We start from the raw sequence: 230,686 nt of genomic DNA on the forward strand, positions 1-230,686 counted from the left end.
GTCTAAGTACCAAAAATAAAAATCCTGAATCTAATTTGGCACTTAACCCCCGTCTAAGTACCAAAAATAAAAATCCTGAGTCTAATTTGGCCCTTAACCCCCGTCTAAGTACCAAAAATAAAAATCCTGAATCTAATTTGGCACTTAAAGCGTTAGACTTGTCCAATATATTGATATATAGGACAGCATTAAGAGAATTAACACTAAATCTGTCCAATATATTAAAAAGCCAAGAAAGAGATAGCTTTTCCCCAGCCTAGACCGAAAGAGAAAAGCATTATCATCATAAATATTTTCACAAAGCTTACCCGCAATACCCTAAACTCACTCGCCAGAACAATAGTTGTTTCCGTACTTTCAATGAATAACAGTGGATTGTAAAGATAATATTAACCAATGTAAATTAAATTTTACATATTTTTTGACTTTTTGTGGACTTTATCTATTCACTTTAAATGTACGTCCATGTATGATAGGAGTATATAGATAGTAGATGGGGTGCTGGAATGGAAGAGAAAGTTTTAATCGTTGATGATGAACAATCTATTGTGACTCTTTTACAATATAACATTGAAAAGTCAGGATTTCAGACAGAAGTAGCCTATGATGGTACAGAGGGGCTACAGAAGGCGTCAACTGGGGAATTTGATTTAATAGTGCTTGACCTTATGTTACCTGGATTAGAAGGAACAGAAGTGTGCAAGGCGTTAAGACAAAAACAAATAGACACACCAATCCTGATGTTAACTGCTAAAGATGATGAATTTGATAAAGTACTTGGATTAGAACTAGGAGCAGATGATTATTTAACCAAGCCTTTTAGTCCTAAAGAAGTAGTAGCGCGTATCAAAGCAATTCTTCGCAGAACAAAACAACGAGAAACAGCGACAGATCAACCATACATAAAAATTGCAGAGTTATTAATTTACCCTCAACAATACGAGGCGACGATTGATGGAAAGACATTGAGTTTTACACGTAAAGAGTTTGAATTATTACATTATTTAGCGAAGCACAAAGGAAAAGTCTTATCAAGAGATCAACTATTAAGTGCTGTATGGAATTATGATTTTGTAGGAGATACGAGGATAGTGGATGTGCATGTGAGCCATTTACGGGAGAAAATTGAACCTGATACAAAGCATCCAGTATATATTAAAACAATTAGAGGTCTTGGATACAAAATGGAGGAGCCCACTTAATGGATAAGGAGCAAAAAACCAATAGCTTTTATCGATATATGGTGATGATCACCTCCGTATTTTTTTTAATCGGATTAGTTGTGGTTCCTTTTACTACTGGTGATGACCAACTATTTGTTCTCTTTTCATTGCTAATTGGCTATATAGTTGTCTTAATACTAATGTATCATATGTATGAAAACTACGTGAAGCCAATACGAGCAGCCATCAATGTGACAGATGAACTTGTAAAGGGTAATTACAATGTTCGCACATATGTAAAGCCGAGTGGGGAAGCTCAACAGCTGAGTAATCAGCTAAATATGCTCGCTAGGAACTTACAAGAGATGGCAATCCAAGAAAAAATGCAAGGAAGTCAGTGGAAAACTGTCATTAACAATATGGAAAGTGGACTTATGCTTATTGACGAGAGAGGCTATGTTCATTTAGTAAATCGTAAATTTTTACATATGTTCGGTAAACAATCCACAAATTATATAGGCTATTTATATTATGACGTATTGGATGATAAGAGCATTCACAAAGTAGTCCAAGAAACATTCTTGTATGAAGATAAGATGATTGGTGCGATTACGCTATCGATTAAGGAAGATAAGCATCATATTGAAGTGGTAGGAGCCCCAGTTATCAATGATGTTCGAGAATTAAAGGGCACGGTACTCGTTTTCCATGACATAACGGATTTGAAACGTGTGGAACAAATGCGAAAAGATTTTGTTGCCAATGTATCTCATGAGCTAAAAACACCGATTACTTCGATTAGAGGGTTTACTGAGACTTTACTTGATGGGGCGATGGATGAGGAGAAACTAAGAAAACAATTTCTTGATATTATTTTAAAAGAGAGCACTAGAATTCAAGCACTTGTACAAGATTTGTTGGAGCTATCAAGACTGGAAAAAGAAGAGATGCAATTATCGCAGAAAATTATTAAGGTCGATGATTGGATTCCTAATATCTTAACATTAATGGAACAACAGGCTAATAAAAAAAGCATCGCATTTCATGCTGATATTGAAAAAGGCCTATCTATATATGGAGACCCAGACCGGTTACAACAGGTAGTATTAAATTTATTGTATAATGCTTTCAATTATACGGCCGAAGGCGGAGAGGTCTCGTTACACATTCAAAACCAACAGAATAATATAGCTTTATTGGTTCAAGATAATGGGATTGGTATTCCAGCTGAAGCTAAACAAAGGATATTTGAGCGATTTTACCGGGTTGATCGAGCGAGAAGTCGAAATACTGGAGGGACAGGATTAGGATTAGCTATTGTGAAACACATAGTAGAAGCACATCATGGAACGATAGAAGTGGAAAGCCAGCTTAACAAGGGATCAACTTTTATAGTAAAGCTACCTAAAAAGTGGTAAGAAAATGTATTAATTTTCTTACCACTTTTGTCATTTTAATGAAACCTTTTTCCTACATATTCGTAGTTGTAGTAAGGGAAGATGGAAGAACATACATAAAAGGGGGAAATCAAATGACGCTTAAACAAATCTATAGCTGGGTTGGCATTGTTGTTGCTGTAATTTTACTCGGTGTCATAGGTTTAACAAGCTGGTACACAGTGGATGAATCCGAACAAGCGGTTGTGGTTACATTTGGAGAGGCCGATGAAGGGACGACAGAACCAGGACTACATTTTAAATTACCTTGGCCCATTCAAACGGTGGAAACATTATCAAAGGAGACATTTAGTCTAAATTTTGGTTATGATGAGGAAAAAGCGGAAAATGCGGATATCGTAAGGATGATTACAGGAGATGAGAATATTCTCCAAGCAGATCTAGTTGTGCAATGGAAAATTGTAGAGCCGAATAAGTATTTATTTCATTCGAACGATCCAGAACAAATTTTGTATAATGCTACCTCTGCTTCATTAAGAAGTATTATCGGGTCATCCACTATTGATGAAGCATTGACAGACGGAAAAGCAAAAATCGAGAATGAGGTTTTGGACTTATTAGTATCCTTAATGGAGGATTATGATGTTGGGATTGCAATACAAGACGTCAAGCTTCAAGAGGTGGATTTACCTAATGAGGATGTCCGTCAAGCATTCATGAAAGTTACGGATGCAAGAGAAACGATGAATACAAAGAAGAATGAAGCAGACAAATATCGTAATGAGAAATATGAAGAAGCTTTAGGGGAAAAAGATGCCGTTATTACGAGGGCAGAGGGTGACAAGATTCAAAGAATTGAAACAGCACGAGGGAATGTAGCTGCTTTTGATGCATTATATCAAGCCTATGAAAGCAACCCACAAGTAACAAGACAACGACTTGTGTTAGAGACTTTAGAGGAAGTCTTGCCAGATGCTAATATTTATATTATGAATGATGATGGGAATACGATTAAATACTTACCTTTAGGCCAAAACGGTAACACTGCCACCATTCCACCTGCTACTGATGAGTCTCCTAATGATTCTGAACAAAACAGTGAGGAGGAGTCTACAAATGACGAACAATAATGTATATGAGATGAAGAAAATGTCACCAAAAGAGATTAAGCGGTATATTAAAATAGGTATCACGCTTTTACTTATCGTCATTCTCCTAATCATTTTAATCAGCAGTATGTTTGTAGTGAAGGAAGGAGAATATAAGGTGGTTCGCCAATTTGGTGAAGTAGTGAGGATTGAGAGTGAACCTGGATTAAATTTTCGGATTCCTTTACTTCAATCTATTACGACACTTCCAAATAAAAAGCTTGTTTATGATGTCATAGAAAGAGAAATTAATACTTTAGATAAAAAGCGGATGATTATTGACAATTATGCCATTTGGGAAATAACGGATCCTGAGGCAATGATTGCCAATGCTCGTACTGAGATAGGAGCAGAAGCGAGAATGTCAGAGTTCATTTTTTCTATCATTCGTTCGGAGCTAGGTACGCTAAATTATGATCAGATTATTAATGAAGAAGGTAGTACAAGAGGGGATTTAAACCAACGGGTGACAGATCGTGTAAATGAGCTCTTAGAAAGAGATAATTATGGTATTCAGGTGGATGACGTCCGCATTAAGCGTTCTGATTTACCTGAAGAAAACGAGCAATCTGTCTACAATCGTATGATTTCCGAGCGTGAGTCCCAAGCACAACAATATTTGTCACAGGGTGAGGCCGAAAAGAACAGAATCATGGCAGAGGCTGATCGAGATGTAACGGAGATGCTGTCCAAAGCAAATGCCCAAGCAGAGCAAATTCGTGCAGAAGGGGAAGAAGAGGCAGCGAAAATATATAATCAATCCTTTTCAAAGGATGAAGAATTCTATCAATTATACCGTACACTTGAATCCTATAAGAAAACAATAGATGGTGAAACGACCATTATCATTCCACAGGGCTCTCCTTATGCTGATTTACTGATGGGTTATATGGAATAGTAATGCTTGAATAGAGATACAAAGAAAATTTTTTGTATCTCTATTCTGCTTTTATGGAGCAAAACACTATAATATAAAAGTGGTGAGAAAAATTGAAGACAACACTAATTATGGTTAGGCATGCCGAGTCTCCATACATATTCGGTAAAGAAAGATCAAGAGAATTATCTGCTAAAGGGAAAGAAGCGGCGAATAAAGTGAAAGAAATTTTAGCAGAACACAAAAATATTTCTATTGTTTCAAGTCCTTATACGAGATCAGTACAAACGGTTCAGCCCTTAGCAGAATGGAAAGGGCTTTCGATCACCGAGTACGAGGAATTAAGAGAAAGACCAATTAAAGGGCTAAATTATAAACTGGAGGAGAGAGAGTTAGTCAAAGCTATTCAGCAATCATTTGTAGATAAGAACTTCTGCCTAGAAGGTGGGGAATCCACAGCGGAGGCGCAGAGTAGAGCAATCCCTGTTATTCACCAGTTACTGAAGGATCATCAAGGCAAAACAGTGGTAATAGGTACCCATGGAAATATTATGACAATTATGATGAATTATTTTGACGAAAAATTCGGCTTCGATTTTTGGCATCGTACTTCTAAGCCAGACATTTATGAATTAAGTTTTTTCCAAAATAATTTGGTAAGAATCCAAAGGCTATGGCAGCACGGATGACTGTGAACAAAGATTTGGAGGCTTTGCTTCACTATTGTTTAAAGGAAATGAAAGAGGCTGGTTATGAGTATGCGATCATCGGTCAGGCTGGGCCAATTGAGTTTTATGAAAAGGCTTGTCAAGCAAGGGTCATTCCTATAAAATCCTCATTCTAATAAAGAAGAATAAAAATGATATTGTGTTCAAATAGTGGTAAAATAGTGGATAAGATTATACGTATATGCCATTCGGGCATAGATAAAGGAGTTTTTGTGCAAATGTCGAATAAATTAATTCTGATTGATGGAAACAGTATTGCTTACAGAGCTTTTTTTGCTTTACCTTTATTGAACAATGATAAGGGAGTGTATACGAATGCTGTCTATGGTTTTACTACAATGCTACTTAGAATATTAGAAGAGGAAAAGCCAAGTCATGTATTGGTTGCCTTTGATGCTGGTAAAACAACTTTTCGTCATGAAACCTATAAGGAATATAAAGGTGGACGGCAAAAGACACCACCAGAATTAAGTGAACAATTCCCGTTATTAAGAGAACTTTTAGATGCCTTTCAAATTAAGCACTACCAGCTTGAGAACTTTGAAGCAGATGATATCATTGGAACTATTTCAAAGCAAGCAAAGCAAGACGGCTGGAACGTTAAAGTAATTTCTGGTGATAAAGATTTACTTCAACTAGTCTCCGAAAAGATCGATGTAAGTGTAACGAAAAAAGGAATTAGTGATGTGATGAATTATACTCCAGATACATTAAAGGAAGATATGGAAATTAGCCCAGATCAGGTCATTGATTTGAAGGCTTTGATGGGAGATAAATCTGATAATATACCAGGGGTCCCTGGAGTGGGGCAGAAAACGGCCGTCAAGCTGTTAAAGGAATACCAGACTCTCGAAAACTTATATGATCATCTTGATGAGGTATCTGGGAAGAAGTTAAAGGAAAATTTAACAAATCATAAAGATGATGCCTTTATGAGCAAGGACCTAGCAACGATCAATCAGTCTTCTCCAATCGAAATTTCCGTAAAGGATACGTTATATGATGGTTATGATGCAACAAATCTACGGAATTTATTTGGTGAATTAGGCTTTTCTTCCTTAATGGGGAGAATCTCTGGTGATGAGGAAGCGGATGTCGAAAGTACAACGCTTGAAGCAATAGATTTTGAAAAAATCGAAAGTATTTCTGAGGATCTTTTTACAGGTGTTGCTGCATTTGATATAGAGATCCTGGAAGAAAATTATCATCGGGAGCAGATGATTGGTGCATCACTTGTTAATGAAAAAGGTAAATTCTTTATTCCCATCGATGTATTCAAAGAATCTACAGCGTTTAAGAGATGGGCAGAGGATAGCTCGAAGAAAAAATATGTATTTGATGCCAAAAAAATTACGGTACTCCTGAACCGATTCGAAATTGGTATAGAAGGAATTTCCTTTGATTTACTACTAGCTTCTTATCTGATTAATCCATCTGAGAATAATCATGACATTCCTGCTATTAGTCATCGCTTTGGCAAAACCGCTATCCAATTCGATGATGAGGTTTATGGAAAAGGTGCAAAAAAGGGACTTCCTGATGAGGAAGATAAATGGATAGAGCACATTGTTAGAAAAACAACGATGATCTATGAATTAAAGAAACAAATGGAAGATGAGCTAGAGGGGAATAAACAGCTAGATTTACTCTATGAATTAGAGCTCCCCTTAGCACTCGTTTTAGGGGAAATGGAAGCAAGAGGAGTAAAGGTTGATAGTAGTCGACTAGTTGAGATGGGAAAAGAGTTGACCGAAAGACTGAAAGTATTAGAAGAAGAGGTTTATGAATTAGCTGGTGAAAAGTTTAATCTTAATTCACCAAAGCAGCTCGGTCCCATTCTGTTTGAAAAATTAGAGCTTCCGGCTATCAAGAAAACGAAAACGGGTTATTCTACTTCTGCGGACGTTCTCGAGCAGCTACAAGGAAAGCATCCGATAATTGAGAAGATTCTATTATATCGTCAACTGAAGAAATTAGACTCCACGTACATTGCAGGATTACTACGGGAAGTATTTAAACAGGATGAAAAAATCCATACTCGATTTAATCAAGCATTAACTCAGACAGGACGCTTAAGCTCTATTGATCCCAATTTACAGAATATCCCGATTCGAATCGAAGAAGGTAGAAAAATTAGACAAGCCTTTATTCCGTCAAAAGCAGGCTGGAAAATGCTTGCAGCGGATTATTCTCAAATCGAACTGCGTGTCCTCGCGCATATTGCAGAAGATGAGAAATTACAAGCAGCCTTCCAACAGGATAAGGATATTCATACTCAAACAGCAATGGATGTTTTTCATGTTTCGGAAAAAGATGTTACATCCAATATGAGGCGTCAAGCAAAGGCGGTTAACTTTGGTATTGTATATGGAATTAGTGATTACGGTTTATCCCAGAGTCTTGGTATTACTAGAAAAGAAGCTAAGAAATTTATTGAACGCTACTTGGAAAGCTATCCATCTGTTAGAGATTATATGAAGGATATCGTTGCCAAAGCAAAGCAGGATGGGTTCGTTACAACGATTATGAACCGAAGGCGTTATCTTCCAGACATTACTAGTCGTAACTTTAATGTTAGGAGCTTTGCTGAGCGAACGGCGATGAATACACCGATTCAAGGAAGTGCTGCTGATATTATCAAATTAGCAATGATTGAACTTGACCGTAGATTAAAAGAAGCAGAGGTAAAAGCACGACTTCTATTACAAGTTCACGATGAATTGATTTTAGAAGTGCCAGAAGAAGAAGTGGATAAGATATCAGACCTTGTAGCAGAAGTAATGGAAAATGCGATCGAATTAAGTGTACCATTAAAAGTAGATGTATCCCATGGTGATACATGGTATGATGCAAAATAAGTTAGGAGAAGTTCAGAAATGCCAGAGCTACCAGAAGTGGAAACAATAAGACAAACATTAAGACAATTGGTCATTGGCAAGGAAATGGAGTCTGTCGATATAAAATGGCCAAAAATTATTCAAAAACCAGATGATATGGAAGAATTCAAGCAGCTATTAGTGGGACAAACAATAGAGGAAATACGAAGAAAAGGGAAGTTCCTTTTGTTCGATTTAACAGATCTTGTGTTAGTTTCCCATTTAAGAATGGAAGGGAAATATGGCGTGTTTCAAAAGGGAGAAGAGATTGCCGAACATACTCATATCACCTTCCATTTTGTGGATGGAACAGAGCTTAGATATCGGGATGTTCGAAAATTTGGCACGATGCATTTATTTGAAAAAGGTGCAGAACTTGATGAAAAGCCTCTAATTCAATTGGCAATGGATCCATTAGAAGAACATTTTTCTTTTACACTTTTTGCCCAAAAAATTCAAAAAAGCGAACGTGTCATTAAAAACATCTTATTAGATCAAACAGTAATCGCAGGACTTGGTAATATTTACGTGGATGAGACACTTTTTCTCGCAGGTATTCATCCATTACGTAAAGGTAATAGCCTAACCTTAAGCGAAATAGAAACCATTTATCAATCAGCAGTGCTTACCTTACAGGAAGCAATTAAGCAAGGTGGAACAACGATTCGTTCCTATGTGAACAGTCAGGGGCAAATCGGCATGTTCCAACAGCAATTACATGTATATGGTCAAACAGACAAAGCCTGTCGGAAATGTCATGACAAGATTGTAAAAATGAAGGTGAATGGTAGAGGCACGCACTTTTGTCCAACCTGTCAACAGCTATAAATGGTGGTGGAGATGAATGATTATTGGCTTAACAGGTAATATTGCTAGTGGGAAGTCAACGGTAAGCAACATGTTAAAAGAATCGTATCAGATTCCAATTATTGATGCAGATATTATTGCAAGACAAGTGGTAGAGCCAGGAGAGACTTCTTATGATCAAATTGTCGAGACATTTGGTCGGGATATTTTACTGGATGATCAGACCATTAATCGAAAAAAACTCGGACAGCTTATTTTTCATGATTCCTCTTTGCGGGAAAAATTAAATAATATCGTTCACCCCGCAGTCAGAAGAAGAATGGAAGAAGAAAAACAGGCACATCTTTCCAGAGGGGAAAAGGTTATCGTTTTAGATATTCCGCTTCTGTTCGAAAATAATCTAACACATTTAGTTGATCGAACCATCGTCGTCTTTACCGAAGAAAAGCAACAATTAAAAAGGTTGATGAATCGTAATCATTTAACAGAAGCAGAAGCAAAGGAGCGAATGAATGCTCAAATGGATCCAGTAAAGAAAAAAAGACTTGCAGATGCGGTTATCGACAATAGCGGTTCTCTAGAACAGACCGAACAACAGTTAGAGAAACTCATGCAAAAATGGAGAATTTTTAATTAGAGATAGGGCATAAATAACCGTTCTGACAGATGGAAAAATTCGTCCTAAAAATAGCTTGTAAAATAGGCGGAAAGCATATATAATCTTTTTGGCATATCTTTTTACTTAGAAATCTCTAACGAAGATGAAGTGAACTTTTGAGGAGAGGAAATGTAAAAAGATCTTTTGGCTAAATCCTTATTGATGAATGCTTAAAGGGTTAGGACCTCTTTGGACTAACTTTCCCCCGTGGTTATTCATGCATGGATTTCAAAAGAATTAGCAAAGGGGGAGTAAGACATTGGATACAATGGGAAGACATGTTATTGCAGAGTTATGGAATTGTAACCTTGACATTTTAAATGATTTAGACCGTTTAGAGAAGACTTTTGTTAATGCGGCATTAAAGGCAGGAGCAGAAATAAGGGAAGTCGCTTTTCACAAATTCGCTCCATTTGGGGTGAGTGGTGTAGTAATTATTTCAGAATCCCATTTAACGATTCATAGTTTTCCTGAGCATGGATATGCAAGTATTGATGTCTATACGTGTGGAGATATTATTGATCCACATATCGCAGTAAAGTTCATTGAGGAAAAGCTTGAAGCGAAAACAGTAGAAAAATTAGAAGTCCCACGTGGTATGGGAACTGTGAAACTTAAACAAATGAAAGCATAATATGGAGAAACCCTTACATTTCGTAAGGGTTTTATCGTTCATTGCTTATATTCTCCGACATACTTTTCTAATTTATTCGATTTAATCGTTTTCTTCATGAAAACGTGTTAAAATAAAATAAATATAAATACATAGTAAGGTGTGAGGAGAATATGGCATTTCGTGACGTAATAAACAAGAATTTTAACAACCACTCTGAAACAAGAGATAAGCATTGGGACCCAGCGCTTCAAACTCATTATTTTAAAACAACAAAGGATAAAGCTTTTGATAAACTAGTTCCATTGTTTAAAAGTAGAAAAGAATTTGAAGTAGTAGCTGTTTCAAAAGATCATGGCGAAATTAGTTTTAATTATAGAAAAGGAAGAAAAGTCTTTATCATTATGACTATTATTATGGTTAAGCCATATCGAACTGCAATTGATATCTCTGCAACAACAGAGTCTGCGATTCCATTTGATTTTGGCTATAGTCATAAGCTAATTCCAAAGCTTTATGATATAATAAAAAAAGAACTTGACTATATCGGAACAAAGGAATAATGTGTTACGATGAAGAATCGAAAAAACAAGGGATGATTCAAATTGCGATGTCCACATTGTCAATATAAAAGCACAAAAGTATTAGACTCACGGCCAATTGAAGATGGACGATCGATACGTAGAAGAAGAGAATGCGAATCTTGTAGCTTTCGCTTTACCACCTTTGAACGAATTGAGGAAGTTCCACTCATTGTCGTTAAAAAGGAAGGAACGAGAGAAGAGTACAGTCGAGATAAGCTAATGCGAGGCTTGATTCGCGCTTGTGAGAAGAGACCAGTTGCTCTTGAGAAAATCGAGAATATTGCTGTGGAGATTGAGAAGGAATTAAGAAATCGAGGAACTTCCGAAGTGGAAAGTAATGAAATTGGCGAAATGGTTATGGATCGATTAGTAGATGTAGATGAGGTTGCCTATGTTCGTTTTGCATCTGTTTATCGACAATTTAAGGATATCAGTGTGTTCTTAGAAGAATTAAAAGATTTAATAAGAACAGATAACAATCATTAAGAAGAGATTTGGATCATGATGATCTAATAGAATTATTTTATCAGCAATAAAGGGGCTATGTATATGAGTCTAGGCGACTTAGGAAAAATATTACCATCAGAATTATATATAGTCGATTTATCTCGTGATGTACAGCTTTCTTTTACAAGCTCCCTAACACACTTGTATCAACCATTAATTGGGATTGATGCCCTTTCTCTATATCAAACACTATATTCGGAGTCTACTTTGCAAATCGATCGATCCGATTATCAGACACATCATGTGCTGATGAATTATCTCGGTTTACCTCTGGATAGAATTTACCGTGCGAGAAGAAAGCTTGAAGCGATCGGTTTATTGCAGACATTTGAAAGCAATCAAGATGAACAAAAAACTTACCGATATTTGTTACATCCTCCTTTATCCAGTACAGCTTTTTTTCAAAATGATTTTTTAAGCCACTTATTATATCATCAACTAGGTAGTGAAAAGTTTAAGCTTGTGAAATCAGCTTTCTTAAAAAAAGAAGCAAAACAATCTCCATCCTCACTCGAAACGACGGCAAAATTTGAGGATGTTTTTCAATTGAGGGATAAGGACATGGATGCGGAGCTCATACACAAATATGATGATGAAGTGTCAGAAATTCCTATCAACACGGTCGTTGATTTTGAATGGATAACACAAATATTAGAACAGAGAATGCTACCAGTGAATAAAATTTTGACGGCAGAGAATAAAAAATTGATCAACCAAATGGTAGCAATGTATGATTTGACCAATCATGAGATAGAAAAAGCTTTATTATGGGCAATGAATGATCAGAATCGATTAAATAGAGCAGAATTCCAAGCAGCATGTCTTGACTTAGTTAATGCGAATGGAAGCAAAATATCCTTAAAGGTAACAGAATATAAACAGAAGATTAGTCCCATACCTGAAACATCCGCTCAACCGAAATCAAAAGAAGAGCTTCTAGTGGAACGGTTGGAGCATATTTCACCAAAGCAATTGCTGGAGGACCTATCGGATGGTGCCGCTGCATCTACCCAGGATCTAAAGCTTATAAGTGAAATTATGACACAGCAAGGTTTAACGGCAGGCGTTATGAACGTACTAGTCCATTATGTTATGCTGAAAACAGATATGAAGCTATCAAGGAATTATTTGGAGAGAATTGCAAGTCATTGGGCGCGTAAAAATGTAAAAACCGTTAGACAAGCCATGACATTAGCAAAATCAGAAAATAAAAAATATCAGCAATGGACGACCAATACTTCGAACAAAAGATATCATTATACATCGAACAAGAAGGACATTGTGCCAGATTGGTATAAAAAGCAGAAGGAATCTGCAAAAAAGGAAAAAAGCAAGCAACCAAAAGAATCAGAGCTTGATAGAGAACGGAAAGCACAGGAGGCAGATGCACTCCTAGCAGAATATTTACAACAACATGCAAATGAAGATTAGGGATGATATGATGGAACCAATTCAATCCTCATTAAAAAAATGGATGAAGTCAAATAAGGAATTCCAAACTACCTTCCGGGATATTAAAGCACAGGTGCTACAGGACGAGGGGATTCAAGCACTGTTAAGCGACCATTTGGAATTGGAAGAATCAGATATTGACCGTCATTTAATAAAGCTGTATGAATATAAGGAAGCCTCAAAAGATTGTAAAGATTGCCCCAACTTAGCAGGCTGTAAGAATATTATCAAAGGCTATACACCACATTTAGAATTAAATGATCAAGATATTTCTATTCGTTATGAGAAATGTTCGTATAAAATACAGGATGAACTTCAAAAAGAAAAGGAATCCTTAGTGCAAAGCCTTTATATGCCAAAGCAGATAAAGGAAGCGACATTAGCGCAACTTGATACAACCAGTTATGAAAGAAAAGATATAGGAAAGGAAATCATAGAATTCGTCAAGCATTATTCCCAAGACTCCTTTAGAAAGGGTTTATATATATACGGGCCATTTGGTACAGGGAAATCTTTCATTCTAGGGGTTTTGTCGAATGAATTAAAGAAAAAAAGAATCAATACGGCGATGATCTATATGCCAGAATTTGTACGAGAAATGAAAGCATCGATCCAAAATGATTCCTTACAATCTAAAATCGAGCATTTTAAAAAGGTGGATGTTTTAATGTTTGATGATATTGGTGCAGAATCGATTTCACCTTGGTTTAGGGATGAAGTGTTAGGTGCCATTTTACAATATCGGATGATGGAGGAATTGCCAGTATTTTTCACTTCGAACTATGATTTAGATCAATTAGAAGCACATTTAGCTACATCAAATCGTGGAGATGTAGAGACAATAAAAGCAGGAAGAATTATCGAAAGAATTAAACAGCTTAGTAAACCAATAGAACTTCATCAACGGTTTCGTGATAATGGATAACTTTTAGGCGCATTCGCTTGTACAGCGGATGCGTTAGCTTTTTTCTCCTTTGGACTTCAAAATTTACACTTCTTCGTTTACTCCTTGCATCCATTTTATACTCCTAACGTACAAAGTTAAAAAGACTTGAGGTTATTTTTTTTGTTTTTCACCCATATAATATATCAGTTTGATGGTGATGAGGGTGATGAGAATTGTTAGAAGTATATTTTGAACAAGAGCAAGAAGCGGATGTATTTTATCAGCTTGCTAGAGAAGAAACAGAAACACAATTAAAAGCCATTCGACGTAGGGGAAATAGAAATAGTATATTCATTTTACAGGTCGAATCAGTTGATATGGACATCAAGAAGAAAACATTAGCTAAGCTGTTAAGCAATGTGTATATTACGTGTCGTGAAATTCCTCAAATACGTACCATTTTAGAAAAAAAATATCATTTTTCCAACAAGGAGGAAATAGAACGAATTACGAGTATTGCCCATTCATTGCTTGAGAAGGATGAAGATATTTATGAGGACAAGATTCACCAGCATGAATTACGAGATATATTAATGGCTATTTTTTTGTTGCATTTGGAACCAGACGTTATCCGATTTGATTCGATTGTTCATTTTCGCTTACATCATTATCTAGAACAGCTTACCGAAATTGTAGGACTAGCCATTGATGAATTTAAGCGGGAAGAAGAATACCAATCCTTTATTAACTCTATTCGAGAGTTCGTACATCGTAAACAAGCAGAAGAGGATGTTATTTTTGTATTGGCCGGAGAACAATATCAATTTTATCGAGAGGATGGTACGTGTCTAACTAAAGAAATGCTGGAGGAACTGATGAATCATTTCCCGCTATTTATTTTTGGAATGCAGGAGAATGAATGGAATATTTCCCCATTACTCATGCTTGCGCCAAAGCATCTTTTTCTTTACACGGAGGACCCAAATGACGCCCAAATCAATACTATTCTAAACATATTTCAAGAAAAATGTTCACTATTTCCTTCTGATGCATTTCCATTTTTTGATGCAGAAGAAAAAGAATCTTGATTTTTTTCGCAACAGTCGTTATAATAAACCGCATATAGTAAAAATGTAATTGTTTTGATGAGGACATGATAGTAGGTATGGCTTACTGTTAGAGAGGAGAGTCTTGGCTGAAAGCTTTCTGTAGGACCACTTATTATTACCACCTCTGAACTCTACTTATGAACATACGGGAATGTTTAGTAATAAGTAGCGATTCATCATCGTTAACCGATGCAAGGAAGCTTACATGATTTGGATGTAAGGAAATTGGGTGGAACCACGGGTACAACGCTCGTCCCTTTACTAATAAGTAGAGGGATGGGCGTTTTTATTTTACCTTATTAAAGGATAAGAAATACTAACACATCTGCTAAAGGTCGAACGAATGCGAGTTTATCTAATACGTTAGGAAGGTATAAAATCTCTACACAGCAAAAGTTCGACGCAGCTGAGATTTTAAGGTGCCAAGTATAAGCAAAACTTGACATTCGCTAAAAGACCAGCGAATGCGAGTTTATCTAATGTAAAGAAGGAGTGTACAAGTATGAGTCATATTCAGATTACTTTTCCAGATGGAAATAGCAAGGAGTTTCCTAAAGGAACAACAGGAGAAGAGATTGCTGCATCGATCTCACCAGGATTAAAAAAACAAGCGATAGCAATTAAGCTTGATAATACGTTTTATGATTTGCGAACACCACTTGAAACAGATGGTGTGATAGAAATTATTACATTAAAAAATCAAGAAGGATTGGAGATTCTTCGTCACTCTACAGCTCACCTGATGGCACAAGCAATTAAGCGAATTTTCCCAAATGTCAAATTGGGCGTAGGGCCAACCATTGAAAATGGGTTCTATTATGATATAGATATGGAAGAAAGCCTAACACCAGAAGATTTACCACGTATTGAAAAAGAAATGAAGCGTATAGTGGACGAGAATTTAGAGGTAGTACGTAAAGAAGTATCACGTGACGAGGCAAAAGCGATATTCGAAGAAATTGGTGATGACCTCAAGTTAGAATTACTTGATGCGATTCCAGAGAATGAAACAGTTACGATCTATGAACAAGGGGAATTTTTTGATCTTTGTCGTGGGGTACACGTCCCGCAAACTAGCAAAATTAAAGTGTTCCAATTATTGAGTATATCTGGCGCATATTGGCGAGGAGATAGCAATAATCAAATGCTTCAACGCATTTACGGAACTGCCTTTGAAAAGCAAAGTCAGCTAGATGAATATTTACGACTTAGAGAAGAAGCAAAAGAACGTGATCATCGCAAGCTAGGTAAAGAGCTAGGTATCTTTACAATCTCTCAAAAGGTTGGGCAAGGGTTACCATTATGGCTTCCAAAGGGAGCAACTATCCGTCGTACGATTGAACGATATATTGTCGATTTGGAAGAAAGATTAGGATATAATCATGTGTATACACCCGTTTTAGGGAGTGTGGAGCTATACAAAACAAGTGGACACTGGGATCACTATCAGGATGATATTTTCCCACCAATGGAAATGGATAATGAAGACTTAATCTTGCGTCCAATGAACTGTCCACATCATATGATGGTATACAAAAATGAACTGCATAGCTATCGAAATTTACCTGTACGTATAGCAGAGCTTGGAACAATGCACCGCCATGAAATGTCGGGAGCACTTGCAGGATTACAACGTGTACGTGGTATGACTTTAAATGATGCTCACATCTTTGCAAGACCAGATCAATTAAAGGATGAATTCAGTCGAGTGGTAGAGCTTGTACAAAACGTGTATCAAGATTTCGGTATTGAGGATTATTACTTCCGTCTATCTTATCGTGATCCAGAGGATACGGAAAAATATATCGATAATGATGAAATGTGGGAAAAAGCACAAAGTATGCTCAAAGAGACGATGGAAGACTTGAAGCTAGATTATGTGGAAGCAGAAGGAGAGGCAGCCTTCTATGGTCCAAAACTGGATGTACAAGTGAAAACAGCACTTGGAAAAGATGAAACGTTATCAACCGTTCAGCTTGATTTTCTATTGCCTGAACGATTTGATTTAACATACATCGGAGAGGATGGGAAAGAACATCGTCCTGTCGTTATCCATCGCGGGGTAGTTTCTACTATGGAACGATTTGTAGCTTTCTTATTAGAGGAATACAAAGGTGCCTTTCCAACATGGCTCGCACCAATTCAAGCACGAATTATTCCAGTTTCCAATGAAGTACATCTCGACTATGCGAAGAAGGTTGAGGATGAACTTCGTTTTGCAGGTGTTCGAGTGGAATTGGATGAGCGTGAAGAGAAAATCGGCTATAAAATCCGTGAAGCACAAACACAAAAAGTACCTTTTGCTATAGTCGTTGGGGATAAAGAAGTAGAAACCAATGCTGTAAACATACGCCGATATGGAGAGAAAAACTCAGAAACGATTGATTTCGAAGAATTTAAGCAATTGATTCAGAAAGAAATAGAAGAGCGTCAATTAAGAAAATAGCTTAAATAAAGGAAAACTCCCCACCTGTTATAAGTGGGGAGTTGTTTTCTATCTGAAAAAATTTTTGATTGCTGCCAGTCGTATCTTATGGCCACAGTCATCGCAACAAAATATAGCTTTCCTATTTTCTTTGAATTTTTTGTATCTTTCACTGCCTTCATAAACTTTAAACACATTTTTGCAGTTATAGCATTTCACTTCATAATGAAACATTTCATCCCCCCATTTTGCCCTTCCCTTCTAGTTGGTTTGTAAAAAATTGTAATATTCTTAAGCTTTTACATTTACATAAACCAGGTAAAATTACAGATAATGCTTAGCTAACAATTGATTATTTTCTTCCTCTTTCTTCTTTTGCAATTTTCATAAATTTGTTCGTTTCTGCTACAACGACACCCGACAATAGCAACAATCCTATTAGGTTTGGAAATGCCATTAGTCCGTTCATAATATCGGCAAAATTGAATACAACATCTAATGATACAATAGCGCCAATGAAGACAAAGAAGATAAAAATATAACGATAGATTTTTACCCCTTTTTCCCCAAAGAGGTAATCGATCGATTTTTCTCCATAATAAGACCAGCCTAAAATAGTAGAAAAGGTAAAGAACAGGATTCCAAATGTTACAATAATTGAACCAGCATCACCTAGGAATAGTGCAAATGCCGAACTAGTAAGTGCGGACCCATCAAGGCCACTTGTCCATTGATCTGCCATGACAATGGTAATTCCGGTTATGGAACAAATAACAATCGTATCAATAAATACCTGTGTCATGGATACGAGCGCTTGCCGTGCGGGGTAATCGGTTTTTGCAGCTGCAGCGGCAATTGGAGCAGAACCAAGACCTGCTTCATTAGAAAATGCACCACGTGCTACCCCATAACGGATGACAGTACCTAATATCCCACCACCAATTGCTTTTCCAGTAAAAGCATCCTGAAAGATATAACTTATGGCTGTTGGCACAAGGTCAAAATTAAGCACAATGACGACTAATCCACCCAATACATAAAAGACAGCCATAACCGGAACAAAAAATGCGGTTACGCGACCAATACTTTTAATTCCACCAATAATAACTAATCCGGCAAGTACTGTGAAAGCAATTCCTGTTACAAATGGATTGATCGAGAAGGACTCCTCTAACGATGCAGCCGCTGTATTGGATTGAACCATATTCCCAATTCCAAAAGCAGCAATAGAAGCAAATATGGCGAATAAAATCCCTAAGAAACGACCAATGCGTTTATTTTTTAATCCATGTTCTAGATAATACATTGGTCCACCAGACATTTCACCACGCTGATTTTTTTTACGATATTTGACAGCTAAGAGGGCCTCTGCATATTTTGTCGCCATTCCAAAAAGTGCGGTGATCCACATCCAAAAGACAGCACCTGGTCCACCAGCAACCACAGCTGTAGCAACCCCTGCGATATTACCAGTTCCAACGGTTGCAGCTAAGGCAGTCGTTAATGCCTGATAATGGGTTATGTCTCCTTCTGAATTTTTATCTTGATTTTTGCTAAAGGAAAGCTTTAATGCATAGGGAAGAGCACGAAATTGTAAGAAAAGTAGTCGACAAGACAAAAGAATCCCTGTACCAACTAATAAAATTAATAAGGGAGGACCCCATACCCAGCCGCCAATTTCTCCTAATATTTCTGCCCCTTTTTCATTAAAGCTTTGTAACCAATCTAACATAATATCCCTCCCTTTTAAGATTGCGCTTTCATATAACCATATTCATTGAAAAAAAGGATGATGTCAACTGAATAGACAATCTTTTTACTAAAGAGTATAATGTTTAACGGAAGAATCCTATTGTGGTTAAATAGATTGTCTATTATTTATCTATTTTCGAAAAACGATTATTGACTTGTTAAGGTGTACATGTTAAGATAGTTAAAGTGAATTAAATATGATCAGAGACAAGTAGAAGCACCCGCTTCTCACCTGATTGACACAAGTGTTGTAGTTGACAGGTATTTATCCGACTTATTTGTAATGAAATCGAGGATGTGTGGGTGCAGTATGTGTACCGACACTTTTTTGTTATTGAACAAAAAGGGATAAAGTCAATCAGTATTTAAAGGATGATCGACTTGTCTTATTGTTAATATATGATCATGTTTCATTACGCTTTTTATTAAATTTCGGAGGTGGCTGATTATTAGCAAAGATATGAATGTCAATGAGAATATTCGAGCACGTGAGGTTCGACTCATTGATTCTAATGGGGATCAATTAGGCGTAAAATCTCGTCAGGAAGCATTAGATATTGCTCAAACTAGAAATCTGGATTTAGTATTGGTTGCGCCAAAAGCAAAACCACCCGTTTGCCGAATCATGGATTATGGGAAATATCGCTTTGAGCAACAGAAAAAAGAGAAGGAAGCGCGCAAAAAGCAAAAAGTTATTAATGTGAAAGAGGTTCGACTTAGCCCTGGTATTGAAGAGCATGATTTCAATACAAAATTACGTAATGCACGTAAGTTTTTATCTAAGGGAGATAAAGTAAAGGTCTCTATTCGCTTCCGTGGACGTGCGATTACCCATAAGGAACTAGGTCAAAAAGTATTGGAACGAATGGCCGAAGCATGTAAAGATATCTCTTCTATTGAGCAAAGAGCGAAAATGGAAGGTCGTAGTATGTTCATGATGCTTGCACCTGTTTCTGATAAAAAATAACGAATATTTACGTCAAATATAGTTTAGTTTTACAAGGAGGAAGCTATTATGCCAAAAATGAAGACTCATAGCGGTACTGCAAAAAGATTCAAAAAAACAGGATCTGGAAAGGTAAAACGTTCGCACGCATTTACTAGTCATATGTTTGCAAACAAAACGCAAAAACAAAAACGTAAACTACGTAAATCTGCTATCGTTTCCGCAGGAGATTATAAACGCATTAAACAAATGTTACCGAAATAATAGGAATTCGTTGATATATATAGGAGGGATTTATTATGCCACGTGTTAAAGGTGGAACAGTTACACGTAAACGTCGTAAACGTATATTAAAGCTAGCAAAAGGTTATTATGGTGCAAAACATTCACTATTTAAAACAGCTAAACAACAAGTATTAAAATCAGGTCAATATGCTTATCGTGACCGCCGTCAGAAAAAACGTGATTTCCGTAAGCTTTGGATTGCGCGTATTAATGCGGCAGCTCGCTTAAATGACCTTTCATATAGCCGTTTCATGCACGGATTAAAATTAGCAGGCATTGAAGTTAACCGTAAAATGCTAGCTGATCTTGCTGTGAATGATGAAAAAGCATTTGCACAATTAGCAGACCAAGCAAAATCTGCTTTAAAATAATTTTTATTTAAAGGATTGTTTCATCAGGTGATGGGACAATCCTTTTCTTACATATAAAATAATATAGGAAATGGAGACCTCAAATGATTTTGGTGGCTTATTATATTGTCATGAATCTTATTGGATTTTGGACAATGCAAATAGACAAAAATAGGGCGAAGAAAAATAAGTGGCGTGTTCCCGAGCGTAGAATTTGGTTTATTGCTTTTATTGGTGGAGGGATTGGTGCAACGGTGGGAATGAACGTATTTCGACATAAAACGAAGCATCTTGCGTTTAAGCTATTCCTTCCTTTGCTAGGTATTTTACAGGTGCTTTTAATAGTCTATCTATCTTTTACTCGTGTTCCAATCCCTTAGAAAAAAACTGTCATAACAGCTCGTCTATTGTCATATTAGTTAAGATAGAGGAGTTGATGAAGCATGCAACTAGAATGGTTATTGCAGATGAAATTATGGGATAGTTATGTACTTGTCGCTCCAATGGCGTTCATTTTTGTTCATATATTAAGACCTATTCTTTTTTTACCTGTCCTGTTATTGTGTATCACGGGGGGATTGGTGTTCGGAATCATTGCTGGGACGATTTATTCTGTGATTGGCTTACTATTTTCCAGTATTATTTTCTATTGTCTTTTATCATGGCTACCAGTCCTATCCAAGAAGTGTGAACAAATTGAAAAAAGATGGCTGAAGCAACGAGAACTCACCATTGTTCAAATTTGTTTGTTAAGGTTATTACCATTTATGCACTTTCATTTGCTTTCCTTCTGTATTTATCAAAATACAAAGAGCTTCATTGAATATTTACGAACAACTCTTTTGTCAGTCCTTCCACTTGCCATTGTTTATACAGCCTTAGGGGATACGCTACAACAAATGCCAATATGGTATGCAGTTCCTGTCACCCTATTTATTCTCATACTTGTCTATTTCTTTAGAAGAAAACAAACCATCATTAAATGGCAAACCTTCTTCTCGCCTACGTCTCATCTTTGAAGATGTAGGCGATCAATAGGATGCTTCCAGTCAATTTCGGCGTGCGGATAGCGTATTAGAATTTCCTCTTCAAGAAAATATAGATCTTTTCGCTCAAAGCCTTGTAGTTTCTCTGGATTTCTGGCATGCATCATAATATGAATAACCTCAAAAGAATCCTCTGTTGTTCCTAAATATTTCTCTCCTTCGAATAAGTAACCATTATAGGTAATAAAAAAATTTTTCTTAATATTCTCATTGTTATCTAAAAAGTAAAATTCTTTCTTCTCTTGGGCAACCTCTAGCTTTCTTTTTGGATTAACGATATATTTAAATGCAGTATATATCAAGATAACTAAGGCAATTAACACTAATAATCGAAATAAAATGACAATCATGAAAGTCCCACTCCTTACATGCTATAAAAATTTCCGTACCCCATTTTCTTTATAGATACGAATGAACAAGTGATAAGGTTTCAAAAATATGAAAAAAACATGATATAATGACGACAGGTATTAGGAGGTGTACAATGAACTGGGAAACATTATTTAAAATGCAACGTGATCTAGACCATTATATACTAAAACAGCATCAATTAAAAAATGAACAAATTGTGGAGAAAAAAGTTTTGGCCCTTTTGGTAGAGATTGGTGAACTTGCTAATGAAACAAGATGCTTTAAATATTGGAGCGTAAAAGCACCAAGTCCAAAAGATGTCATGGCAGAAGAATATGTCGACGGTATCCATTTTATTTTATCTTTGGGATTAGTAATAGGAATAGAAGATTATCATGGTGAGATTGAGGAACCAAGTGAAGAGACGACAGAATTATTTCTCCGTGTATTTGAAGCAATTCATCAGCTGAACAAAGAAAGATCCAAGCAAGCGTTTAACCAGTTATTCTATGTCTATTTACAGTTAGGAAAGAATTTAGGCTTTACACAAGGAGACATTAAATCAGCCTATATCGAAAAAAATAAAGTTAATTTTGAAAGACAAAATCAAGGTTATTGAACTCGGATGTATGACTTTCATAGAATGGCAAAAAATAGACAAAAGTATCTTCAAACAAAAAATTAGGAGGAAATACATATGGCAAATCAGGAACAGATGCTTAACATGTTGAAGGAATTAACAGATGCTAGGGCTATACCTGGTGATGAAAGAGAAGCACGCCAGGTAATGGAAAAATGGATTACCCCATATGCAGACAAGGTATATACGGATCATTTAGGTAGCCTCATTGCTGAAAAAAAAGGAATGGAAAACGGTCCGAAGATTATGGTGGCAGGTCATTTAGATGAAGTCGGTTTCATGGTAACAAGAATTGACGATAAAGGGTTTGTCTATTTTCAGACCGTTGGAGGCTGGTGGAGTCAGGTTATGCTAGCTCAGCGTGTAACCATTCTTACTAGAAAAGGGGATGTTACTGGTATTATTGGCTCAAAACCACCGCATATTTTATCTCCAGAAGCACGCAAGAAGCCTGTAGAAATTAAAGACATGTTCATCGATATAGGTGCATCTAGCAAGGAAGAGGCTGAGAAATTCGGTGTGCTCCCAGGTGATTCGATTGTTCCCTACTTTGAATTTACCCCATTGAAAAATGAAAAGCTATTACTTGCAAAGGCTTGGGATAACCGAATCGGATGTGCCATTGCAATAGAAGTACTAAAACGATTGAAAGATGAATTGCACCCGAACATCGTTTATGGTGTAGCAACTGCGCAAGAGGAGGTTGGCTTGCGTGGGGCAAAAACAGCAGCACATACCATTAAGCCAGATATTGGGTTTGCGGTTGATGTTGGTATCGCAGGTGATACGCCTGGTATTTCTGCTAAGGAAGCGGACAGTAAAATTGGAGAAGGACCACAAATTATTTTATATGATGCGTCCATGGTATCTCATAAAGGGTTACGTGACTTTGTTGTGGAAACAGCAGATGCGCAGCACATTCCGTATCAGTATTCTTCCATGGCAGGTGGAGGAACAGATTCTGGTTCGATTCATTTAACTGCTAACGGAGTGCCTGCCTTATCTATTACGATTGCAACAAGATATATTCATACACATGCAGCCATTTTACACCAGGATGATTTTGATAATGCTGTTCAATTAATAGTTGAAGTTATCAAACGATTAGACAGTGATACCGTTGAAAAAATTACTTTTAGCTAATAGAAATGCAACGAGGATAGGGCAAAACTAAATAAGGAAAGGAAAATCCGAACAATTTTCTGACTAAGCGAAGTATTTTGACGGAGCGGTTCCAGTTCAGAAATATTACTGTTCGGATTTTTTCTTCTTTACTACTCATTTGTCTCTGTCTGTTATTTTTCTTGACGGACTATCAAGAAAAAATACTTTCCCGTGCTTCATAATGAATCGGCAGCGAAGTATGTTCATGAACGATGTACCAAGAGGAATCCTTCTCCTTCCTAAAACCTAATGTCAACCTTAATGTCATACTTTCTCCAGTATCTTCTATGTATGTAACGATTCCATGAGTAAATGCGATATGGTCACTTTCCTCCATGATTAAATCCTTCCACTCCACATCAAGACTAAGGTCACTTTTGGTTAATCCTTCGAACCATTCCGTCACTACTTTTCTCCATTGGGAAATACCTTCGATTTTCCAGTTATTCCAGCAGTCATAAATAAGAATGTCAGAAGAATAGGAGGAAAGGAAGCCTTCCACATCTATTTCCGAAATAGTAGCTTTATAATTTTCCAATACTTCCTGAGGATTATTCCAGTTAGATTTCATACATACTCACACCTCCATTTTGGCTCTATTTCTGTAAATTTTACCACAGAAGCAAAGGCCAAGTTTCTTTTAAATTGCTGAAATTATGAAAGCGTTATTGTAATGTTTGATAAGATGTAGTAAAGTGTAAATAACTTATACGTATATCTTATAGGGTTAATTTATATATAAGATAATTTAATAATATACTAAGTCTAATATCTTATAATATAATTAATAAAAACATTAATGTAAATAAGTAGTTTGGCGCCTAGTATTGTAAACGCTTTATAAATATACGTATAAGAATAAATAATTTGGAGGTATAGCATATTGAAAAAAGTATTGATGTTCAGCCTGATTTTTTCTTGTATTCTTATATTTATTGCCCCTAGCATGCTGGCAGTTGAGGAGCCTACTTTTACAGATGCTTCTGTCCATGATCCATCCGTCCTTTATATGAATCATACATACTATGTTTTTGGATCACATCTAGCAGCAGCTAAAACCAATAATTTAATGAATTGGGAACAAATAGAAGGTGACGGCGTCCATCCTGGTAATTCTTTATTTGAAGATGTAACAAAAGAATTGGAGGAGGCCCTTACTTGGGCGAAAACCGATACGCTATGGGCACCGGATATGATTCAATTAAAATCAGATGGTAAGTATTATATGTATTACAATGCATGTGAGGGAAGTTCCCCACGTTCAGCAATGGGAATAGCAGTGGCTAATCATCCGGAAGGGCCTTATCAGGATTTAGGACTCATTTTGCGTTCAGGAATGACAGCAGGGGAATCGGCAACGATCGATGGTACCCCTTACGATGATGCACATTTTCCAGAAATCTATGATGCTACCATTCATCCAAATGTGGTAGATCCAGACGTGTTTTATGATGAGGAAGGTAAACTTTGGATGGTATATGGATCTTATTCAGGCGGAATCTTCATTTTAGAACTTGATCCAGACACAGGTTTTCCAATACCAAATCAAGGCTATGGCAAAAAACTCCTTGGTGGGAATCATAGTAGAATTGAAGCGCCATATATTGTCTATAATAAAACAACCGACTATTATTATCTCTATCTTTCCTATGGAGGCTTAGCATCAGATGGTGGATATAACGTTCGTGTGGCAAGGTCAGAGAATCCGGATGGCCCATATACAGATATCCAAGGGAACAATATGATTCAAGCAAAAGGGGAAGATGGGACATTTTTTGATGATGAGTCCATTGCACCGACCGGGACGAAGCTTATTGGTAATTACGAGTTCGAAAAGCTATTCGGGGAGACTGGAGAAGCAACTGGTTATGTCTCACCAGGACATAACTCTGTTTATTATGATGAAAAGACTGGACAGCAGTTTTTGATTTTTCATACACGCTTCCCAAATAGAGGAGAGGCACATGAGATACGAGTTCATCAAATCTTGATGAATGAAAAAGGCTGGCCAGTTGTGGCACCATTCCGATATGTAACTGATGAAAATGTGAATGTTACTAAAGATGAAATTGCTGGAGACTATAAATATATTGCTTTCCAGCAAGCGATTAATGCAGACATAACAAAGTCTACCCATATAAAGCTAACAGAAGATGGAGCGATCACTGGAGATGTTTCGGGAACTTGGGAATTCAAAGAGGAATCAAATTTGACACTATCCATCAATGGAGAAACATTTAACGGGATAGTAATGAAGCAATGGGATCCAGTCTCGCAATCCGAGACAGTTACCTTTACAGCGTTGGCTAATAATGGATTATCGGTATGGGGAAGCCGATATGAAATGACCCAATATACGGATAGTGAAATAACAGAGATGATAGCAGAAAAATTAGAAATAGGTGACCCCAGTCAAGTGATGGAAGATTTACATTTACCAACAAAAGGAGAACAAGATACTATCATTACTTGGAAATCCTCTAATACGAATGTACTCTCCCATGATGGTAAAATAAATCGACCAGCCTATAAGAAAAAGCCTGTTTCAGTAGAATTGACCGCAACCATTGAAAAAGGAAGTGCATCAACCACAAAACAGTTTAACATCACGATAATACCTGAAACTTTTAAAGGTTTAGCGGCACATTATTCCTTTGAAGGTAATCTCCATGATCGTACGAACCGTTTAGATGCTGGCACGGTAACAGGGGATCGTATTAATAATACAGGTGGTAATATCACCTTTGTTGATGGGAAAATAGGTAATGCTGCAAAGTTTGATGGAAAATCAGGTATTAAATTACCAAATGGGATCATTGATAGCAACACCTACACTGTTTCAATTTGGCTAAAGCCTGTAGCCTATTCAGCACATACCACATCTTTTTTCGGTGCTGCTAGTCCTGAACAATGGATTAGCTTGTTACCAGGTGGAACGGCTGCTCATGAACAGACGATGCTCTGGTCTGGTAGCAAGGAATGGTATGAAGGACTAACAGAACAGCTCATTCCTCTCGATGAGTGGAGTCATATAGCTTTTACTGTTACCAAAGGGAACTTAAACCTTTTCATTAATGGAGAGCATATCATGAGTTTAACCAATTTTCCTCACATTTTTACAACAACAGATGCAGTCTTTGCACTAGGAATAAACTATTGGGATCTCCCGTATGAGGGATTAATGGATGAAGTCTTAATATACAACAATAAAGCATTATCTGCCGAAGATATAGAACATTATTACCGTACTCAACAATTGCCGATTAATACGACAGAACTCGAAGAAAAGATTAAGGAAGCAAAAGATTTACTTGATGGAGAGCGTTATACAGAAGCCTCTCTTAAAAAATTAACAACGACGATCGAGCAAGCAGAAGCAAGCCTAACTGAAATGAAATCAGAAGCACAGCTCACCCAGATGCTATCCCTATTACAAAGCGCCATTGATGGATTAAAGGTAAGAAACGACCAGAGTACGGATGATTATATAACGATTTCATCTAAAGACCAATTATCTATGGATGAAAATGGAAACTATATTGTCCATCAAGAAGGTAAGAGCTATTTATTTAAAGCGGGTGTGTTCGATAAAGGAGATATAGATAAAAAAATAGCGATAACCTATGATTCAATCACCGTGTTTTTACCTGTAGAAAATGTCATGAATGAAAAGGGTAGTTTATTTACATTTGGAGATGTGTCAAAAGCAATTCAATTGAAAAATAAGCGAGTAATATCTGACCTAGTAGACTTTACTCTAGAAGAAGATGGTACAGCTATTGAGTTAAAAGGGCCAATTGAGATTTCCTTCTCCATCGAAAGAGAAAAAGTAAAGAATTGGGAAAGTGTCAGAGGAATTTATATCGATGAAAATGGAGAGCAGATGGAAGTAATTATACCTAAATCTTATGATGAAAAGAATGGCATAGTTACCATATTGGTAAATCACTTAAGTATTTATGGTATATTGGAGTTGACAGAAGAACAACATCCAAGCATGGATCATGACGAATCAGCAACAAGTTCTAATGATAAGACAGAAACAAAAGAAAGCAGCTCAACAGAAAATAGGCTTCCAGATACGGCAACCAATCAATTTAGCTGGCTTTTTGCTGGGGCTTTACTACTGTTTAGTGGCTTTCTGTTAATAACAGTAAAACAAATAAGGAAAGACAAATTTTAGATAGGGGATAAGAAGATAAATGACGAACCACTGACAATCCAGAGGTTCGTCATTTCATGTAGATTTTAAATAATATTATCATCAGCTAAGGTATGTACCCATTACTTTTTGTACATAGCTTTGGGTTTCTTGAAAAGGCGGAATCCCATCATACTTATCAACATTACCAGGGCCGGCATTATATGCCGCTAAGGCAAGAAGCTTATTTCCATTGTAACGCTCAAGCATTTGGCTAAGATATTTCGTCCCACCAAAAATATTTTCCTTCGGATCGAAAGGATTTTGAACACCTAATCCAGAAGCAGTTGCCGGCATAAGTTGCATTAGTCCTTGGGCTCCAGCGTGACTGATTGCATTTGCATTATAATTGGATTCATTTCGGATAACAGCATCAATTAATTTTTCATCAACATGATAGCTTGCAGCAGCCTCTTTAATAATCGATGCATAATCCGATGATTCAGACAATGAAGTTGTAGCCTCGTTAGCCTGCTTTATATTTAATAATGGTCTTGTCGTATAGTCTATCGGCTGATAGGAATGATTAGAGGCCAAGCTTGATTGCTGAATCATTGATTGAAGTAATTCTTGAAAAATCGAATCAAAGTTAGCGGCCGTATTTGTTGTAGAATTATTGGTATTGGTTAGATTAGATAATGCCTGCATTTGCATGGCGTATTGGATGTGTGGAATATTCACGTCATAAACTCCCTTTAGGAAAAATTATCTATCTCTAATATACCTTTTTATTCGTATTCGTGCAATATTATTTTAGTGAATATATGACTAAAAGACTACAAATGAAAAGATGGAGCTATTTAAAAAATAAGGCATACCTATTGGAATTGGGCACCATATTTTTAATAGAGAGCTCCATCTTTACTACACAAATTACTTTACCGCTTGCTCTAATGCATTTAATACCTCATCTTTATCTGCTTCACTTGCATTTTGCCAGTATAATTCAAATAATACACCTAAGCCTGGAAGCATTTTTTCTTCACCACTTTGAATCGCATCTACAATCGTTGCTTCCAATTGATCGGCAGAATTACCAGAAACATTTGATTTTATTGCTTTTCGCAAATTTAGATCCATTCTTTACACTCCTTCCAACTCATCATTTTTCATTATAGTTTGACCATCATTAGAGAAAATATGTATGATAGGTACAGGACAGTATTCAAATAAAATGGTGCAAGGATGGGAACAATGATTACATCAGTGAAAAATGAAATGGTCAAAGAATGGCGTAAGCTTAAACAGAAGAAGGAACGAGATCGACAAGAGAAATTTATGATAGAAGGCTTTCATCTAATCGAAGAAGCACACAAAAGTGAGTGGGAAATTGTTGCTTTGATTCATGAAGAACATATAGAAATAGAAAAAAGCTTGTTACAATACCCGTTATATACTGTGTCAGATAATGTAATGGCTGCTATTACAGAGACGAAAACACCTCAAGGAATTGCAGCTGTTGTTAAAAAAAGAAACGTCCAGGATTCCTTGAGCAATAAAGCTTTACTAATTGACGAAGTACAGGATCCCGGCAATGTTGGAACGATGATTCGAACAGCGGATGCAGCAGGTTTTGATACCGTCATTTTAGGAAAAGGTACCGTTGATTTATATAATGACAAAGTAATTCGTGCCACTCAAGGCTCTATCTTTCATTTAAATATCATGCAAGCGGATCTAATAAAAGAAATGGAGAAGCTTCAGGCAAACGGTATTCCTATTTGGTCGACTGGACTTGCACAAGCCAAGCCATATCAACAAGTTGAAAAACCAGATAGAATAGCAATTGTAGTTGGAAATGAAGGAGCTGGGGTCTCCAAAGAAATAATGGATAAAGCTAGTGAAAATGTAGTAATACCGATCCATGGTAAGGCAGAATCGTTAAACGTCAGTGTGGCAGCAGCTATTCTGATGTACTATGTAGTAGGTTAACACCATTTATTTTAGGACTTGCATCATTTCGTTCATTTCATTATACTATATGAAGTAAAACCTATAAAAGCATTGAAGGAGCAAGTAAATAGGTACACATCGTTTACAAGGGAAGAAGCACCATAGACTGGAAGTGCTTCTAACGACCATCTATTGAATTTCACTCTGGAGCTGACACTTGGACCTCTGTGTGAGAGTAAAGGTGTACCGGAAATTTTCCGTTATCAAAAACACGAGTGGATATAGTGATTGCTATATCAACAAGGGTGGTACCGCGATACGTATAGTCTCGTCCCTTTTTTGGGGATGAGGCTTTTTTGTTTTTCTTATAAAATAAAAGGAGGTTTAACAGATGAAAGAACAACTACAAGCACTTGAACAAGAAGCTCTTTCCAAAGTAGAGGAAGCATCAACGATAAAAGAATTACAGGACGTTCGAGTAGCATACTTAGGAAAAAAAGGCCCGATTACTGAGGTTTTGCGAGGGATGGGAAAATTATCACCAGAAGAACGCCCAATAATCGGGGAATTAGCCAATACGGTTAGAGCAAATATTGCTAATGCGATGGAAGAAAAGAAAGATGCAATGGAAAGAGCTGAATTAGAGAAGCAATTAGCGGAAGAGCAAATTGATGTAACCCTACCTGGGCGTCCAGTTGCTGTAGGTGGGCCCCACTTATTAACAAGCATTGTCGAAGAAATTGAGGATTTATTCATTGGTTTAGGATTTGAGGTTCGAGAAGGTCCTGAGGTAGAGACAGACTACTACAATTTCGAAGCATTGAATTTACCAAAAGGACACCCTGCTCGAGATATGCAGGATTCTTTTTATATAACAGAAGACTTGTTAATGCGTACCCATACTTCACCAGTACAAGCACGGACAATGAATGCTATTCAAGGTGCTCGTCCTGTTAAAATGATTTGTCCTGGTAAAGTATATCGTCGTGACACCGATGATGCTACACACTCTCATCAATTTACGCAAATTGAAGGACTTTACGTTGATAAAAATGTTCGAATGAGTGACCTAAAAGGGGTACTTGATCGTTTTGCCAAGCATATGTTTGGAGAAGACCGCGAAATCCGTCTCCGACCAAGCTTTTTCCCATTTACGGAACCTTCTGTCGAGATGGATATCTCTTGTAAGGTTTGTAATGGGGAAGGCTGCAGTGTATGTAAGAAAACGGGCTGGATTGAGATTCTTGGTGCTGGAATGGTACACCCACGTGTATTAGAAATGGCCGGCTATGATCCAAATGAATATAGTGGATTTGCTTTCGGAATGGGACCTGAAAGAATTGCAATGTTGAAGTATGGTGTGGATGATATTCGTCATTTCTATACTAATGATGTTAGGTTCTTAAAGCAATATCACCAAGCATAAAGAGGAGGTTACGACATGTTAGTATCATTAAATTGGTTAAAAAATTATGTAGATATTGATCAACTATCTCCAGAGGAGCTAGCGGAACGCATTACAAAATCTGGAATAGAAGTAGAGGGAATAGAGCGGTTCGGAAGCACTGCAACGAATGTTGTAGTTGGCTATGTGGAAAGCTGTGAAAGACATCCAAATGCGGATAAATTAAACCTTTGCCTTGTAAATGTAGGAGATGAAACCCTACAAATTATTTGTGGCGCACCAAATATTGCCCAAGGGCAGAAGGTAGCAGCTGCGAAGCCTGGTGCTGTCTTACCAGGGAATGTGAAAATTAAGAAAGCGAAATTGCGTGGTGTCGAATCCTTTGGTATGATTTGTTCATTGCAAGAGCTAGGAGTGGAAGAGAAATTCATACCAAAAGAATTTACTAGTGGAATATTTGTTTTCCCAGAAGATGTGGAAATCGGATCAGATGTAACTAAATTACTGAATTTAGATGATATTATTATAGAACTAGGATTAACACCAAATCGTTCTGATGCATTAAGTATGCTTGGTGTCGCTTATGAAGTAGCAGCGATTTTGGATGTACCGATCCGCTTACCACAATCATCCGTACGTATAGTGGAAGAAAAAGCGGAAGAACATATTCGTGTAAATGTAGAAGCCCCCGATGTGAACCCGTATTATGGCGCGTTTATCATTAAGAATATAGTAGTAGGGCCATCTCCTTTATGGATGAGAAATTATTTAATGGCTGCTGGTATCCGTCCGATTAACAATGTTGTCGATATTACGAACTATGTATTGTTAGAATATGGTCAACCACTCCATGCTTTTGATTTTGATAAATTTGGTTCAAACGAGGTCGTCGTTCGAAAAGCAAGTAATGATGAGAGAATGGTGACATTAGATGATCAGGACCGAACGCTTACAGAGGATCATCTCGTTATTACAAATGGTAAGGAGCCAGTGGCACTTGCTGGTGTGATGGGTGGGGCAAATTCAGAGGTATCTGATTCCACCACTACTGTTTTATTGGAGGCTGCTTATTTTGATGGTCAATCGGTAAGAAGAGCTTCCAAGGATTTCGATCTTCGTAGTGAATCAAGTAATCGTTTTGAAAAAGGGGTAGACCCTAATCGAGTCCGTAAGGCAGGAGAGCGTGCTTGTCAATTATTTGCAGAGTATGCGAGTGGTTCTGTACTAGACGGAGTAGTAGAATTTGATCAGCTTGATTATGACGAGAAGACGGTAACGATTTGGACTTCAAAAATTAATGAACGACTCGGTACCAATATATCGAATGAGGAAATTGCCGATATTTTACGAAAGTTACATTTTAACTATGATCAGGATGGGGAAACCTTTACCGTTTATGCTCCAACAAGACGACAGGATATCACTATTTTTGAAGACATGGTAGAAGAGGTTGCACGTATTTATGGTTATGACAATCTCCCATTCACCTTGCCTCAAGGAGGATCTCAAGCTGGAGGGTTAACCAAAAATCAAGCCTTGAAACGTCAGGTAAAGCAATTTCTAGAAGGTGTAGGATTATCTGAAACAGTTACCTATTCCTTAACAACGACATCACGGGCTGAGGAGTTAGTAAGTCCAGAGGTGAAGGATGGATTAGTCTCAACCGTTTCCTTAGCAATGCCTATGAGTGAAGAGCATAGTACATTACGTGTAAGTATTTTACCTGAAATGCTGGCATCAGCCTCTTATAATCTTGCACGAAAGCAAGCTAATATCGCCTATTATGAATTAGGAAGTGTGTTTGTTTCCAAAGAGAAGAAAATAACCGAACAACCTGAGGAGAAATTACGCTTAGCAGGTGTTTTAACTGGTGAGTGGGTAACACATCCTTGGCAGCAAGAGAAAAAGCCGGTTGATTTCTTTGTAACAAAAGGGATTCTTGAAGGATTGTTTGATTTATTGAATGTTGCAGTCACTTATAAACAAGCAAAAATAGAAGGCATGCACCCAGGACGTACAGCTCAAATATTCATGGGAGATCGTGCGATTGGCTTTGTTGGTCAGTTACACCCACTGATGCAAAAAGCCTATGATTTAAAAGAAACGTATGTCTTTGATATTGATTTTGATTATGTATTGGAAATTCATGAAAATGAGCCAAGCTTTGCTGTAATTCCACGCTTCCCAAGTGTGACAAGAGATATTGCATTAGTTGTCGACGAAAAAATTGCAGCAGGTGACATACAAGAAGCCATCGCTCATGCCGGAGGTGCACTCGTTAAGGACATTCAAGTGTTTGATGTTTATCAAGGAGAGCATTTAGAAGCAGGAAAGAAATCCATCGCCTTTAGCTTGTTCTATCAAGATCCCGAAAGAACACTGACAGACGATGAGGTCGAAGCATCATATCAAGCGATTTTGGATGAAGTAACCAAAAAATTCGGAGCGGAATTAAGAGGTCAATAACAAGAAATAGGGCTGCATCCGATCAGGATAGCAGCCCTATTTCGCAAAAAAATTAGAGAACTCGCAAAAAAATTAGAGAACTCGCAAAAAAATTAGAGAACTCGCAAAAAAATTAGAGAACTCGCAAAAAAATTAGAGAACTCGCAAAAAAATTAGAGAACTCGCAAAAAAATTAGAGAACTCGCAAAAAAATTAGAGAACTCGCAAAAAAATTAGAGAACTCGCAAAAAAATTACCTTACATAATTCATCGCCTTGTCCGTATTTGCGAAATGGATTTTTGCATTATCATATAGTACGTCTAGCCCATGTTTTTTAATCAGATAGGCAGCCGTTTCATCAACCTTGGAAGAAGCACCCTTTGGTATCGTCACACCTAATCGTTCAGACAACAAATCCATTTCCTTAACAAATTTAGCACGTGCGATAATAGATGCAGCAGCGACAGAAGTTGAGTAACTTTCGGCTTTTGTCATGAAAAAAACATTTTCTTGAAGCTTCGCCCCCTCACTACTTATATGCTTTCGATAGGAAAGTGGCTGGCAAAATTGATCAATTAAGATCCCGTGTAAAGGGGCAGCACCAATTTTAACTAATAGCTTTTCTATCGCATGGTGATGAAGCATTGCTTTCATTTTTCCCTGATTCCAACCTTTTTTTTGGAGTTTATTATATTTTGTATTATCTAGTGTGAGCAATGTATAAGGAATTTTTTCCTTTACTAACTCCTTTGCCAATATAGCGATTTTATCATCTGTTAAAGTTTTGGAATCGGTTATACCCATTTGCTTAAGTATCGTTATTTTTTCGTCTGGTACATAAACGGCACTGACTGTTATCGGGCCAAAATAATCACCTGTTCCAGCTTCATCTGAACCGATATGAGCATTTTTAAATAAAGAGGTGGGTGGCTTGTAGCCATGATCATTCACCGAGCTTTTATTAGCAGATCCAGAAGTTACCGCACCACTTTCCGACCATTTATTTGCTTCTCTTGCCGCATTTTGCCCTTGAAACATAACTTTTCCTGATCGATAGGCATTAATGGTCGTACCATTCACTTTGGCTAAAAACAGTGTATTGGCAGGTTTTTTAATGATCGAATTTTGATAGTAAGCAGTTATTTCTTCAAGCTTATCTTTTGTTACTTGTATGACAACATTAGCCAAAACTATATCGTCCCTTCTATTATACTAAGGATCATTATAACAAAGATTCAATTTAGCGGAATAGTTTTCTAATTGCTTGCTTCATGTTAATATTATTTTTAAGGTTATCTGTGGTAAAGTAGTATAATCAGGTGAAATGACTTGAAACGTATTGTCAATGAGGGGGTATTATGGGTGACCCAGCCGGATAAATCTCGAACTACCGTTAAGATATATGGAAGATCATATAAAATTGTTGGAAAAGAGAATTCTGAGCATGTGCGTCGCGTCGCAGGCTTAGTCGATGAAAAAATGCAAGAAATACACGATGTGAATAAATCTTTAGATACGACAAGCTTAGCAGTTTTAACTGCTGTCAATACAATGAATGATTACATTAAATTAAAAGAAGATTATGAAGTTTTACAAAATCTTCTCGAGGAGAAAGAGGAATAAATTTGTCATGGTAACTTTTGTTATTCTTATTTTACTTTTATTAGGATTTTTAGTGGGGCTAAAAAGAGGCTTCATTTTACAATTGCTACACTTAACAAGCTTCATACTTGCCTTCATTGTCGCAGTGATGTATTACAAGGACCTAGCAGGTATACTGGAACTATGGATACCATACCCAGAGCTTTCTGATGATGGAACATGGGCAGTGTTCTTGGATACATTACCACTTGAAGCAGCATTTTATAATGCTATTGCATTTGGTTTATTATTTTTCGCGACGAAAATTGTCCTGCAAATTATTGCGACAATGCTTGATTTTGTTGCAGATTTACCGATCTTATCGATCTTCAATTCATGGTTAGGAGCCATTCTAGGTTTTATTGAGGTCTATTTAGTTATTTTTGTTGTGCTTTATATTATTGCACTAGCACCTGTAACCGAAATCCAAGCTTGGATTGATCAATCATCCCTTGCAACATATATGATTGAAGATACTCCAGTATTATCTGAAAAGCTTAAGGATATTTGGTTCTCGAATGATCCAACTTCATAGACTAAGTGTAATGCCCTTGCTTCTACAATCTAGCAAGGGTTTTGCACTTCTACCTGAAAGGAGAATTAAAGTGTCCGTTAATAAAAAAGATGTCATTAAACATTTAGAAACGATTGCAACATTTCTTGAATTAAAAGGAGAAAATCCGTTCAAGATTTCTGCTTACCGTAAGGCAGCACAAGCTATCGAAAAGGACGAAAGAACGATTTCAGCAATTGGGGATTTTACAAAGCTACAAGGTGTTGGAAAAGGAACGGCTGCCGTAATTGGGGAATTTATCGAAAAGGAAGCCTCCGAAACACTAGCACAATTAGAAAAGGAAGTGCCATCCGGACTAGTCCCCCTACTACATCTCCAAGGGTTAGGAGGGAAAAAATTAGCAAAGCTTTACCAAGAATTGAATATTACAGATGCGGAATCTTTAAGGGAAGCGTGTGAACAAGGAAAAATTCAAAATCTCAAGGGGTTTGGCAAAAAAACGGAAGAAAAAATATTAGAGGCCTTAGATAAAGGGAATGAACGACCCGAAAGGCTACCAGTAGCTGTTGTACAACCTATTGTCGAAAAGCTCCAAGCCTATTTGAGTACGATAGAGGAGATCGACCGTTTTTCAATTGCTGGAAGTATGCGTCGTCAGCGCGAAACGGTTAAAGATCTGGATTATATCATTTCAACGGATAACCCTGAAGTAGTAAAAGAAAAACTGCTTGCATTCGATGAACGAATTGATACGATAGCTGCAGGTGATACGAAGGTATCGATTGTCGTAGAAAACCTCTATGAAATAAGCATTGATTTTCGATTAATTAGTGATAAGGAATTCCCGACAACACTACATCATTTTACAGGGTCTAAGGATCATAATGTTCTTATGCGCCAGCTAGCAAAATCACAAGGGAAAAAAATTAGCGAATATGGTGTTGAGAATATTGAGACGGGTGAAGTGGAAACCTTTGATTCTGAGAAAGATTTTTTCCGGAGCTTCGGGCTTCATTATGTACCACCAGAGATGCGTGAAGGTTCGGATGAACTAGAGCTTGCAAAAGCACCAATATCCATTATGAAAGCTACCGATATTCGTGGCGATTTACACATGCACACTACTTGGAGTGATGGTGCTCAATCCATTGATGAAATGGTTGAAAGAGCAATAGATAAAGGCTATGATTATATCGCGATCACGGATCATTCTAAATTCCTGCGTGTGGCAAACGGTCTTGATGAAACAAGATTAAGATTACAGCGTAAAGAAATAGAAAATGCAAGGGAAAAATATCCAAATATCCATATATTTGCTGGTACAGAAATGGATATTCTACCAAATGGAAAGCTCGATTTTGATGATAACGTACTTGCCGAGCTTGATTTCGTGATTGCATCGATCCATTCAAGCTTTCAACAGTCACAAGATCAAATCCATGCAAGGCTATTACAGGCGTTAGAGAATCCTCATGTGGATATGATTGCACATCCAACTGGAAGACTGATCGGAAGAAGAGATGGATACGAGCTAGACGTGGAATGGCTCATCGATCAAGCTCAAAAGACGAATACGATTCTCGAGTTGAACGCCAATCCCAATCGATTAGATCTTGCTGCGAAATGGGTCCAGCTAGCCCAAGAAAAAGGTGTGAAGATCGCGATTAATACAGATGCCCATAGCTTTGGAATGCTCGATCATATGATTATCGGTTGCGGAACTGCTAGAAGAGGAAGACTGACAAAAGAAACAGTTATTAATTGTTGGTCAAAGGAAGAAATTGTAAATTATATCTCAAATAAATAGTAAGAGGAGTTTTGATCATGAATGAACGCATCTTTCATGTGTTGGAATTTAGCAAAATCAAGCAACAGCTCATTGATCAAGCTGCGTCCTCGCTTGGTAAAGAAAAAGCCCGTTCCCTTGCTCCGTCCACCGATTTAGAAGAAGTGGTTAAATGGCAGGATGAAACGGATGAAGCATTTCATGTCATCCGATTAAATGGAAACGTTCCTTTAGGAGGAATATTTGATATAAAGCCAAGTGTCAAAAGAGCGGTTATTGGAGGTGTGCTAACAACACATGAATGTTTAGATATTGCTAGCACAATTTACGGTGGGAAACAATTAAAACAGTTTCTAGAACAAATAGAAGATTTAGAAATACCTATTATCCATCGATTTACTGATCAAATCGTTCCACTAAATGAATTGGAACGAGAAATCAAAAGCTGTATTGATGATCATGGGCATATGATGGATGGAGCTTCTGATAAATTACGTAGTCTACGTTCCAAGATCCGTACAAATGAAAATAAAATTAGAGACAGATTGGAAAATGTCACACGAACGAAATCCAAAATGCTATCTGATTCGATCATTACTATCCGTAATGACCGTTACGTATTACCAGTTAAAGCAGAATATCGTTCTGCGATTGGTGGAATCGTACATGATCAATCATCTTCAGGTGCCACCTTGTTTATGGAGCCTCAATCTGTTGTGGAATTAAACAACGATTTATCATCAACAAAAGTCGAAGAAAAGCGAGAAATTGAACGTCTTTTAAAGGAGTTATCTATTCGAATTGCAGCAGATGAGAGCTTTTTACTACAAAATGCTGAAGTATTAGCTATATTAGACTTTATTTTTGCGAGAGCGAAGCTTAGTCATCAAATGAAAGCAAGTAGACCAAAAATGAACGATCTTGGTCGAATTAAGATGAAGCAAGCACGACATCCACTTATTCCAAGTGAGGAAGTTGTTGCCAATGACATTGAACTAGGTACGGATTATACAGCCATTGTCATTACAGGACCTAACACTGGGGGAAAGACCGTTACGCTAAAAATGGTAGGGCTATGCACCCTTATGGCACAATCTGGTTTGCAGATTCCAGCACTGGATGGCTGTGAACTCGCTGTTTTTTCCAATGTTTTTGCCGATATTGGAGATGAGCAATCTATTGAACAAAGCTTAAGTACTTTCTCTTCTCACATGACCAATATTGTTGATATACTACAAGGCTTTGATGAACAATCCTTGTTATTGTTCGATGAGCTTGGTGCAGGTACAGATCCTCAAGAAGGGGCTGCACTTGCTATGTCGATATTAGATCATGTCATTCAGGTAGGAGCAAGAGTAATAGCAACGACCCATTATCCTGAATTAAAGGCATATGGATATAATCGCAAAGGGGTAACGAATGCATCGGTTGAATTTGATATTCAGACATTAAAGCCTACCTACCGTTTATTGATTGGTGTGCCTGGTCGTAGTAATGCATTTGAAATATCTAAACGACTTGGATTAGATCCACTTATTATTGAAAATGCAAAAAGTCAGGTCGGTACGGATTCTAGAAGTGTCGAGAATATGATTGCTTCATTAGAAACGACTAGACGAAAAGCAGAAACAGATTATAAAGAAGCAGAGGATCTATTAATAGAAGCGGAACAGTTAAAACGAGATTTGGAGCAACAATGGCAGAAGTTTGAACAACAACGCCAAAGCCTCTACAAGAAGGCAGAAGAAAAAGCAGAGAAAGCCTTGGAGAAAGCACGTGAGGAAGCGGAATTGATTGTGGCCGATTTGCGGAATATGCGAACAGAGTCAGAGTGGAAGGAACATGAATGGATTGAAGCGAAAAAGCTGTTAGATGAAGCGCAACCCGACTTATCAAAAAAAGAAACAAAACAAACGAGTAATAATTTTGACGAAAACAAGGCAAAGGAATTAAAGCCAGGAGATGAAGTGAAACTATTGACTCTTGATCAAAAAGGAACGATCATCGAACAATCTGGTAAGAATGAATTTCAAGTGCAAGTTGGTATCATGAAATTAAAAGCAAAACGAAAGGATCTACTTTTTATTAGGAGAGAGGAACCAAAGGTTGAAAAACCTTTAGCAACAGTTAGAGGGGCACACTATCATGTCAAACCAGAATTGGATTTGCGTGGGGAGCGATATGAGGATGCCCTCCAACAGTTGGAAAAGTATATAGACGATTCTTTACTTGCAGGCTATAATAAGGTGTCGATTATTCATGGAAAAGGAACAGGAGCTTTGCGAAAAGGTGTTCGTGATTTTGCTCGAAAACACTCACGAATAAGGAGTGCACGAGACGGAGAAATGAATGAAGGAGGACTGGGAGTTACTGTTTTAGAGCTTAAGTAGATGTGAAATTCATAAAAGTTAGGAGGAAGGTGCCATTGACGGGTTTTTGGGGAAATATATTTGTGGAAACGGCAGCAAGATATAGTGTTGCCATACTATGTCTGATCGTATTTCTAGTCATTTTTGAACTGGTTACATCCTATAAAAATTGGGACGAAATTAAAAATGGAAATTTGAGTGTAGCAATGGCAACAGGTGGGAAAATTTTCGGTATTGCCAACATATTCCGTTATTCTATTGAGCACAATGATACACTCATTGAAAGTATGACATGGGGATTCTTTGGGTTTGTCTTATTATTATTTGGTTATTTCATTTTTGAATTTTTAACACCTACCTATAAAATCGATCATGAAATCGCCAACGACAACCGTGCTGTCGGCTTTATCTCGATGGTTATTTCTGTCGGTCTCTCCTTTGTCATCGGTTCAAGTATTGGATAAAAAGGAGTGGCCATATTGAAAACATTAGCATATGTGTTGATGGTGATTGCAGCAATTTTTTTAATTGTCGGGGTATACTATGTCCTGCAAATTTGAAGAATAAGCAAAGTATTAGTAAGTTATTCCTCAATGGTGTTATACTATAGGAGAAATTTTCAAATGCAAAGGAGGAAACAGCATGGCAATTGTAAAAGCGACCGATACTACGTTTAATACTGAAACGAGTGAAGGCTTAGTATTAGCTGATTTTTGGGCAACTTGGTGTGGACCTTGTAAAATGATTGCACCTGTGCTTGAGGAAATAGATAGCGAAATGAGCGATTCCGTGAAAATCGTAAAATTAGATGTGGATGAAAACCAAGAAACAGCTGGCAAATTTGGGGTTATGAGTATTCCAACTTTATTGCTTTTCAAGGATGGAGAAGTAGTAGATCAAGTTGTTGGATATCAACCGAAAGAAGCACTTGTTGAGCTAATTAACAAACACGGATAATTTTAAATCTGAACGTATGATACCCCTTGTGATAGCTTTTATGCTATAATAAGGGGTATTTATATTGTACGTAAGAAGGTGATGATAGATGAATGAATGGATAAAGGAGAAACTAGCAGTATTACCGGCTCAACCTGGTTGTTACCTTATGAAGGATAAGCATGGAACGGTGATCTATGTAGGTAAATCAAAAATGCTTCGCAATCGAGTAAAATCATACTTTATTGGTGCAAATGATCAAAAAACACAACGTCTTGTCCGAGAAATTCATGACTTTGAGTATATTGTCACAAGCTCGGAAATCGAAGCATTGATATTAGAGATGAACTTAATCAAAAAATATGATCCAAAGTATAATGTTCTATTAAAAGATGATAAATCGTATCCTTTTCTTAAAATTACCAATGAACGGCATCCTAGATTAATTGTAACCCGCAAGGTGAAGAAGGATAAAGGTAAATATTTTGGTCCATATCCGAACGTCTTAGCGGCTCGAGAAACGAAGAAATTATTAGATCGTTTATATCCTTTACGAAAATGCAATAATCCAAAAGGAAGACATTGTTTGTATTATCATATGAATCAATGCTTAGCATGCTCTGAAAATCCTCCTACGAAAGAGGAATATCAGAAGATTGTTCAAGAAGTAGCTAGTTTTTTAAATGGTGGTCATCGTGAAATCAAGAAAGAATTAAAAACGAAAATGCTCCAAGCCTCTGATGATATGAACTTTGAAAGGGCAAAAGAACTCCGAGATCTCATTCAACATATTGAATCAGTAATGGAACAACAGAAAATGACCATGAATGATCAGCTAAATCGTGATGTGTTTGGCTTTAGTTATGACAAAGGCTGGATGTGTGTTCAAGTCTTTTTTATCAGACAAGGAAAACTAATTGAACGAGATGTTTCATTATTTCCTTTCTTTGACGATGCCGAGGAGACATTTCTCAGTTTCGTTGGTAGTTTTTATTTACATCACCATCACCCTAAGCCAAAGCAAGTGCTCGTACCCCTCCCAACAGATGCGAATTTGCTGAAGGAATTATTAGAAGTAGATGTTCACATACCTATGCGTGGTCGAAAGAAGGAATTAGTCGAACTCGCAACAAAGAACGCAGAAATAGCTTTAAAAGAGAAATTCAGCATAATAGAGCAAAATGAAGAAAGAACAATTAAGGCTGTAGAGAGGTTAGGAGAAGCTTTAAATATTGAGACACCTTATCGAATTGAAGCCTTCGATAATTCGAATATACAAGGTACTGATCCAGTTTCTGCTATGGTCGTATTTATGGATGGAAAGCCCGCAAAAAAAGAGTATCGAAAATATAAAATTAAAGCAGTAGAGGGTCCTGATGATTATGATACGATGCGGGAAGTGATGCGCAGAAGGTATACCAGACTATTAAAGGAAGGAAATCCTCTACCAGATTTAATTTTAGTAGATGGGGCAAAAGGACAAATGTCAGCTGCTTTAGATGTGTTAGAAAATGAACTCGGCTTGGATATACCACTATGTGGCCTAGCTAAAGATGATAAGCATCGAACGAGTGAGCTATTATATGGGCATCCTGTCCAAGTAGTAGATTTAGATCGACGTTCTCATGAATTTTATCTTATTCAGCGCATTCAAGACGAGGTTCATCGATTCGCGATTACCTTTCATCGACAGCTCAGAGGGAAAAGTGCATTTCGTTCTCAGTTAGATGATATACCAGGCGTTGGTGCTCAGCGGAAGAAGCTTCTATTAACTCATTACAAATCTTTAAATGAAATAAAAGCAGCAACGATTGAAGACATTGTAAGGCTAGGTATTCCAGAAGCTATCGCCAATAATATTATCACGAAATTAAATGAAGAAAAAGGAAGTTAGCACATTACTTAGTAAAACGATAGTTCATAACAAGCCTCCGGACCATTTGGTCCGGAGGTTCTTGTTCGAAAAGGTCACTTTTTTATTTTTTTTCCATGTACATAACATGGAAAAATACTTGTCCTTTTTTAATTTCAGGTAAGCATTCACAATCTTTTTTCGTAATTTGCTCCATTGCATCCGCTAGAAAGCCGGCTTCAATTTGAAATTCAATTTGTTGAATTGTTTCTAATCTAGATCGAACAATTTCACCAGCTAATTCAAAAATATAGCCTCTGCGCTTTTCTTTTACGAGGAAAAGCTCGCCCCATCCGACATGAAGAAAGAATTCTTGAAGCTCTTCGGTTGAAATCCATTCACTTTTCCTTGCTAAATTTTTCCCTAAAATATATAAGATAAAATCAGTTTCCTTACCAAACATATCAGGTAAGCCTATGTATCTTAATAAATCATAACCACTACTTGTTGTTTGAAGGTTTGCTAGAATGGTTGCGATGTTGGTTTCTTTTTCTGTCAAAATAGTTCCCCTCTCTTTACTGCCTCTGTTAGACAATTCCCTATCAGTTAGATTCGAATTATATTCTTCTCGTGAAATAGGTACTAACATGCTGAAAAGATATTCATTATTTCCGATAATTCCATTATCACCTTTTTCCCTTTTTTCTGCAATAAACTTTTCATAATAGTTGATGAATTTTCTTTCATTCTAAGTAAAATCCTTAATAATTCGACAATTAATCATTCGAAATACCGCTCGTTTTCTTGACGCTTTTTCCTGATAGAAGTACAATAGTTGTGGTGACAATATACGAATTTCTTTGGATGGGTTTGTCTCGTAATAAGTAGGAAAAGAAACGAAAGAGAATAACGGTTAAAAAAGCTTGTACAGAATGATTAACAGGCTGTGCCATTCCTAACGAGATGTAAAGCGCTTCATTTTAAGCGTTTTAGAAATCGTATGTTGGAGAGTAATTATCTATATTAGAGGGGGGTACAAACGAGTGGAGAATAGGGAATTCTTTTATCGCAGATTGCATTCACTACTAGGGGTAATACCAATAGGGATCTTCTTAATACAGCATTTAGTTGTGAACCATTTTGCCGTTTACGGTCCAGAAAGCTTCAATAAGGCAGCACATTTTATGGAATCATTACCATTCCGTTATGCATTAGAGCTTCTCATCATCTTTTTGCCGATTCTCTTTCATGCAGTATTAGGAGTGTATATCGTATTCGTTGCTAAAAACAATGTTAGTCGCTACGGATTCTTTCGAAACTGGATGTTCTTTTTACAACGTATTACAGGAATTATCACCCTAATATTTATTGTATGGCATGTTTGGCAGACACGAATTCAGATAGGGCTAGGAAATGTAGAACTTGACTATAGCTTGATGGAAGATATCTTATCAAATCCTGCTATGTTTGGATTTTATATTCTTGGTGTTGTTTCCACAACTTTTCACTTTGCGAATGGATTGTGGAGCTTCCTAGTAAGTTGGGGAATTACAGTAACACCTCGTTCACAAAAAATCGCTACATATGCAACGATTTTAGTTTTCCTAGCAGTAACATATATTGGTGTTCGAGCATTATTCGCATTTGTATAAGAGATTGTTATTTATGGAAGTAAAAAGGAGTGAGTATGGGAATGAGTGATCGCAATATTGTTATTGTTGGTGGTGGTCTAGCAGGGTTAATGGCCACTATTAAAGCAGCAGAAGAAGGGGTACATGTTGACCTATTATCCATTGTACCAGTAAAACGCTCTCACTCTGTTTGTGCACAAGGTGGTATTAATGGTGCAGTGAATACAAAAGGGGAAGGAGATTCCCCATGGGTACACTTTGATGATACAGTTTATGGAGGAGACTTCTTAGCAAATCAACCTCCGGTAAAAGCAATGTGTGAAGCTGCTCCTGGAATTATACATATGCTGGATCGTATGGGCGTTATGTTTAACCGTACTTCGGAAGGTTTACTAGATTTCCGACGTTTCGGTGGAACCCAACATCATCGGACAGCATATGCAGGTGCAACAACAGGGCAACAATTATTATATGCATTAGATGAGCAAGTACGTCGTTATGAGGTACAAGGATTAGTTACAAAATACGAAGGCTGGGAATTTATTTCAGCAGTAATAGATGATGAAGGAATTGGTCGTGGAATAGTCGGCCAGAATATTAAGTCACACGAATTGAAAGTATTTAAAGCAGATGCAACGATTTTTGCGAGTGGTGGACCTGGTATCATCTTTGGTAAGTCTACGAATTCTGTTATTAATACCGGTTCTGCTGCAGCATCACTTTATTTACAAGGTGCTATATATGCGAATGGTGAATTTATTCAAATTCACCCAACCGCGATTCCTGGGGACGATAAACTGCGTCTAATGAGTGAATCTGCCCGTGGTGAAGGTGGTCGCCTTTGGACATACAAGGACGGAGAACCATGGTATTTCCTTGAAGAGAAATACCCTGCATATGGAAACCTTGTACCACGTGATATCGCAACACGTGAAATATTCGATGTTTGTGTGAATCAGAAGTTAGGTATTAACGGGGAGAATATGGTGTACTTAGACCTTTCTCACAAGGATCCGAAGGAACTAGATATCAAGCTAGGTGGTATTATCGAAATCTATGAAAAATTCGTAGGGGAAGACCCGCGCAAGGTTCCAATGAAAATCTTCCCAGCCGTTCACTATTCAATGGGGGGACTATGGGTAGATTATGATCAAATGACAAATATACCAGGAATCTTTGCTGCAGGGGAATGTGATTACACACAGCATGGCGCAAACCGCCTTGGAGCGAACTCTTTATTGTCCTCTATATATGGTGGAATGGTTGCAGGTCCAAATGCCATTAAGTATCTTGACGGACTCGAAAAAACCGTTGATGACATCCCTTCCTCCTTATTTGACAGCAGATTAAAAGAAGAAGAAGCAACTTTTGATCAACTGTTGAATATGAAAGGGGAAGAAAATGCTTATCAAATCCACAAAGAGCTTGGAGAATGGATGACAGATAACGTAACCGTTGTACGCGATAATGCAAAGCTATTAAAAACGGATGAAAAAATCCAAGAGTTATTAGAACGCTGGGAGAATATTAACATCAATGATAGCTCACGATGGAATAACCAAGGTGTTATGTTTACTCGTCAATTGAAAAATATGCTCCATTTAGCTCGCGTGATTACACAAGGTGCTTATAATCGTAACGAAAGTCGAGGGGCACATTACAAGCCAGAATTTCCTGATCGTAATGATGAAGAATGGTTAAAAACAACCAAGGCAACCTTTGATCGTACAACAAATGCTCCAAAGTTTGAGTATGAGGATGTGGATGTTTCATTAATCCCACCTAGAAAACGTGACTACACGAAGAAGAAATAAAAAGGGGGTAGCGAGAGATGGCAGAAGAAAAAATTACGCTAATAGTAACACGTCAAGACAGCCCTGATTCTTCTCCTTATGAGGAGACCTTTAAGATCAATTATCGTAAGAATATGAATATCATCTCAGCATTAATGGAAACCCAAAAGAATCCAGTCAATGCTTCCGGCGAGCCAGTTGCCCCAGTACAATGGGAGTCCAACTGTCTTGAAGAGGTTTGTGGCGCATGTTCCATGGTCATTAATGGGGAACCTAGACAAGCATGTTCTACACTTGTAGATAAACTTGAGCAACCAATTCGAGTTGCACCTATGACTACCTTTCCAGTTGTCCGTGACTTAGTGGTAGACCGTAGTCGAATGTTCGAATCCTTAAAGAAAGTAAAAGCATGGATTCCAATCGATGGTACTTACGATTTAGGGCCAGGCCCAAGAATGCCTGAGAAAAAACGTCAATGGGCGTATGAATTATCCAAATGTATGACTTGTGGTGTTTGTCTCGAAGCATGTCCTAACGTCAACAGCAAATCAGACTTTATCGGACCAGCTCCTTTATCACAAGTACGTCTGTTTAATGCACACCCAACAGGCGATATGAATAAATCAGAGCGATTAGAAGCACTAATGGAAGACGGAGGCATTTCAGGCTGTGGAAACTCACAAAACTGTGTGCAGGTTTGTCCTAAAGGAATTCCATTAACTACTTCAATCGCTGCATTAAATCGTGATACAAATATCCAATCATTTAAAAACTTTTTCGGAAGCGATCATGCTTATTAAGATTAAAGAAGCCTTCTCCAGTTAATGGGGAAGGCTTTTCTTATTGAATTAGAGAGTTGTAAAAAAAGAGAGGCAACTTGCAAAAATAAGTGGAAAGTTGCAAAAAAAGAGAGGCAACTTGCAAGAATAAGCGGAGAGTTGCAAAAAAAAAAATAGCACTCCCAAAAATCTTCAGAAAATATACTAATTATTTTTGTATTAAATGTTGACAATCCAAAATATTCAATATTACAATTAAAGTGAGTAATCACTCATTATATGATAAGAAGGTGAAAATATGAGTATTATACAAATTGATAATGTCTCCCATCAATTTGGTAAGGAAAAAGTATTGAAGGATGTTGATTTGAAAATAGAGAAAGGGAAAATTTATGGTTTATTAGGACCCTCGGGTGCTGGTAAAACGACTCTTATTAATATGATTGTGGGCATGCTCAGGCCAACGAAAGGTACGATTATTGTTGACAATACAAAAGTTCCATCATTCAAGGTTCTTCACAAAATTGGTTTTATGGCACAATCTGATGCTCTATACCAAGAACTAACTGCATGGGAGAACATGGAGTTTATTGGCTCAATCTATCAGGTAAAGAAAAAGATTTTACAAAAAAAAATGAAAGAAGCTGCTAGAGCTGTTAATTTGGAAAATCACCTTAAAAAGCCCATTTCTCAATTTTCAGGAGGGATGAAAAGACGTTTATCGCTAGCTATATCCCTGTTGCATGAGCCAAGAATATTATTATTAGATGAACCCACTGTTGGAATTGATCCACTTTTACGTAAATCGATTTGGGATGAATTTCGCAAACTTCAACAAAATGGTGTTACGATCGTTGTGACGACACATGTGATGGATGAAGCAGATAAATGTGATCAGCTTGCGCTATTGCGTGATGGCAGGATTGTAGCGAGTGGCACTCCTCTTGAATTAAAAAAACAATATCAAGTAGAAACAATTGAAGATGTCTTTCTAAAAGACGGGGGTGTACTCTAATGGCAGTAGAGCGATAGTAAAGCGAATTGTTAGTCAGTTTAAAAGAGATAAGCGTTCTTTAGCACTGATGCTATTAGCGCCAATGTTGTTACTTTTTCTTGTTTGGTTAGTTTTTAATGGTTCAGACTATAAACCATTAATAGGGTATGATAATTTACCTAATCCAATCATTGAATCTATTAGTGATAATAGTGAGGAATTGTTAAAATTAGACCGAGAAGAAGCAATATCCTTAATGAAAAGCGAAGAGCTAGATGCATATATTAGCATGGAAAATGAGCAACCAGCTATTTTATTAGAAGGCAGTGACTCGAATAAAAATAGTACAGTGATGCAAGTGGTCGAGGAAGCACTCCAATCAATGGATAATAACCAGAAAGGTACTGAGCCTAAGGTTGAATTCTTATATGGCTCAAGTGATTTAGGTTTATTTGACCGAGTTGGTCCAGTGTTAATTGGATTCTTTGTTTTTTTCTTTGTGTTTATTCTCGGTGGGATTTCGTTCTTAAGGGAGCGAACACAAGGAACATTAGTGAAGCTGTTATCGACACCTATTAAGCGATGGCAACTGGTTGTAGGTTATGTTGTAGGATTTGGTACTTTCACCATCCTGCAATCGATCTTGATTGTCCTTTTCTCCGTATATATATTAGATATGCATATGGTGGGATATGTATGGGAGCTTTTAATTGTTACCATTTTACTTGCTATTACTGCTCTAACCCTAGCAATATTACTCTCTACTTTTGCAAACAATGAATTTCAAATCATGCAATTTATTCCAATTGTAATTATTCCTCAGGTATTCTTCTCTGGCATCTTCAATTTGGACACATTGGATAAATGGATTCAAATATTAAGTAATTTCATGCCATTAACTTACGGGGCAGATGCTTTGAGTGATATGATGATAAAGGGTTACCATTTACAGGATGTTTGGTTTAACATAGTTGTATTATGTGGATTTGCATTAGTCTTCTTTTTACTCAATATTGTTGTATTAAAAAAACATCGAACTTTATAGGGGTGCATATATGAATCAAGAACATTTATTTGAACAGATCTTGAAAATGGGTGATCAAGAGAAAAGGGTTACTGATAAACAAGCTAAAATTCTTCAAGCAGCAATCGAAATTTTTGCTAAAAAAGGCTTTGCATCTACGACAACAAGTGAAATTGCTAAAAAAGCAGGTGTTGCAGAGGGAACCATTTTCCGGCATTACAAAACAAAAAAGGAACTACTTTATTCCATTATATCTCCCTTTGCAACAGAGCTTATTCTACCATTTTTCGCAGATCGATTTGTAAAGGAGGTTTTCGAAGCACCAACCAATCAAAGCTATGAAGAATTGTTAAAGCAATTAATCAGAAATCGCTTCAAATTTGTACAAAGTAATGTTGATTTAGTAAAAATAATTATTCAGGAAATGGCATTCCAGGAGGAAATCCAGCACTTTTTTCAGCAAACCTTTGTAGAAAAGGTATATCCAAAGTTTTCTAATTTCATTAAGGAATTTCAGAGAAGAGGAGAGATTTCAGCAGACTTTCCAATTAATACTGTATTACGTCTAACGATAGCCTCTGTTGTTGGTTTCCTTTTTACTCGTTTTGTTGTTTTACCGGATGCTAATTGGAAGGATGAGGAGGAAATCGAGCATACGATTGCATTTATTCGAAAAGGACTAGCTTAATCGAAGGATTTTTGTTGATAAAATCTCAATGATAAGTAATGGAAGAATACATTCGCGAAATATTGCCCTATTTAGACGTTTGTAGAGCACACCTTCTCTCTCGTGAACATATGATACAGTGACTAAGTAATACCCTCTTATTACAATGCCCTAAAGTTAGCAAGGAGGGGTTCACATTTGAAAGACAATGACTACAAGCCGAAGCAATTACTAACAAAAAGGGAAAGAGAAGTATTCGAATTACTAGTACAAGACAAAACAACAAAGGAAATCGCCCAAGAACTGTTTATCTCCCAAAAAACAGTTAGGAATCATATCTCAAACGCAATGCAGAAGCTGGGTGTAAAGGGGCGCTCACAAGCTGTGGTGGAATTGTTGCGCATGGGCGAGCTAGAGCTTTAATGGAATGATCGAAAACCAGTTATTCACTTGAAAAAGGAATAACTGGTTTTTCTGTTAGGTTAAAAGCGGAAATAATAAAAAGTGATTTATTGCTATGAACATCAAAAAGGCATCTGTTACTGGTTGGATTAAGTAATGAATACCCGTAATCAGTTAATTCCTAAACCATGAGAATGACAGGTTTGTCTAACGATTTTTCAATAACTGTACAATCTCAACCGTATCCATAAGATTTACTCCAATATTTCTCATTTCATCTATACCTCGTTCATATGTCTGAGAAATTGCATCCTTTGCCATCACAATTCGAAAGTCCCTTTCGCTTGCTTGGTAAATGGTAGTTCTAGGACAGTTTGGGAAATTACATCCACTAATAATAATGGTATCAATATTTTGAGTGCGTAAAAATTTCTCTAGATTCGTTCTATAAAAAGCACCCCAACGAGATTTATACATAATCCATTCCACATTAGCAATCTCTTGAAAATTCCCTCTTAGCAATTGATCAGGGCATAATCTAGTTTCATTGTTTGGTTTAATTTCATCAACTAATTCTGCCCCCTGTGTATGAGGAACCGCTATACGGAAACCTTTTTCTACCGCTTCTCTGCGACAAATGTCAACATTGGAGCCATCCGCTTTATAAAGGCGAATTATATGAAGAATTGGTAAGTTGTTTTGTCTGAACACTTGTAATAATTCCCTAATTTTAGATGTAACTTCCCATGTGCCATCAATTCGGGCAGGGGCATCAGGTAACACAAAATCATTTTGAGTATCAATCGTCATTAATATCGCATTGCTCCAATTTGGACTTGTGTAATTCATTCATAGCACCTCTTTATCATCATTTAACAATTCGCTTATAAATAAATATAAATATGATCGCAACAATAGAACAGCCAAAGATCGCTCCAGCTAACATTCCGATGCCTATACCGTACCAAGGATTTATCGTTACAGCTACCGCAATACTCGACATAAAGATAATCACAGCAATAGAAAAGCTAATGATTGAAGGAAGATAAACTTTGCTCGTATGGTAATGTTGAAAGAATATACTTAGTAAAATCACCAATAAAATATAGAGACATGCAATCGTAAAGCCGTTTATTGTTTGATCAATTAAATGGATCAAACGAATGCTATGTGCTGTCTTAGGAGCATCGAGCTGAATCGTTTCCAACTTCTGTGTCACTAAATCGATTGTCTTTAACGTAAACTTATCCGGTTCTTTTGGCCAGTTCGTACTTTCTAGAAAAGCAACTTTTTTACCTTTATGAAAAAATTCGATAGAAGTAACTGCTTTTCTGAAATTAGTCAATTTTTCTATTTTGTTTGAAGCCAAATCTAGAATATATAATTCATATTCAAAAAATGATTGAGATTCTTGTGAGACGTCTGTAAACGCCAAATGTTTTTCTTCTAAGGACAATTCCGCTTCATAAAAAGAGTAGGTATTAGCGAATTCCTTAGGAAGAAAAGATGGTTCCGTAGTTCGTGTTTTGTCTTCAATGGAATAGGCATAAATTCGTTCCTTCTCCCCATCAACTTCGTTATAATAAATTGTCTTTCCATCTGGAGATAGGAAAAGGTGATTCATCGAAAAGTGATCAGCATCCGTCAATTTTGTTATTTGTCCTCCAGCTGTTTCAATAGAGAAAAGATCAAATCCCTCTTTAGAGTTCTCACCTTTTTTAAACTCTTCCGCCTCGACGGCAACAAAATAGATATTATCCCCATCACGTGAAAAAATCGCATCTTTGACGTGTAGCTCTTCATCTGTTAATTCCCTATCTTTGCTTTTATTTAGTGTAATCGTTCGAAGTGATTGAATGCCTTCTTGATCCTCACTTAAATAGACAATTTTGTCACCACTGGGTGAGAACTTAGGCGAACGATGCTGTAGATTAGTGGGGTTAGTTATTTTTTGAACATTGGTACCATCAGGATTCGCCATATAAATCGATTCTTTGCCGTTTTCATAGTAGGAAAATGTTAGTTTTGAATCGTCAAAAGAAAGACTAATACTTTCTCCCAGTCCAGTATAATAACGATGAGGGTCATCGCCTAACAAGAAAGAATAGAGGATCATTCCAGATAATAATAAGATGGTCACACCAATTGTTACAAAGAGCATGCGTTTTCGTTTCATACAGAAATCCCTCATTCTACAATTTGAATATTATAGATATTACACCTAATTATACCAAATAGAACAATTGTTATCAGAAATTTTATGAAGGTTATCCATTACTATCATTTGATAATGTTACATAACCTTGTTAAAATTAATATTAAGTAACAATTAAAGAGGCGATTAAATGGAATTTGTTCATCCGATCAAGGACATCCATCAAATTAACAGAATGAAGAAGCTCTTAATTCAGCAATCGAAAAGGGATTATGCTTTTTTTGTTGTTGGAATTAACACTGGGCTTAGATTGAATGACCTTCTACATCTCAAAGTAAAACATGTTTGGAATGGACAAACGTTTTATGATTTTCTCCATGTTGATAATATTGATCCACCATATTTTTTAAACGATAATGCTAAAAAGGCACTCAAGGACTATATTTTTAGCAATCATGATATGGAACCAGATCACTACCTGTTCAAATCACAAAAAGGCAATCTCCCCATTACCCGTCAACAAGCCTATCGAATTATAAACAAAAAGGCACAAGAAATTGGTTTAACTGGTAAGGTTGGCACACATACTCTAAGAAAAACCTTCGGCTATCATGCTTATAAAAAAGGTGTTGCCATATCTTTATTGCAAAAAATATTTCATCATTCTACAGCAAGTGAAACGTTGCACTATTTAGATATTCAAAACGATAACGATACAGTTATCATGATTGATGTAAACTTGTAGGAAAGGAAAGTGAATCTATGGATCATTTGATACTATCATCTGAACACTTTATTTTTGTTGTAGCATTATTATTAATCATTGGTGTGTTGGCCACAAAAATTTCAACAAAATTAGGCGTTCCAGCTCTCATATTGTTTATCATTGTTGGTATGTTAAGCGGAAGTGAAGGCTTAGGGTTTATTTATTTTGACAACGCCAAAGTAGCTCAATTAATCGGTGTTATTGCCCTTGTTATTATTCTATTCGAAGGAGGACTTCAGACCAAATTCTCCACTGTTAAATCTGTCGCAAAGCCCGCACTATCTCTTGCAACAATAGGAGTACTACTCACTACCTCCATCGTTGCCGTTGCAGCAAAACTAATCATGGATATTAGCTGGTTTGAAGCATTTCTATTTGGTTCCATTGTCGGATCTACAGATGCAGCAGCGGTATTTTCTGTATTAAAAGGTCAAAATATTAAGGAAAGATTAGGGGCCACTCTCGAAGTGGAGTCTGGTTCAAATGATCCAATGGCCGTGTTTTTGACGGTATCGTTCATTGAAATCTTAACTATCGATGATCCATCCTATATTATGATGATCGGATCATTCTTTTGGCAGATGGGAATGGGTTTATTAATTGGTTGGATCTTAGGGAAACTTGCAGTAAATGCTATTAATCGCGTAAATCTGGACTCTAGTGGGTTATATCCTGTTTTTGCTGTTTCATTTGCCTTATTGGCTTATAGTATTACCGACTTTATCGGAGCAAGTGGCTTATTGGCTGTCTACCTATCTGCAATGATTATCGGAAATACAGATTTAACTTATCGCTATTCTATTTTAAAGTTCAATGAAGGTTTTGCTTGGATAATGCAAATCCTAATGTTTGTCATTTTAGGTCTTTTAGTATTTCCTTCTCAGTTATTTACCTTAGATGTGATCTGGAAAGGTCTTATTCTTGCGGGAACTTTGATTTTGGTTGCACGACCTATTGCAGTGCTATTATCCATTACTAAAATGGGTTTTAAATGGCGAGAAAAGCTATTCCTGTCTTGGGCAGGACTACGAGGTGCTGTTCCAATCGTACTGGCCACCTTCCCGATGATTGCAGAAGTTGAAAATAGTCAAATGATCTTCAATGTCGTATTCTTCGTTGTGATGACTTCGACTTTATTGCAAGGTTCTACGATTTCTACCTTTGCTGAGAAATTAAAGCTAACTGGTCCAACTAAAGTAGAACCAAGTCACACCTTAGAGCTTGTCTCTATAGGAAAAGCAAATGCCGAAATAATTGAATATGTAGTAAATGAAGAATCTTTTGTAAAGGGAAGTAGAATAAAAGAAATAGATTTTCCAGATGATGTATTAATTAATGCAATTATCCGAGAGGAAGATTTGATAACACCTTCAGGAGATTCACAAATCGAGGTCGGCGATATATTATATATTTTAACTTCCAAAAGAAGTAAAAAAGCACTGAACAAGTTACTAAAAGTATAGCGGTATGGAGTGATTTGATGGAGGAAAATTCTTTTTATAATAAAGTTGGTAAGATAAACGGCTGGAATTTTGATCATCTTCAAGTAACAACTGAAGGGATAGCTAAGGAGATTAGTCAAGAGGTTTATCAGTTATGTTCCCCAACAGATATTGTGCTGGATATCGGAACAGGGGGTGGGGAGAGGCTGCTAAACCTAGCTGATTCTGTTCTATTAGCAGTAGGGATAGATCTATCACAAGAAATGATCAAAAAAGCCCAAAATAATTGTACTATTCAAAATGTACGTTTTGCTGAAATGCCGGCAGACAATTTATTATTTCCAGATCAGTTTTTTGATGTCATCACTTGTCGCCATGCACCATTTTTTGCGAAAGAGGTAGAGAGAGTATTAAAGCAAGGTGGGACATTTTTAACGCAACAAGTTAGTGAAGGAGATAAAATAAATTTAAAACAAGCATTCGGACGTGGTCAAGCCTTCGAAATTGCCGATGGTACGTTAAAAGAGAGGTATAGGTCCGCAGTAGAGGATGCCGGTTTTGATCAAATTCAAGTCCATGATATAGAAGAAGTAGAATATTATCAACGTCCAGAGGATTTAATTTTTTTATTAAAGCATACCCCTATCATCCCGAATTTCGGTGAACAAGAGGATGACTGGATAATATTGGAAAAATTTATAACTGAACACCAAACAGAACAAGGAATTAAGACGAATACAAAAAAATTCCTAATAGTGGCTAGAAAATAATGTCCGTCAAGACCATATATCTTGGTAAAAGTCCAATGTAAAAGCATTATTGCCAAGATAAAAGGATATATCTAGGTAAAAGCCCAAGGTGATATCAAGATAAAATAAAGCATGGAGGTAATCACACAAGCCAGTAACTATTTTTTTATCATCAATCAGCTTTAATCTATATATATGGCTTAGCAATTACCTGTACTAAGGAGCTTATGTTTTTTTCCACAAGGATTTAGCGAGAAGCCATGTCTTTTTAAGACCGGTTGGTTCTTCTACGGCTTTTTCTAGCACCTCATGGTTTGGCTCTAATTCATTTGACGCTATTGTGCTGTCATTTTTAGGATCTTCGCTTTTATGGTCTATTATTGTGGGCGAGTTAGTAGCTTCTTGATCCGAGAATGTACTCTCTTGATTAGAAGCTTCTACTGCTATCTCCTCTTGTTTTAAAATTGGTTCGTTTTCTCCTTTTACATCAACGTTTGGTTGTTGAGCTTTCTTTATTTGCTCCTCCATTAATTCCTCTTTAACTGGAGTATTTTCCGCCTTTTGCATCTCTTCTTTTTCTTTTGATTTGGCAGTCTTTGTATTTGTTATAATAACTTTGTTTAATTCAAATTCTCTTGTTCGGAATGTCTTTTTTCCTTTACTAATAGTAATTGTTCCTCGTTTATTGTTGTTCTCTACAGAGGAGGAGTTAGATTGACTTGCTGAATTTGTGGTTGTATGGTGGTTTTTCGGTAGTTGAGTGGAAGAGGGAGTTGGTTGATGGATCGTCTTCAGCATTTGTTGTAACCTACGATATTCTGATTTTTGATTTGTCGCTTTTGACTGGATTCCGCTGTTTTTTTGTCGCTGTTCGATTGCCTTTTGGTAAGCTTCTCTTTGCTCTGCTAGTTGTTTTTTGACTTTAGCTAATTCCTCATCTGTTTTGTGAAGGACAAGATCCATTTTTTGTACAAGATCAGATGTACGTAATTCATTTACACGACCTTTGATTAATGAGATGTCTTTCTTTAATTGATTGATAGAATGATTGATTGTACGAATTTCTCCTGATATTTTCTGTTCTTGCTTTTCATAGTTATCGATTTGCCGCTGATATGAATTTTCCATTGCTATCATTTCTCCTTTTAGCTTAGAAAATTTCCTTTTTAATAAGATTAACTCTCTTTGTGACTTTAGAAACGTTTTACTGTCTTCCGAATTTATAACATCAAATGTGTGCTTATAAACCTCTAAATCACGCTTTATTTTATCAATATCTTCCGTTTTGTACAGCCTATATTGATACATGACGATTCACCCTTTTTATAGCACATTAATATAATATTGATGAAACATCAAATCGTGACAAATGTGCTAGTTTTTGTAGTAATGAGATTAGTTAAAGTGGTTGCACAAAGAAAAGAATGTTCCTTAACAAATCTGGATAATGAGCAATCGATAATTCCTCATATCTAAAAATGGATAAACTATCGAAAAACTACACTCCTAATTGGATTATTCTATTCTTGGAAGCTAATTTTCTTCAGAATTACGAAAGTCATGGTTGTTGTTACATCTGTGCGGAGTACTATTAGTATGATATTCACCTAACTTCCTAAATATCATGATATTTCCGCTAATTCACTAAAACGTTTTGCTGCACATTGTCATAGGCTATATGGACATTAATCTTATTTGGAGGTGTTTGCACGATGCAAGCAGAGAATTTAGTAGGAGGGCAGGAGCTTCTGTGTATAAATACAGAGAAGGTATATGATTGGATTTTAAATGAAGCTTCCTTTGATCTCAGTCTAAATGATTTAGACTTACCGGTAAATCCTGTTACAGGTACTCAATTAGAGTGTGATGATATTGATCTTGATACGGTTTCTTGTACAGTTGCTCCAGCCGAAATTGATCCAATTGTCGTATTAGACAGAGAAAATCAAGTTTTTATGCTTGATGGAGAAGAAGTAACACTACAACTCGTAAATATTCGAAAAAACTTTGAAGTGACGATTTTTGTTAACCTAGTGGCTGAGCTTGGAGGAGCACAGGTAGAAGTTGGTTCGGCAGATTTTACCCGCTGTGAGCAAGTAATTCTTTGTGCTCCAACAGGAACAGACATAAATGTAACTTTTACGGACTTAGATTGCTTTGTATGTACTGCAACTTGTGATCCTGGTACGACAACAGAAGTAGATGAGTTGGATGTAACCGTAACTGTTCGTCTTTGCCAAAGCATTCAATCTACTTTCCCAGTAACACTTGAGCTTGAAGCAGCTTTCTGTGAACCAAGAGACATTTTACCATTCCCACCATGCCCAGCTCCAACAATGCCAGCGCAATGTCCGGTTGTTTTCCCGAACAGCAATGGTAATAACAGATAAGCTAAGATCATAAAGATAAAGAGAGGAGAGTCCTCTCTTTATTTTTTTCGAGTAATTTTAAGATCCTGACTCATGTATAGAAAAAAACTGTTAGCATGGAGGTGCAAGCATGAACTCAATTCATTCACTACAGCGTAAAATGAAAGAATGGAAGAGTGTTCAATCTTCCCAATGGAATGAAGTCAGAGATTTAATTGCTGCTTTAGATACGAGTCAATCATTAAATATTGTTAGTTTTTTTACTTATTCTCTTAATATTACACATGCACAAGGATATGATAATTATTGCCTCGGAAGTTATCATATTAAGAATATCGGAACAAAGCCTCTTATCAATCCCTATATTTGTATAAAGTTATCCGATGAATCTATATTGGAGTTCTCTGGGAAATACCTTTATAAAAATTTTCAGAAGTCAATTCGAGTTGCTAATGCATGGGAACGCTTGAATGAATCGACAGATAAACAGGAATTTTGGTTAAGGCCAACCCATACTCAAATATTGAATCCATTTGAAACGTTAACCTTTCCGAATTTTCAAATTAAATGGAATCCTGAGGATACTTATTCTGAAAGTATACAGGGCTTTACATATGGTGACGAGCTATCAAATGGGCAAAATTCCCTTAATACCATTCATATAAATGGCTCCATCCAATTGAGGGAGGGTGAAGAGGATGAATAATGGAAACCAAGAATGGATGAAGCAATTTTTTGATCAGTATGTAAAGGATTTTACACATCATGAAGGCAATCGTAGTTTTGTTTTTCTTGAAAATCATACGTTACAAATGGTCATGACTTATTTATTCATGCACTTAGAGAATCAACCAATAACTCAAAAGAAAGAAGATATTTCAACAGAAGATTTCGAGCAATTAGAAAGGCTTTTAGATGAAATGATAGAGGAGAGTAACATGGCACACAAAGAAATGATCACGATACTTCAAGAAAAGCTGAACACGTCTTCTTAAATATCCCAATGGAAAGAAACCCCAACGCATTTTTCAAATAATAAAACCTACAGATGATTACCAGTTTTCATTAACTGGTACGTGAAGGGTTGTTAGAATGTGAAAAGTATAGAAAAGTGGTTATACTTACCAATCGAAGTAAAGGTAAGAGAGCAAGATGCTAAGCTAATATTAGCCTATCATGCGCTTAAGGAAGGATACCATGTCATGATAGGAGATCATATTCAAGTCGAAATGGCTTTAGAGAGCTTTCCAAAAGGTATCTTTTTTTCTAAAGGTGGCCCCCATGGTTTTAGAAAAAGAGTAATTACACACGCTAAGGACCATGGACATTTAGTGGTGGAGTTAGATGAAGAAGGCTTATTAATTCAAAAAAAATCATATTTAATGGATCGTATGAGAAGGGATACTCTTTTACATGTTTCCAAGGAATTTTGTTGGGGAAGCCATCAAAAAAGGTCCATTACAAGTGCAAATCCAGATCTTACGAATCGCTGTCATGAGGTAGGTAACCCAAGATTTGATTTATTACAGCCCAAATATCGGACGATCTATGAGGAAGAGGCTCAATCGATAAAGGATCAATACGGGAACTTTATTCTTGTTAATACAAGATTTTCTCAATATAATACAGCAAAGGGAAAGAAGGAAAATACGTATTATCAATTTATTAAGCAATTATATAATAGATTCCTAGATTTAGTCGAAGAGTTATGTAAAAAATTCCCACAGTACACCATAGTTATACGACCACATCCTGGCGAAGACTTTAACTCCTATCGAAAATACTTCTCTGGCTATAAAAATGTCCATGTTGTCCATGAGGGAAGTATTATAAAATGGTTAATGGCTGCTCAAGTAATTATTCATAATGGATGTACCTCTGGTATAGAAGCATTCCTTTTAAATAAACCGCTTATTTCTTTTATCCCATTTGCCACAAAAGAATTAGACCTCCCCAATCAATTAGGGAGGAAAGCAAAAAGTTATAAAGAAGTTATTTCTATACTAGAAAACATTTTTTCCTCTCAGTCGATACTAACTTCAGAAGAGAAAGAGCAGCAGCGTAGGTTGTTGTCCAACTTTTATAAATGGGATGATAATAGCTATTCTTATACCTCAATTTTACAATATTGTAGAGATCTTCAACTACCATCACATGTTACACCGAAAAATCCGAAACGGCTCTCGTTGAATAGAAAACATAGAAAACGAAAATTCACTCTTACAGGAGAAGAGATTTCAGATTTTTTTTCGAGGCTAGATCAAATTGAAGGCAATTCTACATCCTATCAAATAGTACCAATAGCTGCTAATTTATATAAACTTAGTCTTAAGTAGTTCAGTGAGGGATGAACAATCCCCCACTGATAAATACCTCTATTTTAAACAACATCCTCCACGACGTCTAATAATTGCTTTTTTCTTAACAGAGGATGAAATAACAATTGGTTCATTGGAATTGGAATTCTCGGAGTTATTTTGTCTATTTTTACCTGACTTATCCTTTGCCTTCATGAAAACAGCTCCTTCATACTTTATATTTCATTATAGTAAATTGAGTTAAATTTGGAATGGGCAAATTCACAATAACTAGAAAAAAAGGCAATGGACATCTAGTGAGATTAGCCCATGTAGTTATTACGTAAGCAAATATTGCTAGAATAATTTAATGCTATTACTGGGTGGAATGTAATTTTGTTTTACTGGTTGGATGTGAGAAGGCTTCCATTCATGATGATTTTTCTCAGATGGATTTGTTCTGTGTAAGGAATGAAGTATCGTTTGAATTTGGCGATACTCAGATTGATTATTCTTAGGAGCTATTAGATCCGGCTCGTCTATTGATCTTAGGTTCTGTATTCGTTCATTATGCTGATCCAAATCCTTTTTTAGTTCGGTAATTTGGTTATCCGTTTTGTTCATGCTGGAGTTTACTTTGTTTAATAGCTCCTCCACCCGTAGATCTTCTATGTCCTTCTTAATTAATTCAACCTCTTGTTTTAATTGCGTGATCGATTGCTGAAGAGTGCTGATAGGATCGGTTATTCTTTCATCACTTACATTCTCTTCATTCATTTCGAATCTCCTTTCAATGATTATCCTTCCATGTTACTTATTCTATCGTATGGTTGATTGCCCAAATCGTGATTAGTCTTAACCTAATGAGTAAAATCTAGCGAGTGTATGAACCAATTAATCCATTACATCATAGGCTATAAGTGAAAATTCTCTAATCTCTTTCTCTTCCAATGAAAAGAAGAGCGATCAATCTTTTTAGGAGGTGTATATTTTGAATTGTTATCAAGTCGACGGAGAGCAAGAAATTCTTTGTATTAATACGAAAAAAGTTTACGACTGGATTTTAAATGAAGCAGAATTTGATTTAACTTTAAACAATCTAGATTTACCTGTAAATCCAGTTACAGGTATACAATTAGAATGTGATGATATAGACCTTAATAGCGTTAGTTGTACGGTTACACCAACAGAAACAGATCCCATTACAATATTAGGCAGAGAGAACCAACTCGTTTTTATAGATGGTGAGGAAGTAGTTCTCCAAATCGTCAATATTCGCAAAAATTTTGAGGTAACGGTATTTGTGAACTTAATCGCTGCATTAGGTGGTGCTACAGTAGAAGTCGGTTCCGTTGAATTTTCTCGCTGTGAACAAGTAATTATGTGTGCTCCCGATGGAACGGATATTGACGTAATCAATGTAGACTTAGACTGTTTTGTTTGTACTACTAGTTGTGAACCTGGCACAACGACAGAGGTGGATGAGCTAGATGTGACTGTCAATGTTCGTTTATGCCAGAGCATTCAATCAACATTTGATGTAACACTGGAAATTGAAGCGGCTTTCTGTCAACCAAGAGACATTTTACCATTCCCGCCATGTCCAGCTCCAACCATTCCATTACAATGCCCTGTTGTGTTCCCCAATAATAATGTTATAGAAAAAAAGCATGAGATGAAGGAGGATTTTCATCCACCTGAACTAAATGACTTTCAGGAGCTAATGGAAAATCATCACACAGCAATTCATGATGCAAGCATGGATACAAATGAAATGAAAGATAATGAATAAAGGGAGGATAATACCCTCTCTTTATTTTTTTTTGGAAGCTTAAGATTAGCTTATGAAAAACAAAAAAAGTGGAATAGGTCGATATAAGAGAACCTGTTAAAATACATAAATTGCTCAAAAGCTTAAGGATTAAAAAATGGGTTGAAAATATAGGCCATGCTCTTTAACTAATAAGCTCCCCTTTAATATATATATTAGAGTACACAAGATAAGGAAGGCTCAAGAAATGGAAGGAGCATGGGTGAAGATAACTAAATCAGAGTTAACCGTCCGCAAGACCACCACTTCAGGATGTGAAAGTAACGCGGTCCGACCGGATATTAGTCACTAAACATTCTGTTAAGTTTCGTTAATGAATAATCCTCCATGATGGTAGTCTCGCTTTATCACAAACGGATATTAACTTGGTAAATTGAAAATGGCTTCAACAGAAAGACAAGAGGCCTTATGGATGAAAGGTACGGGGAATAATTTGCAATGAAAGAGGGAGATGTTGTGTATTTTGAAAATAAAAGAATTTTAATCATTGGAGGTACTGGGACTATAGGTACAAGCCTTGTAGGATACCTATTAAAAGAAAATCCACAAATTATAAAAATATTGAGTCGTGATGAATATAAGCAACACATGATGAAGGAAGCTTTTGATTATCATGAGAAATTACATTTTATTATCGGAGATGCACGTGAGTATGACAGTTTAATCGAAGCAATGGATAGGATAGATTATGTCATACATGTTGCGGCAATGAAGAGAGTAGAAGTCTGTGAAAGTAATCCATTTGAGGCAGTAAGAACGAATGTGATGGGAACGTATAACGTAATGAAAGCAGCAACTCAACAACATGTCAAAAAGGTTGTGTTTACAAGCTCAGACAAAGCGATATCACCAACCAATGCTTATGGAGCAACAAAGCTTCTAGCGGAAAGAATGATAGCAGCTACTGAAAAAAATAAAGAATCGTCTACTATTTTTGCTAGTGTTCGTTTCGGCAATGTTATGGGCTCAAGAGGATCAGTCATTCCATTATTCATTGAACAGATTAAAAACAACCAAAGAATCAATGTGACAAATAAGAACATGACGAGGTTTATGATGACACTGGAGCAAGCTACAGAATTAACCTTAAAAGCTTTAAGAGAAGCGCAAGGTGGAGAAGTATTTGTCTTGAAAATGCCTGTCATTCAATTAGGGCTGCTAGCGGAGGTTTTAATCGAAGAGATAGCAAAACAAAATAGATTAAGAGAAGATGGTATAGAAGTAAAGGTTACAGGACTTCGAACTGGTGAGAAGATGTATGAAGAATTAATGACAATGGATGAATCCAAAACAGCATTAGAGTTACAAGATATGTACATCATTCCAAGTCTATCGAATAACAACAAGGCGTACGAAGGGGCAAAGAAAGCTGATATACGAACCTACAGCTCGTCCAGTCAAAAAGCCTTAGATCGAGAAGGATTACGGGCATTATTAAAGAAAGCTGGATTCATTTAATTAAGAGGAAGAGGAGAAGGTTCCAATGGATAGTTTTTTGCAAAATTATTGGTCTGTTTATCTTGATTATCTTCAAGACTTTGAAAGTTTAGAATATTTAGGATTTTCTTTACCATTTTTGTGTCATTTACCAAGCTACCTTCTACCAAAACCATCTTTATTAACACAAATCGAAAAAATGGATCGCAAACATTTAAGAAATCATGTCCAAAACCAAAAAGAAATACAAACCGTTTTTAATCAATTTGTTGCTACACATACCAAACCAAAAAGAAGAGTAGAAAATGGAAAGGTTGTCTTACATGTAGATAAATTACTACGCTTTCCACCATCAACAATGCAAAGTCATTTCGATCGTAAGAAAACGATTCTATTAATTAATAGCAATGGGCCAAAACAAAAACAAGTAAAGCCAAGTCTAAAAACACAATCACCACGAACATACCGCGCAAAAACGGAAGGGAAGGCTATTCCGCTAACGAACACGGTCAGGGTTAGCAAATCAAAACTAAAGGGAAAATCCAGATCGAATTATCGTGTAACTCAAAATATGCTCACCTATTATCTGCAAAACTACACAGGAGAAGTCGAGAGTGCTATTAAAGAAGCTCAACAAAAAGCGAGACAAATATTAGCAGGATTTAAAAATCATCCTATTTATAGCGATCCAGCCTTCCAAAAATGGTTATTAAACAATATTTTAGTAGTTATTAGACAAATATCTGCTGCCGTTGGTTTTCTAAAGAGAGTACCTGTCTCATGCTTAGTTGTGTCTACGACCCATAGTTATGTAAGTCGAATTCTTTCTATTGTAGCTGCTGAAAAAGGAATACCATCCATTTGTATGCAGCATGGAATCATTTCAAGTGAACTTGGTTATATACCAAAAATAGCGACAGTCGATGCTGTTTATGGCAATTATGAGAAAGAATTCTATCTGAATTTAGGAGCACCCAAAGGCTCTGTAGAGGTTATTGGTCACCCGAGATTTGATGAAAGATTTAATACAAAAGTCGTAAGGAGAGCAACTTTTGATAAAAAGTTAGGATTAAATCCTCGTAGAAAAAACGTCATGATTGCATTACGAGGAGAAGACGATATTAATAGATGGCGTATTTTGATCAAGAAAATAGATAGAAAACTAAAGGTGAACATTTTGATTAAGAACTATCCAAGCAAACAGCCACATATCCTTACGAAGGAATTTCGACATGTTTATTCAACAGGAAGCTATGGACTTTATGATATTTTTCCTAATGTGGATGCTGTTGTTACTTATTCTTCAACTGTAGGATTAGAGGCAATGCTCCATGGCAAACCAGTATTTGTTTTAAATAAAAGTTTTAGAGGCTTTACAGGCTACTACCATCTTCTTGATCAATTAGAACAAACCAGTCCAGGAGTTTTGGCAAATATCATTATCAAGTATTTTTCCGATGCAAAGTTTCGTCATTATACGGATAAAATCCGTAAATCTTTCTTAAGCAAAGCGTATTCAATTCAAAGTAGCTCTGGTGAAAGATTAAAAACTTTAATTAAAAGATTAACCAAATAATCATTCATGTCGGGAAGGAGAAATTTGGATGAGTAAAAGCCTAGGAGAAATTCATGACTATTGGAAGCATGTGAGTAAATCCGATTATTATATTGATAAAGTGGGAAGAAGTGAATTATTACTAGAATATATTCAGAAGTATAGTGAGAATAGACACAGAATCTTAGAACTTGGGTGTAATGTTGGAAGAAATCTGAATCATTTAATGAAAAATCACTACAGGAATTTGACAGGTATTGAAATAAGTGAAGAGGCTGTGAATTCTCTTAAAAAGAATTTTCCCACCTTATACGAAGATGCTACGATTATTCATTCACCAATCGAAAATATTATTAAAGAAATACCTAATAATCAATATCACGTCGTCTTTACCATGGCTGTATTAGAGCATATTCATCCAGAAAGTGAATGGATATTTAAAGAGATGGCACGAGTAACGAAATCCTATCTTATTACCATTGAAGCGGAGACAGCAAAAAATTGGCGCTTATTTCCAAGGAATTATAAAGTGATTTTTGAAAACTTAGGGATGAAGCAAATCGAAGCAAATACTGGGGAAAAAGAACTCGGTTTAGGCGCATATACGATTCGTGTTTTTAAAAAGCAAAAGGGTTTAACAAAATTCTTCAGTAAGATGTTTCAAAGAAACTAGGTGATCTTGTGGAGACAAAAATGCGCAATTACTGGTCGTTGTATTATCATTTTTTACAGGAGTTTAAAGAACTTACGTATAAAGGTTTTTCACTTCCGTACATTTTACACTTTCCTAACCTAGTTAGAAACAATAAAGAAGTGGCTAATGCTTTAGGGCAGGAAAATTTTGCGGATACCTTAACCTACCAAATAAATCATCAAAGAGAATTTCAAGCAGCATTCACCAAATATGTAAATTCACATCATAAAAGGTTTAAAAAGAAAAAAATCAATAATGGTAAGATTGCTATTCACGTTGATCCGATTCTCCGAATACCAGATAAATCTTATGAGAAATCCTTTAAAAAATCTAAATCGTTAATCGTTGTAGCGGATCCCACTACCTCTTCCACTTCAAAAAATAAGACTATTAAGTTTGGCTTACCAGTTAAGAACCTCTGTCATTATCGTACCTCCGCCTATAAAAAAGAGATTCTTGCTGTTCAAAATAAAGCAAGGGCTTTATTTCAATCAACTAAACATAGTCCTTTTTATCAAAATCAATTGTTCCAAGCAAAAGTGATAAAAAAAATTCCACAAGCAATTAAAATGATCGAACAAGTAAATCAATTCTTTGATGAGGTTCCGATTTCATGTGTACTTGTGTCAAGCACGCATAGTTATATCAGTCGGATTCTATCATTAGTGGCAGCTGAAAGAGGGATACCAAGTATTTGTCTTCAGCATGGAATAATGAATAGTGAGCAAGGCTTTATTCCAAAGATAGCAACAATTGATGCAGTCTATGGCCAATTCGAAGTAGATTGGTATAAGCAATTAGGAGTGAATCAACATGGATTAAAAATTATCGGACATCCACGATTTGATCAAGCGAAGCAGTTACCACAACAAACAAGGAAAGCATTCCATCAAAATTTGGGTTTGGATCCAAGAAAGAAAACAATTATGCTTGTTGTCCGTGAAAATCAAAAAATTGAGAAGTGGAGGCTATTCTTAAAAACTATCTATGCCAAAAAGTTGGATGTCAATATTCTTATTAAAGATATACCTGGAAAGGATGCCCATCCATTAACAAAGGAATTTCCAGTCGTCTCTTCCTCTAAAATCAGTAGTCTATACGATATATTGCCACATGTAGATTGTGTTGTTTCCTATACTTCAACCGTTGCACTAGAATCCATGTTAGCAGATAAACCTGTTTTTATTCTCGATAATTCATTCCCAAATTATACCGGTTATTATAACCCATTAAATGAAATGGTTCAAAAGGATCCCCGTAAGCTTGCCAAATTAGTTACTTTATTTTTTACAACACCGCACTGGAAAAGCTATGCAAAGAATAAGCGAGAGCAATTTTTGCGCTATGCATACCCATACAAGGGTATTTCAGAGAAAAGGTTGAAAGCATTGATATATGAATTAATGAATGGTAAATTTACACCTTTTTAACATGTATATTCTTAAATTGAACGAATATGATGGATGTAATCCTAAAGAAAAGAAGGAATGTTCACTCTTTTTCGTTCACTCAGGAAAGGGGTGGTTTTATGATTAGCCGTTTATCTGACCTAATCATAGGTACTGCGCAATTCGGCTTAGACTACGGAATCACTAATTTAAATGGCCGGACCTCTAAAGAGGAAGTGAAAAAAATACTACAATATTGCCGAAATAATAATATTCATATTCTCGATGCAGCAGCCGATTACGGAAAGAGTGAACAAGTTTTAGGAGAAATCATCACAGATAACTATTTTACTATTTATTCTAAAACCCCTCATATATTTGTAGAATCTATAAAAAATGTGGACCTACAAAAGATTAATGAAAGCTTTTATCAATCCTTGAAGAAATTAAAGGTAAATCAAATCGAAGGAATTTTTGTTCATAATGTCCAAAATCTAATAGTAGCAAATGGTAATAAATTGTTTCGGCTACTTCAAGGATGGAAAGAGGAGGGGCTAATCAAGAAAATAGGTGTATCGATCTATGACGAAGACATGGTTTCCACTTTACTAGAAAATTATGATTTGGATGTCTTTCAAATTCCGATCAATCTCTATGATCAACGCTTACTTCACTCTGGAGCATTGCGAAAAATAAAAGATAAAGATATAGAAATTCATGCTAGATCGATCTTTCTCCAAGGTATCTTACTTGCAGATGAACATATGCTACCCAAAAAATTCCATCGTTATATACCTTATAACCAAAAACTAAAGGCCTTTCTAGATAAGTACCAAATGACAAAACTGGATGGAGCCTTAAAGTTTGTCTCACAAATCGATGAAATTGATCATATATTAGTTGGTATTAACCACCTGCAGCAACTAGAAGAAATCGTGGCGTCATTTGAAGCATTAGATGACAGGAAGATTCTTTTCGATTCCTTTCAACTCTCAGATATAGATTTGATTGATCCAAGGAGATGGTAAAAATGCTAAAGCTCGGAATAATTGGTATGAATGAGGGAAATGGTCATCCCTATTCTTGGTCAGCGATCTGTAATGGCTATGATCCAGAATATATGCAAGATTGCCCTTTCCCTACCATACCTCAATATTTGAGTGAAAAAAAATTCCCAGATGATGCGATCAAATGTGCGAAAGTAACCCATATTTGGACACAGGATAGAACAATTTCTCAACACATTGCTAGATCAGCTAACATTGCGCATATTGTAGATAAAAAGGAAGAAATGATTGGAAAGGTGGACGCTATTCTGTTAGCGAGAGATGATTATGAGAATCATCTTATCAATAGTGAGATTTTTATCGAAGCAGGCCTTCCTATTTATATCGATAAGCCGTTAGCGATTCATCGGAAAAAGGCAGAAGAAATTTTACTAAAGGAAAAGGAAAAAGGCCAAATCTTTTCTTGCTCTGCCCTTAAATATGCCACTGAATATAATCTAGCAAAAGATAGATTAAAAAGGGTTGGAAAGATCAAATCAATTCATGCTGTTGTGATGAAGTCGTGGGAGAAATATGCAATTCATGTGATAGATCCAATTTTGCGCTTGATCGGCTATCACCATCTCATTCAATCATCCACTGTAACGAAATCTGATGGCGCTGTTCATGTAAATTACCTAACACAAGACGATGTATTAATTAATATAACAGTAGTAGAGGAAGCAATATATTTACCATTTCGAATTACACTGATTGGTACAGATGACTATATGGAGCTGGAAATGAAAGACACTTTTCTTGCATTTAAGTCTTCATTAGAGAAATTTATCGGTATTGTAACAAGAAAGGAAGCTCCACTTTCTCATGAAGAAATGTTAAAAACAGTCGAATTTATTGAGGCAGGGATTTAATCTATGAAAGAAACGATTTTCATTACTGGAGGTACTGGTAAAGTAGGATTTCAGCTTGTTCAACACTTTTTAAATAATGGATACAAGGTGCTAACCACCTCGAGATATGAAGCAAAGCTTACAGACATGAGAGAAAAATTGAAAAATACCAATCATTTTTACTCATTAGCTGTCGATATAGAAGCCGACCACGCACTGCGAACCATTGACCTGTTTTGTGAACAAAATAATCTAGTGATCAATATACTAATAAATAATGCTCGTAATCGAGATTATCTACAAATCGTTGATGGTAAAACACCACGTGATCAATGGCTAAATGAATTTAACCTAAATGTAGTGGTTCCATATGAATGGTCCATGCATTTTGCCCAAAAGGACCCATTAGTTTTACGATCTGTTATTAATATTTCATCTATCTACGGGATTGTTGCACCAAATGTCCATCTATATGAAGATTTTGAATCTGAATCTCCAATTAATTACGGTGTGTCCAAAGCAGCACAAATTCACTTAACCAAGGAATTAGCAGTACGAATGGCATCAAAGGGGATAGCCGTTAATTGCATATCATTTGGAGGAATTAAAGGCCGTGTTGATCAAGCATTTGCTGAAAGGTACGCAAAACTCACTCCATCAGGTGATATGCTAGCAGAGGAAGATGTAATTGGAGCAGTAGATTTTTTTGTTTCTAATAAGTCTAAGCAAATTACAGGGCACAATTTGGTGATTGATGGTGGGTGGACAATTTGGTAAAGGAATCCATTTGCATTATTCCTGCTCGAGGCAATTCTAAACGAATTCCAAATAAAAACAGAATGGAATTTCATGGTAAGCCAATGCTTGCATGGACTATTTTGGCTGCAAAGGAATCTCAACTTTTTGATCATATAATCGTGAGTACAGATAATGAAAAAATCGCAGAAATATCCCAAAAGTATGGTGCAGAGGTTCCTTTTCTACGGAAGAAGCACGCTGATGACCAATCTCCAGTTAGCTTAGCTTCCTTCAGTGCATTAATCGAAGCTGAGAAGTTTTTTGAGAAGGAATTTTCCACTATTGTTCAATTAATGCCCAATTGTCCACTGAGGACTAGTGAGGATATTCGCAACTCTATTAATTATTTTGAGAAGTCAAACACCGCCTTCCAGATCAGTGTAACAAGATATCAATGGCTGAATCCATGGTGGGCATTGCATATAGATACAAACAATCAACCGAAGCCAATTTTTGAAGAAGAATTACGCTCTAGATCTCAGGATCTTCCAGAGCTATATTGTCCAACTGGTGCTATTTGGATTGCTCAAGCAGAAGCTTTTAAAAAGGAAAAAACCTTCTATGGAAAGAACTATCAAATTTGTGAGCTCGACTGGGAAAGTGCTATCGATATTGACACAAAAGAAGATTTAGCGATGGCTGAATTATTAATGAAAGAGCGATTAAGAATAAATGAGGTGAATTGATTGAATATTTTAGTAACTGGTGGTGCTGGCTTTATTGGAAGATGGGTAGTAGCTCGACTATTAAAGGACGGCCACCAAGTTTGGGTATTAGATGATTTATCTAATGGTAGAAAGGAAAACCTTAAAGAATTTGAATCCAACCATCATTTTAATGGATTAACCTATGGAGATATTAAGGACATTCCTCTTCTAGAGAAGTTGTTCGAGAATTCCTTTGATATTTGCTATCATCTAGCGGCAAGCATTAATGTACAGGACAGTATTGATGAACCGAGCACGACGTTCGCTAATGATGTGGTTGGAACCTTTAATATTCTAGAACAATGTAAAAAAAATCAAACAAAGGTTATCTTTATGAGCACTTGTATGGTTTACGATAAAGCCATGGATGATAGTGGAATCAAGGAGACAAATCAGGTGAAACCAGCATCCCCGTATGCGGGTGCGAAATTAGCGGCAGAAAATATGGTGTTGTCTTACTATTATGCATATGGATTACCTGTTACTGTTATTCGACCTTTTAACACATATGGCCCCTTTCAAAAAACGGGGGGAGAAGGCGGAGTTGTTGCTATTTTTCTAAAGAACAAACTTGCGGGTAAAACCTTACAAATTTATGGTGATGGAAAACAAACAAGGGATCTATTATATGTAGAGGATTGCGCACGGTTTGTCGTCGAAACAGGATATGCCTCCAATGTAGATGGGGAAATCATTAATGCTGGATTAGGCAAGGATATTTCGATTAATGAATTAGCGAAATTAATAGTAAAGGACGAAGCACGTATTACGCATGTACCACATATTCATCCACAAAGTGAAATTGCTCGATTATTATGTGATTATACGAAAGCAAAGCAATTATTAGGCTGGGAGCCTATGCATAGCCTAGAGGAAGGGATCATGAAAACGGAAGAATGGATTACATCAACGAATTTAATATAAGGAAGGAAGCACCATGAGAAAAAAAGAACAGCTTGCCATTTATGGAGGGAAGCCAGTAAGAGACGCTTATTTACCCTACGGGAGTCAATGGATCGAAGACGAAGATATTCAGGCAGTTAGTAATGTTTTAAGAAGTGATTATTTGACAACAGGCCCTATTATTCAGGCTTTTGAGGAAAGCGTAGCGGATTATGTTGGAGCAAAATATGCTGTTGCCTTCTCAAGCGGTACAGCAGCATTGCATGCGGCTTGCTATGCAGCAAATATCGACGAGGGGGATGAAGTGATCACAACCCCTATGACTTTTGCTGCCACTTCGAATGCAATATTATATTTGGATGGTAAACCAGTGTTTGCTGATATTGATCCTCTCACCTATACTATTTCTCCAGAAAGAATAGAACCCCTCATTACGGGAAAAACGAAAGCGATTATCACCGTGGATTATACCGGTCAGCCTGCAAATTATGATCAAATTCAACAGCTAGCCAAAAAACACAAGCTGTTGGTTATAGATGACGCCGCTCATGCATTAGGTGCGACATACAAAGGAAAACGAATAGGGTCCATCGCTGATATGACAATGTTTAGCTTTCATCCGGTAAAACATATTACAACCGGTGAGGGGGGAATGATTACTACAAATCAAAAGTCCTTATATGATAAATTAAAAAGCTTTCGCACACATGGGATTACAAGAGATCCAAACAGATGGTTGTATCATGATCATCCATGGTATTACGAGATGCAAGATCTTGGCTTTAATTATCGAATGACCGACTTTCAAGCAGCATTAGGGCTAAGTCAGCTTAAGAAATCGGACAAATTTCTTCGTACGAGAAGAACATATGCGAAACAATATACGGAACAGTTCAAAGATTTAAATGCTATTATTACACCGTTTCAACACGAAGATGGTCATTCTAGCTGGCATTTATATATGATTCGCTTAAAGTCAAACAAAATAAAAGCTGATCGCTTACTATTTTTCCAAGCATTACAGAAAGAAAACATTGGGGTGAATGTTCATTATATTCCAGTATATTGGCATCCCTATTATCAGCAATTGGGATATAAGAAAGGAATATGTCCAGTTGCAGAAAATCTATATGAAGAAATCATTACTCTTCCTCTATATCCGAAAATGTCAGAACAGGATATTCAAGATGTCATAGCTGCTGTGAAAAAGGTTCATGCCTATTTTTCTACTGATTGAGGTGAGGACATGAAGGTAGTGGCAATCATACAAGCTCGCATGGGATCTACTAGACTACCAGGAAAAGTATTAAAAAAAGTTCTTGGTAAGCCATTGTTAGCATATCAATTAGAACGGGTAGGTAGGTCAACAAAAATTGATGAAATCGTGGTGGCTACAACTTGTCATTCAGGCGATAATCCAATTATATCATTATGTCAAGAATTAGATATTGCATGGTATCGCGGATCTGAAGAGGATGTGCTTGATCGTTATTTTCGCACTGCTATGATTGCAAGAGCGGACATCGTTGTACGATTGACAGCGGATTGTCCTTTAATCGATCCTTTTCAAATAGATAAGGTAATTGAAACCTATCTTCAGCATGATCATCCTTATCGATTTGTGTCCAACACACTGAAAAGAACCTTTCCGAGGGGATTAGATACAGAAGTTTTTAGTTTTGGAGCCTTAAAAAAGACACATCAAGAAGCAATAAATCCAATAGACCGTGAACATGTTACCAGATACATGCTTCACCATCCAGACTTATTTCCATTTGTTAATGTCTCATCCTCTACTAATTATAGTCACCATCGCTGGACGGTGGATACGATAGAGGATTATCGATTAATCAAAAGAATCTTAGAGGAAATATATCCAAGAAACCCGAAATTCACCTTTTCAGATACGTTAAAGGTTTTAGAAGAAAACCCAGAATGGCAATTAATCAACACAAGTATACAACAGAAAGAAGATTAGTAGGTGGATGCTTTGAATATTTTTATTAGAACAGATGCCTCAAGAGAAATTGGAACTGGCCATGTCATGAGATGTCTTGTCTTAGCGGATATGTTGCAAGAAAACCAAGCAAATGTTATTTTTATTTGTCATGATTTTCCTGGTCATCTGATAAAGGAAATTAAAAGACACGGTTTCGAGGTGATGGTATTATCAGGATCTGTCGATAACAACCACTTTGAATGGATGCTTTCCGAATGGAAGAAGGATGTAAAGAAAACGAAGGAGATTCTATCAGTCTATCCCTCCGTCGATTGGTTAATTATCGACCATTATGCTATCGATCAGAAGTGGGAAAAAGCGATAAGACCTAAAGTAAAAAAGATAATGGTAATAGATGATTTAGCCGATAGAAAACATGATTGCGATCTTTTATTAGATCAAAATGAATTGCCAAATAAAGAATCTCGATATGATCGGTTAATACCAGAGAATGCGACCACTCTACTTGGAATTAATTTTGTATTACTGAGAAAAGAATTTCAACAGATTCATCGTAGGCGAGTGAAAAGCTCAAATTTAAAGAGAATTCTCGTCTCATTTGGTGGAAGTGATCCTACTAATGAAACGATGAAGGTGCTAAAGGCAATTGATCAACTACCGAAGACCAAATTATTTGTAGATGTGGTAATCGGTAGTTCTAATCCATTTCAACAACAGTTAAGAGACTACTGTGTTGCTCGTTCCGATCGTGAGCTTCATATTCAAATAGATTATCTAGTAGATTTAATGGTTAAAGCAGATTTAGCGATTGGAGCAGGTGGAACAACGACATGGGAGAGATGCTATCTCCATCTTCCAACTATTACAATTGAGACGGCCACCAATCAAACCGAAATTCTCGAGCATGTAGCAAATTTAGGAGCAATTTATCACTTAGGGAAAAGTGAAGAGGTGACAGAAGAAATGATTGGATCAACCTTGGAGCAAATAATGTACCACCCCATTCTATTAAAAAGGATGTCAGACGCCTGTCAGAAATTAATCAAGGATTATGATCAAGAATCTCTAATTAAGCATATCATGGAGGTTTAGATATATGGATGAATTCACATTAAAAGCTTTATCAGAGAAAGAACTAAGCCTTATTTTGCAATGGCGTAACTCAAAAAGGGTTCGAGCATTTATGTATGATGATCATCTTATCACATGGAAGGAGCACCTTGAGTGGTTTCAGCATCTAATGAATAATCCTCAAAAAAAGGTAATGATCTTTTATCATGGCAATCAGCCACTTGGACTTGTTCAGTTTTTTGACATGGATCAGACCCATGCGAGATGTTATTGGGGTTTTTATATTGGAGAAGAAGCAGCACCAAAAGGCACAGGTACCATGATGGGCATTTTGGCATTAGATAAAATGTTTCAGGAAGAAGGAATGCATAAAATTTGTGCAGAAGTGATTCAGACAAATGAGGTAAGCTTGCACTTTCACAAGAAGCTAGGATTTGAAGCAGAAGGTAAATTTGTGGAGCATGTTCGAAAGGAAGGTTTGTTTATAGATGTTATCCCGATGGCTTTACTACACGAACAATGGAAGATAGTCCGTGAAGGTCTCCTAGAAAATAAAGGAGGGAAAAGATGAGAGACATCGTTATAGGAGAACGTTTTATTGGCAAGAATCATTCGCCCTTTATCATTGCAGAAATGTCAGGAAATCATAATCAGTCATTAGAACGGGCTTTGCAAATAGTCGAAGCAGCAGCAGCAGCTGGGGTTGATGCTTTAAAGATTCAGACATATACAGCAGACACCATGACTTTGAATGAAACAAAAATGGACGATTTTGTCATTCGTGATCAAGAGAGCTTATGGAAGAATAAGTCCTTATATCAATTGTATCAAGAAGCCTATACACCATGGGAATGGCATGAAGCTATATTTGATAAATGTAGAGAACTGGGTATTATTGGATTCAGTTCACCGTTTGATGAAACAGCGGTCGATTTTTTAGAAAGTTTACAAGTTCCTATGTATAAAATCGCATCGTTTGAGTGTACCGATTTACCTTTAATTAAAAAAGTTGCCCAGACTAAAAAACCTATGATTATTTCAACAGGTATGTGTAGTGCTGCCGAGATTGAGGAGACAGTAAAAACAGCAAGAGAGGCTGGCTGCACTGAAATGGTATTACTCAAGTGTACGAGTACATACCCTGCAACACCAGAAAATAGTAATGTACGAACGATCCCTCATATGGAGGATTTGTTTCAGTGTCAAATTGGCCTTTCAGATCATACGCTAGGTTCGGGAGTAGCATTAGCAAGTATTGCATTAGGGGCAACAGTCATTGAAAAACACCTAACCTTATCCAGAGCAGAAGGTGGCGTGGACTCCCAGTTTTCCTTAGAGCCTGACGAATGGAAGGTCCTTGTAGCGGAAGCCAAACGAGCATGGCAGGGATTAGGCCACATACATTATGGAACAACTAAAGCAGAAACCCCATCCAAAAAATATCGACGATCCTTATATATTGTAGATAATATGAAGAAGGGTGAAAAAATTACAAAAGAGAATATGCGAGTTATCCGACCTGGATATGGCTTACCACCAAAATATTATGACATTTTATTAGGCAAAACGGTTAAGAAGAATATTCCAAAGGGTACTCCAGTTGATTGGGATTTAATTTAAAGGAACGTGTCTCACTGTTGTATAATCGAGTTCACTTAAAAATATAGTGAATTCGATTTTTATTATCCTCATTCTCGTTATTAGAAAAAAATGTTAATATAGATTTAAGCATTATAGAAATTATAACAATATTTTTTTATTTAACGAGTAAGAGGAGGGGGATATTTTGAAATTTATCCTTATATTTGGACCTCAGGCAGTGGGGAAAATGACTGTTGGTAAAGAACTATCGAATTTAACAGGCTTAAAATTATTTCACAACCATATGACCATAGAGTTACTTCATCCATTTTTTGACTTCACTTCAGAGATGTTTCATTTGTCCTCTCACTTTCGCGAGAAAATTTTCCAATCATTTGTGCAAACAGATCAGCTTGGGATGATTTTCACTTATGTATGGGCATTTAACCTAGAACAAGATTGGAAAGAGGTGGAACGTTTTTGTCATATATTCCGTTCGAACGGAGCAGAAGTTTACTTTGTAGAATTAGAAGCAAATATAGATACGAGATTAGAGCGAAATCGAACACCTAACCGATTGGAGGAAAAACCTTCCAAACGAAATATTAATAGATCTGAACAAGAGCTAAAAAATTCGATTGAGAAATATCGTCTGAATTCTACTAATGGTGAAATAGAAGAAGAGTATTATATTAGGATCAATAATACATTTCTTAGCCCAAAACAAGTTGCACAAAAAATAATAACAGCATTCCAATTATAAAGGAGAGAAAGTCATGTTCACTTATTACATAAATCAAAATATCTCATTGAAATTCCCAGAACTAAAGGATGCAGATCGAATTTTTCAGTTAACAGATCGATCTCGAGAGTATTTACGTGAATGGCTTCCATGGGTTGACTTTACCAAAACGGTTGAAAATTCGAGAAAGTTTATACAAATAAGTCGGCAAGATTACATAGATCAGAAAAGTATGGTCACCTTTATTGTATGGAAAGGAAAAGTGGTCGGAGTCGCAGGATTTAACCAAATTGATTGGTCAAATAAGAGTGTACAAATTGGCTATTGGCTGGATAAAAATTATGAAGGAAAAGGAATAATGACTAAATCAGTGGAAGCACTGACTGATTATGCATTTAATCAACTATCCATTAACCGTGTGGAAATAAAGGCAGCAGTAAATAATAAGAAAAGTCGGGCAATCCCTGAAAGGCTTGGATTTGTAAAAGAAGGCATTATGCAACAAGCTGAATGGATAAATGATCGCTTCGAAGATATTGTCGTATATGGCAAAATAGCAGGATTAGCATAAGAAAAAAGAGTAAAACATGTATTCTAAATTTGAGGAAAAACTAACAGAATAAGAAAAATCTGATGAAAATAAGGGGTAGGTCTCTATGGCTTCAAGAATTATTGGCACTATAGCAGGATTATCTAGTTTATTACTTTGGTTTTCTTTTCATTTTATGAATCCGTATAATGATCTAATAGGTATTGAACCTTTTTTTAGAACGACTTTATTGCTTGCCCTTCCGGCTTGTCTTGCTATCTATGCAGCATGGAGACGTAAAAAGGTTCCTATGCTTATCGCATTTATATGGTCCTTTCCATTAAGTCTATATACTGGACTAACTCAAAGTATGTATTCTTTCTTTGGCATAACCTGCCTATTCTACTTGACCAGTTATTTTCTAATGCTGTTAAGTGAGAGAACGAATAAATAATCACAGATGGATAGGGGTGCTCTTGTAAAGCAGTTGGAGGTACGAAATATGAAATTTGTTTTGAAGCTTTTATGGTTTATGAGTACGTTATGTATGGTGATTAGTTGTAGTACTGAAGAAACTCATAAAGAAAAAGAAGAAAATGTTATTGTCCAAGCAAATTTAACTGCAAAAGAGAATGGAATTCTTACTACGACTACAGATCAATTTTTAATTACTGACTTTAATTTAATAGGGGAGGATAACAAAGTATCCATAAGGTTCGAAAAATATAAATCTGGTAAGTTGATAAAAAAATGGGATTCGATTTCAACAGAAAAAATTGGTGATGGAACTATAGTCCTTACGTTTTCAACAAATAGTGAGGATGGTAATCAACTTGAGATTAGATCTGGGATTATAAGTAAAGGTAGTACTAGTTCTAATATCATGTATGATCACCTTAAATATAGTGAATCAGAGTATTTGCTTGGTTTATCAGATTCTCCCTTATTGATGGAACAAAAAGTAAAGGAAGAAATGCTAATTGGAAGTTTTTTATTTCAGATCGAAGGAGATAGTATCGAATCCCCGCGTCCTGAGTTCTATCAAAGCTTAAAAGAGAATTTGGATGAATATGATGTCGTTTACTTAATTTGGGCTGAATTTTAAAAAAAAAAGCGAATGGAGGTGACTCTAAACAATGAATAGAGCATATTTGCATTTAGAAGGACTGGCGGTATTGATTTTGTGTCTTTATTTTTATTATATCAATGAATTTAGCTGGTTGCTATTCTTTGTTCTTCTATTGGTGCCAGATATATCAATGCTTGGTTATGCTATTAATCAAAGCATCGGTGCTAAGTTGTACAACATATTTCATACTTATATTTTTCCAATAATTTTATTAATTTCAGGCGTGATATTCCATTGGTCAATCATTATCCCTATCGCAATTATTTGGACCATCCACATTGCGATCGATCGACTTTGTGGATTTGGCTTGAAATATACGACAAATTTTAAGGATACTCATTTACAAAAGGTTTAACAAAGATAAAAAATTACATTTTAATTGTTTAACATTTTAAGAATTTCGGGTATAATGTAATTAGAAAATCATAACATATAAAAACCGTAAGCGGTGCAACGCTTACGGTTACAATAGACCGAACCCCGTTAAGAGGGGCGGCACTTCAGGAGATAATCCCTCAGAGCCTACGCAAAAGCATATGAGGGGTTATTTTTTATTTTTATCGGACATGATAAACGCAACTAACATCCCAAAAGAGATCATTAGTGTTAATACGTTTTCGATATCCATAAGCATCACCTCCCTTCTATTGGACAAATCCAAAGAAGGTACAACAAGGTGTGCCACCCCTCATATGAAGCCGATCTATTGATGAATCTATTATAACATTTATCGAATACTAGTAGAGCTTTTCGACATGATTTTTCAAAATTATAAATATATATTGATTTCAGCGAATATATGTTCTGCTATAAGTGATAAATTGAAAAAGATGGGTGATCGATCGTATGTTCTTAAAAAGAATTACACTATTACATGAGCAAATTCCGTTTTATCGAGATTATCCTTTCTCGATTCCGATAATAAAAAATTTCGAGGAATTGAACTTAAAAAGTAATGTAACGTTTTTTGTTGGAGAAAATGGATCAGGTAAATCTACGCTATTAGAAGCAATTGCAGATAAATGCGGCTTTCATACAGCCGGTGGAAGTAGAAATAACCAATATGAGGTACATGCCTCAGAGTCTCCGCTAACAAAGTATATTCGCCTTGCATGGTTGCCTAAGGTTACGAATGGCTTTTTTCTGCGTGCTGAAACCTTTTATCATTTTGCTTCCCATATTGATTCGGTTGAAGCATCATATGCCTATGGTGGACGTTCATTACATGAGCAATCTCATGGAGAGTCTTTTCTATCCCTTTTTCTCCATCGATTTCATGGGAAAGCTATTTATTTGTTGGATGAACCTGAAGCAGCACTTTCTCCAAGTAGACAATTGACCTTCCTCAAAATACTTCACGACCTTACAAAAAACGACGAATGTCAATTTATTATCGCCACACATTCTCCAATTTTACTAGGATGTCCTGACGCAACAATTCTAAGCTTTGATAATGAAAACATCGAAGAAATAAAATATGAAATGACAAATCATTACCAGCTAACGAAGAACTTCTTACAGAATAGAGAGCGATATCTGTCTGAATTATTGCGAGAGGAATGATTATTTTTCACTCTAAAATATATGGAAAAGGTGATACAAAGTGAAACTATATCGAATGACAAATATAAGAGCAAATAATTTTAGGAGAATTAACGTTACTGACATTCCAAAGTAGCTGAAAAACGGCGCGATTATAATGACTGGGATTTAATTGGTTTACTGAACGATATCAAAAAGTTGTACCTACAATCCTTTCGCTTATAAAAATGAAACAATTAAGCAAAGCAGTGACATCATCGATAGGACAATATCTTTTTCAACTGTTGTCACACATTAACGATTATTTGATTGAAAAAAATTGCTGAGCATATGTGCTTAGCAGTTTTTTTATCTAATCTTAAAAGATGCTAAATTGTAAATATTTCGATATCATAATAATAGTGCTTTTTTGTGCTGAATCAAATTTTACATCATTCACTACGACACACAAAAATCAAAAAACGATATACTATATATACTTGTGTATAAAAACTTCGTAAGACTTAATCGAAAAAGGGGGAGGATTTTAACTTGTCAAAACATGCTTCAGACGATACAATTGCGGATATTGAAAAAGAATTGCGTTATATCGCAGGAATTATCAAACAAAAGGGCAGGGAGATCTTACATAATTATCCGATAACTGCGCCACAATTTGTTGCACTTCAATTCCTGTTAGAATACGGTGATATGACGTTGGGAGAACTTTCCAATAAAATTCATCTCGCATTTAGTACGACAACTGATTTAGTGGATCGAATGGAGAAAATAAATGTTGTCGAGAGAGTAAAAGACAAGAAAGACCGAAGAGTGGTACGGATTCACTTACTCGATGAAGGAAAAAAAATCATAAAAGAAGTAATTGAAAAACGAAGAGACTATTTAGGTGAAGTATTAGCAAATGTAAAAGAAGATGACATCCAACAACTTTCCCACTTATTGCATGTTTTACATGCGGAAATGAGGGAAAAAAAGAACGAATGAACAAACAAAGAGGCGATGAAATGAAGCAACCAATTGGCGTGATTGATTCAGGAGTAGGTGGATTAACAGTAGCAATCGAATTAATGCGACAGTTACCAAAAGAATCGATCATTTATTTGGGAGATACGGAAAGATGCCCATATGGGCCTAGGCCGAAGGAAGAGGTAATTCAATATACATGGGAAATGGTCCGTTTTTTACAAACAAAACAAATCAAAATGCTTGTTGTAGCGTGTAATACAGCGACTGCATTTACATTAGATTTATTGCGAGAGGAATTAGATATACCGGTGATAGGGGTTATTCAACCAGGTGCAAGAGCAGCAATTACACATTCAAGAAGCTATGAAATTGGTGTTATTGGAACTGAAGGTACGATAGGCAGTAAAGCTTATCCCTCTACCTTAAAACATATCAATGAAGGAATTAACGTATATGATTTAGCTTGCCCTAGATTTGTACCAATGGTAGAAAAAGGACTTATTTCTGGAGATCTAGCTTATGAAATTGTGCATAAATCGTTATTACCTTTAAAAAAACATAAAGAGATGGATACATTAATCCTTGGTTGTACACATTATCCAATGATTCGTGAGTTAATACAGGAGGTAATGGGGCCTAGAGTTATTGTAATTTCTTCAGGGGAAGAAACCGCACGTGAGGTCAGTACAATTTTAGGTTACAATAGTAAGCTATATACAGGCGATCGCAAGCCAAAGCATTCTTTTTATACAACAGGAGACCCTGAAATTTTTAAAAAAATTGCTTCGAAATGGCTCAAGCAAAATATTGATATCGTTGAGAAAATTGAATTAGCAGAAGTACAAAGCATGGGATATTGATCTCATGTTTCTTTTTTTGGTCTATTTTACCTGATAGCTCGTATATATAATAGTACAAACCATCGTAGGAGGTATCGGTTATGAAAATCGATTTAACAAAAAAAGTGGTAGGCTTACTATTATTGAGTTTGTTGTTTTTAAGTGGATGTGGGGTGTTTAAAGGAGAGCAGACTTTAGAACAAATTGATTCTCCTCCTGAAGATGCACAATTTACAGATGATTTAGAAAATGCACCAGAGGAATCTGAAGATACAGGTGATGGGACAGAAGAGGGTGGAGAAGAAGGAATTGTAGAGGATGATAATGAAGGACAAACGGAAGACGAAGAATCCTCCACTACAGGAGAATCTGTCTCAAGAATGCTTTATTTAATTGATCAAAACGGATTAGTCGTACCACATGAAGTAGAATTGCCAACACCTGCATCTAAAGAAGTAGCAAAACAAGTATTAGAGTATTTAGTAAAAGACGGTCCTGTAAGTTCCATGCTCCCAACAGGATTCCAAGCTGTACTTCCTGCTGGAACAGAAATATTATCACTGAATTTGGAGGAAGGAACCTTAATTGTGGATGTCTCCGAGGAATTTAAGAATTATGAAGCGGAAAATGAAGCCAAAATCTTAGAAGCAATGACATATACTTTAACACAATTTGAAAATGTGGAAAATGTACAGCTTCGTATTGACGGTCAAGCATTATCAGAAATGCCGGTAAATGGAACCCCTATAGAAAATGGATATTCAAGAGCAAATGGAATTAATGTTCATCAAGCAGCTGGAGTAGATTTCATGGAAAGTAAAGCAACTACGCTTTACTTTCCAATGCAAGGTGAGGAATCTGTTTATTTTGTTCCGATTACACAGCATGTAGAAACTACTGGCGATAATGCTTATCAAAATATTGTACAAGCATTACTTGATGGGCCAGGATTTGATCTTCCACTGACACCTTATATGAATACAGGTTCTGCTCTTACAGCAGAACCTGTTATGAAGGATGGCGTACTGTCCTTAACTTTTAATGAAAATATTCTATCTAATAGTGAAAAAAGTGTGATTGCAGATGAGGTAATGAAGTCGATTGTCTTAACATTAACGGAGCAGGAAGGAATCAATGCCGTCGAGGTAATGGTTGAAAACCATGAGCAAGTTTTCAATGAAAAAGAACAGCCATACAATGAGCCTGTCTCTAAAGACATGGTCGTGCCAACAGAAAGCATTTAGATAGATGAAGCCTCATACTTTAATGTGTGAGGCTTTCTTATTTTATTAATAATTTTAGATCAATTGGTGTATGAAACCTCAACTGTTATCCAAAAATATGTTAAGATAAAAAAGAATGTTAGGAGGAAGTTAGATGCGAGAGTCAGGGAGAGAAGTAAATCAATTAAGGAATATTGATATTATTACTAATTTTACGAAACATGCAGAAGGATCTGTATTAATAACAGTCGGAGATACGAAAGTTATTTGTAATGCGAGTGTTGAGGATAGAGTTCCACCATTTATGAGAGGTTCTGGGAAAGGCTGGATAACAGCAGAATATGCAATGCTTCCGAGGGCAACAGAAACCCGTAATATTCGTGAATCATCGAAGGGAAAAGTATCTGGACGAACAATGGAGATTCAACGTTTGATTGGACGGTCTTTACGTGCAGTAGTCGATTTGGATGCCATTGGAGAGAGGACGATTTGGATTGACTGTGATGTCATTCAAGCGGATGGAGGGACTAGAACTGCATCTATTACTGGGGCTTTTGTTGCAATGGTATTGGCGTTAGGAAAACTCGTCGAAAAAGATGTTCTGAAAGAATTACCTATCAAGGATTATTTAGCAGCTATTTCCGTAGGTGTTTTGCCTGATGGAACAGAAATCCTGGATTTAGAATATGTAGAGGATAGTATAGCACATGTCGATATGAATGTTGTCATGACTGGTAAAGGCGAATTTGTCGAATTACAAGGTACAGGTGAAGAAGCTACCTTTACTCGAAATCAACTAATGACGATGTTAGATTTAGCAGATAAAGGATTGAATGAGATATTTAAAATACAAGAAGATGCTATTCAATCATATAAAGACATGTTAGATATAAGTTGAGGAGTTATATCATGAAAGAATTAATTATTGCGACAAAGAATAAAGGGAAAATTAGGGATTTCGAACAATTATTCTCCCCTTTTTCTATCCAAGTGAAGTCATTATTAGATATAGAAGGAATAGAGGATATTGAAGAGACAGGATCAACCTTTGAGGAAAACGCAGCGATTAAGGCAGAAGCTATCTCGAATAAGTTCGGTGTTACTGTCATTGCAGATGATTCTGGATTAGTTGTGGATGCATTAAATGGTGCACCAGGAGTATATTCTGCTAGGTATGCAGGTGAGGATAAAGATGATCAAGCAAATATAGAGAAAGTACTGTCCGAATTACAAGGTACTTCAGAAGAAAACCGAACCGCACGATTTGTTTGTGTTTTAGCCGTGTCACAGCCAGCCAAAGAGACCTTTTTTACACGTGGAGAATGTGAGGGGACCATCGGTTATCAAGTAAAGGGTGAGCACGGTTTTGGATATGATCCTATTTTTTATCCCCTAAATAGTAGGAGAACGATGGCTGAGATGAGACCAGAAGAAAAAAATCAAATAAGTCACCGAAAAAAAGCGTTAGACCAGTTAAAGAAGTGGGTAGAACAATTATAGATACTGATATGTGTTGCAAGGGGATGAAATTATGTTAAAGGTACTAATAATAAGTGATAGTCATGGCTGGGAAGAGGAAGTAATGGAAATAAAACAGCGTCACCAGCACGAGGTTGATGCCATGATTCATTGTGGTGATTCAGAACTATCACATGATAGTAGGGAACTGGAAGGGATACATACAGTGCAAGGAAACATGGACTTTGATAGTAAGCTACCTGAAGAGCTCTCTTTTGAGGTTGGTAAATTTCATTTTTTCGTAGCACATGGCCATTTACACCAAATAAAGACAACATTAATGCCCATTTCCTATCGTGCCGATGAGGAAGGTGCCAATATTGTTTGTTTTGGTCATTCTCACATTCCTGGAGTAGAGAAGGTCGAGAATAAGCTTTTTATAAATCCTGGTAGCATTAGATTACCACGAACTTCACACCCAGGTTCCTATGTGCTTTTATCTGCAGATGAGGCTCTAAAGGAGATATCAGTGAATTTTTATACAAAAGATGGAGATGAAATTTCAGCTTTAGCTTATCAGACATCCTTGGCATAGTCAGATCAACAGGGTAACTCCCTGTTGATCAAAAAATAAGAAAGAATCCAAAGAAAGTGTTGACTTTTATCGGCAATGTTTATATAATATTACTTGTCCGCTAAAAAGTCGGATACTTACATAACTTTTCAAATGAATCAGATCTTACTTAAAACAGAAGAATAAATGCGGGTGTAGTTTAGTGGTAAAACCTCAGCCACGAGCAATGCATCCACCGAGTAACCGGCGAGTTGCTCCGAAGCATCCATCATCATTGGTTAAGCTAGAAGATGCAGGAGCATGATGGGCGTCATATACAATTTTATAATACTATTAATAATAATGCGCGGGTGTAGTTTAGTGGTAAAACCTCAGCCTTCCAAGCTGATGTCGAGGGTTCGATTCCCTTCACCCGCTCCATGTCCCAGTAGCTCAGCAGGATAGAGCAACAGCCTTCTAAGCTGTGGGTCGGGAGTTCGAATCTCTCCTGGGACGTTACCACGTAAGAATAAGTAAGAAAATAAAAATGCGAAAACCGCTGTAAATGTTGTTATATCAATGTTTATAGCGGTTTTTTCTTAAAATAAAAAGTACCAAAAGAACATAATAATTTGGGGCTCTATACTGAATGTGGTGCTGAAAAAAGGTTATTAACGGGCAATGGGCTTATAGATATTGGGAGAGGAGAACTCCATTTATGGAAATTAGAAAACCTAATGATTCGGAGTATAAAAAGATTTTATCACTTGCACCACAAGCATTATTCGATGGTACATTAGGCGAGGCAAATCCGTCAGATGAAAAAGTCAAACAACTTGTTGAACCATTATTGAAGAAAGGAAGCTATTATTTGATAGCAACTGAAGGCAATAATCTAATGGGTTGGATTCTTATAGGAACAAGTAAAGACCAATTTACTGAAAAAATATGTGGATTTATTTATGAATTATATGTGTTAGATGAATTTAGGGGAAATGGAATTTCAAAACAATTGATGGAAACTGGTATCGACCATTTTAAACAAGATGGATATTCAGAGGTTCGTTTAAGTGTATATGCAGGAAATCAAGCAAATAAACTTTATGAAAAATTAGGATTCAAAAATAGAACCATTACAATGAGTATGACCATTTAAAACAAACAACTTTATGAATAACTAATTGAGTGGTTTATTGAGGATTGGAGAACTCAAGATGGTTTTCGACCATTTTATCGAAAAAATCAATATTAAAAAAAGTCACAGCGATAAATACTGAATTAGGATTATAAAATAACTATATTATGAATTGTAGTAAATAGCTTGTTAATCTAAAAAAGGAGGCACTGTATGGGTGCTCCAGAAGAAAATAATGAGACAGATTATAAGTTTCGTATTTAGTAAAAAAGAATATTACCGTGCAAGACTTCTAACAGTTAGTTAGAATAATCAATATATTTTCTGAAATTGTCTACAATTGCTTGCCATCCTTTTTTGGCATTGCGATTTCATTAGTGTCCTCTGCTTCAAAAGCTTCCGTAATCCTAGTCTCGTTTTCATGGTCAATAAAAGTTACAGTATCTTTTCGTCCATCATCAAGAGTAAATCCGATAATTTCATTTTTTCTCAATTCAGCTTAAACCCCACTAATATCAAAACCCAAACTCCCGTCTTTTGCTTCCATTCTGGTAACGCATTTTCCTCCAACCCTTAAATCATTTTCGGCGTTTGGTGCATGCTAATCATCAGTAGCAAAATACCACTTTGTTATGTGCTCTGGCTTCGTTCAATACTCCCACACTTTCCAATAGGAGCATGAACTGTCGTTTCAACTGTCATCGTTACTGGTTTATTTGTTCCCATTCCAAGACCTCCTATTATTAATTCAAACTTACTGTTTATCGTAGCAAATAATTGGTTGTAGATTTCTTCTAGATTGCTTTGATTTTAGATTTAATTTTTTGCACATATGGCTGAAAAGAAAGCTTCAAGATATGCTATTAAACAACATTATCCTTCATTATTTGGTAAAAAGTTTACGTTCTTATTATAGTGAATAGCTGCATCCGTATTAATATAGTTGAAACAAGGTTAAGTAGATGTTTTCTTTATGCTATAGTAGAATAATCTAATGCTTTAAATAATTATAAAATTTCTTCAAAGTGATTTGACGGGAGCTCGAATCTTTTCTAGGTTTATTAAAAAGATTTACTTACAACATTACTGCTAGGAGGAGACTCTTTGGATGCTTTGTTTATTTTTATGGTAATTATTTTGGTAGCATCGATTCTACAAACGAGCACTGGTTTTGGTTTTTCCATTATGGCAACCCCTTTTTTATTGTACTTATTTCGGCCACAAGAAGCGATCCAAATCAATATTATTTTATCTTTAATTATCTCTTTAGCTTTAATGTGGAAAATTAGAAGTGAAGTCGATTTCCAACTTTTTAAAAGATTTACACTAGGAAGTTTGTTTGGTATACCACTTGGTATCGTGATTTTTTTAATCATGAACCTGAGCATTTTTAAATTAAGTGTAAGTTGCCTACTTTTGTTCTTAACCTTATTATTAATAGTGAAATTTAAAATCAAAGCAACCCCATTTAGAGATTATATTATTGGGGGGTTATCAGGAGTTTTAACCACAAGTATTGGAATGCCAGGACCACCATTATTACTTTATTTTACAGGGACAGCTACAAAAAAAGAAAAATTAAGAGCTACAACACTTGCTTTTTACTTATTCATATATTTCGTTAGTCTTCTAACTCAAATTACCTTTGCTGGGACTAGCAAACTAATATGGGAATCAAGCTTATTTGTGATACCTGTCGTTATACTTGGACTGCTTTTAGGTAATTATTTATTCACTCTATTTACAGAGAAGATATTTCGAATAACTACATATATTCTACTTTGTAGTTCAGGGCTATACCTTCTTTTGGATAGTATAATTGACTTGTTTTGAAATAATTTTTATTGGGAATATATAGCTAAACATTTATATGAGAGCTTTTATTATGGCAAACTGTTAGCCATCAAATTTTTTCTATACCGATAGTGTAAAAAATGTGAGCTTGTTCAAACTAATATCAAAGCTAACAAAACTTGTTACTTAACCCGATACACCATATAATAGAAGTAACCGAAAGGTAGGTGAAAGGATGAAAGAGGAAAATCTTATAATATTTCCAAAGTGGAAGGACGATCTTGAAGGCAAAGCAAAATCAGCCATGCAAGAAAATGATTACAAAAAAGCTTATGATTACTTTCACCAGTTAACAGAAAACGGCGTTCACTCACATGAAGTACTCACAGGAAAACTGATTTGTATGATGGAATTGAATATGGATGAAGAAGTTGAGTCGTTGTGTGAACAATTAATTGCTGAGAAGGACGACTATTACGCATCTTATGTACATATTTACGCAACCTTATTATTTCAAGCAAGTAAATATAAAGAAGTAATGTACTTAATTGAAAATGCCCTCCATGAAGGGATCATAACCGAAGCAATGGAAGAACAATTAAAGCAAATGTATCAATTAAGTAAAGAACTACAGCAACAAGAGGACAAGAAATCCTATCAAGAAGTGCTAAAAGTATTAAATGAGGCAATTGACGCAAAAAACGATAGGCAACAATGGTATATGATTAAAAGGCTAGTGTCATTGAATATTCGTGAAGATATTCCACTTCTTAGGGAAATGTTAGTAACAAGTGATATCCATCCCGTAGTCAAAACAGCAATTTTAGAATTTTATCGAAAAGCTGATATAACCGATCATATCGAAATAGAAAAATTTCAGGTCAAAGATACCATTCCAATAAATAACGCAACCATTTTTAATTTACAAAAATTCTATGATGGAGTGTACCAGTACTTAGAAGAGATCGAACAGAATGAACCAACAAATTTTCAAATGATCCAATTTATTCTTGAACGTTTTACTTATGTATATGTCCCTTTTTTACCACAAGAAGAAAATTATCAGTTGCTTGCGGAAGCATTAGAATACTATGTGGATAGAAGCTTAGAAGTTTTTGATGCTCAGTCTGTGCTACAGGGGGAACGAATGAAGGAAGAATACATAAAAATGATTGATTTATCTGAAGCGCTATATGGTTCCATCTTAGATGTATAAAAATGATTGATGCTTGTCAAAACAGTTCGACAAGCATCAATCGTTATATAGTTAATCCTTTCTTTTTTGCGTCCTCATCCAACAGACTTCCAATCGCTAGTCCTAGTCCTACACCAATTGGAATACCTAAAGCAAGATTATCGAATAAAAGTAACCCAAATACTACACCTAAACTTGTTCCAAGAGGCATATAAAGAGACAAATAATATCCTTTTTTCACTATTTTATGCTTTTTTGTTAAATGAGAAGTAATTTTCTTAACGAGGGAATGATAAGCGTTTATTGCTTCAGTTTGTTTTTCGCCTTCCTCGTCGCTTATTTTATCCAATGTTTTCTCGAATGCTATTAAATAATTTTGACAATGGTCACAAGTTTCAGAAAGTTGGTCCATTTTCTCCAGAATTTTTATATCTTTATCTGTCTGAAAGGTTTTTGCTTGCGTTAATTCTTCTAGTTGTTTAAGTGATGCTTTAGCAAAGGGATTTTTCATGAAATCTACCTCCAAATGTCTATATATAGTATACGATTTATAAATGGGTTAGGTTTCAAAAAAATGAAGAGGAGGAAGTGTATGACTAGTGAGCATGAATTAGGTAAGATAGTAATCCTTAATGGTCCGCCTCGATCTGGTAAGTCTACGATGGCTACTAAAATCCAGGAGCAATTGGGCGGTATTTGGATGAATTTCGGAGTCGACCAAATGATGAATATGACTCCAAAGCAATATCAGCCGGGAATTGGATTAAGGCCTGGTGGAGAGAGACCTGATTTAGAGCCAATTGTAGAAAAAATGTATCTATCTTTGTACCATTCTATTGCTAGCTTTAGTCGAACTGGCTTGAATGTTGTGGTTGATGTAGGTCATCATAATTTTTATCGGAAGCCACTAAACCTACTTCCTAGATGTATGAAAATCCTAGAAAATCATCCTGTTGCTTTCGTAGGAGTTTTTTGTCAAATGGATGAGCTTATGAATAGAAGAATCAAAACATGGGGTAAGGGATATGATGAAAACGGCGAAGTACCTGAGCCAGTAGAGAGGTGGCAAAAGTTTGTTCACGAGCCTGGGATATATGATTTAGAAATTAATACATCTATTTTGAATCCAGATGAAAGTGTTGCCAAAATTCAAAATATGCTAAGTCGTCAAACATTCGGTGTAGCAAAACAAGAAATTATTAACGGAGGGAGTAAGCTTGGACAATATTAAGGTTATCCGTGAACAGGAGAGGAAATATCATGATGAATGTTATGAAAGCTATCAATTATTTGAACAAGGGTCCTGGTTACATAAGCCTGTAAAATCTTTAATGGATCTAATACCGCTTTTGGAAGACAAGGAGAACTTGAAAATTTTAGATTTAGGTGCAGGTGTAGGGAGAAACAGTATACCAATCGCAAAAGCTCTAAAGAAAAATGGAGTGAAAGTGGTTTGTGTCGATTTACTAGATTCTGCTATCAATCACTTGAGAAATAATAGTAAACAACATGATGTTGAACAGGAAATTATTCCGGTAAAAGCCGACATCGATAATTATAAAATCTTTCAAGATACTTATGATCTTATCCTAGCTGTTTCTAGTTTAGAGCACATAAGTAATGAACCCATGCTAGACCAAGTTCTTGATCATGTGGCGGAGGGAACGAAAATCGGTGGAATAAATGGGATCATTATAAATTCAGAAGTAAAAGAAATTGATCGTGAGACTGGCAAAAAGCTTGAAGCATTTATTGAACTGAATCTTTCTACCAAAGAAATAATCGAAAAGCTTAAAAAGCATTTTCATGATTGGAAATGGCTCAAACAAATAGTGAGACCACAGGAATATCTCATCAAAAGAGAAGAAAGAGAGGTTATATTAAAAACAAAGGCAATTACATTTATCGCAAGGAAAGAAAGGGGTAATTGAGATGACTTCCGTTTGTTTAGTAAGACATGGGGAAACAGATTGGAATGCACAGGGGAAATTACAGGGAAAAACAGATATACCACTAAATCAGAATGGAATCAAGCAAGCAGAAGAATGCCGAAGTTATTTACAAGAATTTGATTGGGATCTTATTATTTCAAGTCCATTAAAACGGGCTAAGTCAACAGCGGAGATTATTAATCAAGGTTTGAATATCGAACATATTGTGATGGCAGAGTTCTCGGAACGATCGTTTGGAGACGCAGAAGGAATGACGTTCGAAGAGAGGAATAATCGTTATCCTGACAGTAAGTATCCAAACATAGAATCCCGTAATGCTTTAAATAAACGAGTTATGGTAGGAATTGATCATATAATTGAACGATATGCTGGAAAAAAGATATTGTTAGTGGCACACGGTGGAGTGATTAATACTATTTTATCCATGTTCTCAGAAGGTGAGATCGGAGCAGGTAAAACAAGGCTTCTAAATGCTTGCATAAGTAATATTGAATACATTCAAGAAAAATGGCAAATCCATGATTATAATCAAGTGAATCATTTGACGCCAAATAATAATTAAAGAAACATTAATATAGTCGAACTGGGTAGTCGAAAAAGCGGATTACTTCTTCAACTACACGTGAAACTCCTAATTACTTGTCTATAGTCATCACTTTCGGAACGGTAACTGTATGTTCTAATAATATGGAAATTGTCCCCCTAGGGACAGGGAGAATAGCAGTGGCCATTTCATTGCAAAAATCATGCGGATACATTATTATTATTGAAAGAAAATGCAATTATGTTATAATAAGATGGTTGCGATTTGCGTTCGGTCTATTATATGATGGTATATTGAATGAACGTCAAATATACAGATTTATTTGTTGGAGGGAAATTTACATGACAGCTAAATGGGAGAAACAAGAAGGTAATGTCGGTGTATTAACTGTCGAAGTTGATGCAGATAAATTTGATAGTGCCTTAGATCAAGCTTTTAAAAAGGTTGTAAAACAAGTACAAGTCCCTGGTTTCCGTAAAGGGAAAATGCCTAGAGGTTTATTTGAGAAACGCTTTGGTGTCGAATCTCTTTATCAAGATGCAGTAGATATTATCTTACCTGGTGAATATACAAATGCGATCGAAGAAACTGGAATCGAGCCTGTGGATCAACCAGAAGTAGATATCGAGCAGATTGAAAAAGGGAAAAACCTTATTTTTACAGCTAAAGTAACAGTAAAGCCAGAAGTTGAACTAGGAGATTATAAAGGCCTAGAAGTAGAGGAAGAAAGTACAGAAATTACAGATGAAGATGTCGAAAATGATTTAAAACAGCAACAAGAACAGCAAGCAGAACTAGTTGTTAAAGAAGAAGGTACAGTCGAAGACGGTGACACAGCTGTTATTGACTTTGAAGGTTTTGTTGATGGTGAAGCATTTGAGGGTGGTAAAGGCGAAAATCATTCTCTTGAAATCGGATCTGGTTCTTTCATACCAGGTTTTGAAGAACAACTAGTTGGTAAAAAAGTAGGTGAGGATGTAGAAGTACAGGTTACTTTCCCAGAAGAATATCATGCAGAAGACCTTGCTGGAAAAGAAGCAACTTTCAAAGTGAAAATTCATGAAATTAAGGCTAAAGAATTACCTGAGCTTGATGATGAATTTGCTAAAGATGTAGATGACGAAGTGGAATCTCTTGATGAGTTAAAAGAGAAGACTAAGAAACGTCTACAGGAGCAAAAAGAAAATGAAGTGGAAAACAATAAAAGGGAAGCATTAATTCAACAAGCTTCTGATAATGCAGAAGTTGAAATTCCAGAAGCTATGGTCAACTCTGAATTAGATCGTATGCTTCAAGAATTTGAACAAAGATTACAAATGCAAGGCATGACACTAGATATGTACTTCCAATTCTCTGGTCAAGACGAAGATGCGTTAAAAGAGCAAATGAAAGAAGATGCTGAAAAACGTGTGAAAACGAACTTAACCCTTGAAGCTATAGCGAATGCAGAGAATGTAGAAGTAACGGAAGAAGATATTGAAAAAGAGTTAGAATCTATGGCTTCTACGTACAATATGGAATTAGACCAAATCAAACAAGCACTTGGTGGAAATACACAAGGACTAAAAGACGATTTGAAATTCAAAAAAGCGATTGATGTACTTGTGGAAAATAGTAAGACAAAATAATATAACATAGAAAAACTCGGCATTCGCCTCGTTTAATAGCGAGTTCCAAGTTTTTCTTATACTATTCACAAATAAAAATCTTATAATTTCTGATAGTATAGATAAAAACAGAAAACAAGGTGCGAAGTCGCGCCTTGTTTTCTCTCCATTATAAGGAATTTACTTTTTGTGATATACATAACGACTTTTTTACATATACTATAGACAATACTTCATCACCATACATAAGAACATACGGTTTGTAATCAGTAAGAATAACTGGTACGATTGAACGGCATATAAATATGGTATGTATAGTAGAAGGTCTCCGCTCCCATATTAATGGGCAAGGGATCAGCTAGAAAGTGTTTTACTTTTTAATTTGCTTACAATTTGATATGATTGGCTAAAGTAATTAAAAACTTTGCATTTCAGGAAAGAAATGATATTTTTTGGATAAGGGGTGAAGGGCATGTATAAGTTTAATGAAGAAAAAGGTCAATTAAAGTGCTCATTCTGTGGGAAAAGTCAAGACCAGGTTCGTAAGCTTGTCGCAGGACCAGGTGTTTATATATGTGATGAATGTATCGAATTATGTACGGAAATTGTAGAAGAAGAATTAGGGGTAGATGAAGAAGTTGAATATAAGGACATTCCGAAGCCTCAAGAGATTTGTGATATTTTAGATGATTATGTAATCGGGCAGGAGAAAGCAAAAAAGAATTTATCCGTAGCTGTCTATAATCATTATAAACGTATTAATTCTCCGAAATCGAAAGATGATGTGGAATTAGCTAAAAGTAATATTGCGATGATTGGACCAACAGGTAGTGGTAAAACATTACTTGCTCAAACATTGGCCCGTATTTTAAATGTTCCGTTTGCTATTGCTGACGCTACTTCTCTTACGGAGGCAGGCTATGTTGGGGAAGATGTAGAGAATATTTTACTAAAACTGATTCAAGCTGCAGATTACGATGTGGAAAAGGCAGAAAAAGGCATTATTTACATTGATGAGATTGATAAAGTGGCGCGTAAGTCAGAAAATCCATCCATTACTCGAGATGTGTCTGGAGAAGGTGTACAGCAGGCATTACTTAAGATTTTGGAAGGTACGGTGGCAAGTGTCCCACCTCAAGGTGGTAGAAAGCATCCACATCAAGAATTTATTCAGATTGATACGACCAATATTTTATTCATATGTGGTGGCGCATTTGATGGGATTGAACAAATTATCAAACGTCGTCTAGGCAAGAAAGTTATCGGCTTCGGAGCAGATGCTGATAATCAAGAATTAGATAAAGCTACACTTCTATCGAAGGTTCTTCCAGAGGATTTATTACGTTTTGGATTAATTCCAGAATTTATAGGACGTCTTCCGGTTATTGGAAGCTTAGAACCATTAGATGAAGCTGCATTAGTAGAAATCCTGACCAAACCAAAAAATGCATTAGTAAAACAATATAATAAGCTGTTTGAAATCGACGGTGTAGAATTAGAGTTTGAAGAAGGTGCCTTAGAAGAAGTAGCGAAGAAAGCTATTGAACGTAAGACGGGGGCACGTGGATTACGCTCTATATTAGAAGGGATCATGCTAGAAGTGATGTTTGATCTCCCTTCACGTGATGATATTAAGAAATGCGTCATCACAAAGGAGACAGTAGCTAATGAAGGTAATCCGAAGCTCATTCACGAAGACGGTTCTGTAATTGATCAAGATAAGCAATCACCAAAGGAAAGTGCATAGTAGGAATCAAAAATCCCTTGTCTCAGTGAACAAGGGATTTTTGTTTGAGCATAAGTTCCTGGAAGATAGGAAAAACTATCTCAGACAAGGTAATTTTATTTTATAAGTTAGAGAAAATTTCTACACAGCAGAAGTTCGACGTAGCTGAAATTTTAAGCTACCAAGTATAAGCAAAACTAGGCATTCTCTAAAGGTGAGTGAATGCAAGTTTTTCTAATAGAAAATAAGAACGATTATTTTTTAGGAGGATATACATAAAGATTTACAAAAACCCTTATTTTCTTTAAACTAAGTACAATAGAGAGGTTGAACTAGGGAAAGATAACGATAGAGGGACAAGCTATTGCTAACAATATTGGCATACAAGCTAACATTACTCTTAATCGACATCTAGTAATTTTGACGGAGGTGCCAAATGACAGAGAAGAACTTTTTACATATACCTTTATTACCACTAAGGGGATTAATTGTATTTCCTAGCATGGTTATTCATTTGGATGTTGGCCGAGAGAAATCGATTCAATCATTAGAAAAGGCAATGATGAATGATCAGAAAATTCTTTTAGCCGCCCAAAAGGAAAGTGCCATAGACGAACCTAAGAAAGATGATATATATACTATTGGTACAGTAGCAAAAGTAAATCAAATGTTAAAGTTACCTAATGGAACCATGCGTGTCCTAGTAGAAGGACTTTATCGTGCTAAAATTGAATCTTTTATTCAAGAGGAAAAACAATTCTTTGTTGAAATTGTAAAACTTGAGGACGTCCATGTTGATCCAGTAGAAGAGGATGCATTCATGCGTACACTACTCGAACAATTTGAACATTACACACGAATTTCGAAAAAAATTAGTAAAGAAACGTTGGCAACAGTACTCGATATTGAAGAGCCAGCGCAATTTTCAGATATGGTTGCATCCCATATAACCCTAAAAATGTCTGATAAACAGCTCCTTTTAGAAACTGTTGGTGTAAAAGAACGTTTAAAAAAATTATTAGATATTATCTCTAATGAGAAGGAAGTATTGGAATTAGAGCGAAAAATCGGGCAACGTGTCAAAAAATCTATGGAAGATACGCAAAAGGAATATTATTTACGAGAACAAATGAAAGCTATTCAGAAGGAGCTCGGCGACAAGGATGGGAAAACTGGTGAAATTGCTAATTTAAAAAAGCAGCTCGAGGAAAAGGAGTTACCAGATAGAGTGGAAAAGGTAGCACTTAAAGAGTTAGATCGTTATGAACGAATTCCTCAAAGCTCAGCAGAAAGTTCGGTTATCCGTACGTATATTGAATGGATTCTCGCACTTCCCTGGAACGAAGAAACGGAAGACAATTTAGAAATTAATAATGCTGAAAAAATATTAGATGAGGATCATTATGGTTTAGAAAAGGTAAAGGAAAGAGTGCTCGAGTATTTAGCTGTTCAACAGCTGACGAATTCATTAAAAGGTCCCATTTTATGTCTTGTAGGCCCACCAGGAGTAGGAAAAACCTCTTTAGCTCGTTCCATTGCGCGAGCGATTGATCGTCATTTTGTTCGAATTTCTTTAGGTGGTGTGCGTGACGAGGCTGAAATTCGTGGGCATAGAAGAACATATGTCGGTGCAATGCCAGGTAGAATTATTCAAGGAATGAAAAAAGCCAATACGATTAATCCGGTCTTTTTATTAGACGAAATTGATAAAATGTCTAATGATTTTCGAGGCGACCCTTCTGCTGCGATGCTAGAAGTATTAGATCCAGAACAAAATCATACGTTTAGTGATCATTACCTAGAAGAAACCTACGATCTGTCTAAGGTTATGTTTATTGCAACAGCAAATAACCTATCGACAATACCACGACCATTATTAGATCGAATGGAGATTATCTCCATAGCTGGATATACGGAGCTAGAGAAAATGTATATAGCAAAAGAACATTTATTGCCAAAACAAATCAAAGAGAATGGTCTGAAAAAAGGCAATATCCAACTAAGAGATGATGCTTTGCTTAAGTTGATTCGCTTATATACGAGAGAAGCAGGAGTCCGTGGATTAGAACGGCAATTGGCATCAGTTTGCCGCAAAGCTGCTAAGATTATTGTGTCAAAGAAAAAACAGCGGGTTATTGTGACAGGAAAGCAGCTTGAGGGTATTTTGGGAAAACCGAAATTCCGATATGGATTAATGGAAGTAGAGGATCAAGTAGGTGCTGCAACAGGTCTTGCCTATACTTCTGCTGGTGGCGATATTTTGTCAATAGAGGTTAGCCTTTCAGAAGGAAAAGGAAAGCTAACGTTAACTGGTAAGCTTGGTGACGTTATGAAGGAATCTGCACAAGCGGCATTTAGCTATATTCGTTCAAAGGCAGATGAGTTAAATATTGATCCGAAATTCCATGAGAAAAAAGATATTCATATCCATGTTCCAGAGGGGGCAACTCCAAAGGATGGACCTTCAGCAGGTATTACGATGGCGACTGCGTTAGTTTCTGCATTGACTGGAAGAGCGGTGCGTAAAGAGGTAGGAATGACAGGAGAAATCACGTTAAGAGGTAGAGTATTACCAATTGGTGGTCTCAAGGAAAAATCTTTAAGTGCTCATCGTGCAGGTATCAAAACGATTATTATTCCGAAGGATAATGAGAAGGATTTAGAGGACATACCAGAAAGTGTTCGTCAGGAACTTACTTTTATTCCAGTAGACCATCTTGATACAGTGCTTGAATATGCACTACTGGAGGGGAACAATGAAGGTAAATAAAGCAGAAATAGTCATCAGTGCCGTTTCACCAAAACAATATCCACAGGATCGACTGTCTGAAATTGCATTGGCAGGGAGGTCAAATGTTGGAAAATCATCCTTTATTAATCGCTTAATTCATCGTAAAAATTTAGCTAGAACTTCTTCCAAGCCAGGGAAAACTCAAACATTAAACTTTTATCGGATTAACGAGAAGTTTTATTTCGTAGATGTACCAGGCTATGGTTATGCAAAGGTTTCGAAAAAAGAACGTGAAAAATGGGGCAAAATGATGGAGGAATATTTTGCCCTTAGAGATACATTGAAGTTAGCTACTTTAATTATAGATATCAGACATAAGCCTACAGATGATGATGTAATGATGTATGAATTTTTAAAACATTACCAGCTTCCAGTTCTAGTGGTTGCTACAAAGTTAGATAAGATTCCAAAAAACAAAAAAAGTGCTCACCTCGAGCAGGTGATTCAAACACTAGACTTAGATCCAGAAGACACGGTGATCCCTTTTTCTTCAGAAACGGGTGAAGGTAAAGAAGATGTCTGGCATTACCTTGAACAATATCTATAACTATAGATAGATAAGGAGTTTCTTCATTGATAAAGTTTCAAATAACGCTAAATAATGCGTGTGGAACATAATTATAATAGCGTACATAAAAAAGACGAACGTTATCAAATCGTTCGTCTTTTTCTTTTGATTATACGGCGATTTATTTTTTTCTCCATAGCATATAAATACCGATAGTAATTAATAATAATGGCCAAAATCTTTCGATAAACACCATACCTTCATGAATCCAGCTAAACCAACTCGGCTTATTGTCCACATACACGGCAAATACCGCAATGGCTAATAGAATTAAACCAGGTAAAAGCCCCGTTTTTGTTTTAAAATATCGGATAAGAAACGCGATCGAAATAATAAAAGGGTAAACGCCCCAGTGGTCAATCCAAAACGGATAGTGATTCAAACCATGGAAGTGAATTCCAAGGCCTAATAATATGACACCAGGTACCACACTACTAAAATCCTTTGCTCGAAAGGAATAAATTAGGAAAGCAGCTCCAAGTAATATGAGTAAGGTTGGCCAAGAATAAAAATCAGTAAGGATAGGTAATTTTAGTTCTCTTAATAAAAAGAAAATACCTATTCCAATAAACAAATATGCAACTAAGCCATTCTTTTTCAACTAAATCGCTCCTAGATTAAAATAATTATTAATTTAGATTAATTTCTTGCTTATATGTCTTGGTTATGTTAAAGTACTATTGACAAAAGAGATGAATGGAACAAACAAAGTATATTTTAACATACTTTATTCTAACACTGTTCATAATTTCATCACGATTTAATAAAAAATTCATGTTATACTAACAATATGTGTATAGGTGTTTGTTTTTCTTTTTTTTGGGGGTAGATGAATGTGCATATTTTAACAGCAGGGATAAATTATAAAACAGCTCCTGTTGAAGTGCGCGAAATGCTAGCTTTTCGTGAAGAGCAACTTGTAGAAGCAATGACAGAATTAAAGGGACGTAAAAGCATTTTGGAAAATGTAATTATTTCTACATGTAATCGGACGGAAATCTATGCAGTCGTTGATCAACTTCATACAGGGCGACATTTCATTAAACAATTTCTAGCAGATTGGTTCGATTTGGATAAGGAGTCTTTTACTCCACACTTGGTTTTTTATGAAAATGAAGCAGCAGTGGAACATTTATTTCGACTTAGCTGTGGCTTAGAATCGATGATTATGGGAGAGACACAGATTCTTGGCCAAGTGAAACAGATGTTTCTAAAAGCTCAAGAAGTTGAAATGACTGGTACCATTCTAAACGAAGTATTTAAACAAGCTATTACCATTGGAAAGCGAAGTCAAAGGGAAACCAATATTAATGATAATGCTGTTTCTGTTAGCTATGCTGCGGTAGAGTTGGCGAAGAAAATATTCTCCGATCTTACAGATAAACGTGTGGTTATCATAGGTGCAGGTAAAATGGGAGAGCTAGCAGCCAAAAATATTTATGGATCAGGTGTTAAGCAAGTAACGGTTGTGAACCGGACGATTGAAAAGGCAACTCAGCTTGCAGAGCAGTTTGATGGCGTTGCAAAGCCGACTAGTCAATTAAATGACATTCTATTAGATGCTGATATTGTGATTAGTTCAACAGGATCCAATGATTTTATCATTTCAAAAGAGGCGTACCAACAAATTGAAAAGAGAAGAAAGGGACGTCCGTTATTCTTAGTGGATATTGCCGTTCCCCGTGATTTAGATCCAGATCTTGCTCAATTAGATAATGTCTTTTTATATGATATCGATGATTTACAAAATGTTGTAGATGCTAATCTCGAAGCGAGAAAAGAAGCTGCTGAGGAGATTGAAATATGGATTGAAGAAGAGATAATCGCTTTCCGTACATGGCTACAAACGCTTGGAGTTGTTCCTATTATTACAGCATTGCGAGAGCAAGCACTTACTATTCAGAAGGATACAATGCAAAGCATTGAGCGAAAAATGCCAAATTTAACTGATAGAGAGAGAAAAGTGTTAAATAAACATACAAAAAGTATTGTGAATCAAATGTTAAAACAGCCAATACTTCAAGCGAAAGAATTAGCAGGACAGAAAAACTCAGAAGAAGCACTTGCCTTATTTACGAAAATATTTAATCTAGAAGAGAAAGTGATTCCTAAGACAGAACAAGAAGAAAAGGTAATTTCATTTGATAAAAATAATGAAAAGTCATACCAAAAATTACAAAATGTTTCTACACATTAAAAGGATGGTATTCCTTTATGTTTCCAGAAAGATTTATTCAAGAGGGCATGTTGCTCGCTTATGGAATTAGTGTCATTTTTTATTTTATAGATTTTTTGTATCACAACCAGAAAGCGAATCGGATTGCTTTCTGGTTCCTTGCGATGGTTTGGGTTATTCAAACCATCTTTTTGTTACAGGAAGTGATTCGCACATCATCGCTCCCTATTGGGACATTCAATGATGGATTATATACCTATGTGTGGATTATTGTTACTTTCTCATTAGTTGTACACCGATATTTTCATCTTGATTTATTTATGTTTTTTATAAGTGTCTTCGGCTTTTTGGTTATGGTTATTCATACAATAAGATCATTGCAAATCGTCGATTCATCTCAAATTCCAAGCATGTTAAACGAATTGCTTTATGCCCATATCGTTTTAGCGTTAATAGCCTATGGACTATTTACGGTATCGTTTATCATTGCCCTACTCTATTTTACTCAATACCGTTTACTAAAATGGAAAAAAGGTTATAAATGGTTAAAGAGATTAAGTGACCTAGAAGGACTTGAAAAAAAGTCGTTTCAATTAATTGTACTTTCTGAACCATTACTATTGTTGTCGATCATTTTAGGGGTCGTTTGGGCTTACAAGACCGGAACGGAATTCTATTGGGGGGATAGCAAGACCATTGGTTCCATTTTAGTTTTTTTGATCTATGCGCTATATTTATATATGCGTACAAAAGGAAACTATCGAGGGAAAAATATATTATTCGTCAACATAGTTTCTTTTTTACTACTATTAGTAAACTTTTTCTTGTTTACTACTTTATCTAACTTTCATATTTAATGACAGAAAAGAGGTTGTAATAAAATGCGAAAAATAGTCGTAGGATCTAGACGTAGTAATCTTGCTTTGACTCAATCTGAATGGGTCATTGATCAATTGAAAAAATATACTGGGGATCAATTTTCATTTGAAATAAAGAAAATTGTAACAAAAGGGGACCAAATTTTAAACGTGACTTTATCCAAGGTCGGTGGAAAAGGCCTTTTCGTAAAAGAGATTGAAAAAGCAATGTATGATCATGAAATTGATTTCGCTGTTCATAGTATGAAGGATATGCCAGCAGTTATGCCAGAGGGGCTTATTATAGGATCCATTCCTATGCGAGAAGATCATCGAGATGCGTTTATATCAAATGACCATATCCGATTAGAAGATCTCCCAGCTGGTTCTATAGTGGGAACAAGTAGTCTTCGAAGAGGATCACAAATATTAGCGGAACGTCCTGATCTAGAAATTAAATGGATAAGAGGAAATATTGAGACAAGATTGAGAAAATTAAAGGAAGAGAATTTTGATGCTATCATCCTAGCAGCGGCAGGCTTAAAGAGAATGGGGTGGGGAGAAGAGATGGTTACCCAATTCTTGGAGCCAGAAGTATGTGTGCCCGCAGTAGGACAAGGTGCTCTTGCCATTGAATGTCGGGAGGATGATCAGGAACTTATTGAATTATTGAAAAAAATAAATCATTCCTATACAGAAAAAACGGTAACAGCAGAAAGAACTTTTCTTCATTTACTGAATGGTGGATGTCAAGTCCCTATTGGTGGATATGCTTATCTAGACAACGATGAGGTTAATCTAACCGCTTTAGTAGCAAGTAGTGATGGCAAAACAGTTCTAAAAGAAGTGGTAACAGGAATTGATCCAGTTGAAGTAGGTAAAGAAGCTGCAGAGAGATTAAAGGCAAAGGGTGCTCAACAACTAGTAGATGAAGCGATAGAAAAGAATGAAAAGGAATGAGCAAACCACTTAAAGGTAAAAAGCTTTTAATTACAAGAGAGGAGAAACAAGCTCAGCCATTAGTTGAGCTTGTTCAACACGCTGGTGCAGAACCATTTCTAGCACCTTTACTTCAGTTTCAGCCGATATACTCTAAAAACAATGAACAAGCTCTTAAAAAGATACAAGAACAGGTTGACTGGCTGTTTTTTACAAGTGCTAATACCGTTTATTTTTTTGAAGCTTACCGAAAACAATTAGGTTTAACCTTTAGTCAGAAAATAGCTGCAGTCGGGGTGAAAACTAGTCACGCTCTTATGGAATATGGATATACTGTTCATTTTCAACCATCCATTTATAGTGGTGCGGTGATGGTTCCAGAATTTATTAATAAATTCGGAAAAGAACAAAAGATAGCATTGATCGGTGGAGAAAGTGCGAGAGATGAAATCCCGGATTTACTACAAAAAAATCACGTTTCCTTTCAACAGGTGGCTATTTATCGTACAATGAAAAATGATGCGGGAAGAAAAAAGTTAAGGTATGCTTTAAAGCAGGAAATGGATGCATGTTTATTTACGAGTCCCTCAACTGTAAAGACTTTTACCGAATTTGCTGATGCATATTACTTAGAAAAGACGAAAAAGGAAACACTTGCTGTTGCCATTGGACTTACAACAGCAACAGAGCTAAAGAAACAAGGATTCCAACATGTTATTTATCCACAGAAATATACGATTGAGGCGATGGTAGAGCAATTAGTTGCTTACCTCCAAAACGAAAGGACGAAAAAAGAATGACTATGAACGAATTTGACCGCCATAGAAGATTGCGTAAATCTGCTACGTTAAGATCATTAGTAAGAGAAACGAAGTTAAATACATCTGATCTAGTATATCCCTTGTTTATCGTAGAAGGTGAAACAATAAAGAGTGAAGTAAGCTCGATGCCTGGTGTATTTCAAATTTCGTTAGATTATTTAGATGAAGAAATAGATGAACTTCTTACGCTTGGCATACCAGCTGTTCTCTTATTTGGAATTCCAAAGGAGAAGGATGAAGTTGGCTCTGGAGCTTATGATCCACATGGTATCGTGCAGAAAGCCATTCGCCAAATTAAACAAAAAACAGATAAATTATTAGTGATAGCAGACACCTGTTTATGTGAATATACTTCTCACGGTCATTGTGGTGTCATTCATGATCATGATGTAGATAACGATAAGTCATTGCCGTTACATGTAAAAACAGCCGTAACTCAGGCAGAAGCAGGAGCGGACATTATTGCACCATCTAACATGATGGACGGTTTTGTAACAGAGATACGAAAAGGCTTAGATGAGGCAGGTTTCTGTGAGATACCTATTATGTCGTATGCTGTGAAATATGCCTCCGCATTCTATGGCCCATTTCGTGATGCAGCAGATAGTACTCCACAATTTGGCGACCGAAAAACCTATCAGATGGATCCTGCCAATCGTCTTGAGGCGATGCGTGAAGCACAATCAGATATAGAAGAAGGAGCGGATTTTATTATCGTAAAACCGGCTTTGTCCTATATGGATATTATTCGGGAAATGAGAAATGCCCATCCCGTTCCTGTCGTGGCTTATAATGTTAGTGGAGAGTATTCTATGATTAAGGCTGCTAGTTTAAATGGCTGGATAGATGAAAAAGCGGTTGTCATAGAAAAATTAACAAGTATGAAAAGAGCAGGGGCAGATATTATCATTACGTATTTTGCAAAAGATGTTGCAGCATGGTTACAAGAAAAATCCTAATAGAGATGAAAGGGGATCCTCATTATGCTACAAAATCAAAAATCAGTAGATGCTTACAAAGAAGCAGTAGATTTAATGCCTGGTGGTGTAAATTCTCCTGTTAGAGCTTTTAAATCAGTGGGAATGAATCCGATTTTTATGGATCACGGTAAAGGTTCCAAAATTTATGACATTGATGGAAATGAATATATTGATTATGTTCTAAGCTGGGGTCCATTAATACTAGGACATGCTCATGAAGGTGTTGTTCAAAAATTAAAGGAGGTAGCAGAGAAAGGAACTAGCTTCGGTGCTCCAACACTGTTAGAAAATGAATTAGCTCAGTTAGTAATTGATCGCGTTCCATCTATCGAGATGGTTCGAATGGTTAATTCTGGAACAGAAGCTACCATGAGTGCATTACGATTAGCACGAGGCTATACAGGGCGTAATATTATTTTGAAATTTGAAGGTAATTACCATGGCCATGGAGATTCTTTATTAATAAAAGCAGGTTCTGGTGTGGCAACCTTAGGCTTACCAGATAGTCCAGGAGTGCCTGAAAGTGTTGCCAAACATACCATTACAGTCCCTTATAATGATATAGAAAGTCTGAAATATGCCTTCAATGAATTTGGAAAGGACATAGCGGCAGTGATTGTAGAGCCAGTGTCGGGTAATATGGGAGTCGTTCCACCGAAAGGCGATTTCCTTCAAGAATTGAGAAAAATAACAACAGAAAATGGCAGTCTATTAATTTTTGATGAGGTCATGACAGGATTTCGTGTCGGATTTCATTGTGCACAGGGATACTTTGGTGTGACACCTGATTTAACCTGTTTAGGAAAGGTTATTGGTGGAGGGCTACCGGTAGGTGCATATGGTGGAAAGCGTGACATAATGGAGTCCGTTGCACCTGTTGGAGATATTTATCAGGCAGGTACTCTTTCAGGGAACCCACTTGCTATGACAGCTGGCCTCGAAACATTAAAGGCATTGGATAAGGATGCCTATAAAGCAATTAATCAGAAGGTCGACCGGCTTGTGACAGGTTACAAGGAAGCTGCGGAGAAATATAAGCTTAATCTTCAAATTAATCGAGCTGGATCTATGGTAGGCGTGTTTTTTGCTGATCAACAAGTTGTTGATTATGCTACTTCTTCTCGTTCAGATCTCGATCAATTTGCAAGCTATTATCGTACAATGGCAGAAGAGGGAATCTTCCTACCACCTTCCCAATTCGAAGGTTTGTTCCTTTCCACTGCACATACCGATGAAGACATAGAAAAAACTATTCAAGCTGCTGAAAAAGCATTTTCTAAATTATAACGATTATATGAAGAGTTGTTTTAAAAAAGGTGCCTTATCGAGGGAGGGCCACTTACTTTAGAACAACTCTTTTTCATGGTTATCTTTACTTGGATGGACGTTTAGGGAAATTCAAGATATAAAAGATCAATCAACTTCTTCATAATCTCGATTCCTTCTTCATATATTTTAAGAGAGATAGCTAGTTCGCTAATCGTATATGGAAGGGGGAACCGAGTTGGGTGAGGTATTTACATTCAATATTAATGAGAAAATCTCATTTCAAGATCAACCTTTAATGAAGGAAATGTTAGGTATTGGGCTAGAGCCTGTTATCTCTATTCAGGAATTAGGGGAAAGCTTGTCTGTTCGTGGAGTGATGGAACTAAAAGGTGAATACATTCAGACAGATCAACAAGAGGTTAGAGCGGAGGAACTAGAATATCAAGGTAACAAGGTAGAACGGGTGGAGCCAATTTCAGATGAGACTTGCGAATTTTTTCACAAATTTATAATGGATATAACGATTCCAATGGAAAGAATTGCTTCCATGGAGGATGTTGCAGTGGAGGTAGACCATTTTGATTATGTGTTGAATTCACCAGGATCGATAAATGTGGAAGCTGTTCTGGCGATTCATGGTTTAACAGAAGAAGCTGTGATTGTTGAAAGGGACCCAGAGGAAGAGTTAGTTAGATATGACGCTGAAGCGGAGTCGGACCATTCATTACGTGAAGAGGAGCAATTTCAGTTCACCGTTAATCAAGAAGCAAACCTTCAACAGGAAGAAGACAATGTCATTCCATTGACAGAGAGCAGTGAAACAACTTCTGAGAGTGAGGAACCTGTGATGGAACGTGAAGAAGTTCATGAGGAAAATGTTTGGGAAGAAAGTCATCGTGAAGAAGTGGAGCAAGAAGAGGTAGTTGATGAATATGAAGTGGAAGATGAACAATCATTAGAGGACGACGAAAGAGAAGAAGAGAAGATACATGTTCAAGGTAGATCAGAAGGCGTGGATGATACTTCTTATCTGTTAAATATTTTCTCGGAAGAAGAGGAAGCTACTAGCTATTCAAAATTGAAATTATATATTGTACAGCCAGAGGACCAAATGCATACTATTGCCGAGCGATATGATGTCTCTCCACGACAGATCATGCGAACGAATCATTTAGAAGATGAAGATGTTACCTCCGGACAACTCATTTATATTCCAATTACTTCAGATGAATAACGATAAAAATCCCTTGGTCATTTTGAAGCAAGGGATTTTTTTACTATAAGAATAATATTTTATTAAAGATATTTGTAAAACTTCGGCTCCCACTATGGGACGAGGCAGATACTTTCGTTTTCCTAACATTTATTAATGATGAGGAGTGTATGTAAGTGATAGATCTTCAACCCGTTCTTGATGCATATCAAATAATACCAACTAAAGTGGAAAAAGTGACAGATCGTGTTTTTAAAATTCATACAAATTATCGGATTTACGCATTAAAACATACTTCTTTATCTGATCAACAGCTTGGTCACTGGCAGGCGGTACATCATTTTCTCGATCAACGAAAGGTGCTTGGGTTTCTTCCTGTTTTTTTCACTGTAGCAGGAGATCCTTTTGTTACAAATCAACAATCCATTTTTTATCTGATGCCTTGGGTAGAATCATTTCCACATGAGCGACCAACAGATGAGTGGACATCCTTTTTTCATGCATTGGGAAAATTACATGCTAGTACATTGCAGTTGATTGAATTAGATCAGCAAAAACAAAATCAAGCAGAGTACCAAGCATATTTCCATAGTGAAATGAAACGAAATAGTGATGAGCTACTACAATATATTCGTTTATTTGAAGCAAAACGTTTTATGTCACCAGTTGAATTACAAGCTTGCATGTATTATCGGGATATGGAATGGGTATTAGAAGAAACGGAGAAATGGCAGCAAGTATATCTTGATGCTCTAGAAAAATCGGATAAGACCAGTATTGTGTTATGTCATGGGAACCTAGACCCTACCCACTATATCATGACAAACAATCAAACATATTTCTTGAACTGGGAGCATGCTCAGATGGCTTCACCTGTACATGATCTTATCAGTTTTTTATTATTTAACTTTCAATACCATGATTGTCAGATAAACAAATTAAAGGAAGGACTTCGCATTTATTTTCAATATATTCCATTTGGCGATCTGGAAAAAAGTCAACTAGCATTACAATTATTATCTATGGAAAAATATATGCATTGCTTAAAAGCTCACAACACCCCGAATAAACAAACAGTTATATATGAATCGATTCGATTTGAGAAGGAATATCGTAAGCTCTTGTTCTCGATTCAGCTTTCAGAAGACCTATTTTCGACGATCCAGCAGGTGGAGATGGATTAGATCCATTCCAAATGGAAGGCAATTAAAATACAAAGTAAAATACCTAGAAGGAGTACATCGAATGTCGTGGGGATAAATATTGTACGAATACCTTGGAAAATTACAATCGGAACAATGCAACGCTGACAAACAATGATACATTCTCGTGCCCATGGAGGTAACTTATATCGATAATATCGTCCCATATTCTCACCTCACTAGATTAGTCTTATCATTATATGCACGGATTCCAATAAAAGTGAGGGAATTAGCAACTTTTATCACGATTCTTTGTGCTATTCTAATTAGTCGAAGCTGATTTGGCTAGCAACGAACGTAAAATAGCAAATAAATTCTTTCAAAAAACAGTTTTTTTTGCAGGATTTTGCCAATTTTTATAGAATATATATAAGATAGTTCCTCTACTTAGGCAAAAGAGATTGTTGAATAGCTAGGGGTGTACAATTTTAATATTGGTAATGAATATAAATAGAAAACCAATATTGGAGACATCATCGTGTCCGTTATCATGATTATGTTACACATGAGAAGCAAATAGTATATAGGTCAATAAAGTGAGAGTTCCATTCGTGTTTTTTCAACCTTCACTGATGGGTTAGTGCTGGTATAAAGAGAGTGGAGAACAAAGTATCCAATTGTTCCGAATGTCCTTAGTCTACTTTAGATACTATTATCTTTAAGCTGAGACATAAAGAAAATCGAGGAGAGACTTTTGGTTAAATCAGGCCTACTCGATAGTTTGGATGCTAGTGAATTCTCACTTTATTAGAAATTATCATTTTGTAGTAGAAGTACTATTTACTATTAATTATCTCAGAAAAAGGCAAACCTATCGTAAGGTAGGGACGCAAAGTTACAGATCCTAAAGCACAACTGCAAACGGATGGCTGTGCTGCCTGGAATACAGATTTGTATTTTAGGAGGAATTAGAATTGAATAGCAAGGGATTAAACATGGATTACGAGTGGGTTTACTTATTGTTAAAAGCAAAAGAGCAAGGATATACGATAACCGAAATAAAGGCATTTATTGATAGAGAAAAAAAGAAAAATGTGCATGATTCATGATGGTGATATGATTTAATTGATCAGAAATACGGACACTTTACTCATAGACTATTCTGGGCTACGGCTCAAATAGTCTCTTTTTTACATTTGGAAATTATAAAATTTTTGCAGGAAGAAATGCGACAAAGCGAGAATTTTGAAGACTAAAGTATAAGAAAAGTTTAACGCATCCGCTAAAGGGACATGCGAATGCGAGTTTTTCTAATATCGATCAAGTAATGAAACCTTGGACATAATTAGACGTTATTTTTTCCATTTGTTATACTAAGTTTAGATAATTGGTAAATGATACATATAAATTGAATTAGTAACACAATCTATATTTGTTATCATTTAATTTATTGGAGAAGGGATGAATTTTATGTCGACAACGACACCACATATTGTGGTATTAGGTGCAGGCTATGCAGGTATGATGACAACGAAAAGATTGATCCAACAACTAGCTCCACATGAGGCACAGATCACTCTTGTAAACAAGCACAACTATCATTATCAAACAACCTGGTTACATGAAGTGGCAGCAGGAACAATAGATGTCAATCGTTCACGTATTATGATTTCTGATGTGATTAACACGAAACGAGTTCATCTTGTCCAAGATACGGTTGAACGGATAAAAGCGGATGAAAAAAAGGTTCTATTGCAAAATGGCGAACTTGATTATGATTACTTAGTGATTGGATTAGGATTTGAAAAAGCGACATTTGGCATTCCTGGAATGGATGAGCATGCTTTTTCTATACAGTCTGTGGATACAAGCCGTATGATCCGTGATCATATTGAATATCAATTTTCTAGATATAAAACAGAAGATAACCCTAGTGATGATATATTAACCATCATCGTTGGCGGAGCCGGCTTTACTGGAATAGAATTTGTCGGGGAATTAGCCGAACGTATTCCGGTACTATGCAAGAAATATGATATTCCCCGTAAAAAAGTGAAAATCATTAATATTGAAGCAACTCCTACTATATTGCCAAATTTTGATGAAGAATTGTTAGAATATGCACAACGCTCCCTTAAAGCTAGAGGAGTCCAATTTAGGCTAGGAACCATGATTAAGGAAGTAAAAAAAGATGCGGTCATTGTTGGAGACGATATGGAAGAAATCAAAGCCGGAACCTTTGTATGGACTGGTGGAGTACAGGCAAATCGCATTGTCGGGGAATCAGGCTTTGAGTTAACAAAAGGAAAAGTCAATGTGGATACGATGTTAAGAGCACCGGGACATGATGATGTCTTTATTCTTGGAGATTGCGCATGGGTGATGAACAAGGATACCGGTCGTCCGTATCCACCAACTGCTCAAATTGCGATTCAAGAAGCAGATGTTTGTGCTCATAATATTAAAACAATGATTCAAGGTGGTACATTACGAGAATTCACCTTTGATGATAAGGGAACGGTTGCTTCACTTGGTGGATCAGAAGCGATGGGTACAGTATTCGATGGTCATAAACTTTATGGATTACAAGCGAAAGTAATGAAGCATGTGATAGATGACCGCTATTTATTTTTACTTGGAGGTCCTGGATTAGTATTGAAAAAAGGAAAGTTCCGACCATTTTAGTAAGGAGGTAGAAGTGATGAAAAACACTTTATTCTATACATTGCTAACTATTATTGCAACGATTTTTTATGTTCTTGTTTCCAGAAAATTAGAGGATAAAAGAGATTTTCGTTAGTATAAATTTGCGGGAGTAGGTGTTTAACGTAGACATCTACTCCCTTACATTTTTTTGCACCATTGCAGCATACTAAATGTTTAAAGGAGGTGTGTCCATTGTTTATGCTTAATAACGTAGTATTCCGAGATATTTTACATATTGATAAGCTAGAAATTCCTGATCGTAAAGTAATCTGTCTATTTGGGGAGAGTGGTAGTGGAAAGTCTACTTTATTAAAAATGTTAAATGGATTATTGACCCATGATCATGGGGAGATCTTGTTTCAGAACCAATCGATACTAGAATATAACCCAATAGAGCTTAGAAGAAAAGTGGTGATGTTGGGACAAGATCCTATTATGTTTGAGGGGACGGTTCGAGATAATTTATTGATTGGACTGGATTTTTCTGAGCGTGAAAGGGTAGAGGATGCGAAGCTGCTCAATTTGTTAAAAGAGCTGGAATTAAGTAAATCATTGGATGATGAAGCAGATAAATTATCAGGTGGTGAGAAGCAAAGAGTTGCGTTTGCGAGAATCTTATTAATGGATGCTGTCATCTACCTTTTGGATGAGCCAACCTCAGCACTCGATGAAGGGACCGAACACAAAGTAATGGATTTTATGATACATCGTGTACAACAAGATCAATTAACCGCTATATTCGTTACCCATTCAAAAGAGGTAGCAGAACAATATGCAGATCAAATCATCTACATGGAGGATATAAATAAGAAGGAGGTGATTTCATCATGAATAAGATGATGGATATCACTCTTTGGCAATTGATTTCTGCTTATATTTTCATGGTTCTATTACTTGTTATTGTTCGTTGGCGTAGGATTCCTCGAGAAAAGGAAATTGTTATTGCGACATTTAGAATGACAATCCAGCTCGTGCTTGTGGGCTATGTTCTCGTTTTTATATTCGAAAATGAGAACTGGATCTATTCTATTCTGGTTCTAATGTTAATGGAGATTTTTGCAGTTTATAATATTTATAGGCGTACTAAAATGCCTCTTACAAAAAATCTGAAGAAGATTATTGCGATTGCTATGATTGTTGGTACACTCTTCTCGTTTTTATATTTTGATTTTATTGTTGTACAATTTTCACCATGGTATGATCCTCGTTATTTCATTCCAATTGCTGGAATGTTAATAGGTAATTCAATGACGGGTATTACATTAGGCGTAAGTGCTCTTTTAGAAGGCTTTCGTTCACGAAAAAAAGAAATTGAGGCAGCTTTAATGCTTGGAGCAACACCAAGTAAAGCTTCCAAAAGAATGGTGAACAATGCCTTTGATTCAGCAATCTTGCCGACAATAAACAATATGGTTGGGATGGGTATTGTTTTTTTACCTGGAATGATGACAGGGGTCATTTTATCTGGGGCAAGCCCGTTAGATGCGATCAAATACCAGATTGCGATAATGCTCGGTATTACAGGTAGCGTTTCTTTGTCCGTAATTATCTTCCTATATTTCGGATTTAAAACCTTTTTTAACAAAAGGGCACAGCTTGAATTATAAAATATTTTTACTCCCTCACCTATGTACTGTGATAATTATCCTTGACGAAATGACGCTTTTTTGGATAAAATAACATATAATATATGACACCATTATTTGATGGAGTTAAATGTGATGATGAGGAAGAGTATTTCATGCTTATCGTATAAGAGAAGAAAGTCCATTGGCTGAAAGATTTTCTCGATAAAAGGTGAAAGAAGGTAGCCTCTGATGCAGCTCTACTGAACGAGTAGTAGGTAAAGCCGGGTGAACCGTTATCTCTTTAAGAAGTTGTATAGGCTTATTGCTTATAAACAAAGGTGGTACCGCGGAAATCAAACCTTTTCGTCCTTTTTACTAGGATGAAAAGGTTTTTTTGATTCCTATATCATAGAAACTGGAAATAACAAGGAGGAAATTATATGGCTGATCAACAGGAAGTGAATTTACCACCAAAGTATGATCCCACTACAGTAGAAAAAGGTCGTTATCAATATTGGGTGGATGGTAAATTCTTTGAGGCTGAAAGAAATCCAAAGAAAGACCCATTTACGATTGTCATCCCACCACCAAACGTTACAGGAAAACTACACATTGGTCATGCTTGGGATACCACATTACAGGATATTATTACAAGGATAAAGCGTATGCAAGGATATGATGTTCTATATTTACCTGGAATGGACCATGCTGGAATTGCTACACAAGCAAAGGTAGAGGAGAAGCTTCGTGAAGAAGGAGTTAGTCGCTATGATCTAGGGCGTGAGAAGTTCTTAGAAAAGGCATGGGATTGGAAGGAAGAATATGCAAGCTTTATCCGAGAGCAGTGGTCGAAACTGGGATTAGGACTTGATTATTCCCGTGAACGATTTACTCTTGATCAAGGCTTATCAGATGCAGTAAAAGAAGTGTTTGTTAAGTTGTATGAGAAGGATTTAATTTATCGTGGAGAGTATATCATTAACTGGGACCCACAGACAAAGACCGCTCTTTCAGATATTGAAGTTATCTATAAAGATGTCCAAGGCTATTTCTATCATATGAGATATCCACTAGCCGATGGTTCAGGACATATTGAAATTGCCACAACTCGTCCTGAGACAATGCTTGGAGATACAGCTGTAGCCGTTCATCCAGAAGATGAGCGATACAAGCATTTAATTGGTAAAAAAGTTAAGCTTCCGATCGTTGGACGCGAAATAGAAATCGTTGCAGATGATTATGTGGATAGGGAATTTGGTTCCGGTGCTGTAAAAATCACGCCCGCCCATGATCCGAATGATTTTGAGATCGGAAATCGTCATAATCTTGCACGTATTTTGGTTATGAATGAAAATGGGACGATGAACGAAAATGCTGGTAAATATCAAGGAATGGATCGCTTTGAATGCCGGAAGCAGATTGTTAATGACCTTCAGGAGCAGGGGGTATTATTTGAAATAGAAGAACATATGCATTCAGTTGGGCATTCTGAACGAAGTGGTGCCGTTGTGGAACCTTACCTTTCAACACAATGGTTTGTGAATATGCAGCCATTAGCAGATGCAGCACTAGAATTACAAAAGAACAGTGATGAAAAAGTCCACTTTGTCCCAGCTCGTTTTGAAAAAACCTATTTAAGATGGATGGAAAATATTCGTGATTGGTGTATTTCTCGACAATTATGGTGGGGCCACCGGATTCCTGCTTGGTATCATAAGGAGACTGGAGAGGTCTACGTAGGGAAAAAAGCACCTGAAGATATCGAGAATTGGGAACAAGACACAGATGTGTTAGATACTTGGTTCTCATCTGCATTATGGCCTTTCTCTACATTAAATTGGCCAGATACAGAGGATGAGGATTTCAAGCATTTCTTTCCAACTAATGCTCTAGTAACAGGGTATGATATCATATTTTTCTGGGTAGCTCGTATGATTTTTCAATCGAAGGAATTTACCAATGAACGTCCTTTTAAGGATGTACTCATTCACGGTCTTGTAAGGGATGCGGAAGGAAGAAAAATGAGTAAGTCATTAGGAAATGGAGTCGATCCAATGGAAGTGATCGAGAAGTATGGTGCTGATTCACTCCGATATTTCCTTTCCACTGGTTCAAGTCCTGGGCAGGATTTGCGCTTCCAATGGGAAAAGGTAGAATCTACTTGGAACTTTGTCAATAAAATTTGGAACGCATCACGGTTTGCTTTAATGAATATGAATGGATTAAAATTTGAGGAAATTGACTTAACAGGGAAAAAGTCTGTTGCGGATCAATGGATTCTCACACGCCTAAATGAAACGATAGAGCAAGTTACTCGTCATGTTGACAAATATGACTTTGGAGAAGCAGGTCGTTACTTATATAATTTCATTTGGGATGACTTCTGTGATTGGTATATTGAAATGGCTAAACTACCATTATACGGGGATGATGAAGCGGCAAAATTAACGACGCGATCTATTTTGGCCCATGTTTTAGACCAAACCATGAGAATGCTTCATCCATTTATGCCATTTGTCACAGAAGAAATTTGGCAACAATTACCTCACGAAGGAGAGTCTATTGTTCGTGCATCATGGCCAGTAGCTCAACAGGAGCTTTCTAACCATGAGGCATCTGACATCATGCAACAGCTTGTAGCGATAATTCGATCTGTACGTAATATTCGTGCAGAGGTTGATACACCTTTATCCAAAGAGATTCCGATTTATATTCAAGCAAATGATCCAGAAGGAAAAGCAAATATGGAAGAGAATCGTGTGTATCTTGATCGTTTCTGTAACCCTAGTGAGCTTGTGATTGACACTACGGTGGAAGTGCCTGAAAAAGGAATGTCTGCTGTCGTAACAGGTGCGGAGATTTTCTTACCATTAGAAGGGCTGATCGATATTGATAAGGAATTAGCTCGCTTGCAAGCAGAGTTGGAAAAGCTTGATAAGGAAGTAGAGCGTGTCGATAAGAAGCTTTCCAACGAAGGATTTGTCAAAAAGGCACCAGAACATGTTGTAGAAGCAGAAAAGGCAAAGCAACAAGATTATATGGAGAAAAGAGAAAAAGTCAAATCACGAATGAATGAATTAAAAGGCTAAGGTATTAGAGAAGCATGGAGTTTGGAACTCCATGCTTTTTGTCTCTAACAATGAAATTCGTCACATTAAAAGTAGTCTTCTTTGATTTAAAGCAAGTTTTCTGACTTTATAGTGCTGGTAAAATAACCTTTTGTAAAATTTTTTCTGCGACATTGATACCTGTATAGGTTAAAATATTAGCAACATGTGCATTCGTATTGACCTCACAGACAATTGGACGATCCCCTTTACCAAATAATAAATCAACACCCGCAAAATCGGCCCCAACAGCGTGAACGGCATTGATGGCTAACTGGATTTCTTCTTCTGATGGGCTATATGCCTCGATTCGGCTTCCCTGGTATACATTTGCACGGAAATCCTCCTGAGAGGTTCGCTTTAATGCAGCAACAAACCTTCCGCCAACGATAAATACCCGGATATCCTTCCCGTAACTTGATTCGATATATTCCTGCATTACAAAAGGCTTGTCATATATTTTTTTTACAATATCCATATACTCTTTTTCATGGTGAACAAGATAGACTTGCTCACCAAAAGAACCAAACCCTTCTTTTACAACAAAGGGATAGTTCAGCGATGAAGCAATTTGTAAATAATGCTCGAAGTGGAGTAGCTTTGCACCAGTGAATACTTTTGGGGCGATTAACGTTTTTGGTATCGTAACATGATGTTCTGCGAGCTTTTGGTACATAATAACTTTGTTATCACATATTTCGATACAGTTGGCGTTATTATATACAGGTATTCCAGCATACTCTAATTGACGTGCTAGCGCAATATCTTTATCATGGAAAATAACAAAGCTTGGCTTTGATAAACCATTCAATGCGTGAATGTCATGCCCATTTGCATCGACAGAATTAACCACTGCATCATTTGCTACTAGTTCAATTGATATATCGTATTGGGCTGCAGCTTGTTGAATGGCCTTTGGAAATTGTAAAAAAGCATGACTCGCCATGTGCCCATTATAAATGACCCATCCTTCCATCTTTCATCACTCCCCGCTATATCTTCTAATAGTTATAATACAAGGTATACTAAAAAAATGAAACAAGGAAAGTGTGAATACAATGTTATTATCTTTTCATGAAGTGAACGAATACTTAGAATCTCGTAGGACACTTGGTATTAAACCAGGGCTGGAAAGACTGGATTATTTATTAGCAAAAACCGATCATCCTGAGAGAAAAATAAAGACTATACATCTAGCAGGTACAAATGGAAAAGGTTCTACCTTAACCTTTATTCAAGAAGTATTAATAGCGAATGGTTATCGTGTGGGCTCATTCGTATCACCAGGTTTTCCAACCGTAAGAGATCATATATTGTGGAACCACAAGCCAATAAGTGAGAAAGTTTTTCTTGAGCTTCTTAATCAATTAGTCCCTACGATAGAAGAAATGGATCAAAAAGATATGGCTCCAACAGAATACGAGATTTTAATGGTAATCTGCTTATTGTTTTTCATTAATAGGGTGGACATCGCCCTAATAGAGACAGGTATGGGTGGGAAAGAGGATATTACAAATCGGGTTATTCCCATCCTTACAATCATTACTTCGATCTCTTTTGATCATACCGCTTTTTTGGGGAATACTCTAGCTTCCATTGCTTCTCACAAGGCTGGCATCATTAAGAAGAATACACCAGTTATCTTAGGCAGATTACCAGAAGAGGCACATCAGGTTGTGATAGATAAAGCAAAACAAGAGAGAGCGCCAATGTATATTCTTGGGGCAGATTTTAATATCCATGATAGTCACTCAGATTGGGAACATCAGTCTTTTTTGTTTCAATATAAACAAATAAAATGGTTGATAGAAATCACTATGCAGGGCATTCATCAGATGGAGAATGCAGCAAATGCCATGATGGCAATAGAGTGTTTAAAAGAGCAAGGCTGGACTATCAATGAAGAGTCCGTTCGAAACGGGATGAAGCATGCCAGGATTTCAAATCGAATGGAAGTTGTTGCGAAAAACCCAATAACTATTGTAGATGGAGCACATAATATGGCTAGTATAAAGGCATTAAGAAGAACAATAGAAGTGCTTTATCCCAATAAAAAGGTTTATCTCTTATTTAGTGCTTTCAGGGATAAGGAGGTAAATGAAATGCTTAAATATTTAGACGAAATGGCGACAAGGCTTGTTGTTACTTCCTTTGAGCATTCACGTGCCTTAAAAAGCAAGGATCTATACGCGGAATGGGATTACATACCTAATGCAAAGAAAGCGTATGAAGTGGTCAAAAACACTATACAAAAAGGGGACCTGCTATTGATAACAGGCTCATTGCATTTTGTGGAACAGATGAAACGAATTATTAAACAATAATGTTCCCTTTTCGGCAACGTTTGACAAGTAATGATTATTTAGTAAAATAAGATTATAAAACCGGACTTTTTATCATATTTTATTAGGTATTTAATACTAACGGCAACTCGGAAAAGGGAGCGATTTTAGCTAATGAAATTATTACCAAAGCAACTCAGATTTGGGCTGATGGAATGGTTAGCCATTCTAACAATCATCAGTATGCTTACCTTCCTTTCCTTTCCTATTCTGAGTAATGTAATGCATCAAGAGCAAGAAAAGGATGCTAATGTAAAATTAATGGAAAATGCAGCAAGGCTTGCTTATATTTATGCAAAAGCTAACCCAGAAGAGTCAAAAGAGGCTGTTTGGGTGTTTGACGGTGAAAAGAATGCTACCGAGGTTACCCCAAAGGAATTAATCCATTATCACTATTTGTCTTTAGACAAAGTCCCTCCAGGAAGTCTAATCTTCGATAATGGGAGATTCTATTATGATCCGAACGGAACACCTGGTGTAGAAACGATAATTGAAGAAGGGGGGTCTTCCTAGTTGGAGCACAATGTCGTATTTTTCTTTTTTATCACTGGTTTAGTATTTGGTTCTTTTTATAATGTTGTTGGCTTGCGAGTCCCTCATGGAAAAATGTTTTCCTCTTCAAGATCTGCATGCCCTTCCTGTCATAATATTCTTTCCTGGAAGGAACTCGTGCCTCTGTTATCTTTTTTCTATCAAAAGGGAAAATGTAAGCATTGTGGCAAAGCTATTTCTCCTTTATATCCCATCATAGAATTATTTACCGCTGTAGGATTTGCCTTCTGTTGTCTTTTTATTAACTCTCCATTAGAAATAGGTATAGGTCTTTTGCTTGTTAGTATGCTAGCAATTGTTTTCGTTTCTGATCATACCTATATGATTATTCCAAACCAAGTTCTTCTCTTTTTTCTCCCACTATTTATCATTTACCGAATCATTGTTCCAACTAATCCATGGTGGCTCTCTGTATTAGGAGGAATTGCTGGATTTGGATTGATTGCTATCATTATTCTGCTTAGTAAAGGTGGAATGGGGGCAGGAGATATGAAATTATTTTCCGTAATAGGATACTTAGTTGGTTTCCCTCACGTGTTTTTAACACTTTTTGTGGCCACCATATATGGGCTTGTCTTTTTTTTACTTCAGAAGTTGCTACACAAAGGGGAATCACCCCTAATCCCATTTGGTCCTTCGATTATTCTAGCAGGAGGGACAGTCTTTTTTTATGGAAGTACTTTATTGGATTGGTATTTCTCTCTATACTATTAAAAATCTACTTCCATATTATGAACTGTTTCAGCATCTGCTGACATCGTAATTTGTTGGTTGGACGCGATAGCATGGATTGGATCGAAGGAAGGGCGAAGAAATTCTGTCATTCTGTCTTTTTTTCGGGAAAGTTTTATTTTTCTTCTGACAAAACTCGTCTTACATCTTACTAATATTATGGTAGGGTGATAGAAAAGCACGGAAACGAGGGATTTGAATGAGAGAAAATAAAGGCATATCTATTCAAATAAACCAGCCTAAGAAAAAAATAGAACGTAAGCTGGAGGCGGAGAGTAAGCTCTTAGACGAAGACAAGCCATACTATAATGAACATGTAAGTAGTCCTCCACATTATTCAAGCATGAAGAAAAGACAAAACGGATTCTGGAAAAAATATCGTTCATTTATATATTCTTCGTTAACAGCTGTTCTAATTGGTACATTTCTTGGCTTTATCATGCTCAAAATATTTGTAGATATTGATCCAGAAGAAATGGCTTTTGATCAAACAGAGCAAGCCGTAAGTACGACAAAGGAGCAAACGAAAAATGCCACTGAAGCCAATACGACTACTAGTACATTCGAAGGTGTTCCAATTACTGGCTATGTTGTTCAAGCAGGAGTATTCAGCTCTGAAACTACGGCAAAGGAATTATTGGATCAATTGAACAACGCTAGCATCCCCTCCATGATTTGGCAGAGAGATGATAACTACCATGTATTTGTCGGGGTTCATGCAACAACAGATGGTTCTAAGCAATTTGCTGAAGAGGATCATTTAGAGAATTGGGAAGTTTATGCTGGTAAGGAGTGGACAACAGAGCCTGTTCAATTATCAGTGGATACAGCTGAAGCGGAATGGATGAAAGAATTTGACACCATTTTAAAAGAGTTAATAACTAATCCTACTAATGTAACACAATTAGAGCAATGGTTAGCGAAAAGCCCAGAGGAATTATCCCAAGCATTAGCTCCATTAATTGATAAAGTAAAGGCATACACAGCGAAGGCGGAAATGGTTGATTTATTAAAAATTTGGTATCAGTATGTGAACCTATCCAAATAATATGAAATGTAAGGGGAAATAATCATTTGTTGTTGGTATTCCTTTTTAGAAAAGTAGATTTGAGCAGTTTGTATTAGCCTCCATAGATCGGTAAAATACAAAGACAAACAGCAATTATTGGCTGTTTGAGGGGAGGGCTATGATGGAAAGTGGAATTGTTAAAATGAAAGAAGTGCCAAAGCAAGATCGTCCAAGAGAACGGTTAATCGAATATGGCCCAGGAAACTTGTCTAATCAAGAACTAATGGCGATCTTATTTGGTACTGGCACTAGAAAGGAGAATGTCTATCAGTTAGCAGAACGAGTACTTAAACATTTTGAGGGGATTGGAATGCTAAGAGAAGTCACCATAGAGGAATTAATAAAGGTAAAAGGTATTGGTCAAGCAAAGGGGGTTGTTTTACTAGCTGCAGTGGAGTTAGGAAAACGAATCCAACATTTTCAAGAAAAAGATCGTTATGTTATCAGAAGCCCCGAGGATGGGGCGAATTTTCTGATGGAGGAAATGTGTGCACTTAAACAAGAGCATTTTGTCGCCATTTTCCTTAACACAAAAAACCAAGTCATCCACCGACAAACTATCTTCATTGGAAGCCTCAATGCCTCGATTGTTCACCCTTGCTTCATGCGTATTGACAGATCAATGTTTTTGAGGGGTTAAAGAGTGAAAGTGACGAAAAAGTGACCAACATCTAAAATAACTGTTCGAATACATTAACACTTTCTTTATGTTGATCTTCTTCTAAATGGGAATAGAGATCAAGCGTAATTCCTATATTTGCATGTCCTAAACGTTCTTGTATTACTTTAAAGTTAATGCCCTTCTTAACCATCAAGGACGCACAGGAATGCCTTAATTGATGGAATGTAATGTGTTTTAAATTATATCGCTTTTTTATCTTATCCCATTCGTTTCTCATTGTGTTCAAATGGGTAGGATACCCGTCATCTCTAACTAGTAATAAGTTAATCATATCACCATCATCATCATATATCCCCTTCCATAGATTACCCATTTGCATTCTCCTAGCTTTGAATTGAAGATGGTATTTTTCCAATTCATCCATAAACTCTTTTGGGAAATAAACTGTACGAGGTTTTTTATTTTTAACCGGTGCGAGGTAAAATTGTTTTTTGTTTTTATCATACCGTAATTGTTTGTCAATATAGATCGAATTGTTTTCATAATCAATCGATTCTTCTCTTATGCCTAATATTTCTCCTCGTCTTAATCCACCAATAGCAGCTAATTTTATCATAATACGGTGTTTAGGATAACAATTCTCTAGTACCTTAAATAAGTGATTTAATTCACTTTCATTGTAATAGTCTACTGTCCTCTTTTCTCGTTTCGGTTCCTTTATTCCAGATGTGGGATTAATTTTGATAACATCCCATTCAAAAGCTCTAGCAAAAATACTTTTAAGCAATAGATATTTGTTAGGGATAAGTGGTTTTCCTTCAGTCTGTTCATTTGCTAAATATTCTACTATATGATATTTCTTGATATCTTTCATTTTCATCTTCTCAAAGTGTTCTAGAACACCACAATCATTTAATAAATACTCATATGCTTCTTTACTGGTCAACGTTAAATTTGGTTCTACATGATTTTTTATCCATCTATCAACAAAACTGGAAAATTTAATATTATCGATAGGTTCGTCCTTTTCATTAAAACATTTAATTTCAAAGTCACGAATCTTTTTATTGAGATCACGTTCGCTAGTTGCAGTTATCGTTTTTGTTCTTCTTTTCCGATTACCACGCTCATCATACCCAAGTTCTACATAGATTTTAAACTTTCCAAAACCTAAATCTTCATAACTTGCCATTTTTTTCACCCCTCTTTTTAAAAAGAGGCAGGGGATCAACCTGCCTATTAAATTATTTAGCGCTAAGTAATTTAAAATTGTGTAATAGCTTTTTTAAGTTTTCCTATGATACGAATGTTCTTATCTGTGCTAGGATTAAAATGAATTGGTTTATAATTAGGGTTCTCACTTACTAAAGTGAAGGACCCATTGTCTCTATATACTCTTTTTAATACACATTCATTTTCCACAACTACTGCAGCGATTTCACCGTTTTCAACTTCTTCAGTTCTTTGAATAAGCAAAAGGTCACCTTCATGTATCTTTGCTCCAATCATACTATCTCCTTGTGCAGTTAGATAGAAATACAATCCTTTATCTACCCAATCTTTAGGAGATGTAACATAACCCTCCTTTTCTTCAAAAATTACAGCCCCATCACCGCAAGAAATACTACCGTATAGTGGAACATCCACAACATCATTTGAAATTTCTTCCCCATACAATAATGAAACATCTACGTCCAACGCTTTTGCTATTTGTTCTAATCTATCATGGGAAACTTTTATCATTCCCTTTTCATACTTTCTAATTGTGGATTTCCCAACTCCAATTTTTTTGCCTAGTTGCTCTAATGTTTCACCAGAAGCCTTTCTATAATAATTAATTCTCTTACCTAGTTCCTTATAAAAGTTATCCATATTAAGCATTCACCTCCTGACTGCTAATTCATTATATACCTTATAAGACACTTTTTCAACAGTATTAATAATAAAAGTATCTTTATAGTATTGACTTATTCCAATAAGGGGTGTATATTATAGGTGTCCTATAAAGACACAAAGAGAGGTGAAGCAACATGGACGTTAAAATAACTCCAAAAGGGCTAAGAGTATCAAACTGTTTAAATCAAGAAGAAGTAGCCAAACACTTAGGAATTTCACTAACTCAATACAGAAGAAAAGAAAATGGAAAGGTTCGTTTTTATGCTGATGAAATCTATAAGTTATCAAAGTTGTATGATGTCCCTGTGAATATTTTTTTTACTGAAAAAGTGTCCTTTGGGGACACTTATGATAAGAATACTACTTAAAAGGTGGGAATGAGATGAGAAACGTAAGAGGGGCAAAAGCCCTGTCTGAATATCTTGAATCTATTGGGACACCTATAAGCGAATCAACGATTTTTTCTTTACTTAGACAAGGTAAAATACCTCACCTAAGACCATCTCCAAGGATATTGATTTTTAATTTAGATGCGATAGATGAATGGTTGGGCATTAAATAAAAAAGGGGTGTGAACAAATGCCAAACAAATTAGAAGTTGCAACTCATCTAACTGATGATGAGCACCGCATTTTATTAAATGTATATCACAAGCACATGAACGCAATGGGGGAGGAAGAAAGAAAACAATATGCTTTAGGCAATATCAAGAAAGTAAAGGGAAATGTCCAGGAGCAATGCTTGGAAGTCTATTTTAAAAACGGTGAATGGTTTAAATACTTTGCTAATGGGACTTGGGGGTGACAAGCATGATGTGGATTGTAGTTAGTTTTGTAACTGTAGCAATAGCAGGCATTATTTTTAGCGTTTGGTGCGGAATGAAGGCTTCACAAATTGCAGAAATGAATAAACAAGATTGGGGTGCTTAATTTGGTTTACACAGATCATTTTTTAAAGAAGGACAAGCAGAAGGCTCTCCAATATCGCAAAGAAATTGGTAATTATTTTGAAGCATCGTTGCATTGTTTAGATAAATTCGAAATGGACAAGTCCAGACAGTATTTCGATCATGCAATGAATTTATTCAGTGAGTTACGTCGAATGAATTTAGAAAAAATCACAAGTGAAGGTGCTACTCAAGAATTAAGTGATCATGCATTACAAATGAGAAGGGATTGGTATTAATGACGAAAGAGGTACTCCACCTAAGTAATTTAATGCAAGCAGTACAAAACGCAACGCAATCAGATGTCGAAGTATTCGAGGACGAATATGTGGATAGTCTTAACCAGCGGATCGCTCTCATAAAGGATGCAGTTTTCGATCTAGAAAACCAACTTAAGAAACGAGGATTATATAAATGCTGCCATCCAGCAAGTGAACACGAAGCGGTGGAAGTTGGTGCAACAGATGAAGTGATTACCATTTGCCATGAATGTGGAGCAGAGGTATAACATGTGGCTCAAATTGTGGTATGGCGGATGGTTTATAGTAGCGGTTTTATTCTTATACTTTTGCATCGTTTATGCACTTTAAAAAAGACCCGCGCAACATAACGCGAGTCGTATCCCACAAAAATTATAACATGGACAGGCTCTTAATGGTAGTCCTGTCTTAGTGGTCGCAAGTAATAGTATTCCCCCTTTTCTATTTATCGTTCCGCTTGTGGCTACTAAGATGCGACTAGCATCCATTACATAAAGAATCGAGGTGAATAACATGTCTCAATCTATGGTTGATTTAAATGAATTCGCTAATGGTGCATTAGCGGAGCGATTTAATTATGAGCTACAAAAGATTTTAGAAAACATAGCTGATCCAAATACAGATCACAAAGTAAAAAGAAAAATGAACATTAATCTTACTTTAGAAACCAATGAAGATAGAGAATTGGCAAGTGTAAGTATTCAGGTTAAATCTACACCGGCTCCACGCAAGAATATCGGATCCGCTATTATCATCGATCGTGACGAAAGCGGAAAAACGGTAGGAGCTGAATTGAAATCAGGTATTAAAGGACAAACATTCTTTGATACAGAGGATAACCAAGTGAAAGACGATAAAGGCGGAGTAATTGATTTCCGCAAACAAAAAGAGGGAGGAACTAAATAATGATTAGAGAAGCAATTGAATACATTGTTGGGCTTGGAAATAGAGAAACCTTTACGGAGAATGGCCAAACGTATGTTACTGGAGATGTTCGCCTGTTAAAAGAACCGCTACCTGCAGAAATTAAAGTAAGCACCCTTTCGGCACTTGTAAAGTACGCAAAATCTGTATTTGATGGAGAAGAAAAATTTCTCATTCACATTGTTAGTCCTACAAAAGTCCGCTTATTGTCTTCGTTAAATTTAGATGCTGAAAGATCTACATGGGTGGAATCAAATGCATTATTACCAGACATACCATATGGAAGGTATCTAGATATGGAAGAATTCAATATCCTATTACAATCCGCTTTCTTAGATAACGATACAAGGAAAATTCTTTTGAAAGTAGTCGGTAATGTAAAAGATGAAGATGTGAAAAATTATGGAGATGACGGAGTCTCTCAAACGGTTACCGCCAAAACTGGTGTTGCACAGGTAGCGGATGTAGTTGTCCCTAATCCAGTGGAACTTGCGCCATTTAGAACCTTTGTGGATCTCGATCAACCGGAGTCTGATTTTGTATTCAGAATGAGAAAAGGACCTTCAGGACCAACCGGAGCATTATTTGAAGCGGATGGTGGAATGTGGAGATTAGAAGCCATAGCTTTAATTAGAAACTATTTAACTGAGAATCTAGCAGAAGAAATCGAATCAGGTAATATTCATATTTTATCGTAATGGGTAGCGGTTATTCCGTTATCCCAATTACATCAAGAAAAGGAGACGAAGGCAATCATGAACGAGTTGGTTTTCATTCAGGATAATCAAGTAGTTACAGATAGTTTAACCGTAGCAGAGGTTTTCAATAAAAGCCATAATCACGTATTAAGAGATATAGCGACTCAATTAGAAAAATTAAGTGCAGCTGGAGAAGAAGAATGGGGTATGACCAACTTTGGACAGACCCGTTATCAAAACACGCAGAACAATCAATGGTACACCAAATATAATTTAACAGAGGATGCGTTTGCAATTATTGCAATGTCATACGTAACTCCAGAAGCAATGAAAATGAAAATTAAATTCCTAGATGAATTCAAAAAAATGAAGAAGGCATTAGAACAACCACATCCATTAAGTGAACGTGATCGACTAATAGCATCCATGAAACTAACTATTGAATCTGCTGAAAAACTAGAAGGAATAGAAGAAGATGTGGCCAATTTAAGAACACGTTTCGATAATGAATTAACTTTAAATCATGGACAAGCAACTTCTTTAAATCATGCAGTGAAAAAACGAGTAGAAAAATTGTGGAATAGTGGCTGGACTGGAGTATTGGAAAGCAAAAGTCAAATGTATTCTAATTTGTACAGTCAACTAAAAAGAGCATTCCATGCACCTACCTATCGCGAAATCAAGCGGATTGATTTTGACGAAGCAATGAATTGGGTAAATGCATGGAGACCTCTATAACGTAATCTGCTCTTAACCAGGTGTAGGGTGATGTTGCAGCATCTCCCTACTAACAATCTATGTCCTTATTTTAACCATATGTCAGAAAATAAACAAGTGAGGGAAAAGAAATGGCTAAATTTCGTATGATACACACTGAATTTTGGAATGATCCACGAGTAGTAGAGGAATTCACTCCGGAAGATAAATTGTTTTATTTATATTTGTTAACTAACTCCAAAACAACGCAAATTGGAATCTACCAAATTACCAAAAAACAAATGGCTTTTGATATGGGATATTCCATCGAAACCGTTAATGCCTTAGTCGATCGATTTGTAAATCATCATAATATTATTGTCTACAATCCGGACACAAGAGAGGTTGCGATTAAAAACTGGGGAAAATACAACTTTAATCGAGGAGGAAAGCCAGTCATTGATTGTGTCACTTCTGAATTAAAAGAAGTGAAGGATAAAAACCTCATTCAATTAGTGGCTGAACGAATCGATAAGGAGGAAATTAGAGCCATTTACGACTCGTATAACGACACGTCAGACGATACGGAACACGATACGTCAAGCGAAACGACTAACGATACGGATAACGAATCGCAAGGCAATAAAAAGCAAGAATCCCATGACAGCAATAGTTCTTACGATACGTCAGACGACTCGTCCACGACAAGGGGACAAGAAAAAGAAGAAGAAGAAGAAAAAGAAGAAGAAAAAGAAGAACAACAACAAAAAGAATTATATGGTGGCGGTCTTCGTGATGAAGGATTTGGTGAGGTGGTCCATTTTTATAAAAACAACCTTCAAATTGGAGTATCCGAAACCAGTTTCAATATGGAATTAATTCAACAGTTTTATGAAGAATGGGGTAGCGAATTACTGTTAGCTGCAATGAAGTTAGCAGCACAGAAAGAAGCGAAAGGAACCGCTTATGTGGAAGCTGTTTTAAAACGTTGGAAAGAGTATGGTGTGAAAAGTGTGGAGGATGCTCGATCCTATCAACGACAACTAAAGAAAAAATCACCCTATTATCCAAATAATCCAAAGCAAGATATTAAACCAGATTGGTATGAAAAGCATAAACAAGAGACCCAAGCGAACAAGCAAGAGTTATCCGATGAAGAAAAAGAAAAAGCGGCTGCTGAAGCGGATAAAATGCTACAGGAATACTTATCAGAACAGACTTCATGAGGATGATACGACATGGCAACTAGACTAGGTGAGTATTTACCGTATTCAAAAGAACAACAGTTAGGTAAAAAACGAACGAAGAAAAGCAGAAATTTTAGTCCGAAAGTAAAGCGTGAAATATTTGAGCGGGACCAATGGAGATGTGTAAGGTGTGGGTCTCATTATCTTGAAAAAGTTCCTCACCATATCACCTTTAAGTCACAAGGCGGAACAGGTAAAAAACGAAATGGAGCAACAGTTTGCATTGATTGTCACAGATCCGCTCATAGACAAGATGAAGTAAGAAGATGGTTTGAAAAGTGGCGAGATAAATATCTAGATCAGAATGGAGATTTGATCTAGGAGGTGGAATATTGAAAAGAATATTAAATTATCCAGGTAGTAAATGGAGCATGGCACAGTGGATTATTGATCATATGCCGAAACATGAAACATATTTAGAGCCTTTCTTTGGATCCGGTGCTGTCTATTTTAATAAACCGGTTTCTGCAGTTGAAACAATAAATGATATTGATGGAAGGCTTGTTAATATGTTCAGAATTATGAGAGATCATCCGATTGAATTAGCTCAAAAAGTGGAACTAACTCCATATTCAAGAGCTGAATATGACCTATCTTTTGATATAACGGATAACAAAATTGAGGATGCTAGGAGAATGCTTACAAGATGTTGGTTTGCGATAGGCGGTAAAACAGTATCTAAAAGCGGATGGCGTTGTTTAATAAGTAAAAATGGACCTAGGGTAGTTGCTGATTGGAATAGGATTCCAGAAAGAATCAAGCAGGTTAGTGAAAGATTAAAATTTACTCAAATTGAATGTTTTAACGCACTAGATTTAATACAGAGATATAACCGAAAAGAAGTATTAATATATGCCGATCCGCCTTATTTGTTTGATACTAGGCAATCCAAACAATATAAACATGAAATGGGTAATGACGAACACTTTCATTTAATTGAAGTATTAAAAGATCATCAGGGACCTGTTTTATTGTCTGGTTATTCTCATGAAATTTATTTGAACGAACTAAAAGATTGGACATTAGTAACTAAAGATTCTGTCGCTTTAGGCGGAGCAAAAAGAATAGAAAGTCTTTGGTTAAATCCAATGGCAGCTGAACAAATGAAACAATTTACCTTATTCGAGTTAGATGGATAGAAATACAATGATGAGATGGGAGTAGTTAAATGTTAAACAGAGTGGTACTGGTTGGAAGGTTAACGAAAGATCCTAATTTACGCTATACACCAAACGGAGTAGCGGTTGCTAATTTTACTATAGCGGTAAATAGACCTTTCACCAATCAAAATAATGAACGAGAAGCGGATTTTATTAATTGTGTGGTATGGAGAAGACCTGCTGAGAATCTAGCAAACTTTATGAGTAAAGGCAGCTTAATTGGAGTAGACGGCCGGATTCAAACAAGAAATTATGATAACCAAGAAGGTAATCGAGTCTTTATCACAGAGGTACTAGCAGAATCTATTCAATTTCTTGAATCTAAAAGCGGATCCGCTAACCAATCTAGCAATCCATCTCCAAACAATAGTCAATATCAATCTAACCAAAATCAATCAAATAAATCAGCAAATGATAACAGCAAGCCATTCGATGGTGAAGCAGAACCTATTGATATTTCTGATGACGATTTACCCTTTTAGAGGTCAGCAACGAGAAAGGAGCGAGTGAGGTGAAAACCAGATTAATAGATGGCGAATACGTGACCATTGAAGATATCATCCAAAAACATCAACGTTATGTCCATAAACAAGCAAGTCGCTATAGCAAAGAAGCATCCTTTTATGGCATGACAAAAGATGATCTCTATCAAGCTGGTTGTATTGGATTGATAAAAGCATTTGAGAAATACAAAGAATCAAAAAAGAATAAATTTATCTCTTTTGCATCGCAATACATCACAGGCTATATAAAACGAGAAATCTCAAATACTAATCACCTGATCCGCTTACCACAAAACATATATGATTTAGTATCTAAAATTAAAGCGGAAGGCTGGGAGGACAAGCCAGCTGAATATATTGCGAAAAAGATGAATCTCACTATCACGAGAGTCGAAACTGCTTTAAGTTACCTGGGCTATTTTATTGGATCAACAGATAAAAAAATCACCACAGATGAAAACAAGGAAATGACTGTACTGGATATTGTTACTACTGGTGAGGATTTTACAGAAAATTTATCCATAAGAGAGTTTATCAATCTATTAGATGATCGAGAAAGAACGGTCTTAATGATGAGGTTGGAAGGCTACCGCATTACGGAATTAGGTCCATTGTTAGGAAAAAGTAGAAGTTATGGATATATCGTGTTGAAAGTAGTGAAGGAAAAATACCACCATTATTTTCAACCTACTGTTGCTTTATAAGGAGTGGAGATTTTGAAGCTATATGTACTGGAACGTTATGTGCAAAATTTAGATGGTGAATGGCTCCAGGAGATTATAACTTACAAAAGCAAGCCAATAATATTTAGTTATATTGTATGGTTATGAGATAGTACAAGCATTTAAAATAGAGGCCCAATAAGCTCAGGCCTCTCATGATTAAGGAAAACATACGTTCCCCTTGAGATTTATTATATCACTTTGAGAGGGGAAAAGGAAATGGAAATAAAACAAAACACAATTTATCACATGGACTGCTTGGAAGGAATGAAACATATACCAGATAAAACGGTGGATATGATTTTATGCGATTTGCCTTATGGTACCACCGCGTGCAAATGGGATGAGATTATTCCTTTTGATTTGTTGTGGGAGCAATATAAAAGAGTTATTAAAGATAATGGGGCCATTGTTTTAACAGCTAGTCAACCTTTTACGACAAAGTTAATAGCCAGCAATTTGAGTTGGTTCCGATATGAGTGGATCTGGAAGAAAGGGAAACATACAACCGGCTTCCAAAATGCAAAGCGGATGCCATTGAAAAATCACGAAAACATTTGTGTCTTTTATAAAAAATCACCTACCTATCATCCGCAAGGGTTGATACCGCTACTAAAAGTTAGAAAGTCTAAAAGAAAAAATGTAGGTGGTATATTCAAAGAAGGTGATAAAAGCCTAATGAAAGAATACACAACTACCCATACCAATTATCCAAAATCAATTTTAGATTTTTCTAGAGATAGTAAAACATTTCATCCTACACAAAAACCAATAAGGCTATTTGAGTATCTTATTCAAACATATACAAACCCAAAAGACACCGTCCTAGACAATTGCATGGGATCCTTTACAACTGCAGTGGCCTGTGACAATACCCAACGTAACTGGATCGGTTTTGAAATGGATAAGGAATACTCTGAAAAAGGTTTAAAACGAATTAATGATAATAGAGAAATACTCGAGTTAGAACCAGTCAAAATAATATCGAAATAAGATAATGAGGTGTATAAAAAATGCGAGCAAAAGTAGTTATCGTATTGTCGGTAATAGTGCTCTTGATCATTATTGGATTTGCATCATACGAAAAGCCGAAAGTGGTTAAGAATCATAGTCATAAGGAAACTGTGATAACAGAGAAGGAGTGATCGGAGTGAATTGGCAAAAACTATTAGAGATCCAAGGCGGACTAGATGAACATATAATCGATAGCAAAGGATTAGAAGGGCAGGAATTGCTAGATAAAAAGATTCTCGCTTTGCAAGTGGAGTTAGGGGAGCTTGCGAATGAGTGGAGAGGGTTTAAGTTTTGGAGTGATGACCAGGAGGCAAAAACTAATCAGTTTTGTTTGCACAAACTAGAATGGACTAACCCACTACTAGAAGAATACGTAGACTGTCTCCATTTTATTTTGAGCATCTCATTAAGTTTAGGAATTACTCACGAAGATATTGTCGTTGAGGATGATTTAACTGGGGAAACCGTAACTGAAACTTTCAACGAACTGTTTGGTTACATCACAGCATTATACACATTAAAAGAAGTAAATATTCCTGCATCAATAACATTCGATGATATACAAGCTTCCGTTAACGAATTAATAGAGTGTTTTGTTGGGCTAGGAGAGAAACACTTAGGGTTTAGTTGGGATGAGGTGGAAAAAGCCTACTTGGATAAAAATAAAATCAACCATGCTAGGCAAGAAAACGGATATTAGGAGCGGTTGAAATGAAGCCAAATAAAAGAGAATCTATCATCCAACAATTAAGCCTGGTAAGCGGATATAGCGAAACATACTATCATAAATTAACCGACCGTGAATTAAGAAAAGAAATGGAGCGGTACTATGGCCAAAACGATGGAAGAGAAGATCGATGAAAACCTAAGAGAATTTAAAAGGTACCAGCGACAGTTAAAACAAATAGCGGATGAAGATATTGTCACAAGAATCAATGTACTTGCTAAGCAACTAGTATTTATTGGTCGCTTAGCAAGCATCTTCTCCGAACATAGCAAACAACTTTACGCTTACCGAAAACAAGTACATACGGAGGCGTATTTAGCAGCTAAGAAACATAAACAACAGATGGCTGAAAAAGCTGTAATTCAAATCCGTAAAGAAGAAACAGAAGCATATGGCAATGCAAAGAAGTGGAACACTGCATTTATCACAACAAGAGAAGAAATCAATGCTCTCAAGTATAAAATAAAAATCAATTTAGCGGATGGTAGCAACTACACCAATTATTAATCATCACAGATTGCGAGGGATAATATGCAAGAATTAAAGATCACCAAGCCTACATTTAAGAAGGTAGAAGCGGAGTGGTTCAACTATAATAAAACATTGAATGAAATCAAATTATTAGAAGATGCCATCCTTTATCCTTTTGAAGAGGATCCGGATGATCCAACCATTGTAAAAGGTGCTAATTCAGTTCAAATGCCTGGCAATCCTACTGAGAGGGTTGCCACTAGGTTATCTACTCATAAACAATTAAGTTATTTGAGAGAGATTACTAGTGCGATTGAGACGGTATACAATGAGTCGCCAGATGAATATAAAAAACTAGTGCAATTAAGATACTGGAATAAAGGGACCAAACTTACATGGGATGGCATTGCTCTTAAATTAAACATCAGTGAACGACAAGCTAGAAGATGGAGGAATGAAATTGTTCAAGCGACTATAGAAGTATTAGGATGGCGATAAATGTCCGGATGATGTCCGTTTTGTGTTCCAATTAAGCTATATTATGTTAGTATCAAAATATTCCCAATTTTAAACTTTAGTCCGAATTTTTCAGGTGGATGCTTTTTGTATACAATGTAATTGAACTTTAAAATAACGAGTGTTCATACCCTTTTCATTGGGATTATGGGTAAAATGTCATTTTTATGTTAAAAAAGCAGGATTATGTTCCTTATTTGTCGAATAAATAAACAAAACAAATAGGGGGAATGACATGATATCTAATCATTTTAGACAAATAATAATACAACAATTTAATGACGACTACACCAGAGAAGAAGATTTTGTCATTAATACAGATAAGACCAGTAAGACCATTAAAATTCTATACAAATTTATTAGAGGCTATAAATTAGAGTTAAGTTTTGATTCTATCGCACAAGAGCTAATGAGTATTTCTTTCTCGCCCGGTTCAATTTTAGAACAACAAGAATATAGCCAAATTAAAACTTTGAATGAAGTTAGAAAAATCATTAGAGAATGGGTACGAAATATAAACTCTGAAATTGTATCTTCTCCGATAGTAAGGCAAATTAATGAACAGCAATCTAAGGTTAAGGAAATTGAAGGAATGTTTAATGATTTTGAAGATAGTAACTTTAACTCAGATGAAATAGATAAATTAAAAAATAAATTAGATGAGCTAGAGGAATCGTTAAAAAATAAAATTAATGAAGATAAGGATAAGGAGCAAGAAAATAGATTCATTATTAGAGAATTAGAAAAAGAAATTAAAACTTTAAAGACTCAGGTCGGAACATTAACTAAGAAAAATTGGTTATTATCTTTCTCGACTAAAATGTTTTTATTCTCTCAAAAACATCCAAAATTAACTAATTTCCTTGGTGTATCAGCATATAATTTTTTACCAGAGGATATCAAAAATGAAATTCCTGATGAATTTAAAAAGTTATTACCTATAAAAAAAGAAGAATAATTATAAAGACATCTCAAACGAGATGTCTTTATAATTTATCGCAGGATTTTCCTACTTTTTGTCGAAATTAATAAAAGATAAAGAGGTAGGAGGGTAAGTTAAAATGAAAGTATTTCTTAGTTGGTCAGGCAATGAAAGTAAACAATTAGCAGAGATTTTTAAGGATTGGTTACCCAATGTTCTGCAATATGTAGAACCGTATATGTCATCAAAAGATATTACTTTGGGTGAAAGGTGGAATAATAGTATTGCAGATAGTTTAGAAATTTCAGTTTTTGGCTTAGTTTTTGTAACACCATCAAATATTAATGCTCCTTGGTTAAATTATGAAGCTGGTGCTCTTTCAAAAACGTTAGAGTCAAGAGTTATTCCTATATTATATGAATCTGATGTTATGTTGTTAGAACAAGGACCACTAAAACAATTTCAATCAGCAACAGATTTAGAAAAAGAAAGCTTGTTAAGTTTGGTCAAAAGTATTAATAATAGTTGCGAAACAGGTAAACTAGACGAGTTAAGATTAGATAGAGCCTTTGAAATGTGGTGGCCAGATTTAAGTAAAAATATAAATAAGATAGAAAAGGCTGATCAAAACAATGAACTCGTACATGAACCAAGTGATAGAGAATTGTTAAGTAATATCTTCTCTAAGCTATCTGAGCAAGAAAGATTACTATCAAAAAATGCTAATGAATTTGTACCACTATTTGATATAAATAAAGTGATCAAAGAACTAAGAAATGTAGATATGTTCATAAGTCAAACAATTGAGCGACTACGCAAATTTGAGGCATATGATGATGAAATTTTGGAGCAACTAAGAAGTGCATCTATACATATTGACTTTTTATATGATTTGATAAGTGGGAAAATACCAAGGAGTAATGCCAAAAGAAATATAATTTCTAGAAAAGGTGTTGAGAGCAAATAAAATTTTTTGCATACTTTGTTATGTTTCTTTTTATAGATGTAATATGCATTCATTAAGACATTTCTTAACGAAATGTCTTTTTACTATGCATAAAAGGAGATGGGTAGAATGAAGAACGGATTTTTCTCTAAAGAAGCTATAAAGTATTTACAATCAAAGTATCCTCATGTAACGGAATCAATGTTCAATGGATTGCTAAGTATGTTTGGATTAGAAACTATTAAAAAATTATCTGATGTTAATGACAGTCTGCAGATTGCTGAAACAAGACATCTTCTTAAAATCCCAGAGCAAATTTCTAATGCGTTAGGTGTAGCAAGTGAAATTAATTTTCCAGATACAATAAGTGCAATATGTTATGTGCCTGAAAAGAGTATCGATGCAGTAGATGCTCTAACTTATGCTTATGAACACATGACTGATTATAAGAACAAATCTTTACTCACTATTGAACTGGATGATATTGATAGTGTTCCGAAGGTTTTTTATAAAGGTGAGAAGATAGAAAAAAAGGTCCATGTTTCATTTGATTATAAAACGAAAACTGGTAACCCATTTGAAGGCGGCAATGAAATTCATATTGAACATTTCACTGGCAAACGGCCGGACACTAGAACTATCAAACACAACAATAAAAGATGAACAATGCATGAATACAAAACCAAACAACAGAAGCGTAAATTCTATGACAGTAAAGAATGGAAACTACTAAGAGTAAAGGTTAAACAGCGAGACAACTACGAATGCCAGGAGTGCAAACGCAAAGGCAGAGTAACAATTGATACCAATGAGTACAGCGAATCTGCTAAGCGAAAGAAGATCATGTTGGTAGTTGACCACATCAAAGAGATTGAGGATTATCCTGAGCTTGCGCTTGATGAGGATAATTTAGAAACACTGTGTGTTACTTGTCATAACAAAAAGCATGGAAGGTATGTTGATTACTCGAAGTGGAGGAAGAAACCTAAGTGGGATGATGAATGGTGGTGAAAGAATTGGAAGTACAAGAAGCTTGCGAGACATTAGAAGATCTGTTGGAAAGAGAATCAAAAATTGATAATGGTCATTTAATGATGAAAGAATTTAATGCGCTGAACAAGTTGTTACTAGAAGCTACGGTTCATCTTGGATATAAGGTGCGGGAAGAAAATAAATAGTACCCCCCACCTAAAAAGTTTCGCGATTTTTTTGATCGGGGGCACCGGTGAAGGGGGACTCGACTAACCAGATTCAAACCAAAATTCTCACGTGAGGGGGGTGGGTGCATGTGACATTGAAATTTAGAACGGACGTGGGTATTGATAAAATCAAGGATTATCTGATGTCAAAGGTGGACACGAGTAGTCCAGTTGAAGTAGAAAAAGTCGGTAGGTACTTAAAGCATATTGAGATATATCGACGCATGGAAAAGAAAGTAAAAGCAGAGGGTGTTTCTATCACGGTAAGAAATGGGAGCCAATCATATGTGAAGTCGCACCCTCTTCTTGCTGAGATGAACAAAGTAAATGCATCTATTATAAATATCGAACGCTCTTTCCGTTTTCAAGGCGATGATGAAAATAAGAATAGCTATTCAGCAAATGATCTGCTATGAAAATAAATAAGCATGTTACGTTTTACATGAACCAGTACGATGCCGGCAAGATTAAAGTCAGCAAGTACGTGGTTCTTTTATTTACTTATTTAAAAAATTACGTCTTGAATCGTGACGATATTTATTTTGATGAAGTGACACATGAAAGATATATAGCTTTTACCGAAAAAAACTATTTTAAACTTATGCCATTCCAAAAGTTTATTACGGCATTTGTGTTTCTGTTTTACAAAGAAGATAATAATCCGTTTTTTGATCAGTTCTTTTTATATAAAGCAAGAGGTGCTGGTAAGAATGGTTTGATCTCATCACTCACACATTTTTTTATCAGTGATCTGCATGGCATTAAAAATTATAATGTGTCCATTGTGGCCAATAGTGAAGATCAAGCCAAGACATCCTTCAAAGAAGTTTATAATGCGATTGAACAAGATGGTAAAAAAGGTGTTTTGCAATCTCTGTTTTATCATACGAAATCAGAGATCGTCAGCCGAACTAATGGCAGTGAAATGCGTTACCATACATCTAATGCTAAAACAAAAGATAGTTTACGTGATGGTTGCGTCATCTATGATGAAGTGCACGAATATGAAGATTCAGCCATTGTTGATGTATTTACATCTGGACTTGGTAAGGTGAAACATTCGAGAGAATTCTTTATTACAACAGATGGCTTTGTTCGTGGTGGTTACCTGGATGATCTTAAAGAGCGCGCTATGAGTGTGCTTAAAGGCGAGGCACCAGAAGATAATCTATTTGTTTTTATGGCCACACTTGATGATGAAAAAGAGTTAGAGGATTACGATGCTTGGCAAAAGGCCAATCCAATGTTCCATGAGCCGATGAATGACTATGCTAAGGAACTTTTTAGAAAAGTGAAAAGACAGTATGTCACATTAGGTAACTCGAAACCAACGGCAAGAATACGCTTTATGACGAAGCGGATGAACTTTCCTGCTACCGATTTAACTGCTTCTGTAGCTACCTGGGAAGAAATATGGAGAACTGGTTTTGAAACAGGTCCAAACGATGATGAAAAGATATTACGGAAAATACCTGAATTAAAACATAGGGTTGCTGTAGGTGGTCTTGATTTTGCGAGCATTCGAGACTTTGCATCTGTGGGATTATTATTTAAGGTTGGCGAAGATTACATTTGGAAAACTCATTCTTTTGTCAGACGTGGTTTTTTGGATGCAGTAGATTTAAAAGCTCCCATTGAGGACTGGCACGAACAAGGATTACTCACCATTGTAGATGGTCCTGTTATCGATATAAAACATATTGTAGATTGGTTTGTTGCCATGCGAGAACATTACGGAGTGAATCGAATTGTTGCTGATACCTTTAGATTAGATTTAGTAAAGACAGCACTTGAAGCAGAAGGATTTGAATTAATTTATATCCGGAATCCCAAAGCTATTCACTCGCTACTTGCTCCTAGAGTCGAAACGTTATTTGCACAAAATCATATCATCTATGGCGATAATCCATTAATGCGTTGGTTTACTAATAATGTGTATGTCAAGATCAAAAAAGATGGAAATAAAGAATACTTGAAAAAGGATGAAGTGAGACGTAAAACGGATGGATTTCAGGCTTTCATTCATGCTCTATGGCAAGCGGATAACATCTTGGAGGATGATATCGATTTAGACGAATCATTGGATGCACTTGAAGCGCTGAATTTCTAAGAAGGAGGTGAGTACAAAAGGTGGGATGGATAGATAAAATATTGAGACGAAATAGCGAGCTTGAATCAATGTTTGATCTGGATTTAATTGACGAAACAAATCACAGGGCCTATTTAAAACAAATGGCCTTGGAAACCAACTTTAATTTTATAGGACGTACTATTAGCCAGTCAGACTTTAGGATTATGAAGGATGGCAAACGTCAGTTTGAAGATTGGCATTATCTTCTAAACGTGCGTCCCAATACTGATCAGACAGCTGCAAAGTTTTGGCAAGATTTTATTTATAAGTTGCTTGATGAAAATGAAGTTCTGGTCATTTTGACAGACAATAATGATCTATTAATAGCGGATGATTTTGACAGAATCGAATATGCTGTGTACCCAGATATATTTAGAAATGTCTCGGTAAAAGATTACACATTCCAACGCACGTTCCAAATGGATGAAGTAATTTATCTCACATATAACAATAAAAAGCTTGCTAAGTTTTTAAATGGTATGTTTCAGGATTTTGGCGATTTGTTCAGTCGTATGATTGAGATTAGTATGAGAAATCATCAAATTAGAGGGACGGTTGATGTAGAAGCCACAGGGAAACTTGATGAGAAAAGCCAAAGCAGGTTGCAAGAATTCATTGATAAACTCTTTCAATCTTTCAAGAAAAACACGATTGCTCTTGTGCCGAAATTAAAAGGTTTTAATTATAATGAGGTTTCTAAAGGAGATGGTAAAGGGCAATCAGTTGATGAAATTACAAAGCTTAAAAAAACCTTAGTCGACGAGGTTGCGAATATACTTGGTATTCCTGCTGCCTTGATCCATGGAGATTTAGCAGAATACGAAACAAGTTTAAAAGCTTATATAAAGTTTTGCATCGGTCCATTGATCAAAAAAATATCGGATGAATTAAATGCAAAGCTAGTTGAAAAAGCGGATTACTTAAAAGGTGACAGAATCGAGGTGAGGGGAGTGGTCGAGAAAAGTGTGATTGAAAATGCAGAAGCAGTAGACAAGCTTGTTGCCAGTGGTGCTTATACACGTAATGAAGTACGTGAGAAGTTTGGTGATGAACGTTCAGATGATCCAGAACTTGATAAATTTGTCATCACTAAAAACTATGAATCTATTGAAGGAGGTGAGACCTGATGCCATATAAGCTGAAAATTAAAGGTACCATTGTATCTGATGACATTGCGTGGATTTATGAATTGTTCGATATAGATCATACGTCTCCAAGAATGGTGGAAACTGCTCTTGAAAATGCGAATGGTGATCACTTAGAAATACTTATCAATAGTCCAGGAGGATCTGTTTTCGATGGTTCAGAAATATACTCAACTATAAAAGATTACTCTGGCGATTCTACGGTTAAAATTGTTGGAATTGCAGCGAGTGCTGCCTCCGTAATTGCTATGGCTGGGAAAAAAGTAATGATGGCACCTACTGCACAAATGATGATTCATAATGCGAGTACATTTTCCAGTGGCGATTATAGAGAAATGGATAAAACATCTGATTTCTTAAAGAATGTTAATCAAACAATCGCAAATGCTTATAAAATCAAAAGTGGGAAGACAGATGAAGAGTTACTGTCCATGATGGATGATGAAACGTGGATGACAGCTCAACAGGCGATGGAACATAATATGATTGATGAAATTATGTTTGATGATAGTTACCAAACAGTAGCAGCTGTAGACTCAGTTGTATTACCGAAACAAGTCATTGACAAAGTTAGAAGTCAAGGCGGACTGAACAAACCTACCAATACAAAAAATGCCATTGATGAGGAAATCGTAAAACAAATGCTTGCTGATTTTAAAGAAGAAATTATTAACGAATTGCAACCAAATAACCAACAAACGAAAGCGCCGGTAAATAAGAAACCGAAGCGCTTTTTATAATGAAAAAAATTAGGGAGGAATAAAGCATGACAATTAAATTAAAAGGTAAAATGGAAAACTTTGAAGAGAAAAAGACAGCTTATATGTCTGTTGTAAAGAACGAGGAATCTACACCAGAGCAACATGAAACGGCTTTTAATGAAATGTTTACAGCTTTACAAAATGACTTAACTGAGAAAATTTCTGCTGAAGCTCGAAATGAAGTGCATGATGCCCAGATATTAGCTGCTCGTGGTCAAAACGTTCTGACTTCAAAAGAACGCAAATTTTTTAACGAGGTTGTGGAGTTTGGTGGGTTTGATGAAGATTCTATCTTACCAATAACTACACAAGAAAGAGTATTTGAGGATTTAGTTAAAGCTCATCCATTGTTGGAATCAATTGGATTACAAGACTTAGGAGCAGTCACTCGCTTCATTAAATCAGACCCTACAAAAGCATACGCTTGGGGAGCATTGTTTGGTGAAATTAAAGGACAGGTTGGTGCAGCATTCCGAGAAGAACAAATTGGACAATTGAAACTTACAGCATTTGCGGTCATTCCTAAAGACATGTTGGAGCTGGGACCAGAGTATGTAGAACGCTATGTTCGTACTCTATTAGTTGAGTCTTACTCCGTAGGGCTAGAATATGGTTTAGTAAACGGTCGTGGGCCATCTCAAAACGAACCGATTGGTCTAATGAAAAACGTTTCTGAAAATGGAGCAGTTACCACAAAAACTTCATCTGGTACATTAACTTTCGCTCCTTCTGAAAAAGGGGAAGTTGTAGCAGGTGAATTGCACGATGTCATCCAAGCCTTGTCTACGGATGCAAAAGGGAAGGCACGCAAGGTGCTTAATAAAATTGTGATGGTTGTTAATCCAACGGATGCTATTAGTGTACAAGCTAGAAATACCATCCAAACTGCTAACGGACAATGGGTAACATCACTTCCTTACAACATTAAAACAGTTGAATCAGAAGAAATACCTTCTAAGAAAGCACTTTTCTTTGTTCAAGGGAAATATCTTGCTGCAGTAGCTGGTGGTTACAAAACAAATAAATTTGACCAAACATTGGCGATTGAAGATGCCATGCTTTACACTATCAAGCAGTTTGCAAATGGGAAGCCCGAAGATAATAAAACAGCTTTACTTTACGATTTAAACATTTCTTTCAACGGTGGCGGTACAACCACCACAACTAGCTCTACAACAAGTACAACCACTAGCGCATAATGAGGTGATGTGATTGCAAGAAATCACACAGGAAATTGTAGAAGAGTATAAAGAACGAAATCACATAACTCACAATGAGGACGACAATTTAAAAAGATTGTTGTCCTTTTCTGTTTCTGCTATAAGGAGTAGTTGCGGTGAGTTTGATATCTACGGAACTACGGATATCGATAATAGTGCAAAGGAATTGGTGTTCGAGCGTACTCGATATGCGTACAATGATGCGGTCGAGTTTTTTGAAGATAATTTCCTTAGTGAAATAACGGGATTAGCATTAGACATTGAAATGAAGCGTATGGAAAATGCGACTACCACCACAACGACAACAACAGGAGGTGGTTAAGGTGAGACCCTTTAAATACAAACCACCTCGTGTACATTCGGGTGAATTACGAACGCCTATATCCTTTTACAAGTATGTACCTAAAAAGGGACCCGAGCCAGGGGAAGTAGAAGAAAAAATCCTTTATAATGCTTGGGCAAAAATCGATGAAGTATGGATGAAAGATTTGGAGCTTGCCAAGTCGAATGGCACATTGTCAGACATCACCATCACCATACGAGATCCATTACAGGAATATATACCGACTGATAAGCACTATATCTCCATCGATCATCCTCAGTATAAAGGCAATCGATATAACGTGAAGCATGTTCAACCAGATCCGCAGAACAATCGATTTATTAACGTAATAGCGAGGTTGGTTACATGAGCGTGAAAATAAAAGGATTACCAAAACTATTGGCCCAACTCGAGCAAAAACTTGGTCAGCAGGCTTTGCAACGAATCAGCGACAAAGCTTTAATAGAGGCTGCCAATGAATTTGTGAAAGTTTTAAAACAAGAGTTCGAGAAATTTAAAGATACAGGAGCTAGTATTGAGGAGATTACCATTACAGGACCTTATTGGGAAAATGGTGTCCGAACGATTAAAGTGCATTGGCGTGGACCAGATGGTCGGTATCGGATCATACACCTTAATGAGTGGGGAACCATTAACAATCCTAATCCAGCTGGTAAAGGAGCTATCGCAAGAGCTTTGAAAAATAGTGAGAAGGCATATGGTGATGCGGTGAAAAAAGCATTGAAGGGTGGTCTGTGATGGATATTTTAGATGAAATTTATGAGGCTTTAATTGCTGATGCATATATTAAAGAGCAAACCTTAGGTCGCATCAAGTTTTATGAATATCCGGAAACAGGGGATGTTGATAACCCCTATATCGTGATTGACCCTATTGATACACCGACACCTAGCCAGTACGCAGATGACCAATGGACAAAGCTAGATTTCTTACTGCAGATTGATATTTGGAGTCATAATAGGAAATTAACCGAATCAATTGCTGACAAGGTTCGTGATGTCATGTGGGATACATTCGGTTTTGCTCAACGTGCAGGACCAAAAGAATATGATCAAGGAGTATTCCGTGATGCCAGAAGGTATCGCGGTTCTTTGTATAGAGAAGATTTTAATAATTTATAGGAGTGATAAGAATGACAGAAGAAAAGAATTATCGTGCATCCACTGGTGTGGATGAGTTTTTCTATGGAGAAGTGGGAGATGGCTTAACAGCTGATGCAATTGAACGAGTGAAGTTTTTGCAAAACATTAATGTTGAGATGCCACAAGAAATTGTACGTGCTTATGGAGATAACACTACTGCCGAAATGGCCGTTTCTAGTGGTAACACTTCTGTTACTTCCCAATTTCATAAAATTCCACTAGAGGATAAAACGAGATTGTTAGGATGGGAAAAGTCTGCAGATGGATTGACAGGCTCAGGGTCTAGTGATAATCCACCATATGTTGCAGTAATCTTTGCGAAAACGTATGAAGATGGTCATAGAGAGTATGTGGGGCTACCAAAAGGGATGTTTACCCGTCCTGCAATTACTGGAGCAACTAAAGGAGAAAGTGTTGAATTTTCTAGTGAGGAAATAGTAGCTCAATTTATGGATCGTGAAGTTGATGGATTTGAAGAAGATCATTCTGTCGTTTTTGCTCAAGATCCAAAAGGTGAAACCACACAACGTGATTTATTATTTCAAAAGATTTTTGGACAACCATATCCAACAACGACAACTACTACTTCTAGCACGACGACATCTACGACAGTCGGAGCATAATAAAGGATGAAATATATACTTTGTCAGCCTGCTATATTACGTTTTAAGTGGGAACTAGAAGTGTGCATTACTAGGTTGCAAAAATTAGGGATACAAGACATTATCCTCTTGTTTACGCAAGGGGATGCTGATATTCCTGAATATTTCAAGGATATGGGGTGTGAAGTACATGTTTATCCAGATAATCGAACAGATAAGTCCTATATTCCGTCCATCAAACCCTATTTATGGATGATGTATCTAGAAGAAGATTCATCTAGAGAAAATGGATCTTATTTTTATTTAGACAGCGATGTGTTGTTGAGGGAAATTCCAAAAGTGAGACCGACCAAAAAAATGTGGTATGCATCGGATTGCACAGGTTACATTGGTAATCAATATATCGATAGCAAGGGAGATCGTTTGCTAGAAGATATGTGTAGGGCGATTGGAATAGATCATCTATTTATTAGAAAAAAAGATCCAGTTGGTGGTGCACAATGGGCGATTAAAAATCCTTCTTATGCATACTGGAAAAAGGTATACCAAGATTCGATTACGCTTTATAAGCTTCTGGACCAATCCAACACGGATATTCAAAAATGGACAGCGGAGATGTGGGCGCAACTTTGGAACGTCTATCATTTCGGTATTGATGTTAAAGTTCCTGAAGAAATGAACTTTTCTTGGCCAACAGATCCAGTGGAGAGATATTATGAAACAAAAATATTCCATAATGCCGGTGTAGTGGATGATCATCCATCTTTATTTTTTAAAGGGAAATATGTGAATCATACTCCGTTTGAGGATGACCTATCATATGTTAACCAGGAGAAAGCATCGATAAAATACGTGGAGGCAATTAAGGAGGTGCGACCATTGGCTAAAGCAAAGTATATTGTTTTGGAAAGTTTCCTAGATTTAGAAGAGGACAAGGAATATGAAAAGGATAAGCCATTTCCAAGACCGGCTAATAAAAAAATCAGACAAGAAAGACTGGATGCATTAGCTTCCTCTAACAATAAAGCAGGCAGACCATTAATTAAAAAGATTGAAGAGTAGGGTATTACATCCTGCTCTTTTTATATTTAGGAGGAATGATCAACATGGCAAATTTGAAACGAAACATGCTAGAACTAGTGAAAAATCCGGAAGGAGTATTAAAAGGTGACGAACCCGAGATTGAAAAAGTATGGACCCCTGCTTTCATCCCTTTACGTGTAGCGAGAAACGCTATCGAAGTGTGGCATGAAGTGGAGACAGATAAAACCATGTCGGAAGCAGATAAGTTTGATAAAATTGCAGACTTTGTAGCCAATGAAGTATTTGCCGGGAAAATCACAACCGATGACATCTACAACCGTCTCCATGCTCCAGGTGGGCAAGACGTATTAAAACAACAACTTATCTTCGTGGCACAGGGACAACAAAGCGATGATACAAAAAACTACTTGGCGAAGAAAAATTAACGGATGAGGATTTTTCTATCGCCAAGCAAGCGGAGTATTTAGATAAACTCGTCCTTAAACTAACCCAGCAAGGTAAGGATATCAACGAAGTATTAGATATGCCCATTCATTACGTTGTTCAGCTGATGAAAGATAAAAATAAACCACGAGAAGAAAAGTCGCTTATTGCTGCTTTTGGTGGTTAAGAAGGGAGGAAAATAAACATGGCTGAAAGAATCGAAGGTCTCTCCATTGAACTAGATTTAGAGACGATGAAGGTCAACTCCGGTCTAAAGGATTTAAAATCCCAATTGACCGTTGTTAACAGTGAAATGAAAGCCAATATGTCTGCTTTTGATCGAAGTGATAAGTCTATTGAAAAATACGAAACTAGACTCCAAGGTTTGAATAAGAAGCTCGAACTCCAAAAATCTATTGTAGAGAGTGCTCGAAAAACCTATGACAAAATGGTCAAGGAACATGGGGAAGGATCCAAAGAAGCGCAAAAGGCAGCCAAAGAATATAACAATCAATCGGCATCTTTGCAAAACTTACAGCGATATATAGGGCGAGTAGAAGATGATCTTGCACAGCTGAGAGAAGAACAGCGGATTGCCAATTCCAATTGGACGAAGATGGGGAATCAATTAGACAAGGCTGGTAACAAAATGAAAGCCTTTGGAGACAAAGTGTCCAGTGTGGGTAATGCTTTGTCTACCACTGTCACCCCAGCTGTCTTAGGGATGGGTACAGCTGCAGGATTAGCCGCATCAAGCTACGAGGATTCCGCAGTAAGAATCCAAAATTCCTTGGGTCTAACTGCAGAAGAAGCTAAGGAATTAACGGATATATCTCGTAATATTTATAAAAACGGTTTTGGCGAAAGTGCGGATCAAATTGACCATGCTTTACTACAAGTCAAACAGAATATCAGAGACCTGAATAAGGAAGATTTAGAGAGCATTACAGAAAAAGCTTTTCTCTTAGCGGAAACCTTTGAATCCGATGTGAACGAGGTCACCAGAGCCGGCAATAATCTCATGAAAGGTTTTGGTATTGAAGCAGATGAAGCCTTTGATTTGATGGCTAGAGGGGCACAAAATGGGCTTAATTTTAGTAATGAAATGTTTGACAACCTAAGTGAGTATTCCACTCTATTTGGAAGTATGGGTTTCAGTGCAGAAGAGTATTTTGAATTGTTATCTAACGGTATGGAAGCTGGGGCATACAACCTGGATTATATCAACGATGTAATGAAAGAATTCCAGATCCGTGTAAAAGATGGTTCCGATACTACAAAGGATGCCATGGGGCGACTGTCCAAAGATACGCAAAAGGTTTGGAAAGAGTTTTTGAAAGGCAATAAAACCGTCAAAGATGTATCGAATGCCATCCTAAAAGAATTAGAAGGCATGGACGACCAAGTCAAAGCGAATGAAATTGGAGTCGAACTTTACGGCACGAAATGGGAAGACCTTGAAGCCGAGGCTATGTACTCGCTTGGTGGTATCGGTGAAGGTCTAGAAGATGTGGAAGGCGCCATGGATGACATGACCAAGAATGCGGAAAAATCCATTTCTCGGCAATGGAAGTCTACTTGGCGAGAAGCAAAGTCCGTATTACTACCAGTTGGAGAAACGCTTCTTGATTTTACAAGAGAAGTGCTTCCTGATGTCCAAGAAGGCGTAGAGGATGTAACCGAATGGTTTTCCGAACTCGACGAAGAAGGTAAAAAGAACATAGTCATGCTGGGTGGTATAGCTGCAGCTGCAGGACCTGTTTTATCCATTGTTGGTGGCCTTAGCACGGGTATTGGTGGATTGATGAAGATAACTGGTGGATTATCCAAAGTTATAGGTGTTGCAGGCGGAAAAGGATTGCTTGGGCGTATAGGTCTCATGGGTATTACTGGTGGACCTGTTGGTTTGGCTATTGCTGGTGTTACAACTTTAGGTGGTGTAGTCTATACCCTTCATAAAAATTCGCAAAAGTCTAATGAAGAAATTTTAAATTCTATTCAAGCAAGAAAAGAAGAGATTGAATCATTAGACGGATTGATTAATCAGTATGAAAAATTAAAAGAAAAGAATAAGCTATCCACTGATGAAATGTTGCGATATATGGATATCGCTACCGAACTAAAGGATGCTAAAACAGAAGAAACAATTAGAAAATTAAAAGATGAACAAGCAGAATTACTTAAAAAGTCCACTCTAACTAACAAGGAAATGAAAGACTTCCTAAAATTAAACGATGGAATAGTCGACAAGACTCCTACCACAGTGCAAGCTATTTCAGAGCAAAGGAATGCTTATGTAGGTGTTCTAGATAAGGTGAAAGAATTAAATCAAGCTGAGAGAGAACGATTAACAGCTGATACTTATCAAGCTTTAACAAGCGGACTAGAAGAACAAAAGAAAAATTTAGAAGAACAACGAGAAATCCAAAGTGAAATCAAAAACCTAGAAGGTGAAAGATCTTTAGTTTTACAAGACTTTTTAGGAATTAGTGACCAAATAAGGGAAAAGGATCAAGAGATTGCTAATATTAAAAGTCAAATCAAATTAGCTGATGAAGAAGAGGCAATAAGATTAAGTGAAAAATTAGTCAAATTGGAAGATGAAAAGGCTGGTCTAGATGCTATACGGGAGAAACATGATCAAGAAATTGGCAAATTAGACGTTAAGCTAGAAAAGAAGCAAGAATCACTAAACAAAAATAAAAAGGAAATTGAGGATTTTGAAAGAATCGCTGGGGAATATGAGGCCTTAATTCTAAGTCAAGTAGGACTTAATAGTGAAAGAGGAAAAGGTCTTGAGGTCTTAGATCAAGAAATTGGAAAACATATAAAAATTAGAAATGGCTTAAAAGATCAAAAAGATGCAGGAGAGTTGACAACCCAAGAATACAACAAGCGAGTACGAGAGGCGCAAAATGAGATCGATAAATTGCGAGGTGCAAAAGGAGCCTTAGAAGATGTCAATAAGGTAGCGGGCTTAGATGTATATAGTAAGAGAATAACTGGTGCACATAAAGAAGGATTAAAAATAGATGAAGTAAAAAGAAAAGCTAATATCACCAATAATATTCTAGGTGAAGATATTGATAAAGATGTTAATGTTGATGACCATGGTACTGCTGACAAGGTGCATGATGAGGCTACCAAAAAAGGAAAAAAGAACGTTGATGTGAGTCTAGCAAGACAAAATAGCATTTGGGATATAGTCCCTAATGTTATTGATGTTGGCGTTAATTTTATTAGTAAAACACTAGGATTTGCTGATGGTACTGATTCACACCCGGGCGGTGTATCTTGGTTAGGGGAAGAAGGTCCAGAGTTAGTAAAACACGGAAACAAATGGGCGATGGCTGACTTTGGTTTATATAACGTACCAAAAGGTGCCCAAGTATTTACCAATGATGAAACCAATAAAATGGTCACATCCTTATTTGAAGTGCCGAAGTATGCTGCAGGTATAAGCCCAATCGGTGAAGCAGACAGAATCGTAAATACTTTAAGCAATAATCCGTTTAACAAACTATTAGCTCTGCTAGGGAAGCAAAGTGAAGTCTCCAGTCAAACTACTAGATCCACTACTGTAGTGGATTATACAAGGGATTTACTTAATGCAACCTTAGAACAAAACAGGTTACTAGCTGAAATATTGGCCAAGGATACCAATCCTGTCATAGATGCTAGATCACTAGGGAAAGGACTAGAGCCTGTGATATCAGAAGTACAAAATAGAAAACAGAAGGTGAGGGAGAAATTTGGCGTATGAATCGATAACATTTAACGGAATGAGAAAAGACTGGCTATATATTGAGCGTGGCCGAAAAAAACCTCCCTTTGCTGCTAGAAGACGAAATTTATTAACCGTACCTGGTTATCCAGGAGGCTATTTAAGATCAACAGACATAGAGCCATTACCGATAGATCAACCAGTAGGTTTTCGGATTAAGGATGATGCGGATGCATTGGCGAAAAAGGATGAATTAGCGGAATGGCTTTTGACAGATAAACCAGTACCATTAGAATTTGATGATGAACCTGGTCGTATTTATTTTGCCGTGGTGCAGAATACCCTAGATGACTTTGAAAAGATGGCTGTATTACGGAGTGGTACGATTCAATTTTTATGTCCGGATCCATATGCTTATGGACCAGAAATGCAATTCTCTGCCCCATCTGATTATTTTAATATTAGAAATGATGGTACTGCAGAAGCGGAGCCTGTTTTTGAGTTGGAGGTAAAAGAGCCAGTAACCTTTGCTATGATACAGAATCAATTCAATGAATATAACATGATTGGCAGACCAACTGAAGTAGATAATACCACGTATAAAAAGTTTGAAAGGGTATTTTATTCAGATGGTGATACCTTGAATGGCTGGACAACGGCGAATGCTGGAGAGGTTTATGGTGATATTATGGGACAAATGGCTGTTGGAGGGAATACTCGATTTCAACCATCTTCCTATGGTTCCTCTACTATTGGCTGGCATGGACCTGCCATCAAAACGAGTTTACCAGAAGCTTTACAAGATTTTCGAATGCAAACATGGATTAGCATGTACAACAAAGTAAGCCCCAATCTATTAGGCAAGATTGAATTGTACTTATTAGATGTCAATGGAAATATTGTAACAAGAGTCGGTATGATGGATGGCTCTGCAAAGATGGCGAATATGTACGGACTCGCAAGAGCTTATTCCGGGGAAAGTTATCACACGTTTATCTATGAACCGGGGGATCAACCTGGGAACTGGAATGATTTTGCAGGCGTTCTTCGTATACAAAGAAGCGGGAATAGATGGTATGCGTATTTTGCTAAAACAGACACGACAACCGGTAGACATCATACCAGAAGATCCGTTTTTTGGACAGATTATCATAACATTTTTACGGATAGAGTGGCACAAATCGTGGTTTATATAGCTGGATATAAAACATACCCGACTCCCAATGCTTTGGGGGTTTATTCGCTTAGTGTAGATAAAATTAATCAACAAGCCGAAGGGATTCCTTATATCGCAGATGTGGGAGACATTATCACATTTGACCATACACAAAATGGCCAAGTCTATATCAATGGGGAGCCTTATGAAGACAATAATTTAGGAGCCGATTACTTTACCTTAAAAAAAGGGGATAATCAATTAGTCGCGTTACCAGACAGTGCCTTTCACATTTCGGGCAAATATCGAAGGCGCTTTTTATAACCTTCCCTTACAACGGAGAATCGAGGTGAGAACATGTCGCAGATATTTATCACAAATGAACAAAAAGAAGAAGCACTTGGCCATATTCGTTATCGAAATGTGCTATCTAACAGCCATAAAAAATCGTTAGAAGATGGAAGTGAAACCTTTGAATTTGTAACCTATGCTGATCAACCCTATTCCTCTTCGCTTGAAGGAATGAACCGAACGATCATTCCAGGAGAAGATGGGGAGTTTTTAGAATTTATCATCTACGAAGTGCAGGAGGATCGACTAGAAAGCCGGCTTGAGGTTCATGCTTATGCTAGTTATGTGGAATTAATAAAAGCAAAATCTATTCTACCACATACTACACTAGCCTTATCTGCAGAAGATCATGCAACTGAAGCGTTAAGTGGGACAAGATGGCAGGTTGGAATTATTGCTTTTAATGGTGTTCGAACCATTGTGTTCGAAAATTATACCAATCCATATGCCTATCTAAAAAAAATAGCTTCTGAATTTGACCTAGAATTAAACTTCCGAGTGGAACATGTGAATGGAAAAATCACAGGTCGATATGTAGATTTAGTGGAGAAGGTAGGCGAGTGGCGAGGTCGAAGAGTCGAATTTGGGAAAGATTTATTAGGATTGAGACGAATTGAAAATACGGACAATATTGTCACTGCACTACGAGTATTAGGTCCAATTGATACAGAAGGAAATCGACTGCAGATTATTGTCGAAGATGAAGATGCTCTTCAACGGTGGGGAATTGATGGGCAACACATCATCGACACGTATGAACCGCAAATAACCAATACAGAAAGTGTTACTGTCGATAGATTAAAAGAGTTAGGGGAAAGGGAACTTTCTAAGCGAATCAACGCTAGTGTAACGTATGAAGGAACCATAGCCGATCTAGAAAAGGTACCGGGATTGGAACATAAAAAAATTCGTTTTGGAGATACAATACAGATCAAAGATACTAGCTATGAACCTGCTCTTTATTTAGAAGCAAGAATCTTTTTTCAAGACCGAGACATCACCGATCAAGCACAGAAACAAGTCCGTCTAGGAGATTTTATTGAATACACAGAAGAAGAAGTCAATGCTATTTGGAAATCACTGCAGGAACAGATAAGACAAAAAATCGGCATGTCTGAGCTCGAAGAAGTGACGTATACCAAACCTCAAATAGATGGCAAAGACGATGCTGTTAGAGAAGAAGCCTCTAAGGATGCCCAAGCTAAAACAGTCGAAGGCTATTTAAATACCGTTAACGCTGAGAAAGAAGCAGTTGATAAGCGCTACTTAGCGATTTATTCTAGCCCTTACTTAAATGGAACTGCTAAGTCAGAATTACAAAATGCTAAGATCGACTACAACACGAAATACACAGCGTTGGTTGATGAGATCAACAGAGCTACAGCAGACGGAGAAACGACACCTACGGAAAAATCAACCGTAGACGCAGCGTTCAATAATTATCGGAACTCGATGGGCGTGTTCTTTGACAAATTCGAAATTGCCAACGACTTCATTACGCAAACAAAAGCGCAAGAAGCCGAGAATAATGCGAATAGTCATACGGATCAAATTAAGCAACAGTTAGACGCGGAGTTACTCGAAAAAGCCGGACTAGAGTACGTTGACGAGCAATTAACGTTTAAGGCAGATAGTGACGTAGTTAATACGATTAATAATACGGTAGACAATTTACAACAATTAGTTGATACGCATAGTGACGAGCTGGAAGAACAAGGCGGAAAAATTACGACAGTTGAAACGGAATTAGATGACGTAGAAGGGAAGTTAAGCGTTGCCATTACCGATTTGAGTACGTTAGAAGGTACAGTCAGTAGCCAAGGCACACAGATTGATGCGAATACTAAGGCGATTAGTTTTAAAGCAGAGCGCAGTGAATTAGAAACGCTAGAAGGTAACGTCACTAACCTAAGTAATGAAGTCGGAGAATTAACTATATCTTATAACGGAATCTCTGCGGAAGTAAGTGACTTAGAAGCGACTGTTGACGGTCATACTGTGGCGATTTCTGATCACACGTCTAGTATTAATGTGTTATCTAACGAGATAAACAGTAAAGTAAGCGAAACGTATGTTGATAATGCGATTGCGGATATTGAGATCGGCGCTCGGAATCTAGCTCCTTTATCAAGTATTGGTTCATGGGGTACTGGAGGATTTACTCGAAACAACTACCAATTCACATTAAGTGGAATGAATTCGGGATTATATATACATGAAGATCAATACGAGCCGGTTACTGAATACGTTATGTCATTTAAAGTAAAGAAAACTTCAGGTTCAGTTCATACAATGGCCGGACATTCAAATGTTGCAGATGCCTCAAAGACGAAAGTATATAGGGATGGTGTACTTGTTAGGGCAGGTAATTGGTCGGTCGGTGATCAGAGCTATCCAAATGACAATGGTGAGTATGAGTATATGATTAAATTCACTACAAGGAGTGATATAGGCACTTCTAACGATAGAATGTATATCCAACCCAATAGAAGTGAATATGACCAAGAATTTACTGTTGTGGTATGGGATTTGCAACTTGAAAAAGGTAATAAAAAGACACAATGGCAACCAGCTCCCGAAGACGTACAATCCAATATCGACTCCGTATACTCATACGCTGAGTCCGAAATTACGCAACTATCCACCGAAATTCAATCGAAAGTAGGCAAAACAGAGTTCGATAACCTTACCGGTCGAGTAAGTTCGGCAGAATCGACGATCACCCAACACAGTAACCAAATCGCTACTAAAGTCGAAGAGGATGGCGTTATATCTGCAATTAACCAAACGCCTGAATCGATTAGGATACAAGCATCTAAGTTAAACTTAGTTGGTGCCGTTACGGTGTTGTCGGATATTACCGGTAAGCTAGGAACGATTACTGCTGGAACAATTAACGGGGTTACTATCAATGGATCTACTCTTAATTCAAGAGTCGACTCTAATAATTATACAACTATCGAAAACAACAGCATCCATTCAGAAGGCATTTATTATAGTGATTGGGCAAAAGGCAACCAAAAAGGTGTTTTTGATGTTAATGATGGGTTAATTACCATGAAATCCGGATCAACAAATCTCTCGACATACGGCCAAGCTCAAATCAGTCAATTTGGGTTAGCGGTAGAACATTATAATAATGGTAATTTAAATAAGGGAACATATATTAGTCCAGATGGTATCGGTTTTAATAATTGGTGGGATAGCTCACCTACTTCAATAACAAGTGGAGGAAGTGTGTTCCTTGGGACTAGCTTCGCTGATAGTTTGCAACTTACTGCACAGGGGAGAGTATTTGCAGATAGCTTCGTCGTTTCGAGTGGTTACTTTGAAGTTGCTTCTTACAGTCGATCTTCATATGGAACAGGTGCCATGCAGTCCTATTATGATGCTAATGCTAAAGAATGGAAGATACTAGGAAGGACTTCAACTTATGGAAGTACAGGCATAACCCTAAGAATGATTAGTGGAAACGTACATGTTGAAGAACTTCTACGTGTAGACGGTGATATTAGGTCAGCAGGATATAGCAGAGGATGGGGGTCTAACAACGTATACCTGCAACCTTCCAGTTCGGGCAGTGTTTTAGTTACATCTAATGGTTATAACGGTGGTAGACCCAACTATAGGCCTATTACTGCTTCCTCATTCACAAATGGTTCTTTGGAAGAGTATAAACAGGATATAAGAAAGCTTGACTTAAATGCATCAGAATTAATTAATCAAGCGACTATTTATGAATATTATTTAAAGTCCGACGTTATGAATGGCGTGTATAAACAAAGGTATGGGTTAATAATCGGAGACGGTTACAACACGCCTCAAGAAGTCGTAGATGGGGATGGGGTGGATCAATATGCGATGAACAGTTTAAGTTGGAAGGCTATCCAAGAGTTAATGGATATAACAGATGGCCATGCGGATGACATTAATTTTCTCAAAATGGAAAATCAATATTTAAAAGGAAAAGTAAAAGAATTGGAGGCAAAAATAGCATGAAACTAGCGATTGAAAATATCAAATTATCCGGTGTGATTAGTGTATTAGATCAATTGGAATTGAAAGGTTTGCAGTCTGTGCATCGTACTCGATTAGCGAAACAACTTATCGAAAAACTAAAACAAGCTGCAGAGGAAGAAAAGAAATTGAAAGAAAGCTACGCCATTAAAGATGAAGAAGATCAACCGATTATCGAGGATGGCAAATATAAGTTTGAAGATGGAGACGAAGAAAAACTCAAGAGAGATTTAGAACATTTCCATAAAGAAACAGTGGTCATTGAGAGTGGGGATTTCCCAACTTATCTGAAGTCTGTGAAAAAGGCATTGGAAGATTCACAAGTAGAATGGCAAGGGCAACAAGCCTATGATTATGCTTATCTCTATGAGGCTTTTGAGGGAGGTGAAGAATAATGGTGATCAATATCACATCTGTTAATATGCGGTATGCAGAAGGGGCGTTAGAGTCTGTCCAAGTACATTTCAATGGTCACAATGAAGAACGAACCATTAACATTAATGGATATATTCCACTTACTGCTGCACAGTATAGCGGAAATGAGTCTGTCGCATCTCTACAAGGGCTAGTTAGACAAGAAGTAGCGAATAAAATAACACAGGATCCTAACGCTGCATAGCGTTATTTTTTATGTCGAAATCGACGGGGATAGGTTAAGGAAGGACTATCCCCTAACTGCACAATATCATTCACATGATGGTAATCTAGCGCCAAATGAGGCGTATTTTTTATGCAGGAATTTCCTTCTTTTTGTCGAATAGGTAGATAGAAGGGAGACATTATTAATGACTATTTTAACTTCAGTAGCTGTAAAAGATGGTATTGTATTAGCAGCAGATAGCAGGGTAACTTTTACGGAAAAAAATCAGTACGGAGACATTATTAGCAGATACGTTGAAAAGGATAATGAATATAAACTGTTCTTCAGCAAAGAGAGAAACATAGGGATTGGATATCACGGAAACACTCACATCAACTTAAAGCCAGTGTCTGGGATTTTGATGGAGTATGTTCATAATTCTATTAGTATAAATCAAACAGTTGAAGAAGTGAGCAAAGAATTACACGAATTACTTAAAACATATAACAAAGCAGATATTTGTTTTATGATATGTGGATACGACGATACTAATACCCCTAAAATGTTTGTTTCTTGCAAGGACAATTATGTTAGAAAAAATAGTGAGCAATACCCATATATTGCTATATGGGAGGGAGATCATACAGCGGTTAGTACTAAGTTCTCTCGCTATTTTCCATTTGAGAAATACTCCCTCGTAGAAGGAATTGATTTTGCAGAAAAGATTATAGAGCACGCTATAAAATATGAAAATCAAAATGGCTACAACCCATGTGGTGGTCCTGTAGATGTTTTGGTTATTACAAACAGAAAATCTTATTTTCACCAAATTAAATAGTGTTAAGTAAGCATCTCAATAGAGGTGCTTTTTTAATACCCAAAAAAGATAGAGGGGGTCAAGCATGACAGTAGAGCTTGGAATATTACTTTCCATTGCATCAATCATTATTGCGTATTTAGGCTACCAACTAAATAGGCAGAAGCAGCAGACCAAGCAACAAGAAAACATAAAAAATGATGCCACAAGAGAGGCTGTTATTGAAACAAAGCTAGATAATATTAGTAATGGTGTCGACAATATTAGAATTGATCTTCGAGCAAACGAAAGACAAATTGGCGCACTTGGAGAAAGAGTAACAAGGGTAGAAGAATCCGCTAAACAAGCACATAAACGATTAGATTCAATCAGTCCAGATAAGGGCTGATTTTTTATTACTTTAAAGGAGGTGAGACACATGGATAAAGGAACAATCGTAAGAACCATTTTATTAGCCATCACGTGGATTAATATGATTCTAGCAAATTACGGTTTGAATGAAATTCCTGTTATAAGTGAGGATGTTATTTCTCTTGTCTTAGCTGGAATTGCTACCGTATGGGCATGGTTTAAAAACAACTATCTATTGTTAAAGGGTAGAAAACAAAAAGTAGCATTAGAACGTGAAGGATTGAAATAAGTAAGGATGCTACATAAATGTGGTATCCTTTTTCTATTTTATAAGGAGGCAGAACAAAATGGGTAAGGTATCATTAAATACTTTAATCGATAGATCAAAAAAGAAATTCGGCAGTGGCTTACATCCAGTAGTCAGAGAATCCACAATAGAATTAATCAAGAGGGCATATAATGAAGGTGTCCGTATTCAAATTAGTGATGGTTTTAGAAGCTTTGCGGAACAAAACGAATTATATGCAAAGGGTAGGACAAAATCTGGTAGCATTGTAACAAATGCTCGTGGTGGCCAAAGCTATCATAACTATGGTTTAGCAGTTGATTTTTTCTTAGTATCTGCAGATGGCAAAAAAGCCATCTGGAACACCAGAGTGGACCTTGATAAGGATGGAAAACGTGACTGGATGGAAGTAGTAGCGATTGCGAAGCAATTAGGATTTGAGTGGGGCGGAGATTGGTCAAGCTTTCCGGATTATCCTCACCTGCAGATGAGTGGTAGATTATCCATCTCACAATTACAAGCTGGTAAACGACCAAACCTAAAATCTAAAGTAGGTGGATCCAGTAAGCCTAGTACACCTACCCAGCCATCGGGCAATAAAGCTAACTTAAAAGTGGATGGTTATTGGGGAAGAAATACAACTAGTGCATTACAAAAGGCATTAGGTACTCCTGTAGATGGTATTATTAGCAACCAATCCAGAAATAGCATTACTACCCAAATATCTGGAGTACGATATGGTAATGGCGGTAGTGCTATGGTGAGATCGTTGCAGAAATTAATCAATACAAAAGTGGATGGTTATCTTGGACCACAGACGATTAGTGCATTGCAAAATTACCTGGATACACCTATTGATCGGAAAATTAGTAAACCATCCTTGATGGTTACAGAAATGCAAAAACGTTTGAATGCTGGTACGTTTGTAAAATAGTATAAATAATATATTGATGATGGTTTTAACTATAAAGGAAAAGGAGCACTTTTCCTGAACTGCACCCCAAATTTTAGACACAATCTAAAATTTGGAGGTGCTTTTCTTTTGGCAAAATTTATAAATGAAGAAAAAATTGTAGCAGTGAAACGATATCTAGAAGGTAATGAAGGTTACGGGTCAATCGCAAAAGAAATTGGAGTACACCGTAGTAAACTTGGATATTGGATAAAGAAATATCAATATCATGGAGAAAAAGCCTTTTTAAAAGGCTATACAAATTATACCTTACCATATAAACTAGACGTACTTAACTATATGAATGAAAATGGGACGTCTATCATTGAAACAGCTGCGATATTTAATTTGCCATCTGAATCTACACTATGGAATTGGCAAAACTTATTGGAAACAAAAGGATTAGACGCCCTAATTCCAAAGAAAAAGGGGCGTCCATCCATGAAAAAGGAAACAAAAAAATCTACTAAACCAAAGGGAGCAGTAGAGGAATTAAAAGAAGAAGTAGAACGCTTACGGATGGAAAATGCTTATCTAAAAAAGTTGAATGCCTTAGTTCAAAACAAGGAAAAATCACCAAACAAGACAAAGCGCAAGTAGTCTATGAACTAAGGGCGGAATTTTCGGTGAAGGCATTGTTAAAATTAGCAGGCATTCCACGTAGCACCTACTATTACTGGGTTAATCAATTTGACCGTCCAGATAAGGACGCAACATTAAAAACACTTATTCAAGAAATTTATGATGAACATAAAGGGCGCTACGGCTATCGCCGTATTCGTGATGAACTTAGAAACCGTAGATATCAGGTTAATCACAAGAAAGTTCAGCGTATTATGAAGGAATTAGGATTAAAATCTCTTGTACGAATGAAGAAATACCGTTCTTACAAAGGAAAAGTTGGTAAGGTAGCTCCAAATATTTTAGAACGCAATTTCAATGCAAACAAGCCAAATGAAAAGTGGGTCACTGACATTACGGAATTTAAATTATTTGGAGAAAAACTCTACCTTTCTCCTATTCTTGATTTATATAATGGCGAGATAATCACGTATACGATCGGTTCCAGACCAACCTACTCATTAGTTTCAGATATGTTAGATCTGTCATTGGAACGATTAACAGGCGATGAAAGTCTAAGTATCCATTCTGACCAGGGGTGGCATTACCAGATGAAACAGTATCGCCATGCCTTAAAGGAACAAGGAATAACACAAAGCATGTCACGTAAAGGAAACTGTTATGATAACGCCGTAATAGAGAATTTCTTTGGAATTATGAAGTCCGAATTTCTTTATCTCAGTGAATTTGAAAGCATTGATCACTTTAAACAAGAATTAGAAAAATATATGGATTACTACAACAACAAACGGATTAAGGCAAAATTAAAAGGTATGAGTCCGATAAAATATCGAATTCATACCCAACAAGCTGCCTAATGAAATAACCTGTCTAACTTTTGGGGGTCACTTCATCCACGGTGCTCCTTAAAAAAATAATTTTTCATTTTTTGGTATGATCTTTATCTTTTTTTCTTCTTGAGTTAAAAAGACCAAGTGCAAGAGCTATAGCAATTGCGATAATGTACCATTCTGCATCAATCATTCAATCATCCCTTACTTAAATATGTCATACAAATTCAACTTAAAAGGGCGTGGTCGGACAGCTCCTTATATTTCCTCTTTATGCTTTTTATAAAAAGCATGCAGTTTTGTTGCATTATCAAGAGAGATGCTTCCTAATTCGATCTTTCCACTTCTAATCCTTGATATGGTGCTTTCAGATATACCAGTTTCTTTGTGGATCTTATATCCGGTTATATCTGATTCAATTAATTTTAGAATGTCCTCTTTCAATCTCATTCACCTCGTTTAGCCTTTTCCTTTTGCCTATCCCAATATACCTTTCTTAGGAATACACCTACTAATACTACTAATGAAACAATGAGTATAAAGAGAAGAATTTTCATAACGCATGTGGTATACTTATAATGAAGAAGAGGAAGGGGTTTAACCCCCTCGTCTCTTTCTTCTGTTTTCTAGCCGTATCTTATCAGCTTCTAGTTTCGATTTCGTTCCTTCATGCCAGAATTTGCGAATCGTAACCAAGCTAGTAAGTACGGCTATTGTTGTAAGTAAGTATTCCACATGTTTTCACCTCCTTGTTATTTGTTAATTATATTATATCATTATACTTGCGTTTTCGCAAGTAATGTATTGGTATTTTATGGATTTTATCTATGTAAAAATGAGCACTGTAGTGGCGCTCCCTAAAAATAATTTATAAATTAGTAGATAAATATATTCATTTCTAGTAAAATGAATAGAAAAATACACACGGATAACTTGCATCCACAAAAATTTTAAATACATATAAAAATATACATCTATGATTCCGCTGTTCCATTTTGTGTAATAGTTATCTTCGCCTACAAAGGGGGAGTTCAGTAAATTATGGTTAAACGAATCGAGATTCAAACATTCTTGAGTTACTTGGGGGAGGGCATATCTGAACCAGCATTAGTGATTGGTGACGATTTTAATAAGTATATTTTAAAGACTCAAAAAGTTAGAAGGAATGGGAAAACAGAAGAGTTTAATTGCATGTTTTTAAATGAATTTTTATCATTTAAAATAGCAGAATACTTAAGTGTACCGATTCCTGAAGTTGCAATTGCTAATATAAGCCAGGACTTAATTGAAAATGACTCAACAATTACTTTTGTTCACAAGTTTAATGAAGGGGATTATTTTGCTTCCAGTGAAATCAAAGACAAGGAAGAAAATCTAATGGAAAATTACAGAGATCAATTACGTATGGGAAGACCCTATACTATTAGATCTTGGAATAAGTTTTTTGAAGATATCACCAATCCAATGGATTTGCCTAATATCATTGCATTTGACTTGTTAATTAGTAACTTTGATAGGTACGATAATGCCGGAAATCTATTAGTGGCAAACCCTATGAATGAGCGGAAAATTTTCACTATAGATCATGGACATGCTTTCTTTGGCCCTGTTTGGAATACTTGGAAAATTAATCAGTTGAGACAAGCTTCATTGACTAAAGAATATGTAGAGTATTTTGTTAATTTTATTCTTAATCAAAATAATAACGGTGATGCAAATAACCCAAAGCTTTTTGCTAATGGTTTCGGTGAAGTTTTTAGAGCTATTGAGAACTATGTTGATTTAAATAATCTAAGTGAACATTCATTTATGGATATTGTTGCGCATATAGAAAATATAGATGGTGATACTATTGATGAATGGTTCCTTGAAATCCCAGACACGTGGTTTGTAGATAAATTAAATCAAATTGCTTATTATAAAAGATTTCTAATGGAACAAAAGAACATTATTAGATATATTTTACAGGAAATGGCATATCGAAGGGCGTTTTCCAATTATAGAGGAGGTGCTTTAGAATGGAAGGAAAGAAAGCAAACTGGTACAGTGTAATAAGATACTGTGCAAATAATCTAACTGGAGAAATAATAAATGTTGGCATTGTAATGCACTCAATCGATGATGAAATTAGAGTGGATTATTCAATTTTAGATGAGCATTCTCCGAAAATACGAGCTGTAACTTTCTCTAAAACAGATATTGACATTTATAAATCATTTAAAGATAGTCTAGAGTTTTATCTCAAAAAGAGTAGTGAAAACCTTCATGGTCAAGTAGGAGATATATTAATCGGATCACCCTATAAGGATTCATTCTTAGAAGAACTATATGACAATTATCAAGGGAAAAGCATGTTTTTAACCAGACCTAAATTTTCGTTGACGAATGATCTCAGTTTATTTTTTAACAAAATGTTTGAGATTTACATTGGAGAAAAGTATCTAACTTCTTCAGACAGACAAATTTCTGTCAAAAAATTCATGAGATCGGTTTTTGAAGAGAGGAAACTTCTTAACAAAAAAGTAAAACCTGATTTTGAAATAACTCCTATTGAAACTCTAGATAACGTAAAAATACACATTGATTTTGGATTCAAGAATGGAGTTTGGAACTACTTACAAGCCGTTCCTTTAATTAACGGTCCAGCAAAAAATACAGAATGGTTTGCAAAGACAAAATTTATGTTTGACAATTTGGATACAGATTCTAAAATTCACCTTATGTACAGGAATTCAGACTTTAGAGAGAATCCAGAAACATCAAAAGTTTTGGACTACTTAAGAAAAATGGATAACAGAGTTGTTACTTTAGATTTAGACAATCATAGAAGAATTTTGGAGCTATGTGACACTATAGCGGAAAAAGCCCATGATGTTGATGAATACCTTATTTCCTAGGTGTTAGTTTTGTTACAAAAGGAGTACTCTTCCAGAGTGCTTCTTTTGAGTACCTTTTACCTTCCCCATTCCATAAACAACTCCAAAATACTCCTCATAGTACTTCGAATATATGGATTATTACTTTTTCTCTTCTTGGAAGTAGGGTTTTAAAGCTTTATGAAAAGCTTCTTCACGGGGCATATCACCATAGGTTACTTTTCTAATATAATATTTTACTTTTCTTTTTTGTTGTTTGGCCACTCAAAACAATCCTCCTTTTTCGGTTTTTATCGAATTAATACGTAATATTATAAGGAGCACGGTAAAAAAGTGCTCCTTATCTTTCATTTAATTTTCTTTCATTTTCGTACTTTATAACATCTTTTTCTATATATAACGGCAAAGTATCATTGTGTACCCACATAATTGGATCCGGGAAATTTTTATGCCGGTTTTCCCAATTTTTCACCACTTGCCTACTAACTCTCCAACGCTTAGCTAGATCTGCCTTTGAATATAACTTTGGCAAATTATGAGACATGATATAACCTCACTTTCTTTCTGGCAAAACTAATCGAATGATGAACAATATAAACCAAACAATAGCTACAATTGCCCCGATCCAACTTATAACTCCCATATTTGAAAAATCAATTTCCACCAATAAGATAATCATTAATATGAAAGCAAGCCAATCTGTTGTGTTTAATTTTTTCATATAATTAGGAGGATTAAGGACACTATATTAAAATCAATATTAATATCAATATTTTTGTGTTATAATGTCATTTACAGGGGAGGGGAATTAAATCCCCTCATGTACTAGTCCTTGTCATCCGGGTTTATCCAGTCAATAATATCAAGTATGCCCTTGATACTGGCTATAAAACCTGCGACGATGAGGACTATATTTCTTATATCCTCCATCTTCTCCCTCCTTTCTATATATATTATAGCACTTTTTGTTTACGGTGTAAACATTTTTATGTTTTTTATCTTATTTTTTGCAGTTTAATTAATCTTTTCCTTTGCTGTCTCACCATCACCAATCAACTCATCTAAAATATTCCTCACCTTTGTCCGAATGGCAGGATTAAAATATCTTCGTTTTTCTTCTTTCCCTTTACAAATAAACGTGTATTCCGTAAAGGTACCGTCTTTATCCGTTTGAATAACTTTTAAGCGTTCTTTATACATTTCTTGCTTCAATGATCGTCTTTCAGCAGTAGCTTTAACTTCTAACCGGTGTAGTAGCTCTAAGTATGGTTCATTAATCTTAAATGGTGAATGCTTCTCTAATCGTTTGATATCAGATTGTATAACTTGGATGGCCATGGATAAAAACAAAAACCTGGATCCTATTTTAAATTCATGCTCACCAATGTATCTCATATGCCATCCTCCTGTACGATAGATAGAGAAATAACATCTAACACACGAATAAAATCAATTCCTTCATCAGTATTTAATTTGATCTGATCGGGTAATATCTTAACCACAAATCCTTCCACAGCGTATATTCTTTTGTTATGGTAATACAGTATATCTACTTTTTTATTATAGTGAATTGCTTCTTCTACATTGCGCTGCATTTCTTCGAGTTCATCTTCTGAAACTACTGGAATATCTTCCATTTCATCATCTGATTCCCACAATTTATTTAGCATTTCAATGTGTTCTGGTAGCATTAATGATGTCCATTTTATGTGCCCACGATCATTAACCATATTAATCACTCCTGAAAAAAAGAACGTTTGTTCTTATTATAGACGAACAAATAGAAATTATGCAATGTAAAATAAATTGATATTTTTACAACTTTTAACAAGGATTATGGAAAGTTATGGCGAATATAGTATATATGAATCATATAAGGAGGTATAAAGTATGAGTGTGAATGTAAATGAACACCAACAACAAGACCTTCCACATGTGATTACAAAAGAAGACATTGATAAGCTACTTGCTGAATTAGACATGCTATTTACGAATGCCGAGAATAACACGCGACAAGACTAATTATGAAGCGCCTACCTAAAAAGTAGGTGTTTTTTCTTATATCTTATTGTAGAATATTGTAAGAGAGGGGGAATATAGTTAATGAATAAAATAGCTATTGTTATAAAGGTGATTGGCGTATTAGCGCTGATTGGTGGTATTATAGTAGGGTTCAACTTATATGAAACACCCTTAGAAGGCTATGATTATTTGACTGAGAAAGATTATAGTGTATTATTTACTTGGATTGCGTATGGCATAATTATTTGTTTTATATTTCTAGGATTTGGTGAAATAATTACTCTGTTACAAAAGTCATTAAATGAACAAGAGCGTCAAACTAAGCAATTGTATGATATACATAATGCAATGGATGATGATGATTCTTTATTAGGTAAGGATTATTTTAATAAAGCACCTACTGAATAGGTGCTTTTTAAGTGACTAAAAAAGTGACCAACGCATTAATTTATGGTCACTTTTAATAATTTTAAACAAACTAAGTTATAGCTTGAATTGTGCAAAACGTTGGTAAATCAACTTTTTTAAATCAAGATAAATCAAACTGTAGTTCGGATAAAGAAATGCCTCGATTGTTCACCCCCGTGAAATCTACCGCGAAGCTATTAAAAGATCTGCAGCATCCGTAATTTGTGCACATAATCACCCTTCTGGTGTGCGCCTGCAAGGTGTTTCATTTTAGTGATTATGAAAAATAATCTAGAACTCTCTACAATGTTCTATGGTCAGCATCTAACCTTGAGGGGAAACCCAAAATAGGAAAAAAAGCCTGATGTGAAAAGGAGAAAAGACGATAAAGCTATCTAAATCGAGTGAGTTCTTCAGACCAAGTGATATATGGTAAAAGCTAAACTGCTTGAATCCTAGACGAATGAGCGTAGGGTGCGCCATTGTTAATGATAGCTAACAGACAATGTGGAGAGAATATAGACATATTGCCAGAGTGCCTATCATAGTAGAGTCTGTCCTTCAATCCTTGGTACAAGGAAACCGTCAAAAGGGATACCTAACTATCACGTTCTAGATGAAAACATAATGCAGGGATTGCCTAAGTGCAAGTGCCACTGTGGCTATTCAACTCATCGGTTGACGAATATTGCATAGGGTAACGGAGTCTTCATACTACTCTACGTTTGCTTGTAATGAGTTTAGCATGGGGAAGGAAGACAGGTTGATTTTAACGTCTGTAAGGAAGGAGTCATGAATATGGCAAAAGATCCATTTCATCAATTGGACGTTATACGGAAAGCTTCTCAAAAAGGAAGAGTCATTACAGATTGTTACAGGCTAATGTATAGAAGGGAACTATGGATCAAAGCTTATTTTAGATTATTTCCAGAGATGAAGCAACCAAGTCAGGAAGGAAATCTAACTAGAAGGCTTGAGGGAATAATAACATTACTTCGAACAGGAAATTATCGATTCAAAAACTTGTGCAACACTCATACGAAAAAAATAAAGAAGGATTATACTAACGATTATTTAGTACAAGAAGTTATCTGCATAATTTTGGACAAAGTATTTGCACCAAGGGGGAGAGCTTATGGATATAGTAAACATCACTCCGAACATAAAGTATTAACCCATATTCAGCACTCATGGAAGGGATTGACTTGGTGTGTGCATGGTAATGTTGGCAATGTTAGGTGTCATCTTAATCAAACGTCATTGATTAACTATATTTCTAAGAGAATAAGGGATCAACGTTTCGTGAATCTTATTCAGCAAGCTTTAATAGCTGTTACAAGGCAAGATTCTAGGGATATTTATGGTAAAAGACAACAGACCTCCCTGCCATTATTACTTGAAGATATCTATCTTGATAGGTTTGATTACCTTATGGAGAAGCAATGGAAGTATGTCATTAAGGAATTTGACCAACCAGGTGATGGGTTTACCCCTCAATTACAGTATATCCGTTATCAGAATAGCTTTTTAATTGGTGTTAGAGCTTCAAAGAAATGTGTCAGAATGATAAAACAAGGGGTAATAAATCTTCTAGAGCATGAGTTCTATTTGGAATGGAAGAAAGTCGATATTACACATATGACACGCCCAATTCCCTTTCTTGACTATGAATTTTGTAAGGTTAAACAGAAATATTTCCATCAAACTAAGGGAAATGATTTACCAATCCAAGAGAGTACAAAATCTTATGTGATACAATTATATATTTCGAAAAAAATGGTAAATCAGATGGCTTTCCAATATGGATATGGCGATATAACTAGCTTTCAAGCAACTCCTCGAAAGAAGCTTCTACATTATACAGAAGCTAAAATCCTCCATATTTATAACACGGAATTAATTCGCATAACCAACTATTATAAACTTGCAATGAATGGACACTATCTTAGGCCATTATATTATTTGGCAAAAGCTAGTTTTATTAAAACGATTGCGATGAAACGAAAGACTTCGTACAGGAAAGAAGTAAAAAGAATGAGCAGACGTAAGCAGGGGGGATTGGGTTTAATCACCAGTCATACAAAGGATCAAAAAAACATTTCATCACTTTTTTAGATAAAAGATTCCATAAATCCCATTTGAGTAGACTTGTTGTAACAAAGAAGAAGCTAATTCCTTATCAACTGGCGAGCCGTATACGCTGAAAGGTGTACGTACGGTTCTGAGGGGGAGAATTGGAAACCTACTTTGGAAACATGGCAAGGCGCCTGTTCTCTACCCTACGATCCAGCACCATCTCAGGAAGATATTCATGTAACGAAACGATTAGTAGAAAGCGGAAAGATGATCGGTATTGAAATGCTTGACCATTTAATAATTGGTGATCGTAGGTTTATTTCCTTAAAAGAAAAAGGGTACTTGTAACACTATCTATTTTTAAAAAAATTGAGTATAATAGAATAACAAGCTATAATTAACGCCTTGTACAAGATATTGCTTGTATTAAGGCGTTTATTATTGCATTATATGGAATAGAGCATATTTTAAAATCTTGATTACATAGCAATTAATGCTTAAAATATGAACAATAAGCTTGAATATTTTGGTTGAGAGGAAGAAATAACTTGGGATTTTTTAATTTTTCACAGGATTTAGGAATAGATTTAGGAACAGCCAATACATTAGTTTTTATTAAGGGAAAAGGTGTTGTAGTACGTGAGCCATCGGTTGTAGCAGTGAATAAAACGACTGGTGATATCGAGGCAGTTGGTAGTGAAGCTAAAAATATGCTTGGAAGAACCCCTGGTAACATTTCCGTTGTTCGAACAATGAAGGATGGAGTTATTGCTGATTATGATACAACTGCTACGATGATGAAGCATTATATTAATTTAGCACAAAAAAACCGTTCTGCGTTTGCTAGAAAGCCTAATGTTATGGTCTGTGTCCCTTCAGGTATTACGATGGTGGAAGAAAGAGCCGTGATAGATGCTACGAAGCAAGCAGGTGCTAAAGATGCATTGCCAATAGCAGAACCTTTTGCTGCGGCAATTGGAGCGGGACTACCTGTCTGGGAGCCAACAGGAAGTATGATTGTCGATATTGGAGGAGGAACAACAGAGGTTGCCGTTATCTCATTAGGAGGCATTGTTACAAGCAAATCAATCCGTGTCGCAGGAGATGATATGGATGAAGCGATCATTCAGTATATTAAACGTACGTATAATTTAATGATAGGGGAGCGTTCTGCGGAATCAATCAAAATGGACATTGGGTCAGCGAAGCCTTCTGATCAAGAGGATGAGATGGATATTCGAGGCAGAGACCTTCTAACAGGTCTGCCAAAAACTATCACCATTACAGCCTCTGAGATTTCAACAGCGCTAAAAGACACAGTTGATGCCATAGTGGAATCAGTGAAGAATACGCTAGAATTAACTCCTCCAGAATTGTCAGCAGATGTAATGGACCGAGGAATCGTACTCTCTGGAGGAGGAGCATTATTACGTGGGATCGATGAGGTCATAAGTGATGAAACAAAAATGCCGACATTTGTTGCAGAAGAACCTCTCGATAGTGTGGCGATTGGTACAGGTAAAGCATTAGAATATATTGACCAATTCCGTACGCAGCCGAAAATCTCTTCTCAACGGTCATTTGATTAAGAAGGTGTTACCATGTTCTTTTTTAAAAAAAAGCAAATGTTTATCCTTCTAATCTCATTGATTCTTATTGTAGGTATTATTGGTTTCTCACTGAGAGACCGTAGTAATCTAACCATGGTTGAGGACTTTATCCATGATAGTGTTGGTTGGCTGCAGCGAGTGGTTAATGCACCGGTGGATTTCACTACATCCGTTGTAGCGAATATGAAGGATATACGAAATGTATACAAAGAAAATACGATTCTTAAATCTCGACTAGAGGAACTGAGACAATTAGAGTATGAAAATCAGGAATTAACCAAAGAAATTGGAGAACTAGAAAAAATACTTGGGAAGAAAGAATCTGATTTCCTGCAGAATTTTACTACAATCCAAGCATCCATTATTTCTCGTAGTAAGGATAATTGGTTTAAGCAGGTGACAATTAATAAAGGTACCGAGGATGGGGTAGAACCCAATATGGCTGTCATTACAGGGGAAGGAATGATAGGAAAGGTTCATGCCAGCTCCCCTTTTACTTCAACTGTATTATTACTAACAGGCTTTGACAGATCAAATCGAATTTCTGTAAATGTGAACCAAGAGGAAAAGACAGAGGATCTATCAGGTTTTATCGTAGGATATGATGACGAAAAGAACCTACTATTGTTAGAAATGAATGAAGATGACCAAGGCTTAAAAAAAGGACAAACGGTCTTTTCATCCGGTGAAGGCGGCGTATTCCCGAAAGGATTAGAAATAGGAGAACTAGTAGAGGTTAATGATGATCGATATGGTCTAACAAAAATTGGCTATGTTAAGCCATCAGCCAATTTAAATGAAGTAAACCATGTTATGGTGATTGACCGTGCTATGGCAACAAGTGATGAGGAGGGTGAATCATGATTCGCCTTATTCCTTTTCTACTTGCCTTTCTATCTTTATTTCTCGTTATGATAGAAGGGTCGATTTCCCAAATGATGGCGAGAATTCCGTTCCTACCGAATGATTGGTTTATTGTTTCACATTTTCTCCTCCTTTTCTTGATCTATGTAACGATATTTTTTGAACAAAAAAATACATACTATGCTTTTTCCTTTGCGATAGTGCTCGGTGCAACAGTTGATATATTATATACCTCTCTCATTGGGGTTTATCTGTTCGTTTATGCAACAGCTATTTATCTGGTTCGAAATATGATGAAATGGCTTCATGCTAATTTTTTTGTCGCCATGCTAATGGTTATCCTTGGTGTACTTATTGCTGATATATTCGCTTATTTCCTGTACAGTATCATCCAAATTCATGATATGAGTTGGAGTGTCTATTTGTCTTATCGCTTATTACCAACATTAGTCTGGAATTTTATATTTGGAATTCTATTCTATCTTCTATTTAAGAAAATGCTTGAAAAGTGGGCATATATTAAGTTTGAACGAAAAGAGTAGTAGAATGGGAACAGGCTAGATTAAGGGGTTGAAATATTGTGGCAGCAAATCGTTATATTACGATAAAAGGAACGAGAGATGGTCTCACGCTTTTCATGAATGATCAGTGTGCCTTTGATGACCTACTTCAAGAGCTTGAAAATATTATCTCAACAAAACATTTAGTAGAAGATGAACAATCCATCCGAATTAAAATAAAGTTAGGTAACCGCTATTTAGATGATCAGCAGGAAGAAAAGCTTCGTGAGCTGATTGATAAGCAGAATACGTTTATTATTGAACAAATTGAGTCCGATGTTATCTTAAAAGAGACTGCTTTACAATGGAAAGAAGAGACGGAAATAGAATTACACAATAAAATAGTAAGATCTGGCCAAATCCTAAAGGTTACTGGTGATTTATTATTAGTTGGTGATGTGAATCCTGGAGGAAAAGTAATGGCATCTGGAAATATTTTTATTGTGGGGCATCTAAGAGGTATTGCTCATGCAGGAGTTCACGGAAATGATAAAGCAGTCATCGCTGCTTCCTATATGGCTCCAAGTCAATTAAGAATTGCTGATATCATTAGCCGACCTCCGGATCAAGAGAAGGATGGTGTTCACATGGAGTGTGGCTTTATTGATTCTACAGGAAAGCAAATTATCATGGATCGAATTAATGTTCTAGCAAAAAATCGTTTTGATCTTAATGCTTTTGAAAGGAGAATAATAAATGGGTGAAGCTATCGTTATCACATCTGGAAAAGGTGGAGTTGGAAAGACAACCACAACCGCAAACCTAGGGACCTCTCTAGCACTATTGGATAAGAAAGTATGTTTAATTGACACAGATATTGGACTCAGGAATTTAGATGTTGTGATTGGTTTAGAGAATCGTATTATCTATGATATTATTGATGTCGTAGAAAAACGCTGTAAAATATCACAAGCATTAATTAAGGACAAGCGATTTGATTGCTTATATTTATTACCAGCAGCACAAACTAGCGATAAGACAGCCTTAACCCCGGAGGCTATGAAATCTATCATTGATGATTTAAAGCCAGATTATGATTACATTTTGATTGATTGTCCTGCAGGAATCGAACAAGGATATAAAAATGCAGTTTCGGGAGCAGATAAAGCTTTAGTGGTAACTACACCAGAGAAATCAAGTGTTCGTGATGCGGATAGGATTATCGGCCTCTTGGAACAAGAGGATATTGAACCACCTAATTTAGTGATTAACCGTATTAGAACCCATATGGTGAAAAATGGGGATATGCTAGATGTTGATGAAATTATGCAAATTTTGTCTATTGATTTAATTGGAATTGTGGCAGACGATGATGATGTAATCAAAGCATCGAATCATGGTGAACCAATCGCGTTCCAGCCTAATACAAAAGCATCCATTGCTTATCGAAACATTGCTAGACGAATTTTAGGTGAATCGATTCCACTTCAATCACTAGATGAAAAATTAACCTTTATCGAAAAAATTAAAAAAGTTTTTGGAAAGAATTAAGTATTGCCTAACCGTATGATTCAATGATTAAAATCATGAATTCGTGCGGTTTTTCTATAGTTTTCAAAAAAGTTTGAATTACGATATTCATAATCCGATAGCTTGTCACATATATTGAGAAACAAATGGGATAAAGGATTGTGAGGATATGAAAAAAAACAACAATTTAGCCAAGATCAGAAATAATATTAATCAAAGGAAGCTACAACGAAAAAAAGGAACAGTCGTGACAAGGGATAAAACTAATCCTTTGGCCATAAGAAAGATGGAGGTGGAGGATGAAGAACGACATGGCTTTTATCCAACAACATCCAGCTACTCGAATGATTCTAACAATACACCTTTCTTTCGATTTTTTTTACTTAGAAGTGTCATAGCAGCAACTATCTTCTTTTTAACTGCTTTATCCATGACAGCAGATGTGAAATGGTTAGAAAAACCAAAGCAATGGACAAGCTATGCATTATCGGAGGAGTTTCCTTTTGCCTCTGTTAATGCTTGGTATCAAGCAAAATTTGGGGCACCACTTGCTTTAGAGAATAATCTGGAGGAAGATAGCGAGGAGTTAGCTGTCTTACCGGTTTACGGTCAAGTCAATCAATCTTTTCGTGAGAACGGAAAAGGTATTAGAATCACTGCAGACAATGAAACAGAGGTAGTTGCAGTAAAGGGAGGTACAGTACTGTTTGCTGGTAATGATCGTGAAACAGGAAAAACGGTTATTATTCAACATCCAGACCGTACGGAAACGATATATGGATCTTTGACGAGTATTGACGTCCATTCTTACCAATCTGTGAAAGGAAATCAAAAAATTGGCACCTACGAACCGTCAGAGGAAAATGAATCAATGTATTTTGCAGTGAAGAAAAATCAACAATTTCTTGATCCTGTTCAGGTGATACAAGTTGATGAACAGTAGAAGATGGATACCTCCTATCCATGTTCACCCAATTGTTTTCTTTTTCTTAGCTGTTTCCATTTTGACTGGGATGCTGACAGAACTTCTTATTATCTTTTTAATTGTTCTATTTCATGAAATGGGTCATTATCTTTGTGCTAGGATGTTTAACTGGCGTATTCGTCGTATTTATTTATGGTTTTTTGGTGGGGTGATGGAGACAGAAGAGTACGGGACAAGACCGATATGGGAAGAGTGGTTAGTCACGATAGCTGGCCCCTTTCAACACCTTCTTATCTTTTTGATCATACATTTTATCCATTTTTTATCTTTGATCCCAGAAAGTACACTCACACTCGCTTATCAATATAATCTATTCATCTTGTTAGGAAACCTATTACCTATATTGCCTTTAGATGGTGGAAGATTGGTTCAGTTAATGGGAGATCATTTATTGCCATATCAAGCTTCTCATATGTTTTCGATTGTGGTATCGGTTGTTACTATAGGATTGGGACTTATTATTACTTATTCCACTGGTATACTATCTCTTAGCCTTTTGTTGCTTTTTATTTTTTTATTATTGGAAAATCGATTAGAATGGAAGAATAGGTATTACAGATGGTTACGTTTTTTATTATATCGTCATAGTAGTCCCATTTCTTTTACAAAAAATGTTTATTTAGCCGTAGATGAGAGAAAGAGGCTGATGGATGTATTCCCACATTTTTATCGAAATCGATATCATTTTATTGGGTTAAAGGGCCATCATGAGAGAGTATTTATTTCTGAGTCGGAATGTCTCTCCCTCTATTTTGAACAAAAAGCTCATCAGCTAACAATTGGTGACATAGTACGTTAAGGAAGAGGTTACATATGAATAAGCTCTATTTTCATACAAGATTATCAGAAAAAATCGGCATCCTCATGCAGGATGATAAAATAAAGGATATAACAATAGATCGCCCGACAGATGCTTGTCGGGTCGGTTCCATTTTTCTAGGGAAAATTCGTAATGTAGACCATTCAATCGAGGCGGCATTTGTTGATATTGGAGCAGATCAGGTCGGCTTTTTACCAAAAAGCGAGTATCCTTTCGATCAATCGATAGTAGAAGGATCTGCTATCATTGTACAGATCGTAAAGGAACCATATCAAAACAAAGGAGCAAAGCTGACGGCTAATATTACGATTGGTGGCTCCAATATAGTTTTTCTCCCTTATGGAGATTATTTGGCTTTCTCCAAAAAGCTTGATGGAGATACTCGAAAACGAATGGAAAATGTATTGAAACCACAATTACGTAAAAAAGAGGGTCTAATCATTCGTACGAATAGTGCCCAAAAGACGGATAGCGAATTAATTCATGAATTGGAACAATTAAGGGCATCCTTTCAGGAGCTTCTTCATTCGACCAAAAATAAAAAGGCACCTATTGTTTTGTATCGTGATCAATTGATACCAAGTCACATGTTAAATCAATATCAGAGTTATCCAATTGATAGGATATATTTCGATGAGCTCATAAAGATGAAGGAAATGATGACTCGCTATCCTCATGATAAAGATAAAATGGAGTATTTACCTTCCCTTCCGTTGCTAGAAGGAGCGACCATTGATCAAATACTGAAGCAACTAACATCACCAGTCGTTCAAATGAAGGAGGGTATTGTACTCACCATTGAACAGACAGAGGGATTGACGGTGATAGATATTGATAGCAGTCAATACCGTAGCAGACAAAATAAACAGGCCACTTTATTTCAAATAAATCAAAAAGCTGTACCAGCCATTGCAGCAGAAATTAATAAACGGAACATATCTGGGATTATTTTGATAGACTTTTTGAAAATGAAAAGAAAAGACGAGCAAGAAAAAATCCATCAGTCATTAAAAAGGGCATTCGCTCAATATCCTGTTCGGACGGAAGTGATGGGATTTACCAAGCTTGGACTACTAGAAATGACAAGAAAAAGAGAAAATGTTAGTCTATTACAACAATTAACGAATAAGTCATCAATAGTAGCTTGGGAGTACAATCTTGAATCCATTTGTTACCAGTTGGAACGAGAATTATATCAATTGAATCGCACCAACGCAGAAGTGGTCTTGTTAAAAGGAAACCCATCATTACTCGACCTTTTTCAAAAATATTCAAGTGCTATATTAGAGAAGCAGATTCAGCTAAATATATTTATAATAAAGGATTCAACCATAAAAGGCTATGATATTCTTCGCTCTGGAAGCAACCAGCTAATGGATGAATATATAGTGCAGCATCCCGATTTAACCATTGACAAAATTCTATAGAATATGGTATGATCGTTTCGTTGTCTTTGTAGCACCTGTTGCTACAACCGCGCAGAACAGGTTTAGTAAGCTCCATTTAGAGCACCTGTATGGCGAGTCTTAGTTATATGAGGAGGTGCATATTGTGTACGCAATTATTGAAACTGGTGGTAAACAAGTTAAAGTAGAAGAAGGTCAAGTAATTTACGTAGAGAAGTTAGCTGCTGAAGCTGGTGAAACGGTAACTTTTGACAAGGTACTTGCCGTAGGTGGAGATGAAGCTAAATTCGGCACTCCATTTGTGGACGGTGCTTCTGTAACTGCGAAAGTGGAGAAGCAAGGTCGTCAAAAGAAAATTACTGTGATCAAGTTCAAACCAAAGAAAAACTATTCACGCAAGCAAGGTCACCGTCAACCATACACAAAATTGACGATTGAAAAAATCAATGCATAAGGATCTTTCCTAATGATTGAAGTGACAATTAAGCGTAAAGCAGGTCATATAAAGTCTTTTATGATAAAAGGGCATGCTGGAAGTGGACCTTATGGGCATGATTTAGTTTGTGCCGCTGTATCGGCCATTTCCATTGGTGCTGTTAATGCGGTTTTATCACTATGTGAAATGGATCTATTAATTGACCAAGCCGGCGATGAAGGCGGATTTCTTGAGGTAACCATACCTGATAATCAAGAGGACGAGAATGCTTCTCTGTTATTCGAAGGAATGCTTGTATCTCTCGAAACCGTGGAGCAGGATTATGGACAATTTATATCCATCTCTGAAAAATAAGGAGGTGCAACCGATATGTTACGTCTAGATCTACAATTTTTCGCATCTAAAAAAGGTGTAGGTAGTACAAAAAACGGTCGTGATTCTGAATCTAAACGTTTAGGTGCTAAACGTGCGGACGGTCAGTTTGTTTCAGGTGGTTCTATTCTATATCGCCAACGTGGAACAAAAATTTACCCAGGTGTAAATGTTGGACGTGGTGGAGATGATACACTATATGCAAAAACAGATGGTGTAGTTAAATTCGAACGCTACGGCCGTGATCGTAAAAAAGTAAGTGTATACCCTGCATAATAAAAGGAAGGCTCTGATCTTAGGATTAGAGCCTTTTTTGTACGTTAGGAAAGTATAAAATCTAGCAGAAGTTCGACGTAGCGGAGATTTTAAGGTACCAAGTATAAGAAAAACTAGGCATTCTCCAAAAGACGAGCGAATGCGTAGTTTTTCTAATATTTGAACGACCAGACGATGATATTTTTAGGCTGAGTCCTTAACCAGCTTCCTATCCTTGCTTTCGCTTTTCTTTTATAACTATGCTATAATTTGCTTATTGTATATGGGGTGAGAGCGATGAAAGATTCGGAAGTGGTTGAGCTTTTGCGACATTATCGTCATGATAGCTTAAATGATTTACAATTAGTTAATGGATATTTACAATTGGGTAAACTAGATAAGGTAGAAGCCAAAATGAAGGAAATGGTGGAAAAAGCAGCAGAAGAACGTAAATTAGACCATCTCAACCTTCCAAAGTCTATGTTATGGATTTTACAAAAAAATTGGTTCACGAATAATTTAAATCTAACTTATAAAATCCATGTAGAGGACAATGTAGAAGCATCTGATACCCTCCTATGTGATGAGTTAGAAACTCTTTTTGTATTACTTGAAGATTCACAGAAAGAATATCAGGAGTATCATGCAACAATCAATTTTTACGATATAAAATCTAACTCTTTACAAGTAATCATTCAAGTGTCTGGTGATTGGCATCATGTAGCTAGTTTACCGAGTAAAATCAAACAGTTACCATTTATTATGTCTGTAGAGATCGTGAAGAACGAGATAATCATCAAGTGGATAGTATAAATTAAAGTAGGTGTTGCAATATGTTTGTTGATCAGGTCAAGGTCTATGTAAAAGCAGGTGACGGTGGAAATGGAATTGTAGCCTTTCGTCGGGAAATATATGTTCCAATGGGTGGACCAGCTGGTGGAGATGGTGGAGATGGTGGTGACATCATTTTTGAGGTGGACGAAGGCTTGAATACCCTGATGGATTTTCGTTATCAAAAGCATTTTAAGGCGAGACGTGGCGAAAATGGAATGGGTAAAGGGATGCATGGTAAAAATGCAGAACCATTAGTGTTAAGTGTGCCACCAGGAACGACAGTAAGAGATGTAAGAACAGGTGTTGTGATAGCAGATTTAATAGAACATAAGCAAAGAGCTGTAATAGCAAAGGGTGGACGCGGTGGACGTGGAAATATTCGCTTTGCAACTGCAAAAAACCCAGCACCAGAAATTGCTGAAAATGGCGAGCCCGGTGTGGAGCGCGATATCCAAATTGAATTAAAATTAATAGCAGACGTTGGCTTAGTTGGTTTTCCAAGTGTAGGTAAATCAACATTGCTTTCTGTAGTGAGTGCGGCAAAACCTAAAATTGCTGATTATCATTTTACTACATTATCCCCTAATCTAGGTGTTGTCGATACAGCGGATCAGAGGAGCTTTGTTTTAGCGGATTTACCGGGCTTGATTGAAGGAGCTCATGAAGGTGTCGGTCTTGGTCATCAATTTCTTCGTCATGTAGAAAGAACGAGAGTCATTTTACATGTAATTGATATGGCTGGTACTGAAGGTAGAGACCCATATCAAGATTACAAGACAATCAATCAAGAGCTTGAACAATATGATCCTACATTACTTGAACGCCCACAGATTATTGCAGCAAATAAAATGGATCTACCTGAAGCAGAAGATCAACTAGCCCTATTTAAGGAACAATTAGAAGAGGATTATCCAGTTTTTCCAATCTCGACTGTGACAAAGGAAGGAATCCGTGAACTCCTTTTTGCAGTAGCCAATAAATTGGATGAAATCCCAAAAAATTATCAGCCCATTGAAGAAAAAGAGGATCGAGTTATTTATCGATTTGAAAAAGAGGACAAAGGGTTTCAAATTACAAGAGACCCTGATGGAGCATATGTTTTGTTAGGTGAAAAGATTGAAAAATTGTTTAAGATGACGGATATGACACGTGAAGAATCGATTCAACGTTTCTCGAGACAACTCAGAGGCATGGGGGTTGATGAAGCATTGCGTCAACGAGGCGCAGAAGACGGTGATACAGTTCGTTTACTTGATTATGAATTTGAGTTTATGGAATAATAGACAAGATATATGCTGTACGGTCTAGTACAAAGGGGAATGAACGGATGGCTTCGAAAAAAGAAAAATTTTATTTAGTTCGCGAAGATTTTTTGCCAGAAGGAATGAAAAAGACCTTAGAGGCAAAGAAGCTGTTAGAAGTCAAGAAAGTGGATTCCATCCATGAAGCAACTAAAAGTGTAGGACTATCTAGAAGCGTTTTTTATAAATATCGGGATGCAGTTTTTCCTTTTCAGCATATGGTGAAGGAGCAGATGATTACGTTATTTTTTCATTTAGAAGACCAAACTGGTGCATTATCCCATCTGTTATCGATCGTTGCAGGTGCAGGCTGTAACATTTTAACGATTCATCAAACCATACCGATTCAAGGAAAGGCAAATGTAACATTATCCTTGAACACGAATGGAATGATAAGAGAGCTTGATGAGCTTATCCATGACTTAAAACAACAGGAATTTGTAAATCAGGTAGAAATATTAAGTTCAGGTGTTTCATAATATAGGAGGAGCAGTTTTCATGGCAACAACTATCGGGTATTTAGGACCTAAGGGAACTTTTTCTAAAATCGCAGTAGACTCCATGTTTAATGGAGAAATCAAAAAAGGATACAAGACAATTCCAGCATGTATTGATGCAATAGAGAAAAACGAAGTCTCATATGCAGTTGTCCCTTTAGAAAATACGATTGAAGGGACAGTCAACCTCACGTTAGATAATATTATACAAACAGAAAATATTAAAATCGTTAGTGAAGTCATTGTTCCGATAAGGCAGCATATCATGGTACATCCTAGCAATGTGGCTAAATGGAAAGAAGTAACGGCAATTTATTCTCATCCACATGCAATTGCGCAATGTCACAGGTTCTTGCGTAATCAATTCTCTCATCTAGAGGCACAGTCCATGACTTCTACAGGTGCCGCTGCGGAGTATGTTAGTAATCATCCAAAGGAAATTAGTGCAGCGATTGCTAATCATTTAGCAGCAAAGGAATATGGGCTTTCCATCGTAGAAAAGGATATCCATGATTTTGAAAATAACCATACACGTTTTATTGTTCTTCATAAGCAAGAAACAGCTCTTACTTCCAATAAGCTTGAAGAAAAAGGTTATAAAACAACGATAACAGTTGCATTACCTTCTGACAGGCCAGGTGCGTTACATCAAGTTTTATCTGCATTTGCTTGGAGAAATTTAAATCTCTCCAAAATAGAATCAAGACCGATGAAAACAGGATTAGGTAATTATTATTTCTTAATTGATATAGAACAAAAGATGGATAACGTACTCATACCAAATGCCATTGCTGAAATAGAGTCGTTAGGATGTACAGTAAATGTATTAGGTAGTTACCCATACTATTTGCATAGCGGAAACGGTGTAACACTTGCTGTTTAATAAGCAAGTGTTTTTCTATGTGAAATATTCTTCTAAAGGATCGAGTATATTGTTATAATAGGACCAAGGAGGTATGTTAAATTGTGGAATTCTATCTTTAAATGGACACTGGGAATCCTACTTACCGGCTTAGTTGTTATTATCGTATTTTTTACAGTATTAATTTATATGGATTTTAGTGATTCTAAAGAAGTAGTAAAATCGGATGAAACAAAGGATGATAACACTTCAGAACAACAAGAAGAGAAAGAAATTGTAGAATTATCTGATGAGAAATTTAAAAATAAGGAAGATACAGACAAGTTGAATCCGTTTGGAGATCCATATGAACTGGACCAATTAACTGATGCTTATGTACAAGATTATATTCATCAAATGGCTCATCAGAAAGTCATTGCAAATGAAAAATGGGGTTTCTATCGAATAACAGATGAACGAATCAGCTGGTTATTAGAAGGAGTTCAATCCAGTGATTTAAACCATAAGCAAACATATTTGAATATTTTAAATCAATGGCAACAAGGTAATTTTGCTGAAGCGGATGTCCATCATAATACTATTTGGAAGCTTCAGGGAGGTACGATTGGAAAAGCTACAGGTGTATATTCTCAAGAAGAAGAACAAGCCTTTTTGGAAAGCTACGAGAATCAGTAATTATATAGCTACGTAGTAAAAAAAGCTCCATTTCCCCAGGGGAAGGAGCTTATTAATTTTTGTCAACTTAATGGACGATATAACCTTTTTCTTTTAATGCTTGATAAGCCCCTTCTAACTTCCATTCCTGATCGGCGGTTATCGTGTGGTTGTGTACACCATCTGTTAGCTCTAGGAGATAGGGAGCTTTCTTTTCTGCTATTTTTTCAATAAATTGATCCACTTCCGCTCTGTTACTTATCATAAGTGATGCTTCTAAATCTCCGTAGATTGGATGTTCAATCACTACATTTTTAACCATTGCTCCATGGTCCACAATGGTATATAACTCATCTCTGGTTTGGTCAGGGCGATGATTACATGCTATCACTTTTTCAGTTCTGTTGCGATTATCTTGAGCTTGTACATACAAATAGCCATTACTTGTTGCCATGATCGGGTGATTCTGTGCCTTCAGTAAGGTGATGTCTTGGACAATCACTTGTCGACTTACATTCGCCCGATCTGCTAATGCTGAGCCAGTAGTTGGCCTATCTGCTTGGCGAAGCCATTGGAGAATCTGTTTTCGACGATCTTCTCCGATTAATTTTTTACTCATAGTACTTATACCTCCACGAATTTTTCCCCTATTTGTTTTGATACACGGATAATCATCTCAAGGTCTTCCTCTGTTGTTAAATGGCTAAAGGAAAATCGAATAAAACGTCTTCCTTCTTCCTCATCCTGAATAAACGGTTGAATCGATCTTGGTATACCAGATTGACCTAACCCACACGCACTACCTGTAGAGATGGCAATTTCGAAACGATTGTATTCTAACATTAAATAATCACCTTGTGTATGATCTGATATACAGCCTACAATACTTGGACAATGCATCGATTCTCCTACGAAAATGGGTGTTAATCCTGTTTTGTTATGGCGAATCTGGTCGATAAAGGTGTGTTGAATATTTTTTAAGTAATAAAAATGTTGATCTAGATGATGATTCATTTCTTCAACTGCCGTGACGAAAGCCGCAATGCTAGCAACATCTACTGTTCCAGGACGAATGCCTTTCTCATGGTTTGTAGAAATTGGATGTGGCTTGAGAAAAATGTTTGGATGAAAATAAACAGCTCCCACCCCTTTTGGGCCGTAAATCTTATGACTGGATATCGAGATAGCATCAACAGGTAATTGCCTAAGATCTATCTTTATTTTACCAAAAGATTGAACAAAATCACTATGAAAAGCGATATTCCTTGTTCTTAACAGTTTCCCGATTTCTTCAATAGGTTGTTGAATCCCTGTCTCACTATTGACGTGTTGTATGGAAACAAGGCAAGTATTAGATTGAATTGATCGAGCTAACTCATTCATATCAATGCTTCCATTGTTTGGACAGGCTAGAAACGTAACATCAATCATCTCGCTTCTATCCATTTGCTTTAAATAATAATAAATAGAACTATGCTCGACCGTCGAAGTAATGATATGCTTTTTCTCGTGTGGAGGAGCAGATCGAAGAATCGTATCAATAGCCAAAATATTACTCTCGGTTCCACCACTTGTAAAAAATAGTCTACTAGCATCTACTCCTAGACTTCGTGCTAAAATATTTCGTGCTTGCTCTAAAATGTCCTGTGCTTTTGAACCGGTGTCATGTAAGCTGCTAGCATTTCCATAATATTTTCTAGCAACTGTTTGATACATAGTTAATGCTTGTTCCGACATCGGTGTTGTTGCTGCATAATCACAATAAATCAAGTTTTAATCTCCCCTATAGAAAAATTTAATCCAAAAAAGTCTTGCCTTCTATCACATTATATGTAAATATATCTGTAAAGACAACTGTAAAGCAAGGTGGAATTATGACAAAACAAAGAGTGATAATAGTTGGAGCAGGGTTAGCGGCATTTGTACTAGCAGACAGACTTTATAAAGAAAAAGAGGTTGTCATTATTACAAAAGAGTCAATCCAACAGAATAATTCACTTAAAGCACAAGGTGGAGTTGCGGCGGCAATCGATACCAATGATTCAGCAGAAATTCATCGTCAAGATACAATGAAGGCAGGTGTTCAGTATAATGATCCCTCAGCAGTTGAGGTACTAACAAAAGAGGGGACAGAACGGATAAAGGAGTGGATTCATGCAGGTTTCCCATTTGACAAAGACCAATATGGAAAAATACTTTTAGGAAGAGAAGGAGCTCATCAAAAACGCCGAATACTTCATGTGGGTGGTGACCAGTCAGGAAAATACTTAGTAAGCTATCTACAGGAAAAGCTGAGAAAAAATATCATGATCATTGAAAATGAAATGGCTGTCGAATGTATCATGTGGGAGGGGAGATGTAAGGGAATAAACACGATAGACAATCGTGATCACTACCACTCCTATTATTGCGACCATCTCATTTTAGCAACAGGTGGTTGTGGTGCATTGTTTGAAACAACCTCCAATGATCGGACAGTTACAGGAGATGGTATAGCTATTGCTTATAAGGCGGGGGCTAGGATTGAAGATATCGAGTTCATTCAATTTCATCCAACTATGTTAAAGCAAAATTCGAAGGGTCATCACTTTCTAATCTCAGAAGCAGTACGTGGGGAAGGGGCGATTCTAGTTGACCAAAACGATATTCCTTTCATGGCGAAATATCACAAAGATTTAGATCTTGCGCCTAGAGATGTCGTTACAAGAGCAATGGTTACAGAAGAGGGTCTAGGAAATCAGGTTTATTTAAAAATTGATATGATTGAACATTTTAGTGAACGCTTTCCACAAATTAGCTCATTATGTGAAGAGATGAACATAAACTGGAAAAGTGGTTATATTCCTGTCATACCAGGTGCGCACTTTTTAATGGGAGGTATTCAAACAAACTTAAAGGGGGAAACCACTGTCCCTGGGCTGTATGCCGTTGGAGAGACTGCATCTACTCGTGTGCATGGGGCAAACAGACTTGCGAGTAACTCACTATTAGAGTGTATAGTGTTTGCCAATCGGCTAGCTGATTGGTTAATAAAGAAAGAAGAAACCACGTCAATCATTCAAGCATCCCGTTCCTATAATCCGAGTACAAGAGAATGTATTGATTTACCGACAATCGCAGAGATACAGGCTAAAATGATGAAATATGTAGGGATAGAGCGTGAAGAAAAAGGGCTCAAGAAAATATTAGAATGGCTCCGTTCTTACCAAGTTCACCATATCTCTTCTATCACAGATAAATTTTATTCTAAAAAACAAATAGAACAGCTTCATATGACGACGGTTGCTTGGTTGATCGCATCATCAGCCATCGAACGAAAGGAAAGCAGAGGAGCACATTATCGATCAGACTATCCTAGTAAAAATGATGAGCAATGGGGAAATCGTAGAATTATCCGTACATTTCAACAAAAAGCAAATATAAATGTGTCAAATCAAGCTATTGAAAGGTGATTATGCTAATGAATAAATGGAGTTTAAGGAAGAAATTAGAGGATTTTCTGGAGGAGGATATCGGTAGTGGCGATCCATCAACAGCGTTTTTATTTGACAATGGTCAAATAAAACGAGGGGCTTTTATAGCAAAGGAAGGAGGCATTTTCGCAGGATCCGATATATTATTGGAGGCCTATCATCTTCTAGATTCTGAAATTAAGGTTGAATGTTGGAAGGAAGATGGCGAGCCGTTAGATCGTGGGGACACCATTGCGACCATCACAGGTAATCCGATTGCTTTATTGTCTGGGGAGAGAGTCATCCTTAATCTTATTCAACGAATGTGTGGCATTGCGACTATTACGAATCAAGTTGTACATGAATTGAATAATCCAGCTATTCAAGTATGTGATACTCGAAAAACTACACCAGGATTAAGAATGCTGGAAAAATATGCCGTTACCTGTGGTGGTGGGGTGAATCATCGCTTTGGTCTTTATGATGGCGTGATGATCAAGGATAATCATATTGTTGCAGCTGGTTCGATTAAAAAAGCAATTAAACAAGTTAGAGAGAAGCTTGGACATATGATGAAAATTGAAGTAGAAGTGGAAACAGAACGCCAGCTTGAAGAGGCAATTTTAGCTAAGCCCGATATTATTATGCTCGATAATATGGAACCAGCTTTGATTAAAACGCTTATTGGTAAAATACCAAAGTCTATCCTTACCGAAGCCTCTGGAAATATAACGATTGATAATATACGTTCCTATTACGATACAGGCGTTGATTATATTTCGTTAGGATTTATAACGCAATCTGCAAAGGCATTAGATATTAGTTTCCAAATGGAGGAGGAATAAGCTTGAGTATAGCAACACTGTTTACGGAGAACCAATTACCAGAAGAATATAAACAATTATCATCAGAGGAAATGGAAGAAAGAATTAAACAAATAAAAAAAAGACTTGGAAACGATTTATTTATTCCAGGGCATCACTATCAAAAGGATGAAGTGATTCAGTTTGCTGATGCGACTGGTGATTCTTTGCAACTAGCTCAAATTTCAGCCAAACAAGCTGCAACGAATATCGTGTTTTGTGGAGTTCATTTTATGGCAGAGACAGCAGACATCCTAACAGAGGAGAATCAACAGGTACTGTTACCAGATATGCGAGCTGGCTGCTCGATGGCAGATATGGCAGATGATGTCCAAACAAAGGAAGCGTGGGAGACATTGCAGGGAATTTTTGGTGATACGATTTTACCTTTAACATATGTCAACTCTACTGCTGCAATCAAAGCTTTTGTGGGAAAGCATGATGGTGCTACTGTTACTTCATCAAATGCGAGAAAAATGGTGAGATGGGCATTAACGCAAAAGGAAAGGTTATTGTTTTTACCAGATCAGCATTTAGGTAGGAATACGGCTTATGATCTGGGTATCCCACTTGATGAAATGGCAGTATGGGACCCCATTAATCGAAAGCTTGAATTCAGAGGAGAAGTAGGTAGAATTCGAGTTATTCTCTGGAAAGGACATTGCTCCGTCCATGAGAACTTTACCATAAAAAATATTGAAAATGTTCGAAAGAATCACCCCAATATGAACATAATTGTACATCCAGAATGTAAGCATGAGGTCGTTCAATTATCTGATCTAGCAGGTTCGACAAAATATATAATTGAAACAATCGAGATGGCAGAGGCTGGAACGGAATGGGCAATTGGAACAGAGATGAACCTCGTCAATCGAATTATTCAACAACATCCTGATAAAAAAATTATTTCCTTAAACCCATATATGTGTCCATGTCTTACGATGAATCGAATTGACTTACCACATTTGTTATGGTCATTAGAGCAGATAGAAAAAGAGAATTCTCAAAATCAAATTAAAGTAGATAAGCAAATTGCAAAAGAAGCAAAGAAAGCTCTTAATCGTATGCTTATCCTTTCATAAAATGATTATGAATATAGTAGATATCTTGTATTTTTTGCAAGATATCTTTTTCATTTCATTCAACATTTTAGGCTAATTGCATATGTTGTTAAAGAAGACCGAAAGCTCGAGATAAACGCCTATTTATACTTAATAATGGGAAAGGAGTATTAGCATTGAAAATTCACGTTGTGCAAGAAAATGAAACTCTTTGGAAGATTGCGCAAAAATACGGGGTGGATTTTGAAGAATTGATAGCAGCTAACCAGCAAATATCGAATCCTGATATGATCATGCCTGGAATGAAAATAAAAGTCCCTACAACTGGGGATAAAAAGCAGCAAACTGCCCCGTCAAAAAAGGATAAGCAAGAAGTAAAACCAGCTCCTCAGCCACAAAATCAAATTTTACCGGAGATTAAAGAGGATGAGGAACAGAAATGGGAGCCATTAAAAAAGGAGATGCCTTCATTGCCAATTCATTTTAATAAGCAACAACCTGCACCGAAGGAGAAACAACAGCCATTAATGCCAATACAACCAACACCAGGTCCTGATGTGGACTTGAAATGGACACAATTTAATAAAGATGTGATGGAAACAAATATTAATCAATTTCTACCTGTCAAAGATCAAGTGGCAGGAGCACAGGAAATGCCCAAACCAGAAATGCAGCAACCGATGATGCCACCACATCATCATCACATGCCAATGCCACATCATCCTTGTCATGCCCCATGTGTTTCTCAAGATGGAATTCCTTACGGTTTTGGTAACATGGGCCCAATGCAAAATCATCCGTTTCCTGATCATTTTGGCGGGCAAGTTATGGGACAACAGACACAAATGCCTGCCTCCAATCAGCAAACATGGCAACCAAACAATGGTATGAATCAAGGTCAATGGGGACAATGGGAACAACAAATGCCTCACTGGCAACCAATGCAACAACCTAATATGCAACAAGGACAAATGCCACAACAAGACCAGGTTATGTCAGAACAGCAAATGATGCCGATGTATGGCATGCCAAATAATCAGCAAATGTCCCCACAATATGGTATGCCCCAACCAATGATGCCACAATACGGTCAAAATACACCTCATTATCCGCAAGCTCAGCCTTACGGATATCATAAGAAGGATTGTGGCTGTGGGAACCGAGAGGGATAATTTTTCAAAGGTGATTCTAAAGGAATCACCTTTTTACTATTCCTTCCAACTATAATACGCATACTTTATGAAAAACTTTGATGGATGTCACCCTTTATCTAAAGCATTAGTGAATTTGTTTGACCTGTTCTTATCATAATAATGTATTATCTTAGGCAGCGAGTGTTTTCATATCTTGATTCGTATGATAAAGTAAAAAAGGAAAGTTTATTTGACTGCTGATAGATTACAAGGGGTGAAAGACATGGCAGGACATTCTAAATGGAAGAATATACAGCGCAGAAAAAATGCACAAGATGCGAAGCGCGGAAAGATCTTTATGAAGCATGCAAAGGATATCTACCTTGCTGCAAAACAGGGTGGTGGAGATCCAGACATGAACCCATCTTTAAGACTTGCTGTAGATAAGGCGAAGGCGGATAATATGCCGAATGATAATATTGATCGTGCGATTAAAAAAGCAACAGGTGCATTAGATGGTGCAAATTATGAAGAGCTAATCTATGAAGGTTATGGTCCTGGAGGTACTGCTGTCATGGTAGAGGTACTAACAGATAATCGTAATCGTACAGCCTCAGAGCTACGACATGCCTTTAGTCGAAATGGTGGTAATCTAGGCGAGAATGGCTGTGTCGCATTTATGTTTAATCGAAAGGGCTATATTGTAATAGAGCAAAGCACAACAGATGCTGATGAAGATACAATAATGCTTGAAGCAATAGAAGCTGGAGCGGAAGAAATGGAAGCAAGTGATGGCGCATTTGAAATATACACAGATCCAGAAGAATTTGGATCTGTAAAAAATTCCTTAGAGGAGAGTGGATTCACTCTCGAAACAGCTGAAGTTACGATGATTCCAGAAACTTTATCCGAGGTTGACGAAGCAGCAGCTGAGAAAATGGTGAAGCTTGTGAATATGTTGGAAGATATGGAGGATGTTCAGGAAGTCTATCATAACTTAGATGCTGATGAGGATATAATGGCACAACTCTAAAAATCAGGTACTTACCTGGTTTTTTATTATGGAGAAAAATATGGAAAGTGCATCGCCGAATGAATGAAGCTTTTTCTCGAGTATGTGGTTAAAATTACTAATAGTTGGACATTCTAATAGTAACCTAGTTTGAATGGAGGATGGAAAATGAGTAAACTATGGTTATCATTGAATGTTCTAGTATTAGTTATGATAGGGTGTTATTTTATCTTTGAAAGGAACGATCCAATGGAAGAAATGGAAACATCCCCAGTAGTAGCGAAAGAGCCACATACAATAGAGCTTAAATTAGAGAAAAAATATATAGATGGAAAAACGGAAGTCGAAGAAACAACAACCAAGATTTCATCGATGGAGGATTTTTGGTCACAGTACCAGCAATGGACATTGGTAGAACAAAAACAGGGATATATACATTTTAAGCAAGATGTAGATGATATTTCTCCCTATTTAAAGACATATGGTTATTTCGGAATTGATGATGGGGTGTTGACGATTTTCGAGGGCGTTCCTGTTCATGAAGAAGTCATTCAATCCTTTTATCATATTGATACAAATGAGCTAGAAAGTCACTTGCTTGAGGATTTAGAGGACGGTATCAAGATCAAAACAAAAGAAGATTATCAACAAGTGATTGAAACCTTCCGTACCTATCAAATATCTGAACCTGTAAATAGTTGAGCGATCCTAGATCGTTCAACTATTTTGACTTTCCAGAGCCTTATGAGTCCTTTTGTACTAAATTCATCAATCATGTATGATAGATATAAAGAAGATTTCTTGCTTGTAACTAGGCAATGAGCTATGATATATACGAACATATGATTGACAAAAGATAAGGTGGCAGACAAAATGATTGCATATATTAGGGGAATTATCGACGAAATAACTGAACAAGCAGTACTAATAGAAACAAATGGTATCGGATATGAAGTAATATGTCCTAACCCATTGCAGTTTCAAGCAATGCTCGGGCAGAAGGAAAAGATTTATACTTATCACCACGTCAGGGAAGATGCCCAAACTTTGTATGGCTTTCAAGAGCCAGAGGAAAAGCAATTATTCGCAAAGATATTAAATGTTTCAGGTATTGGGCCAAAAGGGGCGCTGGCTGTTCTAGCCTCTACTTCTGTTATGGATTTCGTAATGGCTATTGAGCAGGAAAATGAGAAATTCCTTACGAGTTTCCCCGGTGTAGGGAAGAAAACGGCAAGACAAATGATTTTAGACTTAAAGGGTAAATTACCTTTTGAATATCATGTAGAGAAACAGGAATCAACAACGACACAAAAAGATATGGATCCTGCGTTAAATGAAGCAATCGAAGCATTGAAGGCACTAGGCTATTCAGATAAAGAAATTAATCAGATTAAACCACGATTAAAGGAAGAAAAACAGACTGAACCAGATGGCTACATCCGCAAGGGACTTGCCTTAATGATGAAGCAGTAGAAAGGGAGATAGCAAATGGACGATAGAATCATCTCCGGAGAAATACAGGAGCAAGAGGCATTGGAAGAGCTTAGTCTCCGGCCAAAGCTATTAAAACAATATATTGGTCAACATAAAGCAAAAGAAAATTTAGCGATTTTCATTGAAGCAGCGAAAATGCGTAACGAACCTTTAGACCATGTTTTACTATATGGACCACCTGGGCTCGGGAAAACAACGATGGCACAAATTATCGCAAATGAGATGGGTGTTCAATTTAAATCAACATCAGGTCCTGCAATAGAACGTTCCGGCGATTTGGCGGCAATCTTGTCATCCCTCGAAGTAGGCGATGTATTATTCATTGATGAAATTCATCGATTGCCTCGCGCAGTGGAAGAAATCTTATATCCAGCTATGGAGGATTTTTGTTTGGATATCGTCATTGGAACAGGTCCAAGCGCACGTTCTGTTCAATTAGATCTTCCACCATTTACTTTAATTGGTGCTACTACCAGAGCAGGGCTGCTCACTGCCCCACTAAGAGACCGATTTGGTGTCCTAAGCCGCCTAGAGTTTTACGAAATGGTGGATTTATGCGCAATTGTGGAAAGAACAGCTGATATTTTTGAGGTCAAAATTGATAAACAAGCGGCATTAGAGGTTGCGCGTCGATCTCGAGGAACTCCTAGAATTGCAAATAGACTATTAAAGAGAGTTCGCGATATTTCTCAGGTTACTGGAGAAACTTCGATTTCAAAAGAGACAACACAGCGGGCACTGAAAATGCTACAAGTTGATGATGCCGGATTAGACCAAATCGATCATAAGCTTTTACTTGCTATGATTGAGAGCTTCCAAGGAGGACCAGTAGGACTAGACACGATTGCAGCAACAATTGGGGAAGAATCGCAAACTATTGAAGATGTTTATGAACCATTCTTGCTACAGCAAGGGTTTTTACAGCGTACACCTAGGGGGCGTTTGGTAACACCGAAGGCCTACCTTCACTTTAATATGGAGGTGCCTCATACTTGACGGATATTGGCAAAATCTTTATTGTAATAGGAGTTATTCTCATTATAGTAGGGTTATTGTGGGGATTTGTCGGGAAATTACCAGGTGATATTAGTTTTAAAAAGGGGAATATTTCCTTTCATTTTCCAATTATGACATCTATCGTTGTCAGCATTATCCTAAGTCTGATATTTTACTTAATAGGACGATTTAAATAAAAGGTTAGATTTACTAAGAGGAGTCACGAAATGAAGATTGATGATTTTGATTTTGAATTACCAGAAAAGTTGATTGCACAAACACCATTAAAAGACCGTTCAAGCTCACGATTAATGGTATTAAACAGAGAAATGCGCACCATTTCCCACCATCACTTTTATGATGTATTAGATTTTTTGGAAAAGGGCGATTGCCTTGTACTGAATGATACAAAGGTGTTACCAGCACGGTTATTTGGTACAAAAAAAGATACTGGAGCAAAAGTGGAAGTATTACTCCTTACCCAAATGGAACAGGATGACTGGGAGGTATTAGTCAAACCCGCTCGCAAAATCCAAATAGGTACAGAAATTAGTTTTGGTGATGGAAAGCTTCGAGCGATTTGTGTTGATACTAAAGAGCATGGTGGCCGCATTCTTCGGTTTCGTTATCAAGGAATTTTTTATGAAGTATTAGATGAGTTAGGGGAAATGCCGCTTCCACCTTATATTAAAGAACAGCTGGAGGAGAAAGATCGCTATCAGACGGTCTTTGCTAGGGAGCAAGGGTCTGCCGCGGCTCCAACAGCAGGCTTACACTTTACTGATGAATTATTGGAAGAAATAAAGCAAAAAGGTGTGGAGATTGCCTTTATTACATTGCATGTTGGCTTAGGAACTTTTCGACCTGTAAGTGTGGAGGATGTTACGACACATGAAATGCATGCAGAATTCTATCAAATGACAAGTGAAACAGCAGAGCAGCTTAATAAAGTAAAAAAACGCGGTGGTCGTATTATATCAGTAGGTACTACTTCAACGAGAACACTTGAAACGATCGCAAGAGATACGGGTGGAAATTTTGAGGAGCGAAATGGCTGGACAGATATCTTTATCTATCCACCATATCAATTTCAAGCAATAGATGGATTAATTACAAATTTCCATTTGCCAAAATCTACTTTAATCATGCTAGTAAGTGCCTTAGCTGATCGCGAATTTATATTGGAAGCTTACAACCAAGCAGTAAAAGAAAAGTACCGATTCTTTAGCTTTGGGGACGCAATGTTAATTATTTAAATGAAGGGATTATATACATGAGTGCAATTACATATGAACATATTAAAACATGTAAACAAACTGGTGCAAGGCTAGGTAGAGTTCATACTCCACACGGATCTTTTGATACTCCTGCATTTATGCCAGTTGGGACATTAGCAACCGTAAAAACGATGAGCCCAGAGGAATTAAAAGAGATGGGAGCAAATATAATTTTATCAAACACTTATCATTTATGGCTGAGACCTGGTCATGACATTGTTAAGGAAGCTGGCGGTCTCCATTCCTTTATGAATTGGAATGGTGCAATACTAACAGATTCTGGTGGCTTTCAAGTGTTTAGTTTAAGTGATTTGCGTAAAATCGAGGAGGAAGGAGTACATTTTCGTAATCATCTAAATGGAGAGAAGCTCTTCCTATCTCCAGAGAAAGCGATGCAAATTCAAAATGCACTCGGTTCAGATATTATGATGGCATTTGATGAATGTCCACCATATCCTGCAGAGCATGATTATATGAAAAAATCGGTCGAAAGAACTAGTAGGTGGGCAGAACGTTGCTTAGAGGCTCATGAGAGAAAAGATGTACAAGGTTTATTCGGTATAGTACAAGGTGGAGAATATGAAGATTTAAGACGATTAAGTGCGCGTGATTTAACCTCCCTTGATTTTCCTGGCTATGCCATCGGTGGTTTATCTGTGGGAGAACCGAAAGATGTGATGAATAGGGTGCTAGAATTTACAACACCATTGCTACCATCTAGCAAACCGCGCTATTTGATGGGAGTTGGTTCTCCTGATTCGTTAATAGATGGAGCAATACGTGGGATCGATATGTTTGATTGTGTCCTGCCTACTAGAATTGCACGTAATGGTACATGTATGACATCAGAAGGTCGATTAGTTGTAAGAAATGCTAAGTATGCACGTGATTTCAATCCGATCGATCCGAATTGTGATTGTCATACCTGTCAAAATTACACACGTGCATACATTCGACATCTTGTGAAGGCAAATGAAACTTTCGGTTTCAGACTTACTACTTATCATAATCTATATTTTCTGTTAAAATTAATGGAACAAGTCCGTGAAGCGATCAAGCAAGACCGACTTGGAGATTTCAGAGAAGAATTCTTTGAACAATATGGTTTTAATAAACCGAACGCAAAAAACTTTTAAGTGGAAAGGGGGAATATTAGACAATGGAAGGATTATTGACATTTGCACCATTGATACTAATGATTGTGATTTTCTATTTTCTTTTGATTCGTCCACAACAAAAGAAACAGAAACAGGTACGCCAAATGCAGTCTGATTTGAAAAAGGGAGACAAAATTGTCACAATTGGTGGTTTCCATGGGACAGTACATGCATTAGATGAAGATACAGTGATCATAATTACGAATGAAGGTACGAAACTTACATATGATCGTTCAGCAATTCGTGATGTCGTATCAAGCTAAATAAGACAAGCACTCTCTTTTTGGGAGTGCTTGTTTTTAGCTTGTGAAAAAACGTAGAACTAAAGTCACTTTCAGGTGTATCTTCCTATGAATTTGTTTGCTCGTCTTCCCCCGAGAGATTTACTCCAACAATTGCTCCTATGATGGCTAATAATAAATAGGTCGTATGATGAACCATTTCCACAATAGTAAACACAGAATCTAGTCCTAAATACCGATAGCAAAAAACAAATAGTGTAAATAAAAGACTTGTAATTGCACCAACGAGAATTCCTTTATTCTTCGCTTTTAGCCCTGCAATAAATCCCCCGGTAAACAAGGCTAAAAAACTAATCAGCAGTGTAACTAGCTCCATCGTTGATTCGCCAAATGAAGTAAAGCGAAGTAATAATGCTAGTATGAGGCTTGCGACAAATAGAACAATAAAGATACCTATCCAACCAAACAAAACACTTACAAAAGTTTTCATTTATCTTCCCTCCTCGTAATTCCATTTAATCATTATTTATGCATGTCCAGTTGAATTTAGAATAGTTTAGGCTTGTACGAATATAAATGATTAATATAGGTTTGTAAGTAATAGTTGGAGGTGTCATTGGTTGGGAGTAACTTTTGCAATTGTTATTTTTATTGTTAGCTATATTTTTATTATGTCAGAAAAAATAAACCGAGCGGTCGTCGCACTAGCGGGGGGACTTTTATTACTTTTAACAGATGTCTATCATTGGGAGGATGCCATTACGCGATATATTGACTGGAACACAGTTGCATTATTATTTGCGATGATGGTACTTGTATCGATCACAAAAAAAACGGGAGTATTTTCTTTTGTAGCGATATGGCTAGCAAAGCTTGTTAAAGGAAAGCCAATCCCATTATTAATTGGAATTGCCATCTTAACAGCAGTAGGCTCCGCTTTTTTAGATAATGTTACAACCGTTTTATTGTTTGTTCCTGTTATTCTAACATTAACAGATCTATTGAAGCTTCCGTCCTTTCCATATCTTCTCACGATTATTATTACTGCTAATATTGGGGGAACTGCTACGTTAATCGGTGATCCGCCAAATATTATGATTGGCCAAGCGGTACCACAATTGAATTTTGTTTCTTTTTTACAGCACACAGGACCTATTGCGATTCTCTTATTTGTGATTGTTTTAATGATTTTATGTCTACTTTTTAGAAAATCATTACAAAAAGAAGAACTAACAAATCCCAAGCAATTAATGACTATGAACGAATCTGATTATTTGATCAAAGGTCCGTTGCTCTATCAATCATTGTTAATCCTGTTATTAACTATTATTGGCTTTATGCTCCATCCAGTCCTACAAGTCGATTTGACGATTATTGCCCTTACTGGTGCGATTATGCTGTTATTGCTTAGTGAAAAACAATTGGAGACAGAAAAGGTATTTGAACAGGTCGAGTGGGTAACCCTATTTTTCTTCATTGGTCTTTTTATGCTCGTTGGAGGATTAGAGGAAGTTGGAGTAATTGATGAGCTCGCACGCTCTATCATGTGGATGACAGAAGGGGATATGGCCAAAACATCTCTTCTTTTACTATGGACATCCGGATTATTCTCTGGAATTGTCGATAATATTCCATTTGTTGCTGCGATGATCCCAGTCATTCAAGAATTTGAATCCTATGGAATGGCTAACCTAGACCCGTTATGGTGGTCATTAGCATTAGGTGCATGCCTTGGAGGTAACGCAACCCTTATCGGTGCTTCCGCAAATGTAGTCGTAGCTGGACTTGCAGAAGCAAGTAACAATAAAATAGCCTTCGTGAAATTTATGCTCTATGGGATTCCGATAGTGATTTTATGTTTAATTATCACAACCATCTATGTCTATTTTCGTTATTTACTACCATTTCAACAGCCATTATAGAATAAAGACGTTTTTAATGGATACCCTAAGTTACATCATGAAGATGAGGATGTGACATAGTGTCCATAGAAGAGATCATGATGCTTATTGGTCGAACTTTATTTTATTATCTAGTAGTAGTTATTATTTTCCGTTTAATGGGAAAAAGAGAAATAGGGGAGCTAAGTTTATTAGATATTGTTGTCTACATTATGATTGCAGAAATTGCTGTACTTACAATCGATGATCTCAGCTTATTTTTTGGTTATGGTTTAATTCCAATGGCTATCCTATTAGGTATTCAGCGTTTAACCGCATGGATCTCACTGAAAAGTCCACTATTTCGTGCTTGGTTTGAAGGCAGGCCTGCTATAATAATTTCACAAGGAAAAATTGATGAATATGAAATGAAGAAAAATCGCTTTAATTTCGATGATTTACTGCAACAGTTACGTGAGAATGGGATTGAGAGCATTAATAAGGTCTCTTATGCTATTCTTGAGCCATCTGGTAAACTTTCGATCATTGAAAAAAAGCAGACAGATACATTGTTTAGTGAAAAAATAAATGGACTTGTACTTCCGTTAATTGTGGATGGAAAGATACAGAAGGATGCACTGAAACAAATTGGGAAGGATTCATCCTGGCTAGAAGATCAATTAAAAAAACGGGACTATCATGATCTAGATATGATTTCGTTTTGTTCCATCGATACGAATAAAGAATGGTATATAGATAAAAAAAATGAAAAATAGCACTCACTATGAAGTGCTATTTTTTTCGCAATTGTCGTATTTCCTCCAGACTGATAAACTTGAGGTTAAATAAAAGTAGAATATAAAAGCATAATAAGATGACCGCAATGACAAAGAATGTAACCATCTGGTGTAATTGGAATGAAAACAAATGGGAAAGTAACCAGCCTAGCCATGAGGTTAAACCAACCAAAACAATCATTTTAAATAGCATTACTAGCGGAATACGAAAACGAATGGTTCGGAACAGGGCAAATAAGTGAAGAATGGTTCCAATTACCACTCCAACACACATCGCAATAGCTGCACCATAGATACCAAACATTGGATTGGAAGTTAGGACGATTAAAACAATAAATTTAACCATCATAGCAATAATATTGTTCCACATTGCTTGCTTTGCTAGATCTAACGCTTGTAATGTGGCGTTTAAAGGAAATTGAATATACATAAATAAAAAGCATGGAGCCATAATTTTTAGAAAAAGGCTGGCATTATTGGTACCATACATATAGGTTAGGATCGCATCAGCAAATAAAGTTAAAATGACGGTAGCAATCGCCCCTGATGCAAAGGATAATCTAACCGCTTGATGGATGCGGTAATGTATTAATTTTTTGTGATTATGGGCATCTGCTTCACTAATATTCGGAACAAGGGCAACGGCTAACGAGTGGGTAATAAAAGTTGGTAAGTATAGTAATGGGATCGCATAACCGGTAAGTGCCCCATAAAGACTTGTCGCTACAGCTGTTTGGAACCCTGCAATGGCTAAGCTTTGCGATACGAGAATCGGCTCTAAAAAGTTTCCAATCGATCCGACCATTCGACTTGCCGTACTTGGCAATGCAATGGATAGTAGTCCGTTAAGTGTTTCTCTACCCGACTTAATATATTGCCAGAGATTCTGTCTTAGTTTAATTCGTTTTTTAAGCTTGAACATATGAAGCATTAGGAACAATGAAACAATCTCCCCTATAATTACGGCAAGCATAGCACCAGCAGCGGCAAATTCTAATCCATAAGGTGCAAGGAATTGAACAAGAATCATAATAAAAATGATCCTCACAATTTGTTCTAATACTTGAGCATAACTTTGTGGCTTCATATTTTGTCTACCTTGAAAATAACCACGAATGACAGCGGAGACTGCGCTAATTGGAATGATAGGGATAATCGCAAGCATTGGATAATACACTCTTGCATCGGTTAATAAATTCTCCGCAATATATGGAATAATGATATACATAAGTATAGAAGAAAAAATACTTAGAGTAATGGTAATACTTAGTGATATGACGAGAATTTGTTTAATTTTTTTAAAATCCTTGCGGGCGTCTGCTTCAGCGACTCGTTTGGAGATAGCAATAGGTAAACCAATCTGAGATATGGTGTACATGAGGAAAAGTGTGGGTAAGGCCATATTATATAACCCAATCCCTTCTTCCCCCATTATACGTGCCATTACAATTCGATTAATAAAACCGAGAAATCTGGTAATCATTCCTGCTATAATTAATATAATTGTTCCTTTTAAAAAATTTTGCTTGGTCACTTTGCTCGACCTACCTTCTCAAATGGAAAATTTTCATATACAATAATTTATATGCATGAGGAGAGGACAAGCATGACGATTTTCTTAAAAATGTATATAATGGAATAAGTATCTGTCAGATAGAAAGAGGATGGAGGGTTCCTAATGTGTGTGAGTAAACAGGTATCAGCTTGGAAACAGGATTTACAAGGAGTGTTAGAAAGTAAGGTCCACGAATTTCATATGCTTGAATATCACAAGACAACGAAGGATGATATATGGAATTGCCTAACGGAAAAAGTGTGGAAAGGAGATCCTGAAAAGAAATTATTTGAGGCTGTTCAAGATGTCCTTCATTTAAATGCGAATACATATATGAGTTATTTAACGATGCAATCATTTAAAGATACTAATTTACAGGAATCCATTAAAGCACTATTTGGAGAATAAGTTGTGTGTTGAATTTGTAGGGAGGCTTTACATATGATAAAAAAAGGAAGAATTGTTGCATTTTTTCTTATCGTCATTATTTTAGGTGCAACAATTGGTACGACATCTTCTAATGTTGCAAGCAAAATCAATCTAGGTCTTGATTTACAAGGAGGATTTGAGGTTCTATATGAAGTCAAGCCAATCGATAAAAGTCAGGAGGTTACACCAGAATTGCTAGAATCCACTGTTAGGATTCTTTCTGAACGTGTCAATGCACTAGGGGTAAGTGAACCTAGCTTTAATATTGAAGAACCAAATCGGATTCGCGTTCAATTAGCAGGTGTAAAGGACCAGGAGGAAGCTCGTGAACTTCTTGCAACACAAGCAGAATTATCATTCCGCGACGTGAATGATAAGGAATATCTTGATGGTTCTGACATTGTAGAAGGTAGTGCAAAACAAGATTTCGATCAAACAACAAATGAGCCAATCGTAACCGTCCAATTTAAAAATAAAGACCTATTTGGCGATGTCACCCAAGAAATTTATAACAACCCTGATTTAGAAAATCGAGTGGTTATTTGGATGGATTATGAAGATGGAGATTCCTATCAAACAGAAAAAACAAAGTCAGATCCAAAATTTATCTCTGCACCGGGCTTTAGTGAAGTATTAAGGACAACGGATATTCAAATTACAGGTAACTTTACGGTAGAATCTGCACAACGTCTTGCCGATGTATTGAATGCTGGATCTTTACCAGTAGATTTAGAAGAGGAATACTCTACTTCGGTGGGTGCACAATTTGGACAACAAGCATTAGATAAGACAATACTAGCAAGTCTCTTAGGTGTTTCACTTATCTTCATCTATATGATTGCTTATTACCGATTCCCTGGTATTATTGCGACGATTACATTGAGCATCTACATTTACTTAGTTTTACTAGTATTCCAATTAATGAACGGTGTTTTAACATTACCAGGTATTGCAGCACTTGTCTTAGGTGTTGGGATGGCAGTTGATGCGAATATCATTACGTATGAACGAATTAAAGAGGAACTTAAGCAAGGTAAAACAATCAAGACTGCTTTTAAGGCAGGAAATCAGCATTCTTTATCCACTATTTTTGATGCGAATATAACTACGATGATCGCAGCAGCCGTTTTGTTTATCTTTGGGACAAGCTCTGTAAAAGGGTTTGCTACATTACTATTAGTAAGTATTGTGCTTAGCTTTGTCACAGCGGTGTTTGGTTCACGATTGTTCCTAAGCTTTTGGGTAAATAGTAATTTCTTAAACAAACGTCCCGGCTGGTTTGGAGTGAAGAAGGATCAAATCCAAGATATAAACAGTAAAGAAGAAGTGCAAGCAAAGGTGTTTGGCCGTCAGTTTGATTTTGTTAAGCATCGCAAGAAATTTTTTACGGTTTCCCTAGCATTGGTCGTGATAGGAATTATATGCTTAGCTGTCTTCCGTTTGAATGTCGGAATTGATTTCACGTCAGGGTCTAGAATCGAAGTATTAGCCGATCAATCCTTAACTACAGAGGAAATGGAATCCCATTATGAAGCATTAGACCTTAATCCCGCAGGTCCTATCGTACTTTCTGGAGACAATCAAAACATCGCTGTAGCCAAATTTGATAAGGAGTTGTCCAAAGATAAAGTAGCAGAAATTCGTAGCTATTTTGAAGAGAAATACGGAAGCTCCCCAACGATTAATACCGTTTCTCCAGTTGTTGGGAAAGAGTTAGCGAAAAATGCTGTTTTAGCCGTATTGTATGCATCGGTTGGGATTATTATATACATTACCATCCGTTTTGAGTTTTACTCTGCGGTTACGGCTATTCTTGCTTTACTACATGATGCCTTTTTCATCTTGACATTCTTTAGTATAACCCGACTAGACTTTGACATCACCATCATTGCTGCAATTTTAACGATTGTTGGTTACTCCATTAATGATACGATCGTGACCTTTGACAGAATTCGAGAAAACTTAAAAAAGAAAAAGCGTGTGCGTTCATTCGGAGAACTTGCCCACATTGTGAATAAGAGTTTAATGGAAACCTTGACGAGAAGTATTAATACTGTTCTGACAGTCATTTTTGCTGCAGTCATGTTATTAATCTTTGGTGCGTCTTCGATAACTAATTTCTCGTTTGCATTGGTAATAGGTTTATTTGCAGGTACGTATTCCTCTTTATTCATTGCAGCACAGCTTTGGTTAGTGTGGAGAGGAAAATCGATCAAGGAAAAACCAATTGTATACAAGGAGAAGAAGTATAACGACAAGCCACAAGTTTAACATTGAGTAGATCTCTTATAATAATCTCTCCTATAATAGATAGCCTATTACAGGAGGGATTTTTAAATTCTAAAATCAAATGGCAAAAATCGACACAGGAAAGTTATTCCTTTATAATGAGGATAAGAAAATTCAACAATGAGGAGGCTTACAAATGAAAGGCCAAACCTATATCATCGTGACTGTGGTATTTGCACTCATTATCGCTATTTTTGCAGTGATCAATGTAGAACCAGTTGAAGTGAATTATTTATTCGGTACAGGTAGGGCGCCATTAATATTAATCATTCTTATTTCCGTATTGATGGGAGTGGTTGTAACAGCTACAGTTGGATTATTTCGATTAAGAACGGCGAATAAGGAAATCAAAAGACTGAGATCAGAACTAAGTGGAGAGAACCTAGATCCCTCTACTGAATTCACTGCAACCAATTCGCTCGATTCTGGAGAAAAGGATAGACAATAAGAGGAGTTCATGTTTCTGGGCATATGGATAACTGAATAATGAAAATAAGACAGTTGGAATAATTCTGTTTGCTACCCTTGATACACTTTTGTATAATAAGTGAGTCAGGGGTGAATTTATGTTAGCAAGTCAATCAAATTGGATTTTTACATATAAAGACGACGAAAATGCCCGTTATAGTGATATAGAAAATCTACCATATTCCACTATCGTAAAGCAGTTACTATGGCAACGAGGACTAAAGTCTGAAAAGGAAATCCATGACTTTTTACAACCAAATCTTGAAAACCTTCACGATCCGAGCTTGTTCTCTACCATTGAGTCAGCAGTAAACCGAGTAGAGAAGGCGATAGAACTAGGGGAAAGCATATTAGTTTACGGTGATTATGATGCAGATGGTGTCACCTCTACTACTGTAATGGTGGAGGCATTAAGAGAAAAAGGTGCCATGTGTGATTACTATATACCGAATCGTTTTACAGAAGGCTATGGTCCAAATAAAGCGGCATTCCAAGAGATTCACAGACAAGGCTTTCAGCTTATTATAACAGTAGATAATGGTATTGCAGGAACAGAGGAAATCGCTTATGCGAATGAATTAGGTATGGATGTAATTATTACAGACCATCACGAGGTACAGGAAGAATTACCAGATGCGCTAGCTATTATCCACCCAAAATGTGCAGAAGACTATCCATTCAAGGAATTGGCAGGAGTTGGTGTTGCTTTTAAATTTGCTACACAGTTACTCGGATATTTTCCAAAGAAATTTCTTGATTTAGTCGCTATAGGCACTATCGCTGATTTAGTACCTTTAGTAGGAGAAAATCGAGTTCTTGTATCATATGGATTAAAGGAAATGGCCACAACAGAACGAATTGGGCTACAAGCTTTAAAAAAGCAATGTTCTATTGATGGACAGGTGACAGAAGAGGATATTGGATTTCGAATTGGTCCAAGACTAAATGCAGTGGGTCGTTTACAGGATGCAAATATTGCGGTGGATCTACTATTAGCAACAGATCAAGAAGAAGCAGAGGAGTTAGTCCAATATGTACAGGAGTTGAATAAAGAGCGCCAAAAGATTGTCGCAAATATCGCAGAAGAAGCCATTGAGTTATTAGAGCAATCGGGTAATACCGAAGAAATGGATGTATTAGTCGTAGCCAAGGAAGGATGGAATCAAGGCGTGCTTGGTATCGTTGCTTCTAGACTCGTACAAACCTATCATCGACCTGCAATAGTGTTAGCTATTGATCCAGAATTAGAAACCGCTAAAGGGTCTGCACGAAGTATTGAAGGCTTTGACTTATTTAAAAATGGGATGGAACATAAGGATTTATTTACCCATTTCGGTGGACACGCTCAGGCTGCAGGGATGACACTCCCTAGAAAAAATATCGAGCCATTAAGAAAAGCGCTCGATCAACAAGCTAAAACTATCCTAACAGAAGAAGATTTTAAACCACAGCTGAAAATTGATGCGACAATACCATTAAAGGATATTGATATTGCGGTAATCAAAGAACTAGAACAGCTCGCGCCATTTGGAATGAATAATCCTAAGCCGAATTTACATATCGAAGCAACCCCAATTGAACTAAGGCAGATTGGGGCAACTAAAAATCATTTAAAGGTCAAATTGGAGCAAGCTGGTACAGTAATGGATGGGATCGGCTTTGGCTTAGGAGCTTTTTTTCATCAACTTTCTAAGGAGTCGAAGCTTGAGGCGGTTGTTGAACTTCAAATAAATGAATGGAATGGAATTCGCAAACCACAGGTATTTCTTAAGGATCTAGCAGTATCAGAGTGGCAGCTATTTGACTACCGTGGACAGCAATCATGGTTAAAGCATATTGACCCTACTTGTTCGGATCAATATTTTGTTTACTTTAAAGAAAATCTATATCAAGATGTAATCGATGCGGTAGAAGCTAGGCAAGTGATAGAAGAGAAAAAAACCGTAAATGCCTTGTACTTACTTGATTTACCAAATACATTAGAAGAATTAACCTTCCTTTTGCAAAAGGTGGAGTCTAGTAGAATTTACGCTTGTTTTCAGGCTAGAGAAAGCTCCTATTTTACTACTTTGCCAACGAGAGAGGAGTTTAAATGGCTGTATCAATTAATTTTACAGCGCCAATTTTTTGATTATAAAGTCGATGCTCCTAAGCTGGCAAGCTATAAAGGTTGGAAGCTAGAAAAAATAAAATTTATGTTCCAAGTTTTCCACGAGCTTAACTTTGTGACGAGAGAAGGTGGTCGTATTATACCGAAACAAAGTCCAGAAAAAAAAGATTTAACGGCATCTTCTTTATATCAAAGTCTTCAAGAGCAAAGGAAAGTAGAAGAAACTTTATATTTATCATCCTATCCGCAACTGAAAGCCTGGATAGATCAACAATTAAACACTGGTGCAGTGCCAGAGGAGGAAATGGTTTATGGATTATAAAAAGTATATAACAGTAGTCGAGGATTGGCCGAAGGAGGGTGTTCGATTCAAGGATATTACAACACTTATGGACAACGGTCCTGCCTTTAAGTCAGCAGTTAATGAAATCGTAGAATATGCGAAATCGAAACAAATTGATTTAGTAGTAGGCCCAGAGGCACGTGGATTCATTGTCGGTTGCCCGGTGTCCTATGCATTAGAAGTTGGATTTGCACCAGTTAGAAAAGAAGGAAAGCTTCCGCGTGAAGTAATAAAGGTCGATTATGGCTTAGAATATGGAAAGAATATACTTACGATTCATAAAGACGCTATAAAGCCAGGTCAAAGAGTGCTAATTACCGACGATTTACTCGCAACTGGTGGTACGATTGAAGCGACGATTAAGTTGGTAGAGGAACTCGGTGGTATAGTGGTCGGCTGTGCATTCTTAATTGAGTTAACTTATTTAGATGGACGTGACAAATTAGATGGCTATGATGTTTTAACTTTAATGGAATATTAATTAAAAAAGTGCTCTTCGGAGTGCTTTTTTGTACAATAAATGAATAATAATTCAACTAATTTTTTATCTCAGGAAGAAGCTTGTCGAGTTTTGCAAGAAAATTTAAGGAAAATTACTGTTTTTTTTGGTACACTATATAAAACAAACTTTTTAAAGAACATTGAACCATTTTCTCTTAGAAGCAACAACGCATACAATGTGGAAGTAGTAGTTTTAAGAATAAAGGTGATTACATGGCAAAGGACAAAATATTAACGCCTGATGAAATATTTGAACAAGCCGAAAGTTATTTAAACGACGAAGATATTCGGTTTATCAGAGAGGCTTATCAATATGCAGTAAAGGCACATGAAGGACAGTTTCGTAAGTCTGGTGAACCTTATATTATTCATCCAGTTCAGGTTGCAGGCATCTTAATTGATCTCAAATTAGACCCTGAAACCATAGCTGGTGGTTTTTTGCATGATGTGGTAGAAGACACATCGGTAACAGTTGAAGATCTAGAAAAAGATTTTAATGAAGAGGTTGCCATGCTTGTAGATGGGGTGACAAAGCTAGGAAAAATTAAATATATGTCCAAAGCTGCGCAACAAGCGGAAAATCATCGCAAAATGTTCATTGCGATGGCAAAGGATATACGCGTGATCTTGATTAAGCTTGCGGATAGATTGCATAATATGCGGACATTAAAGCATTTACCGACAGAAAAGCAGCGCCGTATTTCCAATGAAACTTTAGAAATCTTTGCGCCGCTTGCCCATCGTCTCGGTATTTCCACCATTAAATGGGAGCTTGAGGATACAGCATTACGTTACTTAAATCCTCAGCAATATTACCGAATTGTTCATTTAATGAAACAAAAGCGTGAAGAAAGAGAAAACTATATCCAAGAAGTGATGGATGAAGTAAAAAAACAACTAGATGAAGTGAATATCTATGCAGAATTTTCCGGTCGTCCGAAACATTTGTATAGCATTTATCGAAAAATGATGATACAAAAAAAACAATTTAATGAAATATACGATTTATTAGCGGTAAGAATCATTGTGAACAGCATCAAGGATTGTTATGCCGTCCTTGGTATCATTCATACATGTTGGAAGCCGATGCCAGGAAGGTTTAAGGATTATATTGCCATGCCGAAGCCTAATCTATATCAATCCTTACACACAACCGTAATTGGACCAAAGGGTGCACCTTTAGAAGTACAAATACGAACAAAAGAAATGCATGAAATCGCCGAGTTCGGGATTGCTGCACATTGGGCATACAAAGAAGGGAAAAGGTTAAAGCAAAATCAGCATTCCAATGAAGATAAGCTAGCATGGTTTAGGGAAATTTTAGAATGGCAAAACGATGCACATGATGCGGAAGAGTTTATGGAATCATTAAAGGTAGATTTATTCTCTGACATGGTATATGTATTCACTCCAAAGGGAGAAGTAATTGAATTACCGCGAGGATCTGTGCCAATTGATTTTGCTTATAAAATTCATACAGAGGTAGGAAATCATACGATCGGTGCTAAAATTAATGGTAAAATGGAGCCATTAGACTATCGGTTGAAAAATGGTGACATTGTAGAGATTATGACATCCAAGCACTCTTATGGACCATCACAGGATTGGCTAAAAGTGACGCAAACATCACAAGCTAAGAATAAAATTAAGCAATTTTTCAAGAAACAACGTCGTGATGAAAATGTGACGAAAGGGCGAGAGCTTGTAGAGCAAGAGATTAAGGCGGCTGGTTTTGAACCAAAAGATGTCATGACAGAAGAGAATATTACATTGGCGATGGAAAAGTTCAGCTTTACTTCTGAAGAGGATATGTTTGCAGCAGTTGGCTATCACGGAATTACAGCAGCACAAATTGTGACAAGAATGACAGAGAAGCTCCGAGAGCATGATGAAAACCAGAATATTGAAGAAACGATTGAAAAGGTAAACGCAAGTGGTGAAACAATTAAGAAGAAATCAAAACGAGATTCTGGGGTGAAAGTTGAAGGCGTGGAAAACATGCTAATAAGACTTTCCAAGTGCTGTAATCCCGTACCCGGAGATGAGATAATTGGCTATATAACCAAAGGTCGAGGTGTATCCGTCCACCGTAAAGATTGTCCTAATGTGAATACAGATGAGGCAAAGGATCGATTAATTTATGTAGAATGGGAAAATGAGGAGTCTGAATCAAAATCTTATCATGTAGATTTAGAAATCTCAGGTTATGACAGAAGAGGTTTGCTTAATGATGTCCTTCAGGTAATTAATGAATCAAAGACAAACATTATTGCCGTTAATGGACGATCTGACCGTAACAAGATTGCTGTCATTCATGTGACTATTTTGATACACAATATTGGTCATCTTCGTAGAATAGTGGATCGCTTAAAACAGATCGGGGATGTCTATACAGTGGAAAGAACGATTCAATAAGGTAGGTTAGCACGATGAAAGTAATATTGCAAAGAGCAAAAGATGCTGAAGTTAACGTAAAAGATGCTTCCGTTGGTAAAATAGAGAATGGTTTTGTTGCATTGGTGGGGATCACTCACGGGGACACAGAAGAGGACTTGGAGTATCTTGTCAACAAAACGATACATTTAAGAATCTTTGAGGATAATCAAGGGAAGATGAACCTATCATTAAAGGATATTGGTGGCAGTATCTTATCGATTTCTCAATTCACCTTATACGCTGATTGCCGCAAAGGAAGAAGACCAAATTTTATGCAAGCAGCTAAGCCAGCTCAAGCAGAAAAGCTATATGAACAATGGAACCGAAAACTACGGAATAATGGAATAACGGTCGAAACAGGTGCTTTTGGCGAAATGATGAACGTAAGTTTTACAAATGTAGGTCCTGTAACAATTATCCTCGATTCAGCAGAACGTAAATAAAAAGATCAAAACCCTTCAATAGAAAACAAACTATTGGAGGGTTTGCTATTGTCTGAGAATGGTAATAACGATCATTTATTGAAATAATCATACAAGCCCATTATAATTCCTCTACTCATGGATTCTAAGAAAACATTTGATCTAAGATGACTTTCTTCTTCTCGATTGGAGAGAAATCCCAATTCTAGAAGTAAGGATGGACGGTGATTCATTCGTAACACCTGTAAATCCTCTTGAACTACTCCACGATCATTCATCCCAGTTTGTGAAAGGATGCCTTTGTGTACATATTTAGCCAACGATTGATCCGTGTCACTATAATAGTAAGTCCCCACACCTTTAACGTCCGGTAGCTCAGGAGTACTATTATAATGAAGACTCAAAAAAACATCTGGAAACTTAGAACCTGAATAAGTGGTACGGCTTGTAAGAGAAACATAGTAGTTTTTGTTTCTGGTAAGATATACCTTCGCTCCATGAGCTTCCAGCATTTCTTTTAGGACAAACGATGTTTTTAACGTGTAGTTACTTTCATAGCCACCACTTGCTCCAATCGCTCCAACATCAATTCCTCCATGACCTGGGTCAATCACGATTATCTTACCATTTAAATCAGAAACTGAAGAATGAAAATCCTTTATTTCTGATGTTGTAGGGGAGGCTTGAGTAGTCGTTGTGCTTTTTTCATTCTCTTCGGATTCCTGCATTTCCTTTTCAACAATTTGAGCATAATCTTTATGTATCCAACCATTTTCAGTAGCAAGTTCAATTTTAATCCATTCGTCTACTTCTTCAATAATACGATAAGTATCAGGTGGATTAACCTGTGCAATGACTTCATATTCTGTTCCTGGCCCATTACGCACATTTAGATTTTCTCCCTCAATTTGCGCTTGTTTTGCATAAAGATAACATGACATGGAAAAAATAATGATCGAACTAATAAAAAGCATAAATAATAGCTTTTTCTTCACAAACGGTACGCTCCTTTGTCTTTTCTCGTTTATATTTTAACGAAAAATAGATGGAAATAAAAGTGAAAAAGGAAGAGGATTTCATGAGAACCAATTTTAAACAAAATCTTATACTGTCCTCAAGTAGTGTAAATACAAGGAAAATACATGGTTATACAGATTATGTTGCCAATGATAATAAGTTTAATATCGCTCAAGCGGCGAATATTACCATTCATTCAACACAAAAATGGAAGAAAAGCACTCATCTATCTTGACAAAAGTCTTTTCCAACGATTATGATAGAAACAATTCCATAATATGATACGATGAAAGCATGTGAAGGAAATAGTAGCTGATGTCAACGGTAGAAAAGAGAGAGAATTCCTATGGCTGAAAGAATTCTTACTAACCGTCTTTAGTGAATGACATTCTGGAGGCTTTATACTGAATGAAGTAGGTATAAACGTAGGCAGGCGTTAACTGTTTGAGTGGGAGTAATATGGATTACTTCAACTAGGGTGGCAACACGGGTATAACTCTCGTCCCTTTTTTGGGATGAGAGTTTTTCTAATTCTCCAGATTGAAAAGAAAAAGCTAATTACAGAATATTAAATAGGGGGAAATGCTATGAAAGCACCTAGAGGAACACAGGATTTATTACCTGGTGTTTCAGATAAGTGGCAATATGTCGAAGGTAAATTGAAGGAATTAAGTAATCTCTATCAATATAAAGAGATTCGAACTCCAATATTCGAGCATACCGAATTATTTGAGCGAGGTGTCGGTGATACAACCGATATTGTCCAAAAAGAGATGTATACCTTTACGGATAAGGGAGATCGCAGTATTACATTAAGACCTGAAGGAACTGCATCTGTAGTAAGAGCGTTTGTTCAGCACAAGCTATTTGGAAGTCCAAGCCAACCTACTAAGCTTTTTTATATCGGACCAATGTTTCGCTATGAACGTCCTCAGCAAGGAAGAATGCGACAATTTGTCCAATATGGAGTAGAGGCATTAGGTAGTGCGGATCCAGCAATTGATGCAGAGGTAATATCTCTTGCAATGAATGCCTATCAATCACTTGGTTTAAAGTCGTTGAAGCTTGTCATTAATAGCTTAGGAGATCAGGAAAGCAGAGAAAATCACCGTCAAGCATTGATCGATCATTTCACACCAGTGAAGGAAGAGCTTTGCTCGGATTGTCAAACAAGACTGGAGCAAAATCCGCTTCGAGTGCTTGATTGTAAGAAGGATCGTGATCATGAAGCAATGGCAACAGCTCCGTCTATCTTAGACTATTTAAATGAGGAGTCCAGTCAATATTTTGAAAAGGTTCAAGCATATTTGGATGCCATGAACATTTCCTATATTGTGGATAAAAATCTAGTTCGAGGTTTAGATTATTATAATCACACTGCCTTTGAAATAATGAGTGATGCACAAGGATTTGGTGCTATAACGACCTTATCTGGCGGGGGACGCTATAATGGATTAGTTCAAGAGCTTGGCGGACCGGAAACACCTGGAATAGGTTTTGCTATGAGTATTGAACGTCTACTTATGGCTTTAGAAGCAGAAGGTGTCGATTTACCGATCGATGAGCGATTAGATTGCTATGTTATCTCGATCGGAGATGAAGCTAATATAAAAGCAGCATCCATTGTGAATAAATTACGAGAATCAGGTATTCAAGTCGACAAGGATTATCAAGGTAAAAAAATGAAAGCACAATTTAAAGCAGCAGATCGTTTACAAGCAAAATTCGTCCTCGTTCTGGGTGAGGATGAGTTAGCAAATAATCAAATTGCGGTGAAAAATATGGATTCTGGTGAGCAAGATACCATCGAATTAGAGCAATTAAACGGATATTTACAAAGATTGTTGTAAGGGGGACTATAGATGAAAAATCGTACATTAGCTGGTACATTATCAAAAAAAGATGAAAAAAAAGAAGTTGTGTTAAAAGGTTGGGTACAAAAGCGAAGGGACTTAGGTGAAATTATTTTCATTGATCTTCGTGACCGCTCAGGTGTTGTTCAAACCGTTTTTAATGCGGAAATTTCAAAAGAGGCGTTGGTCATTGCAGATAGTGTGAGAAGTGAGTATGTCGTTGAAATAAAAGGGGAAGTAGTTGAAAGGGATGAAGATACAATCAATCCTAAAATTGCTACAGGAGAGATTGAAGTCCTTGTAAGTGAAATAAAAATACTAAACGCTTCATTGAACCCACCATTTTCCTTAACTGATGATATCGATGTTTCTGAGGATATTCGATTAAAATACCGTTATTTAGATTTGCGACGTGAAGTAATGCAAGAAACCTTCAAACTACGTCATAAGGCAACACAGTCTATTCGTGCTTTTTTAAATGATGAGTCATTTTTAGAAATGGAAACACCTATGTTAACGAAAAGTACACCAGAAGGGGCACGTGATTATTTAGTACCGAGTCGTGTTCATGAAGGGTATTTTTATGCATTACCGCAATCTCCACAGATTTTTAAACAGCTTTTAATGGTGGCAGGATTTGAGAAATATTATCAATTTGCTCGATGCTTCCGTGATGAGGATTTAAGAGCGGATCGTCAACCAGAGTTTACGCAAATTGATATCGAAACATCGTTTATGTCGATGGATGATATCTTGGATATGACAGAAAGAATGATGAAGAAAGTCATGAAAGAAGTTAAGGGTATAGATGTGCAAACACCATTTTTACGCATGCCGTATGATGAAGCAATGGAGCGTTTTGGATCAGATAAACCAGATGTTCGTTTTGGTATGGAGTTAGTGAGTTTATCAGACGTTGTAAAAGAGTCTAGCTTTAAAGTTTTCCGCGAAGCAGTGGAAAACGGAGGTAAAGTTAGTGGTCTGAATCTGAAAGGAAAAGCTGACCAATATTCTCGTAAAGATTTAGACAATATGACAGACTTTGCTAAAATCTATGGAGCAAAGGGTCTAGCTTGGTTAAAAGTGGAGGAAGAGGGATTAGTAGGCCCCATTGCAAAGTTCTTCTCAGAAGAAGAACAAAACCAATTCCGCTCCTTGCTTGAAGCGGAAGCAGGAGACCTATTATTCTTTGTAGCAGATAAGAAGCAGGTTGTATTCGATACTTTAGGTGCTTTACGTCTGAAGCTTGCGAAGGAGCATCATCTGATTGACGAAAGCAAATATGAATTTTTATGGATTACAGATTGGCCGTTGCTAGAGTATGATGAAGAGGCGGGTCGCTACCATGCAGCTCATCATCCGTTTACCATGCCAATGGAATCTGATTTAGATAAGTTAGATACAGATCCAGGTGCGGTACGTGCACAGGCTTATGATTTAGTGTTAAATGGATATGAGCTTGGTGGAGGTTCTTTACGTATTTATCAAAGAGAGATGCAAAACCAAATGTTTGAAAAGCTAGGCTTTACCAAAGAAGAAGCGGAAGCACAGTTTGGATTCTTATTGGATGCATTAGAGTATGGAGCACCACCACATGGGGGAATTGCGTTTGGCTTCGATCGTTTTATCATGCTGCTTGCCGGTCGCACAAATCTACGAGATACGATTTTATTCCCAAAAACAGCATCAGCCCAGGATCCGATGACGGAAGCTCCAAGTCCAGTAGATATCAAGCAACTGAATGAATTGCATCTAAAATTAAACTAAATGGAGTCGACATTGTAAAGAAATTGTAAACTTGAAAATCAAGTGAAAATATGCTATGATTTATTTACAAAATGATAAACAAATCCTGATGTGTTCGTCGGATCAATGACGTTTTGACCGAACACCATTAACATCGGGAGCCCAGTGTTCCTACATGGTGTGCAAGCCACTTTACTTAGGAAGCGAATGTGGAAGTATGAAGTGTAGGACAGGGCACCCACCTGCCTTGAGCGGGATCAAAACTTCATCACTACGACGGCACAATTGGGATTTCGATACATACACGGAACACATCTGAGGAAGGTGTGTTTTTTTGTTCTATTTAGGTGAAATTTAAAAAAAGACTACTTTGATCTTTTTCTGGCTAAAAATAGCAAAAAACTGAGCAAAAGCTCAGTTTTTTATTTTGCGACCTGTTCAAGATTTCCGTTCTTATCCATGCGGAATTTAGGTACGGGTCGTGGTTGTTCTTCATCAAAGACTACCATTTTTCTGGCGCGTTCTACAATCTGCATAAAAGCCTGATAGTCTTCATGCATTGTTTGTAATTCTTGTTCTAATTCTTGTACTCTTTTTCGGTGAGTTTCTAGCTGTGTTTGAAGTTGTTCTTTTTCTTGAATTAATCTTTCCATATTAGACTGGGAATATTTCATTTGTTGCTGTTCTTTCTTAAGGAATTGCAAATAGCGTATGACTTGACTCAAATCTAAGGAAGATTGAGGGGCCACATCTTGCATAGCAGGCTTGGTTTCTTCTTTTTTCCAATTCCAAATAAAGGAATCCTCTTGTGAACTATTATCAAATACCTCTTCTTCCTCTGGTAAATGAAGATTAGTAGTTGTTGTAGTAGTATTTTGCTCTTTGTTTGCGAGAGCCCTTTTTCGATCTTTTCGTTGTTTTTTTGCAATTTGAACCGCTTGTTCATAGCTTTGGCGAACTTCAGCATTCCATCTGAATCCACAAGCAGCTGATGTACGGTTTAACTTGTCCCCTACTTCATCGAATGCTTTTAATTGTGTGCTCCCTTCCCTAATATGACGTAGCACAGTCTCTGCTAGTAGCAAATCATCCTCATGAGACCATGCATCCTGACGTACTTTGGCCATTTCCTTCACTCCTTGTTTTTCTAATCAATAATTTTTGTGATAGATTATATAGATCTAAACTAGATTCATAATCGTACGTGTTTGAGCTTATTCCTTATTGTGACCAGAAAAACAAGATTTAAACATTACTTTTTTAAATTATCATAAATTTGCTTAATATTTTTTTCGAATTTACCAGTTTCTTTTGGATGATAATATTGCTTATGTTTGATTTTGTCAGGTAGATATTGTTGCTTCACCCACCCAGCATCATAAGCATGAGGATACTTATAATCAAGTCCTCTACCAAGTGCCTTTGCTCCTTGGTAATGTGCATCCTTTAAGTGTGCAGGTACCTCCCCAGTATCGCCTTTTCTAATATCAGATAAGGCGGCATCAATCGCCATGATCGCACTATTGGATTTAGGTGAAAGACATAGCTCTATAATTGCTGCAGATAGTGGAATTCTTGCTTCAGGAAATCCTACTCTCTCAGCAGATTCAATTGCAGAGAGTGTATGTGGGCCTGCCTGTGGATTTGCTAGTCCAATATCTTCATAGGCACATACGAGCATTCTCCTTGCAATACTATCCAAATCCCCGGCTTCGATAAGCCTTGCTAAATAATGGAGGGCTGCATCTACATCACTTCCACGAATAGATTTCTGAAAGGCTGATAAAACATCATAATGTGCATCCCCGCCTTTATCATGAGAGAAGCTTTTCTTTTGCATGGACGCCTCTGCATTAGCTAAATTGATTACAATCTTACCTTCTTCATTTTTCGGTGTAGAGTAGGCAGCAAGTTCTAATCCGTTTAATGCTGCTCTTAAATCACCATTTGCTGCATTTGCAAAATGTTCTTTTGCATCTTGTTGGAGGGAAATAGGGAGGGCTCCTAGCCCGTTTGTTGTATCGTGAATAGCTCGCTCTAAAGCTTCTAAAATATCCTCTTGCTCTAAAGGATAGAGTTCAAAAATATGAGACCTACTTCTAATAGCAGGGTTAATCGAATGATACGGATTGCTTGTAGTACAACCAATTAACGTGATTAGATTAGACTCAACGTGTGGAAGCAAGAAGTCTTGTTTGGCTTTATCCAAGCGATGCACCTCATCAAGTATGACGACAAGTTGACCAGACATTTTCGCTTCTTCTACCGCAATTTGCATATCCTTTTTCTTATCAATCGCAGCGTTCAATAATTTATAGCGTAGGCTGAGGCTGTTTGCAATTCCAATTGCCATAGATGTTTTGCCTGTCCCTGGTGGACCGTATAATACCATAGAATGAAGTCTATTTGCCTCTACCATTCTTCTGATCATTTTACCCTCGCCAACAAGATGTTTTTGTCCGATTACATCATCAATATGTTGAGGACGCATGCGAAATGCTAAAGGTTTACCTGACACTAAGATCACTTCCTTATTAGAAATGGAGTTATTTAACACTATTTATGAGATAGAGTATTTGTATTATAAATATTACGCTTGACTTTTTTATCCTTTTTCTATATAATTATAGAATTTGCAAATAGATTATATTATTGGCATTCCCTTAAGCTTTTCCATAATCATTCTGCAATAAATCTATCATTCATGCTATAATAGCAACTAATGACAAACTTTTCTAGACATAAGATAAATTTGATGGAGATATTTTAAAATGAGGTGTATGTATGAAAATCTCGACAAAAGGTAGATATGGATTAACCATTATGATCGAATTAGCAAAACAAAATGGCAATGGACCCATTTCTCTAAAATCGATTGCCAAAGAAAATAATTTATCAGAGCATTATTTAGAGCAATTAGTAGCTCCATTAAGAAATGCCAGCCTTGTGAAAAGTGTTCGTGGAGCTTATGGAGGTTATGTGCTTGCAAAGGAACCAGATGATATTACTGCAGGGGATATTATACGTATATTAGAAGGTCCGATTACCCCTGTAGAGGGCATAGAAAATGAAGAGCCAGCAAAGCAAGAACTGTGGATTCGAATCCGTGATGCGGTCAAAGAAGTATTGGATACCACCACGTTACAGGATCTCTCCAACTATGGAGAGCAAGGAACACAGGACCCTTACATGTTCTATATTTAAGAGAGAAAGGCTGACAACGAATGAATGCAATTTATTTGGACCATGCAGCAACATCTCCTATGCACCCAAAGGTTATTGAGGAAATGACAAAATGCATGCATGATCAATATGGAAATCCTTCGAGTGTTCACTCCTTTGGTCGAAAATCGAGACAAATACTTGATCGAGCTCGACTCGTAGCAGCTCAATCTATTGGAGCTAATGAGAAGGATATTGTCTTTACAAGTGGTGGAACAGAAGCAGATAACCTTGCCATTCTAGGTGTGGCAAATGAATCGACAAAAGGGAAGCACATCATTACAACCAAAATAGAGCATCATGCGGTATTGCACACTACTGAATATCTAGAAAAACATGGATATCGCGTAACCTATTTGGATGTAGATGAAGATGGTTTAGTCAGTGTAGAAGAGTTAAAAAGAGCTTTAACAGATGATACGATTCTAGTCACAGTAATGATGGTAAATAATGAAACAGGTGTTATTCAGCCAATTAGAGAAATTGGTGAACTGCTGAGAGATCATCCTGCTGTATTCCATTCAGATGCTGTACAAGCATATGGAATGCTACCAATTAATGTACAAGAATTAGGGGTAGACCTTTTAACTGTCTCCTCCCATAAAATTAATGGACCAAAAGGGTTAGGATTCTTATATTCACATCCTAATGTTCGATTAAATCCACGACAATTCGGAGGAGAACAGGAACGGAAGCGGCGTCCAGGCACAGAAAATGTAGCAGGTATTGCAGGATTTACCGAAGCAATTAAGCTTGCACAAGCAGAAAGGGAACTAAGGTATGAAATGTACCTTCATTATAATCAGACATTCATCCATGTCTTAAAAGAAGAAGGCGTACATTTCGAAATAAATGGGAACGATAGTCCTAGAGTACCTACTATAACAAACATTAGCTTTCCAGGTACAAATGTGGAACAATTGCTAACCAATTTTGATCTAAGTGGAGTTGCTGCATCAAGTGGAAGTGCATGTACAGCAGGTTCAGTTGAGCCATCTCATGTATTAAGTGCAATGTTTACCGAAAATAGTGCCTGTACAACGAACTCCATACGCTTTAGTTTTGGGCTTGCCAATAATGAAGAAAATATTTTAGAAGCAGCAAGACGTGTTGCTCAAATTGTCAAAAGGTTAACAACAAACTAAAAATGAGGTGATACAGATGAAAAGACCTGAAGACACACGTGTAGTTGTAGGAATGAGTGGTGGGGTGGATTCTTCTGTTACAGCACTATTATTGAAACAACAAGGCTATGATGTTGTTGGAATATTTATGAAAAACTGGGATGATACCGACGAGACAGGCTTTTGTACCGCAACTGAAGACTTCGATGATGTCGTTCGTGTATGTAACCAATTAGACATTCCATATTATGCAGTCAATTTTGAAAAACAATATTGGGATAAAGTCTTCACTTACTTTTTGGATGAATATAAAGCTGGGAGAACGCCAAATCCGGATGTGATGTGTAATAAAGAAATTAAGTTTAAAGCCTTTTTAGAGCATGCATTATCACTAGGCGCTGATTATGTGGCAACTGGCCATTATGCACAAATACGCCGCATTGGTGACAGAGTAGAAATGCTTCGAGGAGTAGATGATAACAAAGATCAAACCTACTTCTTAAATCAATTGTCAGAAGAAGTATTAGAGAAAGTAATGTTCCCATTAGGACATCTACCAAAATCCGAAGTGCGTCGCATTGCCACTGAAAATGGCTTGGCAACAGCCACCAAAAAAGATAGTACCGGTATTTGTTTTATCGGTGAGCGCAATTTCAAGGAATTTTTAAGTGAATATTTACCAGCACAGCCAGGTAAAATCATGACTTTATCGGGAGAAGTAAAAGGTGAGCATGATGGCTTAATGTATTATACCATCGGTCAAAGACAAGGCCTTGGTATTGGGGGGGCAGGTGGCCCGTGGTTTGTTGTCGGTAAAAACCTTCAGGAAAATGTTCTATATGTTGGAGCAGACTACCATAATGATGCCCTCTATTCTGATGGGTTATTGGCTACAGATCTAAATTGGATTAATGAGGCACCTATAGAAGCCTTCCATTGTACGGCAAAATTCCGCTATCGCCAAAAGGATAGTGGAGTGACTGTCTACCCGAATACCGATGGAACAGTAAAAGTCGTTTTTGATGACAGTGAAAGAGCGATTACGCCAGGCCAAGCAGTTGTCTTCTATCAAAATGAAGTCTGTTTAGGTGGGGGAACCATTAACGAAATCATCAAAAATGATAAATTTTTGGATTATGTAGGATAGTTTTTCGAGAAAATGCTTTAGTAATAAGTACTATAAGAAAGTGCGTATATTGATACAAATTTTAAGTATCAGTATACGCCTTTTTGTTTGTATATATTAATAAGAATGATCAAATTATCAGTATGAACTCCCCTCTCTTTGTTTTTTCATTAAAATCAAGTAAAATAGGTGCATGGAGGTTTTAAATGATGAAAGAAATGGACCAAGGAATACAATATATGAAAGAAGGTAAGCTTGAAGAAGCGGCCAAGTACTTTACAGGAGCAATAGAACAAAACCCAAACGACCCAATACATTATATAAATTTTGGAAACTTACTTTTACATATGAAAGACTATGGGCGTGCCCAGAAGTTTTATCAAAAGGCGACTCAATTAGATGAAGAAGCAGCCACCGCTTTTTATGGCTTAGGCAACGTTTATTTTGAACAAGATGAATTTAATGACGCGAGAGTCAATTTTCAAAAGGCATTAACATTAGGACTTGATGAAGCGGATGTCTATTTTATGCTTGGATTGTCTTGTTTATATGATGAGAAATTCAAGCATGCGTTACCATACTTACAACGAGCCACCGAATTAAATGGAGAGGATGCAGATGTCTGGTTCCAATATGGTCTTGCCCTGGCCCAAACAGAACAATTAACCAATGCAAAAGAAGTTTTTATAAAAGTATTAGAGCTTGAAACAAATCATAGTGATGCCCACTATAATTTAGGGGTTATTAGCTTGTTTAATGAGAACATCCAAGAGGCGTTAGCACACTTTACTAGAGCGCTCGAAATTCAGCCTGAACATATTCTTGCGGCTAACGGGAAGAATCAAATCGAAAAAATGCTTGCAGATAATGAGTGAATAAAGGGGTATAGGCAATGTCAACAGATCCAATTGTTGAACAAAAAAATTTTATAAAAGGGGAAATGATCCATACCATATTCGAAAATAAACAAGAGCATTTTTCGATAGCAAAGATCAAAGTATTGGAAACAAATCAAGAGCTTTCTGAAAAAGAGATTGTTGTAAAAGGGTATTTTCGAAGATTAGATCCAGGAGAAACGTATGAATTTTATGGAAGAATGGTTGAGCATAAACGATTTGGACGACAATTTCAAGTGGATAGCTACCAACGATTTCTGCCTGAATCAAAGGAAGGTGTCATTGCTTATTTATCTAGTGATTTATTTCCCGGTATTGGTAAAAAAACAGCAGAAAGAATAGTAACGGTATTAGGAGAAGCGGCCTTATCCAAAATTTTAAATGACCAATCTGTATTGGAACAGGTCAATGGATTACCTAAAGACAAACAAGAGAAAATATATCAAATATTACATGAAAACCAGGGTTTTGAGCATATAGTAATAGAATTATCTAAATATGGTTTCGGATTAAAAATGGCACAAAAAATGTACAGCGCCTATCGTGAGAAGACATTGGAGTATCTCATCGAAAATCCTTATTTATTTGTGTTTGAAGTGGAAGGTTTCGGCTTTTTAAGAGCAGATCAAATTGCCCGTCAAAATGGGATTACAGTAGACCATCCAACAAGACTACAGGCAGCTTGTATCTTTGTATTACAAAATAGTATACAGGATGGAAATGTCTATTTGCCTATGGATGTTTTACTTGGTGAAATGGATCAACTTCTTCAAGGGGAAGAAAATAATATAGAAGCAGAGAAGTTGACTGCTGAAATTGTGGAACTAAATAAGAAAAAAGAAATTATTGTGACAGATAAAAAGGCATATTTGCCTTCACTTTATTATTCTGAAACAGGATTTTGTGCGCAAGTGAAGCGAATTGCGGACAAGAGCCAAGAAAAGGCTTTTACCGATGCAGAGCTTTTGAAAATAGTTGGAGATATTGAAGAAAAAGAAACCATAAGCTACGGAAAAGAACAATACGAGGCAATAGAAACAGCCTTGTCGGAAAAAATAATGATTTTAACAGGTGGTCCAGGGACAGGGAAAACAACAGTAATCAAGGGTATTATTAATGCTTATGCTCAGATACATGACTTTTCAATTGATAAGGCCGATTATGATGACAGTGAGGAATACCCTTTTATACTTACTGCACCGACTGGAAGAGCAGCAAAAAGACTTAAGGAATCCACTGGCATAGAGAGTATGACTATTCATCGATTACTAGGCTGGGATGGACATGAAACTTTCGATAAGGATGAAAACAATCGAATTACAGGGAAAATAATTGTCATCGATGAGTTTTCGATGGTAGACATATGGCTTGCTTATCAATTGTTCCGAGCTATACCTAGTGATATGCAAGTCTTGATCGTCGGTGATGAAGATCAATTACCATCTGTTGGACCTGGTCAAGTTTTGGCAGATTTATTGGCAAGTAAAGTAGTAAAGTCCATTCAGCTAACAGAAGTATATCGCCAAAAGGAAGGGTCAAAAATAATCCAGCTTGCTCACGAGATTAAAAATGGTCAGGTGGAGAAAGAAACGCTTGTGAAAGCTAATGATTTTAATTTTTTTAAATGTTCTGATTATCAGGTTGTCGATATTGTGAAGCAAATAGTGAAAAAGGCACACGATAAAGGTGTCGATCTACGACAAATTCAAGTGCTTGCACCAATGTATCGATCAAAGGCAGGAATCCATCGATTAAACGAAGAACTACAAAAAGTGTTAAATCCTTCCGTGCCTGGTAGAAGAGAAATGCGTTTTGGAGAGATGGTTTTCCGAAAAGGAGATAAAGTGATCCAGCTCGTTAATCAGCCCGAGGATGGAGTTTTCAATGGGGATATTGGAGAGGTAGTAGCCATTTTTGAAAAGGATGAAAATATGGAGCAAGAGGAACAAGTAGTGGTGGCCTTTGAAGACCGAGAGGTTCCTTATGCTAAAACAGATTTAATGAATTTAATGCATGCTTATTGTACGTCAATTCATAAATCTCAAGGGAGCGAGTTTGCTATTGTTATACTTCCAATTATTAGGGGGTATAACCGAATGCTTCGAAAAAACTTAATTTATACAGCTATCACTCGTGCTAAGCAATCGCTTGTCATTTGCGGAGATGAGGATGCATTTTTAAAAGGGGTGCTAACAGAGGATACCAATCAACGCTACTCTTCCTTAGTGGAGTTTTTACAAGAACTTTTTGGCATGGAGAAGAAGGAAGAGCTTAAGGAAATAGAAAGTGACGATGAAACAGCTACTGAAAAGACAGCAGATGAGTTGCTATTACAGGTGAAGGTTGGCCAAGAGGATTTTTCGCCTTATGATTTTATGGAAGATTAAGTGAAGATTTATTGGAAATTAGCTGTGCTACTTATTCTAATAGTTTCACTAATTAACAGGTTTCCGAGGTGGCGGTTGTTTTGAACAATATATCACAGTTGCATGCTGTACAAATCTTAATTAAGTACTGATTTGAGATGAGGACTAGCGAAAATGGTACTTATAACAGTTTTAAGTACCAATTTGAGACGAGGACTAGCAAAATGGTACTTATTACAGTTTTAAGTACCAATTTGAGATGAGGACTAGCGAAAATGGTACTTATTACAGTTTTAAGTACTAATTTGAGATGAGGACTAGCGAAAATGGCTCTTATGGCAGCCCCACTGTTAGAGCTTTTCCATACAGGCGTTTGGCATAACAAGTATCAATCATAAAACCTTCACTCACTCATTGAATACATTGTTTCCACAATAGAAAAAAAGTACGGCAAAAGATCATTTCTTTCATTTATCCATCCTTATGATGTGTATAAAAATCCTTATTATGGAAAGGATGTATGGTAAAAACGTAAGAAATGAGGGAACTTTGGTGATTTGCCCAAACTGCAGAAGCAAGGATATTGGAATTATTGGGACTAACCAGTATTATTGCTGGAATTGTTATATAGAGCTATCAATACAAAATGATCTCCTTCACCTTCACGAAGTAGAAATGGATGGTTCCTTAAGCTCTTTAGATGACCTTTTTTCCGATGAGGAAAGAAGAGTAGAGAGGTAATGATGATGAAGAATCAAGCAAAAAAGGTTCGCATTGCGCTTCAGTTAATCATCCTTTGCCTTGCCGTACTCTTTTTCTATCTATTAATCATTTTATTCCCATTTTATAAAAGCTTATTGCTCATGTTTTTTCAAATTATCCTACCTTTTCTCATAGCGGGTTTGATAGCATATTTATTGCACCCAGTTGTTGAGAAGATTCATCAATACAATATTCCACGAACAATCGCTATATTACTAATTTATTTATTCTTCTTTCTAATAGCTGGTCTAGGAATCTATTTCTATTTTCCGACGATCGTAAGACAATTAAATGAGTTCAGACTGAACATTCCACAATTAATCGAGTCCTATCAGACCTTTTTATATAGTATTTATGATCAAACATCATTTTTGCCAGAAGGCTTTCATGATAAATTAGATGAATTTTTTCTTAACATAGAGAATAGGCTTGGCAATATCTTCACAGCGATAATGGATAATATTCCAATGGTTTTTGATGTGTTTGTCATGATTGCCGTAATCCCCATTTTGTCTTTTTATTTTTTAAAGGATTACAGCCGTTTGGAAAAAGGGGTACTCAAGCTAATACCTACTAGATATCATGCCTTTACAAAAAGATTAGCAAATGAAATGGAAGAGAGTTTAGGTCAATATATTCGAGGGCAAATTTTAGTTTGCTTCTTAGTCGGCTTTATTGCCTACTTATTATTAAAATGGATTGGAATGGAATATTCCATCCTACTCGGGGTTATTATTGGTTTAACCAACTTCATTCCATATTTTGGTCCAATTATTGGTGCCATTCCTGCACTTTTAATCGCCTTTACGATTTCGACTAAAATGGTGTTATTCGTATTGCTTGTCATTTTAGCTGTTCAGCTTACAGAAGGGAATCTGCTTTCTCCTTTTATTGTTGGTAAAAGTATTCGCATCCATCCTGTTTATATCATTCTTGCATTATTTATTGCAGCAAAAGTGGGAGGAGTGATTGGAATGATCCTAGCCGTTCCTTTATTAGCAATCGGGAGAGTGGCGGTCCCGCTTATTTACCGACAGATGAAACAAATTGACAGATAGCCATTTTTTCAATATAATATCCTAGCGAAGTCATATAACGGAAAAACGATGAAAAACATGAGTAGGTAGCTAACATTTCTAGAGAGGAATTTCCTTGGCTGGAAGAAATTCTAATGCACTGGTTACTGAAGCTAGTTTGAAGTGCAGTTTAATCACTGCCGGTGGTATCCACGTTACGGATCGAAAGATGATAGCTTTGGAATAAAGCTATAATTAGGGTGGTACCGCGGAAACTCTCGTCCCTTTGCTTTATAGCAGGGATGGGAGTTTTTTTACTATAAAACGGAGGTATAATAAAATGAAACAATTATCATCTGCACAGGTTCGTAAAATGTTTTTGGATTTCTTTAAAGAAAAGGGTCATGAAATAGAACCAAGTGCCTCATTAGTACCAAAGGATGACCCAACACTACTATGGATTAACAGTGGTGTAGCTACATTGAAAAAATACTTTGATGGACGTGTTATCCCAGAAAATCCTAGAATTACAAATGCACAAAAATCAATTAGAACAAATGATATTACAAACGTCGGTTATACAGCGAGACATCACACCTTTTTTGAAATGCTTGGTAATTTTTCCATTGGTGATTATTTTAAAGAGGAAGCGATTGATTTTGCGTGGGAGTTCTTAACAGGAGACAAATGGATTGGATTTGATAGTGAAAAGCTATCGGTTACAGTCCACCCCGAGGATGAAGAAGCTTACAAGCTTTGGCGAGATAAGATCGGTTTACCAGAAGAACGAATTATACGAATTGAAGAGAACTTTTGGGATATTGGGGAAGGACCAAGTGGACCAAATACGGAGATTTTTTATGATCGTGGGGAGGAATATGGCAATGATCTGAGTGATCCTGAGCTATACCCTGGTGGAGAAAATGAGCGCTATCTAGAAATTTGGAACCTTGTTTTTTCTCAATTTAACCATAACCCAGATGATAGCTACACACCTCTTCCGAAGAAAAACATTGATACCGGTATGGGACTTGAACGTTTAGTAAGTGTTATTCAAGGAACAAGAACAAATTTTGAAACAGATTTATTCTTACCGATTATACAAGCTACTGAAAAAATGGCAAACACAAAATATCAGACAAAAGCTGAATCAGATGTTGCCTTTAAAGTGATTGCAGACCATATTAGAACAGTCACTTTTGCCGTGAGTGATGGTGCACTTCCTTCTAATGAAGGTAGAGGATATGTACTAAGACGGTTATTACGTCGTGCAGTACGGTATGCGAAACAAATTGGAATTGAAAAGCCTTTTATGTTCAAACTTGTACCAACTGTAGCAACAATAATGGAAGCATTCTATCCAGAGGTGAAGGCAAAGGAAGCCTTTATTCAAAATGTTGTTCAAACAGAGGAAGAAAGATTCCATGAAACCTTACAAGAAGGTTTACAGATTTTAAATACCATTGTTAAACGTGAAAAAGAAGAGAATAGTAGTATATTTCCAGGGGAAGAAGTTTTCCGATTATATGATACCTATGGCTTTCCAAAAGAATTAACAGAGGAATATGTCGCTGAAGCTGGGTTTACAATAGATGAAGAAGGTTTTGAAAAAGAGATGGAAAAACAACGCGACAGAGCTCGAAATGCTAGACAAAAGGTTGATTCAATGCAGATTCAAGATGGTGTCCTAGCTAGCATAGATGCGAATAGTACGTTCATTGGATATGACCAATTACGAATTGATACGACTGTTTCAGCGATCGTGGCAGAAAAAGAAACCGTTTCTTCTATTCAGGATGGTCAAGAAGCTTATTTAATCCTAGCAGAGACGCCATTCTATGCAGAAAGTGGTGGACAAATAGCAGATAAAGGTTTGATCTTTAGCAAAAATGGAGAGGCTGAAGTACTGGATGTCCAAAAAGCACCGAATGGACAAAATCTTCATCGGATTCTAGTGAAAAAAGGGACCGTTTCTACGAATGAACAAGTAACGGCTCGTGTAGATGAATCATCACGTCAGTTTATTATAAAGAACCATACGGCAACCCATTTATTGCACCAAGCATTAAAGGATGTATTAGGAACACATGTTAATCAAGCGGGCTCTCTAGTCACTAGTAATCGTCTTCGCTTTGACTTTTCCCACTTTGGCGCTATAACCGAAGAAGAAATTGTAGAAATTGAGCAGCTCGTCAATGAAAAAATATGGGCATCCATTCCAGTAATGATTAGCAATAAAAAATTAGCGGAAGCAAAAGAGATGGGTGCGATGGCATTATTTGGTGAAAAATATGGGGAGATCGTACGTGTTGTTCAAATTGGTGACTATAGTATCGAATTATGTGGTGGATGCCATGTACAAAATTCTGCTGAGATTGGCCTATTTAAAATTGTTTCAGAATCTGGTATAGGTGCTGGAACGAGAAGAATAGAAGCTGTAACTGCCAAAAGTGCCTACCAATTTGTTAATGGAAAGCACCAATTATTAAAAACAGTTGCTTCTAAATTGAAAACGAAGGAAGAGCAAGTTACTGAACGGATTGAACATCTATTTAAAGAAATGAAGGATCAAGCGAAGGAAATGGATTCACTCAGTAAGAAACTGTCTCAACTTGAAGCATCTTCCATTCTAGAAGATGTAAAAGAAATAAATGGAGTTAAGGTTTTAGCCAAACAAGTGGATGTCTCTGATATGAACCAGCTCCGTCAAATGGTTGATGATATGAAGCAAAAATTAAAATCTGCGATTATTTTATTAGCAACTGTTCAAAATAATAAGGTTCAATTAGCTGCAGGGGTGACCAAAGATTTAGTCCAACAATATCACGCTGGTAATCTAATCAAAGAAACGGCTAAAATATGTGGTGGCGGCGGTGGTGGCCGTCCAGATATGGCACAAGCTGGTGGAAAAGACCCAAGCAAGATTCAAGAAGCATTACAATATGTAGAAAAATATGCAGAAAAGAAAGGCTAAGTTTGGTAATTTTCTATTATAAAAGGTATAATAGGGACACAATAGAGTAAATTAGTATCGTTTGGGGGTGCTTCCATGGATGGAATGGATAAAACAATGAAATTTAATTTTGCTGAAGAACCCGTTGAGAAGGATGTTAGCGAAGTACTTTTATTAGTACATGAAGCATTAGAGGAAAAAGGTTATCATCCAATAAATCAAATTGTTGGTTATTTACTATCAGGTGATCCAGCATATATTCCCCGTCATAAGGATGCACGAAATTTGATTAGGAGAATTGAGCGTGATGAAATATTGGAAGAATTAGTCCAATATTATATTAGCTCGAATAAGCATAATGGGTAAAATTCTAGGGTTAGATGTGGGCTCGAAAACAGTAGGAGTCGCAATAAGCGATGGTTTGGGCTGGACAGCTCAAGGCTTAACGACCCTACAGTGGCAAGAACCTGTTTTCGAGTCTGTAAAAAGCGAATTAGCTACAATTATTCAAGATCATGAAGTAGAAAAGGTTGTCATTGGTTTACCCAAAAACATGAATGGCACAATTGGTCCTCGAGGTGAGGCATCACAAGAGTTCGCCAAATTTGTCGAAAACCATTTTTCACTGCCGGCTATATTATGGGACGAACGTCTTACAACCATGGCGGCGGAAAAAGTTCTACTTGAAGCAGATATTAGTCGGAAAAAGCGCAAGAAGGTCATCGACAAAATGGCTGCAGTAATGATATTACAAGGTTATTTAGATAGTAAGTAAAAAAGGAGGTCATTTGAGTGCCACTAGAAGAAAAGGAACGTATCATTATTCCTGACGAAAATGGTGAAGAACATTTATTCGAAGTGCTTTTTACATTTGATGTGGATGAAACCGCACAATCTTATGTAGCAGTAGTACCTGCTGAACAAAAAGAAGATGAAGAGGTAGAAGTATTTGCCTTTCGTTATGAAGAAAAACAAAATGACGATGACTTAGCACTTTATCACATTGAATCAGATGAAGAGTGGGATATGGTAGAAGAAGTGCTCAATACCATTGCAGAAAATGAAGATTTACAAGAATAGTGAAAGCTGGCTAGTGTCATCTAGCCAGCTTTTTTATACGTAAAGTATAAATTTTTTTTGCAGGAAGTAAAGCGATGAAGCAAAAATTTTGATGTCCAAAGTATCCGAATGGAATTTTTAGAGGAAATACCATTGAAGCTATTGTAAACCAGATACGTGTGTAAATGAGTAAAAGAATTAAAAATTTACTAATACTCCCAAATTTCGATAGGTTCAGTTTTCCTTTGCTGAATTTTGTAGTATAATATATCGGGTGAGAGGGGGATTCCTTATGGGGAAAGAGACCGATGAAACCAATCTAAAGAAAAATAACAAACCTACATATAAAGAAATTGCTCAACAGCGAGGGAAAGAAGCTAGTGTGGCGAGAAAGATATTCTTGATCATTTTTCTTGTACTATTATTCATCATTATTGTAGGTGGATTTCTAGGATATAAATATGTCAAAAATGGCCTGACACCTGTTGATCCTAGTAATAAGGAAACGATAAATGTTACGATTCCACTCGGGTCAAGCACCTCCAATATTGCTTCCATCTTAGAAGAGAATGGGATTATTGCTAATAGCTTAATCTACCGATTCTATGTCAAATTTAACAATGCCTCTGACTTTCAAGCTGGTGATTATGCATTATCACCTTCGATGACATTAGAGGAGGTTACAGAGGAGCTTCAAACAGGTTCTGTTACCCAGGCAGGAGCCGTACGTGTCACCATACCTGAAGGACGTAACATAGAGGAAATAGCGGAGACTTATGAAAAAACAGCAAAGATAGATAAAGACGCCTTTTTAGAAAAGATGTCAGATAAAGCTTATATACAAGAGCTAATAAAACAGTATCCTGATATTTTGACAGAAGATATTTTGCAAGAGGATATTCGTTACCCGCTAGAGGGATATTTGTTTCCGGCAACTTATCAGTTTGCCGAAGAGAAACCAAGTATTGAAAAAGTGGTTACAAGCATGCTGAATAAGACGAAAGAGGTATTTATGCCTTACCTAGAACAGATTAAAGGCATGGAGCAATTTAATATGCACGATATTTTCACTTTTGCATCATTAGTAGAGGAAGAGGCACCAAACAATGAGGATCGTCGACTCATTTCTGGAGTTTTTTATAATCGAATAGATGAAGGCATGCGACTCCAAACAGATCCAACGGTAATTTATGCACATGGTGAACATATTTCAAGATTAACGTATGATCACTACGAGATTGAATCACCCTATAATACGTATACAGTAACAGGCTTACCGATTGGTCCTATTGCTAATTTCGGTGTTAGCTCTCTACAAGCTGTCTTAGAGCCACAAGACTCCAATTATTTATATTTCTTGGCAGATCAAGAAGGAAATGTACATTATTCTACAACCTATGAGGAACATCAGACACTAGAAGAAAAATATATTCACTCACAAGATTAAACGTGGATGGAAGCAGGGGAGAACATTATCCCTGCTTTTCCATTGCAAACTCTACTATACAATATCGCTCGGGGAGGAGCCTATAAGTGATTCAACCAGTCATTACCGATTATTTAAAAGGCTTAAAAAAGGACAAGCCAGAATGGACAACAATATTGGAATTAGAAGCCCAAAATGACCATGTTCCTATAATGGACCAAATTAGCATGGATTTTCTAGTTCAACTACTTCGTATAAAAAATGCCAAAAAGATATTAGAGATTGGTACAGCGATTGGTTATTCTGCATTACAAATGAGTCAAGTCTCAAATGAAATACAGGTTGTTACGGTCGAAAGAGATGTAAACATGTTTGAGCGTGCATTGTCAAACATAGAAAAATTAAAGAAACAAAAGCAGATCCATCCGATTTTTGGGGATGCTTTAAAAGTACAACAAGAAGTGGAAGAAAGAGCGCCATATGATCTTCTTTTTATTGATGCCGCTAAAGGACAATATCAGAAGTTTTTTGAACTATATGAGCCAATGCTTAAAGAGGATGGTTTAATTGTTACCGATAATGTGCTATTTCGTGGACTTGTCGCAGATAGTACAGATGCCTCGAAAAGATTACAAAAGCTTTCGGAGAAAATTGATCAATATAATCAATGGCTAATCCATCATCCAGATTACGTAACCACGATCGTACCTATTGGAGATGGAGTGGCCTTAAGTGTACCAAAACGGAACATAGGAGTGTAAACAACATGGAAAGAAAGAAGCCCGTTATTATTGGTGTTGCAGGGGGCTCCGGCTCCGGAAAAACCTCTGTTACAAAATCCATTCAAAATCGTTTTATCGATCAATCTGTTCTTGTTATTGAGCAAGACTTTTACTATAAAGATCAGTCGCATATGGAATTGGAAGAGAGGTTACAAACAAATTATGACCATCCATTAGCATTTGATCATGACCTACTAATTGAACATATCCAAGCACTGGTGAATCATCAACCAATCGATAAACCAATTTACGATTATAAGCTTCACACAAGGTCTGACGAAACGGAAAAGGTTGAACCAAAGGATGTTATCATAATTGAAGGTATTTTAATATTAGATGATCCCAGATTAGTCGATTTGATGGATATTAAAGTATTTGTCGATACAGATGCGGATTTACGTATTATCCGTCGTCTATTACGCGATATTAATGAGAGAGGCCGCTCTATTGATTCCGTCATTCATCAATATTTAGAAACCGTAAGGCCTGCACACTTGCAGTTTATTGAGCCGACTAAACGCTATGCAGATATTATTATTCCTGAAGGCGGCCAGAACATGGTTGCGATTGACTTATTAGCTACAAAAGTAGAGACGATTTTAGCCAAAAAATAATTTTAGATCCGTCAATAATAGAAAACTATTGAAAAATAATCCGAAATCTGCCATAGTAGTGGTTAGTATAATATTTTATCACGATGAGCAACTCTCAGTTAGCTTCAAAAGATGCCACAAATATCTTTATTTGTGGTATAATCTTTATTTACATGATACTACCAGCTAAAAGGATGTCTCGAAGTATAGCACCATTTACATACCAAACGAATTTCTGAGCTGTAAAAAATGGTGATAAATAAATGAATTTTTCATACAAATAAAGAGATATTCTCACAATCAATCAGTTAGTAATTGGAATGAAGGAGTGTAGGAACATGCCAGAAGAAAAAAGCTATTATATGACAGACGAAGGAAAAGTAAAATTAGAACAAGAACTGGAATATTTAAAAACAGAAAGAAGACAAGAAGTTGTAGAAAGAATTAAAATTGCAAGAGGATTTGGAGATCTCTCAGAGAATTCGGAATATGATGCGGCTAAGGATGAACAAGCATTTGTTGAATCACGTATCGCACAAATTGAGAATATGATCCGTAATGCTGTAATTATTGAAAATGATACCGATAATCCTGATATAGTTTCCCTTGGAAAAACCGTTACCTTTCAAGAACTGCCAGATGGTGAAGAGGAGAGCTACACCATTGTCGGAAGTGCCGAGGCAGATCCTTTTGAAGGAAAGATATCCAATGATTCACCAATAGCCAAAAGTCTTTTAGGACATTCTATTGGAGAGGAATTGACCGTACCTACACCAGCTGGTGACATGCAAGTGAAAATCTTAAATGTAGAATAAATAAAATGGATACCCTTTAAGTGGGTATCCATTTCTATTATGTATATTCTGCATTTACATATTTAAATGAACGGATGATGGACATGTTACTTCATGAAAAGGGAAGGTGGTTTTCAGTCTTTCTTCAATGAACCCCTCTTTGTTTGTTTCTAAAATAAACTGAAAGATAATTTCTTCTGATATGGAGTGAAATTCTAGCGTAATACCATTGAAAAAATAGATACATAATAACTTTTTTTCTTTGTCATAGCTAATGGAGTCAAAGGAATTTAATTCCCATAATTGACGATTAAAAGTTGTAGTTTTCATCAAAATCACACTCCTAACCCTTTCTTAATATAATATATTCCATATTTATGGACAAAATCCTGCTCATATGACAAAAAAAGAAAAAATTCGTTACAAATAACCTCAGAGGAGCCATATTTAATTACAACCACCACGCTGAGTGTTAAATATACTATGAATAGTGTCTACCGATTTTTTACTTCTATTAATTACTACACCCTCTTTCATATCATTATTTCTATAACTAACTGTTTCTCCATATACTTATTTATCGTCTTTTTCATTGTACACATCATTGTTTTCTTCTGATAAAAATGTCAAATCCTCATGATTTAGTTTTAAAGGAAAGTCAAATTCAGAATAAGCCATTACTACTCTTTTTAAAGGTGCTACTTCACTTTTGACGAAAACGCCATTCATAGAAGAACCTCCTTGGATTGTATAATTCATATTTTAAATACTAAAGGGTAAAGTAACAATATAGTTAACCTAGATGCTTTAAATATAATTAATATATCTTTTTATTCATAATAAATAAGTTTCCCCTTATAGACAGTGGATATCCAAGTGTGTTTTGGCTGGATGTTTTAAAATGGGCATGTTAAAAGAATGTAAAAACCAGCTTTCAAGCTGGTGAGTTGCATCCCTACAGGGGATTGTTGATCTTTTTAAGAAAATGCAATGGAAAGACTTATACCAAGATAAATGTTTAATAATGAGATTTATGGGTATATGTTTATTGATATTTTCCAATATCTCTTTAAACAAAAGAGAATCAAGGGTTATGAACCTTCCTTGATTCTCTTTTGTTTGTCAATTAAGTTTAACAATGTTAGGGCGCCTTTTTAGAATTTCCTTATCCTTATTCAAAAAAGATCAAATAAGCTCAGTATTCATTTATCAAAGAGGTGTACACATGTCAACATATATCATACCAATACAAACAGCATTTCTTATATTTCTCTTGTTATCCATATTCCTTACTATCCCTTGGCTGATCTATGTTTATCGAAAATTTGGTTACTTAAGTATTTGGGCTTCAATTGTTGCCTTTTCGTTTGTTTTTTATATGTTATCTGCTTTGTTTTTGGTGCTCTTACCTTTACCAGATACCCGAGATACGTGTGCAATGCAAACCACTGATACAGTACATTATTCACTTATTCCGTTTTACTTTATAGCGGATATCATCATGAGTAGTGAAATTGTTTGGACGCAACCATCAACCTATGCTCACGTATTGAAGCAGAGCGCATTTTTGCAAGCAGCATTCAATGTCCTATTGTTACTGCCATTTGGAGTCTATCTAAGGTACTTTTTACAGAAGAAACAATACTGGAAGCGCGCATTAGGTTTAGGATTTATCTTGTCACTTTTTTATGAGATTACCCAAGTAACTGGAATTTACGGAATTTACAATTGTTCTTATCGCATATTTGATGTAGATGATCTTATCCTAAATAGTACTGGTGCATTATTAGGTTTCCTTATTGCTCCAGTTATACTTGCTTTATTTCCTTCACGAATGAGCCTTTTAGTTAAAGCGGATCAAAAACTCAATAGTCAAGTTGTACCGCCACTTTCGCAATTGTTAGCTGTATTCATAGATTATCTATTAATTCTACTCAGTTGGAATTTGACAATAGGGCTTTTTACATCCAATGAATTGATTGAATTGATTTATAAAACAGCAGGATTTATTATATTTTACTTTGGTTTACCTCTTTTATGGGGTGGAAAAACAGTAGGAACGAATATTATGCGATTTAAACTTACCGATTTAGATGGCAATGTACCTAAATGGCAGCTTATGTTTAATAGACTATTTTCACTTTATTTACCATGGGTGACATCAGCATTTATTAATGTATTAGATGGCATGGAAATTGATATGGACTCACATCTATATGCTTACCATATCTTGATCACTGTGGCTGTATTTGTATTCTTCAGTATATTGTGGGGAGTTTTATTTATTCATGCTATTTTCGTCATTTTCAAAAAAGGGAAACGAACCTTCTATTTCGATCACGCATCGAATATAATACCGAGGAAAAAATAAAGTTATGAAGTAAACTGAGAAAATGTCCTGACCAATGATTCACTGTTTGCCTCGAAGCGAACCGAGACCATTGTAGTAGATTATAAAGGGGTAGAAGTTGTATCACATAAACATTGATTGTTAAGATGATCAAGTAATTGAGTCAACAAAGGTAAACTTTGAAAAAACAGCCCCTGACCAAATTGTAGAATTAACAGGTGCTATAATAGAAGGAAGTACTAGCAATGGTGTCCATAGAAGGAGATGAATTGTATGAGAATAAACAGTTTTGTAATGAAATAAAGAGGTATATATTTGGTAATCGACATGCTACAGGAGAGATTCTAAGTTGTATTCACCTTAGGTTCTCTTTTTAAAGGAAAGCGAAACATAATACATGCAATTACTAATTGTTTTTTATATGCTCGGCAGAAAAACAAGGTGACCAATATGATGGTTACCTTGTTTTTGTCTTTTTATTGGTAGATTAAAGAAATTCGAGACGAATATTTAAGGTTAATGTAAGGTTGGGCTAAGTATGCTGTAAGGTTGGCTATGTATAATGAATAAAAGAAAGACAAATGGGAGGGACAGCTACAATGAAAACAATATTACATGCGAAAAATGTACAAAAAATTTATGGAAGTAAAGGGAATGAACATACAGCGTTAGAAGATGTTAATTTAGAGATAAAAGAAGGAGAGTTCATAGGGATTATGGGTCCCTCTGGTGCTGGTAAATCAACCTTATTAAATATTATAGCGACAATTGATACACCAACTTCAGGTGAGATTATCGTGGATCATCAAGATATTGTCAATATGAATGAAGCACAATTATCTAAATTTCGTCGTGATCGGTTAGGATTTATCTTTCAAGATTACAACTTACTAGATACTTTGACGGTTAAAGAAAATATTTTACTTCCATTAGCATTAGCGAAAAATTCGTCAAAAGAAATTGATCAGCGTGTTCAAAGCATTGCGGATACATTTGGTATTCGAGCTATTCTTGACAGTTATCCATATCAAATTTCTGGTGGACAGAAACAACGAACAGCAGCATCAAGAGCCATTGTGACGAATCCAAGTTTAATCTTAGCGGACGAACCAACTGGAGCTTTGGATTCAAAATCAGCAACAAGCCTTTTAGAAAGCTTAGCAAAGTTAAATGAGGAAAATGGCTCAACCATTATGATGGTGACGCATGATGCTTATGCAGCTAGCTTCTGTGAACAGATTTTGTTTATTAATGATGGTGGTATTGATGCAAAAATTACGAAAATGAGTCAATCACGAAAGAAATTTTATCAAAAAATATTAGATGTTCTTGCTTCATTTGGAGGCGATCAATAAATGACACTGTTTACAATTGCCGGAAAAAACATGCGAAAAAACTTCACTAATTACTTTTTGTATTTCTCATCGATGATCTTTAGTATGGTCATTTATTTTACGTTTGTTTCATTGAAATATGATAAAACGATCGATGCTGCATCAGAAACATCGGAGAAAATCAGCTCTGCTTTTAATGCAGCGTCGATTGTGTTAATTATTTTTGTTGCTATTTTCATTTGGTATTCTAATTCCTTCTTTACAAGGAAGCGTAAGAAAGAGGTCGCTCTTTATTCGTTATTAGGTGTACGAAAGAAACAAATCGGAAGAATGCTATTTTATGAAAACTTCTTGATGGGGATTATTGCACTTGCGATTGGTATTATATTGGGTTCTGTTGTTTCCAAATTATTTGTTGCTATCTTGATGAAGGTAATGGGGTATGATGCCCTTGTTCATTTTTCTATTTCAACAGATGCCATCATTAATACGGTGATTGTGTTTATGTTGATAATTGCTGTGACATCTTTTCACGGCTATCGACTCATTTATCGTTTTAAATTAATCGAGTTATTCCAGGCAGATCAGGAGAGTGAGAGAGAACCAAAAGCATCTATCATAACAGCTATTTTATCAGTGCTTCTTCTAGGCTT

The 230,686-nt window shown here is 36.6% G+C and carries 248 protein-coding genes, 2 tRNA genes, 1 other RNA gene, 3 pseudogenes, 1 riboswitch and 7 other annotated features (1 of these 262 cut by a window edge); of the genes and pseudogenes, 219 read left to right on the top strand and 35 right to left on the bottom strand.

Annotated elements, in window-relative coordinates:
* The 17 genes from DLJ74_RS20630 to thrS form a co-directional block, all read left to right on the top strand.
* Nucleotides 1–260, top strand: a 260-nt coding sequence (locus tag DLJ74_RS20630) for a hypothetical protein (RefSeq protein ID WP_219987221.1), incomplete at its 5' end; no start/stop codon positions are given.
* A gap of 246 nt (nt 261–506) precedes the next feature.
* Complete coding sequence (locus tag DLJ74_RS06890; RefSeq protein WP_109983917.1) at nt 507–1,202, top strand: response regulator transcription factor; 696 nt, start codon at nt 507–509, stop codon at nt 1,200–1,202.
* The gene (gene pnpS / locus DLJ74_RS06895) at nt 1,202–2,581 is read left to right on the top strand and encodes a two-component system histidine kinase PnpS (RefSeq protein WP_109983918.1); all 1,380 of its coding nucleotides are present in this window, start codon (nt 1,202–1,204) and stop codon (nt 2,579–2,581) included. Before DLJ74_RS06890 ends, pnpS begins: the two co-directional genes overlap by 1 nt.
* 113 nt (nt 2,582–2,694) lie before the next feature.
* Nucleotides 2,695–3,690 carry an FtsH protease activity modulator HflK gene (gene hflK / locus DLJ74_RS06900; protein ID WP_054788258.1) on the top strand — a complete coding sequence of 332 codons (996 nt, stop codon included), beginning with the start codon at nt 2,695–2,697 and terminating at the stop codon, nt 3,688–3,690.
* Entirely contained in the window at nt 3,677–4,606 is a 930-nt protein-coding gene (gene hflC / locus DLJ74_RS06905; RefSeq protein WP_109983919.1) for a protease modulator HflC, read from the top strand. The genes hflK and hflC overlap by 14 nt, the downstream gene beginning before the upstream one ends.
* A gap of 92 nt (nt 4,607–4,698) precedes the next feature.
* Complete coding sequence (locus DLJ74_RS06910) at nt 4,699–5,274, top strand: histidine phosphatase family protein (RefSeq protein WP_181397455.1); 576 nt, start codon at nt 4,699–4,701, stop codon at nt 5,272–5,274.
* Complete coding sequence (locus DLJ74_RS20395; RefSeq protein WP_425454571.1) at nt 5,259–5,429, top strand: hypothetical protein; 171 nt, start codon at nt 5,259–5,261, stop codon at nt 5,427–5,429. The genes DLJ74_RS06910 and DLJ74_RS20395 overlap by 16 nt, the downstream gene beginning before the upstream one ends.
* A 102-nt stretch (nt 5,430–5,531) precedes the next feature.
* Nucleotides 5,532–8,171, top strand: a complete 2,640-nt coding sequence (polA, locus tag DLJ74_RS06915; RefSeq protein WP_109983920.1) for a DNA polymerase I — start codon at nt 5,532–5,534, stop codon at nt 8,169–8,171.
* Between the two features lie 18 nt (nt 8,172–8,189).
* Nucleotides 8,190–9,017 (top strand): DNA-formamidopyrimidine glycosylase, encoded by an 828-nt coding sequence (gene mutM / locus DLJ74_RS06920; RefSeq protein ID WP_109983921.1) that lies wholly within the window; start codon nt 8,190–8,192, stop codon nt 9,015–9,017.
* Nucleotides 9,018–9,033: 16 nt separating this feature from the next.
* Complete coding sequence (gene coaE, locus DLJ74_RS06925; RefSeq protein WP_109983922.1) at nt 9,034–9,633, top strand: dephospho-CoA kinase; 600 nt, start codon at nt 9,034–9,036, stop codon at nt 9,631–9,633.
* A gap of 280 nt (nt 9,634–9,913) precedes the next feature.
* Nucleotides 9,914–10,288, top strand: a complete 375-nt coding sequence (gene speD, locus DLJ74_RS06930; RefSeq protein ID WP_109983923.1) for an adenosylmethionine decarboxylase — start codon at nt 9,914–9,916, stop codon at nt 10,286–10,288.
* 152 nt (nt 10,289–10,440) lie between these two features.
* Complete coding sequence (locus tag DLJ74_RS06935) at nt 10,441–10,830, top strand: hypothetical protein (protein ID WP_054861431.1); 390 nt, start codon at nt 10,441–10,443, stop codon at nt 10,828–10,830.
* 42 nt (nt 10,831–10,872) lie between these two features.
* Nucleotides 10,873–11,337, top strand: coding sequence for a transcriptional regulator NrdR (gene nrdR / locus DLJ74_RS06940; protein WP_054788263.1), 465 nt, complete (start codon nt 10,873–10,875; stop codon nt 11,335–11,337).
* Nucleotides 11,338–11,400: 63 nt separating this feature from the next.
* Nucleotides 11,401–12,789, top strand: a complete 1,389-nt coding sequence (locus DLJ74_RS06945) for a replication initiation and membrane attachment family protein (protein WP_054861432.1) — start codon at nt 11,401–11,403, stop codon at nt 12,787–12,789.
* Nucleotides 12,790–12,799: 10 nt separating this feature from the next.
* Nucleotides 12,800–13,735 carry a primosomal protein DnaI gene (dnaI, locus tag DLJ74_RS06950; protein WP_109984576.1) on the top strand — a complete coding sequence of 312 codons (936 nt, stop codon included), beginning with the start codon at nt 12,800–12,802 and terminating at the stop codon, nt 13,733–13,735.
* A gap of 194 nt (nt 13,736–13,929) precedes the next feature.
* The gene (gene ytxC / locus DLJ74_RS06955) at nt 13,930–14,784 is read left to right on the top strand and encodes a sporulation protein YtxC (RefSeq protein WP_109983924.1); all 855 of its coding nucleotides are present in this window, start codon (nt 13,930–13,932) and stop codon (nt 14,782–14,784) included.
* A 45-nt stretch (nt 14,785–14,829) separates the two neighbouring features.
* Nucleotides 14,830–15,066 (top strand) — a binding site (T-box leader).
* Nucleotides 15,067–15,307: 241 nt separating this feature from the next.
* Nucleotides 15,308–17,251 carry a threonine--tRNA ligase gene (gene thrS / locus DLJ74_RS06960; RefSeq protein WP_109983925.1) on the top strand — a complete coding sequence of 648 codons (1,944 nt, stop codon included), beginning with the start codon at nt 15,308–15,310 and terminating at the stop codon, nt 17,249–17,251.
* 48 nt (nt 17,252–17,299) lie between these two features.
* Here the strand turns inward: thrS and DLJ74_RS06965 are convergent, their stop codons facing one another.
* Together DLJ74_RS06965 and DLJ74_RS06970 are read right to left on the bottom strand one after the other, a co-directional pair.
* Entirely contained in the window at nt 17,300–17,464 is a 165-nt protein-coding gene (locus DLJ74_RS06965) for a DUF2197 domain-containing protein (RefSeq protein ID WP_109983926.1), read from the bottom strand.
* Nucleotides 17,465–17,582: 118 nt separating this feature from the next.
* Entirely contained in the window at nt 17,583–18,962 is a 1,380-nt protein-coding gene (locus DLJ74_RS06970) for an alanine/glycine:cation symporter family protein (protein WP_109983927.1), read from the bottom strand.
* Between the two features lie 223 nt (nt 18,963–19,185).
* Nucleotides 19,186–19,318, top strand: a sequence feature (ribosomal protein L20 leader region).
* A 124-nt stretch (nt 19,319–19,442) separates the two neighbouring features.
* On the opposite strand from DLJ74_RS06970, the gene infC reads away from it, so the two are divergent.
* The 5 genes from infC (at nt 19,443) to DLJ74_RS06995 (ending at nt 21,582) form a co-directional block, all read left to right on the top strand.
* Nucleotides 19,443–19,949: a translation initiation factor IF-3 gene (gene infC / locus DLJ74_RS06975; protein WP_109983928.1), complete on the top strand. Its 507-nt coding sequence runs from the start codon at nt 19,443–19,445 to the stop codon at nt 19,947–19,949.
* A gap of 48 nt (nt 19,950–19,997) precedes the next feature.
* On the top strand, nt 19,998–20,192 hold the full coding sequence (gene rpmI / locus DLJ74_RS06980; protein WP_109983929.1) for a 50S ribosomal protein L35: 195 nt from the start codon (nt 19,998–20,000) through the stop codon (nt 20,190–20,192).
* Nucleotides 20,193–20,227: 35 nt separating this feature from the next.
* Nucleotides 20,228–20,584 (top strand): 50S ribosomal protein L20, encoded by a 357-nt coding sequence (rplT, locus tag DLJ74_RS06985; RefSeq protein ID WP_054861435.1) that lies wholly within the window; start codon nt 20,228–20,230, stop codon nt 20,582–20,584.
* 83 nt (nt 20,585–20,667) lie between these two features.
* Complete coding sequence (locus tag DLJ74_RS06990; RefSeq protein WP_054788267.1) at nt 20,668–20,943, top strand: DUF1294 domain-containing protein; 276 nt, start codon at nt 20,668–20,670, stop codon at nt 20,941–20,943.
* 63 nt (nt 20,944–21,006) lie between these two features.
* Nucleotides 21,007–21,582 (top strand): TVP38/TMEM64 family protein, encoded by a 576-nt coding sequence (locus tag DLJ74_RS06995; protein ID WP_109983930.1) that lies wholly within the window; start codon nt 21,007–21,009, stop codon nt 21,580–21,582.
* On the opposite strand, the gene DLJ74_RS07000 is transcribed toward DLJ74_RS06995, so the two are convergent.
* Nucleotides 21,573–21,959, bottom strand: coding sequence for a sigma-w pathway protein ysdB (locus DLJ74_RS07000; RefSeq protein ID WP_109983931.1), 387 nt, complete (start codon nt 21,957–21,959; stop codon nt 21,573–21,575). The genes DLJ74_RS06995 and DLJ74_RS07000 overlap by 10 nt on opposite strands.
* 134 nt (nt 21,960–22,093) lie before the next feature.
* Between DLJ74_RS07000 and DLJ74_RS07005 the strand changes: the two genes are divergently transcribed.
* On the top strand, nt 22,094–22,579 hold the full coding sequence (locus DLJ74_RS07005) for a dUTP diphosphatase (RefSeq protein WP_109983932.1): 486 nt from the start codon (nt 22,094–22,096) through the stop codon (nt 22,577–22,579).
* A gap of 78 nt (nt 22,580–22,657) precedes the next feature.
* Nucleotides 22,658–23,743 (top strand): M42 family metallopeptidase, encoded by a 1,086-nt coding sequence (locus DLJ74_RS07010; RefSeq protein WP_109983933.1) that lies wholly within the window; start codon nt 22,658–22,660, stop codon nt 23,741–23,743.
* Between the two features lie 172 nt (nt 23,744–23,915).
* Here DLJ74_RS07010 and DLJ74_RS07015 read toward each other — a convergent pair whose 3' ends face one another.
* Nucleotides 23,916–24,335, bottom strand: a complete 420-nt coding sequence (locus DLJ74_RS07015; RefSeq protein WP_109983934.1) for a YybH family protein — start codon at nt 24,333–24,335, stop codon at nt 23,916–23,918.
* A gap of 312 nt (nt 24,336–24,647) precedes the next feature.
* Between DLJ74_RS07015 and DLJ74_RS07020 the strand changes: the two genes are divergently transcribed.
* Nucleotides 24,648–27,947: a family 43 glycosylhydrolase gene (locus DLJ74_RS07020; RefSeq protein ID WP_109983935.1), complete on the top strand. Its 3,300-nt coding sequence runs from the start codon at nt 24,648–24,650 to the stop codon at nt 27,945–27,947.
* Between the two features lie 81 nt (nt 27,948–28,028).
* On the opposite strand, the gene DLJ74_RS07025 is transcribed toward DLJ74_RS07020, so the two are convergent.
* Together DLJ74_RS07025 and sspI are read right to left on the bottom strand one after the other, a co-directional pair.
* Nucleotides 28,029–28,646, bottom strand: coding sequence for a lytic transglycosylase domain-containing protein (locus DLJ74_RS07025; protein ID WP_054789344.1), 618 nt, complete (start codon nt 28,644–28,646; stop codon nt 28,029–28,031).
* A 192-nt stretch (nt 28,647–28,838) separates the two neighbouring features.
* On the bottom strand, nt 28,839–29,045 hold the full coding sequence (gene sspI, locus DLJ74_RS07030; protein WP_054859045.1) for a small acid-soluble spore protein SspI: 207 nt from the start codon (nt 29,043–29,045) through the stop codon (nt 28,839–28,841).
* Nucleotides 29,046–29,159: 114 nt separating this feature from the next.
* On the opposite strand from sspI, the gene DLJ74_RS07035 reads away from it, so the two are divergent.
* From DLJ74_RS07035 to pheT, 3 genes are all read left to right on the top strand, one after another.
* Nucleotides 29,160–29,897, top strand: a complete 738-nt coding sequence (locus tag DLJ74_RS07035; protein ID WP_109983936.1) for a TrmH family RNA methyltransferase — start codon at nt 29,160–29,162, stop codon at nt 29,895–29,897.
* A gap of 63 nt (nt 29,898–29,960) precedes the next feature.
* Nucleotides 29,961–30,197 (top strand) — a binding site (T-box leader).
* Nucleotides 30,198–30,249: 52 nt separating this feature from the next.
* Nucleotides 30,250–31,284, top strand: coding sequence for a phenylalanine--tRNA ligase subunit alpha (pheS, locus tag DLJ74_RS07040; RefSeq protein ID WP_109983937.1), 1,035 nt, complete (start codon nt 30,250–30,252; stop codon nt 31,282–31,284).
* Between the two features lie 15 nt (nt 31,285–31,299).
* Nucleotides 31,300–33,729 carry a phenylalanine--tRNA ligase subunit beta gene (gene pheT / locus DLJ74_RS07045; RefSeq protein WP_109983938.1) on the top strand — a complete coding sequence of 810 codons (2,430 nt, stop codon included), beginning with the start codon at nt 31,300–31,302 and terminating at the stop codon, nt 33,727–33,729.
* 232 nt (nt 33,730–33,961) lie between these two features.
* Here the strand turns inward: pheT and rnhC are convergent, their stop codons facing one another.
* Nucleotides 33,962–34,897 (bottom strand): ribonuclease HIII, encoded by a 936-nt coding sequence (gene rnhC, locus DLJ74_RS07050; RefSeq protein ID WP_109983939.1) that lies wholly within the window; start codon nt 34,895–34,897, stop codon nt 33,962–33,964.
* Between the two features lie 174 nt (nt 34,898–35,071).
* On the opposite strand from rnhC, the gene zapA reads away from it, so the two are divergent.
* The 7 genes from zapA to uvrC all read left to right on the top strand — a co-directional run bounded on the left by zapA (nt 35,072) and on the right by uvrC (nt 42,849).
* Nucleotides 35,072–35,332 (top strand): cell division protein ZapA, encoded by a 261-nt coding sequence (gene zapA / locus DLJ74_RS07055; RefSeq protein WP_054859046.1) that lies wholly within the window; start codon nt 35,072–35,074, stop codon nt 35,330–35,332.
* Between the two features lie 7 nt (nt 35,333–35,339).
* The gene (locus DLJ74_RS07060) at nt 35,340–35,885 is read left to right on the top strand and encodes a CvpA family protein (protein WP_054789352.1); all 546 of its coding nucleotides are present in this window, start codon (nt 35,340–35,342) and stop codon (nt 35,883–35,885) included.
* Between the two features lie 70 nt (nt 35,886–35,955).
* Complete coding sequence (polX, locus tag DLJ74_RS07065; protein WP_109983940.1) at nt 35,956–37,671, top strand: DNA polymerase/3'-5' exonuclease PolX; 1,716 nt, start codon at nt 35,956–35,958, stop codon at nt 37,669–37,671.
* Between the two features lie 17 nt (nt 37,672–37,688).
* Nucleotides 37,689–40,040: an endonuclease MutS2 gene (locus DLJ74_RS07070; protein ID WP_109983941.1), complete on the top strand. Its 2,352-nt coding sequence runs from the start codon at nt 37,689–37,691 to the stop codon at nt 40,038–40,040.
* Between the two features lie 35 nt (nt 40,041–40,075).
* Nucleotides 40,076–40,483 (top strand): DUF350 domain-containing protein, encoded by a 408-nt coding sequence (locus DLJ74_RS07075; protein WP_054789316.1) that lies wholly within the window; start codon nt 40,076–40,078, stop codon nt 40,481–40,483.
* A gap of 178 nt (nt 40,484–40,661) precedes the next feature.
* The gene (trxA, locus tag DLJ74_RS07080) at nt 40,662–40,976 is read left to right on the top strand and encodes a thioredoxin (protein WP_054789315.1); all 315 of its coding nucleotides are present in this window, start codon (nt 40,662–40,664) and stop codon (nt 40,974–40,976) included.
* A gap of 88 nt (nt 40,977–41,064) precedes the next feature.
* Nucleotides 41,065–42,849 carry an excinuclease ABC subunit UvrC gene (gene uvrC / locus DLJ74_RS07085; RefSeq protein ID WP_109983942.1) on the top strand — a complete coding sequence of 595 codons (1,785 nt, stop codon included), beginning with the start codon at nt 41,065–41,067 and terminating at the stop codon, nt 42,847–42,849.
* An 82-nt stretch (nt 42,850–42,931) separates the two neighbouring features.
* On the opposite strand, the gene DLJ74_RS07090 is transcribed toward uvrC, so the two are convergent.
* A complete protein-coding gene (locus DLJ74_RS07090) occupies nt 42,932–43,366 on the bottom strand; it encodes a DUF2507 domain-containing protein (protein ID WP_109983943.1) in 435 nt (144 codons plus the stop codon).
* A 484-nt stretch (nt 43,367–43,850) separates the two neighbouring features.
* Between DLJ74_RS07090 and DLJ74_RS07095 the strand changes: the two genes are divergently transcribed.
* The 7 genes from DLJ74_RS07095 to DLJ74_RS07125 all read left to right on the top strand — a co-directional run bounded on the left by DLJ74_RS07095 (nt 43,851) and on the right by DLJ74_RS07125 (nt 50,118).
* On the top strand, nt 43,851–44,459 hold the full coding sequence (locus tag DLJ74_RS07095; protein ID WP_109983944.1) for a succinate dehydrogenase cytochrome b558 subunit: 609 nt from the start codon (nt 43,851–43,853) through the stop codon (nt 44,457–44,459).
* A 41-nt stretch (nt 44,460–44,500) separates the two neighbouring features.
* On the top strand, nt 44,501–46,252 hold the full coding sequence (gene sdhA, locus DLJ74_RS07100; RefSeq protein WP_109984578.1) for a succinate dehydrogenase flavoprotein subunit: 1,752 nt from the start codon (nt 44,501–44,503) through the stop codon (nt 46,250–46,252).
* Nucleotides 46,253–46,269: 17 nt separating this feature from the next.
* Nucleotides 46,270–47,031 (top strand): succinate dehydrogenase iron-sulfur subunit, encoded by a 762-nt coding sequence (gene sdhB / locus DLJ74_RS07105; RefSeq protein ID WP_109983945.1) that lies wholly within the window; start codon nt 46,270–46,272, stop codon nt 47,029–47,031.
* A 277-nt stretch (nt 47,032–47,308) separates the two neighbouring features.
* Entirely contained in the window at nt 47,309–48,025 is a 717-nt protein-coding gene (locus tag DLJ74_RS07110; RefSeq protein ID WP_109983946.1) for an ABC transporter ATP-binding protein, read from the top strand.
* The gene (locus DLJ74_RS07115; protein ID WP_109983947.1) at nt 48,015–49,049 is read left to right on the top strand and encodes an ABC transporter permease; all 1,035 of its coding nucleotides are present in this window, start codon (nt 48,015–48,017) and stop codon (nt 49,047–49,049) included. Before DLJ74_RS07110 ends, DLJ74_RS07115 begins: the two co-directional genes overlap by 11 nt.
* 10 nt (nt 49,050–49,059) lie before the next feature.
* On the top strand, nt 49,060–49,716 hold the full coding sequence (locus DLJ74_RS07120; RefSeq protein ID WP_109983948.1) for a TetR/AcrR family transcriptional regulator: 657 nt from the start codon (nt 49,060–49,062) through the stop codon (nt 49,714–49,716).
* 177 nt (nt 49,717–49,893) lie between these two features.
* On the top strand, nt 49,894–50,118 hold the full coding sequence (locus DLJ74_RS07125) for a helix-turn-helix domain-containing protein (RefSeq protein WP_054859055.1): 225 nt from the start codon (nt 49,894–49,896) through the stop codon (nt 50,116–50,118).
* Nucleotides 50,119–50,304: 186 nt separating this feature from the next.
* Here DLJ74_RS07125 and DLJ74_RS07130 read toward each other — a convergent pair whose 3' ends face one another.
* Both DLJ74_RS07130 and DLJ74_RS07135 read right to left on the bottom strand, forming a co-directional pair.
* Entirely contained in the window at nt 50,305–50,946 is a 642-nt protein-coding gene (locus DLJ74_RS07130) for a cysteine hydrolase family protein (protein WP_109983949.1), read from the bottom strand.
* Between the two features lie 19 nt (nt 50,947–50,965).
* Nucleotides 50,966–52,273 (bottom strand): DPP IV N-terminal domain-containing protein, encoded by a 1,308-nt coding sequence (locus DLJ74_RS07135; RefSeq protein WP_181397456.1) that lies wholly within the window; start codon nt 52,271–52,273, stop codon nt 50,966–50,968.
* A gap of 169 nt (nt 52,274–52,442) precedes the next feature.
* Between DLJ74_RS07135 and DLJ74_RS07140 the strand changes: the two genes are divergently transcribed.
* Genes DLJ74_RS07140 through DLJ74_RS07150 form a run of 3 tightly spaced genes read left to right on the top strand, consistent with a single transcriptional unit; the run spans nt 52,443 to nt 55,230 of the window.
* Nucleotides 52,443–52,997, top strand: a complete 555-nt coding sequence (locus DLJ74_RS07140; protein ID WP_109983951.1) for a tyrosine-type recombinase/integrase — start codon at nt 52,443–52,445, stop codon at nt 52,995–52,997.
* 17 nt (nt 52,998–53,014) lie between these two features.
* Nucleotides 53,015–54,481, top strand: a complete 1,467-nt coding sequence (locus DLJ74_RS07145; RefSeq protein WP_109983952.1) for a potassium/proton antiporter — start codon at nt 53,015–53,017, stop codon at nt 54,479–54,481.
* Between the two features lie 17 nt (nt 54,482–54,498).
* Nucleotides 54,499–55,230 carry a class I SAM-dependent methyltransferase gene (locus DLJ74_RS07150; protein WP_109983953.1) on the top strand — a complete coding sequence of 244 codons (732 nt, stop codon included), beginning with the start codon at nt 54,499–54,501 and terminating at the stop codon, nt 55,228–55,230.
* Nucleotides 55,231–55,434: 204 nt separating this feature from the next.
* Here the strand turns inward: DLJ74_RS07150 and DLJ74_RS07155 are convergent, their stop codons facing one another.
* Nucleotides 55,435–56,517 carry a hypothetical protein gene (locus DLJ74_RS07155; protein ID WP_109983954.1) on the bottom strand — a complete coding sequence of 361 codons (1,083 nt, stop codon included), beginning with the start codon at nt 56,515–56,517 and terminating at the stop codon, nt 55,435–55,437.
* A gap of 404 nt (nt 56,518–56,921) precedes the next feature.
* Here DLJ74_RS07155 and DLJ74_RS07160 point away from each other — a divergent pair, with 404 nt between their 5' ends.
* The 4 genes from DLJ74_RS07160 to DLJ74_RS07175 all read left to right on the top strand — a co-directional run bounded on the left by DLJ74_RS07160 (nt 56,922) and on the right by DLJ74_RS07175 (nt 59,914).
* Entirely contained in the window at nt 56,922–57,599 is a 678-nt protein-coding gene (locus tag DLJ74_RS07160) for a BMQ_0737 family morphogenetic spore coat protein (protein WP_054859060.1), read from the top strand.
* Between the two features lie 109 nt (nt 57,600–57,708).
* Nucleotides 57,709–58,284: a hypothetical protein gene (locus tag DLJ74_RS20635; protein WP_219987222.1), complete on the top strand. Its 576-nt coding sequence runs from the start codon at nt 57,709–57,711 to the stop codon at nt 58,282–58,284.
* On the top strand, nt 58,277–58,573 hold the full coding sequence (locus tag DLJ74_RS07170) for a hypothetical protein (protein WP_054859062.1): 297 nt from the start codon (nt 58,277–58,279) through the stop codon (nt 58,571–58,573). Before DLJ74_RS20635 ends, DLJ74_RS07170 begins: the two co-directional genes overlap by 8 nt.
* Before the next feature lie 99 nt (nt 58,574–58,672).
* On the top strand, nt 58,673–59,914 hold the full coding sequence (locus DLJ74_RS07175; protein WP_109983956.1) for a surface carbohydrate biosynthesis protein: 1,242 nt from the start codon (nt 58,673–58,675) through the stop codon (nt 59,912–59,914).
* Between the two features lie 39 nt (nt 59,915–59,953).
* Here the strand turns inward: DLJ74_RS07175 and DLJ74_RS20400 are convergent, their stop codons facing one another.
* Entirely contained in the window at nt 59,954–60,091 is a 138-nt protein-coding gene (locus DLJ74_RS20400) for a hypothetical protein (protein ID WP_181397458.1), read from the bottom strand.
* 141 nt (nt 60,092–60,232) lie between these two features.
* A complete protein-coding gene (locus DLJ74_RS07180) occupies nt 60,233–60,652 on the bottom strand; it encodes a hypothetical protein (RefSeq protein WP_109983957.1) in 420 nt (139 codons plus the stop codon).
* A gap of 214 nt (nt 60,653–60,866) precedes the next feature.
* On the opposite strand from DLJ74_RS07180, the gene DLJ74_RS07185 reads away from it, so the two are divergent.
* From DLJ74_RS07185 to DLJ74_RS07330, 30 genes are all read left to right on the top strand, one after another.
* Nucleotides 60,867–61,667 (top strand): BMQ_0737 family morphogenetic spore coat protein, encoded by an 801-nt coding sequence (locus tag DLJ74_RS07185; RefSeq protein ID WP_245902292.1) that lies wholly within the window; start codon nt 60,867–60,869, stop codon nt 61,665–61,667.
* A 495-nt stretch (nt 61,668–62,162) separates the two neighbouring features.
* Complete coding sequence (locus DLJ74_RS07190; protein WP_109984579.1) at nt 62,163–63,164, top strand: SDR family NAD(P)-dependent oxidoreductase; 1,002 nt, start codon at nt 62,163–62,165, stop codon at nt 63,162–63,164.
* A 25-nt stretch (nt 63,165–63,189) separates the two neighbouring features.
* Complete coding sequence (locus tag DLJ74_RS07195) at nt 63,190–64,719, top strand: capsular polysaccharide export protein, LipB/KpsS family (RefSeq protein WP_109983958.1); 1,530 nt, start codon at nt 63,190–63,192, stop codon at nt 64,717–64,719.
* A 28-nt stretch (nt 64,720–64,747) separates the two neighbouring features.
* Nucleotides 64,748–65,371 carry a class I SAM-dependent methyltransferase gene (locus DLJ74_RS07200; RefSeq protein WP_109983959.1) on the top strand — a complete coding sequence of 208 codons (624 nt, stop codon included), beginning with the start codon at nt 64,748–64,750 and terminating at the stop codon, nt 65,369–65,371.
* A gap of 20 nt (nt 65,372–65,391) precedes the next feature.
* Complete coding sequence (locus DLJ74_RS07205; protein ID WP_109983960.1) at nt 65,392–66,822, top strand: hypothetical protein; 1,431 nt, start codon at nt 65,392–65,394, stop codon at nt 66,820–66,822.
* Nucleotides 66,823–66,920: 98 nt separating this feature from the next.
* Nucleotides 66,921–67,808: an aldo/keto reductase gene (locus tag DLJ74_RS07210; protein ID WP_181397460.1), complete on the top strand. Its 888-nt coding sequence runs from the start codon at nt 66,921–66,923 to the stop codon at nt 67,806–67,808.
* A gap of 2 nt (nt 67,809–67,810) precedes the next feature.
* The gene (locus DLJ74_RS07215; protein ID WP_054787863.1) at nt 67,811–68,698 is read left to right on the top strand and encodes a Gfo/Idh/MocA family oxidoreductase; all 888 of its coding nucleotides are present in this window, start codon (nt 67,811–67,813) and stop codon (nt 68,696–68,698) included.
* Between the two features lie 3 nt (nt 68,699–68,701).
* A complete protein-coding gene (locus DLJ74_RS07220; protein ID WP_109983963.1) occupies nt 68,702–69,454 on the top strand; it encodes an SDR family oxidoreductase in 753 nt (250 codons plus the stop codon).
* The gene (locus tag DLJ74_RS07225; protein ID WP_219987223.1) at nt 69,448–70,161 is read left to right on the top strand and encodes an acylneuraminate cytidylyltransferase family protein; all 714 of its coding nucleotides are present in this window, start codon (nt 69,448–69,450) and stop codon (nt 70,159–70,161) included. Before DLJ74_RS07220 ends, DLJ74_RS07225 begins: the two co-directional genes overlap by 7 nt.
* The gene (locus tag DLJ74_RS07230) at nt 70,162–71,106 is read left to right on the top strand and encodes a dTDP-glucose 4,6-dehydratase (RefSeq protein WP_109983965.1); all 945 of its coding nucleotides are present in this window, start codon (nt 70,162–70,164) and stop codon (nt 71,104–71,106) included.
* Nucleotides 71,107–71,119: 13 nt separating this feature from the next.
* Nucleotides 71,120–72,322, top strand: a complete 1,203-nt coding sequence (pseC, locus tag DLJ74_RS07235; protein WP_109983966.1) for a UDP-4-amino-4,6-dideoxy-N-acetyl-beta-L-altrosamine transaminase — start codon at nt 71,120–71,122, stop codon at nt 72,320–72,322.
* Between the two features lie 9 nt (nt 72,323–72,331).
* Nucleotides 72,332–73,063: a cytidylyltransferase domain-containing protein gene (locus DLJ74_RS07240; protein ID WP_109983967.1), complete on the top strand. Its 732-nt coding sequence runs from the start codon at nt 72,332–72,334 to the stop codon at nt 73,061–73,063.
* A 12-nt stretch (nt 73,064–73,075) separates the two neighbouring features.
* Nucleotides 73,076–74,137 (top strand): UDP-2,4-diacetamido-2,4,6-trideoxy-beta-L-altropyranose hydrolase, encoded by a 1,062-nt coding sequence (gene pseG, locus DLJ74_RS07245; RefSeq protein ID WP_181397462.1) that lies wholly within the window; start codon nt 73,076–73,078, stop codon nt 74,135–74,137.
* Nucleotides 74,138–74,141: 4 nt separating this feature from the next.
* The gene (gene pseH, locus DLJ74_RS07250; RefSeq protein ID WP_054859076.1) at nt 74,142–74,687 is read left to right on the top strand and encodes a UDP-4-amino-4,6-dideoxy-N-acetyl-beta-L-altrosamine N-acetyltransferase; all 546 of its coding nucleotides are present in this window, start codon (nt 74,142–74,144) and stop codon (nt 74,685–74,687) included.
* Nucleotides 74,684–75,736: a pseudaminic acid synthase gene (gene pseI / locus DLJ74_RS07255; RefSeq protein WP_109983969.1), complete on the top strand. Its 1,053-nt coding sequence runs from the start codon at nt 74,684–74,686 to the stop codon at nt 75,734–75,736. The genes pseH and pseI overlap by 4 nt, the downstream gene beginning before the upstream one ends.
* 166 nt (nt 75,737–75,902) lie before the next feature.
* On the top strand, nt 75,903–76,460 hold the full coding sequence (locus DLJ74_RS07260; RefSeq protein WP_109983970.1) for an AAA family ATPase: 558 nt from the start codon (nt 75,903–75,905) through the stop codon (nt 76,458–76,460).
* Nucleotides 76,461–76,473: 13 nt separating this feature from the next.
* Nucleotides 76,474–77,010 carry a GNAT family N-acetyltransferase gene (locus tag DLJ74_RS07265; protein WP_054787858.1) on the top strand — a complete coding sequence of 179 codons (537 nt, stop codon included), beginning with the start codon at nt 76,474–76,476 and terminating at the stop codon, nt 77,008–77,010.
* Between the two features lie 85 nt (nt 77,011–77,095).
* Entirely contained in the window at nt 77,096–77,422 is a 327-nt protein-coding gene (locus tag DLJ74_RS07270; RefSeq protein WP_054859079.1) for a hypothetical protein, read from the top strand.
* Nucleotides 77,423–77,470: 48 nt separating this feature from the next.
* Complete coding sequence (locus DLJ74_RS07275) at nt 77,471–78,073, top strand: hypothetical protein (RefSeq protein ID WP_109983971.1); 603 nt, start codon at nt 77,471–77,473, stop codon at nt 78,071–78,073.
* 31 nt (nt 78,074–78,104) lie between these two features.
* A complete protein-coding gene (locus DLJ74_RS07280) occupies nt 78,105–78,452 on the top strand; it encodes a DUF4260 domain-containing protein (RefSeq protein WP_109983972.1) in 348 nt (115 codons plus the stop codon).
* 491 nt (nt 78,453–78,943) lie between these two features.
* Nucleotides 78,944–79,660 carry an AAA family ATPase gene (locus DLJ74_RS07285; protein WP_109983973.1) on the top strand — a complete coding sequence of 239 codons (717 nt, stop codon included), beginning with the start codon at nt 78,944–78,946 and terminating at the stop codon, nt 79,658–79,660.
* Nucleotides 79,661–80,170: 510 nt separating this feature from the next.
* The gene (locus tag DLJ74_RS07290) at nt 80,171–80,623 is read left to right on the top strand and encodes a MarR family winged helix-turn-helix transcriptional regulator (protein WP_109983974.1); all 453 of its coding nucleotides are present in this window, start codon (nt 80,171–80,173) and stop codon (nt 80,621–80,623) included.
* 20 nt (nt 80,624–80,643) lie between these two features.
* Complete coding sequence (gene racE / locus DLJ74_RS07295; RefSeq protein WP_109983975.1) at nt 80,644–81,465, top strand: glutamate racemase; 822 nt, start codon at nt 80,644–80,646, stop codon at nt 81,463–81,465.
* Between the two features lie 80 nt (nt 81,466–81,545).
* A complete protein-coding gene (locus tag DLJ74_RS07300; RefSeq protein ID WP_109983976.1) occupies nt 81,546–82,688 on the top strand; it encodes a GerMN domain-containing protein in 1,143 nt (380 codons plus the stop codon).
* 133 nt (nt 82,689–82,821) lie between these two features.
* Nucleotides 82,822–83,565, top strand: coding sequence for a ribonuclease PH (rph, locus tag DLJ74_RS07305; RefSeq protein WP_054787854.1), 744 nt, complete (start codon nt 82,822–82,824; stop codon nt 83,563–83,565).
* An 11-nt stretch (nt 83,566–83,576) separates the two neighbouring features.
* Nucleotides 83,577–84,167, top strand: coding sequence for an XTP/dITP diphosphatase (locus DLJ74_RS07310; protein ID WP_109983977.1), 591 nt, complete (start codon nt 83,577–83,579; stop codon nt 84,165–84,167).
* A 31-nt stretch (nt 84,168–84,198) separates the two neighbouring features.
* Nucleotides 84,199–84,720 carry a metallophosphoesterase family protein gene (locus DLJ74_RS07315; protein ID WP_054787852.1) on the top strand — a complete coding sequence of 174 codons (522 nt, stop codon included), beginning with the start codon at nt 84,199–84,201 and terminating at the stop codon, nt 84,718–84,720.
* 325 nt (nt 84,721–85,045) lie between these two features.
* Nucleotides 85,046–85,119 (top strand) — tRNA-Gly (locus tag DLJ74_RS07320).
* A 1-nt stretch (nt 85,120) separates the two neighbouring features.
* Nucleotides 85,121–85,194 (top strand) — tRNA-Arg (locus DLJ74_RS07325).
* A gap of 202 nt (nt 85,195–85,396) precedes the next feature.
* Nucleotides 85,397–85,834 (top strand): GNAT family N-acetyltransferase, encoded by a 438-nt coding sequence (locus DLJ74_RS07330; RefSeq protein ID WP_054787851.1) that lies wholly within the window; start codon nt 85,397–85,399, stop codon nt 85,832–85,834.
* 313 nt (nt 85,835–86,147) lie between these two features.
* Here the strand turns inward: DLJ74_RS07330 and DLJ74_RS20960 are convergent, their stop codons facing one another.
* Nucleotides 86,148–86,306 carry an SRPBCC family protein gene (locus DLJ74_RS20960; protein ID WP_342767730.1) on the bottom strand — a complete coding sequence of 53 codons (159 nt, stop codon included), beginning with the start codon at nt 86,304–86,306 and terminating at the stop codon, nt 86,148–86,150.
* A gap of 611 nt (nt 86,307–86,917) precedes the next feature.
* Here DLJ74_RS20960 and DLJ74_RS07340 point away from each other — a divergent pair.
* Both DLJ74_RS07340 and DLJ74_RS07345 read left to right on the top strand, forming a co-directional pair.
* Complete coding sequence (locus DLJ74_RS07340; RefSeq protein WP_054859084.1) at nt 86,918–87,646, top strand: sulfite exporter TauE/SafE family protein; 729 nt, start codon at nt 86,918–86,920, stop codon at nt 87,644–87,646.
* Nucleotides 87,647–87,842: 196 nt separating this feature from the next.
* Nucleotides 87,843–88,823, top strand: coding sequence for a hypothetical protein (locus tag DLJ74_RS07345; RefSeq protein WP_109983978.1), 981 nt, complete (start codon nt 87,843–87,845; stop codon nt 88,821–88,823).
* Nucleotides 88,824–88,866: 43 nt separating this feature from the next.
* On the opposite strand, the gene DLJ74_RS20720 is transcribed toward DLJ74_RS07345, so the two are convergent.
* Nucleotides 88,867–89,313, bottom strand: a complete 447-nt coding sequence (locus tag DLJ74_RS20720; protein ID WP_054859086.1) for a glycine zipper domain-containing protein — start codon at nt 89,311–89,313, stop codon at nt 88,867–88,869.
* Between the two features lie 81 nt (nt 89,314–89,394).
* Here DLJ74_RS20720 and DLJ74_RS07355 point away from each other — a divergent pair, with 81 nt between their 5' ends.
* The 7 genes from DLJ74_RS07355 (at nt 89,395) to yihA (ending at nt 97,969) form a co-directional block, all read left to right on the top strand.
* Nucleotides 89,395–90,033 (top strand): chloramphenicol phosphotransferase CPT family protein, encoded by a 639-nt coding sequence (locus DLJ74_RS07355; RefSeq protein WP_109983979.1) that lies wholly within the window; start codon nt 89,395–89,397, stop codon nt 90,031–90,033.
* Nucleotides 90,020–90,733 carry a class I SAM-dependent methyltransferase gene (locus DLJ74_RS07360; RefSeq protein WP_109983980.1) on the top strand — a complete coding sequence of 238 codons (714 nt, stop codon included), beginning with the start codon at nt 90,020–90,022 and terminating at the stop codon, nt 90,731–90,733. The genes DLJ74_RS07355 and DLJ74_RS07360 overlap by 14 nt, the downstream gene beginning before the upstream one ends.
* Before the next feature lies 1 nt (nt 90,734).
* Nucleotides 90,735–91,316, top strand: coding sequence for a histidine phosphatase family protein (locus DLJ74_RS07365; protein WP_109983981.1), 582 nt, complete (start codon nt 90,735–90,737; stop codon nt 91,314–91,316).
* Between the two features lie 323 nt (nt 91,317–91,639).
* Complete coding sequence (gene tig, locus DLJ74_RS07370; RefSeq protein ID WP_109983982.1) at nt 91,640–92,926, top strand: trigger factor; 1,287 nt, start codon at nt 91,640–91,642, stop codon at nt 92,924–92,926.
* A 451-nt stretch (nt 92,927–93,377) separates the two neighbouring features.
* Entirely contained in the window at nt 93,378–94,652 is a 1,275-nt protein-coding gene (gene clpX, locus DLJ74_RS07375) for an ATP-dependent protease ATP-binding subunit ClpX (RefSeq protein ID WP_109983983.1), read from the top strand.
* Between the two features lie 415 nt (nt 94,653–95,067).
* Entirely contained in the window at nt 95,068–97,401 is a 2,334-nt protein-coding gene (lon, locus tag DLJ74_RS07380) for an endopeptidase La (protein ID WP_109983984.1), read from the top strand.
* The gene (gene yihA, locus DLJ74_RS07385; protein ID WP_109983985.1) at nt 97,388–97,969 is read left to right on the top strand and encodes a ribosome biogenesis GTP-binding protein YihA/YsxC; all 582 of its coding nucleotides are present in this window, start codon (nt 97,388–97,390) and stop codon (nt 97,967–97,969) included. Before lon ends, yihA begins: the two co-directional genes overlap by 14 nt.
* A 142-nt stretch (nt 97,970–98,111) precedes the next feature.
* Here the strand turns inward: yihA and DLJ74_RS07390 are convergent, their stop codons facing one another.
* Nucleotides 98,112–98,591: a LiaI-LiaF-like domain-containing protein gene (locus DLJ74_RS07390; protein ID WP_109983986.1), complete on the bottom strand. Its 480-nt coding sequence runs from the start codon at nt 98,589–98,591 to the stop codon at nt 98,112–98,114.
* A 234-nt stretch (nt 98,592–98,825) separates the two neighbouring features.
* On the opposite strand from DLJ74_RS07390, the gene hemA reads away from it, so the two are divergent.
* The 8 genes from hemA to DLJ74_RS07430 all read left to right on the top strand — a co-directional run bounded on the left by hemA (nt 98,826) and on the right by DLJ74_RS07430 (nt 107,429).
* Nucleotides 98,826–100,187, top strand: coding sequence for a glutamyl-tRNA reductase (hemA, locus tag DLJ74_RS07395; protein WP_109983987.1), 1,362 nt, complete (start codon nt 98,826–98,828; stop codon nt 100,185–100,187).
* Between the two features lie 17 nt (nt 100,188–100,204).
* Nucleotides 100,205–101,023 (top strand): cytochrome C assembly family protein, encoded by an 819-nt coding sequence (locus tag DLJ74_RS07400; protein ID WP_109983988.1) that lies wholly within the window; start codon nt 100,205–100,207, stop codon nt 101,021–101,023.
* Between the two features lie 24 nt (nt 101,024–101,047).
* A complete protein-coding gene (gene hemC, locus DLJ74_RS07405; protein ID WP_054787844.1) occupies nt 101,048–101,983 on the top strand; it encodes a hydroxymethylbilane synthase in 936 nt (311 codons plus the stop codon).
* Nucleotides 101,980–102,762 carry a uroporphyrinogen-III synthase gene (locus DLJ74_RS07410; protein WP_109983989.1) on the top strand — a complete coding sequence of 261 codons (783 nt, stop codon included), beginning with the start codon at nt 101,980–101,982 and terminating at the stop codon, nt 102,760–102,762. The genes hemC and DLJ74_RS07410 overlap by 4 nt, the downstream gene beginning before the upstream one ends.
* Nucleotides 102,759–103,742, top strand: coding sequence for a porphobilinogen synthase (hemB, locus tag DLJ74_RS07415; RefSeq protein ID WP_109983990.1), 984 nt, complete (start codon nt 102,759–102,761; stop codon nt 103,740–103,742). Before DLJ74_RS07410 ends, hemB begins: the two co-directional genes overlap by 4 nt.
* A gap of 24 nt (nt 103,743–103,766) precedes the next feature.
* Entirely contained in the window at nt 103,767–105,050 is a 1,284-nt protein-coding gene (gene hemL / locus DLJ74_RS07420; protein ID WP_109983991.1) for a glutamate-1-semialdehyde 2,1-aminomutase, read from the top strand.
* Nucleotides 105,051–105,267: 217 nt separating this feature from the next.
* A complete protein-coding gene (locus tag DLJ74_RS07425) occupies nt 105,268–106,266 on the top strand; it encodes a LysM peptidoglycan-binding domain-containing protein (protein WP_054859094.1) in 999 nt (332 codons plus the stop codon).
* Nucleotides 106,267–106,421: 155 nt separating this feature from the next.
* Nucleotides 106,422–107,429: a phosphotransferase gene (locus DLJ74_RS07430; RefSeq protein ID WP_054859095.1), complete on the top strand. Its 1,008-nt coding sequence runs from the start codon at nt 106,422–106,424 to the stop codon at nt 107,427–107,429.
* On the opposite strand, the gene DLJ74_RS20725 is transcribed toward DLJ74_RS07430, so the two are convergent.
* Nucleotides 107,426–107,614: a hypothetical protein gene (locus DLJ74_RS20725; protein WP_109983993.1), complete on the bottom strand. Its 189-nt coding sequence runs from the start codon at nt 107,612–107,614 to the stop codon at nt 107,426–107,428. The two genes, DLJ74_RS07430 and DLJ74_RS20725, sit on opposite strands and share 4 nt — an antisense overlap.
* Before the next feature lie 627 nt (nt 107,615–108,241).
* Nucleotides 108,242–108,329: riboswitch (cyclic di-GMP riboswitch) on the top strand.
* A 32-nt stretch (nt 108,330–108,361) separates the two neighbouring features.
* Here DLJ74_RS20725 and DLJ74_RS20895 point away from each other — a divergent pair.
* The 5 genes from DLJ74_RS20895 (at nt 108,362) to DLJ74_RS07455 (ending at nt 114,750) form a co-directional block, all read left to right on the top strand.
* On the top strand, nt 108,362–108,496 hold the full coding sequence (locus tag DLJ74_RS20895; protein WP_277678278.1) for a hypothetical protein: 135 nt from the start codon (nt 108,362–108,364) through the stop codon (nt 108,494–108,496).
* 361 nt (nt 108,497–108,857) lie between these two features.
* Nucleotides 108,858–110,072, top strand: a complete 1,215-nt coding sequence (locus DLJ74_RS07440; protein WP_109983994.1) for an NAD(P)/FAD-dependent oxidoreductase — start codon at nt 108,858–108,860, stop codon at nt 110,070–110,072.
* Nucleotides 110,073–110,285: 213 nt separating this feature from the next.
* Entirely contained in the window at nt 110,286–110,924 is a 639-nt protein-coding gene (locus DLJ74_RS07445) for an ABC transporter ATP-binding protein (protein WP_109983995.1), read from the top strand.
* Nucleotides 110,921–111,700: an ABC transporter permease gene (locus DLJ74_RS07450; protein WP_109983996.1), complete on the top strand. Its 780-nt coding sequence runs from the start codon at nt 110,921–110,923 to the stop codon at nt 111,698–111,700. The genes DLJ74_RS07445 and DLJ74_RS07450 overlap by 4 nt, the downstream gene beginning before the upstream one ends.
* Before the next feature lie 105 nt (nt 111,701–111,805).
* Nucleotides 111,806–112,035, top strand: a binding site (T-box leader).
* A gap of 66 nt (nt 112,036–112,101) precedes the next feature.
* Nucleotides 112,102–114,750 carry a valine--tRNA ligase gene (locus DLJ74_RS07455; RefSeq protein WP_109983997.1) on the top strand — a complete coding sequence of 883 codons (2,649 nt, stop codon included), beginning with the start codon at nt 112,102–112,104 and terminating at the stop codon, nt 114,748–114,750.
* A gap of 106 nt (nt 114,751–114,856) precedes the next feature.
* On the opposite strand, the gene DLJ74_RS07460 is transcribed toward DLJ74_RS07455, so the two are convergent.
* Entirely contained in the window at nt 114,857–115,744 is an 888-nt protein-coding gene (locus DLJ74_RS07460) for an ATP-grasp domain-containing protein (protein ID WP_109983998.1), read from the bottom strand.
* 82 nt (nt 115,745–115,826) lie between these two features.
* On the opposite strand from DLJ74_RS07460, the gene DLJ74_RS07465 reads away from it, so the two are divergent.
* The 5 genes and pseudogenes from DLJ74_RS07465 to radC form a co-directional block, all read left to right on the top strand.
* Complete coding sequence (locus DLJ74_RS07465; protein ID WP_109983999.1) at nt 115,827–117,092, top strand: bifunctional folylpolyglutamate synthase/dihydrofolate synthase; 1,266 nt, start codon at nt 115,827–115,829, stop codon at nt 117,090–117,092.
* A gap of 132 nt (nt 117,093–117,224) precedes the next feature.
* Entirely contained in the window at nt 117,225–117,623 is a 399-nt protein-coding gene (locus DLJ74_RS07470) for a hypothetical protein (protein WP_109984000.1), read from the top strand.
* Nucleotides 117,624–118,376 carry a prepilin peptidase gene (locus DLJ74_RS07475; RefSeq protein WP_109984001.1) on the top strand — a complete coding sequence of 251 codons (753 nt, stop codon included), beginning with the start codon at nt 117,624–117,626 and terminating at the stop codon, nt 118,374–118,376.
* A gap of 217 nt (nt 118,377–118,593) precedes the next feature.
* The gene (locus DLJ74_RS07480; RefSeq protein ID WP_109984002.1) at nt 118,594–119,442 is read left to right on the top strand and encodes an SPOR domain-containing protein; all 849 of its coding nucleotides are present in this window, start codon (nt 118,594–118,596) and stop codon (nt 119,440–119,442) included.
* Between the two features lie 142 nt (nt 119,443–119,584).
* Nucleotides 119,585–120,061: pseudogene (gene radC / locus DLJ74_RS07485) on the top strand (RadC family protein); the annotation flags it as partial.
* A gap of 73 nt (nt 120,062–120,134) precedes the next feature.
* Here radC and DLJ74_RS07490 read toward each other — a convergent pair.
* Nucleotides 120,135–121,277, bottom strand: a complete 1,143-nt coding sequence (locus DLJ74_RS07490) for a tyrosine-type recombinase/integrase (protein WP_109984004.1) — start codon at nt 121,275–121,277, stop codon at nt 120,135–120,137.
* A 71-nt stretch (nt 121,278–121,348) separates the two neighbouring features.
* Nucleotides 121,349–121,957 carry a LexA family protein gene (locus DLJ74_RS07495; protein WP_109984005.1) on the bottom strand — a complete coding sequence of 203 codons (609 nt, stop codon included), beginning with the start codon at nt 121,955–121,957 and terminating at the stop codon, nt 121,349–121,351.
* A gap of 158 nt (nt 121,958–122,115) precedes the next feature.
* Between DLJ74_RS07495 and DLJ74_RS07500 the strand changes: the two genes are divergently transcribed.
* The 47 genes from DLJ74_RS07500 to DLJ74_RS07710 all read left to right on the top strand — a co-directional run bounded on the left by DLJ74_RS07500 (nt 122,116) and on the right by DLJ74_RS07710 (nt 157,416).
* Nucleotides 122,116–122,349, top strand: coding sequence for a helix-turn-helix transcriptional regulator (locus tag DLJ74_RS07500; protein WP_109984006.1), 234 nt, complete (start codon nt 122,116–122,118; stop codon nt 122,347–122,349).
* Nucleotides 122,350–122,363: 14 nt separating this feature from the next.
* The gene (locus DLJ74_RS07505; RefSeq protein ID WP_109984007.1) at nt 122,364–122,543 is read left to right on the top strand and encodes a helix-turn-helix transcriptional regulator; all 180 of its coding nucleotides are present in this window, start codon (nt 122,364–122,366) and stop codon (nt 122,541–122,543) included.
* A 17-nt stretch (nt 122,544–122,560) separates the two neighbouring features.
* Entirely contained in the window at nt 122,561–122,785 is a 225-nt protein-coding gene (locus tag DLJ74_RS07510) for a hypothetical protein (RefSeq protein WP_109984008.1), read from the top strand.
* Nucleotides 122,786–122,911: 126 nt separating this feature from the next.
* The gene (locus tag DLJ74_RS07515; RefSeq protein WP_109984009.1) at nt 122,912–123,166 is read left to right on the top strand and encodes a hypothetical protein; all 255 of its coding nucleotides are present in this window, start codon (nt 122,912–122,914) and stop codon (nt 123,164–123,166) included.
* Nucleotides 123,166–123,435 (top strand): hypothetical protein, encoded by a 270-nt coding sequence (locus DLJ74_RS07520; protein ID WP_109984010.1) that lies wholly within the window; start codon nt 123,166–123,168, stop codon nt 123,433–123,435. Before DLJ74_RS07515 ends, DLJ74_RS07520 begins: the two co-directional genes overlap by 1 nt.
* 265 nt (nt 123,436–123,700) lie before the next feature.
* Nucleotides 123,701–124,093 (top strand): replication terminator protein, encoded by a 393-nt coding sequence (locus DLJ74_RS07525; protein WP_245902293.1) that lies wholly within the window; start codon nt 123,701–123,703, stop codon nt 124,091–124,093.
* Nucleotides 124,093–124,809 (top strand): hypothetical protein, encoded by a 717-nt coding sequence (locus DLJ74_RS07530; protein WP_109984011.1) that lies wholly within the window; start codon nt 124,093–124,095, stop codon nt 124,807–124,809. Before DLJ74_RS07525 ends, DLJ74_RS07530 begins: the two co-directional genes overlap by 1 nt.
* 57 nt (nt 124,810–124,866) lie before the next feature.
* Complete coding sequence (locus tag DLJ74_RS07535) at nt 124,867–125,547, top strand: Rha family transcriptional regulator (protein ID WP_109984012.1); 681 nt, start codon at nt 124,867–124,869, stop codon at nt 125,545–125,547.
* 110 nt (nt 125,548–125,657) lie between these two features.
* On the top strand, nt 125,658–126,731 hold the full coding sequence (locus DLJ74_RS07540; RefSeq protein ID WP_109984013.1) for a DnaD domain protein: 1,074 nt from the start codon (nt 125,658–125,660) through the stop codon (nt 126,729–126,731).
* Between the two features lie 12 nt (nt 126,732–126,743).
* Complete coding sequence (locus tag DLJ74_RS07545; protein ID WP_109984014.1) at nt 126,744–127,073, top strand: HNH endonuclease; 330 nt, start codon at nt 126,744–126,746, stop codon at nt 127,071–127,073.
* Nucleotides 127,074–127,084: 11 nt separating this feature from the next.
* Nucleotides 127,085–127,891 (top strand): DNA adenine methylase, encoded by an 807-nt coding sequence (locus tag DLJ74_RS07550; RefSeq protein ID WP_245902294.1) that lies wholly within the window; start codon nt 127,085–127,087, stop codon nt 127,889–127,891.
* A 29-nt stretch (nt 127,892–127,920) separates the two neighbouring features.
* On the top strand, nt 127,921–128,394 hold the full coding sequence (ssb, locus tag DLJ74_RS07555; protein WP_109984015.1) for a single-stranded DNA-binding protein: 474 nt from the start codon (nt 127,921–127,923) through the stop codon (nt 128,392–128,394).
* A gap of 29 nt (nt 128,395–128,423) precedes the next feature.
* Nucleotides 128,424–129,119 carry a sigma-70 family RNA polymerase sigma factor gene (locus DLJ74_RS07560; RefSeq protein ID WP_109984016.1) on the top strand — a complete coding sequence of 232 codons (696 nt, stop codon included), beginning with the start codon at nt 128,424–128,426 and terminating at the stop codon, nt 129,117–129,119.
* A gap of 237 nt (nt 129,120–129,356) precedes the next feature.
* A complete protein-coding gene (locus DLJ74_RS07565) occupies nt 129,357–130,130 on the top strand; it encodes a DNA-methyltransferase (RefSeq protein ID WP_109984017.1) in 774 nt (257 codons plus the stop codon).
* A gap of 20 nt (nt 130,131–130,150) precedes the next feature.
* Complete coding sequence (locus DLJ74_RS20900) at nt 130,151–130,282, top strand: hypothetical protein (RefSeq protein WP_281269911.1); 132 nt, start codon at nt 130,151–130,153, stop codon at nt 130,280–130,282.
* A 5-nt stretch (nt 130,283–130,287) separates the two neighbouring features.
* Nucleotides 130,288–130,851 (top strand): dUTP diphosphatase, encoded by a 564-nt coding sequence (locus tag DLJ74_RS07570; protein WP_109984018.1) that lies wholly within the window; start codon nt 130,288–130,290, stop codon nt 130,849–130,851.
* Between the two features lie 11 nt (nt 130,852–130,862).
* A complete protein-coding gene (locus DLJ74_RS20405) occupies nt 130,863–131,012 on the top strand; it encodes a hypothetical protein (RefSeq protein WP_181397464.1) in 150 nt (49 codons plus the stop codon).
* Entirely contained in the window at nt 130,981–131,385 is a 405-nt protein-coding gene (locus DLJ74_RS07575) for a hypothetical protein (protein WP_245902295.1), read from the top strand. The genes DLJ74_RS20405 and DLJ74_RS07575 overlap by 32 nt, the downstream gene beginning before the upstream one ends.
* Nucleotides 131,386–131,409: 24 nt before the next feature.
* Nucleotides 131,410–131,847: a transcriptional regulator gene (locus tag DLJ74_RS07580; protein ID WP_109984019.1), complete on the top strand. Its 438-nt coding sequence runs from the start codon at nt 131,410–131,412 to the stop codon at nt 131,845–131,847.
* Nucleotides 131,848–132,100: 253 nt separating this feature from the next.
* Nucleotides 132,101–132,823 carry a hypothetical protein gene (locus DLJ74_RS07585; protein ID WP_109984020.1) on the top strand — a complete coding sequence of 241 codons (723 nt, stop codon included), beginning with the start codon at nt 132,101–132,103 and terminating at the stop codon, nt 132,821–132,823.
* Nucleotides 132,824–132,926: 103 nt separating this feature from the next.
* Entirely contained in the window at nt 132,927–133,754 is an 828-nt protein-coding gene (locus DLJ74_RS07590; RefSeq protein WP_109984021.1) for a toll/interleukin-1 receptor domain-containing protein, read from the top strand.
* Between the two features lie 108 nt (nt 133,755–133,862).
* The gene (locus DLJ74_RS07595; protein WP_109984022.1) at nt 133,863–134,396 is read left to right on the top strand and encodes a hypothetical protein; all 534 of its coding nucleotides are present in this window, start codon (nt 133,863–133,865) and stop codon (nt 134,394–134,396) included.
* 3 nt (nt 134,397–134,399) lie between these two features.
* Complete coding sequence (locus tag DLJ74_RS07600) at nt 134,400–134,744, top strand: HNH endonuclease (RefSeq protein ID WP_109984023.1); 345 nt, start codon at nt 134,400–134,402, stop codon at nt 134,742–134,744.
* On the top strand, nt 134,738–134,911 hold the full coding sequence (locus DLJ74_RS20410) for a hypothetical protein (protein WP_181397465.1): 174 nt from the start codon (nt 134,738–134,740) through the stop codon (nt 134,909–134,911). Before DLJ74_RS07600 ends, DLJ74_RS20410 begins: the two co-directional genes overlap by 7 nt.
* A 110-nt stretch (nt 134,912–135,021) precedes the next feature.
* Nucleotides 135,022–135,348 (top strand): P27 family phage terminase small subunit, encoded by a 327-nt coding sequence (locus tag DLJ74_RS07605; protein ID WP_245902296.1) that lies wholly within the window; start codon nt 135,022–135,024, stop codon nt 135,346–135,348.
* Nucleotides 135,345–137,042 carry a terminase TerL endonuclease subunit gene (locus DLJ74_RS07610; protein ID WP_109984024.1) on the top strand — a complete coding sequence of 566 codons (1,698 nt, stop codon included), beginning with the start codon at nt 135,345–135,347 and terminating at the stop codon, nt 137,040–137,042. Before DLJ74_RS07605 ends, DLJ74_RS07610 begins: the two co-directional genes overlap by 4 nt.
* A 20-nt stretch (nt 137,043–137,062) precedes the next feature.
* A complete protein-coding gene (locus tag DLJ74_RS07615; RefSeq protein WP_109984025.1) occupies nt 137,063–138,190 on the top strand; it encodes a phage portal protein in 1,128 nt (375 codons plus the stop codon).
* Nucleotides 138,190–138,948 carry a head maturation protease, ClpP-related gene (locus DLJ74_RS07620; protein WP_109984026.1) on the top strand — a complete coding sequence of 253 codons (759 nt, stop codon included), beginning with the start codon at nt 138,190–138,192 and terminating at the stop codon, nt 138,946–138,948. Before DLJ74_RS07615 ends, DLJ74_RS07620 begins: the two co-directional genes overlap by 1 nt.
* Nucleotides 138,949–138,974: 26 nt before the next feature.
* Nucleotides 138,975–140,168: a phage major capsid protein gene (locus tag DLJ74_RS07625; protein ID WP_109984027.1), complete on the top strand. Its 1,194-nt coding sequence runs from the start codon at nt 138,975–138,977 to the stop codon at nt 140,166–140,168.
* Between the two features lie 13 nt (nt 140,169–140,181).
* Complete coding sequence (locus tag DLJ74_RS07630; RefSeq protein ID WP_109984028.1) at nt 140,182–140,511, top strand: hypothetical protein; 330 nt, start codon at nt 140,182–140,184, stop codon at nt 140,509–140,511.
* 1 nt (nt 140,512) lies between these two features.
* The gene (locus DLJ74_RS07635) at nt 140,513–140,881 is read left to right on the top strand and encodes a head-tail adaptor protein (protein WP_245902297.1); all 369 of its coding nucleotides are present in this window, start codon (nt 140,513–140,515) and stop codon (nt 140,879–140,881) included.
* Complete coding sequence (locus DLJ74_RS07640; RefSeq protein ID WP_109984030.1) at nt 140,878–141,270, top strand: hypothetical protein; 393 nt, start codon at nt 140,878–140,880, stop codon at nt 141,268–141,270. The genes DLJ74_RS07635 and DLJ74_RS07640 overlap by 4 nt, the downstream gene beginning before the upstream one ends.
* Nucleotides 141,270–141,653, top strand: a complete 384-nt coding sequence (locus DLJ74_RS07645; RefSeq protein WP_109984031.1) for a tail completion protein gp17 — start codon at nt 141,270–141,272, stop codon at nt 141,651–141,653. Before DLJ74_RS07640 ends, DLJ74_RS07645 begins: the two co-directional genes overlap by 1 nt.
* Nucleotides 141,654–141,664: 11 nt before the next feature.
* A complete protein-coding gene (locus DLJ74_RS07650) occupies nt 141,665–142,297 on the top strand; it encodes a major tail protein (RefSeq protein ID WP_109984032.1) in 633 nt (210 codons plus the stop codon).
* A 6-nt stretch (nt 142,298–142,303) separates the two neighbouring features.
* Entirely contained in the window at nt 142,304–143,338 is a 1,035-nt protein-coding gene (locus DLJ74_RS20730; protein WP_109984033.1) for a hypothetical protein, read from the top strand.
* A gap of 44 nt (nt 143,339–143,382) precedes the next feature.
* Nucleotides 143,383–143,745, top strand: coding sequence for a phage tail assembly chaperone G (gene gpG, locus DLJ74_RS07660; RefSeq protein ID WP_054859136.1), 363 nt, complete (start codon nt 143,383–143,385; stop codon nt 143,743–143,745).
* Between the two features lie 17 nt (nt 143,746–143,762).
* A complete protein-coding gene (gpGT, locus tag DLJ74_RS21020; protein WP_425454576.1) occupies nt 143,763–143,930 on the top strand; it encodes a phage tail assembly chaperone GT in 168 nt (55 codons plus the stop codon).
* Nucleotides 143,931–143,948: 18 nt separating this feature from the next.
* The gene (locus tag DLJ74_RS07665) at nt 143,949–147,506 is read left to right on the top strand and encodes a phage tail tape measure protein (RefSeq protein WP_109984034.1); all 3,558 of its coding nucleotides are present in this window, start codon (nt 143,949–143,951) and stop codon (nt 147,504–147,506) included.
* Entirely contained in the window at nt 147,496–148,947 is a 1,452-nt protein-coding gene (locus tag DLJ74_RS07670; protein ID WP_109984035.1) for a distal tail protein Dit, read from the top strand. The genes DLJ74_RS07665 and DLJ74_RS07670 overlap by 11 nt, the downstream gene beginning before the upstream one ends.
* Before the next feature lie 33 nt (nt 148,948–148,980).
* The gene (locus DLJ74_RS20735; RefSeq protein ID WP_245902298.1) at nt 148,981–152,973 is read left to right on the top strand and encodes a phage tail spike protein; all 3,993 of its coding nucleotides are present in this window, start codon (nt 148,981–148,983) and stop codon (nt 152,971–152,973) included.
* Nucleotides 152,970–153,386, top strand: a complete 417-nt coding sequence (locus DLJ74_RS07680) for a DUF1617 family protein (RefSeq protein WP_109984036.1) — start codon at nt 152,970–152,972, stop codon at nt 153,384–153,386. Before DLJ74_RS20735 ends, DLJ74_RS07680 begins: the two co-directional genes overlap by 4 nt.
* Nucleotides 153,386–153,610, top strand: coding sequence for a hypothetical protein (locus tag DLJ74_RS07685; protein ID WP_109984037.1), 225 nt, complete (start codon nt 153,386–153,388; stop codon nt 153,608–153,610). Before DLJ74_RS07680 ends, DLJ74_RS07685 begins: the two co-directional genes overlap by 1 nt.
* A gap of 166 nt (nt 153,611–153,776) precedes the next feature.
* Nucleotides 153,777–154,409 carry an Ntn hydrolase family protein gene (locus DLJ74_RS07690; protein WP_109984038.1) on the top strand — a complete coding sequence of 211 codons (633 nt, stop codon included), beginning with the start codon at nt 153,777–153,779 and terminating at the stop codon, nt 154,407–154,409.
* A 64-nt stretch (nt 154,410–154,473) separates the two neighbouring features.
* Nucleotides 154,474–154,776 (top strand): hypothetical protein, encoded by a 303-nt coding sequence (locus DLJ74_RS07695; RefSeq protein ID WP_109984039.1) that lies wholly within the window; start codon nt 154,474–154,476, stop codon nt 154,774–154,776.
* Between the two features lie 30 nt (nt 154,777–154,806).
* Nucleotides 154,807–155,028, top strand: coding sequence for a phage holin (locus DLJ74_RS07700; RefSeq protein WP_109984040.1), 222 nt, complete (start codon nt 154,807–154,809; stop codon nt 155,026–155,028).
* A gap of 58 nt (nt 155,029–155,086) precedes the next feature.
* A complete protein-coding gene (locus DLJ74_RS07705; protein WP_109984041.1) occupies nt 155,087–155,959 on the top strand; it encodes a M15 family metallopeptidase in 873 nt (290 codons plus the stop codon).
* Nucleotides 155,960–156,067: 108 nt separating this feature from the next.
* Nucleotides 156,068–157,416, top strand: a protein-coding gene (locus DLJ74_RS07710) for an IS3 family transposase (RefSeq protein ID WP_109984042.1) whose coding sequence is annotated in 2 segments (ribosomal slippage) — nt 156,068–156,512 and nt 156,512–157,416 — 1,350 coding nt in all. Because the reading frame shifts where the segments join, the coding sequence is not laid out codon by codon here.
* 231 nt (nt 157,417–157,647) lie between these two features.
* Here the strand turns inward: DLJ74_RS07710 and DLJ74_RS07715 are convergent.
* Nucleotides 157,648–157,833, bottom strand: a complete 186-nt coding sequence (locus tag DLJ74_RS07715) for a helix-turn-helix domain-containing protein (protein ID WP_245902299.1) — start codon at nt 157,831–157,833, stop codon at nt 157,648–157,650.
* Nucleotides 157,834–157,986: 153 nt separating this feature from the next.
* Nucleotides 157,987–158,124, bottom strand: coding sequence for a hypothetical protein (locus DLJ74_RS20415; RefSeq protein ID WP_181397467.1), 138 nt, complete (start codon nt 158,122–158,124; stop codon nt 157,987–157,989).
* A gap of 306 nt (nt 158,125–158,430) precedes the next feature.
* On the opposite strand from DLJ74_RS20415, the gene DLJ74_RS07720 reads away from it, so the two are divergent.
* On the top strand, nt 158,431–159,441 hold the full coding sequence (locus DLJ74_RS07720) for a HipA family kinase (protein ID WP_109984044.1): 1,011 nt from the start codon (nt 158,431–158,433) through the stop codon (nt 159,439–159,441).
* On the top strand, nt 159,408–160,286 hold the full coding sequence (locus tag DLJ74_RS07725) for a DUF3037 domain-containing protein (protein WP_109984045.1): 879 nt from the start codon (nt 159,408–159,410) through the stop codon (nt 160,284–160,286). The genes DLJ74_RS07720 and DLJ74_RS07725 overlap by 34 nt, the downstream gene beginning before the upstream one ends.
* A gap of 120 nt (nt 160,287–160,406) precedes the next feature.
* Here DLJ74_RS07725 and DLJ74_RS20905 read toward each other — a convergent pair whose 3' ends face one another.
* The 4 genes from DLJ74_RS20905 to DLJ74_RS07740 all read right to left on the bottom strand — a co-directional run bounded on the left by DLJ74_RS20905 (nt 160,407) and on the right by DLJ74_RS07740 (nt 161,995).
* Entirely contained in the window at nt 160,407–160,529 is a 123-nt protein-coding gene (locus DLJ74_RS20905; RefSeq protein ID WP_281269912.1) for a hypothetical protein, read from the bottom strand.
* 76 nt (nt 160,530–160,605) lie between these two features.
* The gene (locus DLJ74_RS07730) at nt 160,606–160,809 is read right to left on the bottom strand and encodes a hypothetical protein (RefSeq protein ID WP_109984046.1); all 204 of its coding nucleotides are present in this window, start codon (nt 160,807–160,809) and stop codon (nt 160,606–160,608) included.
* Between the two features lie 470 nt (nt 160,810–161,279).
* On the bottom strand, nt 161,280–161,660 hold the full coding sequence (locus DLJ74_RS07735; RefSeq protein WP_109984047.1) for a YhjD family protein: 381 nt from the start codon (nt 161,658–161,660) through the stop codon (nt 161,280–161,282).
* Nucleotides 161,657–161,995: a YolD-like family protein gene (locus DLJ74_RS07740; RefSeq protein ID WP_109984048.1), complete on the bottom strand. Its 339-nt coding sequence runs from the start codon at nt 161,993–161,995 to the stop codon at nt 161,657–161,659. The genes DLJ74_RS07735 and DLJ74_RS07740 overlap by 4 nt, the downstream gene beginning before the upstream one ends.
* Before the next feature lie 160 nt (nt 161,996–162,155).
* Here DLJ74_RS07740 and DLJ74_RS20910 point away from each other — a divergent pair, with 160 nt between their 5' ends.
* From DLJ74_RS20910 to DLJ74_RS07840, 21 genes and pseudogenes are all read left to right on the top strand, one after another.
* A complete protein-coding gene (locus DLJ74_RS20910; RefSeq protein WP_281269913.1) occupies nt 162,156–162,287 on the top strand; it encodes a hypothetical protein in 132 nt (43 codons plus the stop codon).
* Nucleotides 162,288–162,368: 81 nt separating this feature from the next.
* A complete protein-coding gene (locus tag DLJ74_RS07745) occupies nt 162,369–162,695 on the top strand; it encodes a hypothetical protein (RefSeq protein ID WP_109984049.1) in 327 nt (108 codons plus the stop codon).
* A 154-nt stretch (nt 162,696–162,849) separates the two neighbouring features.
* Nucleotides 162,850–162,969, top strand: a pseudogene (locus DLJ74_RS07750) (JAB domain-containing protein); the annotation flags it as partial.
* A gap of 524 nt (nt 162,970–163,493) precedes the next feature.
* Nucleotides 163,494–164,810, top strand: a complete 1,317-nt coding sequence (locus DLJ74_RS07755) for a group II intron reverse transcriptase/maturase (protein WP_181397469.1) — start codon at nt 163,494–163,496, stop codon at nt 164,808–164,810.
* A gap of 168 nt (nt 164,811–164,978) precedes the next feature.
* Nucleotides 164,979–165,119: pseudogene (locus tag DLJ74_RS07760) on the top strand (JAB domain-containing protein); the annotation flags it as partial.
* Between the two features lie 200 nt (nt 165,120–165,319).
* Nucleotides 165,320–166,360: a rod shape-determining protein gene (locus DLJ74_RS07765; RefSeq protein WP_109984051.1), complete on the top strand. Its 1,041-nt coding sequence runs from the start codon at nt 165,320–165,322 to the stop codon at nt 166,358–166,360.
* Between the two features lie 12 nt (nt 166,361–166,372).
* Nucleotides 166,373–167,245, top strand: a complete 873-nt coding sequence (gene mreC / locus DLJ74_RS07770) for a rod shape-determining protein MreC (RefSeq protein WP_109984052.1) — start codon at nt 166,373–166,375, stop codon at nt 167,243–167,245.
* The gene (gene mreD / locus DLJ74_RS07775) at nt 167,242–167,787 is read left to right on the top strand and encodes a rod shape-determining protein MreD (protein ID WP_109984053.1); all 546 of its coding nucleotides are present in this window, start codon (nt 167,242–167,244) and stop codon (nt 167,785–167,787) included. The genes mreC and mreD overlap by 4 nt, the downstream gene beginning before the upstream one ends.
* Before the next feature lie 38 nt (nt 167,788–167,825).
* Nucleotides 167,826–168,509 (top strand): septum site-determining protein MinC, encoded by a 684-nt coding sequence (minC, locus tag DLJ74_RS07780; protein ID WP_109984054.1) that lies wholly within the window; start codon nt 167,826–167,828, stop codon nt 168,507–168,509.
* Nucleotides 168,502–169,296 carry a septum site-determining protein MinD gene (minD, locus tag DLJ74_RS07785; RefSeq protein WP_109984055.1) on the top strand — a complete coding sequence of 265 codons (795 nt, stop codon included), beginning with the start codon at nt 168,502–168,504 and terminating at the stop codon, nt 169,294–169,296. Before minC ends, minD begins: the two co-directional genes overlap by 8 nt.
* 148 nt (nt 169,297–169,444) lie before the next feature.
* The gene (locus DLJ74_RS07790; protein WP_054859164.1) at nt 169,445–170,218 is read left to right on the top strand and encodes a M23 family metallopeptidase; all 774 of its coding nucleotides are present in this window, start codon (nt 169,445–169,447) and stop codon (nt 170,216–170,218) included.
* Complete coding sequence (locus DLJ74_RS07795) at nt 170,208–171,059, top strand: site-2 protease family protein (RefSeq protein ID WP_109984056.1); 852 nt, start codon at nt 170,208–170,210, stop codon at nt 171,057–171,059. Before DLJ74_RS07790 ends, DLJ74_RS07795 begins: the two co-directional genes overlap by 11 nt.
* Nucleotides 171,060–171,073: 14 nt before the next feature.
* The gene (locus tag DLJ74_RS07800) at nt 171,074–172,507 is read left to right on the top strand and encodes a ribonuclease E/G (protein ID WP_109984057.1); all 1,434 of its coding nucleotides are present in this window, start codon (nt 171,074–171,076) and stop codon (nt 172,505–172,507) included.
* A 35-nt stretch (nt 172,508–172,542) separates the two neighbouring features.
* Nucleotides 172,543–172,617: a sequence feature (ribosomal protein L21 leader region), on the top strand.
* 14 nt (nt 172,618–172,631) lie between these two features.
* Nucleotides 172,632–172,940: a 50S ribosomal protein L21 gene (gene rplU / locus DLJ74_RS07805; RefSeq protein ID WP_054787817.1), complete on the top strand. Its 309-nt coding sequence runs from the start codon at nt 172,632–172,634 to the stop codon at nt 172,938–172,940.
* Between the two features lie 12 nt (nt 172,941–172,952).
* On the top strand, nt 172,953–173,276 hold the full coding sequence (locus tag DLJ74_RS07810; RefSeq protein WP_054787816.1) for a ribosomal-processing cysteine protease Prp: 324 nt from the start codon (nt 172,953–172,955) through the stop codon (nt 173,274–173,276).
* A 15-nt stretch (nt 173,277–173,291) separates the two neighbouring features.
* On the top strand, nt 173,292–173,570 hold the full coding sequence (gene rpmA / locus DLJ74_RS07815) for a 50S ribosomal protein L27 (protein ID WP_054859168.1): 279 nt from the start codon (nt 173,292–173,294) through the stop codon (nt 173,568–173,570).
* Nucleotides 173,571–173,846: 276 nt separating this feature from the next.
* Complete coding sequence (locus DLJ74_RS07820; RefSeq protein WP_109984058.1) at nt 173,847–174,362, top strand: Spo0B domain-containing protein; 516 nt, start codon at nt 173,847–173,849, stop codon at nt 174,360–174,362.
* A 20-nt stretch (nt 174,363–174,382) separates the two neighbouring features.
* Entirely contained in the window at nt 174,383–175,663 is a 1,281-nt protein-coding gene (obgE, locus tag DLJ74_RS07825; protein WP_109984059.1) for a GTPase ObgE, read from the top strand.
* 47 nt (nt 175,664–175,710) lie between these two features.
* Nucleotides 175,711–176,163, top strand: a complete 453-nt coding sequence (locus tag DLJ74_RS07830) for an ACT domain-containing protein (RefSeq protein ID WP_054859171.1) — start codon at nt 175,711–175,713, stop codon at nt 176,161–176,163.
* A gap of 19 nt (nt 176,164–176,182) precedes the next feature.
* Nucleotides 176,183–177,064, top strand: a complete 882-nt coding sequence (gene pheA, locus DLJ74_RS07835) for a prephenate dehydratase (RefSeq protein WP_054787813.1) — start codon at nt 176,183–176,185, stop codon at nt 177,062–177,064.
* A gap of 81 nt (nt 177,065–177,145) precedes the next feature.
* Nucleotides 177,146–177,718 (top strand): DUF6241 domain-containing protein, encoded by a 573-nt coding sequence (locus DLJ74_RS07840; protein ID WP_109984060.1) that lies wholly within the window; start codon nt 177,146–177,148, stop codon nt 177,716–177,718.
* Between the two features lie 67 nt (nt 177,719–177,785).
* Here DLJ74_RS07840 and DLJ74_RS07845 read toward each other — a convergent pair whose 3' ends face one another.
* Nucleotides 177,786–178,316, bottom strand: coding sequence for a transcription repressor NadR (locus tag DLJ74_RS07845; RefSeq protein ID WP_109984061.1), 531 nt, complete (start codon nt 178,314–178,316; stop codon nt 177,786–177,788).
* A 5-nt stretch (nt 178,317–178,321) separates the two neighbouring features.
* On the bottom strand, nt 178,322–179,467 hold the full coding sequence (locus DLJ74_RS07850; RefSeq protein ID WP_109984062.1) for an IscS subfamily cysteine desulfurase: 1,146 nt from the start codon (nt 179,465–179,467) through the stop codon (nt 178,322–178,324).
* 104 nt (nt 179,468–179,571) lie between these two features.
* On the opposite strand from DLJ74_RS07850, the gene nadB reads away from it, so the two are divergent.
* The 12 genes from nadB (at nt 179,572) to yajC (ending at nt 190,405) form a co-directional block, all read left to right on the top strand.
* Nucleotides 179,572–181,149, top strand: a complete 1,578-nt coding sequence (gene nadB / locus DLJ74_RS07855; RefSeq protein ID WP_109984063.1) for an L-aspartate oxidase — start codon at nt 179,572–179,574, stop codon at nt 181,147–181,149.
* A gap of 8 nt (nt 181,150–181,157) precedes the next feature.
* Nucleotides 181,158–181,994 (top strand): carboxylating nicotinate-nucleotide diphosphorylase, encoded by an 837-nt coding sequence (nadC, locus tag DLJ74_RS07860; RefSeq protein ID WP_109984064.1) that lies wholly within the window; start codon nt 181,158–181,160, stop codon nt 181,992–181,994.
* A 2-nt stretch (nt 181,995–181,996) separates the two neighbouring features.
* Nucleotides 181,997–183,094, top strand: a complete 1,098-nt coding sequence (gene nadA, locus DLJ74_RS07865; RefSeq protein WP_109984065.1) for a quinolinate synthase NadA — start codon at nt 181,997–181,999, stop codon at nt 183,092–183,094.
* Nucleotides 183,095–183,249: 155 nt separating this feature from the next.
* Nucleotides 183,250–184,245, top strand: coding sequence for a SafA/ExsA family spore coat assembly protein (gene safA, locus DLJ74_RS20915; protein ID WP_109984066.1), 996 nt, complete (start codon nt 183,250–183,252; stop codon nt 184,243–184,245).
* Between the two features lie 244 nt (nt 184,246–184,489).
* Complete coding sequence (locus DLJ74_RS07875; RefSeq protein ID WP_054859180.1) at nt 184,490–185,239, top strand: YebC/PmpR family DNA-binding transcriptional regulator; 750 nt, start codon at nt 184,490–184,492, stop codon at nt 185,237–185,239.
* 147 nt (nt 185,240–185,386) lie between these two features.
* Entirely contained in the window at nt 185,387–185,920 is a 534-nt protein-coding gene (locus tag DLJ74_RS07880; RefSeq protein ID WP_109984067.1) for a BofC C-terminal domain-containing protein, read from the top strand.
* A 171-nt stretch (nt 185,921–186,091) separates the two neighbouring features.
* The gene (gene ruvA / locus DLJ74_RS07885; RefSeq protein ID WP_109984068.1) at nt 186,092–186,691 is read left to right on the top strand and encodes a Holliday junction branch migration protein RuvA; all 600 of its coding nucleotides are present in this window, start codon (nt 186,092–186,094) and stop codon (nt 186,689–186,691) included.
* Nucleotides 186,692–186,706: 15 nt separating this feature from the next.
* The gene (ruvB, locus tag DLJ74_RS07890; protein WP_109984069.1) at nt 186,707–187,708 is read left to right on the top strand and encodes a Holliday junction branch migration DNA helicase RuvB; all 1,002 of its coding nucleotides are present in this window, start codon (nt 186,707–186,709) and stop codon (nt 187,706–187,708) included.
* On the top strand, nt 187,705–187,905 hold the full coding sequence (locus DLJ74_RS07895) for a DUF2905 domain-containing protein (RefSeq protein ID WP_054787803.1): 201 nt from the start codon (nt 187,705–187,707) through the stop codon (nt 187,903–187,905). The genes ruvB and DLJ74_RS07895 overlap by 4 nt, the downstream gene beginning before the upstream one ends.
* 30 nt (nt 187,906–187,935) lie before the next feature.
* The gene (gene queA, locus DLJ74_RS07900) at nt 187,936–188,964 is read left to right on the top strand and encodes a tRNA preQ1(34) S-adenosylmethionine ribosyltransferase-isomerase QueA (RefSeq protein ID WP_109984070.1); all 1,029 of its coding nucleotides are present in this window, start codon (nt 187,936–187,938) and stop codon (nt 188,962–188,964) included.
* Between the two features lie 17 nt (nt 188,965–188,981).
* A complete protein-coding gene (gene tgt / locus DLJ74_RS07905; protein ID WP_109984071.1) occupies nt 188,982–190,121 on the top strand; it encodes a tRNA guanosine(34) transglycosylase Tgt in 1,140 nt (379 codons plus the stop codon).
* Nucleotides 190,122–190,144: 23 nt separating this feature from the next.
* Entirely contained in the window at nt 190,145–190,405 is a 261-nt protein-coding gene (gene yajC, locus DLJ74_RS07910) for a preprotein translocase subunit YajC (protein ID WP_054787802.1), read from the top strand.
* A gap of 85 nt (nt 190,406–190,490) precedes the next feature.
* Here yajC and DLJ74_RS07915 read toward each other — a convergent pair whose 3' ends face one another.
* Nucleotides 190,491–190,874, bottom strand: a complete 384-nt coding sequence (locus DLJ74_RS07915; protein WP_109984072.1) for a TIGR04086 family membrane protein — start codon at nt 190,872–190,874, stop codon at nt 190,491–190,493.
* 130 nt (nt 190,875–191,004) lie between these two features.
* Here DLJ74_RS07915 and DLJ74_RS07920 point away from each other — a divergent pair, with 130 nt between their 5' ends.
* Both DLJ74_RS07920 and DLJ74_RS07925 read left to right on the top strand, forming a co-directional pair.
* Nucleotides 191,005–192,306, top strand: coding sequence for an ArsB/NhaD family transporter (locus DLJ74_RS07920; RefSeq protein ID WP_109984073.1), 1,302 nt, complete (start codon nt 191,005–191,007; stop codon nt 192,304–192,306).
* A gap of 59 nt (nt 192,307–192,365) precedes the next feature.
* Nucleotides 192,366–193,040, top strand: coding sequence for a DUF421 domain-containing protein (locus DLJ74_RS07925; protein WP_425454572.1), 675 nt, complete (start codon nt 192,366–192,368; stop codon nt 193,038–193,040).
* 16 nt (nt 193,041–193,056) lie between these two features.
* Here the strand turns inward: DLJ74_RS07925 and spoVB are convergent, their stop codons facing one another.
* Nucleotides 193,057–194,595, bottom strand: coding sequence for a stage V sporulation protein B (gene spoVB / locus DLJ74_RS07930; protein WP_109984074.1), 1,539 nt, complete (start codon nt 194,593–194,595; stop codon nt 193,057–193,059).
* A 144-nt stretch (nt 194,596–194,739) separates the two neighbouring features.
* On the opposite strand from spoVB, the gene DLJ74_RS07935 reads away from it, so the two are divergent.
* From DLJ74_RS07935 to dtd, 7 genes are all read left to right on the top strand, one after another.
* Entirely contained in the window at nt 194,740–195,024 is a 285-nt protein-coding gene (locus DLJ74_RS07935) for a post-transcriptional regulator (RefSeq protein ID WP_054859183.1), read from the top strand.
* Between the two features lie 33 nt (nt 195,025–195,057).
* Nucleotides 195,058–197,316, top strand: coding sequence for a protein translocase subunit SecDF (gene secDF / locus DLJ74_RS07940; RefSeq protein ID WP_109984075.1), 2,259 nt, complete (start codon nt 195,058–195,060; stop codon nt 197,314–197,316).
* A gap of 154 nt (nt 197,317–197,470) precedes the next feature.
* Nucleotides 197,471–197,782 carry a LapA family protein gene (locus DLJ74_RS07945; RefSeq protein WP_109984076.1) on the top strand — a complete coding sequence of 104 codons (312 nt, stop codon included), beginning with the start codon at nt 197,471–197,473 and terminating at the stop codon, nt 197,780–197,782.
* Between the two features lie 118 nt (nt 197,783–197,900).
* The gene (gene recJ / locus DLJ74_RS07950; RefSeq protein WP_109984077.1) at nt 197,901–200,234 is read left to right on the top strand and encodes a single-stranded-DNA-specific exonuclease RecJ; all 2,334 of its coding nucleotides are present in this window, start codon (nt 197,901–197,903) and stop codon (nt 200,232–200,234) included.
* Nucleotides 200,224–200,736 (top strand): adenine phosphoribosyltransferase, encoded by a 513-nt coding sequence (locus DLJ74_RS07955; RefSeq protein WP_054787799.1) that lies wholly within the window; start codon nt 200,224–200,226, stop codon nt 200,734–200,736. The genes recJ and DLJ74_RS07955 overlap by 11 nt, the downstream gene beginning before the upstream one ends.
* A 233-nt stretch (nt 200,737–200,969) precedes the next feature.
* A complete protein-coding gene (locus tag DLJ74_RS07960) occupies nt 200,970–203,171 on the top strand; it encodes a RelA/SpoT family protein (RefSeq protein ID WP_109984078.1) in 2,202 nt (733 codons plus the stop codon).
* 14 nt (nt 203,172–203,185) lie between these two features.
* Complete coding sequence (gene dtd, locus DLJ74_RS07965) at nt 203,186–203,635, top strand: D-aminoacyl-tRNA deacylase (protein ID WP_109984079.1); 450 nt, start codon at nt 203,186–203,188, stop codon at nt 203,633–203,635.
* 71 nt (nt 203,636–203,706) lie between these two features.
* Here dtd and DLJ74_RS07970 read toward each other — a convergent pair whose 3' ends face one another.
* Nucleotides 203,707–204,609, bottom strand: a complete 903-nt coding sequence (locus DLJ74_RS07970) for an N-acetylmuramoyl-L-alanine amidase family protein (RefSeq protein WP_109984080.1) — start codon at nt 204,607–204,609, stop codon at nt 203,707–203,709.
* Between the two features lie 83 nt (nt 204,610–204,692).
* Between DLJ74_RS07970 and DLJ74_RS20420 the strand changes: the two genes are divergently transcribed.
* From DLJ74_RS20420 to ssrS, 4 genes are all read left to right on the top strand, one after another.
* Nucleotides 204,693–204,866, top strand: a complete 174-nt coding sequence (locus DLJ74_RS20420) for a hypothetical protein (protein ID WP_181397471.1) — start codon at nt 204,693–204,695, stop codon at nt 204,864–204,866.
* A gap of 51 nt (nt 204,867–204,917) precedes the next feature.
* Nucleotides 204,918–205,141, top strand: a binding site (T-box leader).
* 77 nt (nt 205,142–205,218) lie between these two features.
* On the top strand, nt 205,219–206,481 hold the full coding sequence (gene hisS / locus DLJ74_RS07975; protein WP_109984081.1) for a histidine--tRNA ligase: 1,263 nt from the start codon (nt 205,219–205,221) through the stop codon (nt 206,479–206,481).
* A 12-nt stretch (nt 206,482–206,493) separates the two neighbouring features.
* Nucleotides 206,494–208,251: an aspartate--tRNA ligase gene (gene aspS / locus DLJ74_RS07980; protein ID WP_109984082.1), complete on the top strand. Its 1,758-nt coding sequence runs from the start codon at nt 206,494–206,496 to the stop codon at nt 208,249–208,251.
* Nucleotides 208,252–208,330: 79 nt separating this feature from the next.
* Nucleotides 208,331–208,526: non-coding RNA, 6S RNA (gene ssrS / locus DLJ74_RS07985), on the top strand.
* Nucleotides 208,527–208,652: 126 nt separating this feature from the next.
* Here the strand turns inward: ssrS and DLJ74_RS07990 are convergent.
* Together DLJ74_RS07990 and DLJ74_RS07995 are read right to left on the bottom strand one after the other, a co-directional pair.
* On the bottom strand, nt 208,653–209,357 hold the full coding sequence (locus tag DLJ74_RS07990) for an RsfA family transcriptional regulator (protein WP_109984083.1): 705 nt from the start codon (nt 209,355–209,357) through the stop codon (nt 208,653–208,655).
* A gap of 125 nt (nt 209,358–209,482) precedes the next feature.
* Nucleotides 209,483–210,748 carry a replication-associated recombination protein A gene (locus tag DLJ74_RS07995; RefSeq protein WP_109984084.1) on the bottom strand — a complete coding sequence of 422 codons (1,266 nt, stop codon included), beginning with the start codon at nt 210,746–210,748 and terminating at the stop codon, nt 209,483–209,485.
* 266 nt (nt 210,749–211,014) lie between these two features.
* Between DLJ74_RS07995 and cymR the strand changes: the two genes are divergently transcribed.
* From cymR to greA, 15 genes are all read left to right on the top strand, one after another.
* The gene (cymR, locus tag DLJ74_RS08000) at nt 211,015–211,434 is read left to right on the top strand and encodes a cysteine metabolism transcriptional regulator CymR (protein WP_109984085.1); all 420 of its coding nucleotides are present in this window, start codon (nt 211,015–211,017) and stop codon (nt 211,432–211,434) included.
* A 20-nt stretch (nt 211,435–211,454) separates the two neighbouring features.
* On the top strand, nt 211,455–212,597 hold the full coding sequence (locus DLJ74_RS08005; protein WP_054787792.1) for a cysteine desulfurase family protein: 1,143 nt from the start codon (nt 211,455–211,457) through the stop codon (nt 212,595–212,597).
* Between the two features lie 16 nt (nt 212,598–212,613).
* Nucleotides 212,614–213,723 carry a tRNA 2-thiouridine(34) synthase MnmA gene (mnmA, locus tag DLJ74_RS08010; protein ID WP_109984086.1) on the top strand — a complete coding sequence of 370 codons (1,110 nt, stop codon included), beginning with the start codon at nt 212,614–212,616 and terminating at the stop codon, nt 213,721–213,723.
* Between the two features lie 185 nt (nt 213,724–213,908).
* Nucleotides 213,909–214,577 (top strand): tetratricopeptide repeat protein, encoded by a 669-nt coding sequence (locus DLJ74_RS08015; protein WP_342767734.1) that lies wholly within the window; start codon nt 213,909–213,911, stop codon nt 214,575–214,577.
* A 17-nt stretch (nt 214,578–214,594) separates the two neighbouring features.
* Complete coding sequence (recD2, locus tag DLJ74_RS08020) at nt 214,595–216,985, top strand: SF1B family DNA helicase RecD2 (protein WP_109984087.1); 2,391 nt, start codon at nt 214,595–214,597, stop codon at nt 216,983–216,985.
* Between the two features lie 495 nt (nt 216,986–217,480).
* Nucleotides 217,481–217,705, top strand: a complete 225-nt coding sequence (locus tag DLJ74_RS20745) for a hypothetical protein (RefSeq protein WP_245902316.1) — start codon at nt 217,481–217,483, stop codon at nt 217,703–217,705.
* Nucleotides 217,706–217,710: 5 nt separating this feature from the next.
* Nucleotides 217,711–218,784, top strand: a complete 1,074-nt coding sequence (locus DLJ74_RS08030; protein ID WP_109984587.1) for an AI-2E family transporter — start codon at nt 217,711–217,713, stop codon at nt 218,782–218,784.
* A gap of 39 nt (nt 218,785–218,823) precedes the next feature.
* Nucleotides 218,824–219,031: a binding site (T-box leader), on the top strand.
* 51 nt (nt 219,032–219,082) lie between these two features.
* Nucleotides 219,083–221,716, top strand: a complete 2,634-nt coding sequence (alaS, locus tag DLJ74_RS08035; RefSeq protein WP_109984088.1) for an alanine--tRNA ligase — start codon at nt 219,083–219,085, stop codon at nt 221,714–221,716.
* Nucleotides 221,717–221,791: 75 nt separating this feature from the next.
* Nucleotides 221,792–222,061 carry an IreB family regulatory phosphoprotein gene (locus DLJ74_RS08040; protein WP_054787786.1) on the top strand — a complete coding sequence of 90 codons (270 nt, stop codon included), beginning with the start codon at nt 221,792–221,794 and terminating at the stop codon, nt 222,059–222,061.
* The gene (gene ruvX / locus DLJ74_RS08045; protein ID WP_054787785.1) at nt 222,054–222,470 is read left to right on the top strand and encodes a Holliday junction resolvase RuvX; all 417 of its coding nucleotides are present in this window, start codon (nt 222,054–222,056) and stop codon (nt 222,468–222,470) included. Before DLJ74_RS08040 ends, ruvX begins: the two co-directional genes overlap by 8 nt.
* Before the next feature lie 17 nt (nt 222,471–222,487).
* Nucleotides 222,488–222,775 carry a DUF1292 domain-containing protein gene (locus DLJ74_RS08050; protein ID WP_054859195.1) on the top strand — a complete coding sequence of 96 codons (288 nt, stop codon included), beginning with the start codon at nt 222,488–222,490 and terminating at the stop codon, nt 222,773–222,775.
* Nucleotides 222,776–223,046: 271 nt separating this feature from the next.
* Nucleotides 223,047–224,201: an endolytic transglycosylase MltG gene (gene mltG / locus DLJ74_RS08055; protein WP_109984089.1), complete on the top strand. Its 1,155-nt coding sequence runs from the start codon at nt 223,047–223,049 to the stop codon at nt 224,199–224,201.
* Between the two features lie 86 nt (nt 224,202–224,287).
* Nucleotides 224,288–224,941 carry an O-methyltransferase gene (locus tag DLJ74_RS08060; protein ID WP_054859196.1) on the top strand — a complete coding sequence of 218 codons (654 nt, stop codon included), beginning with the start codon at nt 224,288–224,290 and terminating at the stop codon, nt 224,939–224,941.
* Nucleotides 224,942–224,946: 5 nt separating this feature from the next.
* Entirely contained in the window at nt 224,947–225,576 is a 630-nt protein-coding gene (udk, locus tag DLJ74_RS08065; protein WP_054859197.1) for a uridine kinase, read from the top strand.
* Nucleotides 225,577–225,893: 317 nt separating this feature from the next.
* Nucleotides 225,894–226,370 carry a transcription elongation factor GreA gene (gene greA, locus DLJ74_RS08070; RefSeq protein WP_054859198.1) on the top strand — a complete coding sequence of 159 codons (477 nt, stop codon included), beginning with the start codon at nt 225,894–225,896 and terminating at the stop codon, nt 226,368–226,370.
* A 54-nt stretch (nt 226,371–226,424) separates the two neighbouring features.
* Here the strand turns inward: greA and DLJ74_RS08075 are convergent, their stop codons facing one another.
* On the bottom strand, nt 226,425–226,679 hold the full coding sequence (locus tag DLJ74_RS08075; RefSeq protein WP_245902300.1) for a hypothetical protein: 255 nt from the start codon (nt 226,677–226,679) through the stop codon (nt 226,425–226,427).
* A gap of 243 nt (nt 226,680–226,922) precedes the next feature.
* The gene (locus tag DLJ74_RS20425) at nt 226,923–227,078 is read right to left on the bottom strand and encodes a hypothetical protein (protein ID WP_181397473.1); all 156 of its coding nucleotides are present in this window, start codon (nt 227,076–227,078) and stop codon (nt 226,923–226,925) included.
* A 496-nt stretch (nt 227,079–227,574) separates the two neighbouring features.
* On the opposite strand from DLJ74_RS20425, the gene DLJ74_RS08080 reads away from it, so the two are divergent.
* The 3 genes from DLJ74_RS08080 to DLJ74_RS08090 form a co-directional block, all read left to right on the top strand.
* Nucleotides 227,575–228,720 carry a VanZ family protein gene (locus tag DLJ74_RS08080; RefSeq protein WP_109984091.1) on the top strand — a complete coding sequence of 382 codons (1,146 nt, stop codon included), beginning with the start codon at nt 227,575–227,577 and terminating at the stop codon, nt 228,718–228,720.
* 578 nt (nt 228,721–229,298) lie between these two features.
* Complete coding sequence (locus DLJ74_RS08085; protein WP_054859199.1) at nt 229,299–230,054, top strand: ABC transporter ATP-binding protein; 756 nt, start codon at nt 229,299–229,301, stop codon at nt 230,052–230,054.
* A protein-coding gene (locus DLJ74_RS08090; RefSeq protein ID WP_109984092.1) for an FtsX-like permease family protein crosses the window boundary here: on the top strand, nt 230,055–230,686 show its beginning. The gene runs 1,282 nt beyond the window's last position; the window shows 632 of its 1,914 coding nt (coding positions 1–632); its start codon is at nt 230,055–230,057; the stop codon falls past the right edge of the window.

The organism is Gracilibacillus dipsosauri (assembly GCF_003176895.1).
GTDB lineage: Bacteria > Bacillota > Bacilli > Bacillales > Amphibacillaceae > Gracilibacillus > Gracilibacillus dipsosauri.

Excerpts from the sequence above, each read along its gene's own strand:
- ruvA (WP_109984068.1), top strand. The coding sequence starts at position 186,092 with ATGATTGCATATATTAGGGGAATTATCGACGAAATAACTGAACAAGCA.
- DLJ74_RS07545 (WP_109984014.1), top strand. The coding sequence starts at position 126,744 with ATGGCAACTAGACTAGGTGAGTATTTACCGTATTCAAAAGAACAACAG.
- DLJ74_RS07170 (WP_054859062.1), top strand. The coding sequence starts at position 58,277 with ATGAATAATGGAAACCAAGAATGGATGAAGCAATTTTTTGATCAGTAT.
- DLJ74_RS06970 (WP_109983927.1), bottom strand. The coding sequence starts at position 18,962 with ATGTTAGATTGGTTACAAAGCTTTAATGAAAAAGGGGCAGAAATATTA.
- pheT (WP_109983938.1), top strand. The coding sequence starts at position 31,300 with ATGTTAGTATCATTAAATTGGTTAAAAAATTATGTAGATATTGATCAA.
- DLJ74_RS07400 (WP_109983988.1), top strand. The coding sequence starts at position 100,205 with ATGTTTCCAGAAAGATTTATTCAAGAGGGCATGTTGCTCGCTTATGGA.
- minD (WP_109984055.1), top strand. The coding sequence starts at position 168,502 with ATGGGTGAAGCTATCGTTATCACATCTGGAAAAGGTGGAGTTGGAAAG.
- DLJ74_RS07410 (WP_109983989.1), top strand. The coding sequence starts at position 101,980 with ATGAGCAAACCACTTAAAGGTAAAAAGCTTTTAATTACAAGAGAGGAG.
- ruvB (WP_109984069.1), top strand. The coding sequence starts at position 186,707 with ATGGACGATAGAATCATCTCCGGAGAAATACAGGAGCAAGAGGCATTG.
- aspS (WP_109984082.1), top strand. The coding sequence starts at position 206,494 with ATGAAAAATCGTACATTAGCTGGTACATTATCAAAAAAAGATGAAAAA.
- DLJ74_RS07450 (WP_109983996.1), top strand. The coding sequence starts at position 110,921 with ATGAATAAGATGATGGATATCACTCTTTGGCAATTGATTTCTGCTTAT.
- gpG (WP_054859136.1), top strand. The coding sequence starts at position 143,383 with ATGGCAAATTTGAAACGAAACATGCTAGAACTAGTGAAAAATCCGGAA.
- dtd (WP_109984079.1), top strand. The coding sequence starts at position 203,186 with ATGAAAGTAATATTGCAAAGAGCAAAAGATGCTGAAGTTAACGTAAAA.
- thrS (WP_109983925.1), top strand. The coding sequence starts at position 15,308 with ATGAGTCATATTCAGATTACTTTTCCAGATGGAAATAGCAAGGAGTTT.
- DLJ74_RS07440 (WP_109983994.1), top strand. The coding sequence starts at position 108,858 with ATGTCGACAACGACACCACATATTGTGGTATTAGGTGCAGGCTATGCA.
- lon (WP_109983984.1), top strand. The coding sequence starts at position 95,068 with ATGACAGAGAAGAACTTTTTACATATACCTTTATTACCACTAAGGGGA.
- alaS (WP_109984088.1), top strand. The coding sequence starts at position 219,083 with ATGAAACAATTATCATCTGCACAGGTTCGTAAAATGTTTTTGGATTTC.
- DLJ74_RS07205 (WP_109983960.1), top strand. The coding sequence starts at position 65,392 with ATGCGCAATTACTGGTCGTTGTATTATCATTTTTTACAGGAGTTTAAA.
- DLJ74_RS07345 (WP_109983978.1), top strand. The coding sequence starts at position 87,843 with ATGAAAGAGGAAAATCTTATAATATTTCCAAAGTGGAAGGACGATCTT.
- coaE (WP_109983922.1), top strand. The coding sequence starts at position 9,034 with ATGATTATTGGCTTAACAGGTAATATTGCTAGTGGGAAGTCAACGGTA.
- pseI (WP_109983969.1), top strand. The coding sequence starts at position 74,684 with ATGAGAGACATCGTTATAGGAGAACGTTTTATTGGCAAGAATCATTCG.
- rpmA (WP_054859168.1), top strand. The coding sequence starts at position 173,292 with ATGTTACGTCTAGATCTACAATTTTTCGCATCTAAAAAAGGTGTAGGT.
- DLJ74_RS07795 (WP_109984056.1), top strand. The coding sequence starts at position 170,208 with ATGAACAGTAGAAGATGGATACCTCCTATCCATGTTCACCCAATTGTT.
- DLJ74_RS07005 (WP_109983932.1), top strand. The coding sequence starts at position 22,094 with ATGAACTGGGAAACATTATTTAAAATGCAACGTGATCTAGACCATTAT.
- DLJ74_RS20720 (WP_054859086.1), bottom strand. The coding sequence starts at position 89,313 with ATGAAAAATCCCTTTGCTAAAGCATCACTTAAACAACTAGAAGAATTA.
- yajC (WP_054787802.1), top strand. The coding sequence starts at position 190,145 with ATGGAAGGATTATTGACATTTGCACCATTGATACTAATGATTGTGATT.
- DLJ74_RS07015 (WP_109983934.1), bottom strand. The coding sequence starts at position 24,335 with ATGAAATCTAACTGGAATAATCCTCAGGAAGTATTGGAAAATTATAAA.
- DLJ74_RS07955 (WP_054787799.1), top strand. The coding sequence starts at position 200,224 with ATGGATTATAAAAAGTATATAACAGTAGTCGAGGATTGGCCGAAGGAG.
- DLJ74_RS07565 (WP_109984017.1), top strand. The coding sequence starts at position 129,357 with ATGGAAATAAAACAAAACACAATTTATCACATGGACTGCTTGGAAGGA.
- hisS (WP_109984081.1), top strand. The coding sequence starts at position 205,219 with ATGAAAGCACCTAGAGGAACACAGGATTTATTACCTGGTGTTTCAGAT.
- DLJ74_RS07310 (WP_109983977.1), top strand. The coding sequence starts at position 83,577 with ATGAAAGAATTAATTATTGCGACAAAGAATAAAGGGAAAATTAGGGAT.
- greA (WP_054859198.1), top strand. The coding sequence starts at position 225,894 with ATGCCAGAAGAAAAAAGCTATTATATGACAGACGAAGGAAAAGTAAAA.
- DLJ74_RS07455 (WP_109983997.1), top strand. The coding sequence starts at position 112,102 with ATGGCTGATCAACAGGAAGTGAATTTACCACCAAAGTATGATCCCACT.
- DLJ74_RS07215 (WP_054787863.1), top strand. The coding sequence starts at position 67,811 with ATGCTAAAGCTCGGAATAATTGGTATGAATGAGGGAAATGGTCATCCC.
- DLJ74_RS07530 (WP_109984011.1), top strand. The coding sequence starts at position 124,093 with ATGATTAGAGAAGCAATTGAATACATTGTTGGGCTTGGAAATAGAGAA.
- DLJ74_RS07690 (WP_109984038.1), top strand. The coding sequence starts at position 153,777 with ATGACTATTTTAACTTCAGTAGCTGTAAAAGATGGTATTGTATTAGCA.
- DLJ74_RS20900 (WP_281269911.1), top strand. The coding sequence starts at position 130,151 with ATGCGAGCAAAAGTAGTTATCGTATTGTCGGTAATAGTGCTCTTGATC.
- racE (WP_109983975.1), top strand. The coding sequence starts at position 80,644 with ATGAAGCAACCAATTGGCGTGATTGATTCAGGAGTAGGTGGATTAACA.
- DLJ74_RS20735 (WP_245902298.1), top strand. The coding sequence starts at position 148,981 with ATGTCGCAGATATTTATCACAAATGAACAAAAAGAAGAAGCACTTGGC.
- DLJ74_RS07800 (WP_109984057.1), top strand. The coding sequence starts at position 171,074 with ATGAATAAGCTCTATTTTCATACAAGATTATCAGAAAAAATCGGCATC.
- DLJ74_RS07625 (WP_109984027.1), top strand. The coding sequence starts at position 138,975 with ATGACAATTAAATTAAAAGGTAAAATGGAAAACTTTGAAGAGAAAAAG.
- DLJ74_RS07120 (WP_109983948.1), top strand. The coding sequence starts at position 49,060 with ATGAATCAAGAACATTTATTTGAACAGATCTTGAAAATGGGTGATCAA.
- DLJ74_RS07110 (WP_109983946.1), top strand. The coding sequence starts at position 47,309 with ATGAGTATTATACAAATTGATAATGTCTCCCATCAATTTGGTAAGGAA.
- DLJ74_RS07755 (WP_181397469.1), top strand. The coding sequence starts at position 163,494 with ATGGCAAAAGATCCATTTCATCAATTGGACGTTATACGGAAAGCTTCT.
- DLJ74_RS07735 (WP_109984047.1), bottom strand. The coding sequence starts at position 161,660 with ATGAGATACATTGGTGAGCATGAATTTAAAATAGGATCCAGGTTTTTG.
- DLJ74_RS07460 (WP_109983998.1), bottom strand. The coding sequence starts at position 115,744 with ATGGAAGGATGGGTCATTTATAATGGGCACATGGCGAGTCATGCTTTT.
- DLJ74_RS07620 (WP_109984026.1), top strand. The coding sequence starts at position 138,190 with ATGCCATATAAGCTGAAAATTAAAGGTACCATTGTATCTGATGACATT.
- DLJ74_RS07315 (WP_054787852.1), top strand. The coding sequence starts at position 84,199 with ATGTTAAAGGTACTAATAATAAGTGATAGTCATGGCTGGGAAGAGGAA.
- DLJ74_RS06890 (WP_109983917.1), top strand. The coding sequence starts at position 507 with ATGGAAGAGAAAGTTTTAATCGTTGATGATGAACAATCTATTGTGACT.
- DLJ74_RS07520 (WP_109984010.1), top strand. The coding sequence starts at position 123,166 with ATGACGAAAGAGGTACTCCACCTAAGTAATTTAATGCAAGCAGTACAA.
- DLJ74_RS08005 (WP_054787792.1), top strand. The coding sequence starts at position 211,455 with ATGAATGCAATTTATTTGGACCATGCAGCAACATCTCCTATGCACCCA.
- DLJ74_RS07730 (WP_109984046.1), bottom strand. The coding sequence starts at position 160,809 with ATGTCTCATAATTTGCCAAAGTTATATTCAAAGGCAGATCTAGCTAAG.
- DLJ74_RS20730 (WP_109984033.1), top strand. The coding sequence starts at position 142,304 with ATGAAATATATACTTTGTCAGCCTGCTATATTACGTTTTAAGTGGGAA.
- pseC (WP_109983966.1), top strand. The coding sequence starts at position 71,120 with ATGAGAAAAAAAGAACAGCTTGCCATTTATGGAGGGAAGCCAGTAAGA.
- DLJ74_RS07600 (WP_109984023.1), top strand. The coding sequence starts at position 134,400 with ATGCATGAATACAAAACCAAACAACAGAAGCGTAAATTCTATGACAGT.
- DLJ74_RS20425 (WP_181397473.1), bottom strand. The coding sequence starts at position 227,078 with ATGAATGGCGTTTTCGTCAAAAGTGAAGTAGCACCTTTAAAAAGAGTA.
- rpmI (WP_109983929.1), top strand. The coding sequence starts at position 19,998 with ATGCCAAAAATGAAGACTCATAGCGGTACTGCAAAAAGATTCAAAAAA.
- DLJ74_RS07240 (WP_109983967.1), top strand. The coding sequence starts at position 72,332 with ATGAAGGTAGTGGCAATCATACAAGCTCGCATGGGATCTACTAGACTA.
- DLJ74_RS07790 (WP_054859164.1), top strand. The coding sequence starts at position 169,445 with ATGAAAAAAAACAACAATTTAGCCAAGATCAGAAATAATATTAATCAA.
- dnaI (WP_109984576.1), top strand. The coding sequence starts at position 12,800 with ATGGAACCAATTCAATCCTCATTAAAAAAATGGATGAAGTCAAATAAG.
- DLJ74_RS07285 (WP_109983973.1), top strand. The coding sequence starts at position 78,944 with ATGTTCTTAAAAAGAATTACACTATTACATGAGCAAATTCCGTTTTAT.
- DLJ74_RS08075 (WP_245902300.1), bottom strand. The coding sequence starts at position 226,679 with ATGAAAACTACAACTTTTAATCGTCAATTATGGGAATTAAATTCCTTT.
- DLJ74_RS07680 (WP_109984036.1), top strand. The coding sequence starts at position 152,970 with ATGAAACTAGCGATTGAAAATATCAAATTATCCGGTGTGATTAGTGTA.
- DLJ74_RS20910 (WP_281269913.1), top strand. The coding sequence starts at position 162,156 with ATGAGTGTGAATGTAAATGAACACCAACAACAAGACCTTCCACATGTG.
- DLJ74_RS07330 (WP_054787851.1), top strand. The coding sequence starts at position 85,397 with ATGGAAATTAGAAAACCTAATGATTCGGAGTATAAAAAGATTTTATCA.
- DLJ74_RS06965 (WP_109983926.1), bottom strand. The coding sequence starts at position 17,464 with ATGTTTCATTATGAAGTGAAATGCTATAACTGCAAAAATGTGTTTAAA.
- trxA (WP_054789315.1), top strand. The coding sequence starts at position 40,662 with ATGGCAATTGTAAAAGCGACCGATACTACGTTTAATACTGAAACGAGT.
- DLJ74_RS07160 (WP_054859060.1), top strand. The coding sequence starts at position 56,922 with ATGCAAGCAGAGAATTTAGTAGGAGGGCAGGAGCTTCTGTGTATAAAT.
- DLJ74_RS06945 (WP_054861432.1), top strand. The coding sequence starts at position 11,401 with ATGAGTCTAGGCGACTTAGGAAAAATATTACCATCAGAATTATATATA.
- DLJ74_RS07195 (WP_109983958.1), top strand. The coding sequence starts at position 63,190 with ATGGATAGTTTTTTGCAAAATTATTGGTCTGTTTATCTTGATTATCTT.
- cymR (WP_109984085.1), top strand. The coding sequence starts at position 211,015 with ATGAAAATCTCGACAAAAGGTAGATATGGATTAACCATTATGATCGAA.
- DLJ74_RS07720 (WP_109984044.1), top strand. The coding sequence starts at position 158,431 with ATGGTTAAACGAATCGAGATTCAAACATTCTTGAGTTACTTGGGGGAG.
- DLJ74_RS20400 (WP_181397458.1), bottom strand. The coding sequence starts at position 60,091 with ATGAAGGCAAAGGATAAGTCAGGTAAAAATAGACAAAATAACTCCGAG.
- DLJ74_RS07365 (WP_109983981.1), top strand. The coding sequence starts at position 90,735 with ATGACTTCCGTTTGTTTAGTAAGACATGGGGAAACAGATTGGAATGCA.
- secDF (WP_109984075.1), top strand. The coding sequence starts at position 195,058 with ATGATAAAAAAAGGAAGAATTGTTGCATTTTTTCTTATCGTCATTATT.
- DLJ74_RS07270 (WP_054859079.1), top strand. The coding sequence starts at position 77,096 with ATGGCTTCAAGAATTATTGGCACTATAGCAGGATTATCTAGTTTATTA.
- infC (WP_109983928.1), top strand. The coding sequence starts at position 19,443 with ATGAATGTCAATGAGAATATTCGAGCACGTGAGGTTCGACTCATTGAT.
- tig (WP_109983982.1), top strand. The coding sequence starts at position 91,640 with ATGACAGCTAAATGGGAGAAACAAGAAGGTAATGTCGGTGTATTAACT.
- polA (WP_109983920.1), top strand. The coding sequence starts at position 5,532 with ATGTCGAATAAATTAATTCTGATTGATGGAAACAGTATTGCTTACAGA.
- DLJ74_RS07945 (WP_109984076.1), top strand. The coding sequence starts at position 197,471 with ATGAAAGGCCAAACCTATATCATCGTGACTGTGGTATTTGCACTCATT.
- DLJ74_RS07610 (WP_109984024.1), top strand. The coding sequence starts at position 135,345 with ATGAAAATAAATAAGCATGTTACGTTTTACATGAACCAGTACGATGCC.
- pheA (WP_054787813.1), top strand. The coding sequence starts at position 176,183 with ATGGCAACAACTATCGGGTATTTAGGACCTAAGGGAACTTTTTCTAAA.
- DLJ74_RS07180 (WP_109983957.1), bottom strand. The coding sequence starts at position 60,652 with ATGAATGAAGAGAATGTAAGTGATGAAAGAATAACCGATCCTATCAGC.
- DLJ74_RS07915 (WP_109984072.1), bottom strand. The coding sequence starts at position 190,874 with ATGAAAACTTTTGTAAGTGTTTTGTTTGGTTGGATAGGTATCTTTATT.
- DLJ74_RS07150 (WP_109983953.1), top strand. The coding sequence starts at position 54,499 with ATGGAGGAAAATTCTTTTTATAATAAAGTTGGTAAGATAAACGGCTGG.
- recD2 (WP_109984087.1), top strand. The coding sequence starts at position 214,595 with ATGTCAACAGATCCAATTGTTGAACAAAAAAATTTTATAAAAGGGGAA.
- DLJ74_RS07495 (WP_109984005.1), bottom strand. The coding sequence starts at position 121,957 with ATGGATAACTTTTATAAGGAACTAGGTAAGAGAATTAATTATTATAGA.
- DLJ74_RS08030 (WP_109984587.1), top strand. The coding sequence starts at position 217,711 with ATGAAGAATCAAGCAAAAAAGGTTCGCATTGCGCTTCAGTTAATCATC.
- DLJ74_RS07535 (WP_109984012.1), top strand. The coding sequence starts at position 124,867 with ATGAACGAGTTGGTTTTCATTCAGGATAATCAAGTAGTTACAGATAGT.
- DLJ74_RS07575 (WP_245902295.1), top strand. The coding sequence starts at position 130,981 with ATGGCCAAAACGATGGAAGAGAAGATCGATGAAAACCTAAGAGAATTT.
- DLJ74_RS07640 (WP_109984030.1), top strand. The coding sequence starts at position 140,878 with ATGAGCGTGAAAATAAAAGGATTACCAAAACTATTGGCCCAACTCGAG.
- DLJ74_RS07590 (WP_109984021.1), top strand. The coding sequence starts at position 132,927 with ATGAAAGTATTTCTTAGTTGGTCAGGCAATGAAAGTAAACAATTAGCA.
- sdhB (WP_109983945.1), top strand. The coding sequence starts at position 46,270 with ATGGCAGAAGAAAAAATTACGCTAATAGTAACACGTCAAGACAGCCCT.
- hflK (WP_054788258.1), top strand. The coding sequence starts at position 2,695 with ATGACGCTTAAACAAATCTATAGCTGGGTTGGCATTGTTGTTGCTGTA.
- DLJ74_RS06995 (WP_109983930.1), top strand. The coding sequence starts at position 21,007 with ATGCAACTAGAATGGTTATTGCAGATGAAATTATGGGATAGTTATGTA.
- DLJ74_RS07130 (WP_109983949.1), bottom strand. The coding sequence starts at position 50,946 with ATGAATTACACAAGTCCAAATTGGAGCAATGCGATATTAATGACGATT.
- sspI (WP_054859045.1), bottom strand. The coding sequence starts at position 29,045 with ATGGATCTAAATTTGCGAAAAGCAATAAAATCAAATGTTTCTGGTAAT.
- hemB (WP_109983990.1), top strand. The coding sequence starts at position 102,759 with ATGACTATGAACGAATTTGACCGCCATAGAAGATTGCGTAAATCTGCT.
- DLJ74_RS20635 (WP_219987222.1), top strand. The coding sequence starts at position 57,709 with ATGAACTCAATTCATTCACTACAGCGTAAAATGAAAGAATGGAAGAGT.
- hflC (WP_109983919.1), top strand. The coding sequence starts at position 3,677 with ATGACGAACAATAATGTATATGAGATGAAGAAAATGTCACCAAAAGAG.
- DLJ74_RS07695 (WP_109984039.1), top strand. The coding sequence starts at position 154,474 with ATGACAGTAGAGCTTGGAATATTACTTTCCATTGCATCAATCATTATT.
- DLJ74_RS07280 (WP_109983972.1), top strand. The coding sequence starts at position 78,105 with ATGAATAGAGCATATTTGCATTTAGAAGGACTGGCGGTATTGATTTTG.
- DLJ74_RS07585 (WP_109984020.1), top strand. The coding sequence starts at position 132,101 with ATGATATCTAATCATTTTAGACAAATAATAATACAACAATTTAATGAC.
- DLJ74_RS07470 (WP_109984000.1), top strand. The coding sequence starts at position 117,225 with ATGAAATTATTACCAAAGCAACTCAGATTTGGGCTGATGGAATGGTTA.
- uvrC (WP_109983942.1), top strand. The coding sequence starts at position 41,065 with ATGAATGAATGGATAAAGGAGAAACTAGCAGTATTACCGGCTCAACCT.
- DLJ74_RS07580 (WP_109984019.1), top strand. The coding sequence starts at position 131,410 with ATGCAAGAATTAAAGATCACCAAGCCTACATTTAAGAAGGTAGAAGCG.
- mreD (WP_109984053.1), top strand. The coding sequence starts at position 167,242 with ATGATTCGCCTTATTCCTTTTCTACTTGCCTTTCTATCTTTATTTCTC.
- ruvX (WP_054787785.1), top strand. The coding sequence starts at position 222,054 with ATGGGTAAAATTCTAGGGTTAGATGTGGGCTCGAAAACAGTAGGAGTC.
- DLJ74_RS07010 (WP_109983933.1), top strand. The coding sequence starts at position 22,658 with ATGGCAAATCAGGAACAGATGCTTAACATGTTGAAGGAATTAACAGAT.
- DLJ74_RS07745 (WP_109984049.1), top strand. The coding sequence starts at position 162,369 with ATGAATAAAATAGCTATTGTTATAAAGGTGATTGGCGTATTAGCGCTG.
- DLJ74_RS08085 (WP_054859199.1), top strand. The coding sequence starts at position 229,299 with ATGAAAACAATATTACATGCGAAAAATGTACAAAAAATTTATGGAAGT.
- mreC (WP_109984052.1), top strand. The coding sequence starts at position 166,373 with ATGTTCTTTTTTAAAAAAAAGCAAATGTTTATCCTTCTAATCTCATTG.
- DLJ74_RS07135 (WP_181397456.1), bottom strand. The coding sequence starts at position 52,273 with ATGAAACGAAAACGCATGCTCTTTGTAACAATTGGTGTGACCATCTTA.
- DLJ74_RS07700 (WP_109984040.1), top strand. The coding sequence starts at position 154,807 with ATGGATAAAGGAACAATCGTAAGAACCATTTTATTAGCCATCACGTGG.
- nadB (WP_109984063.1), top strand. The coding sequence starts at position 179,572 with ATGACAAAACAAAGAGTGATAATAGTTGGAGCAGGGTTAGCGGCATTT.
- nadC (WP_109984064.1), top strand. The coding sequence starts at position 181,158 with ATGAATAAATGGAGTTTAAGGAAGAAATTAGAGGATTTTCTGGAGGAG.
- DLJ74_RS07875 (WP_054859180.1), top strand. The coding sequence starts at position 184,490 with ATGGCAGGACATTCTAAATGGAAGAATATACAGCGCAGAAAAAATGCA.
- DLJ74_RS07220 (WP_109983963.1), top strand. The coding sequence starts at position 68,702 with ATGAAAGAAACGATTTTCATTACTGGAGGTACTGGTAAAGTAGGATTT.
- DLJ74_RS07725 (WP_109984045.1), top strand. The coding sequence starts at position 159,408 with ATGGAAGGAAAGAAAGCAAACTGGTACAGTGTAATAAGATACTGTGCA.
- mnmA (WP_109984086.1), top strand. The coding sequence starts at position 212,614 with ATGAAAAGACCTGAAGACACACGTGTAGTTGTAGGAATGAGTGGTGGG.
- DLJ74_RS07465 (WP_109983999.1), top strand. The coding sequence starts at position 115,827 with ATGTTATTATCTTTTCATGAAGTGAACGAATACTTAGAATCTCGTAGG.
- DLJ74_RS07500 (WP_109984006.1), top strand. The coding sequence starts at position 122,116 with ATGGACGTTAAAATAACTCCAAAAGGGCTAAGAGTATCAAACTGTTTA.
- DLJ74_RS07510 (WP_109984008.1), top strand. The coding sequence starts at position 122,561 with ATGCCAAACAAATTAGAAGTTGCAACTCATCTAACTGATGATGAGCAC.
- DLJ74_RS20420 (WP_181397471.1), top strand. The coding sequence starts at position 204,693 with ATGAGAACCAATTTTAAACAAAATCTTATACTGTCCTCAAGTAGTGTA.
- DLJ74_RS07705 (WP_109984041.1), top strand. The coding sequence starts at position 155,087 with ATGGGTAAGGTATCATTAAATACTTTAATCGATAGATCAAAAAAGAAA.
- DLJ74_RS07140 (WP_109983951.1), top strand. The coding sequence starts at position 52,443 with ATGGAATTTGTTCATCCGATCAAGGACATCCATCAAATTAACAGAATG.
- DLJ74_RS07145 (WP_109983952.1), top strand. The coding sequence starts at position 53,015 with ATGGATCATTTGATACTATCATCTGAACACTTTATTTTTGTTGTAGCA.
- clpX (WP_109983983.1), top strand. The coding sequence starts at position 93,378 with ATGTATAAGTTTAATGAAGAAAAAGGTCAATTAAAGTGCTCATTCTGT.
- DLJ74_RS07275 (WP_109983971.1), top strand. The coding sequence starts at position 77,471 with ATGAAATTTGTTTTGAAGCTTTTATGGTTTATGAGTACGTTATGTATG.
- tgt (WP_109984071.1), top strand. The coding sequence starts at position 188,982 with ATGAGTGCAATTACATATGAACATATTAAAACATGTAAACAAACTGGT.
- DLJ74_RS07490 (WP_109984004.1), bottom strand. The coding sequence starts at position 121,277 with ATGGCAAGTTATGAAGATTTAGGTTTTGGAAAGTTTAAAATCTATGTA.
- hemC (WP_054787844.1), top strand. The coding sequence starts at position 101,048 with ATGCGAAAAATAGTCGTAGGATCTAGACGTAGTAATCTTGCTTTGACT.
- DLJ74_RS08015 (WP_342767734.1), top strand. The coding sequence starts at position 213,909 with ATGATGAAAGAAATGGACCAAGGAATACAATATATGAAAGAAGGTAAG.
- mutM (WP_109983921.1), top strand. The coding sequence starts at position 8,190 with ATGCCAGAGCTACCAGAAGTGGAAACAATAAGACAAACATTAAGACAA.
- DLJ74_RS07880 (WP_109984067.1), top strand. The coding sequence starts at position 185,387 with ATGAGTAAACTATGGTTATCATTGAATGTTCTAGTATTAGTTATGATA.
- rph (WP_054787854.1), top strand. The coding sequence starts at position 82,822 with ATGCGAGAGTCAGGGAGAGAAGTAAATCAATTAAGGAATATTGATATT.
- DLJ74_RS08040 (WP_054787786.1), top strand. The coding sequence starts at position 221,792 with ATGGATGGAATGGATAAAACAATGAAATTTAATTTTGCTGAAGAACCC.
- DLJ74_RS07740 (WP_109984048.1), bottom strand. The coding sequence starts at position 161,995 with ATGGTTAATGATCGTGGGCACATAAAATGGACATCATTAATGCTACCA.
- DLJ74_RS07480 (WP_109984002.1), top strand. The coding sequence starts at position 118,594 with ATGAGAGAAAATAAAGGCATATCTATTCAAATAAACCAGCCTAAGAAA.
- DLJ74_RS20725 (WP_109983993.1), bottom strand. The coding sequence starts at position 107,614 with ATGGGACGATATTATCGATATAAGTTACCTCCATGGGCACGAGAATGT.
- DLJ74_RS07210 (WP_181397460.1), top strand. The coding sequence starts at position 66,921 with ATGATTAGCCGTTTATCTGACCTAATCATAGGTACTGCGCAATTCGGC.
- DLJ74_RS07810 (WP_054787816.1), top strand. The coding sequence starts at position 172,953 with ATGATTGAAGTGACAATTAAGCGTAAAGCAGGTCATATAAAGTCTTTT.
- DLJ74_RS07155 (WP_109983954.1), bottom strand. The coding sequence starts at position 56,517 with ATGTATCAATATAGGCTGTACAAAACGGAAGATATTGATAAAATAAAG.
- DLJ74_RS20405 (WP_181397464.1), top strand. The coding sequence starts at position 130,863 with ATGAAGCCAAATAAAAGAGAATCTATCATCCAACAATTAAGCCTGGTA.
- DLJ74_RS07200 (WP_109983959.1), top strand. The coding sequence starts at position 64,748 with ATGAGTAAAAGCCTAGGAGAAATTCATGACTATTGGAAGCATGTGAGT.
- DLJ74_RS07300 (WP_109983976.1), top strand. The coding sequence starts at position 81,546 with ATGAAAATCGATTTAACAAAAAAAGTGGTAGGCTTACTATTATTGAGT.
- DLJ74_RS08080 (WP_109984091.1), top strand. The coding sequence starts at position 227,575 with ATGTCAACATATATCATACCAATACAAACAGCATTTCTTATATTTCTC.
- DLJ74_RS07540 (WP_109984013.1), top strand. The coding sequence starts at position 125,658 with ATGGCTAAATTTCGTATGATACACACTGAATTTTGGAATGATCCACGA.
- DLJ74_RS07935 (WP_054859183.1), top strand. The coding sequence starts at position 194,740 with ATGTGTGTGAGTAAACAGGTATCAGCTTGGAAACAGGATTTACAAGGA.
- pnpS (WP_109983918.1), top strand. The coding sequence starts at position 1,202 with ATGGATAAGGAGCAAAAAACCAATAGCTTTTATCGATATATGGTGATG.
- DLJ74_RS07960 (WP_109984078.1), top strand. The coding sequence starts at position 200,970 with ATGGCAAAGGACAAAATATTAACGCCTGATGAAATATTTGAACAAGCC.
- DLJ74_RS20395 (WP_425454571.1), top strand. The coding sequence starts at position 5,259 with ATGGCAGCACGGATGACTGTGAACAAAGATTTGGAGGCTTTGCTTCAC.
- pheS (WP_109983937.1), top strand. The coding sequence starts at position 30,250 with ATGAAAGAACAACTACAAGCACTTGAACAAGAAGCTCTTTCCAAAGTA.
- DLJ74_RS07000 (WP_109983931.1), bottom strand. The coding sequence starts at position 21,959 with ATGATTGTCATTTTATTTCGATTATTAGTGTTAATTGCCTTAGTTATC.
- DLJ74_RS06990 (WP_054788267.1), top strand. The coding sequence starts at position 20,668 with ATGATTTTGGTGGCTTATTATATTGTCATGAATCTTATTGGATTTTGG.
- DLJ74_RS07990 (WP_109984083.1), bottom strand. The coding sequence starts at position 209,357 with ATGGCCAAAGTACGTCAGGATGCATGGTCTCATGAGGATGATTTGCTA.
- DLJ74_RS07830 (WP_054859171.1), top strand. The coding sequence starts at position 175,711 with ATGGCTTCGAAAAAAGAAAAATTTTATTTAGTTCGCGAAGATTTTTTG.
- DLJ74_RS07845 (WP_109984061.1), bottom strand. The coding sequence starts at position 178,316 with ATGAGTAAAAAATTAATCGGAGAAGATCGTCGAAAACAGATTCTCCAA.
- udk (WP_054859197.1), top strand. The coding sequence starts at position 224,947 with ATGGAAAGAAAGAAGCCCGTTATTATTGGTGTTGCAGGGGGCTCCGGC.
- yihA (WP_109983985.1), top strand. The coding sequence starts at position 97,388 with ATGAAGGTAAATAAAGCAGAAATAGTCATCAGTGCCGTTTCACCAAAA.
- sdhA (WP_109984578.1), top strand. The coding sequence starts at position 44,501 with ATGAGTGATCGCAATATTGTTATTGTTGGTGGTGGTCTAGCAGGGTTA.
- DLJ74_RS07035 (WP_109983936.1), top strand. The coding sequence starts at position 29,160 with ATGATTACATCAGTGAAAAATGAAATGGTCAAAGAATGGCGTAAGCTT.
- DLJ74_RS07505 (WP_109984007.1), top strand. The coding sequence starts at position 122,364 with ATGAGAAACGTAAGAGGGGCAAAAGCCCTGTCTGAATATCTTGAATCT.
- DLJ74_RS07645 (WP_109984031.1), top strand. The coding sequence starts at position 141,270 with ATGGATATTTTAGATGAAATTTATGAGGCTTTAATTGCTGATGCATAT.
- ssb (WP_109984015.1), top strand. The coding sequence starts at position 127,921 with ATGTTAAACAGAGTGGTACTGGTTGGAAGGTTAACGAAAGATCCTAAT.
- DLJ74_RS07070 (WP_109983941.1), top strand. The coding sequence starts at position 37,689 with ATGAATGAACGCATCTTTCATGTGTTGGAATTTAGCAAAATCAAGCAA.
- rplT (WP_054861435.1), top strand. The coding sequence starts at position 20,228 with ATGCCACGTGTTAAAGGTGGAACAGTTACACGTAAACGTCGTAAACGT.
- DLJ74_RS07820 (WP_109984058.1), top strand. The coding sequence starts at position 173,847 with ATGAAAGATTCGGAAGTGGTTGAGCTTTTGCGACATTATCGTCATGAT.
- mltG (WP_109984089.1), top strand. The coding sequence starts at position 223,047 with ATGGGGAAAGAGACCGATGAAACCAATCTAAAGAAAAATAACAAACCT.
- DLJ74_RS07650 (WP_109984032.1), top strand. The coding sequence starts at position 141,665 with ATGACAGAAGAAAAGAATTATCGTGCATCCACTGGTGTGGATGAGTTT.
- recJ (WP_109984077.1), top strand. The coding sequence starts at position 197,901 with ATGTTAGCAAGTCAATCAAATTGGATTTTTACATATAAAGACGACGAA.
- DLJ74_RS06935 (WP_054861431.1), top strand. The coding sequence starts at position 10,441 with ATGGCATTTCGTGACGTAATAAACAAGAATTTTAACAACCACTCTGAA.
- DLJ74_RS07060 (WP_054789352.1), top strand. The coding sequence starts at position 35,340 with ATGGTAACTTTTGTTATTCTTATTTTACTTTTATTAGGATTTTTAGTG.
- DLJ74_RS20745 (WP_245902316.1), top strand. The coding sequence starts at position 217,481 with ATGTATGGTAAAAACGTAAGAAATGAGGGAACTTTGGTGATTTGCCCA.
- DLJ74_RS07595 (WP_109984022.1), top strand. The coding sequence starts at position 133,863 with ATGAAGAACGGATTTTTCTCTAAAGAAGCTATAAAGTATTTACAATCA.
- hemL (WP_109983991.1), top strand. The coding sequence starts at position 103,767 with ATGCTACAAAATCAAAAATCAGTAGATGCTTACAAAGAAGCAGTAGAT.
- DLJ74_RS07355 (WP_109983979.1), top strand. The coding sequence starts at position 89,395 with ATGACTAGTGAGCATGAATTAGGTAAGATAGTAATCCTTAATGGTCCG.
- pseH (WP_054859076.1), top strand. The coding sequence starts at position 74,142 with ATGGATGAATTCACATTAAAAGCTTTATCAGAGAAAGAACTAAGCCTT.
- queA (WP_109984070.1), top strand. The coding sequence starts at position 187,936 with ATGAAGATTGATGATTTTGATTTTGAATTACCAGAAAAGTTGATTGCA.
- DLJ74_RS07525 (WP_245902293.1), top strand. The coding sequence starts at position 123,701 with ATGTCTCAATCTATGGTTGATTTAAATGAATTCGCTAATGGTGCATTA.
- DLJ74_RS07685 (WP_109984037.1), top strand. The coding sequence starts at position 153,386 with ATGGTGATCAATATCACATCTGTTAATATGCGGTATGCAGAAGGGGCG.
- obgE (WP_109984059.1), top strand. The coding sequence starts at position 174,383 with ATGTTTGTTGATCAGGTCAAGGTCTATGTAAAAGCAGGTGACGGTGGA.
- DLJ74_RS07665 (WP_109984034.1), top strand. The coding sequence starts at position 143,949 with ATGGCTGAAAGAATCGAAGGTCTCTCCATTGAACTAGATTTAGAGACG.
- DLJ74_RS07265 (WP_054787858.1), top strand. The coding sequence starts at position 76,474 with ATGTTCACTTATTACATAAATCAAAATATCTCATTGAAATTCCCAGAA.